This window comes from Streptomyces sp. NPDC093065, assembly GCF_044754585.1.
In the GTDB taxonomy this organism is placed as follows: domain Bacteria; phylum Actinomycetota; class Actinomycetes; order Streptomycetales; family Streptomycetaceae; genus Streptomyces.
The window spans coordinates 55484-238386 of sequence record NZ_JBIVPJ010000013.1 but is presented as its reverse complement, the minus strand read 5'-3'; the positions used below and the strand labels follow the sequence as shown (position 1 = coordinate 238386).

Below are 182903 nucleotides of genomic sequence, written 5' to 3'. Positions count from 1 at the left end.
TTTTTTTATTTTGTGGGGCTGGTGGGGGGGGGGTTGGTGGGGGTGTTGTTTTTGTTGGGGGGGGGGGGTGGGGGGGGGGGGCTGGGGGGGGGGGGGGGGGGGGGGGGGGGGGGGCGCCGGGGGGGGCCCCCCGCCCCCCCCCCCCACCGCTCAGGGCGTGTGCCGGACGGCGTTGGCGAGGATCGCGTCGCGCATGTAGGCGGCGAGGCCCGGCTTGGCGGCGTCGATGTTTCGCGTGAAACGTTCGTCCGAGACGTACATGTCGCCCAGGCAGGTGTGCATCTCGTACCCGCAGTCGTAGTGGTTGCGGGCGATCCCCTGCCGGTGGTCCTCGGCGGCGTCCATGGCCCCCTCGGAGTCGGCGGGCTCACCGGCCTCCATCAGCGCGACGAAGCGCCGGGTGAGCTCGTCGGCCTCGTCCTGGAGGCGCTGCCAGTCCTCCTTGGTGTACGAGGCGGTCTTCTCCTTGGACTGGCGGTAGGCGTCGGTGTTCCCCCAGCGCTCCCGGACCTCCTCCTCGTACTGGTCGGGGTCGAAGTCGCCGAAGACCTCGAACTTCTCCTCCGGCGTGAGGTTGATTCCCATACTGCGTGCCTCCATGGCCTGCTCCACGGCCGTCGCCATCCTCTGCAGCTTCTCGATCCGGGCGGTCAGCAGCTCGTGCTGGCGGCGCAGGTGCGCGCGCGGGTCCGCGACCGGGTCGTCGAGCAGGGCGCCGACCTCGTCGAGCGGGAAGCCCAGCTCCCGGTAGAACAGGATCTGCTGCAGCCGGTCGAGGTCGGCGTCGCTGTAGCGCCGGTGGCCCGCGTGGCTGCGCTCGCTCGGTACGAGCAGGCCGATGTCGTCGTAGTGGTGCAGCGTGCGCACCGTCACCCCGGCGAAGCCGGCTACCTGTCCCACGGAGTAGCTCACTTCCGCTCCCTTCTCTGACGCCCTCCACGCTGCCTCCTCACGTGACGTGAGGTGCAAGCCCCGCCGGACCCCGCCGAACCCGCGTGCCGGCCCGGTACGGCTCCGGGTGCGGGGCCGGGTGCCCCGGCCTACCGTCGGTCGTATGCCACTGCACCACGGGCCCCACCCGCCGCAGGACGACGACCGGGAGCGGCGCCGGCTCGCCGTGAACCCGTTCTACGCGACGGCGGACCCCCTCGGCGGCATGTCCGAGGCTCCGCCCACGCACCGCCTCCCCGACACCCCGCTGCCGCCCGCGACGGCGTACCGCCTCGTGCACGACGAGCTGATGCTGGACGGCAACGCGCGGCTGAACCTGGCCACCTTCGTCACCACCTGGATGGAGCCGCAGGCCGGGGTGCTGATGAGCGAGTGCCGGGACAAGAACATGATCGACAAGGACGAGTACCCGCGCACCGCCGACCTGGAGCGGCGCTGCGTGGCCATGCTCGCCGACCTGTGGCACGCGCCCGACCCGTCGGCGGCCGTGGGCTGCTCGACGACCGGGTCGAGCGAGGCGTGCATGCTGGCCGGGATGGCGCTGAAGCGCCGCTGGGCGCTGCGCAACGCCAACCGGTACCCGGCGAAGGACGTGCGGCCCAATCTCGTCATGGGCGTGAACGTCCAGGTCTGCTGGGAGAAGTTCTGCAACTTCTGGGAGGTGGAGGCCCGGCAGGTCCCGATGGAGGGCGACCGCTTCCACCTGGACCCGCAGGCCGCCGCCGGGCTGTGCGACGAGAACACCATCGGGGTCGTCGGCATCCTGGGCTCCACCTTCGACGGCTCCTACGAGCCGATCGCCGACCTCTGCGCCGCCCTGGACGCGCTCCAGGAGCGGACCGGACTCGACGTCCCGGTGCACGTCGACGGGGCCTCCGGCGGCATGGTCGCGCCGTTCCTGGACGAGGACCTGGTGTGGGACTTCCGGCTCCCGAGGGTCGCGTCGATCAACACCTCGGGGCACAAGTACGGACTGGTCTACCCCGGGGTCGGCTGGGCGCTGTGGCGGGACGCGGAGGCGCTGCCCGAGGAGCTGGTGTTCCGCGTGAACTACCTGGGCGGCGACATGCCGACCTTCGCGCTGAACTTCTCCCGGCCGGGCGCGCAGGTGGTGGCGCAGTACTACACGTTCCTGCGGCTGGGGCGGGAGGGCTACCGGGCCGTGCAGCGCAACGCGCGCGACATCGCGGGCTCGCTCGCCCGACGAGTTGCGGCACTGGGCGACTTCCGGCTGCTGACGCACGGCGACCAGTTGCCGGTGTTCGCCTTCACGACGGCCGACGACGTGAAGGCGTACGACGTCTTCGACGTGTCCCGGCGGCTGCGGGAGGGCGGCTGGCTGGTGCCGGCGTACACCTTCCCGCCGCACCGCGAGGACCTGTCGGTGCTGCGGGTGGTGTGCCGCAACGGCTTCTCGGCGGACATGGCGGACCTGCTCCTGGACGACCTGGAGCGGCTGCTGCCGGAGCTGCGCCGGCAGCCGCACCCGCTGATCCGGGACAAGGGCGCGGCCACCGGGTTCCACCACTGACCCCGGCTCCCCGCGTCAGCCCGGGCTGCCGTGGGAGCCCGCTTCGAGGTTCGCGCGGAGAGCGGCCAGGGTCGCGGCGACGCGGTCCAGGTCGCGGGGAGGGATCCCGGCGGTCAGCGAGGCGAGCGCGTCCTCGACGACGGGCCGGGAGGCCGCCAGCCGCTCCTCGCCCTCGGACGTGAGGCGGAGCACGGACGAGCGGCGGTCCCGGGGGTGCGCGGCCCGCACGCACCAGCCGGCGGCCACCAGCCGGTCGACCGCCTTGCTGACGGCCCCGACGGTGATCGCCAGTTCCCCGACGATGTCGAGCACGCGGCACCCCGGCACGCGGTCGATGATCTCCAGGAACTCGAACTGCCCGAGTCCGAGACCCTGTTCGTCACGCAGCCGGGCGCTCACCGCGTTGTAGAGCCGGGTCTCGGTCCGGACCAGATCGACGAAGACCGGGGTGACATGGCTCACACAAACCTCCAATAGCTTCCCAGGAATACTCTTCCTCGGAATGCGGTTGACCTCGGACGGATGGATTCCCAGGAATCCATCTTCCCACGGCGACCCATGGAGGCCCTTCATGTCCCGACAGCAGCGCGACGCGCTGGACGCCCTGCTCCGTTCCGCCCCTCGCACCGAGACGCCGCCCACGGTCGAGGAGCAGCGCGACGGCTTCGCCGCCGCCGTCGCCCGCCCCGCGCCGGACGGGGTGGTGACCCGCAGCACCCGGCTGGGCGGACGGCCGGCCCTGGAGCTGGTGCCGGACACCGCCTCCGGCCGCGGCCGGCTGCTCTACCTGCACGGCGGCGGATACGTCATCGGCTCACCGGACACCCACACGGGGCTCGTCGGTGAACTGGCCCTGCGCGCCGGGCTGCGCGCGGTGTCGGTGGACTACCGGCTGGCACCCGAGCACCCCTTCCCCGCGGCCGTCGACGACGGGCTCGCCGCCTACCGCGAACTGCTGGCGACGGGGTCCGACCCGCGGGAGACCGTCCTGGCCGGCGACTCCGCCGGCGGCGGACTGGGCATCGCCACGCTGCTCGCGGCCAGGGCGGCCGGGCTGCCGCAGCCGGCCGCCGTGGCCGTCTTCTCCCCCTGGGCCGACCTCACCCTCACCGGGGGGAGCATCCGCTCCAAGAAGGCCGCCGACCCGATATTCGCCGAGGCCGACCTGCGTGCCTACGCCGATCTCTACGTCGGCCCCGGCGACCGGTCGGCTCCCCTGGCCAGCCCGGTGTTCGGTGACCTCTGCGGGCTGCCGCCGCTGCTCGTGCAGGTCGGTGCGAACGAGCTGCTCCTCGACGACGCGGTGCGGCTGGCCGGGCGGGCGGGCGCCGACGACGTCGAGGTCACGCTCGAGGTCGGGCCCGGACTCCCCCACGTCTTCCAGCACCACCACGGCCGCCTGCAGGAGGCGGACGCCGCGCTCGACCGCGCCGCCCGCTTCCTCACCGCCCACCTCGGCGCCGGGCACCCGCCCCGCCCGTGAGCCGGGCGCCGGCGGCCGAAGTCGCAGTCCGCGGCGGCGCGGGCGAGCCGCTCTCACCGGCTCAGGCGCGCGAACCTCGCCACCGCCAGCGGGAAGAACACCGCGAGCAGGGCCAGCGGCCAGGCGACGGCCGCCCAGAGGTGGCCGGACTCGCCGCCGGGGCTGCCGAAGAGGTCGCGGACGGCCGTGGCGGTCTGGGACATCGGGTTCCACTGCACGACCGTGCCCAGCCAGCCGGGCATGGAGTCGGGGGAGGCGAAGGCGTTGGAGAGGAAGCCGACCGGCCAGACCAGGATCTGCACCGCCTGCACCAGCTCGGGCTTCCCGGCCACCAGGGCCAGGAGAATGCCGATCCACAGCATGGCGAAGCGGAAGAGCAGGAGCAGGCCGACCGCACCGAGGAAGGCGCCGGGGCCGCCGTGGGCCCGCCAGCCGAGCGCGTACCCGACGCCGATCAGGACGGTGAGGCCGAGCGCCGACTGGAGCATGTCGGCGGTGGCACGGCCCACCAGGACCGCGCCGTTGGTCATGGGCAGCGAGCGGAAGCGGTCGACGACGCCCTTGTTGAGGTCCTGGGTGACGGCGATCATGGTGCCCTCCAGGCCGAAGGCCATGGTGAGCGCCAGCATGCCGGGGACCAGGTAGCCGACGTAGCTGCCGCTCACCCCCCGGCCGCCGCCGACCAGGTAGCCGAACATCAGCAGCAGCATGACCGGGAAGACCAGGTTGACGACGACCGTCACCGGCTGCCGTCCCCAGCGGGCCAGCTCGCGGCGGGTCATCGTCCAGGAGTCGGACAGGGCGTGCGTCATGGGGATGGTGCCGGCGTTCGCGGTGCCCGTACTCACACGGCCTCCTTCGTACGGTCGGTGAGGTGCAGGAACACCTCGTCCAGGGTCGGCCGGCGCAGCGCCACGTCCTCGGCCTCGATCCCGGCCTCCTCCAGCGCCCGTACGACGCCGGAGAGCGCCGCCATCCGGTCGGTGACCGGGGCGCTGACCAGCCGGCGGTCGGTGTCGACGCGGACGCCGGTGAGCGGGAGCAGGGCGACGGCGGCGCCCAGTTGGCCGGCGTCGCGCAGGACGACGTCGACGCGGTCACCGCCGGTGGCGGCCTTGAGCTCGTCCGCCGTGCCGTCGGCGACGACCCGGCCGGCGTCGACGACCGAGATGCGGTCGGCGAGCTGGTCGGCCTCCTCCAGGTACTGGGTGGTGAGCAGGACCGTCGTACCGGCGCCGACCAGGGAGCGGACCGAGTCCCACACCTCGGCGCGGCCGCGCGGGTCGAGTCCGGTGGTCGGCTCGTCCAGGAAGAGCACCTCAGGGTCGGTGATGAGGGACGCGGCCAGGTCCAGGCGGCGGCGCATGCCTCCGCTGTAGGCGCTGACCGGCTTGCGTCCGGTGTCGGTGAGGTCGAAGCGCGCGAGCAGTTCGCCGGCACGCGCGCGTGCCCGTCGGGCGCCCAGGTGGTGGAGGCGGCCGAACATCTCCAGGTTCTGCCGGCCGCCCAGCTCCTCGTCGAGCGCCGCGTGCTGGCCGAGCAGGCCGATGCGCAGCCGTACCGCGTACGACTCGGCGACGACGTCGTGTCCCGCCACCTCGACGCGGCCGGCGTCGGGCCGCAGCAGGGTGGACAGGACGCGCACCAGAGTCGTCTTGCCGGCTCCGTTCGGGCCCAGTACGCCGTGCACCGTGCCGCGGGTGACCGTGAGGTCGAGTCCGTCCAACGCGTTCTTGTCGCCGTACCTCTTGCGTGCGCCTTCGACGGTGATCGCCGTGTCGGCCACTGTCACTCCCCACTCCCCTTCGAGGCCAAGCTAGCCAAATTTGACTACTACCTCCGAAGGTAGCGCGCCCTCCTCGGTTGGTCAAACTTGATTAGCGAGCGTCCCCGTAGTGCGGCCGCCCCGCCGCGAAGGGGTTCTCCTCACCCTCGGCCAGCACGCCGACGAACGGCTCGCCCTCGCCGGCGAAGGTGTACGCGCCGCCCCGGACGCGGTCGATGAGGCCGCGGGTCCACTCGGCGCCCGAATCGGCCGAGTGGACCCAGTAGTTCATGATCTCGCCGATGTGCCCGTACTGGCCGGGCCCCTCGGCGGGCATGTAGTACTCGGTGACGGAGGCGCGCCACTCCTCGATCTTCCGTACCCGCTCCTCCAGCAGCGCCAGAGCCTCCTCGCGCGGGAGGTCGACCATGAAGCCGAGCGCCGCGGTGAGCACGTCCGGCCGCTGGTCGTAGGCGGTGAGGTAGGCGCGGAGCAGGGTGAGGTACTCCTCGGTGCCCTGCTCCGTGATCTCGTACTCCACCCGCGGCGGTCCGCCCGCCGTGGACGGCGCGATCTCGTGCGCGAGGAGCAGCCCCTGTTTCGCCATCTGCTTCAGCGCGTGGTAGATCGAGCCGGGCTTGGCGTTGGACCACTCGTGCGCGCCCCAGTACTCCAGGTCGTTGCGCACCTGGTAGCCGTGGGCCCGCCCGTGCTGGCGGACCGCGCCGAGCACGAGGAGACGGATCGCTGACATGGGGTCCAGCCTAGATCCGCCGCCGGGCCCGGCCCGCCGGGACCCTCAGAAGGGGAAGCCGCTGCGTCCGTGCTGCACGGAGATCCACTTCTGCGTGGTGAAGGCGTCCAGCATCGTGTCGCCGTTGAGGCGGCCGAGGCCGGAGTGCTTCTCGCCGCCGAAGGGCACGATCGGCTCGTCGTGCACGGTGCCGTCGTTCACGTGGAACATGCCGGTGTCGATCTGCTTGGCGAAGTTGACGCCGCGCTCGACGTCCCCGGTGTGCACGGCGCCGCTCAGCCCGTACGGGGTGTCGTTGACGAGACGCACGGCCTCCTCCTCGCCGTCGAAGGGGACGAGGAAGGCGACCGGCCCGAAGACCTCCTGCCTGAGCAGCGCGGAGTCGGCGGGCAGACCGGTCAGGACCGACGGCTCGACCAGGTTGTCCCTGACCGAGCCGCGCACCAGGGCGGTGGCGCCCTCGGCGAGGGCCTGCTCGACCACCCCGGAGACCGCGTCCGCCTGCGAGGAGTTGATCACCGGGCCGATGACGGTCGACGGGTCGCGCGGGTCCCCGACCTTGAGGGTCGCCACCTTGGCGACGAACTTCTCGGTGAACTCGTCGGCGACCGACCGGTCGACCAGCACCCGGTTGGCGGCCATGCAGACCTGGCCCTGGTGGACGTAGCGGCTGAAGACGGCGGCGTCGACCGCGTAGTCCACGTCGGCGTCGTCGAGGACCACCAGCGCGCTGTTGCCGCCCAGTTCGAGGACCGAGCGCTTGAAGTTCGCGGCGCAGACCGTGGCCACGTGGCGGCCGACCTTGTCGGAGCCGGTGAAGGAGATCACCTTCGGGACCGGGTGCTCGATGAAGGCGTCACCGATCTCCGCGATGTCGGTGACCACGACGTTGAGCAGGCCGCCCGGCAGCCCGGCGTCCTCAAGGATCTTCGCGACCAGCGTGCCGCCGACGATCGGCGTGTTCTGGTGCGGCTTGAGGACGACGCCGTTGCCCAGGGCGAGGGCGGGGGCGACCGACTTCAGGGAGAGCAGGAAGGGGAAGTTGAAGGGGCTGATGACGCCCACGACGCCGACCGGCACCCGGTAGACCCGGTTCTCCTTGCCGTCGACGGGCGAGGGGATGATCCGGCCCTCGGGGCGCAGCGCCAGGTGGACCGCCTCGCGCAGGAACTCCTTGGCGAGGTGCAGTTCGAAGGCGGCCTTGAGACGGGTGCCGCCCAGCTCGGCGACGATCGCCTCGCCGATCTCCTCCTCGCGCTCCTCCACCAGGCGCAGCGCCTTCTCGAACACCGCGCGGCGCGCGTACGGGTTCGTCGCGGCCCACTGCTTCTGCGCGCGCTCGGCGGCCCGGTAGGCGGCGTCGACCTCGTCGGCCGTGGCTATGGTGATCGAGGCCAGCTTCTCGTTGTCGTACGGATTGAAGTCGATGATGTCCCAGGAGCCGCTGCCCGGGCGCCACTCGCCGTCGATGTACTGCCGGGCGAGGTCGGTGAAGTACGACGACATGAGAACCCTCAATCCCCTCAACTGGCACAGCCGCCCCGAGCGAGCCGCCTGATTGCGCGTCATCGTACTTATGTTTCAGGAGAGTTGAAGGAGTCCCCGCAGAAGGTCCCGGCTCTCGTCGGGGCCCGGACTGTCCTGCTGGAGCTCCTTGAGCGCCGTCTCGTACTGGGTGACGTCCTCGCGCTTGTCCAGGTACAGCGCGCTGGTCAGCTGCTCGAGGTAGACGACGTCCGAGAGGTCGGACTCGGGGAAGCTGAGGAGCGTGAACGCACCACTCTCGCCGGAGTGCCCGCCGAAGCCGAACGGCATGATCTGAAGCCGCACATTGGGGCGTTCGGACATGTCGATCAGGTGCTGGAGCTGGCCGCGCATCACCTCGCGGTCGCCGTAGGGGCGGCGCAGGGCGGCCTCGTCGAGCACGATGTGGAACTCGGGGGCGTTCTCCGCGACCAGGTGCTTCTGGCGCTCCAGGCGCAGCGCGACCCGCCGCTCGACGTCCGCCTCGCCGGCGCCCTTCATGCCGCGCCGGACGACCGCGCGGGCGTACTCCGCGGTCTGCAGCAGCCCGTGCACGAACTGCACCTCGTAGACCCGGATCAGGGAGGCGGCGCCCTCCAGCCCCACGTAGGTGGGGAACCAGCTGGGCAGCACGTCCGAGTAACTGTGCCACCAGCCCGCGACGTTGGCCTCCTTGGCGAGGGAGAGCAACGAGTTGCGCTCCTGCTCGTCCGTGATGCCGTACAGCGTCAGCAGGTCCTCGACGTCCCTCGTCTTGAAGCTCACCCGGCCCAGCTCCATCCGGCTGATCTTCGATTCGGAGGCGCGGATCGAGTAGCCCGCCGCCTCCCGCGTGATCCCCCGCGTCTCACGCAGTCGCCTGAGTTGTGATCCGAGCAGCATGCGCCGCACCACCGATCCGGGCTCTCCCGCGCTCACGTTCGCCAGCCTCCCCAACCGTCTTCAGGGGCCGAAGTCTGCCACTAAAACACTCCGAGCAGTACTCGTCCGGTTACGGAAACGGAATCGAGCCAACGGAAACGTGCAGCATCGTGCACGGAGTGGGCCGGAACCAGCCGCCGCGGGAGGTGAAAGAGGGGCGAAGATGACGGAAAAATTGACCAACAAGCGGTACGGGCAGGTCCATTTCGGTCACGTGCACGTGCATCTGCCCTTGCATCTGCGGTACGCATCCGAAACCATGGTCCCGCACCACCGCGCCGCATCGCTACGACCGCGAATTCCCGGGAGTGCCTCGCATGGGGACGAATGGATCGACCATGCTCGAGCCGTTACGGCAGGGCCTTCCGCCACTCGACCCCGCGGCCGTTTCCAACGCCGCCTCCTGCGCCCTGCCGCCCCGTTACGAAGCGGTGCGCGAGGCCCGGAGGTTCACCCGCAGAACGCTCGACGGCTGGGACACGGGCGACCGCTTCGACGACGTCTGCCTGGTGGTCTCGGAACTCGTCACCAACGCCCTGCGGCACGCACTGCCCGCCGACACCCCGCGCCGCGACGAACAGCACGGCCCCGTACGGCTGCACCTGATGCGCTGGACCGAGCGGCTGGTGTGCGCGGTGCGCGACCCCAGTCACGACAGCCCGGTGGCCCGCGAGACGGACGACTTCTCGGCGGAGTCGGGCCGGGGCCTGTTCCTCGTCGACTCCTTCAGCGACAGCTGGGGCTGGCACCCGCTCGCCGGAACGCTCAACGGCAAGGTGGTCTGGGCGCTGTTCCGGCTGTAGGCAGTCCGGCGCCGGGCCGTTCCGCCGCGGGCCGGCTCACGGTCGGTTAGCGGTCGAACTCGTGGTCAGCTCGCGATCAGGTGGTCGAACTCGCCGTCCTTGACGCCCAGCAGCATGGCCTCGATCTCGGCGCGCGTGTAGACGAGCGCGGGGCCGTCGGGGAAGCGGGAGTTGCGCACCGCCACCGCGCCGTCGGGCAGGCGCGCGAACTCCACGCACGATCCCTGGGAGTTGCTGCGCCGGCTCTTCTGCCAGGCCGCGTCGCGCAACTGCGTGGCGGCCATGCCGTTGTACACGTCGTACACGTCGTGGTCCACAGGTCGCTCCCCGGTGTGCACTGGCTGATGTGGCCATTGATGCAGTGGTCAACTGATCCGGATCATAACCCTGTTCACGTGCAGATGCATGAGCAAATGCACGTGCACGCGCGGTGGTCCCGCGGTTACAGCTTTGACGACCGCTTTACCGAGCCCTGCTCTCTACGACGCAGGGCCACGGGAAGTCGTTCCCGCATGTGCCCCCGGATTCGAAGAATATGCAACAACATGCGACAACACCGGGGCCCAGTCGACACGAGCGGCCCCCGGTGTGGCCGGGTACGGGTCAGACCTCCAGGAGGGTGTCGAAGGCGGGCGGCAGCCGTTCCCAGGCGGCCTGCCCCGCGGCGTACTCGGCGTCGGTCAGCAGGCAGGACTCCAGCAGCCGTTCCAGTCCGTCGCGGTCCAGGCCGGGGGACGTGAAGACCAGGTGCTGGCACCGGTCGCCGTGCTCGGGGTGCCAGTCCAGCGCGGCGGCGGCGCGGCGCACCGGCGGCACCAGTTCCCAGGCCGCGTCGGGGAGCGCGGCGAGCCACGGCCCCGCGCTCTCCACGCACAGGGCACCGCCCGCGGCGTCCCAGTGCAGCAGCGTGTCCCCCTTGCCCGCGAGCCAGAACCGCCCCCGGCTGCGCGCCGCGGCGCAGGTCAGGTCCTCCAGCGCCGCGTACAGCCGCTCCGGATGGAAGGGGCGGCGGCGGTGCCAGACCAGGGTGGCGACGCCGTGCGCGTCGGCCTCGGCGGGCAGCAGGGCGCAGGCCGGGTGCTGCGCGGCGGCCGCGGCCTCCACGTCGAACCCGGCGAGGGCGGCCCGCGCCAGCTCCAGGGGCCGACCGGAAGGTGCGCCCGCCGGGTTCCCGTGGCCGATCGGGACCCGGCGGGCCGTCGGATGCAGCTGGGCGAGCAGCTCGCGGTCCTCGTCGTCGGCCTCCGGCGAGCCGGGGAGGGACTCGACGAGGGCGAGGACGGAGGCGTACTCCAGCTGACGCGCGAAGGTGTCGGCGACGGTGCGCTGATCGGTGGCCGCGGCGGCGAGCCCGCCCTCGGCGAGGTCGTCGCCGTTGCCGAGGTACGGCAGGACCAGCGCCGGGTCGACGGCGGTGATCACGCCGGAGACGGTGAAGCCGCCGGCCGTCACCACCTCCGCCATCGCCTTGGGCTCGACGGAGTCCCACAGCTCGACGACGGCCAGCGGGGTGCCCCCGGCCTCCGCGAGCCGGACCAGCTCGGGGACGAGGTCCTCGCGCAGGGCGCAGCACGCGCAGTCGTTGACGAGGGGCGCCTCGCCCGCGGAGAGGACGCCGGTGGCGTCCCGCACGGTCCGTACGACGGTGCCCGCGACGGCCGTCGCCAGGTCGTGGTGGAGGACGACGCTGCCGGGCACGTCGGCCAGCAGCCGCGCCACGGCCGCCCCGCGCGCGTCGGCGTGCAGTCCGCCGACGATCACCACCGGCAGTTCGTGGCGGCGCTCCGGCCGGCTCACGCCAGGCCCTCCTTCCCGTACCGGCGCTCGAAGCGCTCCACGCGTCCGGCGGCGTCCGGGACGCGGGCGGTGCCGGTGCGCTCCTCTCGGAAGTCGATGCGGGTGACGTAGGTGTAGCCGGTCCCGGCGGCGGGCCGGAGCTTGCCGACCGGACGGAGTTCGTTGCGTGCCATGCCACCACCTTACTGAAAATGACTTTCATTAACAGCCAGAACCGTCGTGCCCGGAGGAGAGGTACGTCACCGTGTCCGCCCATGCATGCCGGTCGACTCGACCGGCGTCGAGGCGGCGGTGGCGCGCGTCCGTGCCCGGGGCGTGAGGATCCGATGGCGAAGAGGAGCGAGATCGCGGAGAACGAGCAGCGGCGGGCGACCGTCGCGCGCCGCGCGGCACGCCGGGCCGAGTCGGAGGAGATCGCCCGCCGTCCCTCGTCGACGGAGGCCGAACGGCTCGCCGACCGTCGGGAACCGCGCAGGCAGCCGCGCGACGCGAGCCCCACACGGGTGCGCAACCGCGACCGGGTCGACGGACGTCCGCGCGGATGCTTCCGGGTCTTCGGGCCTCTCCCGGGTGAATCCGCGTGAGCGGGCGCACGCCGGACATCAGCCCGGGGTGCGCAAGTCCTCCTGGTAGCTTGCGGCTGTTCGGGGCCGAACCGGCCGTCCGGCTACAGCTTGGAGCTTCCGGTGACGTGGGTGACTGCGGAGAACACGGCGAGCACGGCGCACACTGCGCGAGCCACGGGTACGGCGAACGCGACGGGGGCGGGGACCGCGACGCTTGCGACTGCCCCGCCCGGCGGGCCCACCCGCCGTCGGGGGCGGCGCTCCGTGCGGGTCGCGGCGCTGGTCCTCGGGCTGGCCGGGGCGCTGGCCCTGACCGCGTGCACCGACGACGGGGACTCCGGCGGCGACGGCTCGGGCGGCGGCGACAGGTCCTCGGCGTCGCCCGGCGCGTCCGCGAGCACGGACCCGGGCGGCGACGCGGGCGGTTCACCGCCCGCCGGTGCCGCCGGCGCCCTGGAGGGCAGCTGGCTGGCGACGACCGACGGCCAGGCCGTCGCGCTGATGGTCACCGGTGACAAGGCGGCCCTCTTCGCCACCGGCGGAACCGTGTGCAGCGGTACGGCGGACGAAACCGACGGCACCCGGACGATCCGCCTGAAGTGCGCCGACGGGAGCGACGACCGGGCGGCCGGCAAGGTCGGTTCGGTCGACGCCACCTCGCTCACGGTGGCCTGGGAGGGCGACCTCGGTGAGGAGACGTACACCAAGTCCGAGGGCGGGTCCCTGCCGCCGGGCCTGCCGACGGCCGGCATCGGTTCCTGACGGCGAGTCCGCTCCGGCGCCCGGGCCTACTCCAGTGGCCGGCGGCGGCCGACCCGGGCTGCGTCGGCCGCGCGGGTGCCCTCCGTCCAGCCGGCCGCGTCGCCGGCGCCGCGCAGCCGGGTCGTGGTCGTCTCCGGGAACATGCGCTCCAAGCGGTCGGTGACCGCGACCTCCCGGGAGGCGAGGACCGGCAGGAGGTCCGCGTCCGCCGCCGCACCCGTGGCCGCTTCCGCCGCGGCGCGCAGCCGGGCGCCCGCGCGGTGGGCGTAGGCGGCGAGGAAGGACTGCCGGAAGGTCTTGGTCCGCCTGCGCCCGCCGGCCCGCTGGCCGGCCTCCGCCTTCGTCATCGCGCCCTCGGCCTGCACCAGCAGCGAGGTGTAGAGGAGTTCGACCGCCTCCAGGTCGGCCTCGAAACCGACGACGGTGGAGAAGCCGAGGTCCTCGTTCCACACGGCCCGGCAGTGGTTGGCGTCGGCCACCGCGTCCAGCAGCACCGCCTTGGCCTGCTCGTAGGGCGGCTCCACCCCGATCCGGCAGGCACCCGGCGCGTCGGGCGCGGGCGTGTGCGCCCGTGCGGCCAGCAGCGCCTCGTCCACGCTGTGCCGGGCCATCAGCTCCTGCGCCTTCGCGCTCAGCGCCTCCGCCTCGTCGGGATACCCGGTGGCCTCCGCCTTGGCGAGCAGCGCGCGGATGCGGGCGAGGGCGCGGGACTCCGGACGGCTCTCCCGGTCCCGGCGCGGCGCCCGGACGGCTTCCAGGGGCTCCAGCGCGGGCAGGCGCAGCAGCAGCCGGTACAGCTCCAGTACGGCGGTGGCGTGCGAGAAGCGGTCGGTGCGGGGCGGCGCCGTCCCGTCCGCGTCCGGCAGGCCGGCGAGCTGCGCGGCCCAGCGGGGTCCGCGCGCACGGTCGTGCGGCGCCTGGGCGCGGATCAGCTCGGCGACCAGTCGTACGTGCGCGTCGTCCAGTTCGCGGCGCACGATCCGTACCAGGTCGGCGGGCTGCCAGCCCCTGCGCCAGGCCGTGGCGACGAACTCCTGGCCGCGCCCGGCCAGTTCCGCGTCCGCCGCCGGATCGGCCGCGAGCAGGGAGGCGGCGGCGTCGAGGGCGTCGTCGGCGGTGTCGTACAGGGCGGTCTCGAAGGCACGGTCGACGGTGCGGGGCGTACTCACCCGGCGATGGTGCCACGGCCGCCGGGCCCGTCTCACTCCGCGGAATTCGGCCGGGCCCGCACCGGCCGGCGCCGACCATGACCCGCATGGTGGACGCAACTCTCTACATGGCGTTTCTGGTCGCCGCCCTCGCCCTGTGCGTCACCCCGGGCCCCGACATGATGTTCATCGTGGCGATGGGCGGGCGGGGCGGTCCCACGGCCGGTGTGATGGCCGCGTTCGGGGTGGCCTGCGCGATGCTCGTGCACGCGGTCGCCGCGGCCCTCGGGCTGTCGGCCCTCTTCACGACGCTGCCCACGCTGTACCACGTGCTGCGGTGGGCGGGCGCGGCCTATCTGCTGTATCTGGCGGTGAAGGCCTTCCGGGACCGGTCGGCGCCGGGCGGGGACGATGCGGCGCCGAGGACCGCGGGGATGCGGCGGGCCTTCTGGCAGGGCGCGATCACCAACCTGCTCAATCCCAAGGTGATCCTCTTCAACGTGGCGTTCCTGCCGCAGTTCGTCGATCCCTCGCTGGGGCATGTCCCGGGCCAGTTGCTGGTGCTCGGCGGAACGCTGGTGGTGATGGGTTTCCTGTGGGACGGATTCGTCGGGCTGCTCTCGGGACGGCTGGCGAGTCTCCTCGGGCGCAGCGCCCGGGTGAATCGCTGGCTCAACGTCGTCTCCGGGACGGTGTTCACGGGGGCTGGCGGTGCGTCTGGTGGTGGCGTCTCCGAAGTGACGTCGCCCTCTCCCACCGACCGTCAACCATCAGTTGACAGGCCGCGGGCCGCAACCTACGGTTGACACATGACGACGAACCCGAGCATCACGTCATCCGTACGCCTCGACGAACTCATCACCGCGATCAAGAAGGTGCATCCGGAACCCCTGGAACAGCTCCAGGACGCCGTCATCGCGGGCGAGCACCTCGGTGAGGTGGCCGACCATCTCATCGGTCACTTCGTGGACCAGGCCCGGCGTTCGGGCGCGTCCTGGACGGACATCGGCAAGAGCATGGGCGTCACCCGGCAGGCGGCGCAGAAGCGCTTCGTGCCCAAGGAGTCCGCCGACCTGGACGCGAGCCAGGGCTTCAGCCGTTACACGCCCCGCGCGCGCGAAGCCGTGATGGCCGCCCACAACGCGGCCAAGACCGGCGGCAACGCCGAGGGGCTGCCCGAGCACCTCGTCCTGGGCCTGCTCACGCAGAGCGAGAGCCTCTCCACCAAGGCGATCGCCGCCCAGGGCGTGACCCTCGACGCGGTCCGCGAGGCGGCACTCGCCGCCCTCCCGCCCGCCGGTTCCCAGGTCCCGGAACTGGTGCCCTACGGCCCCGCCGCCAAGAAGGTCCTCGAACTCACCTTCCGCGAGGCCCTGCGCCTGGGCCACAACTACATCGGCACCGAACACCTCCTGCTCGCCCTGCTGGAGCACGAGGACGGCGAGGGCGTGCTCAGCGGGCTCGGCCTCACCAAGGAGGCCGCCGAGCGCTACGTCACCGACGCGCTGGCGCAGTTCATCAAGGTGACCGAGAAGGGCGGGGAGGACGGACCGGAGGGCGGGGAGGCCTGAAGGCCCTCGCCGCGAGGCCGATGTCAGACCCGCCTGCGACACTCACGACATGGCCGAGAGGTGGGCGCTCGCGGTGGCCGAGGGCGGTGGCGTGGACGTCGCGCCCCTCGGCCGCGACGGGCTGCCCGCCGGTCCGGTGCGGCGCGAGGCCGGTCTCGCCGAGGCCGTGCGGAGCAGGCCGGACGTCACCCGCTGGGTGTGGCGGTCCACCGCCGAGATCGCACCGCACCTGCTCGCCGCGGGGGTGCGAGTGGAGCGGTGCTACGACGTGGAGGCCGCCGAGACCCTCCTGCTCGGCCACGAGGGGCGGTACGGGGAGCCGCGCTCGGCCGCGGCCGCCCTGGCCCGGCTGCGCGGCGACCCCGTACCGCCCGACCCGCCGCAGCGGTCCGCCGAACCCGGCGCGCAGTCCCCGCTCTTCGAACCCCAGGCCGTCCACCTCCCCCTCACCGACCTGCTCGACGTCTACGCCGGGCAGCAGCACCGCCACGACCGCGCGGCGCACCCCGACCGGATGCGGCTGCTGACGGCGGCCGAGTCGGCGGGGATGCTGGTGGCCGCCGAGATGAACCGCGCGGGGCTGCCCTGGCGGGCCGACGTGCACCGCGAGGTGCTGCACGACCTGCTCGGCGAGCGGTATGCGGGCGGGGGCGAGCCGCGCCGCCTGGCCGAGCTGGCGGACGAGGTGTCCGCCGCCTTCGGCCGCCGGGTGCGGCCCGACCTGCCGGCGGACGTGGTCAAGGCGTTCGGGCAGGCGGGCGTGAAGGTCGGCTCCACCCGCCGCTGGGAGCTGGAAACGCTGGACCACCCGGCCGTGAAACCGCTGATCGAGTACAAGAAGCTGTACCGGATCTGGGTCGCCCACGGCTGGTCCTGGCTCCAGGACTGGGTGCGCGACGGACGCTTCCGTCCCGAGTTCCTGGCCGGCGGCACGGTGACCGGCCGCTGGGTCACCAACGGCGGGGGCGGGCTGCAGATCCCCAAGGTGATCCGCCGCGCCGTCGTCGCCGACCCCGGCTGGCGGCTGGTCGTCGCCGACGCCGACCAGATGGAGCCGCGGGTGCTGGCCGCGATCTCCCGCGACCCCGGTCTGATGGAGGTGGCCGGCCGGGAGACCGACCTCTACCAGTCCGTCTCCGAGCGCGCCTTCTCCGGCGACCGCGCCCAGGCCAAGCTCGCCGTGCTCGGCGCGGTGTACGGCCAGACCTCCGGCGACGGCCTGAAGAACCTGGCCGCGCTCCGGCGCCGCTTCCCCCACGCGGTGGCGTACGTCGACGACGCGGCTCGCGCGGGCGTGGAGGGCCGGCTGGTGCGCACCTGGCTGGGCCGCACCTGCCCGCCCGCGGCCGGCGCGGCCGACGGCGCCGAGGAGGCGGGCCTTCCGCAGGACGACCCCTCCGACCCCGGGAGCCGCCCCCAGGAGTGGGTGCCGGGCTACGCGTCCACCAACGCCCGCGCACGCGGCCGCTTCGCCCGCAACTTCGTCGTCCAGGGCAGCGCCGCCGACTGGGCCCTGCTGCTCCTCGCCGCGCTGCGCCGGACCTGCGCGGACCTGGCGGCCGAGCTGGTCTTCTTCCAGCACGACGAGGTGATCGTGCACTGTCCCGAGGAGGAGGCCGACACGGTCGTCGCGGCCATCCGGGACGCGGCGGAACTGGCGGGGCGGCTGACGTTCGGGGCGACGCCGGTGCGGTTTCCGTTCACGACGGCGGTGGTGGAGTGCTATGGGGACGCGAAGTGAGGGGGTGCGGCATGATGCGGAAGCGACCGGCGTGCGGCTCACTCACTCAGTGCTTTCGGTACATGTCCAGCTCTCTCCAGGAATCCTCCGTCTCCTCGGCCACGGGAAGAGGCTGCCGCCAGGCGGTGGACTCGTCGATGTCCGGTGCCGAACGCCGCAGCCGTTCCGCCGTGGCCTGCGCGTCGCCCCGGACCGAGACGGCCAGGAGTCCGAAGGGAGCCGTGGGCCGCAGTTCAACGCACACCACGGGCCTGCCGGGCCGCAGAACCACGAAGTCCTGTCCGCCGACGTGGCCCCGCGTGCCGGCGCTCAGCACGTCGGGCATCCAGACGCCGTGCAGAGCCACTCCGCGCAGGACACGCCACCAGTCGGATTCGACCGTCACCCGGCGTACAGCCGTCAGCGGCACGCGCACACTTCCGCGGTGCGCGGCGGCTTTCTCCCGCCAGGACAGGCGCACGACGAGGTCGTCGTCCTTCACGAGGAACCGCGCCACGTCCGCTCCCTCCCTTCCAGCCCCCGGAACCGGGGTGGTGACACAGGGACGCTGCTCGCCGCGCTCGCACACCTCCGCGAGCACGACCGGACCAAGTGGCCGGTCGTCGCCGTACCTTTCCGCGGTCGCCGGGTACCCGGCCATACGCCGCACGACCCGTACGTCCGGTGGCACATGTCTACGGTGTGCCGTTCGCCGAGCAGCAGCTCATGCAGGCACTGCCCACCGCCGAGTTCCACCATGCGCCCGCTACAGTCCGTGGGCATCCCGGGCAGCGGCACTCCCCATTCGGCAGTGCGGGGCGGTTGCCGGGTCAGCCTCCGCCGTCACTGAGGTCGCCCGTGTCCGCCGGGGTGCCGGCGCCTCCGGGGCACCGCTGCTCCTCGCGGGCGAGGGCTGCGATCGTTCCTCCGGCGAGTACGGTGCGGCGGCGGCCGTCGGATAGGTGGTGGCGGACCTGGTAGGTCTCGTCCTTGGTGGTGTTGTGCAGCCGCAGGCGGGGTTCGGCTCCGGGGGCGAGTGCGGCGTGCAGGTTCTCGAGCCGTAGCCGGTCGCCGGCGTCAACGCGGTCGTAGTCGGCCGCCTGATCGAACTCGAGCGGCAGAACACCGAAGTTGGCCAGGTTCTGCCAGTGGATACGGGCTTAGGACTTGGCGATCACGGCGCACAGACCCAGGTGACGCGGAGTGATGGCGGCATGCTCGCGGGAGGAGCCCTGGCCGTAGTTCTCCCCGCCGACGACGAAGTGCCGACCCGGCCCGCTGTCGTCGGCCAGTTCGGCGGCGCGCTGCGGGTAGTCCGGGTCGAGCCGGGTGAAGGTGAACTCGGCGAGCCTGGGGATGTTCGAACGGTACGGCAGTGCCTTCGCGCCGGCCGGGGAGATCTCGTCGGTGGAGACGTTGTCTCCACATTTGAGCAGGACCGGGCCCGCCAGCAGGTTGGGCAGCGGGTCGAAATCGGGGAAGGCGGAGATGTTGGGGCCTCGTTCGAGCTCGATGCGCGCGGCCTGCTCGGGCGGCAGCGGGGGTTCGAGCATTGACCGGTTGACCGACGCGTGCTCGGGCAGGCGAAGCCGCGGATACGACACGCCCTCGCGGGCCGCCCAGTCTCGGGGATCGGTGATCTCGCCGGTGAGTGCGGAGACGGCGGCGGTCTCCGGGGAGCACAGCCACACCGCGTCGTCCTCGGTGCCGGAGCGGCCGGGGAAGTTGCGCGGGAAGGTGCGCAAGCTGTTGCGGCCGGCCGCCGGAGCCTGACCCATACCGATGCAGCCCAGGCAGCCGGCCTGGTGGATACGGGCCCCGGCGGTGATCAGGTCGAAGGTCGAGCCGGTCCTGGTCAGATCGGCGAGGATTTCGCGGGAGGTGGGGTTGATGTCGAAGCTGACAGCGGGATGGGTCTGACGGCGGGTGACAATGGCGGCAGCGATGGCGAAGTCGCGCAGTCCCGGGTTGGCGGAGGAGCCGATGACGGCCTGCCCGATGGGTTCTCCCGCCACCGTGCGCACCGGCACGACGTTGCCCGGCGAGGTGGGACGGGCGATGAGCGGCTCGAGCGTGGCAAGGTCGATCTCGTCGATGCGGTCGTAGACGGCGTCCGGCTCGGCGGCCAGTTCACGAAAGTCGGCTTCGCGGTCCTCGGCGAGCAGGAAGGCGCGCACTGCGGCATCGGAGGGGAAGACGGAGGTGGTCGCGCCGAGCTCGGCACCCATGTTGGCGATGACGTGCCTGTCCATGGCCGTCAACCCCTCAAGTCCCGGGCCGTGGTACTCCAGGATCCGGTTGACCGCTCCCTTGACGCCGTGCCGTCGCAGCAGCTCCAGCACCACGTCCTTGGCGCTCACCCACTCAGGCAGTCTGCCGGTCAGGTGGATACCCAGATCTCCGGCATGGTCACGTGCAGCGGCCGTCCGGCCATCGCGAGCGCGACCTCCAGGCCGCCGGTGCCCAGGGCGAGCATGCCGAGCGACCCCGCGGCACAGGTATGCGAGTCGGACCCGGCCAACGTCCTGCCGGGGACACCGAAGTACTGCATGTGGCTGGGGTGCGAGACGCCGTTGCCCGGCTTGGAGTACCAGATGCCGAAGCGACGGCACGCGGAGCGCAGGAAGGCGTGGTCCTCGGCGTTGCGCTCGTCCGCCTGGAGCAGGTTGTGGTCGACGTACTGAACGCTGATCTCGGTACGGACCCGGTCCAGGCCGAGGGCGTCGAGTTCCTGCATCACCAGCGTGCCGGTGGCGTCCTGGGTGAGGGTCTGGTCGATCCGCAGTCCGATCTCACGGCCCGGCTCCATCCTCCCGTCGACGAGATGGTCGGCGATGAGCCGGTGCGCCAGCGCGCCATGTGAGAGGGTCACAAGGCCCAGACTGCGCGCTCCGCCCCGAAGCAGCAAGCCGGCGCACACTGCCGGCAGGCCGGGTGGGGAGGGGCCCTCTCGGATGCCGCAGCACACCTGCTCGCCCCACTCGCATTCGCCCCCGGTACATCGGGCCGAACGATCGACGGCACGCCCACACCACCGCGTTGTACGGACGAGGAAGGGCGGCCCCTTGTGCTCACACACGGGATTCCCGGCCCACGGCTGCCACACGCCCCCGGAACACAAAAAGCCAGGCCACGAGATACGTGACCTGGTCTTTGCCGGAGCCGCCTTCGGGATTCGAACCCGAGACCTACGCATTACGAGTGCGTTGCTCTGGCCATCTGAGCTAAGGCGGCGCGCTGGGCACCCATGGTGCGATCAGCAACGTCGGTAAGTCTACACAGTTTCCCGGGGTGCTTCGTACCCGCCCCGGAGGCCGTGCTCCGGGGCGGGTGGGGTCGGCGGGGCGGGGGCTACGCGCAGCGCTTGCCGTCCTTCGGGGCCGTGCCGCTCAGCAGGTACGTGTTGATCGCCGAGTCGATGCAGGCGCTGCCGCGGCCGTAGGCGGTGTGGCCGTCGCCCTCGTAGGTGAGGAGGCGGCCGGAGGAGAGCTGGTCGGCCAGGGCCTGGGCCCAGCGGTACGGGGTGGCCGGGTCGCGGGTGGTGCCGACCACGACGATCGGGGTGGCGCCGGCGGCCTCGATGCGGTGCGGCTCACCCGTGGGCTTGACCGGCCAGTACGCGCAGTTCAGGGAGGACCAGGCGAGGCCCTCGCCGAAGACCGGGGATGCCTTCTCGAACTCGGGGAGGGCCTCGCGCACCTCGTCCGGGGAGGAGAAGGCGGCGGGGAGGTCGAGGCAGTTCACGGCGGAGTTGGCGAACATCAGGTTGCTGTAGCCGCCGTCGGCCTCGCGCTCGTAGTAGCTGTCGGAGAGGATCAGCAGCCCGGCGCCGTCCTTCTCCTTCATCGCCGAGGTCAGCGACTCGCGCAGTTGCTGCCAGGCGCCCTCGTCGTACATCGCCGCGATCACACCGGTGGTGGCGAGGGACTCGGTGAGCTTGCGGCCGTCGGCGTCCCCGGCGGGGATCGGTTTGGCGTCCAGGTCGTCGAAGAAGGCCTTCAGGTTCTTGCCGACCTGGTCAGGAGTGGTGTCCTTGTCGCCGAGGGGGCAGTCGGACCGCTTCACGCAGTCCTTCGCGAAGGACTGGAACGCCGTCTCGAAGCCCTCCGTCTGCTCCAGGTTCAGGCGGCGTGCGGGCAGGGAGGGGTCCATCGCGCCGTCCAGGACCAGGCGGCCCGTCCGGTCCGGGAACAGGCCGGCGTAGGTCGCGCCCAGGAACGTGCCGTACGAGGCTCCGACGTAGGTCAGTTTCTCGTCGCCCAGCACCGCGCGCAGGACGTCCATGTCGCGCGCCGCCTCGACCGTCGAGACGTGACGCAGCAGCTTCGGCGCGTCCGCTCCGCAGCCCTCGGCGAACTCCTTGTAGGCGTCGACCAGCTCGTCCGTCTCGCCCGCGTCGTCCGGCGTGACGTCGGTCTGCGTGAACGCGTCCATCTCGCGCCCGTCGAGGCACTCCACGGGCTCGCTGCGGGCCACGCCCCTGGGGTCGACCGCGACCATGTCGTACTGGGCGCGGACCTTGGCCGGGTAGCCGATGCCCGCGTACTGCTGGAGGTAGCCGATCGCCGAGCCGCCCGGGCCGCCCGGATTGACCAGCAGCGAGCCGAGGCGCTTGCCGGGCCCCGTTGCCTTCTTGCGGGCCACCGCCAGCCGCACGTCGCCCTCGGCCGGCTTCGCGTAGTCGAGCGGGGCCTTCATGGTGGCGCACTGGAAGCCGGGGACGCCGCAGTCGCGCCAGCCGAGCTTCTGCTCGTAGTACGGAGACAGCTCGGAGGGCGTGGCCTCCGGCAGCGCGGTCAGCGTCGCCGTCGCCGCCTCCGTCGAGCCGGCCGCCTCCGCCGCGGGGGAACCGGCGGACGTCGACGCGCCCCCGGCCGAGCAGGCGGTGGCGAGCAGCGCGGCGGCGAGCAGCGCGGCTCGGAAACGGGTGCTGCCAGTGCGGGTCCTGCGGTGAGTGCGCCTTGTGTGCATCCGTCGAGCGTAACGCTCCGCGACCATGCGATCGCGGTACGTGGTTCGCGTGCCTCGTACGGGTTACGGCGTCAACCGGGCGGGCCGCCCGCCGCGGGAGCGCCCGCTCAGCCCGCTCTGAGGGCCATCGTCATCGCCTCCACCGCAAGCAGCGGGGGCACATTGCGGTCGAGGGCCTCACCGCAGGCCCCGATCGCCTCGATGCGGCGCAGTGTGGACTCGGGGGTGCTGCCGCGGGCGAGCCGCTCCAGGGCGTCCTCCGCGTCGGCGTTGGCGATCGCCACGCGGGAGCCGAGCTGGAGGGCGAGGACGTCCCGGTAGAAGCCGGTGAGCTCGCTCAGGGCCAGGTCGAGGCTGTTGCGCTGGGTGCGCGCCTTGCGGCGTTTCTGGTCGGCCTCCAGCTCCTTGATCACGCCTGCCGTGCCGCGGGGCAGCCGGCCGCCCTGGGCCGCGCCCAGCGCCGCCTTCAGTTCCTCGGTCTCCTTGGTGTCCATCTCCTCGGCGAGCTGCTTGGCGTCCTCCGCCGCGGCGTCGACCAGCTCCTGGGCCGCCTTGAGGGCCCCGCCGATGTCGTCGACCCGCAGCGGCAGCTTCAGCACGGCCGCCCGGCGCGCCCGGGCGGCCTGGTCCGTGGCCAGGCGGCGGGCGCGGTCGATGTGGCCCTGGGTGGCGCGGGCCGCCGCGGCGGCGACGTCCGGTTCGATGCCCTCGCGCCGCACGAGCATGTCGGCGACGGCCTGGACCGACGGGGTGCGCAGGTTCAGGTGGCGGCAGCGGGAGCGGATGGTGGGCAGGACGTCCTCGACGGAGGGGGCGCACAGCAGCCAGACGGTGCGCGGGGCCGGTTCCTCCACGGCCTTCAGGACCGCGTTGGCCGACTTCTCGTTCAGCCGCTCGGCCTCCTCGACGAGGATGACCTGCCAGCGGCCGTTCGCCGGTGAGGTGAACGACTTGCGGACGGTGTCCCGCATGTCCTTGGCACGGATCTCGGCGCCCATGGCGACCACCGTGCTGACGTCCGCGTGGGTGCCGACCAGCGCCGTGTGGCAGCCGTCGCAGAAGCCGCAGCCGGGGACGCCGCCGAGGGCGCGGTCGGGGCTGACGCACTGCAGCGCGGCGGCGAAGGCCCGCGCCGTCTGTGTCACGCCGGAGCCGGGCGGGCCCGTGAACAGCCAGGCGTGCGTCATGCTCGTCGACTGCGGGAGCGGGCCGTCGGCCGCGGCGGCGCTGACGAAGGCATCGGCATCCCGGGCAGCGGCGGCGAGCGGCTCGCACACCTTCTCCTGCCCGACGAGGTCGTCCCACACGGTCATGGGGTCACGCCGTCCTTCCGTCACACCGAACCGACCGCACTGAGCCGGTCACACCGAGCCGCCGCGCCGATCCGCGCCGCGCCCTCCATTGTGCGGGGTGGCACCGACAACGCGGCGGGACGCCCGGGGCGCGGGGCCCCGGGCGTCCCGGTACTCAGGTGCGCTCACGTCTTCCAGTCCCGAGGTCCTCGGGCCCCGGGGGTTCTCAGATCCCGAGGATCCTCAGGTTCCGAGGGTCCTCAGCGTCGGCCCCGGCCCTTGCCTCGGCCTCGACGGCCGCCCTCGTCGCGTCCGTCACCGCCGCCGTCGTCGTCCCGTCGGCCGCTCTCGTCCGCGTCGTGCGGTCCGAGCAGTTCGTCCGCCAGCGTCGGCAGGTCGTCCAGCGGGGTCTCCTCGGCCCAGTCGGAGCGGCGCCTGCGCGACGGCGGTGCCTGGTCGGGGTCGATCTGGGGCAGCTCGCGCGTACGGTCCCGGGCTTCCTCGGCAGGGCTCTCCTCGCGGAAGTAGCCCGGCGGGACCCGGTCGGCGGGGTCGTCCCCGCGTACGGGCGGCAGCACCGCCGTCTCGTCGGCGGCTCCCGGCGTCACGGGCGGCAGTACCGCCGTCTCGTCGATGTCCCGCGGGTCCACCGCCGGCAGCACCGTCGTCTCGTCCGCCACGCCGGACGGCACCGGCAGCTCGGTCGTCACCTCGGACTCCGACTCGCCGGGCGCCCGGCCGCCGTCGTCGCGCCCGCGCCGGGCGTCCGTGCCGTCCTCGGCGTCGTCGGCACGGTCGTCGTCCCCCGCGTCCCGGACCGGCCGCAGGACCGCCGTGTCCTCCACCGGACCGCCGGAGGCGTTGGTCGGGGTCACGACCGGGGTCGGCACGGTCACTGCGTCCGAGGGCGCCGAGGCGGCCGGCTTCGGGCGGGGCGCGTCCGCCGCCGCGGGGGCCGCCGACCTGGGACCGGCCGCCGCCGCTGCCGCCGCCTGCTCCGCCGCCCGGCGTGCCTCCTCGGCCCGCAGCAGGGCCTCTTCCGCCTTGCGCTGCTTCTCCAGGCGCCGCGCCTCGGCCTCGGCGCGCAGCCGCTCCTCCTCCTCGGCCTGCTTGCGGCGCCGCTCCTCCTCGGCCCGCAGCCGCGCCTCCTCCTCGGCGCGCGCCTTCTCCTCCGCCAGGAGCCGGGCCTGCTCCTCCTCGGCCTTCCGGCGCGCTTCCTCGGCCCGCCGCCTGGCCTCCTCGGCCTGCCGCTCGGCCTCGCGCCGCTGCGCCTCCTCCAGCTCGCGCCGCTTGCGCTCCTCCTCCTCGGCGCGCACCCGAGCCTCTTCCTCAAGGCGCTCGCGCTCCAGGCGCTCCTCCTCCGCCTTGCGCGCGGCCTCTTCCTCGGCCTTGCGGCGGGCCTCCTCCTCGGCCTTGCGGCGCGCCTCCTCCTGGGCCTTGATCTCGGCCTCGGACAGCGGCAGCACCTGGTCGAGCCGGTGGCGCACGACGGTGGTGACGGCCTCGGGCTCCTGGCCGGCGTCGACGACGAGGTAGCGCCCGGGGTCGGCGGCGGCGAGGGTGAGGAAACCGGAGCGCACGCGCGCGTGGAACTCGGCGGGCTCCGACTCCAGCCGGTCCGGCGCCTCGGTGAAGCGCTCGCGCGCGGCCTCCGGCGCCACGTCCAGCAGGACGGTCAGGTGCGGTACGAGCCCGTTGGTGGCCCAGCGGTTGATGCGGGCGATCTCGGTCGGCGACAGGTCGCGCCCCGCGCCCTGGTAGGCGACCGAGGAGTCGATGTAACGGTCGGAGACGACCACGGCGCCCCGCTCCAGGGCGGGCCGGACCACGGTGTCGACGTGCTCCGCGCGGTCGGCGGCGTACAGCAGGGCCTCCGCGCGGTGCGACAGTCCGGCGCTGGAGACGTCCAGCAGGATGGAGCGCAGGCGCTTGCCGACCGGCGTGGCGCCCGGCTCGCGGGTGAGCACGACCTCGTGTCCCTTGCCGCGGATCCACTCGGCGAGGGCCTCTGCCTGGGTGGACTTGCCGGCGCCGTCGCCGCCCTCCAGGGCGATGAAGAAACCGTTCGTTGCGGGGCTCGGCACCGGGTCGTCGCCGCCGAGCAGCGCGTCCCGAAGGTCGTGGCGCAGCGGTACGCCGGAGCGGTCGTCGACCTTGGCCAGCACCAGCGCGGCGAGCGGCAGCAGCAGGGCGCCGAGCAGCATCAGGAGGAACGCGGCACCGCCGTGGGCGAAGACGAACTTGCCGTTCTCCAGCCGGTGCGGTCCGATCGCCGCGGCCAGCACGGGCCCGACGACCGCGCCGAGCGCCACGTAGACCCGGACGACGGCGTGCAGGTGCTCGGTGGTCCGTGCCCGGCGGTGGTCCTCGGTCTCCTGGTCGAGCAGCGCGTGCCCGGTGTTCGCGGCCACGCCCGCGCCGACACCGGCCAGCGCGAGGAGCAGCAGCACGGTGGTGTCGTCCGGGACGAGTCCGGCGGCCAGCAGGGCGATGCCGGCGAAGGCGATCGCCAGGGCGAGCAGCCGGCGACGGGACAGGGACGGCAGCAGGGCGGGGGCGGTGCGGATGCCGACGACGACGCCGCCGGTCAGCGCGCCCACCGTCAGCCCGTACAGCACGGGGCCGCCGCCCAGGTCCTTGGCGTGCAGCACGGCCACGGCGACCGTGGCGGCCACCACCGCGGCGACCGCGGCGCAGGCGAACACCAGCAGGGGCAGCACGCCGGTGCGGCCCTTGTCGACGCCGCCGTCGCTCTTGGGACGGCGCATGCCCTCAAGCGGCGACCGCGCGCGGGGGGTGCGCACGGCGGGCAGCTCCAGGAAGGTCACCACGGACAGGGACGCGGCGAACAGTCCGGCCGCCACGTACGAGCCGAGCGCCGCCTGGTGCTCGGCGAACCAGTCGATGCCGGCGCCCAGGAGGTTGTTCAGGAGCCCGGCGACGACCAGGACGGCGGCCGCCAGCGGGACCGCGACGAAGCTCGTGCGCAGCGACAGGCGGCGCAGCGCGTCCATGTGGTCCGGCAGCGGCCGTACCGTGGCGCCCTCCAGGGGCGGGGCGGGCAGCAGCGCGGGGGCCGCGCTCTCCCGGCACACCGTCCAGAAGCGCTCGGCGACGCCGGTGACGAAGACGGTCACCAGGAGGACGGCGAGTGCGTTGCCGGGCGTCCAGTCGATCCACAGCGGCGCGACGATCAGCAGCGCGGCCCGCAGCCCGTCGGCGCCGACCAGGGTCCAGCGCCGGTCGAGCGGACCGTCCTGCGAGGTGAGCGAGGTCAGCGGTCCGAGCAGGACGGCGCCGAAGAGCAGCGTCGCCAGGATCCGGACGCCGAAAACGGTCGCCACTGCGAACGCCACGCCCCGGTAGCCCCCGCCGAAGGAGCCCGAGCCGATCGCGGCCTGGACGGCGAGGAGGACCAGCACCAGGAGGGCGAGGATGTCGCCGACACCCCCCACGAGCTGTGCGCTCCACAAACGCCTCAGCTGCGGACGGCGCAGCAGGGCGCGGACGGCGCGCTCGCGGGAGTCCGCGACGAGTGCGTCGTCCGGGGCGGGGTGAGGGGCCGTTGGCTGCTCGGCTCGCGTCATGCGTTCAGCCTATAGGTCGCCGCCGACAGTCCGGCGTGCCCGGCCGGACGTACGCACGCCCCGACACCGAATCGATGCCGGGGCGTTCGTTTCGCGAAGATCGCGTGAAGCGGTTGAGCGGGTGGGGCGCTCGGCCGTGCCGGGGTTTCTGAGCCGGGCTCAGTCCTGCGACGTCTTCGACGCGGTCGCCTTCTTGGCGGCCGTGCCGGCGGTCGTCTTCGCGGCCGTCTTCTTCGCCGTGCTCTTGGCGGCGGTCTTCTTGGCCGCGGTGGTCTTCGCGGCGGCCGTCTTCTTGGTCGCGGCCGCCTTCTTGGCCGGGGCCTTCTTGGCGGCCGTCTTCTTCGCGGCCTTCTTCGCCGTCTTCTTGGCGGGCCCCTTGGCGCGCTTCTCGGCGAGCAGCTCGTAGCCCCGCTCGGGCGTGATCTCCTCGACGCTGTCGCCGGAGCGCAGCGTCGCGTTGGTCTCGCCGTCGGTGACGTACGGGCCGAAGCGACCGTCCTTGACCACGACGGGCTTCTCGCTGACCGGGTCGGTGCCCAGCTCCTTCAGCGGCGGCTTGGCGGCGGCCCGGCCACGCTGCTTGGGCTGGGCGTAGATCGCCAGCGCCTCCTCCAGCGTGATGCCGAAGAGCTGCTCCTCGGTCTGCAGCGACCGCGAGTCCGTGCCCTTCTTCAGGTACGGGCCGTAGCGGCCGTTCTGCGCGGTGATCTCGACGCCCTCCGCGTCGGTGCCGACGACACGGGGCAGCGACATGAGCCTGAGGGCGTCGTCGAGGGTCACCGTGTCCAGCGACATCGACTTGAACAGCGAGGCGGTGCGCGGCTTCACGGCGTTCTTGCCGGTCTTCGGGGTGCCCTCGGGGAGCACCTCGGTGACGTAGGGGCCGTAGCGGCCGTCCTTGGCGACGATGGCGTGGCCGGTGGCCGGGTCGGTGCCCAGCTCGAAGTCGCCGCTCGGCTTGGCGAGCAGTTCCTCGGCCAGCTCCACGGACAGCTCGTCCGGGGCCAGGTCCTCGGGGACGTCGGCGCGCTGGTGGTTCTCGGAGTCCTTCTCGCCGCGCTCGACGTAGGGGCCATAGCGCCCGACGCGCAGCACGATGTCGTTGCCGACGGGGAAGGACGACACCTCTCGGGCGTCGATCGCGCCGAGGTCGGTCACCAGCTCCTTGAGGCCGCCGAGGTGGTCCCCGTCGCCGTTGCCCGCGTCGGCCGCGGCGCCGCCGCCCGTGCCGTCGCCCTCGCCGAAGTAGAAACGCCGCAGCCACGGCACCGACTGGGCCTCGCCGCGGGCGATGGCGTCGAGGTCGTCCTCCATCTTGGCGGTGAAGTCGTAGTCGACGAGCCGCCCGAAGTGCTTCTCCAGGAGGTTGACCACGGCGAAGGAGAGGAAGGACGGGACGAGTGCCGTGCCCTTCTTGAAGACGTAGCCGCGGTCCAGGATGGTGCCGATGATCGACGCGTACGTCGACGGGCGGCCGATCTCGCGCTCTTCCAGCTCCTTGACCAGCGACGCCTCGGTGTAGCGGGCCGGGGGCTTGGTGGCGTGGCCGTCGACCGTGATCTCCTCGGCCGTCAGCGCGTCGCCCTCGGCGACCTGCGGCAGGCGGCGCTCACGGTCGTCCAGCTCGGCGTTCGGGTCGTCGGCGCCCTCGACGTAGGCCTTGAGGAAGCCGTGGAAGGTGATGGTCTTGCCGGAGGCGCTGAACTCGACGTCCCGGCCGTCCGACGCGGCGCCGCCGATCTTCACGGTGACGCTGTTGCCGGTCGCGTCCTTCATCTGGGAGGCGACGGTCCGCTTCCAGATCAGCTCGTACAGCTTGAACTGGTCGCCGGTCAGACCGGTCTCGGCGGGCGTGCGGAAGCGGTCGCCGGACGGGCGGATCGCCTCGTGCGCCTCCTGCGCGTTCTTGACCTTGCCGGCGTAGGTGCGCGGCTGGGGCGGCAGGTAGTCGGCGCCGTACAGCTGCGTCACCTGGGCGCGGGCGGCGGTGACCGCCGTGTCGCTCAGGGTCGTGGAGTCCGTACGCATGTAGGTGATGTAGCCGTTCTCGTACAGCTTCTGGGCGACCTGCATGGTCGACTTCGCGCCGAAGCCGAGCTTGCGCGAGGCCTCCTGCTGCAGCGTCGTCGTACGGAACGGGGCGTACGGCGAGCGGCGGTACGGCTTGGACTCGACGGAGCGGACGGCGAAGCGGGTGTTCTCCAGCGCGGCGGCGAGCGCGCGGGCGTTCGCCTCGTCGAGGTGGAGAATGTTCGCGCTCTTGAGCTGCCCCAGGGAGTCGAAGTCGCGGCCCTGCGCGACACGCCGTCCGTCGACCGTCTGGAGGCGGGCGACCAGCGACGACGGGTCCGACGCGTCTCCCGCGCGGCCGGTCGCGAAGGTGCCGGTGAGGTCCCAGTACTCGGCGGAGCGGAACGCCATGCGCTCGCGTTCCCGCTCGACGACGAGCCGGGTGGCGACGGACTGGACACGGCCGGCCGACAGGCGCGGCATGACCTTCTTCCACAGGACCGGCGAGACCTCGTAGCCGTAGAGGCGGTCGAGGATGCGGCGGGTCTCCTGGGCGTCGACGAGCTTCTGGTTCAGCTCGCGCGGGTTGGCGACGGCGGCGCGGATCGCGTCCTTGGTGATCTCGTGGAACACCATGCGCTTGACCGGGATCTTCGGCTTGAGGACTTCCTGCAGGTGCCAGGCGATGGCCTCGCCCTCGCGGTCCTCATCGGTGGCGAGGAAGAGTTCGTCGGAGTCCTTCAGCAGGTCCTTGAGCTTCTTGACCTGGGACTTCTTGTCGGCGTTGACCACGTAGATGGGCTGGAAGTCGTGTTCGACGTCCACACCGAGGCGGCGGACCTCGCCGGTGTACTTCTCCGGCACCTCCGCCGCGCCGCTGGGAAGGTCGCGAATGTGCCCGACGCTCGCCTCGACGACGTAGCCAGGGCCGAGATAGCCCTTGATCGTCTTCGCCTTGGCAGGCGACTCGACGATGACGAGTCGGCGGCCGCCCTTCGCGGTCTCGCTGGTCGGGGACAACTTCGCTCTTCTCTCCGGTCGACGCTGGGCCTCCCCAGGGCGTGGTCCCGGGTCGGGTCGTTCTGTGTTTCGATCGTGACGCTGCGGAGTGTGACGGTACCTCCCGCCCCCGTGTCAAACGGGAAAAGCCCACAACGGCCACTCGAACGGTAACCCGACGAACCGTGTTCCTGCCGCCCGGAGTGCTCACCCGCCCCGGCCCTCGCATCCGGAGCGCGATCCCCCGGTTACCCGGGCGGCGCTGCGGCCCGGGCCCGCGCCCGGTGTCTCACACCCGCGTCAGGCACCACGCCCCGAGGCCCAGCGCGATCACCGCGGCGACGCTCGCGACGGTCGCCGATGCGACCGGGCTCACACCGAGCGCGACGGGCCGGCCGTGCCGGACCCGTGTCGTGGTCCACGCCAGCAGACCGGCCCCGAACAGGGCGAACACCAATCCCGTGAAGATCGCCGGCCCGCTCTCCATGGTCCCCTTGCCCCTTTTCCTCAGCCCGCGCGTGTCCAGCCTCCGGGAGGCTGTCACGCGCGGGCGGCGGGCAGGCGAACCCGAGGTGAACGGGGAGCCGACGCCGACGGGGCCGGGGCGTGTCGCCGCCCCGGGGCCGGCTCGCCGTACGCGGTCGGGGCGGCATCGCGGGCGGCCGGGGAAAAGAAATGGGTGCGCGCACCCACCTCCGGCAAAGGCGCCCTTCTACGCCGGTTCGAGGAAGCCCTGCTCCACCAGCAGGCGGATCTGCGCGGGCGTGCGGTCGCGCAGGGCGACCGGGTCCTCGCCCACCAGCTGGGCGATGGCGTCCAGGATGCGGCCCGCGCTCATCGTGCCGTCGCAGACGCCCGCGAAACCGGCGCCGACCGTGTCGACTCGCGTCGCCCGGCGCATGCCGCGGTTCTGGCGCAGGACGACGTGCTCCGGGTCCTCGGCGCCCGGCAGTCCGACCTGCTCCTGGACGACCTCGCCGGCCAGCGTGAAGTGCGCCTCCAGCAGGGCCGCGTCGTCATGGGAGCGCAGGTAGTCGACGCGGTCGAAGTGGGCGCGCACGGTCTCGCCGAGCGGCTGCTCGACGGGGTGCGGCCACTCCTCGGCGACGACCGAGGGTTCGGCGGCCGCGGTCCTGCGCAGTGTGATCCAGCCGAAGCCGACGGCCTTGACCTTGCGCGCCTCGAACTCGTCCAGCCACGCGTCGTACCGCGCCTGGTACTCGGCCGGGTCACCGCGGTGGTCGCCCGCGTCGCGCAGCCACAGCTCGGCGTACTGGGTGACGTCCTGCACCTCGCGCTGCACGATCCAGGCGTCGCAGCCGCGCGGAACCCAGGAGCGCAGCCGGTCGGTCCACTCCTCCCCCTCCACGTGCTGCCAGTTGGCGAGGAAGTGCGCGAACCCGCCCTCGTTCAGGCGCTCCCCCGTCTGCTGAACGAGCGAGCGGCACAGATCGTCCCCGCCCATCCCGCCGTCGCGGTAGGTGAGTCGGGCACCCGGCGAGATCACGAACGGCGGGTTGGAGACGACGAGGTCGTACGTCTCGTCGTCGGCGACCGGCTCGTAGAGGGAGCCCTCGCGCAGGTCGGCGGCCGGGGCTCCGGACAGGGCGAGGGTGAGGGCGGTGATGTGCAGCGCGCGCGGGTTGACGTCGGTGGCGGTCACGCGCGTGGCGTGCGCGGCGGCGTGCAGCGCCTGGATGCCCGAGCCGGTGCCCAGGTCGAGGGCGGCGGAGACGGGCGTGCGGACGGTGAGGCCCGCCAGGGTCGTGGAGGCGCCGCCGACACCGAGGACGACACCCTCGGCGTGGTTGCCGATGCCGCCGGCGCCGCCGACCGCGCAGCCCAGGTCGGAGACGACGAACCAGTCCTCGCCGCCGGGCCCGCCGTAGGGCCGCACGTCCACGGTGGCCGCCACCTCGTCGTCGCCCGCGCCCTCGAGCCATCCGCTCTCCAGGCAGGCGTCGACCGGCAGCACGTCCGCCACGCGCGCGCGGGGCACGGGTTGCTGGAGCAGGAACAGCCGGACGAGCAGTTCGAGCGGCGTGTCGCCGCGGGTCGCCCGGAGCGCGGGGACGGTCTCGCTGCGCGACAGCGCCGCGTAGGCGGGCGCGCCGAGCAGCTCCAGCAGTCCGTCGGCGGTGAAGGACGCCCCGAGCAGGGCGTCCCGCAGCCGGACGGTGACGTCGGGGCGGTCGGCGGAGGGCAGGGGGGACAGGCTGGCGTTACTCACACCTCCATTGTGGCCCGGCGGCCCGCGCCCCGCCCCGCGTCCGCGTGGGACGCCGCCCCGTCAGCCCTTGGCGGCCGACGGCGTCGCCGAAGCCGACTTGCAGCTGGGCTGCTTGGCCATCGCCTTGCCGACGTCGCCCTCCTCCAGGGTCTTCAGCGCGTCGCTGCCGCTCTTGCTGAGCTTGTTCAGCTCGGTGGCGATGTCCTTGAGGCCGTCGGCGAACTCGGCCTGGTCCTTGGTGTTGAGCTTCTCCACCTGCTGGCGCAGGGAGGCGTACGAGGAGGAGAGGCCGTTCAGCTCGGTGACCGCGTCCTTCTGCTTCTTCTCGCCGTCGTCGACGTCCGGGGGGCCGGCCTTCTGGACGGTGGCGCCCATCGCCTTGTAGGCGTCGGACATGTCCTGGAACGCCTTCGCGTCGGTCTTCTGGACCTCGGCCGGCGTGCTGCTGTCCGAGGTCTCCTTCTGGATCGCCGCGTTGGCCGCCTCGATCTTCTTGGCCTGCGGCTGCACGCCCTCGCAGACCTGCTTGGCCCAGGAGTCCAGCTTCTCGTTGTCGTCGCTGCCTCCGCATCCCGTCAGCGCCAGTACCAGTACCGCACCGCCGGACAGTGCGACCGCGAGCTTCTTGTTCACCGGTTTGGTCCCTTCCATGGCTCTCGGCCCCGGAACATACACGCCGGATGGGGGACATCCACCGGACGAACATCCGTTATGACCTTATTGAAGCCATTTGCACCAAGAGGGAGCAAGGGAGAGAAGGCTCACGGCGTGCGGGGCGCACACGCGCGAAACGGGCGGACGACGCGTCAACACGCGCCGTCCGCCCGTCCCTTGCGCCCCGTCCGCGGCCAGGCCGTACGACGGGACCGAAGGCGGATGCCTACGAAACCACCGCCGGATCGGCCGACTTGGGCCGCTCGTCGGTGTCGTCCTCGTCGCCCATGGCGATTCCGCGCCGCTTGGACACGTAGACCGCCGCCGCGATGACGACGAACGCGACGACGGCGATCAGCACCCGTACTCCGATGCTCTTGTCGGCCCCGTAGGAGAACTTGATGACGGCGGGAGCGATGAGCAGAGCCACCAGGTTCATGACCTTCAGCAGCGGGTTGATGGCCGGACCCGCGGTGTCCTTGAAGGGGTCGCCGACCGTGTCGCCGATGACGGTGGCGGCGTGGGCCTCGCTGCCCTTGCCGCCGTGGTGGCCGTCCTCGACGAGCTTCTTGGCGTTGTCCCAGGAACCGCCGGAGTTGGCGAGGAACACCGCCATCAGCGTGCCCGCGCCGATCGCGCCCGCCAGGAACGCGCCGAGCGCGCCCACGCCGAGCGTGAACCCGATGAAGATGGGCGCCATCACGGCGAGCAGACCGGGCGTGGCGAGTTCCCGCAGGGCGTCCCTGGTGCAGATGTCGACGACCTTGCCGTACTCGGGTTTCTCGCTGTAGTCCATGATCCCGGGCCGCTCCCGGAACTGCCGCCGGACCTCGAAGACCACCGCGCCCGCCGACCGCGAGACCGCGTTGATCGCCAGCCCCGAGAAGAGGAAGACGACCGCCGCGCCGGCGATGAGGCCGACCAGGTTGTTGGGCTGCGAGATGTCCATCATCAGGTTCATCGGCGCGCCCTCGCCGCTGAGTTTCTCGCCCACGTCCGCGGCGCCGGTGGTGATGGCGTCGCGGTACGACCCGAAGAGGGCCGCCGCCGCGAGGACGGCGGTGGCGATGGCGATGCCCTTGGTGATGGCCTTGGTGGTGTTGCCGACCGCGTCCAGGTCGGTGAGCACCTGGGCGCCGGCGCCCTCCACGTCGCCGGACATCTCGGCGATGCCCTGCGCGTTGTCGGAGACCGGCCCAAAGGTGTCCATGGCGACGATCACGCCGACCGTGGTGAGCAGGCCGGTGCCGGCCAGCGCCACCGCGAACAGCGCCAGCATGATCGACGTGCCGCCGAGCAAGAAGGCCCCGTAGACGCCGAGACCGATCAACAGGGCGGTGTAGACGGCCGATTCGAGACCGAGGGAGATCCCGGCGAGGACGACGGTGGCGGGACCCGTGAGCGAGGTCTTGCCGATGTCCCTGACAGGGCGCCGGGTGGTCTCGGTGAAGTAGCCGGTGAGCTGCTGGATCAGGGCGGCGAGCACGATGCCGATCGCCACCGCGACCAGCGCGAGGATCCGCGGGTCGCCGCTCTTGCCGGCGATCGCGGCGTCGGTGACGCCGTCCAGGTCGGTGTACTTGCCGGGCAGGTAGACGAAGACGGCGACCGCCACCAGCACCAGCGAGATCACCGCGGAGATGAAGAAGCCCCGGTTGATCGCGCTCATGCCGCTGCGGTCGGACCGCCGGGGCGCCACCGCGAAGATGCCGATCATCGCGGTGAGCACGCCGATCGCCGGGACCAGCAGCGGGAACGCCAGTCCGGAGTCGCCGAACGCCACCTTGCCGAGGATCAGCGCCGCCACCAGAGTGACCGCGTACGACTCGAAGAGGTCGGCCGCCATGCCCGCGCAGTCGCCGACGTTGTCGCCCACGTTGTCGGCGATGGTCGCGGCATTGCGCGGATCGTCCTCCGGAATGCCCTGCTCGACCTTGCCGACCAGGTCGGCGCCGACGTCGGCGGCCTTGGTGAAGATGCCGCCGCCGACCCGCATGAACATCGCGATCAGCGCGGCACCGAGGCCGAAGCCCTCCAGAACCTTCGGCGCGTCGGCCGCGTACACCAGCACGACGCAGCAGGCACCCAGCAGGCCGAGACCCACCGTGAACATGCCGACGACACCGCCCGTACGGAACGCGATCTTCGTCGCTTTGTGCGAGACGAGAGTGAGATCCTTTTCCGGTTCGTCAGGTGCCGGAGTCGCTTCCCGCGCCGCCGCGGCGACGCGCACATTGCTGCGTACGGCGAGCCACATGCCGATATAGCCGGTGGCCGCCGAGAACGCCGCGCCGATCAGGAAGAAGATCGAACGTCCGGCACGTTGATTCCAGTCGTCCGCGGGCAGCAGCATGAGCAGGAAGAACACGACGACGGCGAATACGCCGAGCGTGCGCAACTGCCGGGCCAGATAGGCGTTCGCGCCTTCCTGGACGGCCGCCGCGATCTTCTTCATGCTGTCGGTTCCCTCGCCCGCCGCGAGCACTTGGCGCACCAGGACGCCCGCGAGCACCAGCGCGGCCAGCGCGACGACCGCGATGATCGCGACCAGGGCGCGGTTTCCGTCGGTCAGCACGGCGGCTGCGAGATGAGAGGTGGAAAGCTCCGCCATTCGTCCTCCTTGACGCTTGGGCTGAGCTCAAGATGTGGACGGGATTGTAGGGACCGGAACCTGATCAAAACAGTGCACGACAAAAGGAATTGCTCTGTCAACCGCACGGGGGCCGGAAGCAGTAATGCCCCTCTGGCATTACTTTCGTGATCCGTTCGGCGATCCGCGTCACGAACCGTCCGGTGATCAATTCTTCATGCGCTTGATCGTGAATGAATTCACTTAACGCCCGCACGGCACCAATGTATGTCCGCGCATGGCAGAGGGCCCCACCAGGTGGGGCCCTCTGGGTGAAACGGGAGTGACGCGGGGGATCAGATCGGCGGCAGCACCGCCGGCGCGGTGGGCCAGGTCATGCGGATCAGTCCGCCGTCCTCGCCCGCCGAGACCTCCACGTCGTCGACGAGTCCACTGATGACCGCGAGGCCCATTTCGTCCTCCTCGGCCTCCAGGTCGTCGGCGGCGTCCCCCGAGGTCTTGACCCCGGGGACCGCGTGCGGCGCCTCGTCACCGACCTCGATGGAGAACTGCTTCTCCTCCTCGATCAGCGACACCTTGACCGGCGCCGTGATGCCGACGTGCTGATGCAGGCCCACGGCCCGGGTGCATGCCTCGCCGACGGCGAGCCTGACCTCGTCGAGGACGGCCTCGTCCACTCCGGCCCTGCGCGCCACCGCGGCCGCCACCAGACGGGCGGTCCGGACGTGCTCGGGCAGCGCGCTGAAGCGGAGTTCGACGGTGGCCATGCATCCCCCTCGGAACTACGGGCGTGCTTTCGAGGGTCCGGGCCGCCGACAGCCCGGACCCCCCTCGTTCTACTTGCCGTCCCGGGCCGCAGGGGCCCGGAACCGGTCGTCAGTCGGTGGCCGCCACCGCTTCCTCGACCGAGGTGTGAATGGGGAACACCTTGGTGAGGCCGGTGATACGGAAGATCTTGAGAATGCGCTCCTGGTTGCAGACCAGCCGCAGCGAGCCCTCATGGGCACGCACCCGCTTCAGTCCACCCACCAGCACGCCGAGCCCTGTGGAGTCGAGGAAGTCCACGCCCTCCATGTCGACGACGAGGTGGAAACTCCCGTCGTTCACGAGCTCGACCAGCTGCTCACGCAGCTTGGGCGCGGTGTATACGTCAATTTCGCCACCGACCTCGACGACCGTACGATCGCCGACGGTACGGGTCGACAGGGACAGGTCCACGGATCCTCCAGCACCTTGCTATCGAGCGGTCGTCCCTCGGGACACCTCGGCTTGAAGCCCCCAGGACGGTTCGCCAGCCGCGATGGCATTCAATCACTTACCGGCAGGCGTGCACGACGCCTTGGTCCCATTGTCCGTCACGCCAGTGACAGACTCGGTGCCGATGGCCAAGAATCACCGACCCGATCGATCCCCGGCCCAGCCCGGCTCCCGGCCCGAACCGGGCATGCTCCTGGGCCGGCTCGCCGCGGGACCGAGCCGGGCTGCGCGCATCACTCATACGGAGCACTTGCCCCCGCGTGCGGGCCGTCATGCCGTCTGGCCGGACCGGATTCGGCCGGAGGTCCTGGCCGCGGTGCGGGCCGCGGGCATCGAACACCCCTGGGCCCACCAGGCACGCGTGGCCGAGCACGCCCTCGACGGCGATTCGGTGGTCGTCGCCACGGGCACCGCGTCCGGCAAGTCCCTGGCCTACCTGGTGCCGGTCCTGTCGGCCCTCGTGGACGGCTCCGAGGCCCCGAACGGGCGCGGCGCCACCACCCTCTACCTGGCCCCCACCAAGGCGCTGGCGGCCGACCAGTGCCGGTCCGTGAAGGAACTTTCACAGCCTCTGGGCACATCCGTCCGAGCGGCGGTCTACGACGGCGACACGCCGTTCGAGGAACGCGAGTGGATCCGGCAGTACGGCACGTACGTCCTGACCAACCCGGACATGCTGCACCGCGGCATCCTGCCCTCCCACCCCCGCTGGTCCTCCTTCCTGAGGGCGCTGAAGTACGTCGTCATCGACGAGTGCCACACCTATCGGGGCGTCTTCGGCTCCCACGTCGCCCAGGTGCTGCGCAGGCTCCGCAGACTGTGTGCCCGCTACGGCGCGTCGCCGGTGTTCCTGCTCGCCTCCGCCACCGCCGCCGAGCCCGCGGTGGCGGCCCGCCGGCTCACCGGACTGCCGGTGGTCGAGGTCGCCGACGACGCGTCACCGCGCGGAGAACTGGTGTTCGCCCTGTGGGAGCCTCCGCTGACCGAACTGGAGGGCGAGAAGGGCGCGCCGGTGCGCCGCACGGCCACCGCCGAAGCCGCCGACCTGCTCACCGACCTCACCGTGCAGGGCATGCGGTCGATCACCTTCGTCCGCTCCCGGCGCGGCGCCGAGCTGATCTCGGTCATCGCCCAGGAACGCCTGGCCGAGGTCGACCGCTCCCTGACCGGACGCGTCGCGGCGTACCGCGGCGGCTACCTCCCCGAGGAGCGCCGCGCCCTGGAACGCGCCCTGCACTCCGGCGAACTCCTCGGCCTCGCGGCGACGAACGCCCTCGAACTCGGCCTCGACATCTCCGGCCTGGACGCCGTGGTGATCGCCGGGTACCCGGGCACGCGAGCCTCGCTGTGGCAGCAGGCGGGCCGGGCCGGCCGGGCCGGACAGGGGGCGCTGGCCGTGCTGGTCGCCCGTGACGACCCGCTGGACACCTTCCTCGTCCACCATCCGGAGGCCCTGTTCGACCAGCCGGTGGAGTCCACCGTCCTCGACCCGGACAACCCGTACGTCCTCGCCCCCCATCTGTGCGCGGCGGCGGCGGAGCTGCCGCTGACGGAGGAGGACCTGAAGCTCTTCGGCCCCGCCTGCGAAGAGCTGCTGCCCCAGCTGGAGGCGGCGAAGCTGCTGCGCCGGCGCACCCGGGCCTGGCACTGGACACGCCGCGAGCGGGCCGCCGACCTGACGGACATCCGCGGCGAGGGCGGACGTCCGGTCCAGGTCGTCGAGGCCGGCACGGGCCGGCTGCTGGGCACGGTGGACGCCGGTGCCGCCCACACGACCGTCCACGAGGGCGCCGTCCACCTCCACCAGGGGCGCACGTATCTCGTCCGCTCCCTGGACCTGGAGGACTCCGTCGCGCTCGTCGAGCAGGCCACGCCCGCCTACTCGACGGTGGCCCGCGACACGACGGCGATCTCGGTCCTGGAGACCGACGTCGAGGTCCCCTGGGGCGACGGGCGCCTGTGCTACGGCTCCGTCGAGGTCACCAACCAAGTGGTCTCCTTCCTGCGCCGGCGCCTGATCACCGGCGAGGTCCTGGGCGAGACGAAGCTCGACCTGCCTCCCCGGACGCTGCGCACGCGCGCGGTGTGGTGGACGGTCACCGAGGACCAGCTGGACGCGGCCCGGATCAACCCGGAGATCCTCGGCGGGGCCCTGCACGCCGCCGAACACGCCTCGATCGGCATGCTGCCGTTGTTCGCGACCTGCGACCGCTGGGACATCGGCGGCGTGTCGATCCCCCTGCACCCGGACACGCTGCTGCCGACGGTCTTCGTGTACGACGGCCACCCCGGCGGCGCGGGCTTCGCCGAGCGTGCCTTCCACACGGCCCGCGACTGGCTCACGGCCACCCTGGAGGCCATCGCCTCCTGCGAGTGCGACGCCGGCTGCCCGTCCTGCATCCAGTCCCCCAAGTGCGGCAACGGCAACGATCCGCTGCACAAGCGGGGAGCGGTACGGCTCCTCACGGTGCTCCTGCGGGGGGCGGCGGAGGCGGAGTAGGGAGGGCGGACGGCGGGCGCGGTGCGGGGGACTTGGGCGGCGGCAGCGCAGAGGTGAGCGGCGGCGGCAGAGCGGAGGTGAGCGGCGGCGCGGGGGACGCGGGGGAGTCTGCCGGGCCCGCCCTCGCCCGGACCTCCGCCGTGAACGGCTCCCTGCCCGACGCCGCCGTCACGTCCGAGACCTGCCCGGTGAGCACGCACCGCACCAACCGCACCCCTTGGGCCCGCGCGACCCGCTCCGCACTGTCGCACGCCACCGTGCCGCCCCCGGCCCAGTGGTCCGCCGCCGCCAGTGCCGCCAGATCGGCGCCGCCGGCCGCGCGATGACGGGCCACGACCGCCTGCCCCAGGGCGAGCACGACGCCGAACACCAGGCACAGAACGGCGATGGCGGCAACGCTCCACACGGTCGCCGAACCCCGGTCGGGCGCGGTCCGCACGGCGTCGCGCCTCACGACTCCGCCCCCGCCGCCGTCTGCTCCACCGAGGCCACGGCCTCCTCCCGTACCTCGAAGGGCAGTCCGTGCAGAGCGGGCGGGTCGGCCACCACGACCACACGGACCAGGCCCGCCTCCCGGCTGACCGTGACCCTCGCTCCGCGGGGCGCCGCTTCGCGGGCGACCGCGACGACCGCGTCCACCGGGTCCTCTCGTGCCGCCGCTCGGGCGCCCGTCCGGGCCGCGTCCACGCACTGGATCTGAGCGGCCACCACGAGCAGACCCCACACCAACGCCATCGCGAACACCACCAGCACCGGAAGCACCACAGCCGTCTCCGCTGTCACGAAGCCGCCGTCCGGTCCGCCGTACGGGTGGTGTCCGCCGGCGGCGCCCCGGACCCGCGCATGCGTCCTCGCCGTCCGGTCACATCCCGGCATCGAGTGCCCGCTTCACGATGCCCTGCAGCTCCGCGCTGACCGCGCCGCTCGTCACGACCTTGTAGAGGACCACGGCGAAGGCCACCGCCGCGACGATCCCCATCGCGTACTCGGACGTGACCATTCCCGCGTCCCGCCGCAGGACCTGCCGCGCGGCCCGCCGCCTCAGCGCCGTACCCGCTCCGAACACCAGGGCACGCAGCCGTGCCCGTACCACCTGATACATCGCAACCCCCGTAAGGTTCGATCCCGTTGCCCGCTTGCACATCCGCCGCTCGTACGCCGGACTCTCGCTCCCCGGCCCTGTCGCCGGTGCGTCCCAGACCGTCAGCCACCACCTCCCCCGGGCCCCAGCACCCCGCCGGCCAGTCCGACGACCACCGGCAGCACGCCCACCGCGATGAAGGCGGGCAGGAAGCACAGGCCCACCGGCGCCGTGACCATGACCGCCGCGCGACGGGCCCGAGCCGTCGTGGTGCGGGCCCAGTCGGCACGGGCCTGAGCGGCGAGCCGGGCGACCGGGTCCGCTGCGGGCAGGCCGGACACCTCGGCCCGCTCCAGCAGCCGGGCAAGGGGCACCGCCCCCGCAACGGCGGCCAGCCCTCGCCAGGCACCGTCCGGTTCACCACCGAGACGCACCTCCGCGGCGCCGCGTCCCAGCGCCTCTCCGACCGGTCCGCCCAGGGCGTCGCCGACCGCCCGTGCGGCCGTGACCGGACTCGCGCCCGCAGCGATGCAGGCCGCCAGCAGGTCGGCCGCCAGGGGAAGCTGGCGGGCGGCGGCAGCGGCGGCGCCCGCGGCCACCGACGTTCCGGCGGCCGAGCGGCGGGCACTCCAACGCCACAGCGCGGCGGCGCCCACCAGTCCCACCAGGAGCCCGGCCACACCGCCGAACAGGGCCCAGCCGGCGCCCACCGTGCCGAGCGGCGGCAGCCACGGGCGGACGGCGTTCAGCACCTCGGTGTGGCGAGGGGCAGGACGAGCCGGTTCCGGTGCCAGCAGGCCGCTGAGCCGCCTGCGCAGCGCCCGCTCCCGCCGCGTGGCCGCGAGCCCGCGCGTCAGCCAGCCGACGACCAGCGCCGCCCCCACCACTGCCCCCAGCCTGTGGACAAGGTCGCCGTTCACGACGCCGCCTCCGCCCCGCGCACGATCCGCGTCACCCACCAGACGCCCAGGCCCTCCAGCACACCGCCGGCCAGCAGACAGCCCAGCCCGGCTCCGGTGTGCAGCAGCACGTGCAGAGGGTCGGCCCCGAGGGCGACACCGAGCAGGAGGCCGAGGACCGGCAGACCGGCCAGCATCACGGCCGTGGCCCGAGCGCCCGCCAGTTGGGCGCGCAGGTCGCAGCGCTGGTCCCGCTCCGCACGCAGCGCGCCCTCCAGCCGGTCGAGACCGGCCGCGAGCCCCGCGCCCTGGTCGACCGCGACCCGCCAGCACGCCGCGAGCCCGCGCAGCCCTTCGGCACCGGGCTGCCCGGCCGCGATCGCGAGCGCCCCGGGGACGTCCCCGCCGAAGCGGGCCGCCGCAAGCACCGCCGCCTGCGCGTCGCCGAGCCCTGCACAGTCGTGCGCGGCGGCCAGCAGGGCCTCGCCCGGTTGGCGCCCCGACCTGACGTCCCCCGCGAGCGTCCCGCACAGCGCGATCACCGCGTCCTGCCGGTGCTCCCGGGCCCGCCGCTCCCGGCCGGCCAGGCGCATCCGCCGCAGCATCGGCACCCCGGCCGCTCCCACGACGATCGGCAGCACCGAGTCGCCCAGGAGCGCCAGCACCAGACCGGCGGCCAGTGACCCCCATTCGGGCCTCAGCCGACCACGAACGCGCCGCAGCCCGTCGGTCACCCGGTCCACCGGGGGCGGCGGCCCCGTACCGCCCGCCCCGCCGGTGCCGGCCGTCCCAGCGGTCCGGCCGGTGCCGCCTTCGGTGAGCACCTGCCGCGCCCGCCGCACGCCGGAGTGCCATCCGCCGGCCAGCCACGCGGCCGTGCCCAGGCACACCAGTGCCACCCCTGTCGACACGCCGCCCGCGCCTGCCATGCCCGGTCCCGCCATGCTCAGCACCGTCGAGTTCGTCATCGCTGCGTCTCCCCTCCGGCCACCCGCTCTTGGAGTCCCGCACCTCGCAACAGCTCCCGCAGCCGCTGCCAGCCGCGTTCGGCCACGAAGGCGTCCGCTCCCCATCGCAGGGCCGGTACCGTCCGCACCAGCCCCGACGGCTCCCGTTCCAGCACGTGCACCTCGGCGATCCGGCGCCGCCCCGCACGGTCGCGGACCAGGTGGAGGACCACCGAGAGGGCAGCCGCGAGCTGACTGTGCAGGGCCGCACGGTCCAGGCCGGCGGCCGTACCGAGCGCCTCCAGCCGGGCCGGCACGTCGGCGGCGGCGTTGGCGTGCACGGTCCCGCACCCGCTGTGCCCCGTGTTCAAGGCGGCGAGCAGATGGCTGAACCCCTGCCAACTACCTATACTCGGCGTAGGATGTACCCGCATGAAACACCCACAACTCGCGGGCATCTACTGCCGCCTGTCGTACGCCCCCGACGGCTCCATCGAAAAGGTCGAACGACAGGAAGCAGACTGCCGAGCCCTCGCCGCACGGCTCGGCTGGCCCATCTCCGACCAGCACATCTACGTCGACAACTCGAAGTCCGCGTGGAAGCGCGACCGGAAGCGGCCCCGCTGGGACGCCATGCTCGAAGCGATCAACCGCGGCGACATCGACAGCGTCATCGTCTACCACGGCGACCGGCTCATCCGTCAGCCCTGGGACCTCGAGAAGCTCATCGGCATCGCCGACATGAAGGGCGTGAGGGTCGCCTCCCCCTCCGGCACTCGTGACCTCGATAGCCCAGACGACCGGTTCGTACTCCGTATCGAAGCTGCGCAGGCCTGCCGCGAGTCCGACAACATCTCCCGCCGTATCCAGCGGAAGATCAAAGCCCGCGCTGAGGAAGGCCGCAGTCAGGAAGGCGGCCGGCGTCCCTTCGGCTACGGAGTCCCAGTGCCCGGCCAGACGCGCACCCGCGTCGACCCGGACACCGGCGAGGAGACACAGGTCCCGGTCATCGACCGCACCCAGGTCGTCCCCGAGGAGGCCGCGGTGCTGCGTGAGGCGGCGCAGCGTCTCCTCGCCGGGCAGAGCATCGGCGGCGTCTGCCGGTGGATGAACGGATGCTCCACCACGACGCAGGGCGGCGCCTGGAACTCGAAGAACCTCAAGGCACTCCTCACCTCCCCGCGGGTGGCCGGACTGGTCGAGCACGAGACCGTGCTGTATCCGGCGAGCTGGCCGGAGATCATCGAGCGTGAGGTGTGGGCCGACCTCGCCGCGTACTTCGAGCACAGCGGTGAGCTGTACCCCTACCAGGGCAGGCGGCGGGAGTACCTGCTGTCCGGGATCGCCGAGTGTCCCAGCGGGCATCGTCTGCGGCAGAAGCCGTCAGGCGGCAGGAACCGGCGTACGTCCCGGCTGTACTACTGCCCGGCGCCCGGGTGCGAGACGCAGGTGGGGCGGAACCTTGAGCATCTGGACTTGTATGTGACGGGGGCGGTGATCGGGCTGCTGAATGATCCCGCCTTCCGTGAGGAGGTGCATGCCGAGGAGGGAGCCGACCGTGTGGGTGCGGAGATCGCCGCGCTTGAGCGTCGGAAGGCCAGCACGCTGGGTCAGCTGAAGCGGATCGCCGACGACGAGGAGCTTGACCCGGCGGTGCTGGCGGCGAGTGTCGCCTCGTACGACAAGAAGATCACGGCTCTGCGTGCACAGATGGGCGTGTCGGCCCGGCGTCGGCTGGTGATGCGGATGCTCGGCGTGGACCTGGAGACGTGGCGGGCGGAGCCGGTGGATATCCGGTCGGCTACCGTCGAGGCGCTTTTCCGCGTGGTGGTTCGGCCCACCACGTGGCGGGGGCCGGGGTTCGATCCAGGCGCGGTGGATCTTCTTCGTAAGCGGATCGATTGACCTGCTCGACGAGGTGGAGGGCCGGCCGGGTGCGGGCGGGCTGTTCGGGGGTGGCGGTGTCGAGGTCGTGCCTGGTTGCTGTGGTGGCTGCATCGATGGCGGTGAGCCAGCGGGCTCGGGTGGCTGGGTCGCGCTGCTGGCAGGCGATGCGTAGTGCGTGCTCCAGGACGTCGAGTCGGCGACTCAGGTCGGTGACTGTCGGCACGTCCCCCCCTTACCTTTTCGTACAGGCGTTCGATCCTTGCATGAGCTGAACCGTGTGTATAGGGATCGTAATTTTAGGTAAGGGGATTATGGGTCAGAAGTAGCAGATTCAAGCTTCGTTGATCCACCGTTTTGCGGTCAACCGTACAGACATCCGGTCGACGCCCACAGAGCGTTGGCGCATGCACCACCCGCCGATGCCCGCCGAAGACGTCCTCGCCAGACGCCGGGCCATCGGGAACCGCATACGCGACGCCCGTCTGCACGCGAACCTCACCCAGGAGGCAGTCGCACTGCGGGCCGGCATCCGCATCGCCACGTACTCCCGTATCGAGAACGGGCACGCCTCCCCGGTCCTGGACACCCTCATCCGGATCGCCGACGCCCTCGACGTGCCCCTGCGGGACCTGGTGGAGTGAGCGGCCCGCCCCCGACGGGGGAGGCGAGGTGCGGGCCGCTCATCGTCACCGGCGCGACGGCGGCCCGAAGGCACACCGGTGACGGCCGGGCCCGCTGGTGTCACGTCCGCCCTGTGGCACCAGCGGGGTCAGGTGGGCAGGGATATGCCCAGGTTCTTCAGCAGCTGGTCGGCGTACGCGGACGCGGCCACCGCGGGTGGGTCGATGTAGTCCTCGTAGCAGCGGCCCGGGTGGTGCTTGAAGATCGTGCACCCGGGGTCCAGCGGTCTGCTTCGGGCCATGCAGCAGTCGAGATCCGCCAGGCTCTGGTCCGGGTCCCCGTCCTTCCAGCACAGATAGATGTCTGAGGGTGGGTCCTCGCGTGCGCCAGTGCGGAGAAAGGCTGCGTGGAAGTCGTGGGGCACGTCCTCGATGAGGCACTGGAGGACGGTCTCCGGGGCCCAGTCCACGGCGGCGAACGGGGTGGCGATCTTCTCTGCCATCGCCCGGGTCTCCGCGTGGACCCCGGTCTTGGCCGTGCAGCGGAAGCCGCTCATCGGCTGCTCTGGGCCGGGTAGGTCTGGCGTGGCGGGGACGGCTTGCACGGGAAGGGGTGGACGTACAGGTCCGGGGCCGCACCGGTCGGAGCGTGCACCGCCACCTTCACAGCGCCACCCTCAATGAGCCCACCACACGCGTCGCAAATCCTCATGACCGGGTCGCCTTCGCAAGGCGGTGCAACGGCATCTTGTCCGGGCAGTAGTCGCCCCGCTTGCACCGGGAACACATGCGGCAGTGCATGGCGAACGACCGGCGCGCCTCGCGGTTGGCGCACGGCCGGCAGGCGACCGGATGGATGACGACACCCGCGCGGTCGAGGTGCCGCTCGCCGAGGTCGACTCCGGTCTCCGGCGTGACCGCGGTGTTGCACCAGGGGCAGGCCGTGCCTTCGCACTGCGCCGGGCTCATGGTCGGGAGCATCCCCGGCATCAGGATCAGCAGCCCCGGAGTGGAGACCGGGCCCGCCCCGTGCGGCTGCTCCTGCTCGTCGAGCGTCTTCAGGCCGTGCCTCTTCCGGCACGGCCCGCAGGCGTACTGGACGGGGCTGCGGCCGGAGCCCTGCTCGTCGACCTGGACGATGCGCACGTCGTCGGCGGCGTCCTGATGCCAGGAACACCAGCCGATGGTGCGCAGGCCACTACCCGTGTCGGGCGGGGCGTCGGTAGGCTCTGCCATGTCGACTCCAGTCAGTCGGCCACACCCCCGGCCGGTAGCACGGCGCGGGGGTCTTCTGTGACGCCGACCATACCCCTGGTATGGGGTAGTACACCCCCCGGTAGGGCCTATTTCTACCGATCGCGGGACCAGTCGGCCCCTGCCTACGGTGCCCTCATGATCGAGTGGCAGGCGGATCGGCCGAGGTGGGAGCAGATCGCCGACGTGATCCGGGGCCGGATTGCGGATGGCACGTACCCGCCGCGTACCCGGGTGCCGTCTGTGCAGCAGCTGGTCGCTGACTATGGGGTGGCCGTGGATACGGCGCAGAAGGTCCTCACGCGGCTGCGGGATGAGGGTGTGGTGTACACGGTGCGGGGCCTCGGCAGCTTCGTCGCCGACTCGCCCCGGACGTGACGAAACGGCCCCCGCCGCCCGCCCCGGAGGGCAGACGACGGGGGCCAGTCAACGGGCGAGGAGAGAGACGACACCGGTCGCCGCCCCAGCAAGGCCGGTGAGGACACCGATCGTCGGCAGGGGCCATCGTGCGCGTTCGAGGGTGCGGATCCTGAGCTCGTGGTCCTGGACGTCGGAGCGGATGTCCTTGGCCTCGTCGAGGAAGCTGTCCACCTTGGACTCGATGCGGCCGACCGTTTGAGCCAGGTCCCTCACCTCCTGGTACATCTGGGCGGTGCTGATGTACACGCCCGCGTCGGGCGTGGCCACTAGACCCCCTTGGCCAGGGACGCCGAGTTGGTGACGTCACGCCAGCGGGCGACGAGGCCCTTGCCGAGGGCGAGGACGGCGCCGACCCCGCCCGCCAGCGCGGCGTACCACATGGAGCCATCCAGGGGCGTGGTGACGACGACGCCGCCGATGAAGCTCTGCAGGAACGTCGACAGCACGCGCTCCAGGAGGTCGCGGCCGAAGGTGGACGCGGTTTTCACGACGGTCTCGCCGTCGAAGTGCAGGTCGGGCATGGGTCAGGACTCCTTCTTGGCGAGGGCGTCGACGGCCTTGCGGAGGGCCCGCAGCTCGTCTCGGATGGTGATGACCGCGTTGTAGATCGAGCGGATGTAGCTGGACAGCGACCACTTCGGGTTCTTCTTGACGTCCGGCGCGAACTCCGGGGCCGCGATGTTGTCCCGGTACAGGACGGCGTCGCCGATCTCGTCCTTGCTGTAGCCCGCCATGGGGTCCTCCTCGTGCGTGCTGTTGGTGGGGATCTTGCCGTCGAGGCGGTCGGCGACCCGGGCGCGCATCGACGCCATGGTGAAACCGCGCGGGTCGACCTTCCCGGGCTGCCACTCGAGGTGCCCGATCACCGACCGCTCGTTCCAGCCGTGGTACCGGCACACCGCGGCGGCCGCCCGCTCGATCGCCTCCAGCTGCGCCGCCGGCCAGGGGTCGTCGCCGTCGCCGAGGTTCTCGCACTCGAAGCCGTAGAAGTGCCGGTTGCCGTCAGTGTTCGCCTCGTTGTCTGCCGGCAGCGCGGTCTCGTTGATGACAGCCTGGAGGACGTCGTCGTCACCGAGGCCGGCATGGTTCGCGCGGCCGTAGCCGACGAGGTAGACGGTGCCGTCCTTGGCGATGACGCCGTGGCACAGGGGGCCGGGCAGGCTCGCGTAGCCCTTGCGGCAGATCTCCACCGTGGCCGCAGTGCCCTTGGTGACGGTGTGGTGGATCATCACACCGTTGACCGGTCCCCAGGCGCCCTTCGAGTTGCGGTTGTGGTTGCGCCAGTCGCCGACCTCAACAACGGTGAGGCCCTCGGCGCGCAGTGCCTGTAGGAAGCCGGCGGCGCTCATCGGGGTGGCCATCAGACCCGCTCCGGCCAGTGCCACGTGCCAGCCTGGTCCTCCGTGAAGTCCGCCATGCACCCACCCGCACTCAGGGGATGGAAGAACTGGCCGGTCGGGTTGAGGACCGCGAGCCCGACCCGGTACGGCTCGGTCTCGTCCACCTCTGTGATGATGGCGGCGCGGCAGGCCGGCGGGAATGCCTGGCTGCCGTCCTCGCGGGGCGGGGTGCCGTGGCTGACGTAGTGGACGATCCGTCCGACGGACGGCTGAGGTTGTGCGGGCATGGGCCCTCCTGCGCATGAGAAGCGCCCCGGCCTCGTGGCGCGGGGCGTAGGGGCAGTAACAGGTTCAGGCGGGCGGGCTGTCCGGCGGGACGGGCTGAGGCGAGGACGGCTCCGGCTGCTCCGCCACCAGCCCCAGTTCCACCAGCGTGTCCCAGTCCGCCGCAGTGTCGTCGATCCGGCGCTGCGCCGGCTGCGGGTCGGGCATCACAGGCTCGCGAAGCAGCCGTTGAAGCCCACCCAGGCGGGCAAGTCGTTCGGACGGCTGATGCCGTACAACCGAAGCCATCCGTCCGTGGTGACATCGAGCTTCAGCGAGATACGGCTTGAGCCGACGTCGGAGCAGGGCACGATGATCGTCCGCAGTGACGCGGGGCGCGCGGCGGCGGGCAGCGCGTTCGTGTTGACCTCGAAGTACCCGGGAATCGACGTGGGGTAACTGGACCGGCTGATGCCGCCCCGGAACATGATCGAGTCTTCGCCGAACAGGTTCACGATCCGGTACTGGAACGTCCCCTGCGCGTTGCCGTTCTGGGTCCAGCCCGAGGCCAGAGCGATCGTCGTCCAGGCCCTGTTGCCGACCGCGACGACCACCCACACGCCGTCGACCCGGAGCTCGAGCCGGCCCACGTCCTCCAGCCACGTCAGCATGCCGTCAACCGGGGCCTGCGCCCCGACCAGCGTCGCACCGCGCGCCGAGGCCGACGCGAAGCGCAGGGTACCCCGGGGGATGACCCCTGCCGCCAGGTCCTGGATTCCGCGCCCGAGGTCGGGCGCGTCGGTGGTGGTGTTGGTCAGGCTGATGCCCTGCCCGTATGAGTCCGTGATCGGCACAGGGCCTCCTTAGGTGATCGTGTACGAGATGCCGTCGAGGGAGATCCACGTCGGCAGGCTCGTCGCCTCGTACGTGCGCAGTACGCCGGCCGTGGTGATGTCGACGCGGACCGTCGCCGGATAGGTGCCGCCGTCGCGGGCGACAGCCCAGCCGACGTCCACCCCGCCCGCCGGCCTGATGCCTGCCGGGATCGTCGCGATCGTTGTCCCGTTCGGGAGCGTCGCGCCGCCGGTGCGGCTGATCCGGCCCCGCAGCCAGATCCGGTTCCCGTCCCGCAGCCAGCCTGCGGCGTAGCCGTGGCCCGGGTGGATGTACCCGGATGCCAGGGTCAGGGCGGTCCACCCGCCGGGCGCGGTCGTCGTCCGTCCCGGGCTGATCCAGTTCCCTGAGGAGGACTGCTCGATGACGATCACGTCGCCCACCGCCGGGGACGTGTAGGAGTCGAGGCGGCGGACGGTGATCCCGTCGGCGGTGACGGTGCCGTCGGCGCCGACCACCGTCACCGTCGCGAGCCGCCAGTCCGCGCCGCGTACCGACGGTGTGGTCGCTCCCGTCTTCGCTGCCTGACGGCGCAGGCCGTCCGCCAAGTCCCGGGTCGCGCTGAGGTCGGACTTCACCCGTCCTCCTTCGCGCTGATCGTCGCGATGGGGAAGTCCCCGCCCTCGTCCAGGGGCACTCTGAAGCTCGCGACCTGGTGGAGTTCGCGGGAGCCGTCGGGGTGGGACACGCGCAGGACGTCGCCCGGCTCGAGCGCCGGGTTCGGCAGTGAGGTGAAGTCCCCCGTCGCGTTGGGGGCCCTGGCCGCGGCCAGCTTGAGTGTCGCGGCCTGCTGGCACGCGGCCAGCGACACCAGAGTCGAGCTGGAGTAGAACATGGGCCGGCGCCCGTACGGCCCGTCCCAGTAGGTCGGGGACCCGGGGTCGCTGTCCGTCGCCAGATACGACACCGGCGGAACCCCTTCGTAGACGTTCTCTCCCCGGGCCAGCACGCCGTTGAAGACGCCGTCGCTGGCCATGGCCCTGTTCCCCGTCACGTACACGCCGCCCTCGCCGGCCTCGACCGCCCACACCGGCACGGCCGTCAGCAGGTCCGGCATCTCGGCGATCACGAACACGCCGTCGGCGTTCGTGTAGACCTCGGCGCCCGCGGCGGCCGCGATCTCCTGGGCTCCGGCCCACGGGTCCGCCTCGATGTCGAAGGTGCGTGCGCCGATCGGCCCGTCGGTGATCGTGCTGATCACGTCCGCGTCCGGCAGTGACCGGGTGATCAGTGCGGTGACCGCGCCGACGACCGTGCCCGTCGCCGTCCACACCTGCGTGAACTTGTCGTCGGCGATGCACGCCTCCAGCGACTTGCCCTGCAGCGTGACCGGGCCCTCCGTCAGGTCCCCGTCCACCGAGTCCAGACGGAACACCCCCAGCGGCACGAGTTCCTGCGAGCCGTCCCCGAAGGCGACCCCGCGGGAGATCCGCAGCCGCGCGCCGTAGGTGGCGAGCTTGTCGGCCGGGGTCCGGGGGATCACCGAGAGGTCTGCGCAGGTGGCCGTGCAGGTGCGGCGGATGGCCTGCCCGCGGTCCACGGTCACGGCTCCGCCTGTGTGCTCGAGGTCGAGGACGGAGCCGTCCGTGCGGAAGAGCTGGACCCGGGTCACGACCTCGTGGGACTCGGCGAGGCGGGCCAGGAACCGGCTGCTCACCGGGTACACGGCATCACCCGGCCCTTCGGTCGAGGAGGAGGTCCTCGGCGGTCTCGTAGGCCTCGAGGACGTCGGCGCACGTCGCGAACTCGGTGACGACGTCCTGCCATGTGCGGCCGCCGCTGCCGTTGATGCCGGTTGTCACCGGCATGTCCGCCTGCGTCAGCGGCAGCGTCCACGACCGCCACGGCTCCTGGGCCAGGCCGCCCGTCCGCGCCTCGCCCACTTCGCCGACGTTCACGTACAGGTCCTCGACGCCCATCCCCGGCATCGCCTGCCACAGCAGGACGTTGCCCGAGTCGAGGAGGTAGTGCAGGGCGGCCCGCTCGTCGTCGGTGCGCGTCCACACCGACAGGTCGCCTTCCAGGCCCTGGCGGCGGCCCGTCAGGACGACCTTGTTGCGGCGGCCCCGGACGACCATCGCCGACTGCTCGACGGGGCGTTTCCACTCCGGCGGCTCCTGCACCACCACCCGCATGTTCCTCTGCGGATTCCCCGGGTCCTTCAGCCAGGTCTCGTTGACATCGCCGAGGACGAGGAGCATCTCGTCGGTCGTCCTGGTCGCCACACCGGACCCGTTGTCGATCTCCAGCCGGTACACGACCGGCACTCCGAGCGGCGCCTCGTGGTCCTCGACGACGAGCAGGTCAGACGTGATCGCCTGGCGGTCGATCAGCCCGTCCGGGCCCCGCACCAGAGTCCGGTCCCCGTTCGGGAGGACCCGGTACAGCGACACCCGCCCCCCGACCGGCAGCTCCCGGACGGTCACCCGGGCGTAGCCACGCTCGTCGTCGGTGACCACCTCGGTCAGGGGCAGTACCTGCCACAGCGCCACCCCGTCCACGAACACGACGGAGTTCGTCGCCGCCGCCACCGCGACGAGCTCGACCGCGGCCTGCACCGCACCGGCCGGCGCCACATCGTCCGTCGTCAGGAGGTACCAGTCGCTGTTCGGGAACGCGTATCCGGTCCCCGACACGCCGAGGCTGGCCCCGCCCGCGTCGTACCAGTGGATCTGGATCGTGAACGACGTGAAGCTGCCGGCCGACTGCTTGGCGTAGACCTGCAGCCGCCAGTTGTGCCCCTCGGCGGCCGGTGTGGCGAACAGCGGCGAGCGCACGGTGGACGTCGTGGCCGTCGCCGACGTGATGGCCAGCGCGTAGGCCCCCGAGATCGCTGCCGCACCCCACGGTGTGGACCGGGCTACGGTCGCCGCCCCTGCCACCGTGGACCAGCCGGCCACGCCCTGCTCGAAGTTCCCCTCGGCCGTCGGGATGACCGTGCCCGCCACGGTTTGCGACGCCGCCCCGACCACTGCGGTCTCGACCCTGAGGACCTGGCCGAGCGTCGCACTGTCGATCCCGGCGGCGAGGGCGCACGTCACCGCCCCTGCCGGGGCCGGGGCGGACACCCACTGCCGGTAGTAGCCCGTCGAACCCGGGGCTGCCAGGACGCTGCGTGTCGCCGACAGCTGGGTGCCGGTGTCGTCGTAGAAGCGGAGCTCCACCCAGGTTGTCGACCCGCTCGTCGGCGGCTGCAGGTAGGCGTACGCCAGGTACTCGGTGCCCGGTGTCACCGTCGGCCGGGCCGCTGTGATGATCCGGCAGTTCCCCGCGGCGACCGCGGTCGCCGCGATCACGGAGCCGCCCGCCGTGTAGGTGTTCACCCCCCAGGACACCGCGGGCGCCTGCCGGCTGACGGTCGCGTTCGTGTCCGGGACCCAGCCCGAGGCGTCGACCTCCGCGGACTCCGTGTTGAAGTCCAGGAGGTTGCCTGTCGTGCGGATCGGCCGGCCCAGGTAGACGTTCTCTGCGTAGCAGGTCCGGTTCGCTGCTCCTGCGGTCGCCTCGACGATGACGCGTACGCGTGTGGCACCGGCCGGTGCCGTGTCGGCGACGCCGATGCGATGCCACGATGCCGAAGCTGCTGCCGTGGTCAGTGACCAGGTGGTCGCAACTTCGGTGTAGGTGTCGTCGAGCCAGCGCAGGCCGATCCGTTCCGGCTGGTCGGCTCCGGCGGCGTCGGCGAAGACCTGGTAGAGCTGGCCTTCGCTGATGGGATAGCCGGTGATCGTCTCCACCGACATGACGCCCGACGCGTTGCTCTTCATGGCCAGGCAGGTCGGCCCGTTCCGGCCGCCCACGCCGCTGGAGATCACGCAGTTCTGGCGGGGCCGCCACCCTGCTGTGGGAGTCGGGTCCATCGACTCTGCCGCTTGCGACAGCAGGTTCCCGGGGATCGCCACAGGCCACCACCCCTTTCAGTTCGCGTTGATGGCCTGCAGCAGCTCGCCGTTGGAGCGGCGGACCTCGGCCCGGGCGATGTCGGTGATCTCCCGGTCGCCGACGAACACGGCGACGGACAGGTCCCCGAGCCCGCCGTCTGGGCCGCCACCGCGCAGGAGGGCGTTGGCCTGCTGCGCGGTGAACACGGGCTCGGGCCGGCCGGTGCCGTTGTAGGCGAGGTTGAGGCCGGGCTGGAGGTAGCCGCCGGAGTCGTACTTGCCGGGCTCGAACCCGTACCAGCTGGTGAACAGGCGGTCGTTGTAGGCCCGGGCCCGGCTGCCGACGACCACGCCGTCGCCGCCCCTCGACTCGACGTTGGTCTTGCCGAGGGTGCCTGCGGTGTGGCCGACACCGGCGTTGGTGATGCCGATCTTGAAGGGGCTGTTGCCGTGGTACACCCAGCCGGGCGGGGCAGTCTTGCCGGAGAACGCGCCGGTGGCCCACCGGCGGTGGGGCTTCTGCCCGCGGATGACGGATTCGATCGCCGACATGAGGCCGGAGCAGTCCCAGCTGGGGTCGCCGTTGCCCGCCCACTGGTAGGGCAGCCCGTTCTGGGTCTTCACCCAGTTGAGGGCGGCCTGGATGCGGGGGCCGCCGATGCCGCCGCCGCCTCTCTTGTCCGCCTCCTTGGTGTAGCCGAACAGACTGTCGATGATCTTCGTCGGGATGCGGCGGATCATCTTCCCGAAGCCGGTGTCCGCGCCGGGGAACTTGGCCAGCAGCGGGTCGACGACATGCTTCACCCCGGCTCGCGCCGATGCCTCCAGCCCGTCCTTCAGCCAGGACGCCCCCTCTTTGATCTTGTTCCAGACGGCAGACCCGGCGCCGACCGCTGCCGATGCCTTGTCCTTGATCCAGCCGAAGATCCCGCCGCCTGCGAAGCGCTGCGTCGGGAAGACGCCGCCGCTCGCGTAGGGCAGCGACCGGTCGGTGGCCATGGGTGCGCTGCCACCCAGGAGCGGCGCGAGGGCCTCCTGCACGCCCTTCGTCCCGCGGGACATGGCCAGCGAGTTCATGGCCCCGACGAAGCCGGAGCCCACGGCCCGGGTGAACTCGGGCCGCATGATCGCCTCGCCGCCCGACAGTTCCAGCGCACCACCGGTCGGCGACACGAACTTGTGCACGTCGCGGCCCGGCGTGTAGCCAGGCATGATGCCACCGGAGGCGAAGGAGTACTTCTCGAGCTTCTTCGCCCCGAAGGCTCCGGCGATCTTGTTCCAGACACCGACGATGCCCTTGTTGTAGACGGTGTCAACGATGAACTGGACGGGCTTCTTCGCATACTCGCGGATCTTGTCGAAGCCCTTCTTGACACCGCTTGCCGCACCATCGAACGCCGACACGACCTTGTTCTTCAGGGTCGTGCCCCAGCCGGGGATGGTCTTGGTGAAGAAGTCCCGGATCGGATAGACCGCCCCGGATTTGATCTTGTTCCAGCCGTCGAGGACCCCGGCCCGCGTCTCGTGCCACTTCCCGACGACCTTGCTCTTCAGGGTCGAACCCCAGCCGGGGATGGTCTTGGTGAAGTAGTCCCGGACAGGGAACAGCACACCAGACTTGATCTTGCCCCAGCCGGACTTGAACCCGTCGGGAAGAGTCTTCGTCCAGAAGCCGACGAATGGGCCCCTGACCCAGTCGAGGACCGCCTTACCGCCCGCCCGGATGCCAGCCCAGGCAGCCTGCACTCCCTCCCGGAACCAGCCGAACTTGTTGTAGCAGTAGACGACGATGGCGACGAGCGCCACGATCCCGATGATGATCAACGTGATGGGGTTCGCGGCCATCGCCGCGTTGAACGCCCACACCCCGAGCGTCCACAGGCGCCACACCACGATCACGCCCCAGATGGCCTGGACCAGCCACGGCGCATGATCGGCGACCGTGGCGATCGCATCCCCGATGCCCCCGAGGAGCTGCAGCAGGCGACCCGAGATCGGGGACAGGGCACGCGCCAACTGGAAGACCGCATCGATCACGTCCCGCAGGGCGCCGGACAGCTTCGGCCCCATGTCCGAGGCGTACTTCAGGAACTTCTCGAACTTCGGCGACCCCTTGAGGTTCGTGCCCCAGTCGGCGAACCGGCCCGTGAGCCGCTGCATCCGCTCCGAAATCGAATCCATGTGCGGGAGGAAGGCCTGGATGATCCCCGCCATGCCCTTGAAGATCCGGCCGAAGCTGACCCCCAGGCCCTCGATGGCCGGGCCGACCGAGCCCTTCAAGTCCTTCTTGAAGGACTGCCACCACGGGGACTTGAAACCGGCAGACACCCGGTCCTGCAGCCCGCTGATGGCATCCGCCGCCTCCAGCACGAACGGCGTCAAACCCGGCAGCGAGTTCTTCAGCCCGCCCAAAGCCCGCGTGAAGAGCGGCATCACCGCCGGCTGCAGCGACCGCGACCACGACGAGAACGCATCCTTCAAGTCCAGGAACGCGAAGAACGTCTCCCGGGCGGCCGGCGTCATCTTCGCCAGCTCCGCCTTGTACTTCGCCTGCGCGATCGCCGCCTGGTCCACCCCACTGGCGGCCGACCTCGACGCCGACTCCACCTGACGCTGCGCCGACGCGATCGAGTCCGCCGCCGACTGCTGAGCAGCCACCAGCGACTCCTGAGCGCGCGCCACCGAACGCGCCCCGTCCTCCTGCGTCTTCGACACGTTCCGCGAGGCCTCGGCGACCCGCTCCTGCGCCTCCGTGATCTGCCGCTGCGCCTCCACCTGCTGACGGGCCGCCGACGCCCGGGCCTTCACCAGACCCTTCTGCTGGTCCGCGACACCCTTCTCCGCCGCCGCCAGCCGCTCCTGCGCCGCCTGGACCGTCTCCGACCCCTCCACCCCGGCCTTGTCCGCGGCCTTCTTCTCCGCGACCAGACCCTTGGTCTCCTGCCGCTGCTCCTTGAGCCGCTGCACCGCCTGGTCGTAGGCGAGCTGCGCACGCTGCTGGTCGATCAGCGACACCTGCGCGCCGGCCGCCTGCACCGCCCGCAGTTTGATCTCGGCCTCTTGCACGTCCAGGACCGCGTCCCGCTCCGAGAGCTGCGCGTCAGCCACCCGGTCCGACAGCTTCGCCAGCTGCGCCTCGGCGTCCTTCCTCGCCTGGGTGAGGTCCTGCTGCGCCTGACGCGCCGACTTCTGCGCATCCGCGAGGGACTCCTCGGCCTGCGCGACCTGCTCCGCCGCATCCTGCTGCCGCTCCGCAGCCGTACGCACGGCATCCGCGAGGGACTGCTTGGCCTGCTTGACCTGCTTGGCCGCACGATCGTTGGCCTCCGCCGCGTTACGGACGGCGTCCCCGACAGCCTGCTCGGCCTGCTGGATCTGCCGGGCCGCGTTACGGTGCGCCGTCGCCAGCGCCTGCTGCGCACCCGCCATCTGCGAGGCACGCGCCGCCGCCTGCCCAGCCGCCTGACCACCCTGGTAGGTGGCGTTCGTCGCCGCGTCCTGAGCCGCCTTCTGCGCTTGCAGAGCCGACCCGATCCCCTTCAGCGCCGGCAGGGCCACCAGGCCCACCGCGCCGATCCCCACGGCCGCCGCCGTACCCGCCGCGGCGACCGCGCCGAGACCGGCCGCGACCACCGGCAGCACCGGGATGATCGCCGGACCGAACGTGATCGCCGCGGTGATCAGGGCCTGCATACCGGACACGCGGACGTTCGCGGTAGCCGTCTGCCCGTCGATCCGGTTCAGCGCGGCCTGAAAGACGGCCAGCTGAGCCAGCGCGGCGCCCGTGTCCACACGGACCGCGACGTCCGCGTCCGACGCGGCCAGACGCTGCAGCCGCGCCTGGATCGCCTCGATACGGGCGGTCGCGGTGGCAGCGTCCATGTCGACGCCGATCCGCACGTCCCGCAGCGCCGTCAGCTGCGCCCGCAGCCGGGCAATCTCCACCTCAGCAGGCGTACTGTCGGCGGTGATGTTGATGTTCGGCAGCGACGCCTCCGCGGCCTGCACCTGCGCACGGAGCCGCTGACCGAACGTGCCGTCGGTCTCCACCCGGATATGGGCCGGGTCCCGGGACACCTCGTCGATCTGCGCCTGCAGCGCCTGCAGTTCAGCGATCGCCCTCGCGGTGTCCGCCCGTACGGCGACGTTGGGGTGCGCGGCGCCGATCCGGCGCAGCCGCTCCTCGATGTCCGCGGCCTGCGCACGCGCGGTCTCCGCGTCGATGTCGATGCCGATCGTCCGGCCCGACAGAGACTCCAGGCGGGCCCTCAGCCGTGCGAGGTCCGCATCGACGCCGGTGTCGTTCAGACCGACGTTGATCTTCGGCATGCTGCGGAACGCGGTCTCGAGCCGGGTCTTCAGCGACCGGGCGAACGCGCCGCCGGCCTGGTCGCCCTGCCGGGTCGCGGCCGGGCGTGCGGCCTGCCCGCCCCGGGTGATGCCGTCGCCGATGCTGTCGCGGATCGACGCGGCGATCCGGGTGGCGATCTGACGGCCGATCTGAGTCCCGACACGCTCGCCGATCGTGTCGGAGATCGACGACGTCATCGCCGGGCCGAACGCCCGCCCGGCCGCGTTGCCGGCGTTCTCCCCAGCCCGCGTCGCGGCCGGGACGATGCCATCGCGGAGCCGCTGGTAGATGCCCCGCGTGTTGGGGATGACGTCGACTTCGACGGAGCCGATGCTGATGGCCACGGCACACTCCTCCCGTGGCGCTACGCGGCGCCCCCATTGATCATGTGAAAGAGCCAGTCCGCGCCCGTGCCGGTGAGCTTCGGCTTCGGCTTGGGCGGCTGCGCACCGGGCCTGCGGACCGGCTCCGGCGGGGTCGGCTTCTTCGAGCCCTTGCCGGTGTTGGCGAGGAGGGTGATGTGCTCGAGGCGGGCCACGCGGTCGACGACCAGGGCGAGGAGCTGCTCGGCCTGCGACCAGCGGCCCTTCTCCGGTTCGCCCTTGCCCGCCTGCTCCGCCAGTTCCTCGGCGGTCATGGCGTTGCGCAGGGCGGTCATGGTGGCGGACTCCGGCGGCAGGCGCTGGATCAGCACCCGCAGCCGGCGGGCCGTCATCTCCCCGCGGTGGTAGGCGTCGATCTGGTCCTCGGACCTCGGGTAGTAGAAGGCGAGGTCGCCCTCTACCGCCTCCGCGTGCGCCTCGACGACGGAGCGGGTCCACGCGATTTCCCCGGGCTCTCACCGGCTCGCTCGGACGCCATGTTCACGAGGTCGCCGAACTCGTCGTTGGTCGGATCGAGTTCCTCGTACAGCTCGTAGTCGTCGGGGTGGAGGGTGATCTGCGCGAACTCGTCGATCTGCCCGCTCATGAGGAGGCGCCGCCAGGACTGCCGCCAGGCGCCGGGCGGGATGATCCTGACCTCCTCGCCGCACAGCTCGCTGGTGACGTAGTGGCCGGTGGCCTCCGCCTCCTGCGCGTCGGCCTCCGTGTACTCCGTCTCTTCCTCGCCCTGCAGGTCGTCGTCGGCCCGTGCGGCGGGGCGCGGGGCGGCGGTCTCACGGGCGGGCCGTGCGGGGCGCGCGGCGCGTGTGGGGGTGGTCTTTCGGGTGGTGGCCATGGGCGCGAGCCTTTCTGTGCTGGGCGCGGGCATCGGTCATGTGAGGAAAGGGGGGGGGTGGCGGGCCGGGCCCGCGCCAGAGTCGGCCCACCACCCCGATCAGAGGGGCTCCCGGCCAGAGGTCAGGAGCCGGAGTACTCGGGCGTCACCGGCAGCTTGTCCGTGTGGTAGACCGTGTTGCCGGCCTCGTCCGGGTAGGCGGTGACGGTGATCTCGTAGCCGGACATCTCGTCCTGCTTGAAGGTCACGTCCGAGCGGTCGGAGACCTCGCCCTGGGGGACGTAGAAGCCCTTCGCGGTGTCCCCGTCCATCACGAGGAACCACCACGCGCGGCGGTCCGGCGTCGGGCTGGCGGTCTCGGCGTAGGCGGTGAGGCCGGACTCCTCGTCGGGGGCGAGGTCGCCCGCCGGGATCCGGTACATGATCGACTGCACGGCGATGCGGCTGGTCTCCCACAGCGTCACCCCGAACGTCCGCACGCTCTTGGTGATCTGCGTGCGGAACGGGGAGGTCAGGCCCCACGGGGTGAACTCCTGGGAGTCCTCGTCGAAGCCGTAGGTGAGGCCGTCGTCCGAGATGGAACCGAGCGGCTCCCACGGGCTGACGGGCTGGATCAGCGGCGACTCCGGCGCACTGGTGCCGGTGGCGGCCACCCAGCCGCCGCCGTTCGCACCGATGGTCGTGAGGTCCGCCGCGCGGGTGATCTGAACCATGAAGGGTCTCCAGACATGCGAAAACCCCGCACGGCGGCGGGGCTTGAGGGGTGGGTCCGGCGCGGGCCCAGCCGGTCAGGAGACCGGGTGACAGTAGATCTCGTAGGTCGCCCCGACACGACGCAGGGCGGTGTTCTCGTACGGCCTGGCCGCGGGCAGGGCCAGGGCACCGGTGCGGCCGATGACGAGGCGGTCGGTGGCCATGCCGCGGAGCTCGCCGGTCACCCAGGCGTGCACCTCGTGAGCCAGAGCGAACGCCGACCCCCGGGTGGCGGCGTAGACGTTGATGTCGACGAGCGGCCTCGACAGCCGCAGCCCGTCGTCGTCCCCTCCGGGGGCCTGCTCGATCTGGATCGTCGGCAGCTCGCCGCCGAGCCGGTTGTCCAGCTCGTCGCGTACGACCGCCTGCGGGAAGCGGACCGTGCCAAGGGCGATGAGCTCCGCCTCGATGTCGACCAGCGCGGTCACCCTCCGCCCCCAGCCCGGGCGGCACGCAGCAGCACGTGATGGGCGGGCACCTGCTCGGTGCCGTACTCCACCCACCGCGCGTAGTAGACCGGGTTGCTCACCACACCGACGGCGCGCTTCTTCCGCGACCTGCCCACCGCGCGCTGCTCGACTCTGGCGTTCCACGACGCCTTGTACAGGCCGGGCCGCTCACTGCCGATGTCCACCGGGGAGATCACCGTCGCGACATCCTTGATGGCCTCGGCGCGGCGCAGCATCTCCGCCGCCACCATCGGCGACCGCAGCAGCTCGCCGACCCCTCTCCGGGACATTTTGAACCGTGCTGCCATACCCTCAACTCCTCAACAACCGGTCTGGGGGCGGACATGGACGTCAAGGGCGTACTCGGCAGCATCAGCTTCGACGGCGAGTGGATCACCATCACGAAGACTCCGGTGGGGCCGAAGCCGGCACCCGTACGGATCCGGGCCGCCGACGTCACCGGCACCCGCCTCAAAACGGGGACCCGGCTGGTGCACGGCTACGTGCAGTTCCTGCTTCCCGGAGCTGTGGCCGCAGGCGAGAAGGGCGGTGTCCTGCATGCGGGACGGCCCCCGTACGAGGACCCGCACTCCCTGTCCATCCCGCGCAAGAGCAACGACGCCGCGGCGAAGCTGGTCGTCGCCGTTGAGCAGGCGCGCGGCTAGCCGGTCACCCGGTCGGCCGCGAACTGGACCGGGCCGGCGGTGCCCGTGAACGGGGACTGCCGCCAGTCACCGGGCTCGCCGGTCACCTCGCAGACCTGGCCCCGGATCCGGAACTGATCCGTCGTGGCTACGTCTGTGCCGGCCGGTGCGTACACGGTGAACCCGACGACGACCGTATCCCGGGCCTGCTGCTGGTCCCCGCCGACCTGCGGAGTCTCAGCCCGCGGCGCCACGACGCAGCCCCGGATGGGCGTCTCCTCGAGCACCCCGGGCAGCGGCTGCCCGCGGCCGTCCCTGCCGGGCGACGGACCACGCCGCAGCCGGACGATGGTCTCCCCGTACGGATAAGGGGCTGGCACTCACACCCACCCCCAGCCGGGCTCGTACAACAGGCCCGGCCCGGCGCCCGAGTCGACCGGCCACGTTGGTGACGGGTCCGCATCGGCAGGGGTCGGGTCCACCGTGAAGGCGCCACCCCGCCCGGCGAGGCTCTTCAGCGCGGCCTTGTCGGCCTTCGTCAGATACAGTCCGCCGCTGCCGGTCGGCCGCTGCACCGACATCGGACCGATCGTCTCGTAGCTGACCTGCTGCGGGTTGACGTACGCCCTGCCCGCCACGGACAGGACGACCGCGGTCGCCTGCTCAGGCAGCGGGCGCACCACCGACTCGGCGAGCGCGACCGCCTGCGCGATGAGCAGGTCCGCCCGGTCCCCCTGGATCTCACCGAGCCCCAGGTACATGCCGAGCTGCTCGGCCGTCGGAGCGGTGAACGCCATGCCGTCCTCCTATCTGGCCAGGGCCTCCACTGCGTCACACCAGGCGCCGAGTTCGACCGTCGGGTCGAGTTCGGCGCTGCGGGCCAGGGCCCGCTTCGACGCCAGCCGGTACTCGGACGGCTGCAGAACCTTGCGGAGCACCGCCTCGTAGGCGTCGACATCACTTCGGTCCACGAAGATCCCGGCCTCGCCGAGGGACTCACACAGACCGGGCGTCGGGTGCGCGACCACCGGAATGCCCGAGGCCAGCGCCTCGACACCGGCCCGCCCCCACGACTCGTACGAGGACGGCATCAGCAGCACCCGGGTCCGCCCGTACACCTGCTCCCGCATGCCGGCACCGTCCACGTGCTCAACGACCTCGACGTTCGGCAGGTGATCGGGCAGGACCTGCTCCCCGTACGCGCCCCGCACGGCGAGGAACTGCTGCTCCGGCATGCGCTTGGCCAACGCCTCGAGGACTCTGCCGCCCTTCGCCTCGTTGCAGTTGATGAGTGTCACCGCGCTGCCGGGTTTCGTCGCGTACTCGGCGGCGACGACCGGCGGGCGGACCACGATCTCCGCGGGCGGCCGGACCGCCTTCGGATACTCGGAGAAGAAGAGGTCTGCCTCGGCCCGCATCCACTCGCTGTTGTAGACGGCGAGCGCGGTGCCGCCGGCCGCCATGTCCCGGAACGTCGGCCGGAACGTGTTGTGGCAGATGACCGCGACGGGTCTGCCGTAGCCGCGGGCCAGAGCCGACGTCGACGGCACGCACTCCAGATGGGACACCAGAACGTCCGCCTGGCGGACCGCGGTCGCGAAGTCGAGGCGGGCCTCGACCGGAACCACACGGATGCCCTGGTACGCGTACGGCTTGCGGGCCTTGCCGTACCGGGACAGCCACACGGACACGTCGTGTCCACGCTCCACCAGCGGACGCAGCATGCTGACGAGCATGTGCTCGGCCCCCGCGTTGTGCTGCGGGGGCATCGCGTGCACTCGGGCCACGATCCGCAGGGGCGCGGTCCCGCCCGGCGCGGAAGCCGGGACCGCCGCCGCCATCAGGTGCCGGCCGGGGTGCCGGTGAACTTCACGAAGGCCTCGACGTCGCCGAGGACGAAGCCGTAGTAGGCCTCGGCGAGCAGGAGAACGAGGTTCTCCTGGAACGCGGAGTGCACGCCGCCGTCCTCGTCGATATACGTCGCCTCGCGGCTGATCTTCACGGAGATGTCCATGCCGATGCCGTAGGCGGTCTGCGACCAGTCCCCGCCGATCGCCCGCAGCCCGGAGTCGACGCTGCTCGACTGACGGCGCACCTTGCCCGACACGGAGCGGGAGTAGGCGAGGGGGTTACCGATCAGGGACCCGGCCAGGGCCATGTCGGTGCCCGGCGTCCGGGTCTCCACGAAGATCGGACGCCCTGTGGTGTCGGTCGCCCCGAGGAGCTTCGGCTGAAGCCGGTGGTCGGCGACGGTGCCGGTGTAGTCCCAGTCGTCGTCGACGATCTCCTCCATGCCGTCGACGAAGTCCTTCCAGATGCCGCCCGTCGACTGCGAGGCAGTGCCGAGCTCGACACTCTTGGACGTGTCAGCAAGGAAGTCGGTGAAGGGGCCGGTGGCGCCCTTCATCGTCTTGCCGTGGATCGCCGCCCGGTCGAACGCCCGGGAGAACGCGGTCGGCAGGTCGGTCTGCAGCTGCTTCCACAGCCCGGCCGCGTTGGACTGCACGACCTCCATCGCCACCGGGATGAGGACGGCGATCTTCTTGCCGGACATCTGCTTGATGTCCATGCCGCCCGTACCGAGCGGCTTCCGGCCGGCCTGGTCCACCCAGTCCGCGGTGGGCACGTCCAGCGGCACCGGCACCGCCGTGTTCGCGCTCATGGAGAGCGGCACCCGGCGGGACAGGGACATGACCGCCGACTGCTCGACGGACTTCTCGAAAACCGGCCCGGTCAGGGTCGGCGGGAGGAACGTCGCGGAGACGTCACTCAGCTTGATCGGTTCTGTTGCTGCCATGGAGGGCTACCTCTCTCAGCGGCCCTTCAGGGCCTGGTCCATGAGCCCGGCGAAGATCGCGCCGGGATCGGAAGTACTGCGGTTGCCGTTGCCCGAGGAGCCCTGCGTGCGGTCCGGAGCCGGACGCCGCGGCGCCGCCCCCTCGTCGGGGCGGGCCCAGTGCGGCTTCCGCTCCAGCAGCGCCGCCAGATCCGCCTTGATCCGCTCGGAGTCGATGACCCCCGACTCGTCGACGTACGCCGCCAAGTCCAGGGCCCCGGCCGCGTCCTCCGGGTCCGCGAAGGTCTTCGCCGCAAGGGCCTCGACCTTCGATGCCACCGCCGTACGCGTAGCCTTCGCGGCGCGCTCCCGCTCGGCGGCGAGCTGCTCCGTGAGCCGCTCGGTCTCCGTCTTCTGCGCGTCCTCCAGCTCCTTCGCCTTCGCCGCGAGGGGCTCCAGCGCCTCAAGTCGCTTCCGCAGGCCCAGCGCTTCAGCGTTCGCCTTGTGGATCTTCTCCTTGGCGCGTGCCAGATCGAACGGCTCCTCGGCGTCCTTGCCCGCCTCCGGGGCGGTCTTCGGCTCCTGCGGCTGCTGTTCGACCTGCTCGGTCTCGGTCTCTTCGGGCATGGCTGTGTCGCCCTCCTGGGGCTGAGAAAGGCCACCTCCAGGGCGGCCATAAGGGGTTGATCAGTAAGAGCCCGGCAGCGGATTGCTGTCGTGCTCGGCCAGCGCCCGCCGGAACAGACGGAGCTGGTCTCCCGGGTGACCCGCCGCGTACTCCCGGTACAGGCGGTCCCACTCGGCAGCTTGCGGGGACAGCTCGAAGCGCTGTCCACGGAAGACGGGGACGATCGCGCAGTGGCAGTTGTCGTGGAACTTCGCCACTGACGCGCCCCCCTCGAAGCGGTCGTTCGCGTCGCGGCCGGCCGTCTGCGCGTTCTTGTAGACCGCGCCGCGGGACGCCATCAGCTTGCAGAACGAGCAGCCGCCCAACGCGGCCGCCCGGGCGTAGGCGACTGCCCCGCGGTCCCGGTCGACCGCCCGCCGCACCGTCTGCCGGCCGTAGTCGACCACCAGCTTCTGCACGACGCCCTCGGCCTTGCGCTGGGCCACCTCGAGCCGCACCTCCAGAGGCTCGGCCTGCACGGGCGTCGCCACCGCCTCATCCCGCGGCCACAGGTCCTTCGTTGCCCACCGCAGACCGCTCTCGCCCTGCTCACGGCCCGGCGGCTCCGGCGGCTCCGCCACGAACCGGCCCGGAACACCAGCGGCATCACGCTGCGCCTCGTAGAAGTCGGCCGCCAGCGCCCCCGCCGTCTCGGCATGCTGATCCACCAGCTCGAGCACCGCGGCGATCCACGCCGGGACCGACACCTGCAGCCTGGAGGGGACCAGGAGCCGCCGCAGCAGCCGCACATCCCGCAGCAGCAGCCGCGACAGCCCGCGCTGCGCCGCCCTCATCCGGAGCGCAGGCCGGTCCCCGTCAGAGACCGTCGCCATCAGCGAGTTCCTCACCCGCAGGCACCAGCGCCGGCACCGTCTCCTCACCGCCGAGTTCCGCCAGCCGGTCCAGGAGATCGCCGCCCGACTGCCTGCCTGCCGACCGGCGCCGCTCGGCCTGGACCCGCTTGCGCTGGTCCTCGGTGAACCCGGCCATCTCGAGGACCACGTCACCGTCGGCGGGGATGATGCCGGCCTGGACGAGCTTCACCGCGGCGTCCGTCTGGGCGGCGATCGTCGGCGTCGCCGGGTTCCGCCAGACCGTGTCGATCCGGCGTTCCTTCGGCGGCGGTGCACCGTCCCTAAACCACAACGCCAGCCGCATCGAGTCCCGATGGGTGGAGGAGAAGCGGCGAATGCACCGCTCGGCCTTCTTCACCTGCCCGTTGTCCGCGTACCGGATCGCATCCGCCGAGGCCGGGTTGTCACTGCTGTACCCGAGGACGTGCGGCGCCACGGACAGCTGAGACGCCATGATCCGCGCGTACAAGTCGATGATCTTCGTCATGCCCGTCGGGTCGTGCGCCGCGAACTGCCCGACCGACGGGATGCTGCCGTCCTCGTCCCGCTCCAGGGCGAGGACCCGGCCGATGTACGTCTCCCACGCCGTCTTCGCGTTCCCGTCAGCGTCCTGGAACGCCGCCTCCGTCACACCCAGCAGGTAGCGTTGCGGCGCCCCGAAGAACTCCGCGGCCACCTCCATGCCCATCAGGCGCCGGCACGCCGCATCCGTGATGGACATGACCTCCGGAGTGATCTCCGACCGACCCACCCGGTCCGCCGTCCGCTGCCGGTTCGCCATCCGCAGCACCGGCACCATGCCCAGCCCGTGCTCGTCGCGGTCCACGACCTCCCAGCCGTTCCCCGCCTCCAGCGCGTACACCGTCTGGTCCGGCAGATACAGCGTCACCAGCCGCTCGTCCGGGGACAGCCCGTAGTCGTACCGGTCCGCCTGGCACTCCCGCAGCGCCGACACCGCCATCCGCAGCCGGGCATCCCACAGCAGCGTCATGTCGAGCGGCGACTCGTAGGTGATCAGCGGCGGCATGTCACCGTCACCCGAGCCGACCGTCACGTACTCCCGCCCATACGTCAGGGCGTCCAAGTGCGCGAGGCTGGCCTCGTCGAACAGATCGTTCGCCGCGGCGATCTCCGTCAGCTCACTGCTGTCGGAGCCGTCCGCCCACCGGAACGCCTCGAGGTCCAGGCGCCGCTCCAACGACTCGACACCGATCCGCGGCCAACCGATCACCGTGTGCAGGCCCTTGAGCTGCGGCGGAATACTGATGCCCAGATCGCGAACCAGCTGCTCGCCATTCATGTACGCGTCCAGCAGCTCCAGCCCGACACGGCACGACAGCAGATCCGTCCGCAGCATCGTCAGCATCAGCTGCTCGTCATCCGACAGCGACAGCAGCGGAAGAGTAGGAATCGTCACCGCAGCACCACCACCCTCCCCTTGCCCCGCACCGTCGAACGCTTCGCCCACGCCGGACTGTTCATGACCATCCGCCGCAGCATCCGCGCCCCGACCGCACACACCGCCAGGTCAACCTTCCGCGCCGACTCACGGTGCTCCTTGCCGATCGTGTAGCCCCACGCGTTCGTCCGACGGCGGGCATTACCGATATGCCGACGCAACTCCCGGCTCCCGTCGTGGGTCAGCTGCCGCTCGAGGACGTCCCGGTAGAACCGGTCCACAGCCTCCGTGAACACCTGCTGGCGCCGCCGCTCACGCATGTCCCACATCACCGCGTGCTGCCCATGCCCGGCCGTCACCGCCTTCAGCTTCAGCCGCTTCCCGTACCGCTGCGCCCACGCGTCGATGTAGCCGTCCCAGTACCGTTCGCCGTCGGCGTCGTCCTGGCCGGCGCCCGGGTCCGCGAAGAAGGCGAGCGGCTTGTACCGGTGGAAGGCCTGCTCGACCACACCGTCCACCTCCTCCCGGGGCACACGCCACGGCCGGCCTTCCGGCCAGCCCGCGGGCCGCTGCCACACCCCGAGGGTCTGCACGTGCCCGTCCGACAACCGGCACGCCACCAGCCCGGTCGCGTCGTCCGACTTGGACCCGTCGAAAAAGAGCACGACCTGGTCGCCGTCCTCGAGGGCGATGCCCTCGTGCGGGCACGCGTCCCACTCGTAGACCGCCAGGAACGCATCCTCGGTGGCCACGATCTGGTTGAACCAGAACCGGCGCGACCTCGAGGGCGGGTTGCGGACGTCGAGGATCGACGCCTTGATCCGGCTGATGTCCAGCCACGTCGAATCCCCGCGCACCGCACGCAGCGTCGGCTCGATCCACGCCTCCGTGAGCAGCGCCTCGGGCGGAGCCTCCAGGCTGTCGTAGAACAGCCCGACGTCCGCCGCCCGCCCTGCCTCAGTGGCCTCGTACGCCTCCCGCGTCCGCTCCGCCACAGAGTCCTCACCGGGCTCGTACGCGTTCGTGTCCGCCATCGTCCGGGCCTGCCCGTCGGCGGACTTGGTGGTGTTGCGCTCGATGACCGCGCCCATCTCGTGGCCCGAGTTCGACTCCAGCCAGTGATGCGTCTCCCCCATGAACGTCGCCGACGGCCGTCCGCCCTCCAAAGCGCGGGGCGAGGAGGTGACGGCCTCGATCCGGGCCCGGCCCTTGTCGGCGTAGATGATCTCCTTGCCGAGGTCGATCCGGTACTCCTGGATCGCCCGCCGCGTGAAGATCGACGGGAAGAGCGTCATCGTGTTCCGCGTCTGGTCCTGGCTGACGGCTGCAATCTGCACCCACGCCGCCGGATGCTGCACCCCGAGCGGCTGCCCGGCCGGGACCCCCCACGGGTTGCCCTCCTCAGCGATCCCACCGAACCGGCACGGCCCCACAAACTCGAACGCGGCCCACGTCGACTTGACCGGGTCCTTGCCCCACCCCTTCAGCCGCTGCAGCACCCCGTCACGCCACCGGAACCGGTTCGTCACCGGATCCATCGCGTACCACCACAGCGTCAGCCGGGCCTGCTCCGGCGTGTACTGCCACGCCTTCCCGACGTAGTGCTGCAGGTACATCGACGTCCAGGCGAGGCACTGCCAGCCCAGCGTGTACGCCGGCAGCACGAACTTGCCGTCCTCGCCGCGCTGCCAGGTCGGACCGATCGTGAAGGGCCGGACGACGTCGGGGACAGCCTCAGCCGGAGGCGAGGTCACGGTACGCGTCCAGCGGCTGCACAGCCGCCAGGGGCCGCTCGGCAGGCTTCCGTTCGAGCTCGATCCGAGCGCGCCGGCGGTCGCCCTCGGTCGTCAGCAGCCGCGCCATCACACTGTCCAGCGCCGCCACGTACTGCCCATTGGGTGGCCGGTCCGACGACAGGCCCCGGGACATCAGCTCGGCCGCGTACCGGGCCACGGCCCAGTCCGACGGCTGGTAGAAAGCGGCCTGCCCCGACTCACGGAGCGACAGGTACCAGTCGTACGCGATCTCGTGCCACGCCGGGTCCGGGTCCGGCAGCTCCGGCAGATCCACCGGCGCCCCCGACGGGGCCTTCACCAGCTCCGGTCCGTCGCTCTTGTTCCGGCGACGGCGCTCCTCACTGCGCTTCGGGATGGGTCCGTGAGCGCCCATGGCGACCTCCAGGGTCCGAGGCGCCACCAGGGCGCCGGGCGGGTAGTCAGCGCCCCGCCCGGAGACGCCTCCGGGGCGTCAGACCAGGGAGGCGATCACCTGAGCCGCCTCAGGCAGCTCGGCAAGTTCGAGAGGCGTACCGGACACCCGGTCGCCCACGATCATGTAGCGGCGGTCGGAGTACACCTCGATGGCGATCTCCCCACGTCGGATCCGGCGCCCGGCCGGAACCTGGCCGCGGAACCACAGGTGCAGGCCGGTACCGGACCGGCCGCGTTCCATGTATGTCGGCGGCAGCTCGTCGACGATCGCCTGCGCCCACGGCAGGAGCCGGCCGTCCTCGACGGCGTGGTCCAGGTCGACGACCACGATCCCGTCGCTGGCCGTGAGGACGAAGCCGATGCCTTCGCCCGCGGAGGCCTTCGAGGCGGCCGTGAAGTCGGACCAGGACGAGGGGTCCTGTACCGAGGCGAACCGGCCGTCGATGCGGAGCGGCACCTTCTTCGACGAGTACCGGACCCACCGGGCCTGGGCTCGCAGTTCGGCCGGCACCCGGGCCGCCTGCTCGCCCTCGACCCGCGCCCGCTCGGCGGCCAGGCGGGCCCGGCTCGCGCGCTTGCGGCAGGTGGCTCCGCAGTACAGGGCGTCCGCCCGGGCCATCAGCGGCAGCGGGCCGGCGCACTGCTCGCACTGGGTGCGGCGGGCGGGAGTGGTCGAGGTCATGCCCCCCAGTCTAGTGCCCCCGTGTCACGGCTACAGCGCCCCCACCTGCACTGTTACCGTGCCGTGACGTGTAGCGGCACGGGGGCACTGGCCGGCCGGTCGGCGTCGCCGCAGGTCAGGGGCCTAGGGAACCCGTACAGGGGGCCAGGTGCTATACGGCCCCGATCCAGCCAGGCCGCCCGGAGGGGGCACACCCCCCAGGGGGCTGCCGGGCCGACCGGCCGGCCGCTCGCGACCGCTCCCGGCGATCATGGTCCGTGGCGCCGTGAGGCTCTGGCCTGAGCTCGGCCGGTGCGGGCGACCGCTCATGATCACCTCAAGGTGATCATGACTGTGTCGTTCGCACATGCTGTCGACGTCAGTGTCGCCTCGCCGCTGTGCGGTCGCGTGCTGCCCAGCGTGCACGGCTGACGGTCCAGACCGCCGACCACCGGCACGCCGGCCCGGCCCGCCTCGGTGGTGTCCTACCGCTTGCGTCGACCTGGGTTCAGCCTGCTGCCCGTCGCGACTCCGGTGTTCCGGATGTGTAGCAGCTGGCAGTAGCCCTTGGCCCGAGCGCCCATGTACTTGTGGAGCGCGCGGGTGCAGCGACCCCAGTCACCCGGCGTGCCCCACCTGATCTTGGCCGCTCCCTGTCCGGTGGACCAGTAGCGCCTGAGCTGTGCGGCGTTGCCTCGTCGGCTGCGTGTTCCTCGTCCCTTGCTGGCCATCGTGGATCACTCCTCGTGTGGCTTGTCGTCCTGCTGGTCGATGCGGGTGATGGAGGCGATCTGTTCGACGGGGAGGGCGAGGACGATGCCGTCCTGGTCGGAGAGCTGCGCCCATCGGTCGGTGAGGGTGAGGGTGAGGTGGGGGTCTTCGACGAGGACGTCGCCGCGCCTGGTCTCGGAGTGGGTGACGAGGTAGGCGGGCATGGGCCGTCCTTTCAGCGGAGGCCGGGGTGTTGTTCGGGGGGCCGGAGTCTGCCGGGCCGGGGGTGTGCGCGTTGGGCGGCGTTTCCCTCGGCGCTGGACTTTTGGTCGTGGCAGGGGCCGCAGACGCCTTGGAGGGCGGTGTCGCTGTGGTCGTCGGTCTTGGCTTCGATGTGGTCGCAGAAGCGGCTGGTTCTGACGCCGCAGAGGACGCAGACGGGGTCGCGGGCGAGGATGCGGGCGCGGGTCTTGTCCCAGCCGGTGGGGAGCCGGCTCTTGCGGTCGCTGCCCTTCCAGCCTCCGGACACGGCGGCCTCCGTCAGTCGTCGTTGCGGCTGTCGACGTAGCCGCCGTTCTCGATCTCCAGGGCGGCGGTGAGCATGCCGAGCGTGGTGATCCAGTCGAGGGACTCGCTGACCGCCTTGACGAGGCTGACCGTGCCGTCGGCCTTCACGATCTTCATGATGGCGTGGGCGTCGACGGGCATGTCGCCTTCGTCGAGATCGAGGGTGACGCCGAGGGCGTCCAGGATCTGCCCGACGGGCTGGTCAGCCACGGTTCCACCACCAGCAGCCGAGCGTCTGCCCCCGCATCGTCTCGGTCCGTCCGCCGCGCGCGGCGAGGACCTGGTCCATGTCGTCGGGGTCCCACTGGTGGAGGTGGGCTTCGTGTGGGTTGCCGTCAACCTCACCTTGCGGGAAGTCGATGATCGGCAGGCTGACGAGGATGTTCCACGCCCCTGCTGCCACGATCCGCTCCAGCAGGGCAACGGCGTCTTCGCGGGGCATGTGCTCGAGGACGTCGCCGCAGATGACGAGGTCTCGGTGGAAGAGGTGCGCCTCGCTGTTGCGGGCGTCTTCGACGTGGATCTCGTCGTACATGGTGCGGGTCTTCGTGGACCGCAGCTTGTACTTCGCGATGTACGGCTTGTGGATCTCGATGCCGGTCCACCACGTGCCCTTGTGGGTGGGGCGGAAGAGGTGGGCGTAGGTGCCGTTGCCGGGGCCGATGTCGGTGACGGTGTTCGGCAGGTGGTAGCGGAAGCGGTCGAGGGACCAGTCCTTGCCCTCGGGGAGAGACATGGGCATGCGGGTCACCTGACTCGGTATGTGGCCCACGGGAGTGGGCTGTCGATGGGGTCGAGGCCGAGGGTGTCGGCGGCGGTGTCGCGTTCGCTGGGGTCCCAGGTGGTGACGTCGATCCAGTGCCGGCGTTCGTGTGGGCGGTCGGAGACGGGCCAGTCGAGGACGACGGTGCCGCCCTTGCGTACGGCGGCGACGATGCCGCGCACGATGTCGAGGGCGTCTGCGCGGGTGTGGTGGATGAGGACGGCGAGGCAGTAGGCGCCGTCCTGCTTCCGGCCGAGCTGCTCCCGGAGGTCGGGGCCGGTGGACTGCACGGTCCGGATACCGGGCTCGGTCTCGGCGAGGCGGCGGAGCATGTTGGAGCTGGAGTCTGCTCCAGTTACGTCGTAGCCGAGCTGCTGGAGGGGGATGGCGACTCGGCCGTCTCCACAGCCGACGTCGACGATCCGGGAGCCCGGTTTGAACACCCCGGCGAGGGCGGCGGCTTGCTCGGTGCCGGACTGCCAGTACGCGTCCTCGGAGGTGGCGCGGGTGGGGTGGATGGCGCGCGGGTCTGCGCGGTCCCACGCTTCGATGACGTCCTGCACGGCGGCGGGCTCCTAGGTGATCTGGAATCGGGGCGACTTCACGACGGGCACTTCTGGGGTTGCCGTGATCTTGATCCACGTGCGGTAGGTGCCGGGGCCGGGGTCGAGGACGCCGCCGGGGCCGACGAGGAGGACTGCGAGGGGCCCGTCCGGGCCGGTCTCCCAGGCGGCGGGGTGCCAGTCGCCGGGCCCCGGTCGGAGGCCGTCCTCGAGGAGGGCGACGTGCACGGCGTACCCGGTGGGGTCGGTGCCGTCTACGCCGACCGGGGTCTTCAGGTACTCCAGGCTCTCGCGTTCCACGACCGGGGCCCCTTCTGTCAGGTGTGCGGCATGCCTGCCGGAGGGCGGCTGTACGGGCGGCCGGCGGGTGGCCTGGCGTGCGGGGTGCCGAGGGTGATGGTGCCGACGTCGTGCCCCGTAGCGGTGGCGACGGCCAGGGCGCCGACAGCGGTCAGGGTGGCCGCGCCGTGGCCGGTGTGGTGGGCGGCCGTGGTGAGCGCGCTGCGGGCTGCGAGGCCGGCGGCGCCGGTGACGATGGCGTGGCTGGCCGGGACGGCGGTCAGTGTCGAGTGTCCGGAGAGAGCGGCTGCGCCGACGCCGCTGCGTCTGGCGGTGACGCTGGTTCCGCTCCCGGCTGCCAGGGCCGCCTTCGCGGGCAGAGTGCGGGTGCCGCTGGTGGTGAGGCTGCTGCCCGCGGCGAGACCGGTATCGGCGACGGCGCTGCGGGTGCCGTGTGCGGTCAGGGTCGTGGCGGCGGCGAGGTGCGTCCCGGCGTGTGCCGTGCGTCGGCCGTGGACGTCGAGACTGCTGTGGGCGGTCAGGCCGGCGGCGCTGCTGCTGCCCGCGGGCGTGACGGTCACGGTGCTGGTGGCGGTGAGGTGAGCGGCCGCGCGGTGTACGGCGGTGCCGGTGGCCGTGGTGGTGCCGTCGGCGTCTAGGTGGGCGGTGGCCTGTGCGGTGCGTGCGCCGGTGGCGGTGACGCTGCTCGAGCTGGTGAGCGTTGTGCTGCCGTGGGTGGACCGTACGGCTTGCGAGCCCAGGTTGGCCGACGCGTGCAGGGTGGCCGTGCCGGTGGCGGTGCGCCGGCCGTCGGCTCGGATGACGGTGCTGCCGGTGAGGAGGGAACGGCCGGTCGCGGCGCGTCGGCTGTTCGCGGTCAGCGCGCTGCCTGCGGTGAGGGTGGCGTGGCCGGCTGTGGTGCGTCGGCTGCTCGTGGCGAGTGTGCTGCCTGCGGTGAGGGTGCTGGTGCTGCTGGTGCTGCGGGTCCCGGTGGCGGTGAGGCTGCTGCTCGTGGCGAGTGTGGAGGCGGCGGCGGCTGCGCGGCGGCCGGGGGCGGCCAGGGTGGTCGCGGCGGTCAGTGTGCTCGCACCGGTGGCGGCTCGTCGGGGGGTGGCGGTGAGCAGGCTGCCGGCGGTGAGGGTAGCGCTGCCGGTGACGGTCTGCCCGGGGGTGGGCAGGTAGTTGACGTTGTCGAACTCGGCGAAGGTGGGGTCGCCGGCGTCGCGGTGGGAGATGAGCTGCAGTGCCAGGTCGAGGTCCGCGCCCCATGCCGGCGTCGCTGCGGTGCGTCGGGTGGTCCAGGTCTCGCAGTCGGGGGCGGTCTCCCAGTAGAGGGTGCCGGCGTCCTCGCGGATCCGGAACCAGGCGTGGGTGGTGGGGTTGTAGGGGATGCGGACTGCGGCGGCGTCCCAGTAGTCGGTCCGGGCCGCCATGTTGATCTCGCCTGCGACGGCGTCGACTTCCATGACGAGGTCGGTGCCCGCCGTGGAGGACATGATCAGGACCTGCGTCCACGCTTCGGCGACGGCGTCTCCGGCGGCGGCTGGGAACACTTGCGCGTGCAGCGTCGATCCGGTGAGGGTGTAGGCGGCGGCGGTGGCGAACGCGTTGTAGTCCACGCTGCTCGTGACGCGGGCGCGGCCGCCGGTGACTTCGTAGCCGCCCTCGTTGTAGGAGGAGGACCAGACCGGGTCGACTGTTTCGGAGGTGAAGGAGTCGACGATGGTGGAGAAGTTCGGGGCGAGCGGGGGCAGCGGTTCGTCGCCGGGCAGGCCGTTGTCGCTGGCGCCGGTGGTGTCGTTGACGGCGATGTCGTCGAAGTCGATGTCGGCGATCGCGGGCTGGATGACGCCTACGCGGGCGTACCGTCCTCCGCCGAGATCCCCGGTCACGGTCGCCCACAGCGTCCCGTTCAGGTAGGCCTTGATGCTGTTGGCGGTGTCGTCGTACTCCATCTCGACGCGATACCACTGGCCGATGGCCAGAGCCGCCGAGGCGGTGCCGGTCGTGGCCCCGGAGCCGCCCGCGATCAGGGTGCGGTCCGTGTTCATCTTGATGCACATGAACCCGGTTGCACCGGTGGCGTTGTCCGACCAGGCGATGATCGCCGTGCGGGCGGACGGTGCGGTGTTGACGCGGACGTAGGCGCGGAGGAAGACGTGGGCGGTGTCGTCGTCGTCCGGGTAGGCGGCCTTCGCGATCGAGGCGGCGACTGCGGTGGCGGGGGCGCAGGTGAGTGCGGCGGCGCCTCGGCGGGGGGTGAGGGTGTCGTAGCCGATGGTGCCGTTGGTGGTGTCCCAGCCGGCTGCCGACTGTGAGTCGAACGTCTCGGTCCACAGGCGCGCCACGGGGTACCGCCTCTCAGCTCAGCGATACGTCGATGGCCCCGGCGGGGATCTTGAAGTCGTCGCCGGCTTCGAGGGTCTTCGACGCGTTGAGGGGGCCGTACCACCAGCGGACGGGTGTGCCGGCGGAGTCCCAGATCTCGACGCCGACGATCTCGGCGGCGGGCATGTCCTCCCAGACCAGGTCGGCCGTGTTGGAGGTGGTGCCGCCGGAGGCCGCGTTGAACTCGGCGGTGAGCCGGGCGTAGGAGCCGCCGGTGACTTCGGTGCCTGCGGCGCTGTCGGTGCCAGCGGCGGTGACGAGAGCGACCTTCATGTCGCCGGTGGGGCCGGTCGCGGTGTTGCCGAGCGTCCAGTTGAGGGCGGCGTTCTCCGCGGTGTCGGTCAGGTTGTCGGCCATCGTGGCCTCCTTGGTCAGGCCGCGATGCGTCGTGTGGCGGCGGTGTTCTGGCGGGCGGTGCGGTGGGCGGTGGCGATCTGCTGCTGGCTGTAGATGCGCCGGCCTCGCTCGTCGCGCTTGGGGTTGGTGAGGTGGCCGCGGCGTTCCCAGGAGTAGATCGTCTGGGGGCTGCCGCCGATGAAGGCGGCGGCCTCGGCGATGGTGAACCAGATCCGGCCGTCGGCGTCTTCGCGGCCCTGTGCCGGGGCGCGGTCCGTGGGGTGGGGTATGTGATCACCCCCGGATACGGCGAAACCCCCGCTCGGTGGCGGGGGTCGTGTGGCGTATGGGCACAAGTGTGCTGCTGGCACCGGATTATGCAGTGCTGATCGACTACGTGTCCAGCTCCGTGACCAGCGAGTTGGTGGGCCCCGCCGTGACGGAGGTGCACGACGGGGCCCAACTGCCGGGCGCGACCCGGCGCGTAGCCACCAGTGTGGCAGGCGTGCGGCTACTTTTTCGGCGTGCCGGGGACGGGCTTCTTCTCCCGCGGGTACCAGCCGCCGCGCGACGCGCTGTAGTCCGTCTCCTTGCCCTGCAGGCGGGGGTCGTCGGGGTTGATCGGCTTCTTGAATCCGAGTGCCATGATGGCGTTCCTGTCTCGTGGTTGGGATGGGACCGGGGCGTGGCCGCGCTCTTCTTGGCGGTTGGGAGCGGCCCGCCCCGGGGCTTGAAGGGTCAGCCCTCAGGCTGACGAGGTGCTGCGGCGTCGAGGGCCCGTGCGGCTGCGGCGACCAGGTCGTCGTGCAGGGGCGAGGTCGTACGGGGCTGGGCCTCGGCGGACTGCCGGACGGAGCTGTACGCGGCGAGCGCAGCGAGCACCGAGCCCGCCAGGTAGAGCAGCACGAGGTTGATGGCGGGCCGCTGCAGGTACTCGTGCCAGAACTCGGAGGCCTGCTCAATCGGCAGATGCGGCAGCACCTTGTCCTGGACCAGATGGTCGAAGCCGATCACCCACAGCGCCCAGCCGGCGAGTGCGGACTGCGCCGCCCAGCGCATGGGCGTAAGGCTCGCCAGCGTGTGCCACACGAAGACGGCCACCACGCCGGGAACCCGCAACAGGACCTTGGTGATGGCCTGGCCCCGGGTGAGCTTGCCCGCCACCCTGGCCGCGGCGATGTCGCCGTACACCCGGTGCGCGTACTCGTCGACCTTCCCGGCCGCCACGTCGTCGCGCTTCAGCACAGCCGGTGCGGGCGCCGCGGCCTTGTAGAGGTCGGCGATGTGCCGGTGGTAGTGCGGGGCGTTGAAGAGCCGGTGCCCGGCGTCGGCATGGTGCTGGATCTGTCGCTGCTCTTCATCGTCCAGTCGGTCGATGAGGGGTGTGGCGATGGCCTCGATGCGGGGTGTGAGCCCTTGGAGAGCGAGGGCGTTGAGCCACACGCGCATGGCCGGGTTGGAGGCGGAGGCGAGGTGGCCGGCCAGCCTCTCCAGCGGGTCCTGCTTGGTCTGTCCGACGTACCGGATGCTGCTGTCGCGGGGGTCGGCGAGGGTGTAGATGGTGCCGGTCTGCTGCTTGCTCATCGGGGTGTCTGGGCCTCTTCTGCCGGTGTGGTTGGGCCTGTGGCTGGCCTGTAGCTGGGGTGTAGTTCAGCAGGTCAGACGGGATGTAGTTCGGTCTTCTGCTGTTCCGGGGAGGGGGCGTCGGGGGAGGTTGCAGCCGGGGGCTGGAGGTCGTCTCGGTGGATGCCGACGGTGACCCCCAGGCCGCGCACTCGGACGCGCGCCCGAACGGGGATCCGCCAGCGCTCGAGGTGGGTGCGGAAGGTGGCCACGTCGAGGTCCTCGAACATGCCGTGGGCGTGGGCGTGGGCAAGGAGGTCTCGGAGGTGGACTCCCTGGGCCTCGCCGATGCGCTGCCAGATCCACTCGAGGGTGGCGGCACGGACGTCCTCAGGGGTGTGGTCTGCGGGGGGTTCGGCAGGGGTGTTGGTCGACGGTGCGGTGGTGTTCCTGCCCGCCCGCCAGGCGGTGATGATCCAGGTGCCGGTGAGGAGCCAGAGCAGGTTGGGGAAGGCGCGGATGAGGCGCCACAGGAGGTAGCCGCCGAGGGCGAGTAGGGCGAGGCGTGCCCAGCAGCCGAGGGCCGCTTGCCAGCCGGTGAGGTCGTCGCGGCGTGCGCGGCGTACCCAGGCGGCGGCGCGGGCGGCGAGGCGTCGGGCGAGGAGGGTGGAGCCGGTGGCGAGGCGGTCGGCGGTGGTGGTCAGGCGGGTCACAGGATGTTCGCCCCCTCGGCCAGCGCCTTGATGGCGTCGCCGATGCCGTTGAGTGCGCCGGGCAGCCAGTCGAGGGCTCCGGCGCCGCCGGCGGTGAGGGAGGCGACGGTGCCGACGAACGCCCCGCCCACGATGCGGCGGCGGTCCTTCTTGCCCGCGGCTTTCCAGGCGAGGCCGACGGCGAAGACGACGAGGGCGGCGACCAGGGCGCCGACGCCGATGAGGCCGGCCATCTGGCCGCCGCTGATCGTGTCGGTCTGGGTGGTGCCGGTCGCCGAGCGTCCGACGCTCTCACCTGCGCTGTTGGCGACGGCGCCGGTGCGCTGTCGGGCCCAGCCGAGGATGCCGCCCGGGCAGGCCGCGGCGGCGAGCGCGGCGGCGAGGCCCTTGCCGAACGGGAGGAGGAGCTTCATCTCCCGGTTGCCCGCCCACCAGGGGCGGAGGTTGGCGTAGAGGACGAGGAGGGCGGCGAGGAGGCCGCCGAGGCTGGCGGTGGTGGTGCCGGTCATCGCTGGACTCCGGTGAGCATGAGGATCGGGTCCCACCAGTCGAGGACGCCGAAGGCGCCCAGGGTGGCGGTGACGAACAGGAAGCGGGGTACGGCGCGGTGGGTGCGGCGGTCGAGGATCCAGGTCGCGGTGAGGGTGCCGGCGGCGACGACGTACGCGGCGAGGATCCCGGCCTCGAGGCGGAGCTGGTGGACGGCGGTGGACCAGAGGCCGACGGGGCTGTGTCCGGCGAGCCAGGGGGTGAGGGCGGCGAGGATCGCGACGACCATCCGCCAGGTGAACAGCCGCTCCCACAGCCGTTCCCACAAGCGCGGATCCGGTTCCGGATCGGGTTCCGCCCAGGTCAGAACCACCTCGTGGGTGTGGCGGATTTCGACCGGACGGGGATCCGGAGAGGACGGAACGGGCGGCGGAGGCGGGGTGCGCCAGGGCGGGAGTTCGCCGGGCTCGGGGGGCCGGGTGGGCAGCGGGGCGCCGGCCGGGATGACCCGGGTCGGGGTGACGGGGCGCGGGGTGGGCTCGTGCATGGCGGGGTCCTGGTGGCCGAAGGGGCGTGCGTGGACGGAGCGGAGGAGGGCGCGGGCGCGCAGCTCGTCACCCTCGGGCGACGGCTGCGCGGCCATCAGGCGCCGCGTTTGAGGTCGCGGAGGTAGCGGTCGACGCTGTCCGGGGAGACGGGCCGGCCGAGGCGGGCGGCGGCGTCCTGGAGGACTGCGTCGCGGTCGCGGATTCCGTCGTCCCAGGCGATCCGGACTGCGTCCTTCGTGGTCAGACCCCTACGGTCGGACGGGGTCGGACGGTCCGCGGACTCTCCGGACCGGTCCGGATCCGCGGATCCGGCGGATCCGGAATCCGCCGTGAGGGCCTGCCGCTCGGCCTCGACAAGGTGCTCGCCGCGTTGGAGGTCGCGCCGGATCGGGATCATGGCGAGCTGGCCGTCGACCTTCGCGCGGCGCGCCTCGACCCACTGCTGGGTGCGCGGGTCGAGGGGGCGGGCGTGTACGCGCATGGCCATGGACCAGCCGCCCTTGGCGAGCCCGGAGACCAGCGCGCCGACCGCGCCGATGACCCACTCCCCAGCGATGTGACCGTGCGCGAAGACCGCGGCCATGGACACGGCGAGCGCCCACTGGCCGGCGCGCTGCGCGGTCTTGGCCCGCTTGGGGTCGTAGCGCAGCAGCCACTCGACGCCCATGCACATGATCCAGGAGGCGTCGAAGGCGACGGCCGCGGCGTAGGCGACGACGGGGAGGGTGACCGTGGAGAGGAGGTCGCCGATGCTGGCGGTGGTCCAGACGAGGGACGCGGTGACGAGGACGCAGGCGCCGATGGTGACGGCGGTGCGTACAAGCTGGTCCCAGTCGCGGGGTGGTTCGGGGACGTCGATGTACTCGGTGTCGAGGACGAGTTCGGTGACGCCGTCGACGGTGTGAGGGACGAGGCGCTTGCGCTCGATCTGGCGGGTCTTCACGGTGCTCCTCCGGGAGCGGTCAGCGGCGGTGACGCGGGCGGCAGTGCCACGCGTACAGAGCGAGGACGGTGGTGACGAGGAACGGGCCGGGCTGCGCGGTGAGCAGGGCGGCGACGGCGCAGGTGGTGAACCCCCAGCGGGCGAGGGGGGACTGGAAGTGGCGGTGCATGAGGTGCTCCTTCAGCGGCCGGGCCCGCGGGCGGGGGCCACGGGCCCGGCCGGTCGGGGTCAGCCCTTCTTGCGGAGGCGCGGCGCGAGCTTGAAGAGGGACAGGCCGGCGGCGACCAGGGTGGTGCAGGCGACGATGACCGCGAGGGTGTTGAGGCCGGTGGCGGCGAGGGCTCCGGCCGCTCCGGCTCCGCCGATCTGCCCGCCGATGACTGCGTACATGGGTGTGCGTTCTCCTTGATCGTTGTGTGGTGTGCGCGGGGTCACGGGGTCAGGTGGCGACCCAGCGCTCCTCGCGTCTGAGGGCGAGGTCGATGAGGGCGCGGAAGTACACGGCGTGCTGGAAGAGGTCGTACGCCAGCTCAATGACGAGGACGGCGGCCAGGAGGCGGGAGCGCCAGCCCGCGCGCCAGACGGAGACGACCTTCTCGACGATGAAGATGGCGCCGATGGCGGTCCAGAACGGGTTGATGCCGAGCGCGCCGAGGTATGCGAGCTGCAGGGCCACGAACAGCAGGTAGAGGCCGAAGGCGAGGGCGCCGAGGCCCATCATGATCTGCTGTCCCCAGTAGCGGGCCGTGACCTTGGTGAGGCCGTAGGAGCGGAGGTTCTCGAGGGCGCCGCGCTGCCACCTGAGTCTCTGGTTCCAGAGGGCGGGCAGGCTGGTCATGACCTCGGTCGTCACCCGGCATGCTGCGGGGCTCATGGTGCGGTAGCCGAGGGTCTTGACGGCCTTGGTGATCTCGTCGTCCTCGGTGAGGGAGTCGATCGTGTAGTACGAGCTGCCGCCGGGCAGGCGTCCGGTCTCGCGTGCGGTCTTGATCTGCCGCAGGACCCGGACGCGGAACAGGCTGGCGGTGCCGGTGAGGACGACGGCGTGGTCGCCGCGGCGGCCGATCTCCCAGGCGTAGCGCTGGTACTCCATGCGCTGCAGCTGGCCGAGGAGGCCGCCGCCGGGCTCGCCGTAGAAGACGCCGCCGACGGCGCCGACCTTGCGGCGCATGCCGGCGGCGGCGTGCTCGACGAAGCCGGGGTCCAGGACGGTGTCGGCGTCCTGGATGAGGATCAGGTCCTGGTCGTCCAGCGTGGGCAGGATCTGGTCCAGGGCGTGGTTGAGGGCGCCGGCTTTCTTGCCCTTGATGTTGTGGATGTCGAGGACCCAGGCGCCGGCGTCGCGTGCCGTTTCGCGGGTGGCGTGCTGGTCGGTGCAGTTGTTGGTCACGGCGATGATCTCGTCCGGGACGCGGGTCTGTGCCTGCAGGCCGGCGATCGCCGCGGCGATCCGCTCGGCTTCGTTCCGGGCCGGGATCAGCGCGACGATCCGGGCCAGGGCGGGCGAGCGCAGGGTGAGCGTGGTCTCGGCCATGGTGCGCATCAGGCGGCCGCCTTCCCGGTCAGGCCCTGCGGGTGGGGGCGGGGCGGCCGGATGGGCAGCGGGCCCTTCGCACGGCCGTGGTCGGGCTCGGCCGCGACGGCCGCGAGCGGGCGGGGCTTGGTGCCGGGGTCGACCCAGGCGCCGCACTTCCCGCACACGAGCTGGGAGCCGCTCGTGCGCATCGGCTGGCCGCAGCACACCGGGGCCGCGCTCACTCGGTCACCTCGTGGGCGAGGGTCGAGGCGGCGGTGCGGAGCTGGGCGGCGTACTGGCGTCGGGTCAGGGCCACGTCGATCTCCGGCGCGTGCTTGCGCAGGGCGCGGAGGACGGGCGGGTCCATGGTGGTGGCCTGCAGCAGGGCGTGCCGTCCGAGGGTGGTGATCGTCGCGTTCGGGCGGTGGGTCTCGAGGCGGCCGGCCATCTCACCGAGCAGCTGCTGCACGATCGCCGTGGTGCTCTGGACCTTCGGCCGGGCGCACCGCGGGGTGCTCATCCCGGGGCTCTTCGAGGCGGCGCGGAGGCGGAGGGCGGCCTCGCCGCGGGTGATGTCGCCGGTCAGGTCGGGCATCGCAGTGGTGGCGCGGGCGACGCTGTCGTCGCGGACGGCCTGGGGGAGCTTGCCGAGGACGGCGTCGATGGCCATGGTCATTGCGAGACCGCCGGCGCGGTCGGTCATCGGCTCGGCCGGGTCCCGCTCGAGCAGCCCGGCCGTGAAGACCAGGACGCGCGCGGCGTAGGACGGCTGTTCGACCAGCTTGCGGAGGGCTTCGTCCATGTCGGGGGGCTGGGTAAGGTCGGGCACTGGGCCTGCTCCTTCGATCGCTTCGGGGTGGGTCCACCCCCGGCCCATATGGCGTTCCAGCGCCGGGCCGGGGGCTTTGTGCATCGGCAGTTGGACTGCTTGCTCAGCACTGTAGGGGTCCCCTACAGTGAGCGCAAGCGGCCCACCGGAATGAAGGGCCCGGGATGAGCGACGAGGAGGTGCGCCGCGTGACGGAAGCCGTCGAGGCGGTCGAGCAGATCGCGGACCGCGAGGAGCGGGTCAGAGCCAAGAGCCAGGTGATGGCCGCCCAGGCTGAACGCAATAAGACGTGGTCACAGGAGCGGGACGAGCTGATCCGTGAACTGTGGGATGGCGGGGAAGGGCTCTCGTACCGGCAGATCGCGGCGCGGCTCGGCGTGAAGCTGGCCACCGTGCAGGCCGTGTTCCGAGGCAAGGGCTCCGGGACCACCAGGCCGAAGGTCGGCAAGAAGTCGGAGGTGCAGGATGGATGACCTGGTGCAGTGGTTGCGCACGCAGCTCGACGACGACGAGCGCATCGCGCGCGCGGTCGGCCCCGAGCAGTGGCACCCGCGCTACGTGGACAGCGTGAATGACCAGCCGGACACGGCCATGGTGTCTCTGCCGGACGGCAGCGACGTCGCCGTGATGGAGCGCTATTCGTACGCGGACGCCGAGCACATCGCCCGCCATGATCCGGTGCGGGCGCTCGCCGAGGTCAAGGCGAAGCAAGGCGTACTACGCCAGTACACCGACCTGCGCGAGCAGGTCCGCAACCCGGTGAGCGCCGAGAACCGGTCGCGTGCGCGCGCCCTGCAAGGGGAGATCGGCGACGTTCTGCGGCTGCTTGCGCTGCCGTACGCGGACCGGCCCGGCTACCGCGACGAGTGGCGGCCGTAGACCGCGTGCGCCGAGGCCCCCGACCTTCAACGAGGCGGGGGCTTCGTCGTGCCCGAGCTACCGGCGGCGGCGAGTGGACAGAACGTAGTCGCCCGAGCTGGGCGACGCGGCGAACCCAGCCTGCAGCCGCTCGACGGCCTCCCGGCCGCTGGGCAACCCGACGGCCGGGATCTCATTGCGGTGGCGGCGCATGATCTGCCGCAGCGCGCGGGGGGCGACGGGGTACGGGCGGTGGGCCATGCCGGACAGGATGGCAGACGATCACCCGGGAGTTGGCCGGTCCGTCAACACGGTGGACCCGGACGCGTCGCCGTCATCCGCCGCCGCAAGGAGCTGATCAACCATGGCGTGCGCACGGGTCGGATCAGGCGAGATGTCCGCCATCTTCCGCAGACCTTCCTCGGTGGTGATGACAACCTGCTCATCGCCGTTGTGGTCGACGGACAGTTCGGTCTCGATGCCGTGACCTGCGTAGTACGCCTGCAACTCGGCGTTGGTCATCGGGCGGCCCTCGGCCATGTGCGAGTCCCTCCAGCGGGTGCGTGATTCGCTCTGCCGGGTGACTGTGGCAGGCGCACGACGGGGGTGTCCCGGAAGCTGACGTTATGGCCACCGACCGCCCTGTGATCGTGTACCCGCCCGATGAGTCCGGCGGCCGGCGCGTGCGGGTCGACGGGACGATCCTCGGCCTGGCGTACAGCACCCGGGACGTGGCTGCGTTCCTGCAGGAGGCTGGCCTGCAGGGCTGGGACGACCTCGACGTCGTACGGTCCAGGCTGATCGAGTGGCGTGGGGGCGGGCCAGACGTCTGGACGCACTGACCGGGCCGGGCGTACGGTCGTGGGGCATCACAGAGGGGGCACCCTCGACGGCCCGCCGCACCCTGCTGGGGACGGCGGGCCTCGTGCGCTCAGGGCGGCCCGGGTGGGCTCCCGTATCCCACCGGCACCGGCCGTAGCCGGCCTTCCGAACCGCCCTCTTCAGCGTGCCACGCCAGCGGTAGGCGTGCAGTAGTGGATGCGGAGGGTGTGGCGGCCGGCGGGGATGTCGTGGGTCTGGCCGGTGCAGTGTTTGGTGAGGCAGACGGCGCCGTGTTGGGCGACGTCGAGGCGTGCGGCGAGGGCGAGTTCTTCCCGGGTGTACATGGCGCGGCACTGGTCGTCCGAGCATTCGATGTACAGCTGGTGGTCGGTGGCGACGAGGGTCAGTCCGTCGCAGCGCGGGCACGGCTGAGGGACGGGCCGGCGCTGGGGGCGGAGGCGGGTGGTCGCACGGATCGTGCGCATCATCTGGTGGAGCTCGTCGCGCATGTCGCCGGCCCACGGCTGCCGGGTGGCCCAGTCGAGGATGTGGGGGTGGGCGAGCCAGGCGGCGAGGGCGGTGGGGGTGAGGGTGGGCGGGTTGAGGCGGCGGGTGTCGCAGATGGTGCGGGCCCAGGGGATGAGGACGCCGAGGATGGGGATCGTGCCGTGCTGGTCGGCGGCGGCCTGGCCGTAGGGGTCGTGGGTGGAGTCGGTCCAGGAGGCGGGGCCGAGGAGGTTGAGGATGTCGTCGCGGCCGGGGAGGGGTGCGGTGCGGTAGGCGGTGCGGCCGCCGGTGGAGGAGCCGGTGGTCTCCCGCTGGCGGGACGCCTCGAGGACGATGATCTGCCGGGGGAGTTCGACCTGGAGCCAGACGCCGATGAGGTGGATGCACGGGTCGCAGAGTTGCTGGCCGGTGGTGTGTTCGTGGTCTCGGAGACTGCGGGTGCAGGTGCCGGCGGCGCAGGGCGTGGCGGGGGTGGTGGTCACCGGGTGTCTCCCTTGCTGTGCTGGTGGTAAGGGTGTCGTGCGGCTACCGATGGGGTGCGCCTGGCCTGGGGAGGTCGAGAGGCGCGGCCCCTTCGTCGTGTTCAGTGACGGCCGCTGTACCAGGGCAGGGCCAGGCCGTCGTCGACTGCTCTGGGGATCAGGTGGAGGTGGAGATGCATGACGCTCTGCGTGGCGGGCTTCCCCTTGCTGGTGATCAGGTTGTAGGAGCCGAGCCCGGTGACGAGTTCGGCGGCGCAGCGCATGGTGGCGGCGGAGACGACGGGGTGGTCGACGAAGTCGCGGACGTGCTCGCGCGGCAGGACGAGCAGGTGTCCTTGGACGACGGGTTTCAGTGGGACGATCGCGATGGCCTCGGGCCATTCCTCGACGATCTCGGCGGGGGCGCGTCCGGCGATGATCTCGCAGAACGGGCAGGGCTCTTCGGGCATGGTCACTTCTCCGTGGTCTGGTCGGCGGGCTGGACGCGGTCGTTCGTGCACTGGTGCGGGGACTCGGCGGTCCACCCCTGGCCCCAGAGACGGCACCCGTCGCAGTGCTCCCAGCCCTCGGCCTTGATCTCGTGGTGCCGGTACGGGGTGCCGTCGGGGTGAGTGGGGCGCTCCCGCTGCTCGCGGGCGGGCGGCTGGATGGCGTTGTGGAGTTCGACGAGCCGCGTGTCCCACCAGCGGGACATCGACGTGCCGAGCGGCGGAGGCCCGGCGGCCACCCACTGCTCGTAGAGGTCGATGACGCGGGTGACGGTGTCCTCGGCCGCCCGGTGGAGGGCGGAGACGACGCGGACGGTGGTCTCCAGCTCGGCCGCTGTCATCCTCGGCGTCTCTGTGTGGCAGCCGCAGGTGCAGGGCGCCGCACAGAACTTGCACGCCGCGGGGGTCTTCGTGCCGGAGTGGCCGGTGTGGGACTGGCAGTAGGCGTGCTCGCCGTGGAGGCATCCGGTGGACAGGTAGACGTGGTTGTCGGTCGCTTCGGTCGCTGCCGGGGCGGGCTCGTCCAGCGCGCGCACGGTTGGACACGGCCAGGGCACGAGGTACTGGTAGCCGTCGCCGCCATCCTGGCTGCACGTTCGGCACTGCTGGCCGTCGTCGAATCCGGTGCCGTCCGGTTGAGGCTGGTGCAGGGCGCGTACCCGCTCGGTGGTGGCGAGCAGTTCGTCGACGCGGGCGATCGCGCCCTTGTGGCGGCGGGCGGTCTCCTCGAACAGGGCGCGGGACACGGTCTCTTCGGCCACCAGCGTGCCGGGTCCGGTGATGGCGCCCCGGATGCGTGCGGCGGTCTCGGCGTGGCTGGCGGTCCAGGGCGCGCCGGCGTGGATGGCGGCGGCGAGGTGGTGGACGCGGACGAGGGCGGCCTCGGCTTCCTCGGCGCGCCGTCGGGCGAGGCCGCGCTCGTACTCGGCGTCCGAGGCTCGCGTCTCCAGCTCGCGGATGCGGTAGCTCTCCCGGACGGGCGCGGGCTCGTCGGTGCCGATGGCTTCCCGGACGCGGTTCACCATGGTCTGGAGCGCGCTCACGCTGTCGCGCAGCTGCTCCATCTCCGTGGGCTCGGGCGGCTGCTCGGGCTTGGTCTCGTCGGTCACTTGGTCCTCCGTGCTGCGCGCTTGAGGGCGCGCCGAGTGGCTCGGTTCGGTCGGGGGTCGGGTGCGTCGTCGTCGACGAGCTGCTCGACGCGCACCAGCTCGGTCTGCCAGGTGACGCCCGGCCGGGGCGCGTGCTCCGGCCGGGGACTGGACGAAGGCGCGCTCACGCTGTGCTCCGTGGCTGCTGGTCGGTGTCGAGGAGGGCCGCATCCGATGCGGCCGCGTCGTGGAGGCGTTCATGGAGATCGGCCCGCCGGTCGCCCGCGCCCTGGGTCGACGCGGCGGCCCACAGGAGGAAGCCGGCGCCGACGAGGCCGGGGAGCGCGTACCAGGGGTGCCAGGTGAGGGAGTAGCCGGCGGATGCGGCGGACAGGAATGCGCCGGTCTGGCAGGCGCGGGCGGTTCTCTCGGCCGGGGTCACGGCTGCTCGCCGCTGATCAGGTCCCGGATCGCGTCGATGGCGACCTGCGCGGCCTCCTGTGGAGAGATGGCGGCCATGCGTCCTTCGGCCCCGTTGAGGCCGTACACCTCGGTCAGGGCCTTCTCGATGCGGGTCTGTGCGTCGGCGAGGCGGGTGCGTTGGCAGCAGGCCCGGTCCTGGGTGTGGACGTTGTGGTCGTGGAAGGCGGCGACGATCGCGGGGTCGTCGAGGAACTCCTCCAGGGACTCGTCTTCGGTGTCCCAGTCGCCGTCTTGGAGTTCGCTGATGAGGTCGCCGAGGACTTTCCGCTTGGTGGCGTCGTCGGCGCCGGTTTCGATGAGGGCGCGGGCGACGGGGTTGAAGATGCGGTTGGCGCTGTTCCAGCCCATGGTGTGGTGCCTTTCGGGTGGGGCCCCGGCCGGGTGGGCCGGGGCGAGGGTTCAGGCGGCGTCGTCGATGTCGGTCAGATGCTTGGCGTAGGAGCGGCTGTGTGCCCGTGTAAGGCGCCAGGAGGGGCGCGGGCGACTCTCGGGACGTATGAGCCGCCATACGGCCCGTACAGCGGCGTACACGGCCACGGTGAGGGCTTCGAGGGCGAGGACGAGGGCGGTGGCGATGAGGGTGGCCCAGATGAGGACGGCGATACCGAGGGACCAGAGGGCGTCGAGGGCTTCGGTGATGATCACTTCGGCTGCGCCCCGTCCTGCCGCGCCCCGGCGGCGGGCTCGTCGCCTTCGGGCAGCCAGGGCAGTTCTTGGCCGTAGACGTGGGCCCCGTTCCAGCCACGGCAGTCGTGGCAGCCGTCCGGGAACGTCATGTCGGTGGCGCCGGTCCAGTGGCGGTCTTCGGGGTGGCCGCACCAGCAGCCGGTCTCGGTGGCTGCCGTCTCGTCGGCCACACGACGCAGCACGGTCATCACGTCGTAGGCGCCCTGTTCGCGCTCGATCTCGTGCTGCTCGTGCCGCTTGATGGCCACCCGCTCCGCCACGTCGGCGGCTTCGCGGAGGACGGCGGCCCGGTCGATGCGGAGCCGCTTCACCTCGGCCTCGGCGCGGTCGCCCCGCTGCTGCCAGGCGTAGCGCTCCTCGGCCATCTCCTGGCGCTGAGCGAGCAGTCGGCGGGAGATGGCCCGCTCGCTCTCCAGCTCGGCGTCCGCGACGGCCATCACGGCGTCGACCATGTGCTGCCCGTCGTCGAGGACCCAGCCGTCCGCCTCGCTGATCGCCGCCTTGTACCGGGCGCGGCGGTCGGGCGCGGCGTCCGTGTCGGAGTCGTGGCGGGTGGTCGCGGCCTTGCCCCAGACGAGGCGGCCCTGCTCACCGTGCGCTGCCTGCCGGGCCGTCTCGGCGTCGGCGTGCGTGGTCGTGTAGCCGAAGTGCCGGTGGTGCACCGTCACGGCGCCGTCCGGCCAGACGATGCCGTCGTGCGTGGGCACCGACCCGTCCGAGGCGTCGAGCCACAGCACGAAGGTGTCGTGGCGGGTGGTCGCGGGCAGCACGGCGGCGAGGACGGCGTCCACGTGCTTCTGGTAGTCGTGCGGCTCCAGGTCCTCGTAGCTGAATTCGTCGGCCTCGGCCAGCACGCGGCGCAGCGTCTCGCGGAGCGCGGTCTGATCGGCGGGCGCGGCGACCTGCTGCCGCAAGGCGGCCAGCTGCTCGTCGACCGCCACAGCCTGGGCGTGGAGCGCGACACCGTCGCGGCGGAGCCTGTCGGCCTCGGCGACCAGGGCGTCGTACTCGGCGCGGCCGACGGGCGCGGGCAGCACGGCCAGCACCACATCCACGAAACCGTCGGTCTCAGCGTCCACTCCGTACCGCTCCAGGAACCCGTGGCCCCAGCCGCAGGCGCGGGCGTCCTCGTCGGCCAGCGCCTTGGCAATGCGGTCGCGGAGCGGGGTCTGGTCGACGGGCGCCGCGTCCTCAGCCTCAGCGCGCAGCCAGGGCCACTCCCGGTACAGGACCGTCAGGACGTGGTCGGCCTGCTCCCGGCGGTGCGCCACGGGCGGCACGGCGTCGATCTGGCCGAGGGCGTTCACGATCTCGTCGCGGAGTCCGGGTCGCTGGGTCGGGGTGGTCTGGTCGGCGGACGGCAGCGGCACAGCCGGGACGGCCGGGCACTCGTCGGCCGGGTGCGACTGACGCATCGACTTCGCCGACGACCAGTGGTGCTGGTCGCACGCCTCCGTCACCTCGTCCTGGATGACGAGCCCGCACGGGGCTTTCGGGCAGGGGCAGGCGGCTTCGATGTCGGTGGCCATGCCACGGAACGAGCGGCCGATGTGGTGGCCGGCGGTGGTGGGTTCGGTCATCGGGTTCTCCTGGTGGGTGGGTAGGGTTCGGGTACCGGCCGCCCGCGCACTTCGACTGCGCAGGCGGCCGGCTGGCGTGGTCAGGCGGACGTGTCGAGTCCGCGCGGCACCAGCCCGTGCTCGCGGAAGACCCGCTCCACAGCGAGGCGGACAGCGGACTCGATCTCGTCGCACACCTCGGGCTTGATCCCCGGAAGGTGGGCGATCTGCACGGCGAGGTCCCAGCCGCTGCCGGTGACATACCAGCCCATGGAGACGGTGCGGGTGAGTCCTGCGGCGCCGAGGCTGACGGCCCACTCGGACACGTCGGCCGCGCCCTGGATCAGGTCGTGGATCTTCCGCTGCGCCTCGCCGAAAGCGGTGTAGTCCTCGTCGTCCCCGGTCTCGTCCTCGACGACGAGGAGCTGCTTCCAGGTGCGGGCGCTGCCGTCCTCGGTGGTCTCGACAGATGGGACCCAGGCGTATTCCATCTGTTCGCCGACGCCCATGAGGTCGGGGTCGTCGGTGAGGGTGGCGTGCTGGCGGGCGGCTTCGGCGCGGAGGTCGTTGTCGGTGTACGGGTGGTCGGTCATGTTCGCTCCTGGTGGTGTGGGTGTCGGATGGTGTGCGGCGGTAGGCGGTTTCGGGGCCACCGGTCCCTCTGTGGGCGCGGCTCCGGCGTAACCGGGTGGGCCCGCTAAGGGGCCTGCGTGCCCGCCTGACGGCCTTGGGGGTCGTCTGTGGGTCGTTGGGCGTCTGGGGTGCCGACGGCGCGGCAGAGGGCCTGCCAGTGGTCGTCTTGCTGCTGCCGAGACCAGGGGCACGGTCGGGGCGCGGGTTCGGGGCGGGTGGGGATGGTTTCGGCGGTCAGCCGCTCCAGGGGGCTCACAGCGCGCCCCGCAGTCCGGCTGCCAGCTGCTCGTCGGTGCCGCGGTCGAAGAGGTCGTTGAAGTCGATGAACCCGGTGGCCTCTTCGATCTCGCGGGCGCGGGACCAGTCGCTGACGCACAGCCAGATGACGGGCGGTTCGGTCTCGTCCCAGGGCTGCTGTTCGCGCTGGTAGCGGAAGACCATGCGGGTGTGGCCGCATCCGGCGCAGGTGCCACGGTGGGCGGTGCCGAGGCGGAGGGCGTTCTCCTGCCGGTCGAGTTCGGCTTGGACGTCGGCCCACGTCGCGGCGCAGCGGTCGCAGTTGCCGGGGCGGAGGATCGAGCCGTGCGGGGGCTGGACGGGGAAGCGGTGCTTGCAGAGGGAGAGCTTCATGGGGGTCTCCGGGTGTGGTGTGGCGGGTACGGTGCGGGGCAGACCCGGCCGGATAGCTCCCGGCCGGGTCGCCGCGTTCACGGGGTGGGCCGGTTGGCCAGCTCCAGCAGCACCGCGGCGTGGCAGTGATCCGGCTGACCGTCGGCGGGGAGCGGGCACCAGCACATGAGGTCCCGGCCCTGCAGTTCCTCGGCGACCGTGGCGCGCAGCTCCGGCTGGCTGGACAGCCACGCCCGGAACCAGACGACGGAGACACGGCGGGCCTCGGTCTCGTTGGTGCTGCCGAAGATGACGTCTCCGGTGCGGGAGTCGACGACGGCGTGGGTGGGGCCGCACCGCTTGAGGGCGTACGGGTTGCCCCAGCGGGTGCCGCGGCCGACGTACACGGCGCCGTCGGGGGCGCGCCAGCCCTTCGTGCGGCGGCGCTGGATCCGGCGGGGCTGTTCGGTGAGGTGGTCGGTCACGGTGCGCTCCTGTGGGTGGCGTGTTGGGTGGTGTTTGGTTTCGTGCGGTAGGGATCGTTTGTGCGCGGGGCTGGCCGTATCCGGATGAGCGGGCGCTTAGCTGCTGCTGTTCTGTCCGGGTCGTTTGGCGTTGGGGGTGCCGACGGCGTTGCAGAGGTCGCGCCAGTGGGCGTCTTGTTGCTGTCGGCTCCAGGGGCAGGGTCTTGGTGCGGGTGTGGGGCGGGTGGGGACGGTCTCGGTCGCGAGTCGGTCGAGGGTGCTCATGCGGTCTCCGTCTCGGTGGTGGGCTGGGTGTGTTCGGTCCAGGCGGTGATGCGGGCGTTGTGGCTGGGGATGGCGATGCGGCGGCCGGTGGGGGTGGTGCAGCGTTGGCCGGGGCTGGCTGCGCACCAGGGGCAGCGGATGGCCCACTCGGGGTGGTCGGCCGTCACGAGACGTCCTCGGCCTCATCGAGGGGCCATTCGTCTGTGGTGAACGGCGTCCCGAGGTCCGGCATGGCGAAGGCGCTCCCGAACCCTCCGGTCCCCTCGACGAACCGCAGCTCGCGGTCGACGGCCCGGTACGCCCGCTCCTTCTCCAGCGAGTGCTGGCAGACGCGGCATCGCCACGGCCGGCGGAGCGTGATCCACTGACTGCGGAAGCAGCGGGGGCAGGCTGCGTAGTACGCGGATGGACCGTGTGGTGTCTCCCAGTTGGCGTATCCGCAGGACGGTCGGCGGCCGGGATGTGTCGGGTCGGGCGGGAGCTGCTGCCGCCCGAGGAGGACGAGTTCTCCGCCGGGCCAGCGGCAGGTGCATCCCTCGGTGCAGTGGCAGGCGCGGGTCTGAGCGAGTTCCACGGCCTTCTCGACGCGGGGGATGTTGGGCCCCTTGGCTTCGATCCAGGTGCCGAGTTCGGGCAGCCAGAAGTCGGGGATGTAGACGGCCCCAGAGGGCAGCGTGAGGGTCTCGGGCTCGTACTCCCAGCTGATGTGGTTGGCGTCGAGGGTGGCGGCCCAGTCGGCTTCGAGGCGGGAGCGGAACGTGGTGCCGCGGTAGATGGTGGGGACGGCTTCGATGCTGGGGGTGTCGTCGGTCACGAGACGCTCCGGAGTCCGCGGCGGAGGTCGGGGCCGTCGAGGCGGACGACCGTCGCGGTCTGCGCGAGGCGCGATGCGAGCCGGTCACCGAGGCGGGTCACGAGGTCGGTGCTCGCGCCGCCGTCGTGGGCGCGGACGGGGAAGTTGGTGGTGATGATCAGCGGGAGGCACTCGTTGTACCGCTCGTTGATCAGCCGGAACGTGGCTTCCTCGGTCCACTCGGAGAGCTTCTCGGTGCCGAGGTCATCGAGGAGGAGCAGCGGCACCCGGCACAGGCGCTTCAGCTCGGTCTCGGTGCCCTTCTCCGAGCCACCCGGACGCAGCCGGCCGTACATGTCGGGGGCGGTCATCGCGATCATCTCGAAGCGCCGCGGTCCTGCCTCGGCGATCCGGCGGAGCGCGCCGTACGCCTGGTGGGTTTTGCCGGTGCCGATGCCGCCGGTGAGGACGAGGAACCCGGCCTGCCGGATGTCGTCGGCGGCGGTGTCGGCCCAGCCGGTCACCTGCGGGTCGGTTGCGGTGGCGTCCTGGTAGCGGCGGGGAGCGGCGGTGCGCCAGCGGGAGACGGCGAACTCGGCGCGCTGGCGGCGGTGGTACTCGGGGTGCCCGGGGTCGTCCGGCGTGGGGGCGTCGTCGATGGGTCCGGCGGTGACATGGGGTGCGTGTTCGGCGATGCCGGCCATGAGGCGGGCGAGCATGGAGGGTCGCTGTTCGGCGAGGGTCTGGGGCTCGGTCATGGTCGCTCCTTAGAAGCCGAGGTCGTTTTCGTAGGCGGAGGGGTCGGGTTGCTTGTAGGGCTGCCAGCCGCCGGAGACGGCACGGAGCGGCGGTCGGCTGGTGCCGGGGGCGGGGAGCGGGGGGAGTTCGCTCCAGCCGCGGATGAAGTACTTGGCGGAGTCGACGTCTGTGCGGGCGGCGGCTCGGACTGCGTAGTCGACGAGGGCGGGTACGCCGGTCTTCTCGATGAGGGCGAGAACGGGGAACCAGGCGTTGCCGGTGAAGGGCCAGCGGACGATGACGCCTGCGGCGGTGAGTCCGTCGACGAGGGGGCGCGCGGCTTCTGGGATGCCGAAGCCGTGACGGTCGGGGGCGGGCTCCTCGTGCTTGCTTGCTGAGGGGGTAGTTGAGGAGGGGTGAGGAGTAGGTGTCAGGGATTTCCTGACACTGAGGTCAGGGATTCCCTGACACTGAGACGCGTCAGTGTCAGGGATTTCCTGACACTGGGGGTTCGGGTCAGTGTCAGGAGTTTCCGGACGCTGAGAGTCGTCAGTGTCAGCGTTTCTCTGACACTGAGAAGGGGGTTCAGTGTCCGCATTTTCCTGACACTGAGGGGTTGTGAAAGGCGGGATCTTGTACTTGGCGGCGCCGTTCTTCTGGCCAGCCGCGAGCTTCTCCAGGGCGCCTTTGGCGACGAGGGTCTTGAGGACGGCGTAGAGCTGGGCGCGGCTGATCTTGGCGCCGCGCAGGACTTCGGGGCGCTCCACGCTGTTCCACGTCGTGCGGGTCACGTCGTTGGCGTCCTCGGCCAGGACGACGAGGAGGAGCTTCTCCCGGTGTGTCAGGGCCTCGGGTGCGCTGGTGAGCACCTCGACGATCAGGCGGATTCCCACGAAGGTTCTTCTCTCGGTCGTGCTGGTCAGGGCATGGCTGTGAGACCCCCAGTTCAGGGTGGCTTGGCGCACTCCCTGAGATGAGAATACCGTTCGCATACGCAGACCGCGAGCGTCATTGGCGTACGCGTAGCGCGACCGTGACAAGCTGTGCCACCATGAGCGGCATGAGTGACGCCGAGGAGGAGATCAAGGCCGCAGCGCGGAAGCGGCAGCGGTCGAAGGCTGCGTTCGACCGTGACGATGCGGTGCTGCGTGAGCTGTTCGTGAAGTGGCGGGCGGCCGGCGTTGGCCCGTCCGACATGGCGCGCTGGTCGGGGATGACGCGCGAGTGGGTTGCGAAGATCGCTCCGAAGTCCTGACACCGTCTCCTCCTCTCTCTTCCCGGGGCCCCGCACCGTGCTGGTGCGGGGTTTCGTCGTGCGGCCGGTCAGCTGTAGTCGTGCAAGACCAGCCAGGACGGCTCGGGATGGGACTCGTGGCCGAGGCGGACGGCTGTGTCGTGGAGGACGGTGTTCCAGACCGGCAGCTCGTACCGGCGGTAGTCGTCCGCGGTCACCTGCGCGAAGCCGGCGGGCTCGACCTGGTCGCAGATCGCGAGGAGGAACAGCCGCTCGAAGTCGCCAAGGAACAGGTGCTGGATACGGCCGAGGCGTTCGCCGTCGGGCTGGTTGGCGAGGACGTCGTCCAGGCGCTCGAAGTCGGTCGTCGCGGGGACCTCGAAGCCGTAACCGCGGTAGACGGAGTGGTGGAGTCCCATCAGGCGACCGTCTTCCGGATGCCGCCGCCGCGGGTGCGCAGCTGCACGCCGGCCTCCAGCAGCAGCGCCCTGGTGGCCCCGTACGAGCGGCCGATCTGGATGGCGACGGAGCGGATCGTGCAGCCCTGGACGTACAGGTCGGCGGCCTGCTGTGCCGTGGTGGTGCGGGCGGTGCCGCGGAGCTGCTGGCCCGGCTTCGGCAGGGCGGGGGTCTGGTCGGTCACGTGGTGGTTCCGTTCTGGTAGGCGTCGGCCGCGTCGGCGGCCTGTTGGGTGAGGGCGGTTTCGGCGCAGACCTTGTGCGCCGGGGCCTTCTTCGAGTCGCGGAGGTGGGTGTCGAGCCCGCAGTAGCGGCAGGGGCGGGCTTGCTCGTAGTCCCAGTGCGCGGAGTTCCGCCAGTCGAGGAGCTGGCCCGGCTGGTACTCCGGTTCGGGCGGTGGGGCGCGTCGGCGCCGGCCGCCGCTCACGCCGCAGCCCCGAAGATCTGCTCGTACAGGGCGTCGGACTGCCGCATCGGCTCGTCCGTCGTGCAGGCCGGGCGGATGCAGCGGGGGACGTCGCAGCTGGGCAGGACCCGGCCGACCGGCGGGCGCCCGTGCTCGATCTCGAAGGCGATGCGGCGGGCGGACCAGTCGATACTGCGGTACTTGAGGACGGGGAAGGTCCCGGCGCGGTGGTAGCCGGTCCACACGAGGTGCTCCCCGTCCGGTCCCGCGGGCCGGGTGTGGGTGGCCCAGGCCTGTTCGCGGGTGAGGGTGGTGCCGCGGGCGGCTTCGGGGAGGCCGAGTTCGCGGCGGATGCGGCCGACGCGCTTGGGGTTGGTGTGGAGGGTGCGGCCGATGGCGCGGTCGGAGAGGCCTTCGCGGAGGAGGGGGATGATGTCGGCGCGGGGCACGCCGTGCGGTCCGGGCATCAGGCCGCCACCTCCAGCGCGGGCGCCGTGTGCCGGTCGATGTCCTCGCCAGTGATCGCTTCAACGAGGGCGCAGACGAGGACTTCGGCGGCGTTCGGGGTGACGGCGTTGCCGTACTGGCGGACCTTCTCCCGCTTGTTGCCGAGCACCACGTAGCTGTCCGCGAAGCTCATCGCGCGGCCGATCTCGTGGGGCTCCAACATGCGGAACAGCACGTCGTCGATGTCGACCTCGCCCCGGACGAGGGCGTACCGGTCGCGGGTCGTCAGCGCGCCGATCGGCTCGTTCACGGACCGCGGGGCGCCGTTGCCGTAGTACGGGACGAGCATGTGCTCCCACGTGAGGAGCGACTGGTGCCCGGCCGTCGTCATCGTCCGGAACGGTTCGGCCGGCGTGGTGCAGTGCTCGCCGCCGTCGGCCTTGCTGCCGTTGTTCCGCATCACCATGGCGGGCAGCGGCGGGGCGATGAAGCCGTGATGATTCCCGCCCGCCGTGACCGAGTGCAGCGGCACGTCGATCGAGCGGGCCCGCTCCGAGTCGCCACCGCCACGCAGCGGGATGATGAACGGGTCGAACCCGCCGGGCAGCCATGCCAGGCCGGTCTCGTTCCGCGTCGTCATCGCGCGCAGCGGGCCGTGCGCCGACGCGGCGCTCTTCCCGTCCCGGCCCTCGACGGGGACCATCAGCGGCGGCACCATCAGCGCGTCGTTCTCACGGGTGGTCCGCGCGGCCATCGGCTCCCCGACAGAGACGGCCGCGTCCCGCCAGGTACCGCCGGCCGGGACCATCATCGGCACGGGGCGGGCGAACTTCTTCAGCCCGGCCTCGATCCGCTTCAGCGTCTTGTCGGCGAGCGGCTTGGCCCGGTCGCCAATCCGCTGCCCGGGGATGGACCAGTCGATCGCGGCGGCGGCAGGCAGGGCCTCCGGTTCGACGACCTGGTTCCGGCAGGAGGTGTTCGGGCAGCGGTAGACGTACTGCTGCCGGTAGCGGCCCATGTCTCGCTTCGGGTCCTTGAACACCTGCATCGCCTGGACGTAGGTGTTGCAGCCGGAGCACCAGGCGCGGGGGCGCAGCCACTTGTCCCAGTCCGGGGTACGGCCCAGCGACTCGTGCCAGTAGCCGACGTACAGACGGTCGCGGGACTGCGGCGCAGCGTGCACCGACCGCGGGTTCGCGTGCATGCTGTTGAGCGCGATGATCCGGGTGCGGTAGCCGAGCTTGTGGATCTCGCCGATCCACCGGTCCCACTGGTCCCAGGCCCGGACGTCGGTGACGTTCTCGACGATGCCGGCCTTCACCAGCCCGCCGCGCTCCTGGACGCCTCGCAGGTACAGCGGGACTTCCTCCATCAGCGCGCGGGACTCTTCCTCGGCGGATGGCTCGTCGTCCTCGTCGACTGCGGCGAGCAGGTCGAGAAGGCTGCCCTGCATGGCCCCGGCGAAGTCCCGCTTCCTGCCCTTCGCGACAGACCAGTTGGTGCACTCGGGACTGGCCCAGAACAGGTCGCACACGGGCCAGTCCCAGACGGGGGCCTTGCGGATGTCGCCTTGGTAGTGGCTGGTCGTCGGGAAGTTCGCGGCGTGCGACTCGATCGCGAGGCGCCAGTGGTTCGCGGCTCGCTCGACTCGTACACCGGGGATGGCGTGGACGCCCTGGGAGGAGCCGCCGGCGCCGCAGAACCAGTCCATGACCGTGAGCTCGTCGTCGTGGTGGTAGGTCATCGGGCCTGCACCGCCTCGCGGTCGGGCCACTGGCAGCCGGCCAGCGCCGCACGCTGCCGGTCCGGCACCGAAGCCAGCGGGCGGCCCAGCCACTCGTAGCCGATCGCGGCGAGAGCGAACGCGTCGCACTCGTCCGCGGCGCCCGGCCCTTCGAAGGTCCGGCCGAAGGTCTGCTCGGCGGCGGCCCGCATCGTGGCCTTCGACGCGGCACCGTGGCCAGCGAAGTACAGCTTCAGCGTGGACGGCGGGACGACCGCGTACGGGATCTCGCGGCGCCACAGCCAGTGCTGCACCATGATCCGCAGCCCGGCCAGTTCCTCGTGCCCGCCCTGGCCGCCGTGTCCGAATGAGGCGCCTTCGAGGACGACGAGGTCTGCGGCCTTCAGGAAGGACCCGATCTCCTGCATGAGGAAGGCGAGGCGGGGGTGGCCGCGCAGGGCGGTCTTGGGCTTGATGTAGTCGGTCCACTCGGCGGACCCGATCCCGGTGCAGCGGAGGGACAGATCGCCGCCGATGACCAGGGCGGGCCGGGGCCCGACCACCGTGCTGGTGGTCGGGGCCTCGACGTCGAACAAGGCGGTCACTGGGCAGCCTCCACGGGGTCGTTGTGGCATTCGGTGCAGCGGATCCCGCCGAGGCGGAGGCGGAGCTGGAGGGTGGGCCGGTCTTCGGCCGGGCAGTACGCCTCGAACTGGTCGAGGGCCTCGACAGGGCGGAGCAGTCCGGTGTCGGCGGGCGTGCGCGGCGCGCGGTGCCGGCCGGTCGGGCGGACGGAGCGGGCGATCGCGGTGAGGCCGACGGCGACGGTGAGCCCGGCGCCGGTCATGGCGGTGACGAAGTCGCTCACGCCGCACCCCCGCACTTGCAGTTCGCGTTGGCCGCGGTGACCTCCGAGAGGCGCCGGTCCAGGGCCTTCGCGTGGTCCCGGGCCGCACGCAGCTCGCTCGACGGCCGAGGGTGGCGGGCGCCGCCCTCCGGCGGGCGCGGGTCCGCGGCGGCCTCCGCCTTCCGCAGCTCCTCGTGCAGCTCGGCGACGCGGGCCTGGGAGGCGACGAGGTTGGTGCGGGTGGCGTCGAGCTGCTGCTGGAGGATGCTGATGCGGCGGTCGCGGGACCAGACGGCGAGCATCCAGCGGGCGGCGCCCTTCGCGAGGGCTTGGAGCCGTGTCTCCAGCTGGGTGACGTAGGCGCCCTCGGCGCTGTCTTCCAGGCGGCGGGTCAGCTCGGAGTTCCGTCCGGCGAGGCGCCGGTTGGTGGCGTCGGCCTCGACGAACTTCTCGGCGGCCGTACGCGCGGCGGCCTTCGCGACGTTCCGGTCCTCGAGGAACTGGTCGCGCTCGCCGCGCAGGCGCTCGCGGTCGGCCTTCACTGCGATCAGCTCGGCCTCGACACGACGACGGGACACGAACGGCCACCTCATGCCGCACCACCGATCGCGGTCTGCACGTCGTAGTGCCGGCCCAGCTCAGCCCACGCCGTCTCGAACAGGTCGAGGTCCCGGTGCGTGTACACGGCCACATCCCGGTGCACGCCGTTGATGGGCCGCTTCACCTTCTGTGGTGGCTTCCCGTACCGCGCCCGGTACAGCGTCGCCACGGTCTGGCCCAGCTTCACCCGCGCCGACCGCAGCTGAGCGCCGGTGACGCCGCGCTCGCCGAGGAACTCGTCAGCGGTGATCGTGATGTCCGCCGGGTCGATGTCCGGCTCCTCGCCGTTCATCCGCGCCAGCTCGGTGCGCGCCATCGCCTGGACGTAGGAGTCGTTGACGAGGCCGAACTGCTTCGCGACGCCCATGGCGGACAGCCGCTCCTGCGCGAGCCGGGCCCGCTCCACACCGTCGAGACGCTCGCGGAGATCGGCGACCTGCTCCCGGGTGGCAGCCGGGTTCACCGCACCGCCCCGCGTCCAGTACGCCTCGACGGCCGCCGTGGTCTCCCGCTGGTAGGCGATCAGCGTCGGCCGCGCGGACTCGGCGACCTTGTTCTCGTTGACGGTGGCGAGCCACATCAGGAAGGTGCGGACGTCGACCGCGGCCATCTGCCGCGTCTTGCCGTCATCGGCAACTGTGGGGATATCCCTACGGTTGGCCCACGACCGCTCGCGGATCTTCCGGAGCTGGGTGGAGTAGTCGAGCCCGATCGCTTCGACGGCCGGGCGGAAGACGACGTGCGGCTCCCCGTCGACCATGACGGTGTCGATGGCGCCAGCCGACAGCTCGATGCGTGCGATCTCGGTGCTCATTCGGCACCGCCCGCGGTCAGCTCCGGAAGCGCCACGCCCGCGAGGCGGCCCTCGCGCCAGGCCTGCATGACCTGCTCCCGACCGTCCTTCTTGAACCGCAGGCTGTGCGTTCGCGCCCGCGCCGGAGCGATCGCCACCCCCGGCACCTCGTGGATCACACCCGACTCCGGGTCCGCCCACTCCAGCCCGCCAGCCGCCGTCAGCGCACCGAGAACCTTCTCCCGGAACGCGCCCCGCACCTCGGTGACGAACCGGCGCTCCACCTCCGTGCCGTAGTTCGCGACGACCCAGGCGGTGAACGCCTCGTCGTCGATGACCTTCGCGGCGGCCTCACCAGCGGACAGACTGACGGTGGCGATGTCGCCGCCGTCGGGCAGGCTCGCGGCGACCTGCCGGGCGCCGGTCTCCTCGGCCGCGGTGTCGAGGAGCTGCTGCGTCTCCGAGCGGGCGGCCTTGTAGGCGTCGTTGACGACGTCGAGGAGGGTCTTCAAGTAGGCCTCGCGGGCCGCTGCGTCCTTGAGGGACATGTGGTCTCCTTGCTGAGCGGGGCCGGCCTGCCTGCTGTCGACGGGCAGGGCGGCCCCGTGCTGATGGATGGGTCAGGCGGCGGTGCCGGTGAGGATCGCGGTCATGGCCCGCAGGTCCTTCACCCCGGCCTCGCTGATGGGCAGGCCGTAGGAGCGCTCGAACTCGGCGTCCAGCTCGGCCAGTCCGACCTTGGCGGCGGCGGCGCGCAGCTCGGCCTCGGCGGCCTGCGCGTCGGTCACCGGGTCGGCGGCGGGCGTCTCGACGACCTCCGCGTCCACCACGCCGTCGGGCGCGTCGTCGGCGGGAGCAGCCGCAGTCTGTGCGGGGAGCGCCTTGCCGAGACGGGTCAGGTAGTCCCGGACCATCTCCCACTCGCTGCTGTCCGGGGCCTTGATGACTGCGTGGAGCAGGTCCGCGTTCTTCGCATCGGCCCACCGCTGCTTCACGTCGCCACGATGCGTGGCCTGCGCGGCAGCGTCGACGATGGCCTGGCCTTCCGGGTGTGTGACGATGCACTCCGGGTCGACGACCAGCGTCCCCTTCGGCTGCGGGGCGGGCGCCGCCCACGGGTCGCCCTCGCCCGGCTGGACGCGGCGCAACTGCTGCACCTCTGCCTCGACCGGCACGCCCTCAGCGTCGACGTTCGCCCCCAGCTCCTCCGGGGTGTAGTGCATCCCCGACAGAGCCTCCTCGCAGGCGTCGCGGGCCACCTCAGTGATCGCACGGGCCTTGAGCATCGCGGCCGGGTAGTTCCGCCACACCTGCTTGCGGGCGAGGCCGGCCTGCTCGGCGCGGGCCATCGTCCACCGCACCTCGAACGTGAAGTCCGGGTCGTCGGCGCGGACGATCTGAGCCACGGCCTCCTGGTCGTTGCCGCGAACCCGGAGCTTGTGGCCGGCGCGCCGGACGAGTGCGGAGATGAGCGCGGAGGAGGCGGAGGGCTTGCCCTCGATGACGTGGATGCCGGTGATGGCGGCCATGGGGTGGAGGCCGAGGGACTCGGCGTACTCCAGGGCGTAGAGGAGGTTGGCGGGCTGCTTGCGGTACTGGCCGGGCAGCATGCCGGATTCGGCGAGGGCCTTGGCGTACTGCATCTTCTCGGGCAGGGACGCCGACGGGGCGGTCTGGTGCTTGACGATTTCGGCGCTCACGGGCGCACGTCCTCTCCGGTGGTGGTCAGGCTGGTGGTGAAAAACCGGCAGCCCGCGTTGTCGTGCTGGTGGATGTGGCCGCGGTCGCGGAGGGTGGCGAGGTCGCGGCGGGCGGCGGGGATACCGAGGCCCTGATAGCCGTTGGCCTTGTACCAGCGGACGACCGTGCCGGACTTCCAGTGGCCGCCCTGGGCGGCCATGGCGTACAGCAGCTGTGCGCGGCGTGTGGTGTCGGCAGCAACCTCGGGGTCCGGTGCCGGGGCGGCCGGGGCGGTCTCGGTGTTGATGGCCGCGCGGGCGGCGGACGCCTCCAGTTCGAGGAACCGGCGGATGGCGTCCTTGCTGACCGTCTTGTGCGCGGTCAGCTTCAGGCGGCCGTCCAGCTTCTCTGCCAGGGCGGTGAGCGCCTCGGCCCGGCAGCGAGCGTCGTGCTCAGCGAGGAACGCTCGGGCGCCGTCCTCGTACATGGATCCGGCCTCGCGGAGGCACTGCACGATGTACTCGGTCCGGTCGGCGGGCCTCATGCGGCACCTGCCTCACTGCGCGCCGAGGAACAGACCGTCCGGCCCACCACGTACGACGGCCGCAGCCACAGGCACGACTCCAGGTCCCAGCCGTACAAGTCCGGGCCCGACCGAGGCAGGCGCGTCGCCCACTGCCCTCGGTCGGTCAGGTAGACGCCGTCCCAGCCGTCGGTGGCCAACGCCTCCCAGTCCGGGTAACGGCTCCCGTCATCGGCCGGGTAGGCGTCGACGATCGCGGCCAAATGCGCCTGATCGTCGATCAGCAGCAGCCGAGCGCTGCCGACCGGCCAGACCTCGGTGAGCAGCGCCTCACTGGTGTCTGCTTCGAGGTTGGTCCGACGCCACTCCAGCCAAGCGCTGTCCGTGGGTGTCCCGTCGGCGCGGGTGCCGAGGACCGGCGACGTCCACAGGCCACCGCCGAACGGCTTGACCCAGCCGCGCCCGATGTTGCGGATGGCACGCCAGTTGGCAGGGTTGGCCGTCAACTGAACGTCGTGGTCGGTGCTGTGGGCGTATGCCTGCGGGGGCAGGGCGGCGGCGGTGATGGTCGCGAGGCTCATGCGGCGGCACCGCCCTCGCGCTGCGCCGGGATCGACGCGACCGGAGCAGCCGGAGCCGCCGCCCGCAGACGATCCGCCAGCGCGGCCACCGCGTCCCCGTACACCGGGATCTCGTAGCCCAGCAGCGACGTCAGCCGCTCCACGAGCAGCTGCTCCGGCCGCCACCCGTCGTGCCGGTGCTGGCGGGCGGACTCCCGGTCCTCCTCGATGTCCGCCAGGAGGTCCATCAGGTCCGGGTTGTCGGCCAGGGTCTGGATGACCTCGACCAGGTAGGACTCCACGTCGAGCATCACGCCGGTCGGGATACGGCGGACGTGGATCCGGGTGGGGCCGGTAACGGCCGGCTTGCGGAACAGGCGGTGCAGGTACAGGCGGATGCGGTTCACGACTGCCCTCCGTGGCGGTAGCGGTCGGCGAGGTTGGCGAGGAGAGTCGGCGCGTCCACGAAGATGAAGGCCAGGAACACGGCCCAGATCGAGGAGCCCCACAGGAGCCAGGTCACGACGACTCACCCGCCTCGGCGTCGGGGCCGGGCGCGGTGTTGTGCGCGTGCTGCGCCTCGGCGATCAGCCGCCACGTGCCGCACGTTTTCTCGACCTCGGCCAGCGCCGTCTCGGCGGTGGCGTGGGTGATGGCGGACGCGGCCAGCTCGTCGAGGAAGTCCGTCAGGTCCTCGTGGTCCATGAGCCGGGCCCACGGCAGCGCGGGCGGGTACGAGGAGCCCGCGGCGGGCTGCTGCGCGGCCTCCAGCTCAGCGACGCGGTCCTGCGCGGTACGCAGCAGCCGGTCCAGCGTGTTCGCGCGGGCCAGCTGCGCCTCGAACTTCGCGCGCAGCTCCCCGACCTCACCGACACCGGTGTCGACCGAGATGCTGCCCTTGTAGCCCTGGCCCCGCATACCGGAGTACGCCTGCTCCGCCGCGTACACGGCATCGTCGTAGTCCTCGGCCACCACCTCACCCGCGAGGGCGAAGCTGCGGGGGCCGGTCTTCGCGGCCGGGCCCGCCGGCATCGGCAGCACATCCGCCGACCCCGCGATCCCACGCGCCGCCAACTCGTCCAGCGTCGCCATCACGAACTCCGGGCACTGGCAGACGTCAGCCAGCGCGTACAGGGCGATCCCGCCCGACGTCACCGTGCGCCGCGTCCAGCACGCGCCGTCCTTCGTGTTGATCACCAGCGGGGCACTCACGCCGCACCGCCCGTCTCGGCCAGCGCCGGGATCCCACGCTCGGCACGGAACTCGGCGATGGCCTTGTCGCAGCACACCGGCTCGCCCTCCACCGAGTGCTCGTCGACGTTGGTCGACGCGTCGGCCGCCTCCTCGGCGGTCAGCACCTCCCAGCCGTAGCCGCAGTGCGAGCACGTGTGCGTCTCCGTGCACGTGACCGTCACGTCCTCGACCTGCGGGCGGTGCCGCAGCTCGGCGGCGATCTCCTCGCAGCGGCGCCGGTAGTCGCCCTCGATGTCGCGGCTGATCAGGCTGTCGCTCATGGACAGGGCGCTGAAGCCGAGGCTGCCCAGACGGCGCGGCAGGACCGCGACCGTGATGGTCGGCGTCGGCGGGGCGATGAACTCGGCGATCTCGTCGAGCCCGGTCAGTCCGAGGTCGGCGGGGCGGCGCAGCTTGACGGTGACCATCACGCGCCACTCGTCACGGGTCGTCTTCTTCATGCCGCCACCTGCGCGCTCTCCGCCACCGGCAGCGCCGTCGCGACCTCGACCCGCACGTCGCGCCACACCGAGGACACCGAGTAGCCGCAGACCGACTGCCCGGTCCGCTCGTACGGGCCGTCGGCCACAACGCTGCCGCCGACGATCGCGGCCACCGCGTTCAGCAGCTCCAGCCCGCCGTCGTGGGCGAACCCGTACAGGCTCGGGGTGGTCCGGGAGATGCTCCACGAGACGGACTCGGAGAGCTCGGGGTGCTCCTCCAGGAGCTGCACCAGCGCGACAGCCGCGCCGTGCTGAGAGATAGGGTTGGTCTTCAAGGTGACCTCTTCCTTGCTTGGTTGGTCGCCGAGTCGTAGGTCCGCCAGGCCGGGCAAGTCGGGCGGGCCTTCGGCGTTGATGGGGTCAGGCGGCGTCGACCGCGGCCTCCGCCGCAGCAACTACGTACGGCCGATGCAGCACCGCGAGACGACCGATCTCCGACGCGGACAGCCGGCACTCCGGGCAGTCCCGCATCGGGCTGATCTCGTGCTCACACGCCGCGTGCATGCCGGCGGCAAGGATCTCCTCAGGCGTCCGGCAGACCCGCCGGCTCATGCCGCAGGGGCCTTCGCGTACGTCCGGCCGACGGTGCCCCACGGCAGGACGCCGGCCGTGATGTCGGCGACGTCGCAGTCCAGAGCCGCTGCGGCCTTGCGCTGGAAGCGGGGGCCTGCGTTGACGTGGCCGTTCTCGATCTGGGAGACGTAGGCCGGGGCGTATCCGGTGGCGTTGGCGAACTCGGTCTGGGTCATCCCGGTGAGTTCGCGGCGGCGTCGGATCTCCGGCCCGTCGGTTCGAAGTGGCATGCGTGAAGCCTTACAGAATCTCTAGAGATTCGCAAGTACTTCTGCTGTGCGCCTTGCGTGCGCCCCGGCATGCGCCCGTCGTCTTCCAGACATCAGTAGGGGACTTGTAGACTTTCTACACAGAGAACCGGCACCATGGTCCGACATGGAGCCCACAACCATGCGCGCGGTCGGCCAGCAGCTCGCCGCACGTCGAAAGCAGCTGGACCTCACCCAGCAGATGGCCGCCGAACGCATCGGCATCACATCGACCACCGTCAGCGCAGTCGAGCGCGGCATCAACGAGATCCAGCGCTCGAAGCGCGCGGACTGGGAACGCGGCCTCGACCTCGCCTCCGGCACCATCACCCGCGCCTACGAAGCCGGCACCCCCGTGCAGGCCGCGCCCCCACCCGCCGAGCCCCCCGTCCGTCCGGCCGACCCGGACGAGCAGACCGTCTGGGACATGGACATCCCCGAGACCTACCGGCGCGACATCATCGAGATCCTCCGCAGCGCGAAACGGGGGCACAGCACTGCCTGAAAGTGTTGGTACTTAGCTGGGGTATAGCTGGGTCACCTCGGGGCCGCGCACCTCGCCCACGACCAGCCGGTCCGGGCGCATGCGCAGCGCCTGCCGGACCAGGTCCTCAAGGGTGACCAGGCCCGCGCCCTCCTGGTTCGCCGGTCTGGTCTCCAGACGGACGACGTGCGGATGGTCTGGGCGCAGTTCCGCCGAGTCCTCGGCCAGCACGATGCGCTCGTCCGGTCCGACGAGCCCGAGCAGGGCACTGAGCAGCGTCGTCTTGCCACTGCCCGTGCCGCCGCTGACGAGGAATGACAGTCTGGCCCGTACCAGAGCGCGCAGCACGCGGTCGCCGCCGGGCGGCACGGTGCCCGCCGCCGTCAGCTCGTCGAGCGTGAACGCGCGCGGCCTCACCACCCGCAGCGACAGGCAGGTGCAGTCGACGGCGACCGGTGGCAGCACCGCGTGCAGCCGGGTGCCGTCGGGCAGCCTGGCGTCCACCCAGGGCCGGGCGTCGTCGAGCCGGCGCCCGGCGACGGCGGCGAGACGCTGCGCGAGCCGTCGTACCGCCCCGGCGTCCGGGAAGGCGACCGGCGCCAGCTCCAGGCCACCTCCCCGGTCCACCCACACCCGGTCCGGGGCGGACACCAGTACGTCCGTCACCGACGGGTCGGCGAGCAGCGGCTCCAGGAGGCCGCTGCCGACGAGTTCCGACCGGAGCTGTTGTGCGGCACCGAGGATCTCGGCGTCCCCGAGCACCCGCCCCTGCTCCCGCAGGGCCTGCGCCACGCGCGCGGGCGTCGGCTCCGCTCCGCTCTCGGCGAGCCGCCGCCGCACACCGTCGAGCATCCCGGGCGCGGCGTGCATCCCTGGCGCGGCGCCCGGACCTCTCTGCGAAGCCGACGCGGGGGCCCGCACGGAACCTCTGCCCCGCCCCTGACCCTGCGTCCGTCCGGAAGCCGTGGCCGGAGACGCAGCAGATGCCGACCCCGCCCATGGGCCGGGTACGCGGCGCGCGGCTCCTCCCGCGGGTGATCCCCCGGACGGCCGGATGGCCCACCCCGGCGTAACCCGAACGGTCGGCCCCTCTGGCGCCACCCGAGCGGGCTGGGTCTCGGGCCCCACCCGAGCAGTCAGCCCCTCGGGCGTCTCGGGAGCGCTGCCGCCCGTTTCCTTCCCCACAGCCCGCCCCGCGGTCCCCGGCGTCCCGCCCGGTTCCCCCGCCACCACCATGTCCACCTCGACCCGCCTTCCTCCACCCGTGACCGCTTCAGTCATGTCCCTCATGGGGCGCCCCCGCCTCGCCCCTGCGACTCCGCCAGCGCCCGTTCCCAGAACTCCCGGCAGAAGCGCGCCAGCGGGCCGCGGGAAGGCGTACCCGGGGGCCGTCTGCTCTCCGTGGCGCGCAGCAGTCCGGACTCGACCGGCACTTCACCGGCCAGGGGCAGGCCGAGCAGCCGGGCCACCTCACGGTCGTCGAGTCCGGAGGCGTACGGCCCGCGTACCGCCACCCGGAGGTCACGAAGGACCATGCCGACGGCTGCCGCCACCCGGCCCGCCGCCGCGACGGCCCGCAGTTCGGCGGGGACGACGAGGATCCCGACGTCGAGCTGTGCGAGGACCTCGGCGACGCCATCGTCGATCCGGCGTGGCAGGTCCACGACCACCGTGCCGCCCCTTCGCCGGGCCGCCGCCAGCACCGCGCGTACGGCCTGCGGCGGTACCGCGACGCAGTCTCCCCGGTCCCAGCTGAGCACCCGCAGCGAGTGCAGCTCGGGCAGCGACTCCTCCAGGGCGCCGCCGCCGACCCGCCCGCGGGAGGCAGCGAACGCCGGCCATCTCAGCCCGTCGGCCGTCTCGCCGCCGAGGAGGACGTCGAGGCCGCCGCCCATCGGATCGGCGTCCACCAGCAGACTGCGCAGGCCCTCCCGCGCGGCCGTGACGGCGAGCGCGCAGGCCAGCGTGGACGCTCCGGCGCCGCCCCGGCCACCGATGACGCCGACGGTGAGGGCCGGACGGCCGGCGCCCTCGGCGACGTCGGCGATGCGGTCGACCAGCCACTGCTCACCGTCGGGCAGCATCAGGACGTGGTCGGCGCCGATCTCGACCGCACGCTGCCAGACCCCCGAGTCGTCCTGGTCGCGGCCCACGAGGACCACTCCGCGTCTCCGCACGGCTCCGCGGACACGCCGCGCCGCGTCGTCCCCGACGAGGACCAGTGGCGCGGCCTCCCAGCCGGTCGGCCACGCGGACGCCGAGGAGGCCGGGGCCGCCGAGGACGTCGAGGAAGCCGGCGCCCCGGTGAGCGCCGGAGGCGTCCAAGGTGGCGGCGAGGGTGAAGGCGGCGTCACCGGTACCGAGTGGTGCACCTCCGGTGTCGCACCTGCGGCGGCGCACAGGCGCAGCAGGTCGTCGAGGAGGTCCGGGTCCTCGGTGACGATCAAGGGTCCGCTCTGCCGCCCTCCGGCGGCGGGCGGCGGGTCGTGCGTGATGGTTCCGGTCATGGTCGATTCCCCCTTCGGCGCGGTCCCCGCGGTCGCACCGGTGGTCGTGATGGCTGGTCGTGTCTCGCGTGGTGTCTCGTCGTGTCTCGTCGTGTCTCGTCGTGTCTCGTCGCCGGTCGCGCGGCCCCGGGGGCCGCGATTCACGGCCGTGTGACGAAGCGGAATCCGGTCCCGCACGAGCGGCTGACATCACATGTCCGGCAAACAGATCCGGCCCAAGAACTCGGCGCGGCCCGAACGCGTGGGAATCACGGTGCAGCGATCCGGGAAATCGTGTGGATCTTGGTCAAAAACTGTGGACAACTCGATGGTTGTGAATATCGACTCACTCGAACCGGTGAGCCCCGTCCGACCCCGCTCCATCCCGCGTACGACTCCCGCAGAGCAGTCCGGCAACTACGCTGTGTAGTCGAATGCGTCCAGGACAAGGCGCAGGCCCCGTGCCGCCACGGCACGGGGCCTGAATCATGAGAAGAACGAAGAAACCCACCCGGACATGCGACGACCCCCGCCGGGGGGGAGAGCGGGGGTCGTCTCCACGGCCGACTCGGGGGGGGAGGAGTCGGACCGGGTTAGCACGGTCGCGAACGATCCGTGACTTCCATGGTGTACCCGAGAGCCTTCTCAGGCAAACCCACGCGCCCCACCTTACGCCGAATGGGCTGCGCCTATGCTCAGGCTTGTGGAAAACCACTCCTCGGCCCACTCCGCGGCCCACTCCATGCCCCGCACAGCGGCCTTCTTCGACCTGGACAAGACGGTCATTGCGAAGTCGAGCACGCTCACGTTCAGCAAGTCGTTCTACCAAGGCGGGCTGATCAACCGCAGGGCCGTGTTGCGTACCGCATACGCCCAGTTCGTCTTCCTCGCCGGCGGAGCCGACCACGACCAGATGGAGCGGATGCGCGAGTACCTCTCCGCGCTGTGCCGCGGGTGGAACGTCCAGTTGGTCAAGGAGCTGGTCGCCGAGACCCTGCACGACCTGATCGACCCGATCATCTACGACGAGGCGGCCTCCCTGATCGAGGAGCACCACACCGCCGGCCGTGACGTCGTGATCGTGTCCACGTCGGGCGCCGAGGTCGTCGAGCCGATCGGTGAGCTGCTCGGCGCGGACCGGGTGGTGGCGACCCGCATGATCGTGGGTGACGACGGGTGCTTCACCGGAGAGGTGGAGTACTACGCGTACGGCCCGACCAAGGCGGAGGCGATCCGGGAGCTGGCCGCGTCCGAGGGGTACGACCTGTCCCGCTGCTACGCCTACAGCGACTCGGCGACGGACCTGCCGATGCTGGAGACGGTCGGCCATCCGCACGCGGTCAATCCGGACCGGGCACTGCGCCGGGAGGCTGTGGCGCGTGAGTGGCCGATTCTCGATTTCCATCGTCCGGTGCGGCTCAAGCAGCGACTCGGGGGGCTGTCCGTGCCACCCCGTCCCGCGCTCGTCGCCGCCGCCGCGATAGGCGCCGCGGCGGCCACCGCGGGCCTCGTCTGGTACGCGAGCCGGCGCCGGTCCACGGCGGCCCGAGCGGCCTGACCGGACCGGGCGGCTGCCCGGTCCGACCTGCTCATCGCCCTTTCACCCGTGTATGAGCGCAAAAGTAAAGAAGTGCGGTGAGCCCTTCCGCTTGCTCGGGCCCAGGAGTACAAAGGATTCAACGGCCCGCGAGACCAAGGACATCCGAAAGGATCACCTCAAACACGCATCAGGCCCCACGGACCGAGCATGGACACCGGGCACCCACGCGACGTCGACCCGTCGATTACGGGCCAGCCGCACCAGGTGACGGGCGAAGTTCCCGACCTGATGGGCACATACCGAGGACGCTTGGTAACCCGGTGGTCATGCCAGCGGCGGTACGAGCATTCGTACCGCCGCATTTCTGTGCCGTCCGTCCGGTTACGCCGCCCCCCGCTGGAGCGCCTCGCAGACCGCCGTGGACTCGCGGGCGCCCAGCGCGACCGCCTTGCCGCAGTGGTCGATCCAGGCGGCCATGCCTTCCGGCGTTCCGGAAACGTAGCCGTCGAGGGCCGCCAGGTAGGCCGCGCGCCCCAGTTCGGCGTGACCGACCTCGGCCGGGCAGACCGACTTGGGATCCAGGCCGCTGCCGACCAGGACGATACGCTCGGCCGCGCGCGCGACCAGTCCGTTGTGGGAGGTGAACGGGCGCAGCGCCAGAAGTTCCCCGTGCACCACGGCGGCCGTCACCAAGGCCGGCGCGGAACCGCCGACCGTCACCAGCTCGGCCAGGCCGTCCAGACGGCCGTGCGCCTCCTCGGCGTCGGGCAGCGGCAGTCCGACGAGCGGTTCGTCCACCGGCTCGCCCTGCCGGCGCGGCCGCCCCACATCGTCGGCGTCGGTCGCGGCCGCCACCAGATGCAGCCGGGCCAGCACCCGCAGCGGCGACTGGCGCCAGATGGACAGCAGCTGTCCCGCCTCGGCGGTGAGCCGGAGCGCGGCACCCACCGCGCGCGCCTCGTCGTCGCCGCTGAAGTCGCTTCGCCGGCGCACCTCCTCCAGGGCCCAGTCCGCCCCGGACAGCGCCGCCGAGCCCCGGACGCCGCGCAGTGCCGCCTCGGAGGTGATCTCGTTGCTGCGGCGCCGCATGATCCGGTGGCCGTAGACCCGGTCCACGGCCTTGCGTACGGACTCCACTGACTCGGCCACCCCGGGCAGGGCGCCCAGGGCCGCGAGCGGATCGGCGTTCGCGCCTGTCGTACTCATGGGTAAGACCCTACGCAAACCCGTGCCGCACCCCACGAATGAGTGGTCTTCTTCACCCCTCACCGACTTCGCGTGCCACGTAAAGCTATCAAGCGACTACCTTTGGTGAACATGAAAATTGCTTTCGTCGGGAAGGGCGGCAGCGGCAAGACGACCCTGTCCTCCCTGTTCATCCGCCATCTCGCCGCCACCGGCGTACCCGTCGTCGCGATCGACGCCGACATCAACCAGCACCTGGGGGCCGCGCTGGGCCTCGACGACACGGAGGCGGCCGGGCTGCCCGCCCTCGGGGAGCACCTTCCACTGATCAAGGAGCATCTGCGCGGCAGCAACCCGCGCATCGCCTCCGCCGAAGAGATGATCAAGACGACGCCGCCCGGCGAGGGCTCGCGCCTGCTGCGGGTGCGCGAGGACAACCCGGTGTACGACGCCTGCGCCCGGCCGGTGGAACTCGACGGCGGGGCCGTCCGTTTGATGGTCACCGGGCCCTTCACGGACGCCGATCTGGGGGTGGCCTGCTACCACTCCAAGACGGGCGCGGTGGAGCTGTGTCTGAACCACCTGGTCGACGGCCGTGACGAGTACGTCGTGGTGGACATGACGGCCGGCTCGGACTCGTTCGCCTCCGGCATGTTCACCCGCTTCGACATCACGTTCCTCGTCGCCGAGCCGACCCGGAAGGGGGTCTCCGTCTACCGCCAGTACAAGGAGTACGCCCGCGACTTCGGCGTCACCCTGAAGGTCGTCGGCAACAAGGTGCAGGGCCAGGACGACCTCGACTTCCTGCGCGACGAGGTCGGGCAGGACCTGCTGGTCACCGTCGGGCACTCGGACTGGGTGCGCGCCATGGAGAAGGGCCGCCCGCCCCGGTTCGAGCTCCTGGAGGAGGCCAACGGCCGGGCACTGCGCGCGCTGCACACGGCAGTCGACGCGACGTACGAGCGGCGGGACTGGGTGCGTTACACCCAGCAGATGGTCCACTTCCACCTGAAGAACGCCCACAGCTGGGGCAACGAGCGCACCGGGGCCGACCTGGCGGCGCAGGTCGACCCCCGTTTCGTGCTCGGCGAGGAGGCCACCGCCCCCGCGTGACCAGCCCCTCGTGACCGTCCCACGCGTGGACCGTCCCCTCGTGACCGGTCCCCGCGTCCCCCTTTCGAGGGCGGGCGGGCTACTGCTTGGCGGCCGGCGCCCCGGGCACGCCCTTCGGCGCCGGTGCGGGCGCGGCCGACAGGAAGGACGCCCAGCCCTTCTCGGGAGCCTTCCCGACGCCGAGGGTGCCCAGCTTCTTCAGGACCTTCGGGTCCTGGGCGTCCAGCCAGTCCGCGAGCTGCCGGAAGGAGACGCAGCGCACCTCCTCCTTGTTGCACACCGTCTTGACGACATCCTCGACGGCGCGCATGTAGGTGCCGCCGTTCCAGGACTCGAAGTGGTTGCCGATGATCAGGGGCGCCCGGTTTCCGTCGTAGGCCCGGTCGAAGCCCTTGAGCAGGCTGTCACGCATCTGGTCGCCCCAGAGCTCACGCTTGGCGGGATCGCCCTGGGTGGCGCTGCCCGACTGGTTGACCATGTAGTTGTAGTCCATGGTGAGCTGCTCGTAGGAGTGGCCGGGGAACGGCACGAGCTGCATCGACAGGTCCCACAGGCCCTCCTTCTTCGACGGCCAGACCTGGTTGTTCACCCCGCTGCTGTCGTAGCGGAAGCCCATCTGGCTCGCGGCCTTCATGAAGTTCTTCTGGCCTTCGAGGCACGGGGTGCGGGCGCCGATCAGCTCCTTGTCGTAGTCGAAGGGCAGGGGCGCCGCGTTCTTCATGCCGGTGTTGGTCTTCCAGGTCTTCACGAACTGCTTGGCCTGGCTGATCTCCTCCTTCCACTCCTCGACGGACCACTCGCCGACACCGCCGCCCGCGCCGCAGAAGTGCCCGTTGAAGTGGGTGCCGATCTCGTTGCCCTCCTGCCACGCCAGCCGCAGCTGCTTGACGGTGTCGGTGATGCCCTGCTCGTCGTTGAAGCCGATGTCCGAGCGGCCCGGGGAGTGCTGGGGCGGGTTGTACAGGTCCCGTTTCTCGGTCGGCAGCATGTACACGCCGCTCAGGAAGAACGTCATCTTGGCGTTGTTCTCCTTGGCCACTTCGCGGAAGTGGGAGAACAACTTCTGGCTGTCCTCACCCGCGCCGTCCCACGAGAACACCACGAACTGCGGGGGCTTCTGGCCGGGCTTGAGGCGTTCGGGGCGGGGCAGGTGCGGCTGCGCCCCGGTGTACGCGGTGGAACCGTCACCGATCAGCCGGACCGCGTTCTTCGGCGCCGGTGCCGCTTTCCCCTTCTCCTTCTCCGGGCCTTGCGTGCCTTCCCCGGAACCGCTGCCGTTGTCGATCGCGCAACCGGCGAGCGACGCGGCGCAGACCGCGGCGACCACGGCGCGCGCGGCCATCCTGTGGGAGGCCATCCTGCGGGTGGCGGCCATGTCCGCCCACCTTCTTCCTTCTCTCGGGCCAACGCCGACGAGGCGATGTCGGGTGCTGAGCCGGGCCGTGCCGTCAGCGCCGTCAAGGTGACACGGAAATGAGAAGGAATTAGTACGACAAGCCGATGAAATAACTGATTCACTCGAATACGCGGAGCGTTACTCCATTCGTGCTAAAAACCTATGCCGCTTCTTTACCTTGAATTACTCTCTATTTACTCGCTGTAATCGAACGACCCTCAGGAGTCGGGACCATGTCAGCCTGCGTCCCCGCCCGCGCCGATTCGGCCCGGACCAAGCACGTCCACCCACCCCACAGTCCGCCGCCCGCCGGCCCCCGGCGCTTCCGCGTCGCGGGCGCCGACGTCTCGGCCGCGATCGCGGTCTTCCTGATCGCCCTGCCCCTCTCCCTGGGCATTGCCCTCGCCACCGGCGCGCCTCTTCAGGCCGGCCTGGTCGCCGCCGCGGTGGGCGGGATCGTCGCCGGACGGATCGGCGGCTGCCCGCTCCAGGTCAGCGGCCCCGCGGCAGGTCTCACCGTGGTCACCGCCGACCTCATCCAGCGCTACGGATGGCGCACGACCTGCGCGATCACCGTTCTCGCCGGGCTCGTCCAACTGGGCCTCGGCTGCCTGCGCGTGGCACGCTCGGCGCTCGCCGTGAGCCCAGCCATCGTGCACGGCATGCTCGCCGGCATCGGTGTCACCATCGCCGTCGCCCAGCTGCACATCGTCCTCGGCGGCACTCCCCAGAGTTCCGTGCCCGACAACCTGGTCGCGCTGCCCGCCCAGTTGGCGAATCTCCAACCCGCCGACCTCGCCGTGAGCGTGCTGACCCTCACCGTGCTGCTGCTCTGGCCCCGCATTCCCGGCCGGGCCGGGGCACTGCTGGGCAAGTTGCCCGCCGCCCTGATCGCCGTCGCCGGCGCCACCGCGGTCGCCTCCCTCACCGGGCTCGTACTGCCCAAGGTCGACCTGCCCTCCTGGAGCAGCCACGCCCTGGCCGCACTGCCCGACGGTCCGGTACTCGGACTGGCCGCCGCCGTCCTCACCACCACGCTGGTGTGCAGCGTGCAGTCCCTGCTCGGCGCGGTCGCCGTGGACAGACTGGTCGCCGCCCGGCCCGCTCCGACCGGCCACGTCAAGCGCTCCGACCTCGACCGCGAACTGCTCGGTCAGGGTGCCGCCAACATCGTCTCCGGGTCGCTGGGCGGGCTGCCCGTCGCCGGTGTCGCCGTGCGCAGTTCCGCGAACGTGGCGGCGGGTGCCGTCAGCCGGAACTCGACGATGCTGCACGGCGTTCTCGTAGTGATCGCCGCACTGCTGCTGGTCCCGGCCCTGGAGCTCATCCCGCTCGCCTCGCTCGCCGCCCTGGTCATGGCCGTCGGCCTCAAGATGGTCTCGCTGAACCACATTCGCACGGTGACCCGCCACCGTGAGGTGCTGGTCTACGCGGTCACCACCTGCGGTGTGGTGTTCCTCGGCGTCCTGGAGGGCGTCGCGCTGGGCATCGCCGTCGCGGTCGGCGTCGCCCTGCACCGCCTCACCCGCACCCGGATCACCCACGACGACGCGGAAGGAGTCCACCACGTACATGTGCGCGGCCAGTTGACGTTCCTCGCCGTGCCGCGGCTCAGCCGGGTCCTGCACCAGGTGCCCCACGGAGCGGACGCCGTCGTGGAGCTGGACGGGTCGTTCATGGACCACGCGGCGTACGAGACGCTGCAGGACTGGCAGAGGACACACACCGCGCAGGGCGGCGCCGTCGACATCACCGGCCGCCGGCCCGGCACCCGCATCTCCGAACCGGCCGAGGTCGACGGCTGCCGCTGCCGCCCCTGGACACCGTGGCGCAACCACCAGTGCGAGCGGCCCCCGGTGGCGGCCCCAGCCGGCACGGCCCCGCAGCCGGCCGCCGACGGGTACCACGGCACGGCAACCGGACCGGCCCCCGGACCGGCCCCCGACCTGAGCACATCCGGCCCCCCAGACGCAGCCGGTACCCCGGGCGCACCCGGCACCCTCTGCGGGCCCGTCCGGGCCACGAGACCGACCGCACGCGAACTCGCCCGTGGCATCAGTGCGTTCCACCGCAACACCGCCCCGCTGATGCGCCGCGAGCTGGCCCGGCTGGCCCGGGAGGGACAACAGCCCTCCCAGCTGTTCCTCACCTGCGCCGACTCCCGGGTGGTCACGTCGATGATCACCTCCAGTGGCCCCGGCGATCTCTTCGTCGTGCGCAATGTCGGCAACTTCGTGCCCCTGCCCGGCGCGGAGAGCGGTGACGACTCCGTGGCCGCCGCGATCGAGTACGCGGTGGACGTGCTGAAGGTGCGGTCCATCACGGTCTGCGGACACTCCGGGTGCGGGGCGATGCAGGCGCTGCTCCGCGCCGAGCCCGCGTCCGCACCCACCCCCCTGCAGCGGTGGCTGCGGCATGGACTGCCGAGTCTGGAGCGCGTGCCCCCGAAAGATGACGAGGACGAAATCCCCCGTGCCAGACCCCGCCTGGCCGGACGCGCACCCGCCGACGCGGCCGAGCGGCTCTGCCTGGCCAACGTGGTCCAGCAGCTGGAGCACCTGCGTGCCCACGAGTCGGTGGCCCGGGCACTGGACGCCGGGGACCTGGAGCTGCACGGCATGTACTTCCACGTCGGCGAGGCCCAGTCGTATCTGCTGTCCGAGGAGGCGGAGGGCGGCGTGTTCGAGCTGGTACTGGAGACGGACCTGCCCGTCTGACCGCCTGACCGTCCGGGCGTCGGTCCCGGGAGAGCCGAGGTGCGGACCGGTGTGAGCGGCGTTACACACGCTGAACCCCACGCCGTCGGCGTCCGTGGGTACGGGTGACCACGGACCACGAAGCCACGAAGGAGACACCGCAGGCAGGCGGCGACCAGAAGAGGTCTAAACCATTTGCCCGTCGACCCTTGTCATCGGCCCCCCGGGTCTGATGAGCTGTGGCCTGGGACACAACGGACAACCCTGAGAAAGGGAGATGTCGTGAGCAACGAATCCTTGGCCAACCTGCTCAAGGAAGAACGCAGGTTCGCACCCCCCGCCGACCTGGCCGCGAACGCCAACGTCACGGCGGAGGCGTACGAACAGGCCAAGGCTGACAGGCTCGGCTTCTGGGCCGAGCAGGCCCGCCGGCTGACCTGGGCGAAGGAACCGACCGAGACGCTCGACTGGTCGAACCCGCCGTTCGCCAAGTGGTTCAAGGACGGCACGCTGAACGTCGCCTACAACTGCGTGGACCGGCACGTGGAGGCCGGCAACGGCGACCGCGTCGCCATCCACTTCGAGGGCGAGTCCGGCGACGGCCGCGCCATCACCTACGCACAGCTCAAGGACGAGGTCTCCAAGGCCGCCAACGCCCTGCTGGAGCTGGGCGTGCAGAAGGGCGACCGGGTCGCCGTCTACATGCCGATGATCCCCGAGACGGCGGTCGCGATGCTGGCCTGCGCCCGCATCGGCGCCGCGCACTCGGTCGTCTTCGGCGGCTTCTCCGCGGACGCCCTGGCCACCCGCATCCAGGACGCCGACGCCCGCGTCGTCATCACCGCCGACGGCGGGTACCGGCGCGGCAAGCCGTCGGCGCTCAAGCCGGCCGTCGACGAGGCCGTCGAGCGCGCCGGGATCGTCGAGCACGTGCTCGTCGTCCGCCGCACCGGCCAGGAGGTCGCCTGGGACGACTCCCGCGACAAGTGGTGGCACGAGACCGTCGACCGGCAGTCCGCCGAGCACACGCCCGAGGCGTTCGACGCCGAGCACCCGCTGTTCATCCTGTACACGTCCGGCACGACGGGTAAGCCCAAGGGCATCCTGCACACCTCCGGCGGCTACCTCACGCAGACGGCGTACACGCACTGGGCCGTCTTCGACCTCAAGCCGGAGACCGACGTCTTCTGGTGCACCGCCGACGTCGGCTGGGTCACCGGGCACTCGTACATCGTCTACGGCCCGCTCGCCAACGGCGCGACGCAGGTCATGTACGAGGGCACCCCGGACACCCCGCACCAGGGCCGCTTCTGGGAGATCGTCCAGAAGTACGGCGTGACGATCCTGTACACGGCGCCCACCGCGATCCGGACGTTCATGAAGTGGGGCGACGACATCCCCGCGAAGTTCGACCTGTCCTCCCTGCGCGTCCTCGGCTCGGTCGGCGAGCCGATCAACCCCGAGGCGTGGATCTGGTACCGCAAGAACATCGGCGCGGACACCACCCCGGTCGTCGACACCTGGTGGCAGACCGAGACCGGCTCGATGATGATCACGCCGCTGCCGGGCGTCACCGAGGCCAAGCCGGGCTCCGCCCAGCGCCCGCTGCCCGGCATCTCCGCCACCGTCGTCGACGACGAGGCGGGCGAGGTGCCGAACGGCGGGGGCGGATACCTGGTCGTCACCGAGCCGTGGCCGTCGATGCTGCGCACCATCTGGGGCGACGACCAGCGGTTCATCGACACGTACTGGTCGCGCTTCGAGGGCAAGTACTTCGCGGGCGACGGTGCCAAGAAGGACGACGACGGCGACATCTGGCTGCTCGGCCGCGTCGACGACGTGATGCTCGTCTCCGGCCACAACATCTCCACCACCGAGGTCGAGTCGGCCCTCGTCTCCCACCCGTCGGTCGCCGAGGCGGCCGTGGTCGGCGCGACGGACGAGACGACCGGGCAGGCCATCGTGGCCTTCGTGATCCTGCGCGGCACCACGACGGAGAGCGAGGACCTGGTCGCCGAGCTGCGCGACCACGTCGGCGCCACCCTGGGCCCGATCGCCAAGCCCAAGCGGATCCTGCCGGTCTCGGAGCTGCCGAAGACCCGATCCGGCAAGATCATGCGGCGCCTGCTCCGCGACGTCGCGGAGAACCGCCAGGTCGGCGACGTCACGACGCTGGCGGACTCCACGGTCATGGACCTCATCCAGTCGAAGCTCCCGGCCGCGCCCAGCGAGGACTGAGCCACGGACACCGAGGGCACCCGGCGTCGCGCACGTGCCGGGTGCCCTCGCCCTGTGGGAGACCCGGGGCCCGGGTAAGCTGGGGAGAAAGCAAGAGACTCATCAAGATCCTCATGGTGCGCCGGGAAGTCTGGTCGGCACGTGTTCCGTGCTGCCCACCCACCGGAGGTTCTCCCCGTGACCGCGCCCCGCACCCCCCGCAAGGCCTTCGGACGGCTGTCCCTCCCGGAGCGCACCTACGTCGCGGACGCGCTGCGCACGGAAACCGTCGGCGGCGTCCTGCTGCTCCTCGCCGCGATCGCCGCCCTGGTGTGGGCGAACATACCGGCGCTGCGCGACAGCTACGAGAGCGTCAGCCACTTCCACTTCGGCCCCGAGGCCCTCGGTCTGAACCTGTCGGTGGCGCACTGGGCCGCCGACGGACTCCTCGCGATCTTCTTCTTCGTCGCCGGCATCGAACTCAAACGCGAACTCGTCGCCGGTGACCTGAAGGATCCCAAGGCCGCCGCCCTCCCGGTCGTGGCGGCGCTGTGCGGCATGGCCGTACCGGCGGTCGTCTACACCGTCACCGCCGTCGTCGGCGGCGGCTCGCTGTCCGGCTGGGCCGTGCCCACCGCCACCGACATCGCCTTCGCGCTCGCCGTGCTCGCCGTCATCGGCACGTCGCTGCCGAGCGCCCTGCGCGCGTTCCTGCTGACGCTGGCCGTCGTCGACGACCTGTTCGCCATCCTGATCATCGCGGTCTTCTTCACCGACACTCTGAACTTCGCCGCGCTGGGCGGCGCGGTCGCCGGCCTGGTCGTGTTCTGGCTGCTGCTGCGCAAGGGCGTACGCGGCTGGTACGTGTACGTCCCGCTCGGCCTGGTCGTCTGGGGCCTGATGTACAACAGCGGCATCCACGCCACCATCGCCGGTGTCGCGATGGGTCTGATGCTGCGCTGCCACATGCGCGAGGGCGAGGAGCACTCTCCCGGCGAGCAGGTCGAGCACCTGGTGCGCCCGCTGTCGGCGGGCCTGGCCGTGCCGCTGTTCGCGCTGTTCAGCGCGGGGGTCGCCGTCTCGGGCGGGGCGCTGGCCGACGTCTTCACCAAGCCGGAGACCCTCGGTGTGGTGCTCGGGCTCGTCGTCGGAAAGACACTGGGCATCTTCGGCGGCACCTGGCTGACCTCGCGCTTCACCAGGGCCTCGCTCAGCGACGACCTCGCGTGGGCCGACGTGTTCGCGGTGGCCACCCTGGCCGGAATCGGGTTCACCGTCTCGCTGCTCATCGACGAGCTGGCCTTCGAGGGCGACAGGCTGCTGACCGACCAGGTCAAGGCCGCCGTCCTGACCGGCTCCCTGATCGCGGCGGCGCTGGCCACCGTGCTGCTGAAGGTACGGAACGCGAAGTACCGGGGGATGGTCGCGGAGGAGGAGCGCGACGACGACCTCAGCGGTGTGCCGGACATCTACGAGGAGGACGACCCGGCGTACCACCTTCGCATGGCTGCCGTCCACGAGAAGAAGGCCGCCGAGCACCGGCGGATCGCCGAGGAGATGGAGTCGGCACGGCTTGCCGAAGTGGCGGGCGGGGCAGGCGATCAGGACGACCGTCCGGCATGATCTGACGAGACGGTACAAAAGACGGAACCGTACTCAGACGAGCCAGCAGAAGAGGGAGACCGCGATGAGCGCACCCGACGGCAGCCCGGTCGGCACCGAACGCAGCATCGGCCAGCTGTTCGCCTCGGCGACCACCGAAATGTCGGCGCTCGTGCACGACGAGATCGCACTGGCGAAGGCCCAGCTGAGGCAGGACGTCAAGCGCGGGGCGACGAGCGGCGGCGCGTTCTCCGCCGCGGGCCTGCTCCTGGTGTTCTCGCTGCCGATGCTGAGCTTCGCGCTGGCCTACGGCATCCGGACCTGGAGCCACTGGAACCTCGCGGTCTGCTTCCTGCTGTCCTTCGCGGCCAACGTGCTGGTCGCGGGCCTCCTCGCGCTGATTGGCATCGTCTTCGCGAAGAAGGCCAAGAAGGGGCGCGGCCCGCAGAAGGTCGCCGCCTCGGTGAAGCAGTCGGCGGGCGTGCTCCAGAACGCCAAGCCGCACCCGCGTCCGGAACTGCCCGCGGACCGGTCCCCCGAAGCGATCGAGGCTGTGGCACGCTCGACCTCATGACGGGCTCCACCACCCCTTTGGGGCAATCCCCCTCGGCGCAGCACCCCACGTCGGTCGTCCGGCTCGGCATCCCGGGCGGACCCGAGGTGGTCCACCGGGACGTCGCGGCCAACGGTGCCCGGTTCCACATCGCCGAGCTGGGCGACGGGCCGCTGGTGCTGCTGCTGCACGGCTTCCCGCAGTTCTGGTGGACCTGGCGGCACCAGCTGGTGGCGCTCGCCGACGCCGGTTTCCGCGCGGTCGCCATGGACCTGCGCGGCGTCGGCGGCAGCGACCGCACCCCGCGCGGCTACGACCCGGCGGGACTCGCCCTCGACATCACCGGCGTGATCCGTTCCCTCGGCGAGCCGGACGCCGCGCTGGTCGGCCACGACCTCGGCGGCTACCTGGCCTGGACGGCCGCCGCGATGCGGCCCAAGCTCGTACGGCGGCTCGCGGTGTCCTCCATGCCGCATCCCCGGCGCTGGCGCTCGGCCATGCTCGGGGACGTCCGCCAGAGCCGGGCGGGCTCCTACATCTGGGGCTTCCAGCGCCCCTGGGTGCCGGAGCGTCAACTGACCGCGGACGACGGCGCGCTGGTGGGCCGGCTGCTCCACGACTGGTCCGGGCCGCGGCTCCTCGACGACGAGGCGGTGGCGGCGTACCGGCGTGCCATGTGCATCCCCTCCACGGCGCACTGCTCGGTCGAGCCGTACCGCTGGCTGGTGCGCTCCCTGGCCCGTCCGGACGGCATCCAGTTCTACCGGCGCATGAAGCGGCCGGTGCGCGTGCCGACCCTGCATCTGCACGGCTCCCTGGACCCCGTGATGCGGACGCGGAGCGCCGCCGGGTCGGGGCAGTATGTCGAAGCGCCGTACCGCTGGCGGCTGTTCGACGGGCTCGGACACTTCCCGCACGAAGAGGATCCGGTCGCCTTCTCGACCGAACTGATCAACTGGCTGAAGGATCCCGAACCCGATCGGTGACCGAACGGTCGGCGGTCGGTCACCGAACGGGTGCGCCCGGTATCCGAACCGGAATGGTCGTCCTATGAACGGCCACTTGCCCGGCGCATAGGCCAATTGGGGGCCTCGGGAACGGTTATCGACCTTGGGGTGGGGGCACACGTCCGGGTATGGGCTGGACGCACGACTACAGTGACGTAGCACGCGACGGCCGCTCCACGAGCGGCGTGAGCAGTACCCACCGACGCGGCGGCACCCCGCAACTCGCGGGTGCGGACCTACGGGTGGGCATTCCGCGCATCCTGCGCCGCCGGGCCCGCTGGGTCTCCGTACGCCTGCGCCATCCACGGACCTGAGGCCGAGACACCGGGCCGCCGCCCCGACGCCTTTCACCCGCGCCCGCTTCGCTAGAGCGCGCAGCTGTCGCTGTCCACCTGCTGGGCGGCGGTACGGCCTTCGCTGATGTCGTCGCGGATCTCGTCCGCGGTGAGCGCGTAGCCGGTGTCGGGGTCGTCCAGGGACTTGGCGAAGACCACGCCGTACACCTCGCCCCGTGGCGTCAGCAGCGGTCCGCCGGAGTTGCCCTGACGGACGGTCGCGTACAGGGAGTAGACGTCCCGGCGGACGGTGTCGCGGTGGTAGATGTCCGGGCCGTTGGCCGTGATGCGCCCGCGCACCCGGGCGGCACGGACGTCGTACGCCCCGTTCTCCGGGAAGCCGGCGACGATCGCTCCGTCGTTGCGCTCCGCGTCCGCGTCCTCGTCCGTGAACCGCAGTGCGGGCGCGTCCAGTTCCGGCACGTCCAGTACGGCGATGTCGCGCCGCCAGTCGTAGAGGACGACCGTCGCGTCGTACTTGCGGCCCTCGCCGCCTATCTGCACCGTGGGTTCGTCGACGCCGCCCACGACATGGGCGTTGGTCATGACCCGGCGGTCGGCGAAGACGAAGCCGGTGCCTTCCAGGACCTTGCCGCAGTCGGGGGCGGTGCCCATGACCTTGACGATGGAGCGCTTGGCCTTGACGGCGACCGGACTGTTCACCAGCGCCGGGTCGGGCGGCGGCGTGTCGGGGATCGTCTCGTTGGAGAACGGGCTGAAGACCTGCGGGAAGCCGTTCTTGTCGAGGACCGAGGTGAAGTTGTCGAACCAGTTGTCGGCGCCCGCCGGCAGCACTTCCTGCACGCCCGCCAGCACCGTGGACTGCCGCACCTCCTTGCCGACCGTAGGCATCGTGGTCCGGGCGAGGGCGGAGCCGAGCAGCCAGGCCACCAGGAGCATGGCGACGACGTTGACCAGGGCGCCGCCGGTGGCGTCCAGGGCGCGGGCCGGAGACCACGTGATGTAGCGGCGCAGCTTGTTGCCCAGATGGGTCGTCAGGGCCTGGCCGACCGAGGCGCACACGATGACGACGACGACCGCGACGACCGCCGCGGTGGTGCTCACCTCCGCGTCGTCCGTCAGCGCGTCCCAGATCACCGGCAGCAGGTAGACGGCGACGAGACCGCCGCCGAGGAAGCCGATCACCGACAGGATGCCGACGACGAAGCCCTGGCGGAAACCGACGATCGCGAACCAGACGGCGGCCAGCAGCAACAGGATGTCCAGCACGTTCACTGATTCAGGCCTCGTCTTGTCGTCTGCGGTACGCAGGCCACCCTGTCATGCGCGCCAGTCCAGCGGGACCTGCTTCTCCTGGTCCCAGGGCCGCTCCCAGCCCGCGAAGTGCAGCAGCCGGTCGATGATGCCGGCGGTGAAGCCCCACACGAGCGCCGATTCGACCAGGAATGCCGGGCCTCGGTGACCGCTGGGGTGAACGGTCGTCACCCTGTTGGCGGGGTCGGTGAGATCCGCCACGGGGACCTTGAAGACGCGCGCGGTCTCGGCCGGATCGACGACACCGACCGGGGTGGGCTCGCGCCACCAGGCCAGCACCGGCGTGACGACGAAGCCGCTCACCGGGATGTAGAGCTTGGGCAGGACCCCGAAGAGCTGGACGCCGGCCGGGTCGAGACCGGTCTCCTCCTCGGCCTCGCGCAGGGCGGCCCGCAGTGGACCGTCACCGCGCGGATCACCGTCCTCCGGATCGAGGGCACCGCCCGGGAAGGCGGGCTGGCCCGGATGCGAGCGCAGGGAGCCCGCCCGCTCCATGAGCAGCAGCTCGGGGCCCCGGCCGGCCCCGGGCGCGCCCTGCCCGTCGCCGCGCGTGCCGTCGCCGAAGAGGATCAGGACGGCGGACTGGCGGCCGGCGCCGTCCGCAGGCGGCAGGAAGCGGCTCAACTGGGTCGGCCGGACCGTCTCGACCGCCCGCACCACCGGGTCCAGCCAGCCGGGCAGCCCCTCCTTGCTGAGCATCGCGCCCCGAGCGTGGTCCCGCGCGGGGCCGTGCGTGTCACTCACCCGTGTCATCTCCACCCCCGTCCTGCCGACTCCAACGCCCGACGCCCCCGAGATCGTTCCGTCACCCCGCCCCCAGCGGCGGCGCCGGCTTCCCGCCCGCGTCCAGGTACGCCTGCGGGGGCTTCAGCCGCTGGCCGGGGAAGCCGCCCTTCTCGTACTTGAGCAGCTTCTTCGCCTTCTCCGGGTCCGTCTCGCCCTCGCCGTACGCCGGGCACAGCGGGGCGATGGGGCAGACGCCGCAGGCGGGCTTGCGGGCGTGGCAGATGCGGCGGCCGTGCCAGATCACGTGGTGGGAGAGGTCGGTCCAGTCGCTCTTCGGGAAGAGCGCGCCGACGGCGGCCTCGATCTTGTCCGGGTCGGTCGCCTCGGTCCACCGCCAGCGGCGCACCAGGCGCTGGAAGTGCGTGTCCACGGTGATGCCGGGGCGGCCGAAGGCGTTGCCGAGCACCACGAAGGCGGTCTTGCGGCCCACGCCGGGCAGCTTGACCAGGTCCTCGAGGCGTCCGGGGACCTCGCCGCCGAAGTCCTCCGCCAGGGCCTTGGACAGCCCTATGACCGACTTGGTCTTGGCCCGGAAGAAGCCGGTCGGGCGCAGGATCTCCTCGACCTCCTCGGGGACGGCGGCGGCCAGGTCCTCGGGGGTGGGGTACTTCGCGAAGAGCGCGGGCGTCGTCTGGTTGACCCTGAGGTCGGTGGTCTGGGCGGACAGCACCGTGGCCACGACCAGCTGGAACGGGTTCTCGAAGTCCAGCTCCGGGTGGGCGTACGGGTAGACCTCCGCCAGCTCGCGGTTGATGCGGCGGGCGCGGCGGACCAGTGCGGTGCGGGACTCGCCGCGCGGCGACGTCGGGGCGACGGTCTTCGCGGGGGCGACGCCCTTGACGGCTGCGGCGGCCTTCTTCGGGGCTACGGCGGGCTTCTTGGCGGGCGCCTGACGCTTGACGGGCGCGGCCTTCTTGGCGGCGGCCTTCCTGGCGGACGTCTTCTCGCCGGCGTTCTTCTCGCCGCCGTTCTTCTCTGCGGCGGTGGTCTCCTTCGCCGCGGCCTTCTTGCCCGCGGCCGCCGTCTTGCCCGTGGCCGCCTTCTTGCTCGCGGCGGTCTCCTTGCTCGCGGAGGACTTCTTCACGGCACCCTTCTCCGCAGTCACCCTCTTGGCAGGCACTGCCTTCTTCGTCGCTTTCGCCGTCTTCCTACCGCCATCGGGGCCCTGTTCGCCCACAGCGGAATCGCGCCGTGTGCTCACCCGCCCAGCCCCCTGGGCCTGTGCTCTCACCGGCGATTTGGACACCCGGCCAGCCTACGGCCCGGCACCGACATCCGCCCCGGACCTCGAAGATCGGCGCCCAATTGGACCCCTGCCGCGTACCCCGGTACATCGGTGCGGCATCCTTGTGACAGATCACACTGTTTGGACTGTCCGGCAAAATGGGCACCACGGACCCCTGGTACACCGGGGGAACAAGATCCTCTGAGCCGGTCGACAAGGAGAGAACTCGTGGACGACGTTCTGCGGCGCAACCCGCTCTTCGCGGCGCTCGACGACGAGCAATCCGCGGAGCTCCGCGCCTCCATGAGTGAGGTGACCCTCGCCCGCGGCGACACCCTGTTCCACGAGGGGGACCCCGGAGACCGCCTCTACGTGGTCACGGAAGGCAAGGTCAAGCTCCACCGCACGTCCCCCGACGGGCGCGAGAACATGCTGGCCGTCGTCGGCCCCAGCGAGCTGATCGGTGAGCTGTCGCTCTTCGACCCGGGCCCGCGCACGGCGACCGGCACCGCGCTGACCGAGGTCAAGCTGCTCGCCCTCGGCCACGGCGACCTCCAGCCCTGGCTGAACGTCCGCCCCGAGGTGGCCACCGCGCTGCTGCGGGCCGTCGCGCGCCGCCTGCGCAAGACCAACGACGCCATGTCCGACCTGGTGTTCTCGGACGTTCCCGGCCGCGTGGCCCGTGCCCTGCTGGACCTCTCCCGCCGCTTCGGCGTGCAGTCCGAGGAGGGCATCCACGTGGTGCACGACCTGACGCAGGAGGAGCTGGCCCAGCTGGTCGGCGCGTCCCGCGAGACGGTCAACAAGGCGCTGGCGGACTTCGCCCAGCGCGGCTGGCTCCGCCTGGAGGCCCGCGCGGTGATCCTGCTGGACGTGGAGCGGCTGGCCAAGCGCTCCCGCTGAGCCCCGGCGGGCCCCCTCCGAGGCCCGGGGCGCTACTCGGGCAGCCGGACGATCCCGTGCTCGCCCAGGTACTCCAGCTGCGCCCGCACCGACAGCTCCGCCGCCGGCCACAGCGAACGGTCGACGTCCGCGTACACGTGGGCGACGACCTCGCCCGGCGTGCGGTGGCCGTCCTCCACCGCCGTCTCGACCTGGGCGAGGCGGTGGGCGCGATGGGCCAGGTAGTACTCCACGACGCCCTGGGCGTCCTCCAGGACGGGCCCGTGCCCCGGAAGCACCGTGTGCACCCCGTCGTCGGCCGTGAGCGACCTGAGCCTGCGCAGCGAGTCCAGGTAGTCGCCGAGACGGCCGTCGGGATGGGCCACCACCGTCGTACCGCGGCCCAGGATCGTGTCGCCCGTCAGCACGGCCCCGTCGGCCGGCAGATGGAAGCACAGCGAGTCGGCCGTGTGCCCCGGGGTCGGTACGACCCTCAGCTCCAGGCCGCCGACCGTGATCACGTCCCCGGCGGCCAGCCCCTCGTCGCCCAGCCGCAGCGCCGGGTCCAGGGCCCGGACGTTCGTGCGCGTCAGTCCGGCGAAGCGCGCGGCGCCCTCCGCGTGGTCCGGGTGACCGTGCGTCAGGAGCGTCAGCGCGATCCGCTTGCCGGCCCGCTCGGCCGTGTCGACGACATGCCGCAGGTGGGTGTCGTCGAGCGGGCCCGGGTCGACGACGACGGCCAGGTCGGAGTCGGGTTCGGCGAGGATCCAGGTGTTCGTGCCGTCCAGGGTCATCGCCGAGGCGTTGGGCGCGAGGACGTTCACCGCGCGCGCGGTGGCCGGTCCCGACAGGACGCCGCCGCGCGGCTGTCCGGGCAGTGCTGCTGCGTCCGTCATGCGGGGGCTCCCCCGGTCGGGTCCGAAGGCGTCGCCGGCGGCGTCGCCTTCGTGTGTGCGGTCGTGCTCGGGACGTGCTTCGTGAACTCGTCGTGCCCCGGCCAGGAGAGGACGACCTCGTCGCCGGAGAGCCGGGCACGGGCCAGCACGGGCGTCATGTCGCGGCCGGAGGCCGACGCCAGCGCCTCGGCCGCCGTACGGCACCCCGCGAGGCCGCGCAGGGTGGCGACGGTGGGCGGCATCATCAGCAGCTCGCCCCTGTCGTACCCGGCGGTCGCGTCCGCCGGAGTGATCCACACCGTGCGGTCGGCCTCCGTGGAGGCGTTGCGGGTGCGCTGTCCCTCGGGGAGCGCGGCCACGAAGAACCAGGTGTCGTAGCGCCGGGACTCGAACTCCGGGGTGATCCAGCGTGCCCAGGCGCCCAGCAGGTCGGAGCGCAGGACGAGGCCCCTGCGGTCCAGGAACTCCGCGAAGGACAGCTCGCGGTCGACCAGGGCGGCCCGGTCGGCCTCCCAGTCGGCGCCCGTCGTGTCGCCCACCACCGAGTCGCCGGTCGGCCCGGCGAGCAGGACGCCGGCCTCCTCGTACGTCTCCCGTACGGCCGCGCAGACGATCGCCTGGGCGCCCGCCTCGTCGACGCCCAGCCGCTGCGCCCACCACGCGCGCGTGGGGCCCGCCCAGCCGATGGCGCGGTCGTCGTCGCGCGGGTCGACCCCGCCGCCCGGATAGGCGTACGCGCCGCCGGCGAACGCCATGGAGGTGCGGCGGCGCAGCATGTGGACGGCGGGCCCGGAACCGGTGGTACCGGTGTCCCTGAGGAGCATGACGGTGGCCGCGCGTTTCGGGGTGACCGGGGTGAGGGTGCCGGCCGCCAGCGCGCGGATGCGGTCCGGCCACTCCGGTGGGTACCACTGACCATTCGCCTGCCCATTCGCCATGGCCGGAGGCTATCCGGTGACGGGCGGATGTTCGAGTGGCCCCCGGGACCCGGCGGGCGTCAGGCGGGCAGGCCGGTCAGCCACTCGGTGAGCAGCCGGTTCGTCTCCTCGGGGCGCTCCTGCTGGAGCCAGTGGCCGCAGCCGTCGAGGACGTGGGAGGCGCTCAGGCCGGGCAGGGTGACCGGATACGCCTCGATGGCCTTGGACAGCCAGGTGGTGGAGGCGTCCAGGCCGCCGCCGAGGAACAGGGACGGCTGGGTGACCGGGGCCCCCGCGTGGGCGGCCAGGTCGGCCCAGTCGCGGTCCATGTTGCGGTAGCGGTTGAGGGCACCGGTCAGGCCGGTGCGCTCGAACTCCCCGGCGTAGACGTCCAGGTCCTCCTCGGTCAGCCAGGAGGGCAGCCGCCCGGCGGCCGGGAACCGGTCGCGCATCCTGCCGCCGGGGGCGACGAAGTGCGGGTCGGGGGCGTCCGGGCCGGGCATGGTGTCGGCGGACAGGGCGGCGTAGAGGCCGGCGAGCCAGCCGCGTACGTCGGGCTCGATCTCCGCTTCGGCGCGGCCGGGTTCCTGGAAGTAGGAGACGTAGAACTCCTGCCCGGCGAACGGCCCGGCGGGGTCGCCCATGCCGGCGAAGACCTCGCTGGGCCTCGGGCCGCCCGGCGGCGTGTACGGCACGCTCAGCAGACCCACCGCGCGGAAGACGTCCGGCCGCAGCAGCGCGGAGTGGGCGGCGATGTTCGCGCCCCAGTCGTGGCCGACGACCACGGCGGAGCGCTCTCCGAGGGCCTCCACCACGGCGACGTTGTCGGCCACCAGGTCGAGCATCCGGTACGCCTCGACGGCCTCGGGCCGCGAGGAGCGCCCGTAGCCGCGCACGTCGACGGCGACGGCGCGGAACCCGGCGGCGGCCAGCGCGGGCAGCTGGTGGCGCCAGGAGTACCAGGACTCGGGGAAGCCGTGCACGAGCAGGACCAGCGGCCCGCTGCCCTGCTCCACCAGGTGGATCCGGCCGGCGGGCGAGGGCACCAGCCGGTGCACGGGCCGGCCGGCCGATGGGCGGACGGTTCCGCGGCCGGGGCGGTGGCCGCCCCGCTGGTCGGCCTGCGGGTCGGTCTTGGGCGGCTGCGGCACGGGCCCTCCTGGCGCATACGGTCCATACGGTCGGTACGGCCCCGCAGCGGGCCGGGACGGCCGGCCGGGGGCCGGCTCCCGCGACGTACGGGGCACCGGCACCGATCCTGCGGGGCCCGGACCGCCAGGGGCGAGGTTTGTTGCCGGTCCGGCAACGCACCCGGCCGGCGGCGCACCCGGCGCCGTTACGGCTGGACGAGCTCCATTACGGCTGGACGAGCTCCACCTGGATCTCCACCTCGACCGGCGCGTCCAGCGGGAGGACCGCCACGCCGACCGCGCTGCGGGCGTGCACGCCCTTGTCGCCGAGGACCTCGCCGAGGAGCTCGCTGGCGCCGTTGACCACGCCGGGCTGGCCGGTGAAGTCGGTCGCGGACGCGACGAAGCCGACGACCTTGACGACCCGCGCCACGCGGTCCAGGTCGCCGGCGACGGACTTGACGGCGGCCAGGGCGTTCAGCGCGCAGGTGCGGGCCAGCTCCTTGGCCTCGTCGGCCGTGACCTCGGCGCCGACCTTTCCGGTGACCGGAAGCTTGCCGTCCAGCATCGGCAGCTGGCCGGACGTGTAGACGTACGGACCGGACCGCACGGCCGGCTGGTAGGCGGCCAGCGGCGGGACGACCTCGGGCAGCGTCAGGCCGAGTTCGGCGAGCTTCGCCTCCACGGCACTCATGCCTGCTTCTCCCGCTTCAGGTAGGCGACGAGCTGCTCCGGGTTGTTCGGCCCGGGCACGACCTGGACGAGCTCCCAGCCGTCCTCGCCCCAGGTGTCCAGAATCTGCTTCGTGGCATGGACGAGCAGCGGCACGGTTGCGTATTCCCACTTGGTCATGCGGCCGACTCTAGCCGTTGTCCCGGGCGCCTCGGCGGGGCGGCCGCGGCGACGTTGTCCACAGCCTCCGGCGTACTCGGCGCGCGGACTGGTTACGCTCGAATACGTGAGCAGGCTCCAGGTCGTCAGCGGCAAGGGCGGTACCGGCAAGACCACGGTGGCCGCGGCCCTCGCGCTGGCCCTGGCCACCGAGGGGAAGCGCGCGCTTCTCGTCGAGGTCGAGGGCCGCCAGGGCATCGCGCAGCTCTTCGAAACGGAGGCGCTGCCTTATGAGGAGCGGAAGATCGCCGTCGCTCCAGGGGGCGGGGAGGTGTACGCCCTCGCCATCGACGCCGAACTGGCCCTTCTGGACTACCTCCAGATGTTCTACAAGCTGGGCAGCGCCGGACGGGCCCTGAAGAAGCTCGGCGCCATCGACTTCGCGACCACCGTCGCGCCGGGGGTCAGGGACGTCCTGCTGACCGGCAAGGCGTGCGAGGCGGTCCGGCGCAAGGACAAACGGGGACGGTTCGTCTACGACTACGTCGTGATGGACGCCCCGCCGACCGGCCGCATCACCCGCTTCCTCAACGTGAACGACGAGGTGGCCGGCCTCGCGAAGGTCGGCCCCATACACAATCAGGCGCAGGCCGTGATGCGGGTGCTGAAGTCACGGGAGACGGCCGTGCACCTGGTGACGCTGCTGGAGGAGATGCCGGTCCAGGAGACCGTGGACGGCATCGCCGAGCTGCGCACGGCGCGGCTCCCGGTGGGCCGGGTCGTCGTCAACATGGTCCGCCCCCAGGTCCTGGACGCCACGGACCTGGAGCTCGTACGGGAGACACCGCGTACGGCGCTGGCCCGGTCGCTGTCCGGGGCCGGGCTCGGCGGGGCCCGGCGGGGCGGGCACGCCGAGCGGCTGGTGGACCCGCTCCTCGCACAGGCCGGGGAGTACGCCGAGCGGCACGCACTGGAGCAGGACCAGCGGGCGGTCCTCGGCGAGGTGGGCCTGCCGGCGCACGAACTGCCGCTCCTCGCGGAGGGCATGGACCTGGCGGGCCTGTACGAACTGGCCACCGAGCTGCGGAAGCAGGGGATCGCATGAGTCCGGACGAGCGGGCCCGCCAGCGGGAGGGAGCGCGGCGCCTGGCGGCCGCGCGCGTCCTCGACGTCGACCCCCTGCTGGAGGACCCGGCGACCCGCATCGTGGTGTGCTGCGGTTCGGGCGGGGTCGGCAAGACGACCACGGCGGCGGCCCTGGGCCTGCGTGCGGCCGAGCGCGGCCGCAAGGTGGTCGTCCTCACCATCGACCCGGCCCGGCGCCTCGCGCAGTCCATGGGCATCGACTCGCTCGACAACACTCCGCGCCGGGTGAAGGGCGTCGACGACGCGGCGGGCGGTGAGCTGCACGCCATGATGCTCGACATGAAGCGGACGTTCGACGAGATCGTCGAGTCCCACGCGGACCCGGAGCGGGCGGCGGCCATCCTGGGCAACCCCTTCTACCAGTCGCTCTCGGCGGGCTTCGCGGGCACGCAGGAGTACATGGCGATGGAGAAGCTGGGGCAGCTGCGGGCGAGGGACGAGTGGGACCTCATCGTCGTCGACACGCCGCCGTCCCGCTCGGCGCTGGACTTCCTGGACGCGCCCAAGCGCCTCGGTTCCTTCCTGGACGGCAAGCTGATCCGCGTCCTGCTGGCCCCGGCGAAGGTCGGCGGCCGGGCGGGCATGAAGTTCCTGAACGTCGGCATGTCGATGATGACCGGCGTCCTGGGCAAGGTGCTGGGCGGGCAGTTCCTCAAGGACGTGCAGACCTTCGTGGCCGCGATGGACTCGATGTTCGGGGGCTTCCGTACCCGCGCGGACGCGACGTACAAGCTGCTCCAGGCGCCCGGGACCGCGTTCCTGGTGGTCGCGGCCCCTGAGCGGGACGCCCTGCGCGAGGCCGCGTACTTCGTGCAGCGGCTGGCGGCCGAGGACATGCCGCTCGCCGGTCTGGTGCTCAACCGGGTCCACGGCAGCGGCGCCGACGGGCTCTCGGCCGAGCGGGCACTCGCCGCCGCGGAAAATCTTGAGGATCCCCGCATTGTGGATCAGGACGGCGGGAAAGCTGGAGTTCGTACCGACCCCGGCAACTCTCCCGATCCACACGGCAGTTCAGGATCAGCCGACTCCGGTCCCGACGGCTCGGCCCCCGGCACCTCTCCCGAGGCTCCCGAACCGGCGGCCGACGGCGCAGCGGCCCCGGAAGCGGCCGAGACGGCGGAGCGGTCCGTCGACGCGCTCACCGCCGGACTGCTGCGGCTGCACGCGGAACGCATGCACCTGCTCGCCCGGGAGCAGCGCACGCGTGACCGCTTCACCGCACGTCATCCCGAGGTGGCGGTCACCGAGGTGGCCGCGCTGCCCGGCGACGTGCACGACCTCGCGGGGCTGCGGGACATCGGGGAACGCCTGGCGACCGGCCGGCCCGAGCTGCCCGAGCCGGGCGCCTGATCGGACCCGCTTCACGCGGGCGGGCCCGGCCTCACGGAGCCCGGTCCACCCCTCCGTGCCCTTGCCCTGCACTTGTCTCTGCCCTTGGGGAGCCCTTCGGGGCCTCTGCGGCCCTTGGGGACTCAGCCCACGGCCGCGTAGTTCTCGTACACCTCGTCGTCCTCGAGGGGCATGATGCCGACCCCTCGTTCGTACTCCGTCCGCGCCGTCTCGAGGAGCCGGCGCCAGGAGGTCACGGTGGGCCGCCTGCGCAGCAGCGCACGGCGCTCCCGCTCCGTCATGCCTCCCCACACGCCGAACTCGACGCGGTTGTCGAGCGCGTCGGCCAGGCACTCGGTCCGCACCGGGCATCCGGTGCACACCGCCTTGGCCCTGTTCTGCGCTGCTCCCTGAACGAACAGTTCGTCCGGATCGGTAGTGCGGCAGGCGGCCTGCGCACTCCAGTCGGTTACCCAGCCCATACCGGCGCCGTCCTCTCCCGAATCGAGGCTCCCCCACGGCGGCAGCGGCATATTCACCGCCGCCAGTTGAGGACGTTACGGAAGGTGGGCACAGCGCAACACCCCCTTCGGGCCCAATCTTGAATGGCCCGAACGGACTATGGGTAAGCGGCAGATCACCCGGGGGAGTGAGCTGGCGACATGCGCGACCATCCCGACATACAGGTCATCTCTGTTGCGCCACAACGGACACCGATTGACACACAAGGCGGATTCGGACACGCACCCCACACGCCGTGGCACGCGCCGGCACACACCAACACGCCCCCGGCGGGGGCCCCTCGGGAAAAAAGTCGAGCGGGTCCGGAACGATTCGGGGTCGCCGGACGTATTGATACGTGGCCTCACTGCTGTGACAGTTGAGTGCAGCTTAGGCCAAGGCATATACGCGTGTCCGGCGAATGAGAACGTAGGCTGCCTCCATGCCAAAGAAGCGCTCGGGCGGTGGTCTGTCGCCAACGCAGCAGGCCGCCAAGTTCCTCGGTGTCAGTGTGCTCGCGGGAGCAGTGCTGGCCGGCATCGCGTTGCCCGCAGTGGGCGCGCTGGGGCTGGCCGCCAAGGGGTCGGTGGAGGGCTTCGACGCCCTCCCGACCAACCTGAAGACTCCCCCGCTGAGCCAGCGCACCACCATCCTCGACGCCGAGGGCGGCACCATCGCCACGGTCTACTCGCGCGACCGGACGGTGGTCGACCTCAAGAACATCTCGCCGTACATGCAGAAGGCGATCGTCGCGATCGAGGACTCGCGCTTCTACGAGCACGGCGCGATCGACCTCAAGGGCGTCCTGCGCGCCGTCAACAAGAACGCGCGCAGCGGCGGGGTCTCCGAGGGTGCCTCCACGCTCACGCAGCAGTACGTCAAGAACGTCTTCGTCGAGGAGGCGGGCGACGACGCGACGAAGGTCGCCCAGGCCACCCAGCAGACCATCGGCCGCAAGATCCAGGAGCTGAAGCTCGCGATCCAGGTCGAGGAGGAGCTGGGCAAGAAGAAGATCCTCGAGAACTACCTGAACATCACGTTCTTCGGCGAGCAGGCCTACGGCGTCGAGGCGGCCTCCCAGCGCTACTTCTCCAAGCACGCCAAGGACCTCAAGGTCCAGGAGGCCGCCCTCCTGGCCGGCATCGTCCAGTCGCCCAGCCGGTACGACCCGGTCAACGACGAGGCGGAGGCCACCAAGCGGCGCAACGTCGTGCTGACCCGCATGGCCCAGGTCGGCGACATCTCCGCGGCCGAGGCCGAGAAGGCGAAGAAGGCGCCGCTCGGGCTGAAGGTCAGCAAGCCCAAGAACGGCTGCATCACGGCCGTGAAGAACGCGAGCTTCTTCTGCGACTACGTGCGCGAGGTGTTCCTGAGCGACAAGGTCTTCGGCAAGACCCGCAAGGACCGGGCCAAGGTCTGGAACCAGGGCGGCCTGACCATCCGCACGACGCTCGACCCGAAGGCCCAGAAGTCGGTCCAGCAGTCGCTCAAGGACCACGTGAACCAGTCCGACTCGGTCGCCGCCGCGAGCACGCTGGTCGAGCCCGGCACCGGCAAGGTCCTCGCGATGGGCCAGTCGAAGCCGTACGGCTACGGCAAGAACGAGACCGAGATCAACTACTCGGTGGACCACGGCGTGGGCGGCTCCAACTACGGCTTCCCGACCGGTTCCACGTTCAAGCCCTTCGTCGCGGCGGCGGCGCTCGAGGAGGGGCGCCCGCCCACCCAGGAGTACTCGTCGCCGTACGAGATGCCCTACCCCGAGCCCGTGCAGACGTGCAGCGGCAAGCCCTGGCTCAACACGGCCGGCGAGAAGGTCCCCAACGAGAGCGAGTCGGAGGTCGGCCCGTACCGGCTGAAGGAGGCGATGGCCCTCTCGGTCAACACCTACTTCGTCCAGATGGTGTCCGACATCGGCCTGTGCCCGGTGATGAAGATGACGGACGCCCTGCACGTCGTGCAGGGCAGCGGCGACAAGCTGCCGGAAGTCCCCGCCATCTCCCTCGGCTCCAAGGGCGTCGCCCCGCTGACGATGGCGAGCGCGTACGCCGCCTTCGCCTCCCGGGGCATGTACTGCACGCCGATCGTGATCGAGTCGATCACCCAGAAGATCGGCGACAAGCAGAAGTCGCTCGACGTGCCGAAGTCGACGTGCTCGCGTGCGATGAGCGAGAAGACCGCCGACACGGTGAACACCCTGCTGCAGGGCGTGGTCGACTCCGGAACCGGCAAGGCGGCCGGTCTCACCGACCGTGACAACGCCGGCAAGACGGGTACGACCGACGAGCGCAAGAACGCCTGGTTCGTCGGCTACACGCCGAACCTGTCGGGCGCCGTCTGGGTGGGCAGCGCCTCGCAGCAGGTCCAGATGAAGAACATCACGATCGGCGGGCAGTACCACGATCTGGTCTTCGGTGGCGCGGTCCCGGGTCCCATCTGGAAGGACGCCATGACCGGCGCCCTGGCGGGCAAGGACTCCCCCTCGTTCAACCTCGTCGACATCCCGGACGAGGACAAGGACAAGGACAAGAAGAAGGACAAAGACAAGGACAAGGACAAGGGCCGCGACAAGGGCAAGCCCGACGACGGGAACAACGGCGACGACGACGGCTTCATCGGCGGCCTGACCGACGGCGGCACCGGTGAAGGCGGCCCGGGCGGCTTCCCCGGCGGCAACCTGATCCAGGGCGCGGGCAACGGGCCGGGCGGACGCCGCTGACCGTCTCCTTCATGAGGTGAGGGCCCTCTCCGCGATCACGGAGAGGGCCCTCATCGGCGTTACGGCGTACACCGGCACCGCCGGCGTAACGGCAGCCACCGGCGTCACCGGCGTCGCGGTGGAACCGCCGCTGCTCAGCCGGCCAGGAGCTTCTTGACCGCGGCGGCGACCCGGCCGCCCTCGGCCTGCCCGGCCACCTTCGGGTTGACGATCTTCATGACGGCGCCCATGGCCCGCGGCCCCTCGGCGCCGGCCGCCTTCGCCTCCGCCACGGCCTGCGCGACGATCGCGTTCAGCTCGTCGTCGGACAGCTGCTTGGGCAGGTAGGCGGCCAGCACCTCGCCCTCCGCCTTCTCCCGCTCGGCCTGCTCGGCGCGGCCGCCCTGGGCGAAGGCCTCGGCCGCCTCACGGCGCTTCTTCGCCTCGCGGGTGATCACCTTCTGCACCTCGTCGTCGGAGAGCTCACGCTTCTCCTTCCCCGCGACCTCCTCCTTGGTGATCGCGGCGAGCGTCAGCCGGAGCGTCGAGGAACGCAGTTCGTCGCGCTCCTTGATCGCGGAGTTGAGGTCGTCGTGCAGCTTCGACTTGAGCGTGGTCATGGACCTGATTGTCGCAGGTGCGCGAGGAACGGCGCCCGCTGATTTCCGCGCCCCCGGCGGACCCGGCCCCGGCGGACCGCCCGCCACCGCTTCTCCGCCGCTTCTGACACGATGGACGTATGCGCGCGCGATACGGAGTACCCCTGGGAATCACGGCGGTTGGCGCCGCCGGTCTGATCTACGCGGCGGGGGTCGAGCCCCGTTCCTTCCGCCTCCGGCGGGTGACGGTCCCCGTCCTCCCGTCCGGGATGCGTCCCCTGCGCGTGCTCCAGGTCTCCGACATCCACATGGTCGGCGGACAGCGCAAGAAGCAGCGCTGGCTGCGCTCGCTGGCCGGGCTGCGCCCCGACTTCGTGCTCAACACCGGCGACAACCTCTCCGACCCGGAGGGCGTCCCCGAGGTACTGGACGCCCTGGGCCCCCTGATGGAGTTCCCGGGCGCCTACGTCTTCGGGTCCAACGACTACTACGGCCCCAGGCCCCGCAACCCCGCCCGGTACCTGCTCGAGAAGGTCCAGGGCCGCCACGGCCTGAACGGCAACCCGCCCGTCGTCGGTGCCGTCCACAACCCGTGGGAGGACCTGCGCGACGGTTTCGACGCCGCGGGCTGGCAGAACCTCACGAACACCCGCGGGACGCTCAAGATCGAGGGCGTGTCGGTCGAGCTGACGGGACTGGACGACCCGCACATCAAGCGGGACCGGTACCCGGAGGTGGCCGGCGGCCCGTCCACCGCGGCCGACTTCTCGATGGGCGTCGTCCACGCCCCCTACCTGCGCGTCCTGGACGCCTACGCGGCGGACGGCTACCCCCTGATCCTGGCCGGCCACACCCACGGCGGCCAGCTGTGCATCCCCTTCTACGGCGCCCTGGTCACCAACTGCGACCTGGACACCGACCGCGTGAAGGGCCTGTCCACGCACACGTCCGAGGGCCGCACGTCCTACCTCCACGTCTCGGCCGGCTGCGGCGCCAACCGCTACACCCCGTTCCGCTTCGCCTGCCCGCCCGAGGCGACGCTGCTGACGCTGGTGGGCCGGGAGGACTGACGGCTCCCGGCCCGGGGAAGGGGGAGGCGAGGCCGAGGTAACCCACACGGCCCACTCACATAGCCCACTATGTCCGGTCTGTCTACGTTGAGTCCATGACAGCCCCGATACCCAGGGACATCCCGGACCTCCCCCCGATCCCGGGCCACGTCGTCCTGCCGCCCACCGTCGTACCGGCCCGCGCCGTGCTGATCCCGGCACGACGTCGCCTGGTCGCCGCCTTCCGCAGCCTGATCGCGCTGCTGGCCCTGGCCGGCGTGACCATCGAGCTACTCGTCGGCGGCGCCCCGCCCACGACGGCCCTGAGCCACTTCACGGTCCAGAGCGGCATCCTGCTGGCGCTGGTCATGCTCGCCTCCGCCCAGTGCGCCTGGTCCGCCCACCACCCCCTGCCGGGCGCCCTCACCGGAGCAGTCCTCTTCTACGTCGTCGCCGCGGGCCTGGTCCAGCACCTGCTCCCGGCAGGTGAGTCTCCCCTGTTCACGACGCCGGGCGCCACCGGCTCGGCCTGGCAGACCGCCGCGAGCCAGATCCTCCACACCGCGGTGCCGGTGGCCGCGGCCCTGGACTGGCTCCTCTTCACCGCCCCCGGCCGCCTGCACCTGCGCCAGGCCCCCGCGTGGCTCCTGTACCCCCTGGCCTACCTGGCCTTCTCCCTGGCCCGCGGCGAACTGCTCCCGCCGGGCTCGCAGGACCGCTACCTCTACCCCTTCCTCGACGTCGCCCGGCACGGCTACAAGGCCGTCCTCGGCAACGCCCTCCTCGTGGGCCTCGCCCTGTACGCCCTGGCAGTCCTCCTGGTAGCCGTGGACCGCACCCGCCCGAACCCGCTCCGCCGCCCCCGGTAAACCGGATTTCGTCTCCGGCCACCGGTGGGCTAAAGTAAACGACGTCGCCGCGACGAGCAGCGACGATCGGGGTGTGGCGCAGCTTGGTAGCGCGCTTCGTTCGGGACGAAGAGGTCGTGGGTTCAAATCCCGCCACCCCGACAGAGAAACACCAGGTCAGGCCCGGTACTGAGAGATCAGTGCCGGGCCTGATCTGCTGTGTCATCCCGTTCTGGTAGCCATTTGGGAGCCGACCTGAGGGAGCGGCTCACCGGTGGCTCCCAGCGAGAGGTGTTCCGCCTTCGAGTACGCCGTGCGCCGCAAGAGTCACCCCACAGCTTGTGCCGGGGAGGCCGCGGACGGTACGACGATCGCCATGCATCCTTGGTCTCCTTTAAATGACCGACAGCTCGCACTCCTCACCCGCATCGGGGGCGGAACGAACCCCGTCACGTCGGACAGCCCCGAGCTCGCCGTCACGGCTCGCGTGCTCAGAGACCGGGGCTTGGTGACCATGTCCAGGAAGAAGGGGAGGTGGCAGGCAGAAATCACTGACGCGGGGTGCTTCTACCTGGAGCACGGGCATCATCCCGACCGTCCGGAGTTGGCCCCACGCAAGCCTCACGCAGCGGCGTCTGAAGCCGGGGCGCCGATTGCCGCCAGCCCTCAGCAGGATGCCCATCCTCCGACAGAGACGAAGCCCGCATCGAAGCGGGACGTGAGACCTCCGCACCTGAGCAACCGCGACGACTTCAGCCCGGCCACGAAGACCGAGCTCGCCAACCGCGTCGCCCACCGATGCTCCGCACCCTCGTGCGGAGCCGCGACGATCGGGCCGTCCGACGCCCGGAAGGGCAGGTTGACCAACATCGGCGTCGGCGCTCACATCACCGCGGCAGCCAAGGGCGGTCCACGCTACGACGGCAGCCTCTCCCCCGAGGAACGGGCCGGGTACGGCAACGGGATATGGCTGTGCGCGAACCACGCGAAGTTGATCGACGACAACGAGGACCGCTACACGGCGAGCCTCCTGCGCGCCTGGAAGAAGAACGCCGAACGCAACGCCCGCGTACGGGTCGGACGTCCCGCCGACTCCCGCGTGCCCGGCCTGCTACTCGACCACGCGGTGGTCATCCCCAAGGGGGACGAGAACCGAGGTCTGGCCCGCTTCCTCGACGACGTCGGCGCGCTGGAGGCGTGGGGACCGGTGGTGTTCGAGGCGACCAGGTTCCTGGCCTACGAGACGGCGCTGAACGCCTTCGAACACGGCGGGGCAGAGAGCCTCGCGGTGAGGACGCAGAAAGGCTGCCTGTACTTGTCGTACGAGGCACCGGAGTTCGGGCCGTCGGGCCTGGAGAAGACCAAGGGCAACGGTGGTGCCGCCGCGCTCAGGGCTTTCAAGGAGCAGTGCGACGGCGTCATGGAACTCACGTACCGCCACCGGGACGGCGTGAACGAATGGACAGTCGTCGACCTGAGCAGGGGCCTGAACGACAACCATCCCTGCGCGCTGCGGCTGGCCCGGGGCATCGCCCAGGGGGGTGACTTCACCCGCGTGGAGGGATGCGCGGAGGTGCACATCTACGTCCCTGACACCGACCGCATCTTCTCCTTCAGCGACGCGGGCAAGCTCGCGCGGCAACTGGTGTCCTGGCTTCCGGACCGGGCCTACGTGTTCCACGGCGTGAGCAAGGACCTGCACCTGCGGGCCTTCATCGCCGAAAGGCTGTCTCGTGTGCGCTTCGCCCCCTCCAGGCAGCGGACTGACGGCGGCGAAGCGCTCTGACGTGACGGGTCCGAAGGTACTACCCGAAGTTCTACTCGTCAGAAGTCACTCGGATACGGCTTGCGCTGACCACCGCCCTGGTGACAAGGCTTTCTGGGAGCCCTCGGGGAGCCAACCAGCTCCCCACCCCATTCGAGACTCCCCGAGGCCCGAACCTCATTCGGGACGAGGAGGCCGTGGGTTCAAATCCCGCCACCCCGACAGTGAAGTTCCAGGTCAGGGCCCTGATCCCCGGTGCGGGTCCGGGGGCCGGGTTCGGTTGGAATGTCGGAGGAGGTAACCGCATGAGCCGACCCGCACACGGCACGCTGCACCACGTCGAGCTGTGGGTGGCGGATCTCCACCGCGCACTCGCCTCGCTCGGCTGGCTGCTTCAGGCGCTGGGTTACGCCGTCCACCAGGACTGGGACCGCGGCCGCAGCTGGCGGCTCGGTCCGACCTACCTGGTCATCGAGCAGTCCCCAGCCCTCACCGCCGAACGGCACGACCGCTGCCGTCCGGGACTGAATCATCTGGCCTTCCACGTCGAAGACGCCGCCATGGCCGAGAGACTGGCTGCCGACGCCGCCCAGCACGGGTGGAGGCTGATGTTCCCCGAACGGCATCCATACGCCGGCGGCCCACAGCACTACGCCGCCTATCTGGAGAACGACGACGGCTTCGAGGTCGAACTCGTCGCGATCGGCCCACCGGAACCAGAGACGCGGCTCAGGTGACGTGCCGCCAGGTGTTTTCGGGCAGCAAGGAGTGCGTGCGGAAGGGGAGTGTGAGCCACCCCCGGGCTTGACGACGGTTTTGCGACCTCCGTAGTCGGTTTCGGACCACATGATGGCGCGCTTCTTCACTGCACGAGGCCGGTGCACCGATCACCAAGACCTTAGGCATCGCCTGACAACCGCTCAGGCCCAACTCGGCGAGTTGACGCACGTGGTGAGCACCCGGATTTCCCGGATCGAGGTGGCGTCCGGAGCCAAGCCGATGCTGGAGCCGGCCCGGGCGCTGGACGCGGGCTCTCGGTGCGGACGACCTGTTGGTGGAGCTGTAGCCGTACGCGTACCGGGAGGCGTTCCCGGACTGACCGCGCGCATTCATCACTCACTCGGAAAGGGTCGCCACCCACATGGGGCGGCAAGGGCGGCTTACGTCGCCCGGGAGCCGGAGCCGTGGGTAGTGCTCGACGAGGCAGTGCTCAGGCGGCCGATGGGCGGGGGCGACGTCATGCGGGCGCAGTTGGAGCGGCTGGTGGAGGCGGCGACGGAGCCGCACATCACGGTGCAGGTGCTGCCGTTCGAGCAAGGTGGGCACGATGCGCTGGGTGGCTCGCCGACGGTTCTGACGCTGCGGTACGGCTCGGCGGTGGCCTACACGGAAGGTGCGCACTACGGCCAACTCATCGGGAAACCAGTCGGCGACCGCCCTTCACCTCGCTTACGAACCGCGGCCCAGGAGCCACCCCCGAAGGACACCACTGTCCCGTCGGAACCTTGCCTTCACGAACGGGCACGACGCTCGTTAACCCGTCGGCGACCTCAACGCAGTTGCCGCCCTCCTGATTGCTGCAGCTGCTCCTGCGCCAGGCGACGACGTTCGGACCGGGAAGGAACGGTCGCTTCACGGTAGTAGCCCTCCACCGCGGACCGGATCGCCGCCTCTGAGTCAACCGGGTGCTGGTCGGCAGCCGTTCCCCGGGTCCGCCGGTGCCTCGTTCGCGAGGGGCCGGTGGGCCGCTGACCTCCCCAAAGAACCGGGGAAAGAACTACCCGCCCACCCAACCCTCCCCGCGCCGGTGCGCGCGTGTCACCCGTGCGAGTGACTGGCTTGCGGGTGCGGGATTCGGGCCGTTACGTTCACCGCAAGAGCGCACCACCGACCCACAACAGAGCGGCCCACGCCCAGGATTCGCCGTCCCGGACGAGGGCCTGACCGATCAAGGAAGAGAAGAGCTTCCCGATGGCTGACTCGCAGTCTAACGCGCGCCTGCGCGCCGACGCCGGGGCACCGGCATCCGGTGTGAACCACGTACGCACCCGGCTCACCGCCGACTTCACGGTGATCTCCAACGCCCTTGCCCAACGGCGCGGCAGCGCGGTCACGGTCGGTGTGGCCGTGTACATCCTGTCGTTGCCCTCCGGCGCCCCTGTGACCATCACCGCCCTGTGCGAGCACTTCAGCGAGGGCGAGATTCTGATTTCGCGTGCTCTCCGGGAGCTGGAAGCCGCCGGTTACCTGGAGCGGCGCCGAGAGCGTCTGGCCTCTGGACGGATCCGCACCCGCACGTACTTCTACGACGTCCCCGGGGGCCACGGTCCTGACGGCCCGCCCGAGCCGCCGAAGCCGCCCCGGCCCCAGGCACGGCCCGTCGTCCAAGAGCCCGCTCCGCCGCTGCGTGAGGCGGCGCCCACTCCCGGCCCCGAAGCGCCCGAGAGCCCGACCCTCGCACTTGCCGACGCCGATCCGAAGGCGGTCGCCGTGCTGACCGCCCTGCGTCGGGTCGACCCCCGTCTCGTCCTGTCGGAACGGGAGGCCGCCCGCCTGGCTCCGGCCGTGGCCGAGTGGCTGGCGGCCGGGGTGGGAGCGCCCGAGATCACCGAGCTGCTGACCGTACGGCTTCCCGACCAGTTCCGAGCACGCCCGGCGAGCATCCTCGCGTTCCGCCTGCGAGAAACGCCTCTGCCCGCGCCACCCCGGGCGCCTCTCCCGCTGACCGTCGAACGTCCGGCAGTGCTGCCGTTCCAGACCTGCGACGGCTGCGAGCGCGCCTTCCGTGCCCAGGAACCCGGACACTGCCGAAGCTGCCGGGACCACCTCGTCGGGGAGCGCCTGCGTGCGGCCTGCTGATCCGGTGAGCGGGTGTGCCGTACGGCCCAGGGTGGCAGTCTTGACGTGCGACGATGCGAGATCCGGTACCGGGCACGACCGGAGGAGGTGGGGCATGGTCGACAGGTTCGAGGACGGACTTCTGACTCCCGCGGAGCGCACATGGCCGCCCTGACCGGCGGCGGACGGTCAGGGCCGGAACCGTCCGCCCGCCGGGTGCGACTCCGCCCCGATGGGAGCAGTCGTCGTCGCGCGGCGGATCCAGCGGTGCGGTCCCTCTAGAGTGGCATGACCACGTTCGCCGGCGCAGAGCCCAACGAGCCCCGGGGAGCGGTCCGGTGGCCACCGTGTCGGCTGCGAGGGCCGCCGGACACGACGATGCGTCAGTGTGACAAGGGGGGTAGATGGCCAGGCGGAGTGGACGTGAGAGCAGCCACGCGGTGCGCATGGTCTTACGTGCGGTGTTGGCCGGTGTCACGGGCAGTGTGGTCGGCATTGCCGCGTACTCGATCAGCCAGACCGGCGGGCAGCGGCTGTCGGTCATCGTGGGGTGCCTCATCGGTGTCGCCGTGGTTCTCGGTCTGGAGCTGTACCGCAGGTCCGCTCAGCTGACGGAGGTCCGGCTCGTACTGCTCGGCAACGAGATGTCGTTCACCACCAAGACGGACATGCGGCAGGCCGCTCAACGGATGTTCTTCCAAGCCGCCACCCGGGTCGCCACTCGCCCGTTGGAGGACGGCAGCGGGAACCTGCGCGAGGCCCTGACCTCTCTCAAGACGCTGTTCGACCTCTATCGCGAGCCGCTGGAGGGGCACATGACCCCTCCTCCCCCTGCGAAGGGGGACTCGGTGTACGAACTTGCTCTGGACATACTGAACTTCGAGCTCGCTCCCTTCCTGGCCAAGTGGCACCCCGGTCTGAAGGACTTCGAAGACCGCCACCCCGACCGGGACGAGACCGACTGGCCGCAGAATGCCGAGTTCCGCGCGGAGCTCCGCCAACTGCAGGAGAGGCTGCGGCCGTACGTGATCGGGCTCGGGGAGATCGCCGGTATTCGTGATCCGGAGCGGCATCTGCGGCCGTCGGGCCGCTCCACGCAGGCCCGCCCCGCGGTGCCGCATCAGGACGGGGCACGACCCGGCCCGCGGGAATGACACCGCACTCGGCGAAGCCGCTCGCCGGAGGCGGTGTCGCATGATGTCAGGGTGATGATCTCCATCGTGCAGGCGCTTCGTGGGTCCGGCCCGGACGACCAGGCAATCTGCGCACCCCCCCCCCATCGGTTTTTCGGACGTCGAGAGGCAGGAATCAGCCCGTCGGCTGAGGTCCCCACCAGGAGGCAGAAATGAGCACGCCCGACGCCGCCGAACCGGAATGGGACGTGTTCATCAGTTACAGCCGGTCCGACGCCGGCAAGGTCAGCGCACTGGTGTCCGCGCTTCAGGCACGCGATCTGCGCGTCTTCGTCGACGACACCGCCGTGGACGACTTCGCGTCCATCACCGCCACCATCACGGAAGCATTGGCCCACTCCCGGATACTGCTCGCCCTGTACTCGGCGGACTACCCGCAGCGGCGAGCGTGCCAGTGGGAGCTGACCTACGCGTACCTGACCGGGCTGCGCGAGGGTGATCCCCGCCGGCGGACACTCGTACTCAACCCCGAACCCGCTTCCGACCACGTGCACCCGGTCGAGCTGCGAGACGCCCGGCACGGGCCCTGGCCCGCCACCCCGGAGGGACTCGACCGCCTCGCCGCGCGCGTGGCCGACCATGTCGGCACCGTCACCACGTTCATGGGGAACGCCGCGGGCGCGTCCGTCGTCCCGTGGCTGCCCGCGCCGGCTCGCACGGGCTCGTTCCGCTTCACCGGCCGCCTGCCCGAGCAATGGCGCATCCACACGGCCCTCCACCGTCACCGTGCTCCGCTGGTCGCCCAGGCCGGCGGAGGTCGCGGCGCGCAGTTGCGCGGCATGCCCGGGCTGGGCAAGTCGCTGCTCGCCCAGGAATACGCCCTGCACTTCGGTTCGGCCTTTCCCGGCGGCGTCTTCTGGTTCGACCTGCACCCGTACGAAGGGCAGCCCTCGGAGGCGATGGAGTCCTACGCGGAACAGGTCTCCACTGTGCTGGCGGCCCTGCGGGTGACTGCTGCGACGCCCTCTCTGCCCGGCCTGCTCAGCCACCTCGCGGTCGCCCTGGGAGAGCGCGGCCTGCCCTGTCTGTGGGTGGTCGACGGCGTCCCCGACGGACTCACCGCGGACCAGCTCACTCTCCTGCGCGGCCCGCACCTGCTCACGGCCACCCTGATCACGACACGGTCCCTTCGGTACACGGCCTTCGCCGAGTGCGTCGACATGGCCCCGTTGTCGGACGCCGACGGCTATCGCCTCCTCACGTCCCGCCGCGTGCCCGGCGACGAGCTGGAACACGCCGCCGCTCTCGCGCTCGTCCGCGACGTCGGCGGGCATCCCGAGGCGCTGGATCTCCTCGCCGACCTCACGGCCACCGGTGACTTCACCGACGTACGCAATCGGCTGCACGCCCACGGCCCGGACGTGCTGGCGACCCGCTGGCCGGTGTCCGGTACTGGCGCGCCGACCCGCCGTCCACTCGCGACAGCCCTGCTGCCAAGGCCCCTCTCCGGTACGGACCCGGCCGACGACGTCCTGCGGCTGCTTGCTCTCGCCTGTCCGGCACCGCTGTCCCAGACGGCCCTGGAAGACGTCCTGTCCTCCATCGGCCCTTACGACCCGTGGGACGTGGGGGCCCTCGTCTCAGAGGCGGTGGAAGCTCTTCGCGGATCCGGTGCGCTGCGCCACGAACCGCTGCCCGACCGGTCCTGGACCATCCATCCGCTGCTCGCCCGAGCAGTACAGCGTCACGACACGAACGTGGCCCGCCAGGAGGATCTCCGTCGCCTCCTCCTCCATACGCTCGTTCCGGACGTCTCCTCCGGGGCTTCGGTTCCGGGCCGGGCCGCGACGACGAGTGCCCCCGAAGCCCGGCTCGCGCTCACCGCCTCGGTGGGCGTCCGCCCCGGCCCCCTGGAACGGGCGGCGGCCTTCGACCTCCAGGTCGAACTGGTCACCCGAGTCGGCGTCCAGCCGCTTCCCCGGGACGACGGCTCGCTGCGGGAGGCACTGACGTCGCTGCACTCACTGTTCGCCACGACACGCGATCTGCTCCACCGAGTCGCGAGCGAAACCGCCACCCCTCTCACCCTCCCCGCCGTCGCCGCGCGGCTGACCAACACCCACCTGCGTCCCTTCCTCACCACTTGGCACCCAGCGCTCCAAGAGCACGAAGCGACTCGGCCGCCGGACGTCAGCCCCGTCGAGCATGAAAGGCGCTGGAAACGCTCTGCCGAAATGCGTGCGGACCTGGCCGAGTTGAGAGGACCGCTCACCTCCGTCGCCGAAGAACTCGCCGCGCTGTGCGGCGTCGACCTCCTGACTCCTTCCTCGCCACCCGGGTGAGACCGGCACGACCCGCGCGATCAGGGGCCGAGCGGTGCCCGTGTGGACCAGGGTGGGGCCGCAGGCCGGGCGGCGAGCGGTGGACGGCCCCTGCCACGACCTGTGCCCGGGCCGCCGGTGGGCCGAACGCGACAAGGATCTCGCCCCGGCCCTTCCCCCCCCCGTCTCGGCCAGGGCTGTGCCGGAGCTGCCGCGGCCAGGATCCGGGGCATGAGACGGCGGGCCGGTGCGGGACAACAGGTAGAAGCGCAGCAGAAGTTCACCGGTATGCGGCCGATGGAACCGCCCCCGGCCGGGTCGGACGCCCTCGGAGTGACCACCCACTACCTGAATCACTTCAGGAGGGAGTACACGCGCACACGCGAGCTGATGAAGAAGAAGGCCCGGCGGTCCACCGTGGGGATCGCGGCCCTGAACGGACTCATCGCCGTGCTCGGTGTGGCGGTCGCGGCCTGGAGGGACTACGCCGCCTGGCTCGGGTTGGCGAGCACGGTCGTGGCCGGCGTCGTCGGCGTCATCTCGGCGTGGAGCGGGCTCATGCGTCACCACGAGTTGTGGCAGCAGCGGAGTCTGATACTCGCGGAACTCCAGCGCGTCATCAGGAACGTCGAGCGTCGGGAGGCTTCGGGCGACGACCGGCAGCTCATCGCGCGGGAAGCGATGGAACTGCTCGACGCGACGCTGAGCCAGGACGCCGGCAACTGGGGCAGTCTGAGCCGGACGCCGCTGGCCGGAGCCCAGTTCCAGCCGCTTCCGGCGACCGTCGAGCGCGCACGGGAATGACACCGGCCGGAATCTCGCCGGCCCACGGCGTGCCGTGGGCAGATGCCGCCGTCCGTCCCACCGCGCCCGGGGGTGTACCTGACCCCACCCCCGATACGGGTCCCAGGTGGTTCGTCACCCCGTTCGAGCCCTCCCACGGTGAAAGTGTCAACAACCGGAAGGGCACGCGCACATGACAGTCAACACACGGACGGCGGCCATGCGGCTGGACTCCGTCACGAAGACGTACGGCGACGGGCACAACGCCGTCACCGCCCTGCCGGGGGGTCTCCCTGGAGGTTCCGCGCGGCACCTTCACCGCTGTCATGGGGCCCTCCGGCTCCGGCAAGAGCACCTTCCTGCACTGCATCGCCGGGCTCGACCAGCCGACTACCGGCCGCGTCTTCCTGGGCGACACGGAGCTGTCCGGCCTGAAGGAGGCCCAGCTGACGGCAGTAAGGCGGGAGCGGATCGGCTACGTCTTCCAGGCCTACAACCTCATGTCGGCGCTGACGGTCCAGCAGAACGTCACCCTGGTCGCGCGCCTCGCGGACGTGGCCGTGGACGATGCGTGGCTGCGCGATCTGCTGACCCGGGTCGGGATGAGCGAGTACGGCGACCGTCGGCCCAACCAGCTCTCCAGCGGCCAGCAGCAGCGCGTGGCGATCGCCCGCGCCCTGGCGACCCGGCCGGACGCGCTGCTGGCCGACGAGCCGACCGGCGCGCTGGACACAGCACGAGCCAGGAGGTCCTCAAGCTGTTCCGGCAGATCGTGGACGAGACGGGCCAGACCGTGCTGATGGTGACCCACGACCCGGTCGCCGCGTCCTACGCCGACACGGTGCTCTTCCTCGCCGACGGGCAACTGGCGGGGCAGCTGTACAAACCCTCGCCGGCCGAGGTCGCCGAGCACATGACGCACCTCGGCGACCGGTGAGGCGGCCGTCGTGTTCGACATCGCATGGAGCACCATCAAGAACCGCAAGGGCGGGTTCGTCGCGGCCTTCATCGCCGTGATCTGCGGCTCGGCCGTCATCACCGCCTGCGGTGTGCTGTTCGTGTCCGGGCTGCTCTCGGGCGTCGCGCCCGAGCGCTACGCCGGCGCGACCGTCATGGTCGGCGGCCGGCAGACCAAGGACGTCAAGGAGAACTTCGACCCGTACTACGCCGAGCGCGTCACCGTGCCGGCGTCGGTGGCCGAGCAGATCTCCCACGTCGACGGCGTCGAGAAGGTCGTGCGCGACCACTCCGTCGAGATGAGCCTGCAGAAGGACGACGGCAGCGCACGCGGCGCGCCGGTGCCGTTGCAGCACCCGTTGTACGGCCACGGCTGGTCGTCGGCCGCGCTCGGCCCCTTCGAGCTGGCCGAGGGCGACGAGCCGGGCGGCGCCGGGGAGACGGTGCTGGACGCCGGCCTCGCCCGCACGGCCGGACTGAGGGTCGGGGACACCGTACGGCTCTCGGTCGCGACCACGCCGCAGAACTACAGGATCGTCGGCCTGGTCGACGCGCCCGGGAACGGCCTGGACCGGCAGTCGGCGGCCTTCTTCACCGACGCGCGGGCCGCCGAACTCTCCCAGCGTCCCGACCGGCTGACGGCGATCGGCGTCCTGGGCGAGGACGGGACCGACGCGGGCGAACTCGCCGGGAGGATCGAGGACGCCGTCACCGGGACCGACGTCGTCACCTACACCGGTGACGCGATCGGCGACCTGGAGTTCCTGGACGTCGGCCAGTCCCGCGGCTTCCTCGTCATGCTGTCCGCCTCGTTCGGCGGCACGGCGCTCGGCGTCGTCGTCTTCGTCGTCTCCTCGACCCTCGGTCTCGCCATCCACCAGCGCCGTCGTGAACTGGCCATGCTGCGCGCCGTCGCGGCGACACCGCGCCAGGTGCACAAGCTGATCGGCAGCGAGGTGCTGCTGGTGGCCGCCGCCGGCGCGGTGCTGGGCGCGGCGCCCGGCTTCCTGGTCGCCGGACTGCTGCGGGACGCCTTCGCGGACGTCGGTGTGCTGCCGGCCGACTTCGAGCTGTCGTTCAACCCGTTGCCGGCCGTCGCCGCCGTGCTGCTGTCCGTACTGGGCGCGCTGCTGGCCGGGTTCGTCGCGGCTCGCCGGATCGCGAAGATCAAGCCGGTGGAGGCGCTGAGCGAGTCGCAGGTGGAGAAGGGCGAGCTGGGCCGCACCCGCAAGGCCGTCGCCCTGGGGCTGCTCGGACTGGGTCTGGTGACGTCGATCGTGCTGCCGCTGCTGATCCCCGGCCAGCTGGCGATCGCCGGCGCCGGCGGCTCGCTGCTGCTGCTCATGGTGGGCAGCGCGCTGATCAGCCCCAACCTGGTGCGGACGACGACCCGTCTGCTGACGCCGCTGCTCATGCGGTCGAAGGTGAGCGGCTACCTGGCGGCGGCCAACAGCCACGCCAACGCCCGCAGGCTCAGCAGCGCGGTCGTGCCACTGGCGCTGGGCACCGCGATGGCGCTGATGCAGATCTCGATGCTGAACACGGTCGAGGTGACGGCGAAGGAGCAGGCGGCGACCGGCGTCGTCGCCGACTACGTGGTCACCGGCGGCACCACGGGCCTGTCCACCGACCTGGCGCAGAAGGTCCGCGCCGTCGACGGTGTCGGCACCGTCACGCCGGTGGCCCGCTCGCAGGTGCTGATCACCTATGTCGAGATCGACAAGCCGGTATCCAACCCCTTCAGCGCGCAGGGCCTGGACCCCCGCGACCTGGACCGCACGCTCGACCTGGACGTGCGCGAGGGCAGCATGGACGAGCTGCGGGGCGACACGGTGGCGCTCAGCCGGATCGCCGCCGACACCGCACGGCTGGACGTCGGCGACACCGCCGACGTGGACCTCGGCGACGGCACGCACAAGGAGCTGGAGGTCGTCGCCCTCTACGGGAAGGGCCTCGGCTTCGGCGACGTCACCCTCCCGCACGGGATGCTGACCGAGCACACCGCCGGCGGGCAGGACACGGCGCTTCTGGTCACCGGCGAGGACGGTGGCGGCACCGACGGGAAGGTGGAGTCGGGCCTGGCCGACCTGGCCGACGGCACTCCCGGTCTCGTCGTACAGAGCCCGGAGGAGTTCGGCGCCGTCGAGCAGGGCCAGTTCACCCAACAGTCCTCGACCAGCCTGATCGCCAACGCGCTGCTGATCCTCTACGTGCTCATCGCCGTGGTGAACACCCTGGTGATGGCGACGACGGGCCGCAGCCGCGAGTTCGGCATGCTGCGGCTGATCGGCACCAGCAAGCAGCAGACCCGGCGGATGATGTTCCTGGAGTCCTGGGTGGTGATCCTCACCGCCGTCGTCGTCGGCATCGCCATCGCCGTCCCGCCGGCCGTGGGCGCTGCCCTGGGCACGACGGGCCAGCCGATCCCGTACGTGGAGCCGCTGGCCTGGGGCGGCATCGTGGTCTTCGTCGCCCTGCTGGGGTGGCTGTCGATCAGCCTGCCGACCCGCTCGGCCCTGCGGGGCCGCCCGATCGACGCGGTGTACGCGGCGGAGTGAGGACGCGCGTACCGCGGTGACCGCCCCCCGAGCTGCTTCAGCCGCGGGCGGTCACCGCCGTTCGGGACGGGCAGCTCGTCGTCATGCCGGACAAGGAGGGCGGTCCGGCGTAAGGGAGGCGTTAGAGAGTGACAGGGGGTGGTGGCGCCCGGCCGGGCAGGATCTAGGGTGTCCCGGGTTGCCGGAAGGACTGGCCTGGGCAGACAGGGAGGCGGCCGTGGGTGCTGCGCGTACGAGCAGGACACCGTTGCCGGGGATAGGGGTGCGCTACGACCTGGTCACCCGCGAGCGGCGTCGGCTGTCGGTGGTGGCGGAGAAGGACGGGGCGCGGACGCTGAGCGCGTACCGCAGGAACGATCCGGAGGAAGACCCCGCGCTGTCGGTGCGGCTGGACGCGCAGGAGGCGTCCCTGGTCGTCGACGCGCTCAGGCCCGCCCATCACAGTCCCAGCCTGCTGTCGACGACCGAGCTGGGGCTGGTCGCGGAGCGCGTCGGGCTGTCGGCGTCGTCGCACTGGAACGGGCGTCTGCTGGGCGACACCCGTACCCGTACCGAGACCGGCGTGTCCATCGTCGCGGTGCTGCGGCGGACCGAGGCGCTGCCGTCGCCGGGGCCGGACTTCCGGCTGGCCGGCGGTGACACGCTGATCGTGATCGGTACGCGCGAGGGCGTCGACGCGGCCGCGGAGATCCTCGGCCGGGAGTGAGCCCCGGGTGGGGCGGGCGGCCCGCGGGCTCACGCGTTGGCGTGGGTCGACTCCGTGGTGGTGGTCTCGGCGGCGGTCGCGGCCTCGGACCCGACCGCCTTGCCGGGGCCGCGGGTGAGGCGGCGGGCGAGGGGCTCGGTGAAGCGGGCCGTGAGCGGGCCGAGTACGACGAGGATGAGCACGTACGCCGTCGCCAGCGGGCCGATGCGGGGCTCGACGCCCACCGCGAGTCCGGCGATGACGATCGAGAACTCGCCCCGCGCCACCAGTGTGCCGCCCGCCCGCCACCGGCCCGCGCCCCGCAGACCGGCGCGGTGGGCCGCGTACCAGCCGGTGGCGACCTTGGTGAGGGCCGTGACGACGGCGAGGATCAGGGCCGGCACGAGGACCGGCGGGATGTCGGCGGGGTTGGTGGACAGGCCGAAGAAGACGAAGAAGACGGCGGCGAACAGGTCGCGCAGCGGGGTGAGGAGACTGCTGGCGCCCTCGGCGACCTCGCCGGACAGGGCTATGCCGACGAGGAACGCGCCGACCGCGGCGGAGACCTGGAGTTCCTGGGCGAGTCCCGCCACGACGAGGGTGAGGCCGAGGACCACCAGCAGGAGCGTTTCCGCGCTGTCGGAGGAGACCGCGCGGCTGATCAGCCGGCCGTGGCGCAGCGCGAGGTAGAGGACGGCGCCGACGGTGCCCAGGGAGATCAGCAGGGTGACGGCGCCGCCGGCCAGGCTGACGCCGGCGAGCAGCGCGGTGAGGATCGGCAGGTAGACGGCCATCGCGAGGTCCTCGATGACGAGGACGCCGAGGATGACGGGGGTCTCGCGGTTGCCGAGCCGGCCCAGGTCGCCGAGGACCTTGGCGATCACCCCGGAGGAGGAGATCCAGGTGACGCCGGCGAGCGCGACGGCGGCCACCGGTCCCCAGCCCAGGACCAGTGCCGCCACGGCACCGGGTACGGCGTTGAGTACGAAGTCGACCGCGCCGGAGGGGTATTGGGTCTTGAGGTTGGTGACCAGTTCGGAGGCGCTGTACTCCAGGCCGAGCAGGAGCAGCAGCAGGATGACGCCGATCTCCGCGCCCGTGGCGGTGAACTCCTCGCTGGCCTGCAGGGGCAGGATGCCGCCGTGGCCGAATGCGAGCCCGGCCAGCAGGTAGAGAGGGATGGGCGAGAAGCCCACGCGGCCGGCGAGGCGGCCGAGGAGTCCGAGAGCGAGGATGATCGCTCCGAGTTCGATGAGCACGGCGGTCATGTTGTGCACGGGCGTCTGTCCCTCCGGGGCGGGTCGGTGGCGGGGGGCGTGCGGGGGCTGTGGCGCGGGGTGCGGGTGCGCGGTGGTGCGGGGTGGTGCGTTGCCCGGCGGTGCGTTGCCCGGCGGTGCGGGGTGCCGCACTCACCGGGGCGGGCGCCGCCCCAGCGGCACGACTGCCCGCGGCGAGCGGGGCGGCAGCCTGCGACTGTGCGCGGCTACGACGGCTGAAGCGTCAGAATTCGGGGACGCTGTCCCGGGCCGTGTTGTCGATGCGTGCGGTGTGCAGGGCACTGACGGTCGGGGTCGCTCGGTGCAGTCGGCACATCCGGCGTAACCCCCCGTCTCCTCGAACTGCCGCACGGTCACGGCTCGGTAAAGAAGTTTACCGCATCACTTATTACGCATTGTGATGCTTTTCGGGGTGAACGGGGAGCAAAGGCTCCGACTCCGGAGTGCCGTACTCCCCCAGCCAGCGGGCCAGTTTGCCCCGGCGGCCGACGGCGCGCAGCCGGCGTTCGGCGGCCTCGCGGACCTGGGGTGTGGTGATGAGCAGCAGTTCGTCGCCGGCACGCAGCACGGTCTCGCGGTCGGGTACGAGGCTGGTGCCGTCGCGGACGACCAGGGTCACCACCGTCGGGGACGGCAGGCGCAGCTCGAAGACGCTGACGCCGTGCAGCCGCGAGCCCGGGGGCACGGACACGGTGAGCAGGTCGGCGTCCAGCAGGTCGAGCGGCGCGGTCTCGACCTGGATCTCGCGCAGCGCGTCCGGACGGGTCACGCCCGTCCACCGGGCGACGGCGGGCAGCGTGGGCCCCTGGAGCAGGGTGAACAGGACGACGAGGACGAACACGATGTTCAGGGCGTCGCGCGCGCCGGTCACCCCGGCCACGACCGGGAACGTCGTCAGCACGATGGGGACCGCGCCGCGCAGACCGGCCCAGGAGATGAAGACCTGCTCGCGCCAGGGCACCCGGAAGGGCAGCAGGCAGAGCAGGACGGAGACGGGCCGGGCGACCAGGAGCAGGACCAGGCCGACGACCAGGGCCGGCAGGATCGCGGAGGGCAGTTCGGACGGGTCGACGAGCAGGCCGAGCATGACGAACAGGCCGATCTGGGCCAGCCAGCCGACGCCCTCGGAGAAGGAGCGGGTGGCCGCGCGGTGGGGCAGCTTGGCGTTGCCCAGGACGAGCCCGGAGAGGTAGGCGGCGATGATGCCGCTGGCGCCGAGCGCTCCGGCGGCGGCGAAGGCGATGACGCCGAAGCCGACCGTGGCCAGCGGGTACAGGCCGGTCGCGGGCAGGGCGATGTGCCGCAGCGCCGCGACGCCCAGGCGGCCGATCAGCACGCCCAGGACGCCGCCGACCACGAGCTGGAAGAGCAGGTTGCCCACGACGGGCAGCGGGCCGGGCAGTCCGCCCGCGGTGGAGAAGATCAGGACCAGGATGATGGTCGGCGCGTCGTTGAAGCCGGACTCGGCCTCCACGAGCACGCTCACCTTCCGCGGCAGCGGCAGGGCGCGCAGCACGGAGAAGACGGCGGCGGCGTCGGTGGAGGAGACGATCGCGCCGATCAGCAGGGCCAGCCGCCAGTCGATCCCGAGCAGCCAGTGCGCGCCCGCCGCGGTCACCACGACGGAGATCACCACGCCCACCGTGGCCAGTACTCCGGCGGGGGCGAGCAGGCGCCGTACGTCGCTCCACTGGGTGGTCAGGCCGCCCTCGACCAGGATGAGCGCGAGGGCGGCGGCGCCCAGCGCCTGGGCCAGCTGGGCGTCGTCGAACCGCAGGCCGAGCCCGTCCTCGCCCGCGACGAGGCCGACGCACAGGAACAGCAGCAGGCTGGGCAGGCCGATGCGGTGGGCGGCGCGGGCGGCGGCGATGCTCGCCAGCAGCACCGTGCCGCCGATCAGCAGCATCACGTACAGCTCGGACAGGGTCATCGAGCGGGCTCCGGACCGCGGGCACCGGCGCCCGGGGGCAGGTCCGCATCCTCCGTGCGGCGCCCGTCATCCGCCGCCCGGTGCCCGTCATCCGCCTCATCCGCCGTCCGGTGCCCGCCGGGGTCAGGACCCGGACGGCGGGCACCGGGTCCCGCGCTCGCGCCGGTGCGGGTCGAAGAGCTCACCGGCGACGCCGGCGAAGACCAGCCCGGCGGCGATGAGGAGCCCGTGGGCCAGGAACATGCCGGCGGCCAGCGCGCCCAGGGCGACGGCGAGCAGCAGCCAGGCCCGGCGGTAGCGGTATTCGCGCGGGCGGCAGGGGCGGCCGTCGGCGAAGCCCCGGACGAAACGGGGGTCCTCGCGGTGCAGCCGTGACTCGATCTCGCTGAGCCTGCGGTCGTCGGGTACGGGCATGGGGTCCTCCTCCCGCCGCGGTGCCCCGGCTGGGCGACGCGGTCAGTGGGGCGGGCCATGTGCTCTCCTTGCGGGGTGGGTCGTCCCGATCGCACCGGGCCGGAGCCACCGGGCGGGGCCGGGTAAGGGGAGTGGTCTCCAGACTCGCCCGTACAGGGGTGTCCCGGCCATCCGGGACGGCACCCAAATGGCGGGGCGTGCGACCTGTAGGGCGCGTATCCGCGCGGGTGGTCTCCGCGCCCCGCCCCGGCGCGGATCCCGGGAGAGGATCGGCGTGTCCCGCGCGTTCGCGGGGGCCGACCGGGAAGGACCCAGCTCGTGATCGTCTTCGGCACCAAGGGATACCTCTACCAGCTCGCGATGCTGACGCTGGTGTGCGGCCGGTGCGGCAACCCCTCCGCACACGCGCTCAGGAAGCGCGTCACGAAGTTCACCCTGTTCTTCGTGCCGCTGTTCCCCTTCTCCACGAAGTACGCGACGCAGTGCACCTTCTGCGGTGCCGAGCAGCAGGTGACCAGGGAACAGGCGGAGCGGCTCCAGGCGCAGGAGGCCGGCGGAGGCTAGCGGCTGACCCCTCCCTTCCGCGTTGCCGGTTTCCGGCAGCGTTGACTACCCTCACGTTGCCGGACACCGCGCACAGGGCGTGAACGGCAGGGGAGGCACGGGGTGACGGACCTGCGGACGGACCAGCGGGAGACGTACCTGACCGGGTACGCCGAGATCCTGGCGGGGGTGGCCGGCACGGGGCGCCGGCTGACCCGCGACGAGTTGGAGGAGCGGCGGCTCTTCGGTGAGCGGGCCGCGGAGGCGGGGCACAGTCTGCGCAGCCTCGTACGGCTGCATCTGGACGCCACGCGCACGTCCTGGCCCGGCGGCGGGCCGAGCGGGGCAGGTTCCGACGTCACCGGCAGCGTGCTCGCCGCCGTCGCGCAGGCCGTGGACGCCTTCGCCGAGGGGTACGAGCGCGCGCAGCGGCTCGCGGTGCGCCAGGAGGAGGCCGCGCGGCGGGAGTTCATCGACGACCTGCTCTACGGGCGCAGCGATCTCGGCCGCCTCGCCGAACGGGCCGAGCGCTTCGGGCTCGTCCTCTCCCGTGCCCACGCCGTCGCGGTGGCCCAGGGGCCCGAGGCGTACGACGACACCGCCCCCGTCACCCGGGTCGTGGAGACCGCGCTCATCTCCCGCTTCGGCGACCGGCGTGTCCTGATCACCACCAAGAACGGACAGTTGATCTGCATCGCCCCCGGCGACCAGGACGACGTCCTGACCTTCTTCGCCAAGCAGGCCTACGCCGCCACGGACGGCAGCCGGGTCGCCATCGGGCGCCCCCAGAGCGGTGCGGGCGGTGTGGTGCACAGCTACGAGGAGGCGCTCAGCACCCTCGAACTCGCCGACCGGCTGGACCTGGACGAGCCCGTGGTGCGCGCCGCCGACATGCTGGTCTACCCGGTCCTCGCCCGGGACCGGCAGGCGATGGCCGACCTGGTGCTGAGTGTGCTGGGTCCGCTGCGCGAGGCCCGCGGCGGTGCCGAGCCGCTGCTGCGGACCCTGGAGGTGTACTTCGACGCCGGCTGCACCGCGGCCGAGGCCGCCCGCCGGCTAGCGCTCAGCGTGCGGGCGCTCACCTACCGGCTGGACCGCATCCACCAGTTGACCGGGGCGGACGCCTCCGACCCGGTGCACCGCTACACGCTGCAGACCGCGGTCATCGGCGCCCGGCTGCTGGGGTGGCCCGCACAGGAGATCTAGCCGCGGCGCTCCGTCGAACGCCCTTCGGAGGTCCGCCGAAGACCAGCGACGGGGCGAGCGGCACGCCCCCGTGACACCCCCCGTGTCACCCGGCCCGAGCAGCCGGCCCTGCGTGCCGTCCCCCGTCCCGCCCGTCGCTGAGCTTCGGTGAGACCGATCGTCACATGTGGCGCGACCGCGTGTCATTGCCGAACTCCGGCAACCTTTCCACGTCTTCGGTGCCGCCCTCGATCTCTTCCGGCAGCCCTGGAACCGCACCCGGTGCCTGTACTGTCCTTCCCCAAATGGGGACTCATACAGGGAGCTTTCCGAACCAGGTTCCGCAGGGCGACGGATACGCGCACATGGTGGTGTGCGGCGACGACGGACTGGCGCACCGGCTGGCAGCCGAACTGCGCGGCGTCTACCGAGAACAGGTCACACTCGTCGTCCCGCCCTCCGGGCGCCGGGTGCGTCAGCCGGTGGTCGGCCGGGCCCGCGCGGCCTCGGCGGCGCTGCTCGACATGGTCAACGCGGCCGTCAACCGGTCGGGCAACGGCGATCCGGGCGGTGCCGGCCGCGAGCTGGAGGCCACCGAGCCGACCGAGGACGTGCTCGCGGACGCCGGTGTCGAGGGGGCCACCGCGCTGGCCCTGGTGTACGACGACGACGAGACCAACATCCGCGCCGCCCTGACCGCACGCCGGCTCAACCCACGTCTGCGGCTGGTCCTGCGCCTGTACAACCGGCGCCTGGGCCAGCACATCGAGGAACTCCTCGACCAGAGCGCCACGCTGGCGACCGGCGGCGGTCCCGGCTCCGGTTCCGGTTCCGGGTCCACGACCGTGCTGTCCGACGCCGACACCGCCGCGCCCGCGCTGGCGGCCACCGCCCTCGTCGGCACCAGCAAGATCGTCGAGACGGACGGCATCCTGCTGCGCGCCGTCGAACGGAACCCGCCCGGCCCGGGCGAGGTGGCCGACCCGGGCCTGTGCACCCTCGCGCTGCTCTCCGCGACGAGCAACGACCCGGCCGGCGCGGACGGTTCGGAGGACAGCGGCGAGCACGGCCCGCAACTGCTGCCCGACGCGGCGGCGGTGGAGGCGGCCACCGGACGCGGGACCGTGGCCCTGGAGCAGGTGTCGTACTCCGGGCCGCCGCTGCCCGCCGGACGGGCCGGTGTGCCCGCGTTCGGCGAGCTGTTCTCGCGCCGGCTGCGGTGGTCGCTGGCCGGTCTGGCGGCGTGCGTGGTCGCGCTCGCCGTCGCGCTGATGGTGGTCACCGGCGACCATCCGCTGCACGCCACGTACGTGACCCTGCTCGACCTGTTCTCCATCAACGAGCCCGCGCACAACGACGACGTCGGGCGTCAGATCCTCCAGCTCCTGTCCGGCTTCGTCGGGCTGCTGCTGCTGCCGGTCCTGCTGGCGGCCGTCCTGGAGGCCCTCGGCACCTTCCGCACCGCCTCGTCCCTGCGGAAGCCGCCGCGCGGGCTCGGCGGGCACGTCGTTCTGCTGGGTCTCGGCAAGATCGGCACGCGCGTGCTGACCCGGCTGCGGGAGATGGACATCCCCGTGGTGTGCGTGGAGTCCGACCCCGAGGCGCGCGGCATGGCGACCGCACGACGGCTGCGGGTGCCGGTGGTGCTCGGCGACGTCACCCAGGAGGGCGTCCTGGAGGCGGCCAAGATCCACCGGGCGCATTCGCTGCTCGCGCTGACCAGTGTGGACACGACCAACCTGGAGGCGGTGCTGTACGCGCGGTCCGTACGGTCGCGGCTGCGGGTGGTGCTGCGGCTGTACGACGACGACTTCGCGACCGCCGTGTACCGCACGCTGCGCGCCGCGCACCCGCGGGCGCTCACCCGGAGCCGGAGCGTGACGCACCTGGCGGCGCCGTCCTTCGCCGGGGCGATGATGGGCCGCCAGATCCTCGGCGCGATCCCCGTCGAGCGGCGGGTGCTGCTGTTCGCCGCGGTGGAGGTCGCGGGGCATCCGCAGCTGGAGGGGAGGACGGTCGGGGAGGCGTTCCGGGCGGGGGCGTGGCGGGTGCTGGCGCTGGAGGTGTCCGACGGCGTCTCCGACGGTGAGCGGGCGGGGGGCGATGCCCCGCAGGGGGCGCGGGAGTCCCGGTTGGTGTGGGAGCTGCCCGACACGTATGTCCTGCGGGGCTCGGACCGGGTGGTGCTGGCGGCGACTCGGCGGGGGCTGGCGGAGTTGCTGGGGCGGCAGGCACGGACGCAGGGCCGGACCGGCACGTAGTCAATACTTGCGCAAGTACTAAACTATGGGTCGGCTCCCGCCCCGGGGAGCCGACCAACGACGTCTGCGCGAGGAGTGGCCGGTGTTCTCCGACGTGGGCCCCATGGAACTGGCCGCACTGGCGGTCCTGGCCGTCCTCCTCTTCGGGCCGGACCGGCTCCCGGAGGTCATCCAGAACGTGGCGGGCTTCCTGCGCAAGGTGCGGGAGCTCTCCGACAGTGCCGAGGAGGAGATCCGCTCCGGACTCGGCCCGGAGTTCCGGGACTTCGAGTTCCGCGACGTGCGGCCGGAGAGGTTCGTACGCGAGCACGTCCTGGGCGGCGACGCACTAGGACTCGGAGCCGAGCCGGAGCCCGATCCCGGAGCCGGGCCCGGACCCGAGCCAGGACCCGGCCCCCGGCCCGGCCCCGAGCCAGGACCCGGCGGCTCGCCGACCCCGGCCGGGCAGCGACCGGGCCCGGAGGCCGCCACACCCCGCGTCCCGTTCGACCCGGAGGCCACCTGACGGACCGCGCCGCCCGCCGGGCCCCGCAACTCAGCTGCCGGCGGCGGGGCCGGAGCCACCAGGCGGGGAGACGACTGGGGCGGCCGGCTCCTCCTCGGACCGCATCGCCCGGGCCTCGCTCTTGAGGATGCGGGCCGACTTGCCGAGCGAACGCGCCATGTCGGGCAGTTTCTTCGAGCCGAACAGCGCGATGAACACGACGACCACGACGAGCAGGTGCCACGGCTCCAGACCGTTGCGGAGCATTCCTCCACCCCTTTCCCATCACATACAGTTGCTATATTGCGCAACTATACAACTTTGGTTGGGCCGGCCGCTCCCTCCGCACGACCGGACCACCGGACCACCGATTCGGACGAGGCGCTCACATGACCACGGACCAGCAGGCGACTCCCCCACGGCACGGCCCGGGGACACCGCACCGCGCCCGGCGGCGCGCGGGCGACGGGAACGGCCGACGCTCCGGCCGCCGGCGCGGTCGCGGCCGGCTGCGGCCCGTCCTCGCGACCTGCCTGGCGGTGGTCGTGCTCGCGACGGCCGGGGCGGGCTGGCTGTACCTGCGGCTGACCGGCAACATCGACACCTTCAGCGCGGACGGCATATCCGACGACCGCCCCGCCGCAGCGACGAAGGGCGAGAACGTCCTGGTCATCGGCTCGGACGCGCGCACCGGAGGCAACGCCGACCTCGGCGGTGGCGACAAGGGCGACATCGGCCGCTCGGACACCGCCCTGCTGCTCCACGTCTACGCCGACCGTCGGCACGCCGTCGCCGTGTCCATCCCGCGCGACACCCTCGTGACCGTCCCGCCGTGCAGGCTGCCCGACGGGACCTGGACCGAGGAACGGCCCGACACGATGTTCAACGCCGCCTACTCGGTCGGGCAGACCGCCGGGGGCAACCCGGCCTGCACCCAGAACACCGTGGAGAAGCTCTCCGGGCTGCGGGTGGACCACACCGTGGTCGTCGACTTCCAGGGCTTCGCCTCGCTCACGGACGTCGTCGGCGGCGTCGAGGTGTGCCTGCCCCAGGACGTCTACCAGCGCGACCTCAACCCGAACCGCGCGACGCGGGGTGACAAGCTCTTCGACAAGGGCGTCCAGAACGTCTCCGGGCAGCGGGCGCTGGACTACGTCCGGATCCGGCACGGCATCGGCGACGGCTCCGACATCGGCCGCATCAAGCGCCAGCAGGCGTTCATGTCCGCCCTGCTGAAGAAGATCAAGGAGGACGGTTTCACCCCGACGCGGCTACTGCCGCTGGCCGAGGCCGCGACCGGTTCCCTGACGGTCGACCCGGGGCTCGGCTCGGCCGACAAGCTGCTGAAGTTCGCCATGTCGCTGAAGGACGTCGACCTGCACAACACCCGGTTCGTCACCATCCCCTGGCGTTACGCGGGCGACCGCGTGGCCGTCGTCGAGCCGGACGCCGACGACCTGTGGGCGTCGCTCGGGAACGACCGCGCCCCGGACGGCTCCGACACCGAGACCGGCTCGGGCTCCGGCTCCGGGGGCGGGAGCGGAAGTGGGAGCGGGGGCGGCGACCACGGCTCCGGCGAAGGCACGGCCGCCGAGGTGTCCGGCCGGGGCGTCGCGGTCGCCGTCCGCAACGGCACCCACACCTCCGGGCTGGCCGCCCGCGCCGCCGGGACCCTCCGGGAGCACGGCTTCACCGTCACCACGACGGGCAACGCCGACCGCCGGGACCACGCCACCACCGTGATCCAGTACGGTCCGGCCCACAAGGACGGTGCCGAGACACTCGCCCCGCTGTTCCCGGGCGCCCGTCTGGAACCCGTCGCCGGGGACGGTCTCGTCCTGGTCGTGGGCGGCGACTACACCGGCGACGCGGCGCGGACACCGGCCCCCGGGGAGTCCGGGGCCGGGGAGGCGTCCGGAGCCCCGGACGGCGACGCCCGCACGGCCGACGCCGATCCCTGCTCCGACCTCTCCTACGGCTGACGCCCGCGCCGGGTCAGGAGCGCGAGGACCGCCGCGTACCCGGTCAGGATCGCGGCGAGCAGCCCGTAGTAGACGGCCGGCAACGGCTCCAGGCCCAGCGGCGTGCCCAGCGGCGTGAACGGCAGCGCGAGGCCGACCGCGGCCAGCGCGGCGGCGGCGGCCAGCAGGGGCCGGGGCACGGGCCGGACCCCGGTGCGCATCAGGAGCATGACGAGGGCCTGGGTGAGGAGGTTCTCGGTGAACCAGCCCGAGTGGAAGGCGCCCTCGTCGTGCGCCGCCGACGCGGTGGCCGCCAGGGCGGCGAAGGTGGCCAGGTCGGCCAGGGCGCCGAGCAGCCCGAAACCGGTGATGAGGCGGAGGAACGGCACGGGGCGCAGCACGGCCGGACGGGCCAGTTCACGGCGGGCCGGGCGGTCGTGGGCGAGGGCGAGCTGCGCCGCGTCGAAGCACAGGTTCTGCACCAGGACCTGTGCGGGGAACATGGGCAGGAAGGGCAGCAGCAGCCCCGCGGCGAGCATCGCCATCACGTTGCCGAGGTTGGAGGAGAGCGTGATCCGCAGGTACGAGGCGATGTTGCCGCCCGCGTGCCGGCCCGCGGCGATCGCCTGGTCCACGGCCGTGAGGTCCTTGTCCGCCAGCACCACGTCGGCGCTGCGGCGGGCCACCTCCACGCCGCCCAACGGGCACACACCGACGTCGGCGGCGCGCAGCGCGGGCAGGTCGTTGACGCCGTCGCCGAGGAAGCCGACGGTGTGGCCGCGCCGGCGCAGCACGGTGACGACCCGTGCCTTGTGCTCGGGCGTGCAGCGGGCGAAGACCGTGGTGCGGGCGGCCAGCGCGGCCAGTTCCTCGTCGTCGAGCGCCTCCGCGGCACCGGCGTCGGCCACCTCACCCGGTTCCAGGCCCAGGTCCCGGCAGACCCGGGCGGCCGTGGCGGGGTGGTCGCCGGTGAGGACCTTGACGGCGACCCCGCGGTCGGCGAAGCGGCCGAGGGCGTCGGCCGCGCCGGGGGCGAGGGCGTCGCGGAAGGTGACGAAGCCGAGGAAGGCCAGGCCGCGTTCGTCGGCGGGAGTGCAGGGGCGGGTGCGGGCCACGCGCTCGCCGGTGGCGACGGCCAGGACCCGCACCCCCCGGGCCGCGAGGCGGGCGGCTTCCCGGGCCAGCCGCTCCCGCTCGGCCCCGTCCATCGCGCACCGCTCGAGCACGGATTCCGCCGCGCCTTTGACGAGGAGGGTGTGGCCACCGAGCACGCCGGGGGTGCGCACGACGGCCGTGGACAGCCGGCGCACGGTGTCGAAGGGCAGCGCGGCCACCGGGTCGTACGCCATCGCCTCCTCCGGGTCGCAGGCCTCCAGGAGGGCCTCGTCGAGCGGGTCGGGGACGGGCAGGTCGGCGATGTGCAGGGTCCACCAGGCGTTGACCGCCGCCCGGGCCAGCACGTCCGGCGCGGCGCGGCCCGCGGCGTCGACGGCCTCGGCGACCACCGGCCGGTCCTGGGTGAGCGTGCCGGTCTTGTCCAGGCACAGCACGTCCGTCGCGCCGAGGTCGTGCAGGGCGGGCGGGCGGCGGACGATCACCCCGTGGGTGCGGGCGAGCGTGGCCGCGCCCCGGGTCAAGCAGGTGGTGACGACCACCGGGAGCATCTCCGGCGTCAGTCCCACCGCGACCGCGACCGCGAACGGCAGCGTCTCCAGGCCACGCCCGCGCAGCGCCGCGTTCGCCATGAGCACCAGCGGCGGAGTGAGCAGCACGAACCGGATCAGCACCCACGAGATGCCGTGCACCGAACGGTCGAACGCGCTCGGCGTACGCGGACCGCCCGGTGCGTGCCCGGCGGCGAACCGGGTGCGGGCGCCGGTGGCGACCACCACGGCGGAGGTGCTGCCCGCGACGACCGTGCTGCCCTGGAAGCACATGTCCGGGCGCGCGAACGAGGTGTCCGCGCCGGACGGTTCGCCGGCCTCCTTGGCCACCGGGGCCGACTCGCCGGTCAGCGCCGACTGGTCCACGGTCAGCCCGTGGGCGCGCAGCAGCCGTACGTCGGCCGGGACCAGATCGCCCGGCCCGAGGCGGACTACGTCGCCGGGCACGACCTCGTCGACGGGTATCTCGCGCACGACGGGGTCGGCCCCGGGGCCGGCCCGGCGCCGCACGCTCACGGTGGTGGCGACCAGGTCCCGCAGGTGGTCCATGGCCCGCTCGGCCCGGTGCTCACCGTGCGAGCGCAGTACGCAGCTGACCGCGACCAGGGCCAGGATCACCCCGGCCGTGCCCCAGGAGGCGACGGCGGCGGAGACCACGCCGAGGGCGAACAGCACCGCCGTGAACGGATCGCGCAGGCTGCGCGCCAGGCGCACCGGCCAGGAGGCGGCCCGGCGCGCCGGCAGCAGGTTGGGACCGTGCGACCCGAGGCGGACCACGGCGTCGTCCTCGGTCAGCCCGCGCGGCGACGCGCCCAGTGCCCGGAGCAGTTGCAGGGAGGTCAGGCCACCGGTCGCCGGACCGTCGGCGGGCCCGAGGTCCGCCGGCCGGGCCGGTGCTGCCAGGAGGCGGTCAGGCACCGGTCCCGCGCAGCCGGCGCAGCGGCCGGGCGCCCTGCTCGCGCTCCTGCTCGGTGAGCTGCCCGATCATGAGGCGCACCACTGCCACGACGCCCGGGTCGTCGACGTAGTACACCTGGCGGCGGCCCTCGCGGCGGGAACGCACCAGGCCGGCCAGCTTCAGCTTCGACAGATGCTGGCTGACGGCCGGCAGCGCGCCGCCGACCTGCTCGGCCAGGCCGCTGACGTCCTTCTCCCCCCGGGCGAGGAGCCAGACGATGTGCAGGCGCGCGGGGGCGGCGAGCAGGCCGAACGCCTCAGCCGCCCGGCCCAGCACCTCGTCGGACGGCTCCTCGTGGTCCGCTCCCCCCGCTCGTGCCGTCACAGTCCCACTCCTGTCCCGTTCTTCGCCCCGCCGGCCGTCGGACCCGCCGGGGCGGGCCCAGTCTAGGCGGCGGGTCCGGCGGCGGTTCCCGGCCGGACGTGCACGGATCCGGAGTGACCGACCCGAACCGCACTCGGAGGAACCGACATGGGCGTCATCGGCCGGATCGTCCTGGGACTGCCGGCCGGGGCCGCCGCCAAGGTCCTGCTGCCCGGACGCGCCCCGGACGGACTGATCGGCACCACCCTGATCGGCGGCTCCCTCGTCCTGCTCATCGGCTGCCGCCTCCTGTTCGGCGACTCCCGCGACCGGCCACCCCCGGGCCGTCCCGACGGGATCAGGGCAGGTGCCGCGCCGCGAAATCCAGCTCCAGGCGCACCTGCTTGATCCGTTCGTCCACGACCAGGGAGCCGTGGCCCGCGTCGTAGCGGTAGACCTCGTGGACGGCGCCCCTGGCCTTCAGGCGCTCGACGTAGTTCTCGACCTGGCGGATCGGGCAGCGCGGGTCGTTGACGCCCGCGGAGATGTACACCGGGGCCTTGACCTCGTCGACGTAGGTCAGCGGGGAGGAGGCCTCGAAGCGCTCGGGGACCTCCTCGGGGGTGCCGCCCAGCAGGGTGCGGTCGAGGGCTTTGAGGCCCTCCATCTCGTCGTGGTACGCGGTGACGTAGTCGGCGACCGGCACGGCCGCGATGCCCAGCGTCCACGCCTCGGGCCGGGTGCCGATGCCGAGAAGGGTGAGGTACCCGCCCCAGGAGCCGCCGGTGAGGATCAGACGCTCGGGGTCCGCGAGGCCCGAGGTCACCGCCCACTCGCGCACCGCCGCGATGTCCTCCAGCTCGATGAGGCCCACCCGGTGCTTGAGGGCGTCGGTCCACGCGCGGCCGTACCCGGTGGAGCCCCGGTAGTTCACGCGGACCACCGCGTACCCGTGGTCGACCCAGGCGGCCGGGCCCGCCGCGAAGGCGTCGCTGTCGTGCCAGGTCGGGCCGCCGTGGATGTCGAAGACCGTCGGCAGCGGACCGGCCGCGCCGGCCGGCTTCTGGACCAGGGCGTGGATGCGGCCTCCGGGCCCCTCCACCCACACGTCCTCCACCGGCACCGAGCGGGGCGACTTCAGGCCGGGCGGGTCCAGGACGACGCGGCCGGTGGTGGAGCGGACGGCCGACGGCTCGGCGGCCGAGGACCACAGGTACTCCACGCTGCCGTCGGGGCGGGCCGTGGCCCCGGAGACCGTGCCCGCCGGGGTGTCGATCTCCGTCAGCCCGCGCTCGGCGAAGTCGTAGCGGAACAGCTCGCTGCGGGCCTCGAAGCCGTGCACGATCAGCAGTCCGCTGCCGTCCGGGTACCACTCGGCGCTCACGTCGCCCGGCAGCTCCAGGGCGAGGTCGGTCTGCTCGCCCGTCGCCACGTCCCACACCAGGGGCTCCCAGCGGCCCCGGCGCTGGTGGCCGATGAGCAGACGGGTGTCGCCGTCGACCGGCGCGAAGCCCAGCACCTCCAGGCCCAGCTCCTTCTCGCCGCCCTCGGTGTCGTCCAGCTCGGCGACCGTGCCGCCGTCGGGGCGCAGGACGCGCAGCGCCGAGTGCATGGCGTCGCCGTGCTCGGTGTGCTCGATCGCGACGAGGGATCCGTCGTGGGAGAGGTCGCCGACGCCCGCGGACTCGCGGTGCCGGTAGATCTCCGCCGGGGGCCCGCCCGCGTGCGCGAGGTGGATCGTCGTACCGTCCTCGTCGGTGGAACGGCCGATCACCGCCGTACGGCCGTCCCGGCCGAGGGCGAGGCCCGCCGGGTAGGAGGGGTCGAGGCCCGGCACGGCCTCCTCGTCCGCACCGCCCGCGAAGGGCTGGCGGCGCCAGACGCCGAACTCGTCGCCGTCCTTGTCGTCGAACCACCAGATCCACTCGCCGTCGGGCGCGAGCACCCCGTCCGTCGTGCCGTTGGGCCGGTCCGTGACCTGGCGCTGCTCGCCGCTCGAACGGTCCCAGGCGTACAGCTCGTACGTCCCCGTCGCGTTCGACACGAACAGTGAGCGGTCCGGGGCGTCCTCGGCCCAGTCGGGCAGTGACACCCTCGGCGCCCGGAACCGCTTCTCCCAGTCGGGCACCTGCTCGTCCTGCGTCCGCCGTCCGTCCACGGCCGCATCCATGTCCGGCGGAACGGACCCGTTGCTCTCAGTCATGGCCCCATACTGCCCCGAGCGGGCGGCACCGTGCAGAAGAGATCCCCAGCCTGTGGACAACCTCCTCCGTCCACCCCTTCTCCCCCACGTTTTCCACAGCCCCGCGGCAGGGTCTTCCGGGCCCGCACCGTACCGTGGAGGGCGTGTACCGGTTTCTGCTGACGCCCCGATGGTGGGGGATCAACGTCTTCGTCGTCCTGGCCATCCCCTTCTGCATCTTCATGGGTTCCTGGCAGCTCGGCCGGTTCGAGGACCGGGTGCAGGACCACGAGACCGCCTCCACGCAGCACGAGTCGGCCCGCCGGGAAGCGGCGCGCCCGCTGACCGAGCTGCTGCCCGTGGACAAGGCGACGGTCGGCAAGCAGACCACCGTCACCGGCCGGTACGACGACCAGCTGCTGGTCCCGGAGCGGAAGCTGGACGACCAGGACGGCTTCTACGTCCTCACCCTCCTGCGCACCGACAGCGGCAAGGCCCTGCCCGTCGTGCGCGGCTGGCTGCCCGGCGAGCCCGACCCGGCCAGGGCCCCGGCGCCGCCCGCCGGCGAGGTCACCGTCACCGGAGCGCTCCAGGCCGCCGAGTCTCCCGGCGCGGGCGGCGTCAGCGGCCGCTCCGGGTGGCCCGCGGGGCAGACCGGCGCGATCAGCGCGGCGACGCTGCTCAACCTCGTGCCGTACGACGTGTACGACGCGTGGGTCACGCTGAACGAGGGCGACTCCGGGATGCGGGCCGTGCCCGTGAGCGCGCCGCAGAACACGGGGCTCGACCTGAAGGCCTTCCAGAACCTCGGCTACACCGCCGAGTGGTTCGCCTTCGTCGGCTTCGTGGTCTTCATGTGGTTCCGGCTGCTGCGCCGCGAGGTCGAACTCGCCCGGGACGCGGAGCTGGGACTGATCACGCAGGACGACGAGAGCAGCGGGAGCGGAGCGACCGGGGCGACCGAAGCGGCCGAGGACAAGGCCGGCGAGCCCAGGGCGGGGCTCACCTCCTGATCCCGTGGGGCCGGGCCCCCGCTCACGCCCCCTGGTCCGCGAGCAGCCCCGTCCAGTACACGGTCCCCACACACGCGTTGGTCACCGTGGCCGTCGCCGAGCCGGAGCCGCCCGCGGGGGTGTACGTCACCGACACGCTCCCCTCGGCCGGGCCGTCCCGGGTGACCAGTTGGGCCGTGGGGCCCGCCTCTCCGCCGCCGCCCGCGGAGCTCCCGCCCGCGGCGGTCGTGTCACCGGAGGGCGAGGGGTCGGGCGAGGGCCCGCCCGTGCCGCCCCCCGTGGTGCCGCCGGTGGTGGGACAGGTCTCCGAGGGCACCCAGGCGAACCGCACCTCGTACGCGGCCCCGGGCGCCAGGGTCAGCGAGGGCGTCTCCAGCGACGGGTCGGGCAGCCCGGCCGCGGCGTCCCCGGCGGCGTGCCGCGCGGTGCCGACCCTGGTGGCGTCCGCGGCGCCCAGCGAGGCGGTGACCACGCTGCCGGGGGCGTCGACGGTACAGCCGCCCGAGGAGACGTTGGTGACCCGGAAGGAGCCGTAGACCACGCCCGTGGAGTCCGGCTCGGCGCTGCTGGCGACCGCCGGGCCGAGCGACCCCGGCGCGCAGGCGGGGGTGCCGGCGGGGCTGGAGGCACTGGGGGCGTCCGAGGGGGAGGAGCCCGTCGAGGCGCCGCTCTCCCTGCCGCCCGGCGTCTCCTCGGGACCGGCCTTGTCCCTGCCCTCTGCTCTGTCCCCGGAACCGGCGATGCCGCTCTGGCCGCCGGCCGGGTCCTTGCCCTGGGAGGCGCCGCCCTGGGCCTGTGAGGCGTTGCCCGCGACGGCCGGGTCGGCACCCGCGCCGGTGGAGTTGGAGACGTGCACGAGGGCCGGGACCGCCGTGCCGAGGAAGAGGACCGCGGCCGCCGCGCCGACGAAGGCCTGGCGCTTGCGGGTCCGCCGGGCGGGAACGGCCCGCCGCAGGTGCTCCAGGGTGCCGTCGCCCGGCTGCATCTCCCCGACCGCCCGCCGCATCATCGCGCGCAGCGCTGCCTCGTCGGTGGCCGGCCCGTCGGCGCCCGGGGCGTCGGGGCCCTGCTCGGCGGGGCCGTGGTTCACAGTTCCGTTCCCAGCGTGCGTGTGCTCGTGCTGCTCTCGCCCGTCCGGTCCGGCGGGCACGTCGTTCCCCTCGCGGGTGTCCGGTCGCTCGTCGTCGCCGTCACTCATGCCGGTGCCTCCATGGCCACCCTGAGCGCGGCGATCCCCCGCGAACCGTATGCCTTGACCGAGCCCAGGGATATGCCGAGCGTCTCGGCGACCTGGGACTCCGTCATGTCGGCGAAGTAGCGCAGGACCAGGACCTCGCGCTGCCGGCGCTGCAGCCCCTTCATCGCCTTGATCAGGGAGTCCCGCTCCAGCTGGTCGTAGGCGCCCTCCTCCGCGCTGGCCATGTCGGGCATGGGCTTGGAGAGGAGCTTGAGGCCGAGGATGCGGCGGCGCAGCGCCGAGCGCGAGAGGTTCACGACGGTCTGACGCAGGTACGCCAGGGTCTTCTCCGGGTCACGGACGCGTTTGCGCGCCGAGTGGACGCGGATGAAGGCCTCCTGGACCACGTCCTCGCAGGAGGCCGTGTCGTCGAGGAGGAGGGCGGCGAGGCCGAGCAGCGAGCGGTAGTGCGCCCGGTAGGTCTCGGTGAGGTGGTCGACGGTGGTCCCCGCCGCCGCCTCCTCGGCGCCGTCGCGCTGGTTCGATATGCGGGCCGGCCGCGCTGCGGGCATGGGCGCGATCACCGGCATGCCACCGGCCGGACCGGCCACACGGGGACGGACGGACCGGGCGGGCGGGACGGGTGGACGCAGCGCCGCCCCCCGTGCCCCTGCGGTGAATTCGAGAACCTCTGCCACGCCAGTTGGACACTCCCACCCCCCGGAGGGTTGTACGTGCCGGGCGTCACGTTCCCGTGTCCGCCGGACAGCCGCCCGGGCGGCCACCCTCCCGACGGTGCGTCATAGGCCCTCATCGTCCGCTCTTCCCCTATGTCCGTGTGAACGGGCGTCCCCACGCCCGTCCTCGGCGTCCCCACGCCGAACCACGCGTCCCCGCGCCCCGAATGGGTGTCCGCAAAGACGCTCCCCGCCGCTCGCACGGTTGCGGAGGGCGGGGAGGAAATCCTCTGACGGCACGGGTGTCCGGTACAAGTAGTCCGGACCAACTTCCGGATCACATCTCGTCCATGGATCCTACAAATGAAATCCATGGCAGCCAGGGCTTTTGCCCTACTGATCCGTTTCTGACCGATGGTCAGCCGAACTCGGCCGCCACCAGCTCCGCGATCTGCGCGGTGTTCAGCGCGGCGCCCTTGCGGAGGTTGTCCCCGCACACGAAGAGTTCCAGCGCGGTCGGGTCGTCCAGGGCCCGGCGCACCCGGCCGACCCAGGTCGGGTCGGTGCCGACCGCGTCGGCGGGCGTGGGGAACTCCCCCGCGGCCGGGTTGTCGAACAGCACGACGCCGGGCGCGGTGGCCAGAATCTCCCGGGCCCCGTCGACGCTGACCTCGCCCTCGAAGCGGGCGTGCACGGTCAGGGAATGCGTGGTCACCACCGGAACCCGTACGCAGGTCACGGCGACCGGCAGCTGCGGCAGCCCGAGGATCTTGCGGGTCTCGTCCCGCACCTTCATCTCCTCCGACGACCAGCCGTCCTCCCGCAGCGACCCGGCCCACGGCACGACGTTCAGCGCGACCGGCTCCGGGAACGGCCCGGTGTCGTCGCCGACGGCCCGCCGCACGTCGCCGGGGTGGGTCCCCAGCTCGGTGCCGGCCACCAGCGACAGCTGCCGGCGCAGTGTGTCCACGCCGTCCCGCCCGGCCCCGCTGACCGCCTGGTACGAGGAGACGACCAGCTCGCGCAGCCCGAACTCGGCGTGCAGCGCGCCCAGCGACACGATCATGGACAGCGTCGTGCAGTTCGGGTTGGCGACGATGCCGCGCGGCCGCATCCGCACCGCGTGCGGATTGACCTCGGGCACGACCAGCGGCACGTCCGGGTCCATCCGGAACGCGCCGGAGTTGTCGACCACCACCGCTCCCTTGGCGGCGGCGAGGGGCGCCCACTGGGCGGCCACCTCGTCGGGCACGTCGAACATGGCGACGTCGACCCCGTCGAAGGCCTCTTCGCTCAGCGCGGCGACCTCGACCTCCTCCCCCCGCACGGCCAGCTTGCGGCCGGCCGAGCGGGGGGAGGCGATCAGGCGGATGTCGCCCCAGACGTCCGCGTGCTGGGACAGGATCTGGAGCATGACCGAGCCGACGGCGCCGGTCGCGCCCACGACGGCGAGCGTGGGCCTGCCGGTACGGCCGTCCCGGCCGGTGTCTTGCATGCCGGACATCAGCGTCCGGTGCCTCCGTAGACGACGGCCTCGTCGCTGTCGGAGTCCAGCCCGAAGGCGGTGTGCACGGCGCGCACGGCCTCGTTCACGTCGTCCTTGCGGGTGACGACCGAGATGCGGATCTCGGAGGTCGAGATCAGCTCGATGTTCACCCCGGCGTCGGCGAGCGCGGTGAAGAAGTCGGCGGTGACGCCCGGGTTGCTCTTCATCCCCGCGCCGACCAGGGAGATCTTGCCGATCTGGTCGTCGTAGCGCAGCGAGTCGAAGCCGATGCCCGGCCGGTTCCGCTCCAGCGCGTCGATGGCCTTGCGGCCCTCGGTCTTGGGCAGCGTGAACGAGATGTCCGTCAGGCCGGTGGAGGCGGCGGACACGTTCTGCACGACCATGTCGATGTTGACCTGGGCGTCGGCGATGGCGCGGAAGATCGCGGCGGCCTCGCCCGGCTTGTCGGGCACGCCGACAACCGTGACCTTGGCCTCGGAGGTGTCGTGCGCGACTCCGGAGATGAGGGCCTGCTCCACGTGCTTTTCCCCTTGCTTGATCGGCTCGCTGCTGACCCACGTGCCCTGCAGCCCGCTGAAGCTGGACCGCACGTGGATCGGGATGTTGTACCGGCGGGCGTACTCCACGCAACGGTGGAGCAGCACCTTGGAGCCGGAGGCAGCGAGCTCCAGCATGTCCTCGAAGGAGATCCAGTCGATCTTCTTCGCCTTCGGCACCACGCGCGGGTCGGCGGTGAACACGCCGTCGACGTCGGTGTAGATCTCGCAGACGTCCGCGTCGAGCGCGGCGGCGAGGGCCACGGCCGTGGTGTCGGAACCGCCGCGGCCCAGCGTGGTGATGTCCTTGCTGTCCTGGCTGACGCCCTGGAAGCCGGCCACGATGGCGACGTTGCCCTCGTCCACCGAGGTCTTGATGCGCCCCGGTGTGACGTCGATGATCCGGGCCTTGTTGTGGACCGAGTCGGTGATGACTCCGGCCTGGCTGCCGGTGAACGACTGGGCCTCGTGCCCCAGGTTTTTGATCGCCATGGCCAGCAGCGCCATGGAGATACGCTCTCCGGCGGTCAGCAGCATGTCGAGTTCGCGCCCGGCAGGGATCGGGGAAACCTGCTCGGCGAGATCGATCAGCTCGTCCGTCGTGTCGCCCATCGCGGAAACGACGGCGACCACCTGGTTGCCGTTCTTCTTCGCTTCCACGATCCGCTTGGCGACGCGCTTGATGCCTTCGGCATCGGCTACGGAGGAGCCTCCGTACTTCTGCACGACAAGGCCCACGTGCGCTCCTCGCTCAATCCGTCTCTTTCCGCACGTACGTATATGTACTGCGGTCGGCTCATTTTACCGAGCGTCCGGATTTCCCCCCTGCGGTATCGCATGGTGAGACCCGGGTACTCGCTCAGGCTGGCTCATGCCCAGGGCGAGGCGGGTCACTCGGGAAAGTGCGGTGTGTCACACGTTCACAAGTGGCTTCCCGCCACGTGGAAAGACGGGTTGGCTGACGCACAACCCTTGGGGCCGGTGGTGAGTCTGAGGGCTGTGGCGCGCGGTGCGCCACGCCCTGGGGAGGATCACCGCCTTGTCTCACGCACGCCCGGCCGGCCGCCGGCTCACGACCGCCGCCACCGTTGTCCTCGCCGTCACGGCCGTCCTGACCGGGGCGCCCGGTCCGGCCCAGGCAGTGCCTGCGGCACCGGCCGCGTCGACGGCCCGGCAGGCCGGGGCCGAGTCCGCCGCGGCGTTCCCGGTCGGCCACGCGATCGAGGGGGCGACCGCATCGGGCTATCTGACCAAGGGCCCCTCGTCCTCGGCCCGCTCGTGGGTCCGGGCTTCGGACGGTGCCGTGACCGCGCTGCCGGACGGCCTGTCCGTGTTGCCCACCGGTGCGGGCGATCTGCTGGCGGTGAGCACGGGCTCCGAGGCCTGGCTCCAGGACGCGCCCACCGGCGGACAGCTCTTCAAGGTCAGGTTCAAGGAGGGCGGAGGCACCGGCGCCTACGCGGGCGCCGCCGGGCGAGCCCTGTTCAGCACGGCGGCCAGGGCCGAGGGGGGCATCGACGTGCGCATGCACACCACGGACGACGTGACCTCGACAGTGATCAGTTTTCCCCGTGGCTACCACGCCGTCTCCGTCGGCCCGGGCACGTCCGCACACGCCGTGCTCACCTACCGGGCCCCCACCGAATCCGGCTTCTACGAAGACCGCTGGGCCCTGATCGACCTCGCCACCGGCACCATCACGGAAACCGGCGTGCGCGAGGACATCGGCTTGGAGGGCATCGCCGTCTCCGCGACCCACGTCGCGTGGGTCGAGCACGGACCCACGGAGACCAACGCGGTGGTCCGCACGCGCGCGACCGGCGAGACGCGCCGGATTCTCTTGGGCGACCAGTGGACCAACAACCTGAGGTTCGGCCTCCAGGGCGACCAGCTGATCTACGGCCTGCCCGGCGGCCTCACCGCCGATGCCCCCAAACCGCTGTTCGCCCTGACGGCCTACGACCTGACGACGGGCACCAGGACCAAGCTCCTGGACCATGTCACCTCGTCCGCGGTCTCCCCCGACGGGATCCTCTACGCCCGCGGCGGCACCACCGCCCTCGGCGAGGGGCTCTACCGCGTCGACACGGGCACGGCCGGCGGGGCCCCGAGCGCGTCCCTGGTCGCGAGCACGGGTGAGCCGACGCGCCTGACCCTGGTGGGCCACGACATCCCCGAGGTGATCGATCTCAGCCGCGGCGGCGGACGGAACCTGACCTGGACCCTCTCCCGGAGCAACGCGGACATCACGGCCACCCTGCGCCACGTTCGCACCGGGAAGACGGAGGAACTCCGGTTCAGCCGGCCCACGTCACCGGAGTTCACTTCGGGATGGGGCGGAAGTCTGAACGACTCACAACTCACGGCGTACAACGGCGACTACGTGTGGGAGATCTCCGCGAGCCCGCTCAACGGCATCGGCCCGACCCTGACCGCCTCCGGCACCTTCACGGTCGTCAGGTCACCCGCCGCTCCCCACGACTTCAACGACAACGGAACCCCCGATCTCCTGGCCCGGGACACCTCCGGCCGGCTGTGGCGCTCGGACTCCCGCAACGCGATCCACGAAGGGGAGAACGAACTCGTCGGCGGCGGCTGGAACGCCTACGACCGGATCGAGGCGACCGGGGACGTCGGCGGGGCCGCTACCGGTGACCTGGTCGCCCGCGACAAGGACGGCGTCCTCTGGCTCTACCTCGGCAAGGGCGACGGCACCTTCGCCACCCGCAGCCGCATCGGCGGGGGCTGGGGCGTCTACGACCAGCTCGCCGCGGGCAGCGACCTCACGAATGACGGCAAACCCGACCTCCTGGCCACCGACAAGTCCGGCGTCCTCTGGCTCTACGAGGGAACCGGCGACTGGCGCGCACCCTTCGGGAGCCGCACCCGGGTCGGCGGGGGCTGGGACGTCTACGACCAGCTCACCGCGACCGGCGACATCGGCGGGGCCGCTACCGGTGACCTGGTCGCCCGCGACAAGGACGGCGTCCTCTGGCTCTACCTCGGCAAGGGCGACGGCACCTTCGCCGCCCGCACCCGGATCGGTACCGGCTGGGACATCTACCGGTACACCGTCGGCATCGGCGACACCGACAGCGACGGGCACCCCGATCTGTTCGCGTACACGGACCACGGCACCTACTACTACCCGGGCACGGGGGACTGGCGTGCCCCCTTCGGCACCCGTCGCAGCGGGAGCCTCCCGGTCACGGATCCGGCCCACACCTCGCTGGCCTGACGGCCCGGAGACAGGTCCCTCGACACGTCGGTCGACCGGGCGGGGACCGGACCCGGAGCCCGGAGCCCGTCTCGAAGGGCGCCGCTACTTCACCGGCCGCAGGCCCAGCGGGCCCGCGATCTCCCGGACCATGACGCGGCCGGCCTCCGACTCCAGGGTCTCGTCGCCCAGCTCCTGGTCGGTGTCGAGGCCGTCCAGCTCCTCCAGGGGCTGGTTCAGGCGGACGTGGGCGACGACGGACTGGAGGGCGCGCAGGGTCGCGGAGGCGGTGGAGCCCCAGTTGGAGAAGTAGGAGAACTGCCACCACCACAGCGCCTCCGTGGTGCGGCCGGCCTTGTAGTGGACCATGCCGTGGCGCAGGTCGGTGATGACGTCGGTGAGGTCGTCGGAGATACGGGCCGGGACCGGGGCCTTGCGCGGCTCGTAGGGGTCGAAGACCTCGGAGTAGACGTCGATCGGGTCGAGGATGCGGGCCAGGTTCTCGCGGATCTCGTCCACGTCCAGCTCCGGGCCCGGGTCGGGCTCGTAGCGCTCGTCGGGAACGATGTCCTCGTGGGCGCCCAGGCGGCCCCCGGCCAGCATCAGCTGGGAGACCTCCAGGAGGAGGAAGGGCACGGCCGAGTCGGGCTCGTCGCCCTTCGCCACCTCGGTGACGGCCACCAGGAAGCTCTCGATCTGGTCGGCGATCTGGACCGCGAAGTCGTCCGGGTTCTGGTTGGTCGCGTGCAGCGTGGCGTCAGACATCTAGGAGTCGTCTCCCCTCGAAGGCGCGGCCGAGGGTCACCTCGTCCGCGTACTCCAGGTCGCCGCCCACCGGGAGGCCGCTGGCCAGGCGGGTGACCTTGAGGCCCATGGGCTTGATCATGCGGGCGAGGTACGTGGCCGTGGCCTCGCCCTCCAGATTCGGGTCCGTGGCCAGGATGAGCTCCGTGACCGTGCCGTCCGCCAGGCGGGCCAGCAGCTCACGGATGCGGAGGTCGTCGGGGCCGACCCCGTCGATCGGGCTGATCGCGCCGCCGAGCACGTGGTAGCGCCCGCGGAACTCACGGGTGCGCTCGATGGCGACGACGTCCTTCGGTTCCTCCACCACGCAGATGACGGAAGGATCGCGCCGGGTGTCGCGGCAGATGTTGCACTGCTCCTCCTGCGCGACGTTTCCGCAGGTCGCACAGAAGCGGACCTTGGCCTTCACTTCCATGAGGGCCTGGGCGAGCCGCCGTACGTCGGTCGGCTCGGCCTGCAGGACGTGGAAGGCGATCCGCTGCGCGCTCTTGGGACCGACGCCGGGCAGCCGCCCGAGTTCGTCGATGAGGTCCTGGACCACGCCTTCGTACAACGGACTGCCGTCCTTCCTGAGGTTCGTGCACTACGTACGGTAGATGGCTCCGGTCGGTCTGAGAAAGGCGAACCGGAGAGACGGTTCAGAAGGGCAGGCCGGGGATGCCGCTGCCGCCCAGCCCCTGGGCGAGCGGGCCGAGCTTCTGCTGCTGGAGGTTCTGCGCGTTCTCGTTGGCCGCCTGGACGGCGGCGACGATCAGGTCGGCGAGGGTCTCGGTGTCCTCCGGGTCCACCGCCTTCGGGTCGATCCTGAGCCCGCGCAGCTCGCCGGAGCCGGTGACCGTGGCCTTCACCAGGCCGCCGCCCGCCTGGCCGTCGACCTCGGTCCGGGCCAGTTCCTCCTGGGCCTTCGCCAGGTCCTGCTGCATCTTCTGGGCCTGCTGGAGCAGCTGCTGCATGTTGGGCTGGCCACCACCGGGGATCACGTTCAGCTCCCATCAAGTCCGGTCACGACGGTTTTGCCGTTCGGCACGAGCCTACGTGGTCCGGGCGGCCCTCGCCCCAGCACTCTTTCGAGTGATGTCGTGGCAGCCCTATACCTGATCAACGCCCTCTTCCGGGCGGAAAACCGGCGGAACAAGGCTCTTCGCCACCCATTGGGCGGTAGGAAGGGTTCCGGCGCGGGGTTCCGGCGTATGAGTCCTCGCGGACGGCGAGCGGTACGGCGAGCAGTGGCGAGCAGTAGGGAGTGCCGGGTGGGTCAGCCGGAGATGCAGCCCGAGGGGCCGCCGCACAACGGAGCGGGCGGTGGCGGTGAGGGGGCGGCCGGGACGCGGCCGGGCGACCTGACCGGGCGGGCGTTTCCCCTCGGGGACTGGGCCCTGCCCGCCGAGCGCCTCGACGAGCTGTACCGGTGGGTGGAGCGGGGCGCGCTGGACACGGCGGCCTGGTATCTCGCGGACCGGGTGTGGAAGCGGCGCGGCGCCGTGCTGCTGCGGTGCGGGGCCGCGGTGGGCGCGGCCGCCGGGGCGGCGCTGCCGCTGCTCGACCTGTCCGGGGCGGCGGGCGGGGTGGCGCCCTGGGGGTATCTGGCGCTGCTGTGGGCGGTGGCGTGTGTGACGGGTGACCGGTACTTCGGGGTCACGGCCGGGTGGATGCGGGACGTGGCCACGGCGCAGGCGGTGCAGCGCCGGCTCCAGGCGCTCCAGTTCGACTGGGCGTCGGAGAGCGTGCGGGAGGTGCTGGGACCGGCGGAGGGGACGGCGAGCGAGGCCGCGGAGCGGTGTCTGCTGGTGCTGCGGCGGTTCTCGGAGGACGTGACGGAGCTGGTGCGGGCGGAGACGACGGACTGGATGGTGAGCTTCCGTCCGGGACCGGCGCCCCTGGGGCCGCACACCGCGGCGGCGGCCGACGGGCCGCGACCGGAGGGCGCGGGCACCGGCACCACCGGCCGCTTCCCCGTCCCCCCGCAGAACGGCTCCCGCCCGAACATGCCACGCCAGCGCCCGCCGGAGCCCCGGTGACCTCCCGGCGGCGGGACCGCGTCCGCTCACCTCACCCGCGGGTGTAGACCAGGGACTCGCCCGTGTCGTCGTTGGTGCGTTCCAGACCGCCGTCCGGCAGCAGGGTGACCGTGGTGGACCCGCCCGGGGCGCAACTGGTGGAGGGACCGGACCTGACCTGGGACGGACCGAGCCGCAGCGGCCCGTCGGCGCCCGGCTCGGCGGTGAGGACGGCGTCGAACACGCAGTGGTAGGTGCCGGCGTCCGTCGGGCCGTCCGCCACGAGGGTCAGCACCGTGTCGCCGACCTCGCCCTGCGTGATGGTCAGCCTGCGGGGGTGTGTGCCGGAGGCGTTGTCGATGGTGCTCGTCCAGTCGCCCACGTACCCGGCCGGGACGGTGCCCTCGTCGGCGGCCGGAGCGGTCGAGCCGGTCGACGGCGACTGGCCCCCCGCGGGATCGGACGTGCCGGGCGAGCCCTTGCCCGGGTCCTGCGGCGCTCCGGTGGACCGCGTGGGCGTGGGGTCGCCGCCCGCCGTGTCGCCGCCGTCGCCGCGCATCAGGGCGTAGACCGCGCCGCCCGCGCCCAGCGCGACCACCAGGGCGACGACGATCAGCAGCGCGGTGGAGGAGCGGGTGCTCCGGGCCGGCTCGTGCGGGGATCCGTACGGTGGCGGCCCCTGGGGCGGGGTCGGGCCGAGACCGCCCCCGCCGTACGGGTGCGGATGGCCCGGCTGCTGGTACCCCGGCTGCGGGTAGGCCGGCTGCTGGTAGCCGGGCTGCGAGGCGTGCCATGCCGCGTCCGGGACCGGGGCGTGACCCGGCGCGGGCGGCTGCTGGTGGCCGTTGGCCGCGGGCGGCGGCGTGGGCGGGGTCTGGCCCGCGACCAGGGTCGGGAGGTGGTTCAGCGGGGTGCCGCCACTGCCCGGCTCACGCGGGGGCGGCGGACCCACCGGCGTCGGACCGTCCGGTGTCGGCTCCGTGCCCGCGCCGTGCGGCGCCTTGCCGCCCGCCTCTTCGGCGTCTGCCGCGGGTCCGGCGTCCTCGGGGTTCTCCGTGTCCAGGAGCCGTACCGCGTGCCGGCCGAGCTGGGCCACCAGGGCGCCGGGCAGCCACGGGTCGCGGGACCGGCCGTCGGTGACCGTGTCCTGCGCGCCCGTGCGCTCCAGGACCTCGGCGAGACCCGGCCGCGCGGCGGGGTCCTTCTTCAGGCAGTCGCGTACCAGGTCGGCGATGCCCTCGGGCACGCCCTCCAGGTCGGGCTCCTCCTGCGCGATGCGGAACATCAGCGCGTGCACGCCGCTGTTCGCGGTGCCGAAGGGCAGGTCGCCCGTGGCGGCGTAGGCGAGGACCGAGCCGAGGCAGAAGACGTCGCACGCGGGCGTGACGCGGTCGCCGCGCACCTGCTCGGGTGCCATGAAGCCGGGCGAGCCGACCAGCGCGCCGGTGCGGGTGAGGCCGCCGTCGGTCACCGTCTCCAGGGCCCGCGCGATGCCGAAGTCGATGACGCGCGGACCGTCGATGGTGACCAGGACGTTGGACGGCTTGAGGTCGCGGTGGACGATCCCGGCGGCGTGGATGTCCTGGAGCGCGTGGGCGAGACCGGCCGCCAGCGTGCGCACGGAACGTTCCGGCAGAGCACCGTGGTCGTGCCCGACGACCTGCTGGAGGCTGGGCCCCGCGACGTACCCGGTGGCCACCCACGGCACCGCGGCCTCGGTGTCCGCGTCCAGTACGGGCGCCGTCCAGTGCCCGCCGACCCGGCGCGCGGACTCGACCTCCTGCCGGAACCGCTCGCGGAACTCGTCCAGCGCGGCCAGCTCCTCGCGCACCAGCTTGACGGCGACGGTGCGCCCGCGGTCCGAGCGGGCCAGATAGACATGGCCCATACCGCCCGCCCCCAGCCGCCCCAGCAGCCGGTAGGCCCCGATGTGCTGTGGGTCCCCGTCCCCCAGTTTCCGCATGCTGCGCCGCCTTCCCCCCGAACGTGAGCAACAGGGCGAGGATAGTGCGCAGGCGGTCGCGCGAAGGACGAGCGTTGTCCACGGTTCCGTAACGGAGCGGCCCCGCGCTTCGGATACGCGTCCGCGTCGCGTCGACAACCTGTCGTGGAAAGCTCCCGACCGCAGACAGGACGCCGATTCCGTTTCCGCATCGCGGACATCTACCCTCGGCCGCATGACCCCTCAGCCCAATCCCCAGGCCGGCGCCGCCGTGAAGGCCGCGGACCGCGCGCACGTCTTCCACTCCTGGTCAGCGCAGGAGCTCATCGACCCGCTCGCCGTCGCCGGCGCCGAGGGGTCGTACTTCTGGGACTACGAAGGGAAGCGCTACCTCGACTTCTCCAGCGGGCTCGTCTACACGAACATCGGCTACCAGCACCCGAAGGTCGTCGCCGCGATCCAGGAGCAGGCGGCGAGGATGACGACGTTCGCGCCCGCGTTCGCCGTCGAGGCACGCTCGGAGGCGGCCCGGCTGATCGCCGAGCGGACGCCCGGTGACCTGGACAAGATCTTCTTCACCAACGGCGGCGCCGACGCCGTCGAGCACGCCCTGCGCATGGCCCGGCTGCACACGGGCCGCCCCAAGGTGCTCTCCGCCTACCGCTCGTACCACGGCGGCACCCAGCAGGCGGTCAACGTCACCGGTGACCCGCGCCGCTGGGCCTCCGACAGCGGCACGGCCGGTGTCGTGCACTTCTGGGCGCCGTTCCTGTACCGCTCGCGCTTCTACGCCGAGACCGAGGAGCAGGAGTGCGCGCGGGCGCTGGAGCACCTGGAGACGACGATCGCCTTCGAGGGCCCGGGGACCGTCGCCGCGATCGTCCTGGAGACGATCCCGGGCACCGCGGGGATCATGACGCCGCCGGCCGGCTACCTGGCCGGGGTGCGCGAGATCTGCGACAAGTACGGCATCGTGTTCGTGCTCGACGAGGTCATGGCCGGGTTCGGCCGGACCGGTACGTGGTTCGCCGCCGGCCTGTACGACGTCGTGCCCGACCTGATGACCTTCGCCAAGGGCGTGAACTCGGGCTACGTGCCCCTCGGCGGCGTCGCGATCTCCGGCGAGATCGCCGCGACCTTCGCCGAGCGGCCCTACCCCGGCGGGCTGACCTACTCCGGACACCCGCTGGCCTGTGCCGCCGCCGCCGCGACGATCGGCGTCATGGCCGAGGAGGGCGTCGTCGAGCACGCCGCCCGGCTCGGCGGCGAGGTCGTCGAACCGGCGCTGCGGGAGCTGGCCGAGCGCCACCCGAGCGTGGGCGAGGTGCGCGGCACCGGCATGTTCTGGGCGCTGGAGCTGGTGAAGGACCGGGAGACCCGGGAGCCGCTGGTGCCCTACAACGCGTCCGGACAGGCGGCCGCGCCCATGTCCGCGTTCGCCGCCTCCGCCAAGGCGCACGGCCTGTGGCCGTTCGTGAACATGAACCGCACCCACGTGGTCCCGCCGTGCAACATCACCGAGGCGGAGCTGAAGGAGGGCCTCGCGGCCCTGGACACCGCACTGTCCGTGGCGGACGAGTACACACGGTAGCCGGGAACGGGCGCCGGACCCGAGCGCGTAGGGTTGCGTGCTCGTACGCGGTAGACGTATGTACGAACACACCTCCCGTGTATGAACACACCTCCCGAACGACGCCCCGACCGGCGCCCCGGACCCGACGAGGAGACGCCCGACCATGCCCGGCCCCCGCGGTACCGGTGCCGTCACGCGCAGCACCCTGCGGCAGCAGATCGCCGACGCGCTCCGTGACGAGGTGCTGGCCGGGCGGCTCCAGCCGGGGCAGGAGTTCACCGTCAAGGAGATCGCCGAGCAGTACGGGGTGTCCGCGACGCCGGTGCGCGAGGCCCTGGTCGACCTGTCCGCGCAGGGGCTCCTCGACGCGGACCACCACCGGGGATTCCGCGTCCACGAGTACTCGGTCGACGACTTCCGCGGCATGATCGAGGCCCGCAGTCTGGTGACCGACGGCATGTTCCTCGCCCTCGCGGCGGACCTGCCGGACCCGGCCGACCCGCGGATCGCCGCCGCCCTCTTCGGGGTCCGCCGCCGCGGCGAGGAGGCCCAGCGCGCCGCCGCGGCCGGGGAGCTGACCGTCCTGATCGGCTACGACCTGCGCTACTGGCGCGAGCTGGCCACCCTCTTCGGCAACCCCTACCTCTGCGACTTCCTGCACCGGCTGCGCGTGCAGAGCTGGGTGTGCACGGTGCAGCACCTGCGCCGGCTCAGCGAACTGCGCGGCGCGCTGTGGTCCGGGCACACCGAACTGGTCGACGCCCTCGCCCGCCGGGACGTTCCGGGCGCACGCGCGCTCGTCGACGCGTACAACGCCCACTCGCTCGCCCTCGTCGAAGGGCTGACCGGAGGGCCCTCCGGGGGATGACCAACGCCGGACGTGTCGTGGTCCGGCCCCAGATGGGTATGGGACCTGCACGCAACGCGCACCGGCGCACACCGACTACGCTGCCCTGACCACCGTGCTGTGTGAGGAGCCCTCTTTTGGCCTGTGACCTGTGGCTGGTACCGCTCGTCGACGTCTTATGCCACACGCCGGACAACCCGTTCGCCGAGGAACTCGCGCAGTACGACAAGGTGCTGGCCGAGGCCGGGCTGCCGCCGGTGCCGGTGTACCAGTACATGCCGGGACTCTCCGGCGAGGTCGCCCCGGTGGCCGGTTTCGACTACGACGCGCTGCACTTCCTGCGCCGGTCCTACCTCCTCCAGGTGTGCGGCCTGCCGGTGACCCCGGTGGACGAACTCGGCGGGGACTACGAGCAGTTGCTGGAGATGTTCGAGTCGACGGCCCAGCAGTCCCACCTCGTCTGGCACTACGACCACGCGGGCGCCTACGTCCCGGTGGACTTCCCGCACCCACTCTCCAGCGACGAACTCCTCGCGGGCGGCGGCCCCTTGGGCTCCTCGCACACACTGCTGCGGGAGCTGGAGGCGGTCGCCCCGGCCCTCGGCATCGACCCGGCCAACCCCCCGGCCGCGCCGCAGCCGCCGCTCGCCCCGACGGAGCTGGAGGAACCGGCCGTGGCCGCACCGTACGACTCCAGCCCCTTCGCCCGGGAGCGCCACGTCTGGCTGGGGCTGCACACGGCGGCGACCCGGAGCCTGGCGCAGGGATCGATGATCGTCTTCAGCTAGCCCAGCCGGGACAGACCCTCGCGCAGTTCGTCCGCGTTCATGATCGGGGAGACCTCGACCTCGGCGTTCAGCTCGGTGAAGAACGGCTCACCGGTGGGCGGCAGTTCCGAGCTGTCCTGCATGTCGAAGACCATCAGGGCCGTCCGCCGGCCGCCGAGGGGGCCGAAGTAGGCGGCCTCCGGCCTGACGTGGTCCAGCGTCCGGCTGATCAGCTCAGCCTATGCCCGTGATGTCCAGTTCGGTCAGGCGGGCGGGCTCGGCGATCACGTCGATGCCGGTCATGCGGCCGTCGGCGGCGAAGTCGAAGCGGAGGACGACGCGCAGCCTGCCGTGCTCGGCCATCGCCATGCCCGGCCGGCCGTCGACGAGGACGACGGCGGCGTCCCGGGCCCGGCCCGTCGAGGCCATCGCGCCCCTGGCCACCGGATCAGCCCCGCCGACCGTGAAGGGCTCGGGCGTCGGCACGACCGCCGCGTCGGCGCGCAGCACGACGTCCGGGTGGAGCAGGGCCACCAGCGCGTCGAAGTCGCCGCCGCGGGTGGCCGCCAGGTAGGCGTCGACCGCGCGGCGCCGGCGCGGCAGGTCGGCGTCGGGTGCGGGGACGCCGCGGACCCGGCGGCGGGCGCGGGCGGCCAGCTGGCGGGTGGCGGCGGAGGTCTTGCCGAGCATCGCGGCGATGTCGCCGAAGGGCACGTCGAACATGTCGTGCAGGACGAACGCGAGCCGCTCGGCGGGCCCGAGAGTGTCCAGCACGATCAGCAGCGCGATCCCGACCTCGTCGGCGAGCTGCGCCTCCTCGGCCGGATCGGTGCCGGTGCCGGTGCCGGCCGTTCGTCCGCGTGACGCGTCCTCCAGCGGCTCCTCGCGGCGGGTGTCGCGGGCGCGGAGTAGGTTGAGGCAGACCCGGGCCACGACCGTGGTGAGCCAGCCCGAGGGATTGGCCACCTCGGAGGTGTCCGCCCGGTCGGCCCGCAGCCAGGCCTCCTGGAGCGCGTCGTCCGCCTCGCCGAGCGAACCGAGGATCCGGTACGCGACCGCCCGCAGCCGGGGCCGGTCCAGCTCGAACTGCCGGGCCACGTCATCGGGTCGTCCGGGCACCGTACGGCTTCCTTCCGCGTCCAGGGGCCCTCGGGGGCGGGCCCCCAGTGAACCATCCGGCGTACGCGCACCCGCGGGGGCCCGTCACCGCACCAGGACGATCCCCGGCGGCCACAGCACCCCGTCGGCCAGCAGCAGCGACGGTCCCAGGTGCACGGGGCACACCCGCAGCGGCGCCCGCAGGTGCCGGGCGACCTCGAAGCGGGCCGGGTCGCCGCAGTCGCCGGGCCCCGTCGTCCCGCCGCCGAACGGGCCCTGGCAGGAAGCGGCTCGGTCACGGTCGGTCATGCCCCGATCCGACACCACGACACGCGCCGGCGCCCGGCGGAGGGGGCCGAACGAAGGGCTACAGGGCGGTGTCCGCGTCGTCGAGGCCGATGCACTTGCGCTCCTGCGGGATCCACTTCACGGCGGGGTCCAGGCTGGCGAGGATGCCGCCCACCTCCTCGCGCGGACCGGAGTACGTGAACTCCACGGCCGGTGAGCGGCCGTACGTCCGCAGGACGCTCACGCCGTCCCGCTTGAGCCGTGCCTCGTCCAGGACCCAGTCGACGCCGTCCGCGGTGACGCAGAGGTTGACGTTGGGCTGGAGCTCCTCGGCGCCGCAGCGGAACACGGCCTTCTGGCCGCCCCAGGACGCCACCGCGTCGCCCAGGGCCCAGTCGCGGGAGGCGCCGGGTATGTCGTCGGGCAGCCGGGAGACCACCTTGTCGCACTTGGGGTCGTCGGCGTGCGGGGCCGCGGAGACGCGGTGGCCGTCGACGTAGAAGAGGCCGGCGGTCACGGCGACGACCGCCACGGTCAGCCAGATCCACGTCCGGGTGGTGGGCTTCCGCATGTTCCGCTCGCTCCGTGCTGTCCGTCGCTGTCCGTCGCGGTCTGTCCGCTGAAAGGCTCCGGCCAGCGTATCCGCCGTCCCGACGCCGACGGCCGGGGCCCCGTGCGGGGTCCCGGCCGTCGGTGTGCGCGATGCGCGGGCGGTGCCTACAGGAACGAGTTGATCTCGATCGTCTCGTCCCGGCCCGGGCCGACGCCGATCGCGGAGATCGGGGCGCCGGACATCTCCTCCAGCGCCTTGACGTACGCCTGGGCGTTCTTCGGCAGGTCGGAGAAGGACTTCGCCTTGGTGATGTCCTCGCTCCAGCCGGGCAGCGTCTCGTAGACCGGCTTCGCGTGGTGGAAGTCGGACTGCGAGTACGGCAGCTCCTCGACGCGCTTTCCGTCGATCTCGTAGGCCACGCAGACCGGGATCCGCTCCCAGCCGGTGAGGACGTCGAGCTTGGTGAGGAAGAAGTCGGTGAGGCCGTTGACGCGGGTGGCGTAGCGGGCGATCACCGCGTCGAACCAGCCGCAGCGACGGTCGCGGCCGGTCGTCACACCGCGCTCGCCGCCGATGCGGCGCAGGGCCTCGC

At 71.9% G+C, this 182903-nt stretch carries 191 protein-coding genes, 2 tRNA genes and 12 pseudogenes (1 of these 205 cut by a window edge); 56 read left to right on the top strand and 149 right to left on the bottom strand.

Annotated elements, in window-relative coordinates; all coding sequences use genetic code 11:
- Window positions 1-150: 150 nt before the first annotated feature.
- Window positions 151-912 carry a MerR family transcriptional regulator gene (locus ACIQFU_RS23465; RefSeq protein ID WP_402554107.1) on the bottom strand — a complete coding sequence of 254 codons (762 nt, stop codon included), beginning with the start codon at window positions 910-912 and terminating at the stop codon, window positions 151-153.
- Between the two features lie 142 nt (window positions 913-1054).
- Between ACIQFU_RS23465 and ACIQFU_RS23460 the strand changes: the two genes are divergently transcribed.
- Window positions 1055-2482, top strand: a complete 1428-nt coding sequence (locus ACIQFU_RS23460; RefSeq protein WP_402554106.1) for a glutamate decarboxylase — start codon at window positions 1055-1057, stop codon at window positions 2480-2482.
- 15 nt (window positions 2483-2497) lie between these two features.
- Here ACIQFU_RS23460 and ACIQFU_RS23455 read toward each other — a convergent pair whose 3' ends face one another.
- Entirely contained in the window at window positions 2498-2944 is a 447-nt protein-coding gene (locus ACIQFU_RS23455) for a MarR family winged helix-turn-helix transcriptional regulator (protein ID WP_402554105.1), read from the bottom strand.
- A 109-nt stretch (window positions 2945-3053) separates the two neighbouring features.
- Between ACIQFU_RS23455 and ACIQFU_RS23450 the strand changes: the two genes are divergently transcribed.
- Window positions 3054-3965: an alpha/beta hydrolase gene (locus tag ACIQFU_RS23450; RefSeq protein WP_402554104.1), complete on the top strand. Its 912-nt coding sequence runs from the start codon at window positions 3054-3056 to the stop codon at window positions 3963-3965.
- A gap of 53 nt (window positions 3966-4018) precedes the next feature.
- On the opposite strand, the gene ACIQFU_RS23445 is transcribed toward ACIQFU_RS23450, so the two are convergent.
- The 5 genes from ACIQFU_RS23445 to ACIQFU_RS23425 form a co-directional block, all read right to left on the bottom strand.
- Complete coding sequence (locus ACIQFU_RS23445; protein ID WP_402554114.1) at window positions 4019-4777, bottom strand: ABC transporter permease; 759 nt, start codon at window positions 4775-4777, stop codon at window positions 4019-4021.
- Window positions 4778-4809: 32 nt separating this feature from the next.
- Window positions 4810-5751 (bottom strand): ATP-binding cassette domain-containing protein, encoded by a 942-nt coding sequence (locus tag ACIQFU_RS23440; protein WP_402554113.1) that lies wholly within the window; start codon window positions 5749-5751, stop codon window positions 4810-4812.
- 91 nt (window positions 5752-5842) lie between these two features.
- Window positions 5843-6484 carry a PadR family transcriptional regulator gene (locus ACIQFU_RS23435; RefSeq protein WP_402554103.1) on the bottom strand — a complete coding sequence of 214 codons (642 nt, stop codon included), beginning with the start codon at window positions 6482-6484 and terminating at the stop codon, window positions 5843-5845.
- A gap of 45 nt (window positions 6485-6529) precedes the next feature.
- Window positions 6530-7990, bottom strand: coding sequence for an aldehyde dehydrogenase family protein (locus ACIQFU_RS23430; RefSeq protein ID WP_402554102.1), 1461 nt, complete (start codon window positions 7988-7990; stop codon window positions 6530-6532).
- 75 nt (window positions 7991-8065) lie between these two features.
- The gene (locus ACIQFU_RS23425; protein WP_402554112.1) at window positions 8066-8890 is read right to left on the bottom strand and encodes a helix-turn-helix domain-containing protein; all 825 of its coding nucleotides are present in this window, start codon (window positions 8888-8890) and stop codon (window positions 8066-8068) included.
- Between the two features lie 377 nt (window positions 8891-9267).
- Here ACIQFU_RS23425 and ACIQFU_RS23420 point away from each other — a divergent pair, with 377 nt between their 5' ends.
- On the top strand, window positions 9268-9732 hold the full coding sequence (locus ACIQFU_RS23420; RefSeq protein ID WP_402554101.1) for an ATP-binding protein: 465 nt from the start codon (window positions 9268-9270) through the stop codon (window positions 9730-9732).
- A 65-nt stretch (window positions 9733-9797) separates the two neighbouring features.
- Here the strand turns inward: ACIQFU_RS23420 and ACIQFU_RS23415 are convergent, their stop codons facing one another.
- From ACIQFU_RS23415 to ACIQFU_RS23405, 3 genes are all read right to left on the bottom strand, one after another.
- Entirely contained in the window at window positions 9798-10049 is a 252-nt protein-coding gene (locus tag ACIQFU_RS23415) for a DUF397 domain-containing protein (RefSeq protein WP_402554100.1), read from the bottom strand.
- 286 nt (window positions 10050-10335) lie between these two features.
- Window positions 10336-11529, bottom strand: coding sequence for a CobW family GTP-binding protein (locus tag ACIQFU_RS23410; protein ID WP_402554099.1), 1194 nt, complete (start codon window positions 11527-11529; stop codon window positions 10336-10338).
- Window positions 11526-11702 (bottom strand): 50S ribosomal protein L33, encoded by a 177-nt coding sequence (locus tag ACIQFU_RS23405; RefSeq protein ID WP_402554098.1) that lies wholly within the window; start codon window positions 11700-11702, stop codon window positions 11526-11528. The genes ACIQFU_RS23410 and ACIQFU_RS23405 overlap by 4 nt, the downstream gene beginning before the upstream one ends.
- Window positions 11703-11855: 153 nt before the next feature.
- On the opposite strand from ACIQFU_RS23405, the pseudogene rpsN reads away from it, so the two are divergent.
- Window positions 11856-12162: pseudogene (gene rpsN, locus ACIQFU_RS23400) on the top strand (30S ribosomal protein S14).
- A gap of 197 nt (window positions 12163-12359) precedes the next feature.
- Entirely contained in the window at window positions 12360-12857 is a 498-nt protein-coding gene (locus tag ACIQFU_RS23395) for a hypothetical protein (RefSeq protein WP_402554097.1), read from the top strand.
- Between the two features lie 26 nt (window positions 12858-12883).
- Here the strand turns inward: ACIQFU_RS23395 and ACIQFU_RS23390 are convergent, their stop codons facing one another.
- Complete coding sequence (locus ACIQFU_RS23390) at window positions 12884-14026, bottom strand: DUF2786 domain-containing protein (RefSeq protein WP_402554096.1); 1143 nt, start codon at window positions 14024-14026, stop codon at window positions 12884-12886.
- A gap of 86 nt (window positions 14027-14112) precedes the next feature.
- Here ACIQFU_RS23390 and ACIQFU_RS23385 point away from each other — a divergent pair.
- From ACIQFU_RS23385 to ACIQFU_RS23375, 3 genes and pseudogenes are all read left to right on the top strand, one after another.
- Window positions 14113-14746 (top strand): annotated as a pseudogene (locus ACIQFU_RS23385) (LysE family translocator).
- Between the two features lie 68 nt (window positions 14747-14814).
- Window positions 14815-15576 (top strand): Clp protease N-terminal domain-containing protein, encoded by a 762-nt coding sequence (locus ACIQFU_RS23380; protein WP_402554095.1) that lies wholly within the window; start codon window positions 14815-14817, stop codon window positions 15574-15576.
- 49 nt (window positions 15577-15625) lie between these two features.
- Window positions 15626-17317, top strand: coding sequence for a bifunctional 3'-5' exonuclease/DNA polymerase (locus ACIQFU_RS23375; protein ID WP_402554094.1), 1692 nt, complete (start codon window positions 15626-15628; stop codon window positions 17315-17317).
- 46 nt (window positions 17318-17363) lie between these two features.
- Here the strand turns inward: ACIQFU_RS23375 and ACIQFU_RS23370 are convergent, their stop codons facing one another.
- From ACIQFU_RS23370 to bldG, 14 genes and pseudogenes are all read right to left on the bottom strand, one after another.
- Entirely contained in the window at window positions 17364-17813 is a 450-nt protein-coding gene (locus tag ACIQFU_RS23370; protein WP_402554093.1) for a hypothetical protein, read from the bottom strand.
- Window positions 17814-18456: 643 nt separating this feature from the next.
- Window positions 18457-18849: a hypothetical protein gene (locus ACIQFU_RS23365; protein ID WP_402554111.1), complete on the bottom strand. Its 393-nt coding sequence runs from the start codon at window positions 18847-18849 to the stop codon at window positions 18457-18459.
- Window positions 18850-18999: 150 nt separating this feature from the next.
- A pseudogene (locus ACIQFU_RS23360) lies at window positions 19000-20105 on the bottom strand (aconitase family protein); the annotation flags it as partial.
- 351 nt (window positions 20106-20456) lie between these two features.
- Window positions 20457-20530, bottom strand: a tRNA-Thr gene (locus ACIQFU_RS23355).
- Between the two features lie 117 nt (window positions 20531-20647).
- Window positions 20648-22267: an alpha/beta hydrolase gene (locus tag ACIQFU_RS23350; RefSeq protein WP_402554091.1), complete on the bottom strand. Its 1620-nt coding sequence runs from the start codon at window positions 22265-22267 to the stop codon at window positions 20648-20650.
- A 107-nt stretch (window positions 22268-22374) separates the two neighbouring features.
- On the bottom strand, window positions 22375-23580 hold the full coding sequence (locus tag ACIQFU_RS23345) for a DNA polymerase III subunit delta' (protein WP_402554090.1): 1206 nt from the start codon (window positions 23578-23580) through the stop codon (window positions 22375-22377).
- A 239-nt stretch (window positions 23581-23819) separates the two neighbouring features.
- Window positions 23820-27146, bottom strand: a complete 3327-nt coding sequence (gene tmk, locus ACIQFU_RS23340) for a dTMP kinase (RefSeq protein WP_402554088.1) — start codon at window positions 27144-27146, stop codon at window positions 23820-23822.
- A 159-nt stretch (window positions 27147-27305) separates the two neighbouring features.
- Window positions 27306-30176: a type I DNA topoisomerase gene (topA, locus tag ACIQFU_RS23335; protein ID WP_402554087.1), complete on the bottom strand. Its 2871-nt coding sequence runs from the start codon at window positions 30174-30176 to the stop codon at window positions 27306-27308.
- Between the two features lie 268 nt (window positions 30177-30444).
- Window positions 30445-30642 carry a hypothetical protein gene (locus ACIQFU_RS23330; protein ID WP_402554085.1) on the bottom strand — a complete coding sequence of 66 codons (198 nt, stop codon included), beginning with the start codon at window positions 30640-30642 and terminating at the stop codon, window positions 30445-30447.
- Window positions 30643-30867: 225 nt separating this feature from the next.
- Window positions 30868-32385 (bottom strand): methyltransferase, encoded by a 1518-nt coding sequence (locus tag ACIQFU_RS23325; RefSeq protein ID WP_402554083.1) that lies wholly within the window; start codon window positions 32383-32385, stop codon window positions 30868-30870.
- 60 nt (window positions 32386-32445) lie between these two features.
- Window positions 32446-33036 carry a small secreted protein gene (locus ACIQFU_RS23320; protein WP_402554081.1) on the bottom strand — a complete coding sequence of 197 codons (591 nt, stop codon included), beginning with the start codon at window positions 33034-33036 and terminating at the stop codon, window positions 32446-32448.
- 229 nt (window positions 33037-33265) lie between these two features.
- Window positions 33266-35650, bottom strand: coding sequence for a sodium-translocating pyrophosphatase (locus ACIQFU_RS23315; protein ID WP_402554080.1), 2385 nt, complete (start codon window positions 35648-35650; stop codon window positions 33266-33268).
- Between the two features lie 314 nt (window positions 35651-35964).
- Window positions 35965-36396, bottom strand: coding sequence for an ATP-binding protein (locus ACIQFU_RS23310; protein WP_373905014.1), 432 nt, complete (start codon window positions 36394-36396; stop codon window positions 35965-35967).
- A 109-nt stretch (window positions 36397-36505) separates the two neighbouring features.
- Window positions 36506-36847, bottom strand: a complete 342-nt coding sequence (gene bldG / locus ACIQFU_RS23305; RefSeq protein WP_003975386.1) for an anti-sigma factor antagonist BldG — start codon at window positions 36845-36847, stop codon at window positions 36506-36508.
- An 82-nt stretch (window positions 36848-36929) separates the two neighbouring features.
- Here bldG and ACIQFU_RS23300 point away from each other — a divergent pair, with 82 nt between their 5' ends.
- Window positions 36930-39386 carry a DEAD/DEAH box helicase gene (locus tag ACIQFU_RS23300; RefSeq protein ID WP_402554078.1) on the top strand — a complete coding sequence of 819 codons (2457 nt, stop codon included), beginning with the start codon at window positions 36930-36932 and terminating at the stop codon, window positions 39384-39386.
- On the opposite strand, the gene ACIQFU_RS23295 is transcribed toward ACIQFU_RS23300, so the two are convergent.
- The 6 genes and pseudogenes from ACIQFU_RS23295 to ACIQFU_RS23270 form a co-directional block, all read right to left on the bottom strand.
- Window positions 39349-39840 (bottom strand): Rv3654c family TadE-like protein, encoded by a 492-nt coding sequence (locus tag ACIQFU_RS23295; RefSeq protein ID WP_402554076.1) that lies wholly within the window; start codon window positions 39838-39840, stop codon window positions 39349-39351. The genes ACIQFU_RS23300 and ACIQFU_RS23295 overlap by 38 nt on opposite strands.
- Window positions 39837-40262, bottom strand: a complete 426-nt coding sequence (locus ACIQFU_RS23290) for a TadE family type IV pilus minor pilin (protein ID WP_402554074.1) — start codon at window positions 40260-40262, stop codon at window positions 39837-39839. The genes ACIQFU_RS23295 and ACIQFU_RS23290 overlap by 4 nt, the downstream gene beginning before the upstream one ends.
- Entirely contained in the window at window positions 40249-40488 is a 240-nt protein-coding gene (locus tag ACIQFU_RS23285) for a DUF4244 domain-containing protein (RefSeq protein ID WP_402554073.1), read from the bottom strand. Before ACIQFU_RS23285 ends, ACIQFU_RS23290 begins: the two co-directional genes overlap by 14 nt.
- A 101-nt stretch (window positions 40489-40589) precedes the next feature.
- Window positions 40590-41387, bottom strand: coding sequence for a type II secretion system F family protein (locus tag ACIQFU_RS23280; RefSeq protein WP_402554071.1), 798 nt, complete (start codon window positions 41385-41387; stop codon window positions 40590-40592).
- Entirely contained in the window at window positions 41384-42295 is a 912-nt protein-coding gene (locus ACIQFU_RS23275; protein WP_402554110.1) for a type II secretion system F family protein, read from the bottom strand. The genes ACIQFU_RS23280 and ACIQFU_RS23275 overlap by 4 nt, the downstream gene beginning before the upstream one ends.
- Window positions 42296-42330: 35 nt before the next feature.
- Window positions 42331-42699 (bottom strand): annotated as a pseudogene (locus tag ACIQFU_RS23270) (ATPase, T2SS/T4P/T4SS family); the annotation flags it as partial.
- Between the two features lie 46 nt (window positions 42700-42745).
- Here ACIQFU_RS23270 and ACIQFU_RS23265 point away from each other — a divergent pair.
- Both ACIQFU_RS23265 and ACIQFU_RS23260 read left to right on the top strand, forming a co-directional pair.
- Entirely contained in the window at window positions 42746-44218 is a 1473-nt protein-coding gene (locus ACIQFU_RS23265) for a recombinase family protein (protein WP_402554069.1), read from the top strand.
- A 386-nt stretch (window positions 44219-44604) separates the two neighbouring features.
- Window positions 44605-44841, top strand: coding sequence for a helix-turn-helix domain-containing protein (locus ACIQFU_RS23260; RefSeq protein ID WP_402554067.1), 237 nt, complete (start codon window positions 44605-44607; stop codon window positions 44839-44841).
- 128 nt (window positions 44842-44969) lie between these two features.
- Here the strand turns inward: ACIQFU_RS23260 and ACIQFU_RS23255 are convergent, their stop codons facing one another.
- Window positions 44970-45323, bottom strand: a complete 354-nt coding sequence (locus ACIQFU_RS23255; protein WP_402554065.1) for a hypothetical protein — start codon at window positions 45321-45323, stop codon at window positions 44970-44972.
- A gap of 205 nt (window positions 45324-45528) precedes the next feature.
- A complete protein-coding gene (locus ACIQFU_RS23250; protein WP_402554063.1) occupies window positions 45529-46056 on the bottom strand; it encodes a hypothetical protein in 528 nt (175 codons plus the stop codon).
- Window positions 46057-46212: 156 nt separating this feature from the next.
- Between ACIQFU_RS23250 and ACIQFU_RS23245 the strand changes: the two genes are divergently transcribed.
- The gene (locus ACIQFU_RS23245) at window positions 46213-46452 is read left to right on the top strand and encodes a GntR family transcriptional regulator (RefSeq protein WP_402554061.1); all 240 of its coding nucleotides are present in this window, start codon (window positions 46213-46215) and stop codon (window positions 46450-46452) included.
- A gap of 48 nt (window positions 46453-46500) precedes the next feature.
- Here ACIQFU_RS23245 and ACIQFU_RS23240 read toward each other — a convergent pair whose 3' ends face one another.
- The 15 genes from ACIQFU_RS23240 to ACIQFU_RS23170 all read right to left on the bottom strand — a co-directional run bounded on the left by ACIQFU_RS23240 (window position 46501) and on the right by ACIQFU_RS23170 (window position 59952).
- Entirely contained in the window at window positions 46501-46761 is a 261-nt protein-coding gene (locus tag ACIQFU_RS23240) for a hypothetical protein (protein ID WP_402554060.1), read from the bottom strand.
- Window positions 46761-47015, bottom strand: coding sequence for a hypothetical protein (locus tag ACIQFU_RS23235; protein ID WP_402554059.1), 255 nt, complete (start codon window positions 47013-47015; stop codon window positions 46761-46763). The genes ACIQFU_RS23240 and ACIQFU_RS23235 overlap by 1 nt, the downstream gene beginning before the upstream one ends.
- A gap of 3 nt (window positions 47016-47018) precedes the next feature.
- Complete coding sequence (locus ACIQFU_RS23230; protein WP_402554058.1) at window positions 47019-47879, bottom strand: N-acetylmuramoyl-L-alanine amidase; 861 nt, start codon at window positions 47877-47879, stop codon at window positions 47019-47021.
- Window positions 47855-48121 carry a hypothetical protein gene (locus tag ACIQFU_RS23225; protein ID WP_402554056.1) on the bottom strand — a complete coding sequence of 89 codons (267 nt, stop codon included), beginning with the start codon at window positions 48119-48121 and terminating at the stop codon, window positions 47855-47857. The genes ACIQFU_RS23230 and ACIQFU_RS23225 overlap by 25 nt, the downstream gene beginning before the upstream one ends.
- A gap of 64 nt (window positions 48122-48185) precedes the next feature.
- On the bottom strand, window positions 48186-48326 hold the full coding sequence (locus ACIQFU_RS23220; RefSeq protein WP_402554055.1) for a hypothetical protein: 141 nt from the start codon (window positions 48324-48326) through the stop codon (window positions 48186-48188).
- On the bottom strand, window positions 48326-48952 hold the full coding sequence (locus ACIQFU_RS23215; RefSeq protein WP_402554053.1) for a hypothetical protein: 627 nt from the start codon (window positions 48950-48952) through the stop codon (window positions 48326-48328). The genes ACIQFU_RS23220 and ACIQFU_RS23215 overlap by 1 nt, the downstream gene beginning before the upstream one ends.
- Window positions 48953-48961: 9 nt before the next feature.
- Window positions 48962-49570 carry a hypothetical protein gene (locus ACIQFU_RS23210; RefSeq protein WP_402554051.1) on the bottom strand — a complete coding sequence of 203 codons (609 nt, stop codon included), beginning with the start codon at window positions 49568-49570 and terminating at the stop codon, window positions 48962-48964.
- On the bottom strand, window positions 49567-50649 hold the full coding sequence (locus ACIQFU_RS23205) for a DUF5047 domain-containing protein (protein WP_402554049.1): 1083 nt from the start codon (window positions 50647-50649) through the stop codon (window positions 49567-49569). Before ACIQFU_RS23205 ends, ACIQFU_RS23210 begins: the two co-directional genes overlap by 4 nt.
- 13 nt (window positions 50650-50662) lie before the next feature.
- Window positions 50663-52759: a carbohydrate binding domain-containing protein gene (locus ACIQFU_RS23200; protein ID WP_402554048.1), complete on the bottom strand. Its 2097-nt coding sequence runs from the start codon at window positions 52757-52759 to the stop codon at window positions 50663-50665.
- Between the two features lie 150 nt (window positions 52760-52909).
- A complete protein-coding gene (locus tag ACIQFU_RS23195; protein WP_402554047.1) occupies window positions 52910-57568 on the bottom strand; it encodes a hypothetical protein in 4659 nt (1552 codons plus the stop codon).
- Between the two features lie 20 nt (window positions 57569-57588).
- Entirely contained in the window at window positions 57589-57939 is a 351-nt protein-coding gene (locus ACIQFU_RS23190; protein ID WP_402554045.1) for a hypothetical protein, read from the bottom strand.
- Between the two features lie 65 nt (window positions 57940-58004).
- Window positions 58005-58442: a hypothetical protein gene (locus tag ACIQFU_RS23185; RefSeq protein WP_402554044.1), complete on the bottom strand. Its 438-nt coding sequence runs from the start codon at window positions 58440-58442 to the stop codon at window positions 58005-58007.
- Between the two features lie 122 nt (window positions 58443-58564).
- Complete coding sequence (locus ACIQFU_RS23180; RefSeq protein WP_402554043.1) at window positions 58565-59155, bottom strand: phage tail protein; 591 nt, start codon at window positions 59153-59155, stop codon at window positions 58565-58567.
- Between the two features lie 75 nt (window positions 59156-59230).
- On the bottom strand, window positions 59231-59623 hold the full coding sequence (locus tag ACIQFU_RS23175; RefSeq protein ID WP_402554042.1) for a hypothetical protein: 393 nt from the start codon (window positions 59621-59623) through the stop codon (window positions 59231-59233).
- Window positions 59620-59952 (bottom strand): HK97 gp10 family phage protein, encoded by a 333-nt coding sequence (locus ACIQFU_RS23170; RefSeq protein ID WP_402554040.1) that lies wholly within the window; start codon window positions 59950-59952, stop codon window positions 59620-59622. The genes ACIQFU_RS23175 and ACIQFU_RS23170 overlap by 4 nt, the downstream gene beginning before the upstream one ends.
- Before the next feature lie 36 nt (window positions 59953-59988).
- Between ACIQFU_RS23170 and ACIQFU_RS23165 the strand changes: the two genes are divergently transcribed.
- Entirely contained in the window at window positions 59989-60309 is a 321-nt protein-coding gene (locus tag ACIQFU_RS23165) for a DUF4429 domain-containing protein (RefSeq protein ID WP_402554039.1), read from the top strand.
- Here ACIQFU_RS23165 and ACIQFU_RS23160 read toward each other — a convergent pair.
- The 30 genes from ACIQFU_RS23160 to ACIQFU_RS23015 all read right to left on the bottom strand — a co-directional run bounded on the left by ACIQFU_RS23160 (window position 60306) and on the right by ACIQFU_RS23015 (window position 81063).
- Window positions 60306-60668, bottom strand: coding sequence for a hypothetical protein (locus tag ACIQFU_RS23160; protein WP_402554037.1), 363 nt, complete (start codon window positions 60666-60668; stop codon window positions 60306-60308). The genes ACIQFU_RS23165 and ACIQFU_RS23160 overlap by 4 nt on opposite strands.
- Complete coding sequence (locus ACIQFU_RS23155; protein WP_402554036.1) at window positions 60669-61085, bottom strand: hypothetical protein; 417 nt, start codon at window positions 61083-61085, stop codon at window positions 60669-60671.
- Window positions 61086-61094: 9 nt separating this feature from the next.
- A complete protein-coding gene (locus ACIQFU_RS23150) occupies window positions 61095-62057 on the bottom strand; it encodes a glycosyltransferase family 4 protein (RefSeq protein WP_402554109.1) in 963 nt (320 codons plus the stop codon).
- Between the two features lie 71 nt (window positions 62058-62128).
- Window positions 62129-63085 carry a phage major capsid protein gene (locus ACIQFU_RS23145; protein WP_402554035.1) on the bottom strand — a complete coding sequence of 319 codons (957 nt, stop codon included), beginning with the start codon at window positions 63083-63085 and terminating at the stop codon, window positions 62129-62131.
- Between the two features lie 15 nt (window positions 63086-63100).
- Entirely contained in the window at window positions 63101-63691 is a 591-nt protein-coding gene (locus tag ACIQFU_RS23140; protein WP_402554034.1) for a hypothetical protein, read from the bottom strand.
- Between the two features lie 60 nt (window positions 63692-63751).
- A complete protein-coding gene (locus ACIQFU_RS23135; RefSeq protein ID WP_402554032.1) occupies window positions 63752-64564 on the bottom strand; it encodes a hypothetical protein in 813 nt (270 codons plus the stop codon).
- Window positions 64548-66002: a phage portal protein gene (locus tag ACIQFU_RS23130; RefSeq protein ID WP_402554031.1), complete on the bottom strand. Its 1455-nt coding sequence runs from the start codon at window positions 66000-66002 to the stop codon at window positions 64548-64550. Before ACIQFU_RS23130 ends, ACIQFU_RS23135 begins: the two co-directional genes overlap by 17 nt.
- Window positions 65999-67738, bottom strand: a complete 1740-nt coding sequence (locus ACIQFU_RS23125; protein ID WP_402554029.1) for a terminase — start codon at window positions 67736-67738, stop codon at window positions 65999-66001. The genes ACIQFU_RS23130 and ACIQFU_RS23125 overlap by 4 nt, the downstream gene beginning before the upstream one ends.
- The gene (locus tag ACIQFU_RS23120; RefSeq protein ID WP_402554027.1) at window positions 67719-68153 is read right to left on the bottom strand and encodes a hypothetical protein; all 435 of its coding nucleotides are present in this window, start codon (window positions 68151-68153) and stop codon (window positions 67719-67721) included. Before ACIQFU_RS23120 ends, ACIQFU_RS23125 begins: the two co-directional genes overlap by 20 nt.
- A 78-nt stretch (window positions 68154-68231) precedes the next feature.
- A complete protein-coding gene (locus tag ACIQFU_RS23115) occupies window positions 68232-68876 on the bottom strand; it encodes a bifunctional DNA primase/polymerase (protein WP_402554026.1) in 645 nt (214 codons plus the stop codon).
- Window positions 68877-69592: 716 nt separating this feature from the next.
- Complete coding sequence (locus ACIQFU_RS23110; protein WP_402554024.1) at window positions 69593-69790, bottom strand: hypothetical protein; 198 nt, start codon at window positions 69788-69790, stop codon at window positions 69593-69595.
- Window positions 69791-69801: 11 nt separating this feature from the next.
- Window positions 69802-70095 carry an HNH endonuclease gene (locus ACIQFU_RS23105; RefSeq protein ID WP_402554023.1) on the bottom strand — a complete coding sequence of 98 codons (294 nt, stop codon included), beginning with the start codon at window positions 70093-70095 and terminating at the stop codon, window positions 69802-69804.
- An 11-nt stretch (window positions 70096-70106) separates the two neighbouring features.
- Window positions 70107-70343 (bottom strand): hypothetical protein, encoded by a 237-nt coding sequence (locus ACIQFU_RS23100; RefSeq protein WP_402554022.1) that lies wholly within the window; start codon window positions 70341-70343, stop codon window positions 70107-70109.
- Complete coding sequence (locus ACIQFU_RS23095) at window positions 70336-70875, bottom strand: class I SAM-dependent methyltransferase (RefSeq protein ID WP_402554021.1); 540 nt, start codon at window positions 70873-70875, stop codon at window positions 70336-70338. Before ACIQFU_RS23095 ends, ACIQFU_RS23100 begins: the two co-directional genes overlap by 8 nt.
- Window positions 70876-70880: 5 nt before the next feature.
- Complete coding sequence (locus tag ACIQFU_RS23090) at window positions 70881-71459, bottom strand: class I SAM-dependent methyltransferase (protein WP_402554019.1); 579 nt, start codon at window positions 71457-71459, stop codon at window positions 70881-70883.
- Window positions 71460-71471: 12 nt separating this feature from the next.
- On the bottom strand, window positions 71472-71759 hold the full coding sequence (locus ACIQFU_RS23085; protein ID WP_402554017.1) for a hypothetical protein: 288 nt from the start codon (window positions 71757-71759) through the stop codon (window positions 71472-71474).
- A 17-nt stretch (window positions 71760-71776) separates the two neighbouring features.
- Entirely contained in the window at window positions 71777-74086 is a 2310-nt protein-coding gene (locus ACIQFU_RS23080) for a hypothetical protein (RefSeq protein WP_402554016.1), read from the bottom strand.
- Window positions 74087-74099: 13 nt separating this feature from the next.
- The gene (locus tag ACIQFU_RS23075; RefSeq protein WP_402554014.1) at window positions 74100-74483 is read right to left on the bottom strand and encodes a hypothetical protein; all 384 of its coding nucleotides are present in this window, start codon (window positions 74481-74483) and stop codon (window positions 74100-74102) included.
- 14 nt (window positions 74484-74497) lie between these two features.
- The gene (locus ACIQFU_RS23070) at window positions 74498-74833 is read right to left on the bottom strand and encodes a MerR family DNA-binding transcriptional regulator (RefSeq protein WP_402554012.1); all 336 of its coding nucleotides are present in this window, start codon (window positions 74831-74833) and stop codon (window positions 74498-74500) included.
- Window positions 74834-74973: 140 nt separating this feature from the next.
- A complete protein-coding gene (locus tag ACIQFU_RS23065) occupies window positions 74974-75108 on the bottom strand; it encodes a hypothetical protein (protein WP_402554011.1) in 135 nt (44 codons plus the stop codon).
- Between the two features lie 92 nt (window positions 75109-75200).
- Complete coding sequence (locus tag ACIQFU_RS23060) at window positions 75201-76046, bottom strand: hypothetical protein (protein WP_402554010.1); 846 nt, start codon at window positions 76044-76046, stop codon at window positions 75201-75203.
- A 74-nt stretch (window positions 76047-76120) separates the two neighbouring features.
- Window positions 76121-76738: a hypothetical protein gene (locus tag ACIQFU_RS23055; protein WP_402554009.1), complete on the bottom strand. Its 618-nt coding sequence runs from the start codon at window positions 76736-76738 to the stop codon at window positions 76121-76123.
- Complete coding sequence (locus ACIQFU_RS23050) at window positions 76735-77247, bottom strand: hypothetical protein (protein ID WP_402554007.1); 513 nt, start codon at window positions 77245-77247, stop codon at window positions 76735-76737. Before ACIQFU_RS23050 ends, ACIQFU_RS23055 begins: the two co-directional genes overlap by 4 nt.
- Window positions 77244-77870, bottom strand: coding sequence for a hypothetical protein (locus tag ACIQFU_RS23045; RefSeq protein WP_402554006.1), 627 nt, complete (start codon window positions 77868-77870; stop codon window positions 77244-77246). The genes ACIQFU_RS23050 and ACIQFU_RS23045 overlap by 4 nt, the downstream gene beginning before the upstream one ends.
- A complete protein-coding gene (locus tag ACIQFU_RS23040) occupies window positions 77870-78718 on the bottom strand; it encodes a protein transporter Sec31 (RefSeq protein WP_402554004.1) in 849 nt (282 codons plus the stop codon). Before ACIQFU_RS23040 ends, ACIQFU_RS23045 begins: the two co-directional genes overlap by 1 nt.
- Window positions 78719-78737: 19 nt before the next feature.
- On the bottom strand, window positions 78738-78887 hold the full coding sequence (locus ACIQFU_RS23035) for a hypothetical protein (protein WP_402554002.1): 150 nt from the start codon (window positions 78885-78887) through the stop codon (window positions 78738-78740).
- Window positions 78888-78946: 59 nt separating this feature from the next.
- Window positions 78947-79108: a hypothetical protein gene (locus ACIQFU_RS23030; RefSeq protein WP_402554001.1), complete on the bottom strand. Its 162-nt coding sequence runs from the start codon at window positions 79106-79108 to the stop codon at window positions 78947-78949.
- 49 nt (window positions 79109-79157) lie between these two features.
- Entirely contained in the window at window positions 79158-80261 is a 1104-nt protein-coding gene (locus tag ACIQFU_RS23025) for a glycosyltransferase (RefSeq protein WP_402553999.1), read from the bottom strand.
- Window positions 80261-80476 carry a hypothetical protein gene (locus ACIQFU_RS23020; RefSeq protein ID WP_402553997.1) on the bottom strand — a complete coding sequence of 72 codons (216 nt, stop codon included), beginning with the start codon at window positions 80474-80476 and terminating at the stop codon, window positions 80261-80263. Before ACIQFU_RS23020 ends, ACIQFU_RS23025 begins: the two co-directional genes overlap by 1 nt.
- A complete protein-coding gene (locus ACIQFU_RS23015) occupies window positions 80473-81063 on the bottom strand; it encodes a hypothetical protein (RefSeq protein WP_402553995.1) in 591 nt (196 codons plus the stop codon). Before ACIQFU_RS23015 ends, ACIQFU_RS23020 begins: the two co-directional genes overlap by 4 nt.
- Window positions 81064-81227: 164 nt before the next feature.
- On the opposite strand from ACIQFU_RS23015, the gene ACIQFU_RS23010 reads away from it, so the two are divergent.
- Both ACIQFU_RS23010 and ACIQFU_RS23005 read left to right on the top strand, forming a co-directional pair.
- On the top strand, window positions 81228-81536 hold the full coding sequence (locus ACIQFU_RS23010) for a hypothetical protein (RefSeq protein ID WP_402553994.1): 309 nt from the start codon (window positions 81228-81230) through the stop codon (window positions 81534-81536).
- A complete protein-coding gene (locus ACIQFU_RS23005; protein WP_402553992.1) occupies window positions 81529-81942 on the top strand; it encodes a DUF6221 family protein in 414 nt (137 codons plus the stop codon). Before ACIQFU_RS23010 ends, ACIQFU_RS23005 begins: the two co-directional genes overlap by 8 nt.
- A 261-nt stretch (window positions 81943-82203) precedes the next feature.
- Here ACIQFU_RS23005 and ACIQFU_RS23000 read toward each other — a convergent pair whose 3' ends face one another.
- Window positions 82204-82461 (bottom strand): hypothetical protein, encoded by a 258-nt coding sequence (locus ACIQFU_RS23000; RefSeq protein WP_402553990.1) that lies wholly within the window; start codon window positions 82459-82461, stop codon window positions 82204-82206.
- Window positions 82462-82547: 86 nt separating this feature from the next.
- Here ACIQFU_RS23000 and ACIQFU_RS22995 point away from each other — a divergent pair, with 86 nt between their 5' ends.
- Window positions 82548-82763: a hypothetical protein gene (locus ACIQFU_RS22995; RefSeq protein WP_402553988.1), complete on the top strand. Its 216-nt coding sequence runs from the start codon at window positions 82548-82550 to the stop codon at window positions 82761-82763.
- Window positions 82764-82922: 159 nt separating this feature from the next.
- Here ACIQFU_RS22995 and ACIQFU_RS22990 read toward each other — a convergent pair whose 3' ends face one another.
- The 15 genes from ACIQFU_RS22990 to ACIQFU_RS22920 all read right to left on the bottom strand — a co-directional run bounded on the left by ACIQFU_RS22990 (window position 82923) and on the right by ACIQFU_RS22920 (window position 92452).
- Entirely contained in the window at window positions 82923-83732 is an 810-nt protein-coding gene (locus ACIQFU_RS22990) for a hypothetical protein (RefSeq protein WP_402553987.1), read from the bottom strand.
- 101 nt (window positions 83733-83833) lie between these two features.
- A complete protein-coding gene (locus ACIQFU_RS22985; protein ID WP_402553986.1) occupies window positions 83834-84181 on the bottom strand; it encodes an HIT family protein in 348 nt (115 codons plus the stop codon).
- A 2-nt stretch (window positions 84182-84183) separates the two neighbouring features.
- Window positions 84184-85329, bottom strand: a complete 1146-nt coding sequence (locus tag ACIQFU_RS22980) for a hypothetical protein (protein ID WP_402553984.1) — start codon at window positions 85327-85329, stop codon at window positions 84184-84186.
- On the bottom strand, window positions 85326-85496 hold the full coding sequence (locus ACIQFU_RS22975) for a hypothetical protein (RefSeq protein ID WP_402553982.1): 171 nt from the start codon (window positions 85494-85496) through the stop codon (window positions 85326-85328). The genes ACIQFU_RS22980 and ACIQFU_RS22975 overlap by 4 nt, the downstream gene beginning before the upstream one ends.
- Window positions 85493-85750 carry a hypothetical protein gene (locus ACIQFU_RS22970; RefSeq protein ID WP_402553980.1) on the bottom strand — a complete coding sequence of 86 codons (258 nt, stop codon included), beginning with the start codon at window positions 85748-85750 and terminating at the stop codon, window positions 85493-85495. Before ACIQFU_RS22970 ends, ACIQFU_RS22975 begins: the two co-directional genes overlap by 4 nt.
- Window positions 85747-86139, bottom strand: a complete 393-nt coding sequence (locus ACIQFU_RS22965) for a hypothetical protein (protein WP_402553978.1) — start codon at window positions 86137-86139, stop codon at window positions 85747-85749. Before ACIQFU_RS22965 ends, ACIQFU_RS22970 begins: the two co-directional genes overlap by 4 nt.
- Before the next feature lie 51 nt (window positions 86140-86190).
- Window positions 86191-86436: a hypothetical protein gene (locus tag ACIQFU_RS22960; protein WP_402553976.1), complete on the bottom strand. Its 246-nt coding sequence runs from the start codon at window positions 86434-86436 to the stop codon at window positions 86191-86193.
- Window positions 86433-88058, bottom strand: coding sequence for a hypothetical protein (locus ACIQFU_RS22955; protein WP_402553975.1), 1626 nt, complete (start codon window positions 88056-88058; stop codon window positions 86433-86435). Before ACIQFU_RS22955 ends, ACIQFU_RS22960 begins: the two co-directional genes overlap by 4 nt.
- Window positions 88059-88138: 80 nt before the next feature.
- Window positions 88139-88630, bottom strand: coding sequence for a hypothetical protein (locus tag ACIQFU_RS22950; protein WP_402553973.1), 492 nt, complete (start codon window positions 88628-88630; stop codon window positions 88139-88141).
- 292 nt (window positions 88631-88922) lie between these two features.
- A complete protein-coding gene (locus ACIQFU_RS22945; RefSeq protein WP_402553971.1) occupies window positions 88923-89300 on the bottom strand; it encodes a hypothetical protein in 378 nt (125 codons plus the stop codon).
- 77 nt (window positions 89301-89377) lie between these two features.
- Window positions 89378-89764 (bottom strand): DUF4326 domain-containing protein, encoded by a 387-nt coding sequence (locus tag ACIQFU_RS22940; protein ID WP_402553970.1) that lies wholly within the window; start codon window positions 89762-89764, stop codon window positions 89378-89380.
- Window positions 89765-90024: 260 nt separating this feature from the next.
- Window positions 90025-90195, bottom strand: coding sequence for a hypothetical protein (locus ACIQFU_RS22935; RefSeq protein ID WP_402553968.1), 171 nt, complete (start codon window positions 90193-90195; stop codon window positions 90025-90027).
- The gene (locus ACIQFU_RS22930) at window positions 90192-90842 is read right to left on the bottom strand and encodes a hypothetical protein (protein WP_402553966.1); all 651 of its coding nucleotides are present in this window, start codon (window positions 90840-90842) and stop codon (window positions 90192-90194) included. Before ACIQFU_RS22930 ends, ACIQFU_RS22935 begins: the two co-directional genes overlap by 4 nt.
- The gene (locus ACIQFU_RS22925; RefSeq protein ID WP_402553965.1) at window positions 90839-91579 is read right to left on the bottom strand and encodes an ATP-binding protein; all 741 of its coding nucleotides are present in this window, start codon (window positions 91577-91579) and stop codon (window positions 90839-90841) included. The genes ACIQFU_RS22930 and ACIQFU_RS22925 overlap by 4 nt, the downstream gene beginning before the upstream one ends.
- Before the next feature lie 9 nt (window positions 91580-91588).
- Window positions 91589-92452 (bottom strand): hypothetical protein, encoded by an 864-nt coding sequence (locus ACIQFU_RS22920; protein ID WP_402553964.1) that lies wholly within the window; start codon window positions 92450-92452, stop codon window positions 91589-91591.
- A 167-nt stretch (window positions 92453-92619) separates the two neighbouring features.
- On the opposite strand from ACIQFU_RS22920, the gene ACIQFU_RS22915 reads away from it, so the two are divergent.
- Window positions 92620-92814, top strand: coding sequence for a hypothetical protein (locus ACIQFU_RS22915; RefSeq protein WP_402553963.1), 195 nt, complete (start codon window positions 92620-92622; stop codon window positions 92812-92814).
- Window positions 92815-92882: 68 nt separating this feature from the next.
- Here ACIQFU_RS22915 and ACIQFU_RS22910 read toward each other — a convergent pair whose 3' ends face one another.
- The 19 genes from ACIQFU_RS22910 to ACIQFU_RS22820 form a co-directional block, all read right to left on the bottom strand.
- A complete protein-coding gene (locus ACIQFU_RS22910) occupies window positions 92883-93212 on the bottom strand; it encodes a hypothetical protein (protein ID WP_402553962.1) in 330 nt (109 codons plus the stop codon).
- A complete protein-coding gene (locus ACIQFU_RS22905; protein ID WP_402553961.1) occupies window positions 93212-93436 on the bottom strand; it encodes a helix-turn-helix domain-containing protein in 225 nt (74 codons plus the stop codon). Before ACIQFU_RS22905 ends, ACIQFU_RS22910 begins: the two co-directional genes overlap by 1 nt.
- Complete coding sequence (locus ACIQFU_RS22900) at window positions 93433-93678, bottom strand: hypothetical protein (RefSeq protein WP_402553960.1); 246 nt, start codon at window positions 93676-93678, stop codon at window positions 93433-93435. The genes ACIQFU_RS22905 and ACIQFU_RS22900 overlap by 4 nt, the downstream gene beginning before the upstream one ends.
- The gene (locus ACIQFU_RS22895) at window positions 93675-94124 is read right to left on the bottom strand and encodes a hypothetical protein (protein WP_402553959.1); all 450 of its coding nucleotides are present in this window, start codon (window positions 94122-94124) and stop codon (window positions 93675-93677) included. The genes ACIQFU_RS22900 and ACIQFU_RS22895 overlap by 4 nt, the downstream gene beginning before the upstream one ends.
- Window positions 94124-95848 (bottom strand): DNA cytosine methyltransferase, encoded by a 1725-nt coding sequence (locus ACIQFU_RS22890; protein WP_402553958.1) that lies wholly within the window; start codon window positions 95846-95848, stop codon window positions 94124-94126. Before ACIQFU_RS22890 ends, ACIQFU_RS22895 begins: the two co-directional genes overlap by 1 nt.
- Window positions 95845-96432 (bottom strand): hypothetical protein, encoded by a 588-nt coding sequence (locus ACIQFU_RS22885; RefSeq protein WP_402553957.1) that lies wholly within the window; start codon window positions 96430-96432, stop codon window positions 95845-95847. Before ACIQFU_RS22885 ends, ACIQFU_RS22890 begins: the two co-directional genes overlap by 4 nt.
- Window positions 96429-96695, bottom strand: a complete 267-nt coding sequence (locus ACIQFU_RS22880) for a hypothetical protein (RefSeq protein ID WP_402553956.1) — start codon at window positions 96693-96695, stop codon at window positions 96429-96431. The genes ACIQFU_RS22885 and ACIQFU_RS22880 overlap by 4 nt, the downstream gene beginning before the upstream one ends.
- The gene (locus ACIQFU_RS22875) at window positions 96692-97252 is read right to left on the bottom strand and encodes a hypothetical protein (protein WP_402553955.1); all 561 of its coding nucleotides are present in this window, start codon (window positions 97250-97252) and stop codon (window positions 96692-96694) included. The genes ACIQFU_RS22880 and ACIQFU_RS22875 overlap by 4 nt, the downstream gene beginning before the upstream one ends.
- An 11-nt stretch (window positions 97253-97263) precedes the next feature.
- A complete protein-coding gene (locus ACIQFU_RS22870) occupies window positions 97264-98088 on the bottom strand; it encodes a phage antirepressor N-terminal domain-containing protein (protein WP_402553953.1) in 825 nt (274 codons plus the stop codon).
- Window positions 98085-98615 carry a hypothetical protein gene (locus tag ACIQFU_RS22865; protein WP_402553951.1) on the bottom strand — a complete coding sequence of 177 codons (531 nt, stop codon included), beginning with the start codon at window positions 98613-98615 and terminating at the stop codon, window positions 98085-98087. Before ACIQFU_RS22865 ends, ACIQFU_RS22870 begins: the two co-directional genes overlap by 4 nt.
- 72 nt (window positions 98616-98687) lie before the next feature.
- Complete coding sequence (locus ACIQFU_RS22860) at window positions 98688-99767, bottom strand: hypothetical protein (protein ID WP_402553950.1); 1080 nt, start codon at window positions 99765-99767, stop codon at window positions 98688-98690.
- Window positions 99764-100291, bottom strand: a complete 528-nt coding sequence (locus ACIQFU_RS22855; RefSeq protein WP_402553948.1) for a hypothetical protein — start codon at window positions 100289-100291, stop codon at window positions 99764-99766. Before ACIQFU_RS22855 ends, ACIQFU_RS22860 begins: the two co-directional genes overlap by 4 nt.
- Window positions 100288-100851, bottom strand: a complete 564-nt coding sequence (locus tag ACIQFU_RS22850; RefSeq protein ID WP_402553946.1) for a hypothetical protein — start codon at window positions 100849-100851, stop codon at window positions 100288-100290. The genes ACIQFU_RS22855 and ACIQFU_RS22850 overlap by 4 nt, the downstream gene beginning before the upstream one ends.
- The gene (locus ACIQFU_RS22845; RefSeq protein ID WP_402553944.1) at window positions 100848-101237 is read right to left on the bottom strand and encodes a hypothetical protein; all 390 of its coding nucleotides are present in this window, start codon (window positions 101235-101237) and stop codon (window positions 100848-100850) included. Before ACIQFU_RS22845 ends, ACIQFU_RS22850 begins: the two co-directional genes overlap by 4 nt.
- Before the next feature lie 112 nt (window positions 101238-101349).
- Window positions 101350-102042, bottom strand: coding sequence for a hypothetical protein (locus tag ACIQFU_RS22840; RefSeq protein ID WP_402553942.1), 693 nt, complete (start codon window positions 102040-102042; stop codon window positions 101350-101352).
- Window positions 102039-102524, bottom strand: coding sequence for a hypothetical protein (locus tag ACIQFU_RS22835; RefSeq protein WP_402553941.1), 486 nt, complete (start codon window positions 102522-102524; stop codon window positions 102039-102041). Before ACIQFU_RS22835 ends, ACIQFU_RS22840 begins: the two co-directional genes overlap by 4 nt.
- Window positions 102521-102841, bottom strand: a complete 321-nt coding sequence (locus ACIQFU_RS22830) for a hypothetical protein (RefSeq protein ID WP_402553940.1) — start codon at window positions 102839-102841, stop codon at window positions 102521-102523. Before ACIQFU_RS22830 ends, ACIQFU_RS22835 begins: the two co-directional genes overlap by 4 nt.
- Window positions 102842-102926: 85 nt before the next feature.
- Window positions 102927-103118, bottom strand: a complete 192-nt coding sequence (locus ACIQFU_RS22825) for a hypothetical protein (RefSeq protein WP_402553938.1) — start codon at window positions 103116-103118, stop codon at window positions 102927-102929.
- Window positions 103115-103369 (bottom strand): helix-turn-helix domain-containing protein, encoded by a 255-nt coding sequence (locus tag ACIQFU_RS22820; protein ID WP_402553936.1) that lies wholly within the window; start codon window positions 103367-103369, stop codon window positions 103115-103117. The genes ACIQFU_RS22825 and ACIQFU_RS22820 overlap by 4 nt, the downstream gene beginning before the upstream one ends.
- 145 nt (window positions 103370-103514) lie before the next feature.
- On the opposite strand from ACIQFU_RS22820, the gene ACIQFU_RS22815 reads away from it, so the two are divergent.
- Complete coding sequence (locus tag ACIQFU_RS22815; protein ID WP_402553934.1) at window positions 103515-103892, top strand: helix-turn-helix domain-containing protein; 378 nt, start codon at window positions 103515-103517, stop codon at window positions 103890-103892.
- A 24-nt stretch (window positions 103893-103916) separates the two neighbouring features.
- On the opposite strand, the pseudogene ACIQFU_RS22810 reads toward ACIQFU_RS22815, so the two are convergent.
- Both ACIQFU_RS22810 and ssd read right to left on the bottom strand, forming a co-directional pair.
- Window positions 103917-104741: pseudogene (locus ACIQFU_RS22810) on the bottom strand (TadA family conjugal transfer-associated ATPase); the annotation flags it as partial.
- A gap of 416 nt (window positions 104742-105157) precedes the next feature.
- Window positions 105158-106378, bottom strand: a complete 1221-nt coding sequence (ssd, locus tag ACIQFU_RS22805; RefSeq protein ID WP_402553933.1) for a septum site-determining protein Ssd — start codon at window positions 106376-106378, stop codon at window positions 105158-105160.
- 670 nt (window positions 106379-107048) lie between these two features.
- On the opposite strand from ssd, the gene ACIQFU_RS22800 reads away from it, so the two are divergent.
- Complete coding sequence (locus ACIQFU_RS22800; protein WP_402553931.1) at window positions 107049-107915, top strand: HAD family hydrolase; 867 nt, start codon at window positions 107049-107051, stop codon at window positions 107913-107915.
- 363 nt (window positions 107916-108278) lie between these two features.
- Here the strand turns inward: ACIQFU_RS22800 and ACIQFU_RS22795 are convergent, their stop codons facing one another.
- Window positions 108279-109103 carry an oxidoreductase gene (locus ACIQFU_RS22795; RefSeq protein WP_402553930.1) on the bottom strand — a complete coding sequence of 275 codons (825 nt, stop codon included), beginning with the start codon at window positions 109101-109103 and terminating at the stop codon, window positions 108279-108281.
- Window positions 109104-109214: 111 nt separating this feature from the next.
- Here ACIQFU_RS22795 and ACIQFU_RS22790 point away from each other — a divergent pair, with 111 nt between their 5' ends.
- Window positions 109215-110195, top strand: a complete 981-nt coding sequence (locus ACIQFU_RS22790; protein ID WP_402553928.1) for an ATP-binding protein — start codon at window positions 109215-109217, stop codon at window positions 110193-110195.
- A 79-nt stretch (window positions 110196-110274) separates the two neighbouring features.
- On the opposite strand, the gene ACIQFU_RS22785 is transcribed toward ACIQFU_RS22790, so the two are convergent.
- Window positions 110275-111570: a hypothetical protein gene (locus tag ACIQFU_RS22785; protein WP_402553926.1), complete on the bottom strand. Its 1296-nt coding sequence runs from the start codon at window positions 111568-111570 to the stop codon at window positions 110275-110277.
- A gap of 254 nt (window positions 111571-111824) precedes the next feature.
- Here ACIQFU_RS22785 and ACIQFU_RS22780 point away from each other — a divergent pair, with 254 nt between their 5' ends.
- From ACIQFU_RS22780 to ACIQFU_RS22755, 6 genes are all read left to right on the top strand, one after another.
- A complete protein-coding gene (locus ACIQFU_RS22780) occupies window positions 111825-114308 on the top strand; it encodes a SulP family inorganic anion transporter (RefSeq protein WP_402553925.1) in 2484 nt (827 codons plus the stop codon).
- Between the two features lie 261 nt (window positions 114309-114569).
- Window positions 114570-116525, top strand: a complete 1956-nt coding sequence (gene acs / locus ACIQFU_RS22775) for an acetate--CoA ligase (RefSeq protein ID WP_402553923.1) — start codon at window positions 114570-114572, stop codon at window positions 116523-116525.
- A 177-nt stretch (window positions 116526-116702) separates the two neighbouring features.
- The gene (nhaA, locus tag ACIQFU_RS22770; RefSeq protein ID WP_402553921.1) at window positions 116703-118127 is read left to right on the top strand and encodes a Na+/H+ antiporter NhaA; all 1425 of its coding nucleotides are present in this window, start codon (window positions 116703-116705) and stop codon (window positions 118125-118127) included.
- Window positions 118128-118191: 64 nt separating this feature from the next.
- Window positions 118192-118680 (top strand): phage holin family protein, encoded by a 489-nt coding sequence (locus tag ACIQFU_RS22765; RefSeq protein ID WP_402553920.1) that lies wholly within the window; start codon window positions 118192-118194, stop codon window positions 118678-118680.
- On the top strand, window positions 118677-119645 hold the full coding sequence (locus tag ACIQFU_RS22760; protein WP_402553918.1) for an alpha/beta fold hydrolase: 969 nt from the start codon (window positions 118677-118679) through the stop codon (window positions 119643-119645). Before ACIQFU_RS22765 ends, ACIQFU_RS22760 begins: the two co-directional genes overlap by 4 nt.
- Before the next feature lie 149 nt (window positions 119646-119794).
- A complete protein-coding gene (locus ACIQFU_RS22755) occupies window positions 119795-119980 on the top strand; it encodes a hypothetical protein (RefSeq protein WP_078582024.1) in 186 nt (61 codons plus the stop codon).
- A gap of 51 nt (window positions 119981-120031) precedes the next feature.
- On the opposite strand, the gene ACIQFU_RS22750 is transcribed toward ACIQFU_RS22755, so the two are convergent.
- Genes ACIQFU_RS22750 through nth form a run of 3 tightly spaced genes read right to left on the bottom strand, consistent with a single transcriptional unit; the run spans window position 120032 to window position 123146 of the window.
- The gene (locus ACIQFU_RS22750; RefSeq protein ID WP_402553916.1) at window positions 120032-121237 is read right to left on the bottom strand and encodes a MarP family serine protease; all 1206 of its coding nucleotides are present in this window, start codon (window positions 121235-121237) and stop codon (window positions 120032-120034) included.
- Window positions 121238-121282: 45 nt separating this feature from the next.
- Window positions 121283-122029 carry an NUDIX hydrolase gene (locus ACIQFU_RS22745; protein ID WP_402553914.1) on the bottom strand — a complete coding sequence of 249 codons (747 nt, stop codon included), beginning with the start codon at window positions 122027-122029 and terminating at the stop codon, window positions 121283-121285.
- Window positions 122030-122081: 52 nt separating this feature from the next.
- Window positions 122082-123146: an endonuclease III gene (gene nth / locus ACIQFU_RS22740; RefSeq protein WP_402553912.1), complete on the bottom strand. Its 1065-nt coding sequence runs from the start codon at window positions 123144-123146 to the stop codon at window positions 122082-122084.
- Between the two features lie 369 nt (window positions 123147-123515).
- Here nth and ACIQFU_RS22735 point away from each other — a divergent pair, with 369 nt between their 5' ends.
- Window positions 123516-124190: a Crp/Fnr family transcriptional regulator gene (locus ACIQFU_RS22735; protein ID WP_003975365.1), complete on the top strand. Its 675-nt coding sequence runs from the start codon at window positions 123516-123518 to the stop codon at window positions 124188-124190.
- 32 nt (window positions 124191-124222) lie between these two features.
- Here the strand turns inward: ACIQFU_RS22735 and ACIQFU_RS22730 are convergent, their stop codons facing one another.
- From ACIQFU_RS22730 to ACIQFU_RS22710, 5 genes are all read right to left on the bottom strand, one after another.
- Window positions 124223-125065 (bottom strand): MBL fold metallo-hydrolase, encoded by an 843-nt coding sequence (locus tag ACIQFU_RS22730; protein WP_402553910.1) that lies wholly within the window; start codon window positions 125063-125065, stop codon window positions 124223-124225.
- Window positions 125062-126003 (bottom strand): NUDIX hydrolase, encoded by a 942-nt coding sequence (locus ACIQFU_RS22725; protein WP_402553908.1) that lies wholly within the window; start codon window positions 126001-126003, stop codon window positions 125062-125064. Before ACIQFU_RS22725 ends, ACIQFU_RS22730 begins: the two co-directional genes overlap by 4 nt.
- A 59-nt stretch (window positions 126004-126062) precedes the next feature.
- Window positions 126063-127133, bottom strand: a complete 1071-nt coding sequence (locus ACIQFU_RS22720) for an alpha/beta fold hydrolase (protein ID WP_402553906.1) — start codon at window positions 127131-127133, stop codon at window positions 126063-126065.
- 205 nt (window positions 127134-127338) lie between these two features.
- Window positions 127339-127806, bottom strand: a complete 468-nt coding sequence (locus ACIQFU_RS22715; RefSeq protein WP_402553905.1) for a RidA family protein — start codon at window positions 127804-127806, stop codon at window positions 127339-127341.
- Window positions 127803-127964 carry a DUF4177 domain-containing protein gene (locus ACIQFU_RS22710; protein ID WP_003975360.1) on the bottom strand — a complete coding sequence of 54 codons (162 nt, stop codon included), beginning with the start codon at window positions 127962-127964 and terminating at the stop codon, window positions 127803-127805. The genes ACIQFU_RS22715 and ACIQFU_RS22710 overlap by 4 nt, the downstream gene beginning before the upstream one ends.
- Before the next feature lie 106 nt (window positions 127965-128070).
- Between ACIQFU_RS22710 and ACIQFU_RS22705 the strand changes: the two genes are divergently transcribed.
- Window positions 128071-129048 carry an ArsA-related P-loop ATPase gene (locus tag ACIQFU_RS22705; protein WP_402553903.1) on the top strand — a complete coding sequence of 326 codons (978 nt, stop codon included), beginning with the start codon at window positions 128071-128073 and terminating at the stop codon, window positions 129046-129048.
- The gene (locus tag ACIQFU_RS22700; RefSeq protein WP_402553901.1) at window positions 129045-130439 is read left to right on the top strand and encodes an ArsA family ATPase; all 1395 of its coding nucleotides are present in this window, start codon (window positions 129045-129047) and stop codon (window positions 130437-130439) included. The genes ACIQFU_RS22705 and ACIQFU_RS22700 overlap by 4 nt, the downstream gene beginning before the upstream one ends.
- A gap of 122 nt (window positions 130440-130561) precedes the next feature.
- Here ACIQFU_RS22700 and wblA read toward each other — a convergent pair whose 3' ends face one another.
- The gene (gene wblA, locus ACIQFU_RS22695) at window positions 130562-130900 is read right to left on the bottom strand and encodes a transcriptional regulator WblA (RefSeq protein ID WP_402553900.1); all 339 of its coding nucleotides are present in this window, start codon (window positions 130898-130900) and stop codon (window positions 130562-130564) included.
- A gap of 461 nt (window positions 130901-131361) precedes the next feature.
- Between wblA and ACIQFU_RS22690 the strand changes: the two genes are divergently transcribed.
- Window positions 131362-133638: a transglycosylase domain-containing protein gene (locus tag ACIQFU_RS22690; protein WP_402553898.1), complete on the top strand. Its 2277-nt coding sequence runs from the start codon at window positions 131362-131364 to the stop codon at window positions 133636-133638.
- Between the two features lie 134 nt (window positions 133639-133772).
- On the opposite strand, the gene ACIQFU_RS22685 is transcribed toward ACIQFU_RS22690, so the two are convergent.
- Window positions 133773-134237, bottom strand: a complete 465-nt coding sequence (locus ACIQFU_RS22685) for a GatB/YqeY domain-containing protein (RefSeq protein WP_402553896.1) — start codon at window positions 134235-134237, stop codon at window positions 133773-133775.
- A 119-nt stretch (window positions 134238-134356) separates the two neighbouring features.
- Here ACIQFU_RS22685 and ACIQFU_RS22680 point away from each other — a divergent pair, with 119 nt between their 5' ends.
- The 6 genes and pseudogenes from ACIQFU_RS22680 to ACIQFU_RS22655 form a co-directional block, all read left to right on the top strand.
- On the top strand, window positions 134357-135286 hold the full coding sequence (locus ACIQFU_RS22680) for a metallophosphoesterase (RefSeq protein ID WP_402553894.1): 930 nt from the start codon (window positions 134357-134359) through the stop codon (window positions 135284-135286).
- Window positions 135287-135381: 95 nt separating this feature from the next.
- Window positions 135382-136134 carry a Pr6Pr family membrane protein gene (locus ACIQFU_RS22675; RefSeq protein ID WP_402553892.1) on the top strand — a complete coding sequence of 251 codons (753 nt, stop codon included), beginning with the start codon at window positions 135382-135384 and terminating at the stop codon, window positions 136132-136134.
- Window positions 136135-136201: 67 nt separating this feature from the next.
- Window positions 136202-136275: transfer RNA gene (locus ACIQFU_RS22670), tRNA-Pro, on the top strand.
- Window positions 136276-136831: 556 nt separating this feature from the next.
- A complete protein-coding gene (locus ACIQFU_RS22665) occupies window positions 136832-137899 on the top strand; it encodes a hypothetical protein (RefSeq protein WP_402553890.1) in 1068 nt (355 codons plus the stop codon).
- Window positions 137900-138183: 284 nt separating this feature from the next.
- A complete protein-coding gene (locus ACIQFU_RS22660; protein WP_402553888.1) occupies window positions 138184-138615 on the top strand; it encodes a VOC family protein in 432 nt (143 codons plus the stop codon).
- 109 nt (window positions 138616-138724) lie between these two features.
- Window positions 138725-139291, top strand: a pseudogene (locus tag ACIQFU_RS22655) (Scr1 family TA system antitoxin-like transcriptional regulator); the annotation flags it as partial.
- On the opposite strand, the pseudogene ACIQFU_RS22650 reads toward ACIQFU_RS22655, so the two are convergent.
- Both ACIQFU_RS22650 and ACIQFU_RS22645 read right to left on the bottom strand, forming a co-directional pair.
- Window positions 139290-139427 (bottom strand): annotated as a pseudogene (locus tag ACIQFU_RS22650) (hypothetical protein); the annotation flags it as partial. The pseudogenes ACIQFU_RS22655 and ACIQFU_RS22650 sit on opposite strands and share 2 nt — an antisense overlap.
- 1 nt (window position 139428) lies before the next feature.
- Window positions 139429-139563, bottom strand: a pseudogene (locus tag ACIQFU_RS22645) (transcriptional regulator); the annotation flags it as partial.
- Window positions 139564-139849: 286 nt separating this feature from the next.
- Between ACIQFU_RS22645 and ACIQFU_RS22640 the strand changes: the two are divergent.
- The 8 genes and pseudogenes from ACIQFU_RS22640 (at window position 139850) to ACIQFU_RS22605 (ending at window position 149174) form a co-directional block, all read left to right on the top strand.
- On the top strand, window positions 139850-140737 hold the full coding sequence (locus ACIQFU_RS22640; RefSeq protein ID WP_402553886.1) for a hypothetical protein: 888 nt from the start codon (window positions 139850-139852) through the stop codon (window positions 140735-140737).
- Window positions 140738-141180: 443 nt separating this feature from the next.
- On the top strand, window positions 141181-141870 hold the full coding sequence (locus ACIQFU_RS22635) for a hypothetical protein (protein ID WP_402553885.1): 690 nt from the start codon (window positions 141181-141183) through the stop codon (window positions 141868-141870).
- A 191-nt stretch (window positions 141871-142061) separates the two neighbouring features.
- Entirely contained in the window at window positions 142062-144191 is a 2130-nt protein-coding gene (locus ACIQFU_RS22630) for a TIR domain-containing protein (protein WP_402553883.1), read from the top strand.
- Window positions 144192-144219: 28 nt separating this feature from the next.
- Window positions 144220-144405 (top strand): annotated as a pseudogene (locus ACIQFU_RS22625) (hypothetical protein); the annotation flags it as partial.
- Window positions 144402-144974: an SLATT domain-containing protein gene (locus ACIQFU_RS22620; RefSeq protein WP_402553881.1), complete on the top strand. Its 573-nt coding sequence runs from the start codon at window positions 144402-144404 to the stop codon at window positions 144972-144974. The pseudogene ACIQFU_RS22625 and the gene ACIQFU_RS22620, both read left to right, overlap by 4 nt.
- A gap of 172 nt (window positions 144975-145146) precedes the next feature.
- A pseudogene (locus ACIQFU_RS22615) lies at window positions 145147-145890 on the top strand (ABC transporter ATP-binding protein).
- A gap of 10 nt (window positions 145891-145900) precedes the next feature.
- Window positions 145901-148468: an ABC transporter permease gene (locus ACIQFU_RS22610; protein ID WP_402553880.1), complete on the top strand. Its 2568-nt coding sequence runs from the start codon at window positions 145901-145903 to the stop codon at window positions 148466-148468.
- 217 nt (window positions 148469-148685) lie between these two features.
- Window positions 148686-149174: a cation:proton antiporter regulatory subunit gene (locus ACIQFU_RS22605; RefSeq protein ID WP_402553878.1), complete on the top strand. Its 489-nt coding sequence runs from the start codon at window positions 148686-148688 to the stop codon at window positions 149172-149174.
- Window positions 149175-149203: 29 nt separating this feature from the next.
- Here the strand turns inward: ACIQFU_RS22605 and ACIQFU_RS22600 are convergent, their stop codons facing one another.
- The 3 genes from ACIQFU_RS22600 to ACIQFU_RS22590 form a co-directional block, all read right to left on the bottom strand.
- Entirely contained in the window at window positions 149204-150430 is a 1227-nt protein-coding gene (locus ACIQFU_RS22600) for a cation:proton antiporter (protein ID WP_402553877.1), read from the bottom strand.
- Between the two features lie 388 nt (window positions 150431-150818).
- Window positions 150819-152360, bottom strand: a complete 1542-nt coding sequence (locus tag ACIQFU_RS22595) for a potassium/proton antiporter (RefSeq protein ID WP_402553875.1) — start codon at window positions 152358-152360, stop codon at window positions 150819-150821.
- 123 nt (window positions 152361-152483) lie between these two features.
- Window positions 152484-152774 carry a DUF3040 domain-containing protein gene (locus ACIQFU_RS22590; protein ID WP_402553873.1) on the bottom strand — a complete coding sequence of 97 codons (291 nt, stop codon included), beginning with the start codon at window positions 152772-152774 and terminating at the stop codon, window positions 152484-152486.
- 318 nt (window positions 152775-153092) lie between these two features.
- Between ACIQFU_RS22590 and ACIQFU_RS22585 the strand changes: the two genes are divergently transcribed.
- The 4 genes from ACIQFU_RS22585 to ACIQFU_RS22570 all read left to right on the top strand — a co-directional run bounded on the left by ACIQFU_RS22585 (window position 153093) and on the right by ACIQFU_RS22570 (window position 157268).
- Entirely contained in the window at window positions 153093-153338 is a 246-nt protein-coding gene (locus ACIQFU_RS22585; protein WP_402553872.1) for a zinc-ribbon domain-containing protein, read from the top strand.
- 102 nt (window positions 153339-153440) lie between these two features.
- Entirely contained in the window at window positions 153441-154523 is a 1083-nt protein-coding gene (locus ACIQFU_RS22580) for a PucR family transcriptional regulator (protein WP_402553870.1), read from the top strand.
- A 344-nt stretch (window positions 154524-154867) separates the two neighbouring features.
- Entirely contained in the window at window positions 154868-156763 is a 1896-nt protein-coding gene (locus tag ACIQFU_RS22575; protein WP_402554108.1) for an NAD-binding protein, read from the top strand.
- An 82-nt stretch (window positions 156764-156845) separates the two neighbouring features.
- Window positions 156846-157268: a twin-arginine translocase TatA/TatE family subunit gene (locus ACIQFU_RS22570; protein ID WP_402553868.1), complete on the top strand. Its 423-nt coding sequence runs from the start codon at window positions 156846-156848 to the stop codon at window positions 157266-157268.
- A 30-nt stretch (window positions 157269-157298) separates the two neighbouring features.
- Here ACIQFU_RS22570 and tatA read toward each other — a convergent pair whose 3' ends face one another.
- Window positions 157299-157514, bottom strand: a complete 216-nt coding sequence (tatA, locus tag ACIQFU_RS22565; protein WP_402553866.1) for a Sec-independent protein translocase subunit TatA — start codon at window positions 157512-157514, stop codon at window positions 157299-157301.
- A gap of 122 nt (window positions 157515-157636) precedes the next feature.
- On the opposite strand from tatA, the gene ACIQFU_RS22560 reads away from it, so the two are divergent.
- On the top strand, window positions 157637-159229 hold the full coding sequence (locus tag ACIQFU_RS22560) for an LCP family protein (RefSeq protein WP_402553864.1): 1593 nt from the start codon (window positions 157637-157639) through the stop codon (window positions 159227-159229).
- Here the strand turns inward: ACIQFU_RS22560 and mgtA are convergent.
- Both mgtA and ACIQFU_RS22550 read right to left on the bottom strand, forming a co-directional pair.
- Window positions 159220-161790, bottom strand: coding sequence for a magnesium-translocating P-type ATPase (gene mgtA, locus ACIQFU_RS22555; RefSeq protein ID WP_402553863.1), 2571 nt, complete (start codon window positions 161788-161790; stop codon window positions 159220-159222). The two genes, ACIQFU_RS22560 and mgtA, sit on opposite strands and share 10 nt — an antisense overlap.
- Window positions 161783-162154: an ArsR/SmtB family transcription factor gene (locus tag ACIQFU_RS22550; protein ID WP_402553862.1), complete on the bottom strand. Its 372-nt coding sequence runs from the start codon at window positions 162152-162154 to the stop codon at window positions 161783-161785. The genes mgtA and ACIQFU_RS22550 overlap by 8 nt, the downstream gene beginning before the upstream one ends.
- A gap of 147 nt (window positions 162155-162301) precedes the next feature.
- Here ACIQFU_RS22550 and ACIQFU_RS22545 point away from each other — a divergent pair.
- Window positions 162302-162463: pseudogene (locus ACIQFU_RS22545) on the top strand (GlsB/YeaQ/YmgE family stress response membrane protein); the annotation flags it as partial.
- A gap of 28 nt (window positions 162464-162491) precedes the next feature.
- Here the strand turns inward: ACIQFU_RS22545 and ACIQFU_RS22540 are convergent.
- Window positions 162492-164336, bottom strand: a complete 1845-nt coding sequence (locus ACIQFU_RS22540) for a prolyl oligopeptidase family serine peptidase (protein WP_402553861.1) — start codon at window positions 164334-164336, stop codon at window positions 162492-162494.
- Between the two features lie 143 nt (window positions 164337-164479).
- On the opposite strand from ACIQFU_RS22540, the gene ACIQFU_RS22535 reads away from it, so the two are divergent.
- Complete coding sequence (locus tag ACIQFU_RS22535; protein ID WP_402553860.1) at window positions 164480-165328, top strand: SURF1 family protein; 849 nt, start codon at window positions 164480-164482, stop codon at window positions 165326-165328.
- A 22-nt stretch (window positions 165329-165350) separates the two neighbouring features.
- On the opposite strand, the gene ACIQFU_RS22530 is transcribed toward ACIQFU_RS22535, so the two are convergent.
- From ACIQFU_RS22530 to ACIQFU_RS22515, 4 genes are all read right to left on the bottom strand, one after another.
- Complete coding sequence (locus ACIQFU_RS22530; protein WP_402553859.1) at window positions 165351-166526, bottom strand: hypothetical protein; 1176 nt, start codon at window positions 166524-166526, stop codon at window positions 165351-165353.
- Complete coding sequence (locus tag ACIQFU_RS22525; RefSeq protein WP_402553857.1) at window positions 166523-167203, bottom strand: SigE family RNA polymerase sigma factor; 681 nt, start codon at window positions 167201-167203, stop codon at window positions 166523-166525. The genes ACIQFU_RS22530 and ACIQFU_RS22525 overlap by 4 nt, the downstream gene beginning before the upstream one ends.
- 397 nt (window positions 167204-167600) lie before the next feature.
- Window positions 167601-168686 carry an aspartate-semialdehyde dehydrogenase gene (locus ACIQFU_RS22520; protein ID WP_402553856.1) on the bottom strand — a complete coding sequence of 362 codons (1086 nt, stop codon included), beginning with the start codon at window positions 168684-168686 and terminating at the stop codon, window positions 167601-167603.
- Complete coding sequence (locus ACIQFU_RS22515; protein WP_402553854.1) at window positions 168686-169963, bottom strand: aspartate kinase; 1278 nt, start codon at window positions 169961-169963, stop codon at window positions 168686-168688. Before ACIQFU_RS22515 ends, ACIQFU_RS22520 begins: the two co-directional genes overlap by 1 nt.
- A gap of 301 nt (window positions 169964-170264) precedes the next feature.
- Here ACIQFU_RS22515 and ACIQFU_RS22510 point away from each other — a divergent pair, with 301 nt between their 5' ends.
- The gene (locus ACIQFU_RS22510; protein ID WP_402553852.1) at window positions 170265-172463 is read left to right on the top strand and encodes an FG-GAP repeat domain-containing protein; all 2199 of its coding nucleotides are present in this window, start codon (window positions 170265-170267) and stop codon (window positions 172461-172463) included.
- Window positions 172464-172547: 84 nt separating this feature from the next.
- Here ACIQFU_RS22510 and ACIQFU_RS22505 read toward each other — a convergent pair whose 3' ends face one another.
- From ACIQFU_RS22505 to ACIQFU_RS22495, 3 genes are all read right to left on the bottom strand, one after another.
- Entirely contained in the window at window positions 172548-173207 is a 660-nt protein-coding gene (locus ACIQFU_RS22505) for a DUF5063 domain-containing protein (protein ID WP_402553850.1), read from the bottom strand.
- Complete coding sequence (gene recR / locus ACIQFU_RS22500) at window positions 173200-173799, bottom strand: recombination mediator RecR (RefSeq protein ID WP_031042987.1); 600 nt, start codon at window positions 173797-173799, stop codon at window positions 173200-173202. The genes ACIQFU_RS22505 and recR overlap by 8 nt, the downstream gene beginning before the upstream one ends.
- An 85-nt stretch (window positions 173800-173884) precedes the next feature.
- The gene (locus tag ACIQFU_RS22495) at window positions 173885-174226 is read right to left on the bottom strand and encodes a YbaB/EbfC family nucleoid-associated protein (RefSeq protein WP_402553848.1); all 342 of its coding nucleotides are present in this window, start codon (window positions 174224-174226) and stop codon (window positions 173885-173887) included.
- A 270-nt stretch (window positions 174227-174496) separates the two neighbouring features.
- Here ACIQFU_RS22495 and ACIQFU_RS22490 point away from each other — a divergent pair, with 270 nt between their 5' ends.
- Entirely contained in the window at window positions 174497-175264 is a 768-nt protein-coding gene (locus ACIQFU_RS22490; RefSeq protein WP_402553847.1) for an SLATT domain-containing protein, read from the top strand.
- Between the two features lie 31 nt (window positions 175265-175295).
- Here ACIQFU_RS22490 and ACIQFU_RS22485 read toward each other — a convergent pair whose 3' ends face one another.
- Window positions 175296-177206 carry a serine/threonine-protein kinase gene (locus ACIQFU_RS22485; protein ID WP_402553846.1) on the bottom strand — a complete coding sequence of 637 codons (1911 nt, stop codon included), beginning with the start codon at window positions 177204-177206 and terminating at the stop codon, window positions 175296-175298.
- A 214-nt stretch (window positions 177207-177420) separates the two neighbouring features.
- Here ACIQFU_RS22485 and ACIQFU_RS22480 point away from each other — a divergent pair, with 214 nt between their 5' ends.
- From ACIQFU_RS22480 to ACIQFU_RS22470, 3 genes are all read left to right on the top strand, one after another.
- Window positions 177421-178776: an aspartate aminotransferase family protein gene (locus ACIQFU_RS22480; RefSeq protein WP_402553845.1), complete on the top strand. Its 1356-nt coding sequence runs from the start codon at window positions 177421-177423 to the stop codon at window positions 178774-178776.
- A 145-nt stretch (window positions 178777-178921) separates the two neighbouring features.
- Window positions 178922-179626 (top strand): GntR family transcriptional regulator, encoded by a 705-nt coding sequence (locus tag ACIQFU_RS22475; RefSeq protein WP_402553844.1) that lies wholly within the window; start codon window positions 178922-178924, stop codon window positions 179624-179626.
- Between the two features lie 116 nt (window positions 179627-179742).
- Window positions 179743-180393: a hypothetical protein gene (locus ACIQFU_RS22470; protein ID WP_402553843.1), complete on the top strand. Its 651-nt coding sequence runs from the start codon at window positions 179743-179745 to the stop codon at window positions 180391-180393.
- On the opposite strand, the pseudogene ACIQFU_RS22465 reads toward ACIQFU_RS22470, so the two are convergent.
- The 5 genes and pseudogenes from ACIQFU_RS22465 to ACIQFU_RS22445 all read right to left on the bottom strand — a co-directional run.
- Window positions 180390-180605 (bottom strand): annotated as a pseudogene (locus ACIQFU_RS22465) (hypothetical protein); the annotation flags it as partial. The gene ACIQFU_RS22470 and the pseudogene ACIQFU_RS22465 overlap by 4 nt on opposite strands.
- A gap of 1 nt (window position 180606) precedes the next feature.
- Entirely contained in the window at window positions 180607-181491 is an 885-nt protein-coding gene (locus ACIQFU_RS22460; protein ID WP_402553841.1) for a sigma-70 family RNA polymerase sigma factor, read from the bottom strand.
- A gap of 84 nt (window positions 181492-181575) precedes the next feature.
- A complete protein-coding gene (locus tag ACIQFU_RS22455; protein ID WP_402553839.1) occupies window positions 181576-181779 on the bottom strand; it encodes a hypothetical protein in 204 nt (67 codons plus the stop codon).
- 58 nt (window positions 181780-181837) lie between these two features.
- The gene (locus tag ACIQFU_RS22450; RefSeq protein WP_402553837.1) at window positions 181838-182329 is read right to left on the bottom strand and encodes a DUF3515 family protein; all 492 of its coding nucleotides are present in this window, start codon (window positions 182327-182329) and stop codon (window positions 181838-181840) included.
- A gap of 146 nt (window positions 182330-182475) precedes the next feature.
- A protein-coding gene (locus ACIQFU_RS22445; protein ID WP_385352764.1) for an adenylosuccinate synthase crosses the window boundary here: on the bottom strand, window positions 182476-182903 show its 3' end. The gene runs 856 nt beyond the window's last position; 428 of the gene's 1284 nt are visible here — the last part of the coding sequence; the start codon falls outside the window, past its right edge; it ends in the stop codon at window positions 182476-182478.

Bases quoted from the DNA above. Each gene is read 5' to 3' on its own strand.
- ACIQFU_RS23460 (WP_402554106.1), top strand. From the start codon at position 1,055: ATGCCACTGCACCACGGGCCCCACCCGCCGCAGGACGACGACCGGGAG.
- ACIQFU_RS23450 (WP_402554104.1), top strand. From the start codon at position 3,054: ATGTCCCGACAGCAGCGCGACGCGCTGGACGCCCTGCTCCGTTCCGCC.
- ACIQFU_RS23445 (WP_402554114.1), bottom strand. From the start codon at position 4,777: ATGACGCACGCCCTGTCCGACTCCTGGACGATGACCCGCCGCGAGCTG.
- ACIQFU_RS23435 (WP_402554103.1), bottom strand. From the start codon at position 6,484: ATGTCAGCGATCCGTCTCCTCGTGCTCGGCGCGGTCCGCCAGCACGGG.
- ACIQFU_RS23430 (WP_402554102.1), bottom strand. From the start codon at position 7,990: ATGTCGTCGTACTTCACCGACCTCGCCCGGCAGTACATCGACGGCGAG.
- ACIQFU_RS23425 (WP_402554112.1), bottom strand. From the start codon at position 8,890: ATGCTGCTCGGATCACAACTCAGGCGACTGCGTGAGACGCGGGGGATC.
- ACIQFU_RS23420 (WP_402554101.1), top strand. From the start codon at position 9,268: ATGCTCGAGCCGTTACGGCAGGGCCTTCCGCCACTCGACCCCGCGGCC.
- ACIQFU_RS23405 (WP_402554098.1), bottom strand. From the start codon at position 11,702: ATGGCACGCAACGAACTCCGTCCGGTCGGCAAGCTCCGGCCCGCCGCC.
- ACIQFU_RS23380 (WP_402554095.1), top strand. From the start codon at position 14,815: ATGACGACGAACCCGAGCATCACGTCATCCGTACGCCTCGACGAACTC.
- ACIQFU_RS23375 (WP_402554094.1), top strand. From the start codon at position 15,626: ATGGCCGAGAGGTGGGCGCTCGCGGTGGCCGAGGGCGGTGGCGTGGAC.
- ACIQFU_RS23365 (WP_402554111.1), bottom strand. From the start codon at position 18,849: ATGCTCGAACCCCCGCTGCCGCCCGAGCAGGCCGCGCGCATCGAGCTC.
- ACIQFU_RS23350 (WP_402554091.1), bottom strand. From the start codon at position 22,267: ATGCACACAAGGCGCACTCACCGCAGGACCCGCACTGGCAGCACCCGT.
- ACIQFU_RS23345 (WP_402554090.1), bottom strand. From the start codon at position 23,580: ATGACCGTGTGGGACGACCTCGTCGGGCAGGAGAAGGTGTGCGAGCCG.
- tmk (WP_402554088.1), bottom strand. From the start codon at position 27,146: ATGACGCGAGCCGAGCAGCCAACGGCCCCTCACCCCGCCCCGGACGAC.
- ACIQFU_RS23330 (WP_402554085.1), bottom strand. From the start codon at position 30,642: ATGGAGAGCGGGCCGGCGATCTTCACGGGATTGGTGTTCGCCCTGTTC.
- ACIQFU_RS23320 (WP_402554081.1), bottom strand. From the start codon at position 33,036: ATGGAAGGGACCAAACCGGTGAACAAGAAGCTCGCGGTCGCACTGTCC.
- ACIQFU_RS23315 (WP_402554080.1), bottom strand. From the start codon at position 35,650: ATGGCGGAGCTTTCCACCTCTCATCTCGCAGCCGCCGTGCTGACCGAC.
- ACIQFU_RS23310 (WP_373905014.1), bottom strand. From the start codon at position 36,396: ATGGCCACCGTCGAACTCCGCTTCAGCGCGCTGCCCGAGCACGTCCGG.
- ACIQFU_RS23300 (WP_402554078.1), top strand. From the start codon at position 36,930: ATGGCATTCAATCACTTACCGGCAGGCGTGCACGACGCCTTGGTCCCA.
- ACIQFU_RS23290 (WP_402554074.1), bottom strand. From the start codon at position 40,262: ATGCCGGGATGTGACCGGACGGCGAGGACGCATGCGCGGGTCCGGGGC.
- ACIQFU_RS23285 (WP_402554073.1), bottom strand. From the start codon at position 40,488: ATGTATCAGGTGGTACGGGCACGGCTGCGTGCCCTGGTGTTCGGAGCG.
- ACIQFU_RS23275 (WP_402554110.1), bottom strand. From the start codon at position 42,295: ATGGCAGGCGCGGGCGGCGTGTCGACAGGGGTGGCACTGGTGTGCCTG.
- ACIQFU_RS23265 (WP_402554069.1), top strand. From the start codon at position 42,746: ATGAAACACCCACAACTCGCGGGCATCTACTGCCGCCTGTCGTACGCC.
- ACIQFU_RS23260 (WP_402554067.1), top strand. From the start codon at position 44,605: ATGCACCACCCGCCGATGCCCGCCGAAGACGTCCTCGCCAGACGCCGG.
- ACIQFU_RS23255 (WP_402554065.1), bottom strand. From the start codon at position 45,323: ATGGCAGAGAAGATCGCCACCCCGTTCGCCGCCGTGGACTGGGCCCCG.
- ACIQFU_RS23250 (WP_402554063.1), bottom strand. From the start codon at position 46,056: ATGGCAGAGCCTACCGACGCCCCGCCCGACACGGGTAGTGGCCTGCGC.
- ACIQFU_RS23245 (WP_402554061.1), top strand. From the start codon at position 46,213: ATGATCGAGTGGCAGGCGGATCGGCCGAGGTGGGAGCAGATCGCCGAC.
- ACIQFU_RS23235 (WP_402554059.1), bottom strand. From the start codon at position 47,015: ATGCCCGACCTGCACTTCGACGGCGAGACCGTCGTGAAAACCGCGTCC.
- ACIQFU_RS23225 (WP_402554056.1), bottom strand. From the start codon at position 48,121: ATGCCCGCACAACCTCAGCCGTCCGTCGGACGGATCGTCCACTACGTC.
- ACIQFU_RS23220 (WP_402554055.1), bottom strand. From the start codon at position 48,326: ATGCCCGACCCGCAGCCGGCGCAGCGCCGGATCGACGACACTGCGGCG.
- ACIQFU_RS23200 (WP_402554048.1), bottom strand. From the start codon at position 52,759: ATGAAGAGCAACGCGTCGGGCGTCATGTCGGTGGAGACGATCACCGGC.
- ACIQFU_RS23190 (WP_402554045.1), bottom strand. From the start codon at position 57,939: ATGACGGCCCGCCGGCTGCGGGTGCTGATCCAGCGCCTGCCGCCGGAG.
- ACIQFU_RS23185 (WP_402554044.1), bottom strand. From the start codon at position 58,442: ATGGCCACCACCCGAAAGACCACCCCCACACGCGCCGCGCGCCCCGCA.
- ACIQFU_RS23180 (WP_402554043.1), bottom strand. From the start codon at position 59,155: ATGGTTCAGATCACCCGCGCGGCGGACCTCACGACCATCGGTGCGAAC.
- ACIQFU_RS23170 (WP_402554040.1), bottom strand. From the start codon at position 59,952: ATGGCAGCACGGTTCAAAATGTCCCGGAGAGGGGTCGGCGAGCTGCTG.
- ACIQFU_RS23165 (WP_402554039.1), top strand. From the start codon at position 59,989: ATGGACGTCAAGGGCGTACTCGGCAGCATCAGCTTCGACGGCGAGTGG.
- ACIQFU_RS23155 (WP_402554036.1), bottom strand. From the start codon at position 61,085: ATGGCGTTCACCGCTCCGACGGCCGAGCAGCTCGGCATGTACCTGGGG.
- ACIQFU_RS23150 (WP_402554109.1), bottom strand. From the start codon at position 62,057: ATGCCCCCGCAGCACAACGCGGGGGCCGAGCACATGCTCGTCAGCATG.
- ACIQFU_RS23145 (WP_402554035.1), bottom strand. From the start codon at position 63,085: ATGGCAGCAACAGAACCGATCAAGCTGAGTGACGTCTCCGCGACGTTC.
- ACIQFU_RS23140 (WP_402554034.1), bottom strand. From the start codon at position 63,691: ATGCCCGAAGAGACCGAGACCGAGCAGGTCGAACAGCAGCCGCAGGAG.
- ACIQFU_RS23135 (WP_402554032.1), bottom strand. From the start codon at position 64,564: ATGGCGACGGTCTCTGACGGGGACCGGCCTGCGCTCCGGATGAGGGCG.
- ACIQFU_RS23120 (WP_402554027.1), bottom strand. From the start codon at position 68,153: ATGGGCGCTCACGGACCCATCCCGAAGCGCAGTGAGGAGCGCCGTCGC.
- ACIQFU_RS23115 (WP_402554026.1), bottom strand. From the start codon at position 68,876: ATGACCTCGACCACTCCCGCCCGCCGCACCCAGTGCGAGCAGTGCGCC.
- ACIQFU_RS23110 (WP_402554024.1), bottom strand. From the start codon at position 69,790: ATGCCCGCCTACCTCGTCACCCACTCCGAGACCAGGCGCGGCGACGTC.
- ACIQFU_RS23095 (WP_402554021.1), bottom strand. From the start codon at position 70,875: ATGCCCATGTCTCTCCCCGAGGGCAAGGACTGGTCCCTCGACCGCTTC.
- ACIQFU_RS23075 (WP_402554014.1), bottom strand. From the start codon at position 74,483: ATGGCCGACAACCTGACCGACACCGCGGAGAACGCCGCCCTCAACTGG.
- ACIQFU_RS23065 (WP_402554011.1), bottom strand. From the start codon at position 75,108: ATGGCACTCGGATTCAAGAAGCCGATCAACCCCGACGACCCCCGCCTG.
- ACIQFU_RS23060 (WP_402554010.1), bottom strand. From the start codon at position 76,046: ATGAGCAAGCAGCAGACCGGCACCATCTACACCCTCGCCGACCCCCGC.
- ACIQFU_RS23050 (WP_402554007.1), bottom strand. From the start codon at position 77,247: ATGACCGGCACCACCACCGCCAGCCTCGGCGGCCTCCTCGCCGCCCTC.
- ACIQFU_RS23045 (WP_402554006.1), bottom strand. From the start codon at position 77,870: ATGGCCGCGCAGCCGTCGCCCGAGGGTGACGAGCTGCGCGCCCGCGCC.
- ACIQFU_RS23035 (WP_402554002.1), bottom strand. From the start codon at position 78,887: ATGCACCGCCACTTCCAGTCCCCCCTCGCCCGCTGGGGGTTCACCACC.
- ACIQFU_RS23030 (WP_402554001.1), bottom strand. From the start codon at position 79,108: ATGTACGCAGTCATCGGCGGGCAGATCGGCGGAGCCGGAGCGGCCGGA.
- ACIQFU_RS23025 (WP_402553999.1), bottom strand. From the start codon at position 80,261: ATGCGCACCATGGCCGAGACCACGCTCACCCTGCGCTCGCCCGCCCTG.
- ACIQFU_RS23010 (WP_402553994.1), top strand. From the start codon at position 81,228: ATGAGCGACGAGGAGGTGCGCCGCGTGACGGAAGCCGTCGAGGCGGTC.
- ACIQFU_RS23005 (WP_402553992.1), top strand. From the start codon at position 81,529: ATGGATGACCTGGTGCAGTGGTTGCGCACGCAGCTCGACGACGACGAG.
- ACIQFU_RS23000 (WP_402553990.1), bottom strand. From the start codon at position 82,461: ATGGCCGAGGGCCGCCCGATGACCAACGCCGAGTTGCAGGCGTACTAC.
- ACIQFU_RS22995 (WP_402553988.1), top strand. From the start codon at position 82,548: ATGGCCACCGACCGCCCTGTGATCGTGTACCCGCCCGATGAGTCCGGC.
- ACIQFU_RS22985 (WP_402553986.1), bottom strand. From the start codon at position 84,181: ATGCCCGAAGAGCCCTGCCCGTTCTGCGAGATCATCGCCGGACGCGCC.
- ACIQFU_RS22965 (WP_402553978.1), bottom strand. From the start codon at position 86,139: ATGGGCTGGAACAGCGCCAACCGCATCTTCAACCCCGTCGCCCGCGCC.
- ACIQFU_RS22955 (WP_402553975.1), bottom strand. From the start codon at position 88,058: ATGACCGAACCCACCACCGCCGGCCACCACATCGGCCGCTCGTTCCGT.
- ACIQFU_RS22950 (WP_402553973.1), bottom strand. From the start codon at position 88,630: ATGACCGACCACCCGTACACCGACAACGACCTCCGCGCCGAAGCCGCC.
- ACIQFU_RS22945 (WP_402553971.1), bottom strand. From the start codon at position 89,300: ATGAAGCTCTCCCTCTGCAAGCACCGCTTCCCCGTCCAGCCCCCGCAC.
- ACIQFU_RS22925 (WP_402553965.1), bottom strand. From the start codon at position 91,579: ATGACCGAGCCCCAGACCCTCGCCGAACAGCGACCCTCCATGCTCGCC.
- ACIQFU_RS22915 (WP_402553963.1), top strand. From the start codon at position 92,620: ATGAGTGACGCCGAGGAGGAGATCAAGGCCGCAGCGCGGAAGCGGCAG.
- ACIQFU_RS22910 (WP_402553962.1), bottom strand. From the start codon at position 93,212: ATGGGACTCCACCACTCCGTCTACCGCGGTTACGGCTTCGAGGTCCCC.
- ACIQFU_RS22895 (WP_402553959.1), bottom strand. From the start codon at position 94,124: ATGCCCGGACCGCACGGCGTGCCCCGCGCCGACATCATCCCCCTCCTC.
- ACIQFU_RS22890 (WP_402553958.1), bottom strand. From the start codon at position 95,848: ATGACCTACCACCACGACGACGAGCTCACGGTCATGGACTGGTTCTGC.
- ACIQFU_RS22870 (WP_402553953.1), bottom strand. From the start codon at position 98,088: ATGAGCACCGAGATCGCACGCATCGAGCTGTCGGCTGGCGCCATCGAC.
- ACIQFU_RS22865 (WP_402553951.1), bottom strand. From the start codon at position 98,615: ATGTCCCTCAAGGACGCAGCGGCCCGCGAGGCCTACTTGAAGACCCTC.
- ACIQFU_RS22855 (WP_402553948.1), bottom strand. From the start codon at position 100,291: ATGAGGCCCGCCGACCGGACCGAGTACATCGTGCAGTGCCTCCGCGAG.
- ACIQFU_RS22850 (WP_402553946.1), bottom strand. From the start codon at position 100,851: ATGAGCCTCGCGACCATCACCGCCGCCGCCCTGCCCCCGCAGGCATAC.
- ACIQFU_RS22835 (WP_402553941.1), bottom strand. From the start codon at position 102,524: ATGAAGAAGACGACCCGTGACGAGTGGCGCGTGATGGTCACCGTCAAG.
- ACIQFU_RS22825 (WP_402553938.1), bottom strand. From the start codon at position 103,118: ATGAGCCGGCGGGTCTGCCGGACGCCTGAGGAGATCCTTGCCGCCGGC.
- ACIQFU_RS22820 (WP_402553936.1), bottom strand. From the start codon at position 103,369: ATGCCACTTCGAACCGACGGGCCGGAGATCCGACGCCGCCGCGAACTC.
- ACIQFU_RS22815 (WP_402553934.1), top strand. From the start codon at position 103,515: ATGGAGCCCACAACCATGCGCGCGGTCGGCCAGCAGCTCGCCGCACGT.
- ssd (WP_402553933.1), bottom strand. From the start codon at position 106,378: ATGACCGGAACCATCACGCACGACCCGCCGCCCGCCGCCGGAGGGCGG.
- ACIQFU_RS22800 (WP_402553931.1), top strand. From the start codon at position 107,049: ATGCTCAGGCTTGTGGAAAACCACTCCTCGGCCCACTCCGCGGCCCAC.
- ACIQFU_RS22795 (WP_402553930.1), bottom strand. From the start codon at position 109,103: ATGAGTACGACAGGCGCGAACGCCGATCCGCTCGCGGCCCTGGGCGCC.
- ACIQFU_RS22790 (WP_402553928.1), top strand. From the start codon at position 109,215: ATGAAAATTGCTTTCGTCGGGAAGGGCGGCAGCGGCAAGACGACCCTG.
- ACIQFU_RS22785 (WP_402553926.1), bottom strand. From the start codon at position 111,570: ATGGCCGCCACCCGCAGGATGGCCTCCCACAGGATGGCCGCGCGCGCC.
- ACIQFU_RS22780 (WP_402553925.1), top strand. From the start codon at position 111,825: ATGTCAGCCTGCGTCCCCGCCCGCGCCGATTCGGCCCGGACCAAGCAC.
- ACIQFU_RS22765 (WP_402553920.1), top strand. From the start codon at position 118,192: ATGAGCGCACCCGACGGCAGCCCGGTCGGCACCGAACGCAGCATCGGC.
- ACIQFU_RS22760 (WP_402553918.1), top strand. From the start codon at position 118,677: ATGACGGGCTCCACCACCCCTTTGGGGCAATCCCCCTCGGCGCAGCAC.
- ACIQFU_RS22755 (WP_078582024.1), top strand. From the start codon at position 119,795: ATGGGCTGGACGCACGACTACAGTGACGTAGCACGCGACGGCCGCTCC.
- ACIQFU_RS22745 (WP_402553914.1), bottom strand. From the start codon at position 122,029: ATGACACGGGTGAGTGACACGCACGGCCCCGCGCGGGACCACGCTCGG.
- ACIQFU_RS22730 (WP_402553910.1), bottom strand. From the start codon at position 125,065: ATGACGGACGCAGCAGCACTGCCCGGACAGCCGCGCGGCGGCGTCCTG.
- ACIQFU_RS22725 (WP_402553908.1), bottom strand. From the start codon at position 126,003: ATGGCGAATGGGCAGGCGAATGGTCAGTGGTACCCACCGGAGTGGCCG.
- ACIQFU_RS22715 (WP_402553905.1), bottom strand. From the start codon at position 127,806: ATGAGTGCCGTGGAGGCGAAGCTCGCCGAACTCGGCCTGACGCTGCCC.
- ACIQFU_RS22710 (WP_003975360.1), bottom strand. From the start codon at position 127,964: ATGACCAAGTGGGAATACGCAACCGTGCCGCTGCTCGTCCATGCCACG.
- ACIQFU_RS22700 (WP_402553901.1), top strand. From the start codon at position 129,045: ATGAGTCCGGACGAGCGGGCCCGCCAGCGGGAGGGAGCGCGGCGCCTG.
- wblA (WP_402553900.1), bottom strand. From the start codon at position 130,900: ATGGGCTGGGTAACCGACTGGAGTGCGCAGGCCGCCTGCCGCACTACC.
- ACIQFU_RS22690 (WP_402553898.1), top strand. From the start codon at position 131,362: ATGCCAAAGAAGCGCTCGGGCGGTGGTCTGTCGCCAACGCAGCAGGCC.
- ACIQFU_RS22685 (WP_402553896.1), bottom strand. From the start codon at position 134,237: ATGACCACGCTCAAGTCGAAGCTGCACGACGACCTCAACTCCGCGATC.
- ACIQFU_RS22680 (WP_402553894.1), top strand. From the start codon at position 134,357: ATGCGCGCGCGATACGGAGTACCCCTGGGAATCACGGCGGTTGGCGCC.
- ACIQFU_RS22675 (WP_402553892.1), top strand. From the start codon at position 135,382: ATGACAGCCCCGATACCCAGGGACATCCCGGACCTCCCCCCGATCCCG.
- ACIQFU_RS22660 (WP_402553888.1), top strand. From the start codon at position 138,184: ATGAGCCGACCCGCACACGGCACGCTGCACCACGTCGAGCTGTGGGTG.
- ACIQFU_RS22640 (WP_402553886.1), top strand. From the start codon at position 139,850: ATGGCTGACTCGCAGTCTAACGCGCGCCTGCGCGCCGACGCCGGGGCA.
- ACIQFU_RS22630 (WP_402553883.1), top strand. From the start codon at position 142,062: ATGAGCACGCCCGACGCCGCCGAACCGGAATGGGACGTGTTCATCAGT.
- ACIQFU_RS22620 (WP_402553881.1), top strand. From the start codon at position 144,402: ATGAGACGGCGGGCCGGTGCGGGACAACAGGTAGAAGCGCAGCAGAAG.
- ACIQFU_RS22595 (WP_402553875.1), bottom strand. From the start codon at position 152,360: ATGACCCTGTCCGAGCTGTACGTGATGCTGCTGATCGGCGGCACGGTG.
- ACIQFU_RS22590 (WP_402553873.1), bottom strand. From the start codon at position 152,774: ATGCCCGTACCCGACGACCGCAGGCTCAGCGAGATCGAGTCACGGCTG.
- ACIQFU_RS22575 (WP_402554108.1), top strand. From the start codon at position 154,868: ATGGTGGTGTGCGGCGACGACGGACTGGCGCACCGGCTGGCAGCCGAA.
- tatA (WP_402553866.1), bottom strand. From the start codon at position 157,514: ATGCTCCGCAACGGTCTGGAGCCGTGGCACCTGCTCGTCGTGGTCGTC.
- ACIQFU_RS22560 (WP_402553864.1), top strand. From the start codon at position 157,637: ATGACCACGGACCAGCAGGCGACTCCCCCACGGCACGGCCCGGGGACA.
- ACIQFU_RS22540 (WP_402553861.1), bottom strand. From the start codon at position 164,336: ATGACTGAGAGCAACGGGTCCGTTCCGCCGGACATGGATGCGGCCGTG.
- ACIQFU_RS22530 (WP_402553859.1), bottom strand. From the start codon at position 166,526: ATGAGTGACGGCGACGACGAGCGACCGGACACCCGCGAGGGGAACGAC.
- ACIQFU_RS22520 (WP_402553856.1), bottom strand. From the start codon at position 168,686: ATGTCCGGCATGCAAGACACCGGCCGGGACGGCCGTACCGGCAGGCCC.
- ACIQFU_RS22505 (WP_402553850.1), bottom strand. From the start codon at position 173,207: ATGTCTGACGCCACGCTGCACGCGACCAACCAGAACCCGGACGACTTC.
- ACIQFU_RS22485 (WP_402553846.1), bottom strand. From the start codon at position 177,206: ATGCGGAAACTGGGGGACGGGGACCCACAGCACATCGGGGCCTACCGG.
- ACIQFU_RS22480 (WP_402553845.1), top strand. From the start codon at position 177,421: ATGACCCCTCAGCCCAATCCCCAGGCCGGCGCCGCCGTGAAGGCCGCG.
- ACIQFU_RS22475 (WP_402553844.1), top strand. From the start codon at position 178,922: ATGCCCGGCCCCCGCGGTACCGGTGCCGTCACGCGCAGCACCCTGCGG.
- ACIQFU_RS22455 (WP_402553839.1), bottom strand. From the start codon at position 181,779: ATGACCGACCGTGACCGAGCCGCTTCCTGCCAGGGCCCGTTCGGCGGC.
- ACIQFU_RS22450 (WP_402553837.1), bottom strand. From the start codon at position 182,329: ATGCGGAAGCCCACCACCCGGACGTGGATCTGGCTGACCGTGGCGGTC.